General features: G+C 72.3%; 203 protein-coding genes and 6 pseudogenes (2 of these 209 cut by a window edge). 112 read left to right on the forward strand and 97 right to left on the reverse strand.

What is annotated here, in order from left to right; translation table 11 throughout:
• Together CHR28_RS00535 and CHR28_RS00540 are read right to left on the reverse strand one after the other, a co-directional pair.
• On the reverse strand, nt 1-671 hold the 5' portion of the coding sequence (locus CHR28_RS00535; RefSeq protein WP_179272268.1) for a Tat pathway signal sequence domain protein. The gene continues 721 nt to the left of window position 1, outside the view; only the first 671 of its 1,392 coding nucleotides appear in the window; it begins with the start codon at nt 669-671; its stop codon lies beyond the left edge, outside the window.
• Between the two features lie 115 nt (nt 672-786).
• Nucleotides 787-2,502 (reverse strand): VanW family protein, encoded by a 1,716-nt coding sequence (locus tag CHR28_RS00540; RefSeq protein WP_094051381.1) that lies wholly within the window; start codon nt 2,500-2,502, stop codon nt 787-789.
• A gap of 220 nt (nt 2,503-2,722) precedes the next feature.
• Here CHR28_RS00540 and CHR28_RS00545 point away from each other — a divergent pair, with 220 nt between their 5' ends.
• The 3 genes from CHR28_RS00545 (at nt 2,723) to CHR28_RS00555 (ending at nt 5,644) form a co-directional block, all read left to right on the forward strand.
• Complete coding sequence (locus tag CHR28_RS00545; protein WP_094051382.1) at nt 2,723-3,988, forward strand: glycosyltransferase family 4 protein; 1,266 nt, start codon at nt 2,723-2,725, stop codon at nt 3,986-3,988.
• Nucleotides 3,985-4,818 carry a transferase gene (locus CHR28_RS00550; RefSeq protein WP_094051383.1) on the forward strand — a complete coding sequence of 278 codons (834 nt, stop codon included), beginning with the start codon at nt 3,985-3,987 and terminating at the stop codon, nt 4,816-4,818. Before CHR28_RS00545 ends, CHR28_RS00550 begins: the two co-directional genes overlap by 4 nt.
• Before the next feature lie 163 nt (nt 4,819-4,981).
• Nucleotides 4,982-5,644: a YceI family protein gene (locus CHR28_RS00555; protein ID WP_094051384.1), complete on the forward strand. Its 663-nt coding sequence runs from the start codon at nt 4,982-4,984 to the stop codon at nt 5,642-5,644.
• A gap of 60 nt (nt 5,645-5,704) precedes the next feature.
• On the opposite strand, the gene CHR28_RS00560 is transcribed toward CHR28_RS00555, so the two are convergent.
• The 6 genes from CHR28_RS00560 to CHR28_RS00585 all read right to left on the reverse strand — a co-directional run bounded on the left by CHR28_RS00560 (nt 5,705) and on the right by CHR28_RS00585 (nt 10,762).
• Nucleotides 5,705-6,202 carry a molybdenum cofactor biosysynthesis protein gene (locus CHR28_RS00560; RefSeq protein WP_094051385.1) on the reverse strand — a complete coding sequence of 166 codons (498 nt, stop codon included), beginning with the start codon at nt 6,200-6,202 and terminating at the stop codon, nt 5,705-5,707.
• Nucleotides 6,203-6,254: 52 nt separating this feature from the next.
• Nucleotides 6,255-7,256, reverse strand: a complete 1,002-nt coding sequence (locus tag CHR28_RS00565; RefSeq protein ID WP_094051386.1) for an MASE1 domain-containing protein — start codon at nt 7,254-7,256, stop codon at nt 6,255-6,257.
• A 59-nt stretch (nt 7,257-7,315) separates the two neighbouring features.
• Nucleotides 7,316-8,188 (reverse strand): PP2C family protein-serine/threonine phosphatase, encoded by an 873-nt coding sequence (locus CHR28_RS00570; protein ID WP_094051387.1) that lies wholly within the window; start codon nt 8,186-8,188, stop codon nt 7,316-7,318.
• A 55-nt stretch (nt 8,189-8,243) separates the two neighbouring features.
• Entirely contained in the window at nt 8,244-9,065 is an 822-nt protein-coding gene (locus tag CHR28_RS00575) for a DUF817 domain-containing protein (protein WP_179272270.1), read from the reverse strand.
• Between the two features lie 27 nt (nt 9,066-9,092).
• Complete coding sequence (locus CHR28_RS00580) at nt 9,093-9,650, reverse strand: hypothetical protein (RefSeq protein WP_094051388.1); 558 nt, start codon at nt 9,648-9,650, stop codon at nt 9,093-9,095.
• Between the two features lie 113 nt (nt 9,651-9,763).
• Nucleotides 9,764-10,762 (reverse strand): inorganic phosphate transporter, encoded by a 999-nt coding sequence (locus CHR28_RS00585; RefSeq protein WP_094051742.1) that lies wholly within the window; start codon nt 10,760-10,762, stop codon nt 9,764-9,766.
• Nucleotides 10,763-10,891: 129 nt separating this feature from the next.
• Here CHR28_RS00585 and CHR28_RS00590 point away from each other — a divergent pair, with 129 nt between their 5' ends.
• Nucleotides 10,892-11,506 (forward strand): DUF998 domain-containing protein, encoded by a 615-nt coding sequence (locus CHR28_RS00590; protein ID WP_094051389.1) that lies wholly within the window; start codon nt 10,892-10,894, stop codon nt 11,504-11,506.
• Nucleotides 11,507-11,564: 58 nt separating this feature from the next.
• Here CHR28_RS00590 and CHR28_RS00595 read toward each other — a convergent pair whose 3' ends face one another.
• Complete coding sequence (locus tag CHR28_RS00595; protein WP_256984047.1) at nt 11,565-12,239, reverse strand: pyridoxamine 5'-phosphate oxidase family protein; 675 nt, start codon at nt 12,237-12,239, stop codon at nt 11,565-11,567.
• 254 nt (nt 12,240-12,493) lie between these two features.
• Nucleotides 12,494-13,588 carry an AI-2E family transporter gene (locus tag CHR28_RS00600; RefSeq protein WP_094051390.1) on the reverse strand — a complete coding sequence of 365 codons (1,095 nt, stop codon included), beginning with the start codon at nt 13,586-13,588 and terminating at the stop codon, nt 12,494-12,496.
• A 344-nt stretch (nt 13,589-13,932) separates the two neighbouring features.
• On the opposite strand from CHR28_RS00600, the pseudogene CHR28_RS00605 reads away from it, so the two are divergent.
• From CHR28_RS00605 to CHR28_RS00630, 6 genes and pseudogenes are all read left to right on the forward strand, one after another.
• Nucleotides 13,933-14,463: pseudogene (locus tag CHR28_RS00605) on the forward strand (cytochrome P450); the annotation flags it as partial.
• Nucleotides 14,460-14,666, forward strand: a complete 207-nt coding sequence (locus CHR28_RS00610) for a ferredoxin (protein WP_094051391.1) — start codon at nt 14,460-14,462, stop codon at nt 14,664-14,666. The pseudogene CHR28_RS00605 and the gene CHR28_RS00610, both read left to right, overlap by 4 nt.
• Before the next feature lie 140 nt (nt 14,667-14,806).
• Nucleotides 14,807-16,870, forward strand: a complete 2,064-nt coding sequence (locus CHR28_RS00615) for a galactose-binding domain-containing protein (protein WP_094051392.1) — start codon at nt 14,807-14,809, stop codon at nt 16,868-16,870.
• A 103-nt stretch (nt 16,871-16,973) separates the two neighbouring features.
• Complete coding sequence (locus tag CHR28_RS00620) at nt 16,974-17,738, forward strand: SDR family oxidoreductase (protein WP_094051393.1); 765 nt, start codon at nt 16,974-16,976, stop codon at nt 17,736-17,738.
• Nucleotides 17,739-17,788: 50 nt separating this feature from the next.
• A complete protein-coding gene (locus CHR28_RS00625) occupies nt 17,789-18,700 on the forward strand; it encodes an SDR family oxidoreductase (RefSeq protein WP_094051394.1) in 912 nt (303 codons plus the stop codon).
• 73 nt (nt 18,701-18,773) lie between these two features.
• Entirely contained in the window at nt 18,774-19,397 is a 624-nt protein-coding gene (locus tag CHR28_RS00630) for a TetR/AcrR family transcriptional regulator (protein ID WP_094051395.1), read from the forward strand.
• Nucleotides 19,398-19,461: 64 nt separating this feature from the next.
• Here the strand turns inward: CHR28_RS00630 and CHR28_RS00635 are convergent, their stop codons facing one another.
• The gene (locus CHR28_RS00635) at nt 19,462-20,178 is read right to left on the reverse strand and encodes an alpha/beta fold hydrolase (RefSeq protein ID WP_094051396.1); all 717 of its coding nucleotides are present in this window, start codon (nt 20,176-20,178) and stop codon (nt 19,462-19,464) included.
• Between the two features lie 38 nt (nt 20,179-20,216).
• Nucleotides 20,217-21,188 carry an alpha/beta hydrolase gene (locus CHR28_RS00640; protein ID WP_094051397.1) on the reverse strand — a complete coding sequence of 324 codons (972 nt, stop codon included), beginning with the start codon at nt 21,186-21,188 and terminating at the stop codon, nt 20,217-20,219.
• A 382-nt stretch (nt 21,189-21,570) separates the two neighbouring features.
• On the opposite strand from CHR28_RS00640, the gene bdeA reads away from it, so the two are divergent.
• From bdeA to CHR28_RS00680, 8 genes and pseudogenes are all read left to right on the forward strand, one after another.
• On the forward strand, nt 21,571-22,500 hold the full coding sequence (gene bdeA / locus CHR28_RS00645; RefSeq protein WP_094051398.1) for a bis(hydroxyethyl) terephthalate hydrolase: 930 nt from the start codon (nt 21,571-21,573) through the stop codon (nt 22,498-22,500).
• Nucleotides 22,501-23,469: 969 nt separating this feature from the next.
• Nucleotides 23,470-24,741: pseudogene (locus CHR28_RS00650) on the forward strand (helix-turn-helix transcriptional regulator); the annotation flags it as partial.
• A gap of 203 nt (nt 24,742-24,944) precedes the next feature.
• Nucleotides 24,945-26,240: a PucR family transcriptional regulator gene (locus tag CHR28_RS00655; protein ID WP_094051400.1), complete on the forward strand. Its 1,296-nt coding sequence runs from the start codon at nt 24,945-24,947 to the stop codon at nt 26,238-26,240.
• Nucleotides 26,241-26,656: 416 nt separating this feature from the next.
• Complete coding sequence (locus tag CHR28_RS00660; protein WP_094051401.1) at nt 26,657-27,505, forward strand: ABC transporter ATP-binding protein; 849 nt, start codon at nt 26,657-26,659, stop codon at nt 27,503-27,505.
• Nucleotides 27,502-28,305: an ABC transporter ATP-binding protein gene (locus tag CHR28_RS00665; RefSeq protein ID WP_094051402.1), complete on the forward strand. Its 804-nt coding sequence runs from the start codon at nt 27,502-27,504 to the stop codon at nt 28,303-28,305. The genes CHR28_RS00660 and CHR28_RS00665 overlap by 4 nt, the downstream gene beginning before the upstream one ends.
• Nucleotides 28,302-29,201: a branched-chain amino acid ABC transporter permease gene (locus CHR28_RS00670; RefSeq protein ID WP_094051403.1), complete on the forward strand. Its 900-nt coding sequence runs from the start codon at nt 28,302-28,304 to the stop codon at nt 29,199-29,201. The genes CHR28_RS00665 and CHR28_RS00670 overlap by 4 nt, the downstream gene beginning before the upstream one ends.
• Nucleotides 29,194-30,336, forward strand: a complete 1,143-nt coding sequence (locus CHR28_RS00675; protein ID WP_373453309.1) for a branched-chain amino acid ABC transporter permease — start codon at nt 29,194-29,196, stop codon at nt 30,334-30,336. The genes CHR28_RS00670 and CHR28_RS00675 overlap by 8 nt, the downstream gene beginning before the upstream one ends.
• Nucleotides 30,333-31,616 (forward strand): ABC transporter substrate-binding protein, encoded by a 1,284-nt coding sequence (locus CHR28_RS00680; RefSeq protein ID WP_094051404.1) that lies wholly within the window; start codon nt 30,333-30,335, stop codon nt 31,614-31,616. The genes CHR28_RS00675 and CHR28_RS00680 overlap by 4 nt, the downstream gene beginning before the upstream one ends.
• 36 nt (nt 31,617-31,652) lie before the next feature.
• Here CHR28_RS00680 and CHR28_RS00685 read toward each other — a convergent pair whose 3' ends face one another.
• Nucleotides 31,653-32,840: a polyamine ABC transporter substrate-binding protein gene (locus CHR28_RS00685; protein ID WP_094051405.1), complete on the reverse strand. Its 1,188-nt coding sequence runs from the start codon at nt 32,838-32,840 to the stop codon at nt 31,653-31,655.
• A gap of 104 nt (nt 32,841-32,944) precedes the next feature.
• A complete protein-coding gene (locus tag CHR28_RS00690) occupies nt 32,945-33,403 on the reverse strand; it encodes an SRPBCC family protein (RefSeq protein ID WP_094051406.1) in 459 nt (152 codons plus the stop codon).
• Nucleotides 33,404-33,690: 287 nt separating this feature from the next.
• Here CHR28_RS00690 and CHR28_RS00695 point away from each other — a divergent pair, with 287 nt between their 5' ends.
• Complete coding sequence (locus CHR28_RS00695) at nt 33,691-34,428, forward strand: GAF and ANTAR domain-containing protein (protein WP_094051407.1); 738 nt, start codon at nt 33,691-33,693, stop codon at nt 34,426-34,428.
• Nucleotides 34,429-34,666: 238 nt separating this feature from the next.
• A complete protein-coding gene (locus CHR28_RS00700) occupies nt 34,667-35,287 on the forward strand; it encodes a hypothetical protein (RefSeq protein ID WP_094051408.1) in 621 nt (206 codons plus the stop codon).
• Between the two features lie 193 nt (nt 35,288-35,480).
• Here the strand turns inward: CHR28_RS00700 and CHR28_RS00705 are convergent, their stop codons facing one another.
• From CHR28_RS00705 to CHR28_RS38885, 3 genes and pseudogenes are all read right to left on the reverse strand, one after another.
• Nucleotides 35,481-36,590, reverse strand: a complete 1,110-nt coding sequence (locus CHR28_RS00705; protein WP_094051409.1) for a hypothetical protein — start codon at nt 36,588-36,590, stop codon at nt 35,481-35,483.
• A complete protein-coding gene (locus CHR28_RS00710; RefSeq protein WP_094051410.1) occupies nt 36,587-37,645 on the reverse strand; it encodes a hypothetical protein in 1,059 nt (352 codons plus the stop codon). Before CHR28_RS00710 ends, CHR28_RS00705 begins: the two co-directional genes overlap by 4 nt.
• A gap of 29 nt (nt 37,646-37,674) precedes the next feature.
• Nucleotides 37,675-37,803, reverse strand: a pseudogene (locus CHR28_RS38885) (hypothetical protein); the annotation flags it as partial.
• On the opposite strand from CHR28_RS38885, the gene CHR28_RS00715 reads away from it, so the two are divergent.
• Nucleotides 37,782-38,150, forward strand: a complete 369-nt coding sequence (locus CHR28_RS00715; RefSeq protein WP_094051411.1) for a hypothetical protein — start codon at nt 37,782-37,784, stop codon at nt 38,148-38,150. The pseudogene CHR28_RS38885 and the gene CHR28_RS00715 overlap by 22 nt on opposite strands.
• Nucleotides 38,151-38,190: 40 nt before the next feature.
• Here CHR28_RS00715 and CHR28_RS00720 read toward each other — a convergent pair whose 3' ends face one another.
• A complete protein-coding gene (locus tag CHR28_RS00720; protein ID WP_094051412.1) occupies nt 38,191-39,219 on the reverse strand; it encodes a saccharopine dehydrogenase family protein in 1,029 nt (342 codons plus the stop codon).
• A gap of 110 nt (nt 39,220-39,329) precedes the next feature.
• Between CHR28_RS00720 and CHR28_RS00725 the strand changes: the two genes are divergently transcribed.
• Nucleotides 39,330-40,289, forward strand: a complete 960-nt coding sequence (locus CHR28_RS00725) for a helix-turn-helix domain-containing protein (RefSeq protein WP_094051413.1) — start codon at nt 39,330-39,332, stop codon at nt 40,287-40,289.
• A gap of 138 nt (nt 40,290-40,427) precedes the next feature.
• On the opposite strand, the gene CHR28_RS00730 is transcribed toward CHR28_RS00725, so the two are convergent.
• Together CHR28_RS00730 and CHR28_RS00735 are read right to left on the reverse strand one after the other, a co-directional pair.
• Nucleotides 40,428-41,033: a dihydrofolate reductase family protein gene (locus CHR28_RS00730; RefSeq protein ID WP_094051414.1), complete on the reverse strand. Its 606-nt coding sequence runs from the start codon at nt 41,031-41,033 to the stop codon at nt 40,428-40,430.
• Between the two features lie 103 nt (nt 41,034-41,136).
• Nucleotides 41,137-42,114, reverse strand: a complete 978-nt coding sequence (locus tag CHR28_RS00735) for a helix-turn-helix transcriptional regulator (RefSeq protein ID WP_094051415.1) — start codon at nt 42,112-42,114, stop codon at nt 41,137-41,139.
• Nucleotides 42,115-42,249: 135 nt separating this feature from the next.
• Here CHR28_RS00735 and CHR28_RS00740 point away from each other — a divergent pair, with 135 nt between their 5' ends.
• Nucleotides 42,250-42,645 (forward strand): RidA family protein, encoded by a 396-nt coding sequence (locus CHR28_RS00740; protein WP_094051745.1) that lies wholly within the window; start codon nt 42,250-42,252, stop codon nt 42,643-42,645.
• A 53-nt stretch (nt 42,646-42,698) separates the two neighbouring features.
• On the opposite strand, the gene CHR28_RS00745 is transcribed toward CHR28_RS00740, so the two are convergent.
• On the reverse strand, nt 42,699-43,100 hold the full coding sequence (locus CHR28_RS00745) for an STAS domain-containing protein (protein WP_179272271.1): 402 nt from the start codon (nt 43,098-43,100) through the stop codon (nt 42,699-42,701).
• A 317-nt stretch (nt 43,101-43,417) separates the two neighbouring features.
• The gene (locus tag CHR28_RS00750) at nt 43,418-44,425 is read right to left on the reverse strand and encodes an amino acid ABC transporter permease (protein ID WP_094051417.1); all 1,008 of its coding nucleotides are present in this window, start codon (nt 44,423-44,425) and stop codon (nt 43,418-43,420) included.
• 592 nt (nt 44,426-45,017) lie between these two features.
• Between CHR28_RS00750 and CHR28_RS00755 the strand changes: the two genes are divergently transcribed.
• The 10 genes from CHR28_RS00755 to CHR28_RS00800 are packed head-to-tail and all read left to right on the forward strand — an operon-like array spanning nt 45,018 to nt 55,448.
• Nucleotides 45,018-46,172 carry an LLM class flavin-dependent oxidoreductase gene (locus tag CHR28_RS00755; protein WP_256984048.1) on the forward strand — a complete coding sequence of 385 codons (1,155 nt, stop codon included), beginning with the start codon at nt 45,018-45,020 and terminating at the stop codon, nt 46,170-46,172.
• A complete protein-coding gene (locus tag CHR28_RS00760) occupies nt 46,169-46,789 on the forward strand; it encodes a GNAT family N-acetyltransferase (protein ID WP_094051418.1) in 621 nt (206 codons plus the stop codon). The genes CHR28_RS00755 and CHR28_RS00760 overlap by 4 nt, the downstream gene beginning before the upstream one ends.
• Complete coding sequence (locus CHR28_RS00765) at nt 46,786-47,739, forward strand: ABC transporter substrate-binding protein (protein WP_094051419.1); 954 nt, start codon at nt 46,786-46,788, stop codon at nt 47,737-47,739. The genes CHR28_RS00760 and CHR28_RS00765 overlap by 4 nt, the downstream gene beginning before the upstream one ends.
• A 21-nt stretch (nt 47,740-47,760) precedes the next feature.
• Nucleotides 47,761-48,792, forward strand: coding sequence for an amino acid ABC transporter permease (locus CHR28_RS00770; protein ID WP_094051420.1), 1,032 nt, complete (start codon nt 47,761-47,763; stop codon nt 48,790-48,792).
• Complete coding sequence (locus tag CHR28_RS00775) at nt 48,789-49,553, forward strand: amino acid ABC transporter ATP-binding protein (protein WP_094051421.1); 765 nt, start codon at nt 48,789-48,791, stop codon at nt 49,551-49,553. The genes CHR28_RS00770 and CHR28_RS00775 overlap by 4 nt, the downstream gene beginning before the upstream one ends.
• 33 nt (nt 49,554-49,586) lie before the next feature.
• A complete protein-coding gene (locus CHR28_RS00780; protein ID WP_094051422.1) occupies nt 49,587-50,582 on the forward strand; it encodes an ABC transporter substrate-binding protein in 996 nt (331 codons plus the stop codon).
• 25 nt (nt 50,583-50,607) lie between these two features.
• A complete protein-coding gene (locus CHR28_RS00785; protein WP_094051423.1) occupies nt 50,608-51,810 on the forward strand; it encodes an LLM class flavin-dependent oxidoreductase in 1,203 nt (400 codons plus the stop codon).
• A gap of 20 nt (nt 51,811-51,830) precedes the next feature.
• Nucleotides 51,831-53,204, forward strand: a complete 1,374-nt coding sequence (locus CHR28_RS00790; RefSeq protein WP_094051424.1) for an NtaA/DmoA family FMN-dependent monooxygenase — start codon at nt 51,831-51,833, stop codon at nt 53,202-53,204.
• Complete coding sequence (locus tag CHR28_RS00795; protein WP_094051425.1) at nt 53,201-54,301, forward strand: LLM class flavin-dependent oxidoreductase; 1,101 nt, start codon at nt 53,201-53,203, stop codon at nt 54,299-54,301. Before CHR28_RS00790 ends, CHR28_RS00795 begins: the two co-directional genes overlap by 4 nt.
• On the forward strand, nt 54,294-55,448 hold the full coding sequence (locus CHR28_RS00800; RefSeq protein WP_094051426.1) for an LLM class flavin-dependent oxidoreductase: 1,155 nt from the start codon (nt 54,294-54,296) through the stop codon (nt 55,446-55,448). The genes CHR28_RS00795 and CHR28_RS00800 overlap by 8 nt, the downstream gene beginning before the upstream one ends.
• Before the next feature lie 30 nt (nt 55,449-55,478).
• Here CHR28_RS00800 and CHR28_RS00805 read toward each other — a convergent pair whose 3' ends face one another.
• Nucleotides 55,479-56,393: a LysR family transcriptional regulator gene (locus CHR28_RS00805; protein WP_094051427.1), complete on the reverse strand. Its 915-nt coding sequence runs from the start codon at nt 56,391-56,393 to the stop codon at nt 55,479-55,481.
• 394 nt (nt 56,394-56,787) lie between these two features.
• Here CHR28_RS00805 and sfnG point away from each other — a divergent pair, with 394 nt between their 5' ends.
• From sfnG to CHR28_RS00835, 6 genes are read left to right on the forward strand one after another with little or no spacing between them, the layout of a single operon-like run.
• Nucleotides 56,788-57,918: a dimethylsulfone monooxygenase SfnG gene (gene sfnG / locus CHR28_RS00810; RefSeq protein ID WP_094051428.1), complete on the forward strand. Its 1,131-nt coding sequence runs from the start codon at nt 56,788-56,790 to the stop codon at nt 57,916-57,918.
• A 29-nt stretch (nt 57,919-57,947) separates the two neighbouring features.
• Nucleotides 57,948-59,165, forward strand: a complete 1,218-nt coding sequence (locus tag CHR28_RS00815) for an acyl-CoA dehydrogenase family protein (RefSeq protein WP_094051429.1) — start codon at nt 57,948-57,950, stop codon at nt 59,163-59,165.
• 12 nt (nt 59,166-59,177) lie between these two features.
• Nucleotides 59,178-59,735 carry an NADPH-dependent FMN reductase gene (gene ssuE, locus CHR28_RS00820; protein ID WP_094051430.1) on the forward strand — a complete coding sequence of 186 codons (558 nt, stop codon included), beginning with the start codon at nt 59,178-59,180 and terminating at the stop codon, nt 59,733-59,735.
• The gene (locus CHR28_RS00825; RefSeq protein WP_094051431.1) at nt 59,732-60,928 is read left to right on the forward strand and encodes an SfnB family sulfur acquisition oxidoreductase; all 1,197 of its coding nucleotides are present in this window, start codon (nt 59,732-59,734) and stop codon (nt 60,926-60,928) included. Before ssuE ends, CHR28_RS00825 begins: the two co-directional genes overlap by 4 nt.
• Nucleotides 60,929-60,960: 32 nt before the next feature.
• Complete coding sequence (locus tag CHR28_RS00830; RefSeq protein WP_094051432.1) at nt 60,961-62,118, forward strand: LLM class flavin-dependent oxidoreductase; 1,158 nt, start codon at nt 60,961-60,963, stop codon at nt 62,116-62,118.
• Between the two features lie 43 nt (nt 62,119-62,161).
• A complete protein-coding gene (locus tag CHR28_RS00835) occupies nt 62,162-63,427 on the forward strand; it encodes a vanadium-dependent haloperoxidase (protein WP_094051433.1) in 1,266 nt (421 codons plus the stop codon).
• A 99-nt stretch (nt 63,428-63,526) separates the two neighbouring features.
• On the opposite strand, the gene CHR28_RS00840 is transcribed toward CHR28_RS00835, so the two are convergent.
• The 5 genes from CHR28_RS00840 to CHR28_RS00860 form a co-directional block, all read right to left on the reverse strand.
• On the reverse strand, nt 63,527-64,411 hold the full coding sequence (locus tag CHR28_RS00840; RefSeq protein ID WP_094051434.1) for a TauD/TfdA dioxygenase family protein: 885 nt from the start codon (nt 64,409-64,411) through the stop codon (nt 63,527-63,529).
• A 48-nt stretch (nt 64,412-64,459) separates the two neighbouring features.
• Nucleotides 64,460-65,278, reverse strand: a complete 819-nt coding sequence (locus CHR28_RS00845; protein ID WP_094051435.1) for an ABC transporter ATP-binding protein — start codon at nt 65,276-65,278, stop codon at nt 64,460-64,462.
• On the reverse strand, nt 65,265-66,317 hold the full coding sequence (locus CHR28_RS00850) for a taurine ABC transporter substrate-binding protein (protein ID WP_094051436.1): 1,053 nt from the start codon (nt 66,315-66,317) through the stop codon (nt 65,265-65,267). The genes CHR28_RS00845 and CHR28_RS00850 overlap by 14 nt, the downstream gene beginning before the upstream one ends.
• Nucleotides 66,318-66,369: 52 nt before the next feature.
• Nucleotides 66,370-67,236: an ABC transporter permease gene (locus tag CHR28_RS00855; protein WP_373453310.1), complete on the reverse strand. Its 867-nt coding sequence runs from the start codon at nt 67,234-67,236 to the stop codon at nt 66,370-66,372.
• 557 nt (nt 67,237-67,793) lie between these two features.
• Nucleotides 67,794-68,735, reverse strand: a complete 942-nt coding sequence (locus tag CHR28_RS00860; RefSeq protein WP_094051437.1) for an alpha/beta hydrolase family protein — start codon at nt 68,733-68,735, stop codon at nt 67,794-67,796.
• Between the two features lie 176 nt (nt 68,736-68,911).
• Here CHR28_RS00860 and CHR28_RS00865 point away from each other — a divergent pair, with 176 nt between their 5' ends.
• Nucleotides 68,912-69,502, forward strand: coding sequence for a TetR/AcrR family transcriptional regulator (locus CHR28_RS00865; protein WP_094051438.1), 591 nt, complete (start codon nt 68,912-68,914; stop codon nt 69,500-69,502).
• A gap of 47 nt (nt 69,503-69,549) precedes the next feature.
• Here CHR28_RS00865 and CHR28_RS00870 read toward each other — a convergent pair whose 3' ends face one another.
• Nucleotides 69,550-70,074 carry a GtrA family protein gene (locus CHR28_RS00870; protein WP_107473103.1) on the reverse strand — a complete coding sequence of 175 codons (525 nt, stop codon included), beginning with the start codon at nt 70,072-70,074 and terminating at the stop codon, nt 69,550-69,552.
• 208 nt (nt 70,075-70,282) lie between these two features.
• The gene (locus CHR28_RS00875) at nt 70,283-71,044 is read right to left on the reverse strand and encodes a ZIP family metal transporter (RefSeq protein WP_094051439.1); all 762 of its coding nucleotides are present in this window, start codon (nt 71,042-71,044) and stop codon (nt 70,283-70,285) included.
• Nucleotides 71,045-71,247: 203 nt separating this feature from the next.
• Between CHR28_RS00875 and CHR28_RS00880 the strand changes: the two genes are divergently transcribed.
• Entirely contained in the window at nt 71,248-72,771 is a 1,524-nt protein-coding gene (locus CHR28_RS00880) for a PstS family phosphate ABC transporter substrate-binding protein (protein ID WP_094051440.1), read from the forward strand.
• A 19-nt stretch (nt 72,772-72,790) separates the two neighbouring features.
• On the opposite strand, the gene CHR28_RS00885 is transcribed toward CHR28_RS00880, so the two are convergent.
• The 12 genes from CHR28_RS00885 to CHR28_RS00940 form a co-directional block, all read right to left on the reverse strand.
• Nucleotides 72,791-73,294 (reverse strand): hypothetical protein, encoded by a 504-nt coding sequence (locus tag CHR28_RS00885; protein ID WP_143655755.1) that lies wholly within the window; start codon nt 73,292-73,294, stop codon nt 72,791-72,793.
• A complete protein-coding gene (locus tag CHR28_RS00890) occupies nt 73,291-74,025 on the reverse strand; it encodes a 2-phosphosulfolactate phosphatase (protein WP_256984049.1) in 735 nt (244 codons plus the stop codon). The genes CHR28_RS00885 and CHR28_RS00890 overlap by 4 nt, the downstream gene beginning before the upstream one ends.
• Nucleotides 74,026-74,086: 61 nt before the next feature.
• Nucleotides 74,087-74,881: an endo alpha-1,4 polygalactosaminidase gene (locus CHR28_RS00895; protein ID WP_094051442.1), complete on the reverse strand. Its 795-nt coding sequence runs from the start codon at nt 74,879-74,881 to the stop codon at nt 74,087-74,089.
• Nucleotides 74,878-75,540, reverse strand: a complete 663-nt coding sequence (locus CHR28_RS00900; protein ID WP_094051443.1) for a spherulation-specific family 4 protein — start codon at nt 75,538-75,540, stop codon at nt 74,878-74,880. The genes CHR28_RS00895 and CHR28_RS00900 overlap by 4 nt, the downstream gene beginning before the upstream one ends.
• The gene (locus tag CHR28_RS00905; RefSeq protein ID WP_094051444.1) at nt 75,537-76,430 is read right to left on the reverse strand and encodes an NAD-dependent epimerase/dehydratase family protein; all 894 of its coding nucleotides are present in this window, start codon (nt 76,428-76,430) and stop codon (nt 75,537-75,539) included. Before CHR28_RS00905 ends, CHR28_RS00900 begins: the two co-directional genes overlap by 4 nt.
• A 7-nt stretch (nt 76,431-76,437) precedes the next feature.
• Nucleotides 76,438-77,151, reverse strand: a complete 714-nt coding sequence (locus CHR28_RS00910; protein ID WP_094051445.1) for a nucleotidyltransferase family protein — start codon at nt 77,149-77,151, stop codon at nt 76,438-76,440.
• A gap of 43 nt (nt 77,152-77,194) precedes the next feature.
• Entirely contained in the window at nt 77,195-78,196 is a 1,002-nt protein-coding gene (locus CHR28_RS00915) for a GDP-mannose 4,6-dehydratase (protein WP_094051446.1), read from the reverse strand.
• A 37-nt stretch (nt 78,197-78,233) separates the two neighbouring features.
• Nucleotides 78,234-79,652, reverse strand: a complete 1,419-nt coding sequence (locus CHR28_RS00920; protein ID WP_094051447.1) for a hypothetical protein — start codon at nt 79,650-79,652, stop codon at nt 78,234-78,236.
• Entirely contained in the window at nt 79,649-81,169 is a 1,521-nt protein-coding gene (gene pelF / locus CHR28_RS00925) for a GT4 family glycosyltransferase PelF (protein WP_094051448.1), read from the reverse strand. Before pelF ends, CHR28_RS00920 begins: the two co-directional genes overlap by 4 nt.
• Nucleotides 81,170-81,268: 99 nt before the next feature.
• Entirely contained in the window at nt 81,269-83,398 is a 2,130-nt protein-coding gene (locus tag CHR28_RS00930) for a hypothetical protein (RefSeq protein WP_094051449.1), read from the reverse strand.
• Nucleotides 83,399-83,794: 396 nt separating this feature from the next.
• Complete coding sequence (locus tag CHR28_RS00935) at nt 83,795-84,307, reverse strand: hypothetical protein (RefSeq protein WP_256984050.1); 513 nt, start codon at nt 84,305-84,307, stop codon at nt 83,795-83,797.
• Between the two features lie 330 nt (nt 84,308-84,637).
• Nucleotides 84,638-85,078, reverse strand: a complete 441-nt coding sequence (locus tag CHR28_RS00940; protein ID WP_094051451.1) for a hypothetical protein — start codon at nt 85,076-85,078, stop codon at nt 84,638-84,640.
• A 168-nt stretch (nt 85,079-85,246) separates the two neighbouring features.
• On the opposite strand from CHR28_RS00940, the gene CHR28_RS38695 reads away from it, so the two are divergent.
• The gene (locus CHR28_RS38695) at nt 85,247-88,603 is read left to right on the forward strand and encodes an AfsR/SARP family transcriptional regulator (RefSeq protein ID WP_306437554.1); all 3,357 of its coding nucleotides are present in this window, start codon (nt 85,247-85,249) and stop codon (nt 88,601-88,603) included.
• Here CHR28_RS38695 and CHR28_RS00950 read toward each other — a convergent pair.
• Both CHR28_RS00950 and CHR28_RS37630 read right to left on the reverse strand, forming a co-directional pair.
• Entirely contained in the window at nt 88,563-89,210 is a 648-nt protein-coding gene (locus tag CHR28_RS00950) for a hypothetical protein (protein ID WP_256984051.1), read from the reverse strand. The genes CHR28_RS38695 and CHR28_RS00950 overlap by 41 nt on opposite strands.
• Nucleotides 89,207-89,368, reverse strand: a complete 162-nt coding sequence (locus tag CHR28_RS37630; RefSeq protein WP_179272272.1) for a hypothetical protein — start codon at nt 89,366-89,368, stop codon at nt 89,207-89,209. The genes CHR28_RS00950 and CHR28_RS37630 overlap by 4 nt, the downstream gene beginning before the upstream one ends.
• A gap of 85 nt (nt 89,369-89,453) precedes the next feature.
• Here CHR28_RS37630 and CHR28_RS00955 point away from each other — a divergent pair, with 85 nt between their 5' ends.
• The 13 genes from CHR28_RS00955 to CHR28_RS38705 all read left to right on the forward strand — a co-directional run bounded on the left by CHR28_RS00955 (nt 89,454) and on the right by CHR28_RS38705 (nt 105,607).
• Nucleotides 89,454-93,593 (forward strand): tetratricopeptide repeat protein, encoded by a 4,140-nt coding sequence (locus CHR28_RS00955; protein ID WP_179272273.1) that lies wholly within the window; start codon nt 89,454-89,456, stop codon nt 93,591-93,593.
• Nucleotides 93,594-93,979: 386 nt separating this feature from the next.
• Nucleotides 93,980-94,906 (forward strand): phosphotransferase, encoded by a 927-nt coding sequence (locus CHR28_RS00960; protein WP_094051453.1) that lies wholly within the window; start codon nt 93,980-93,982, stop codon nt 94,904-94,906.
• A 98-nt stretch (nt 94,907-95,004) separates the two neighbouring features.
• On the forward strand, nt 95,005-95,637 hold the full coding sequence (locus CHR28_RS00965; protein ID WP_094051454.1) for a methyltransferase domain-containing protein: 633 nt from the start codon (nt 95,005-95,007) through the stop codon (nt 95,635-95,637).
• Nucleotides 95,638-95,806: 169 nt separating this feature from the next.
• A complete protein-coding gene (locus CHR28_RS38055) occupies nt 95,807-96,424 on the forward strand; it encodes an NADPH-dependent FMN reductase (RefSeq protein WP_094051455.1) in 618 nt (205 codons plus the stop codon).
• 489 nt (nt 96,425-96,913) lie between these two features.
• Nucleotides 96,914-98,824, forward strand: coding sequence for a PQQ-binding-like beta-propeller repeat protein (locus tag CHR28_RS00975; protein ID WP_094051456.1), 1,911 nt, complete (start codon nt 96,914-96,916; stop codon nt 98,822-98,824).
• Nucleotides 98,821-100,095, forward strand: a complete 1,275-nt coding sequence (locus CHR28_RS00980) for an MFS transporter (RefSeq protein ID WP_143655757.1) — start codon at nt 98,821-98,823, stop codon at nt 100,093-100,095. The genes CHR28_RS00975 and CHR28_RS00980 overlap by 4 nt, the downstream gene beginning before the upstream one ends.
• Nucleotides 100,096-100,106: 11 nt before the next feature.
• Complete coding sequence (locus tag CHR28_RS00985; protein WP_094051458.1) at nt 100,107-100,811, forward strand: GTP cyclohydrolase II; 705 nt, start codon at nt 100,107-100,109, stop codon at nt 100,809-100,811.
• Complete coding sequence (locus CHR28_RS00990) at nt 100,808-102,535, forward strand: WD40 repeat domain-containing protein (protein WP_094051459.1); 1,728 nt, start codon at nt 100,808-100,810, stop codon at nt 102,533-102,535. The genes CHR28_RS00985 and CHR28_RS00990 overlap by 4 nt, the downstream gene beginning before the upstream one ends.
• A complete protein-coding gene (locus CHR28_RS00995; protein ID WP_094051460.1) occupies nt 102,532-103,557 on the forward strand; it encodes a formylglycine-generating enzyme family protein in 1,026 nt (341 codons plus the stop codon). The genes CHR28_RS00990 and CHR28_RS00995 overlap by 4 nt, the downstream gene beginning before the upstream one ends.
• Nucleotides 103,558-103,609: 52 nt before the next feature.
• Nucleotides 103,610-104,101: a dCMP deaminase gene (locus CHR28_RS01000; protein ID WP_094051750.1), complete on the forward strand. Its 492-nt coding sequence runs from the start codon at nt 103,610-103,612 to the stop codon at nt 104,099-104,101.
• Nucleotides 104,102-104,107: 6 nt separating this feature from the next.
• A complete protein-coding gene (locus CHR28_RS01005; protein WP_094051461.1) occupies nt 104,108-104,563 on the forward strand; it encodes a luciferase domain-containing protein in 456 nt (151 codons plus the stop codon).
• Between the two features lie 155 nt (nt 104,564-104,718).
• Nucleotides 104,719-104,868, forward strand: a complete 150-nt coding sequence (locus CHR28_RS38700; RefSeq protein ID WP_179272274.1) for a hypothetical protein — start codon at nt 104,719-104,721, stop codon at nt 104,866-104,868.
• Nucleotides 104,869-104,902: 34 nt separating this feature from the next.
• On the forward strand, nt 104,903-105,607 hold the full coding sequence (locus CHR28_RS38705; RefSeq protein WP_094051462.1) for a hypothetical protein: 705 nt from the start codon (nt 104,903-104,905) through the stop codon (nt 105,605-105,607).
• A 304-nt stretch (nt 105,608-105,911) separates the two neighbouring features.
• Here the strand turns inward: CHR28_RS38705 and CHR28_RS01015 are convergent, their stop codons facing one another.
• Both CHR28_RS01015 and CHR28_RS01020 read right to left on the reverse strand, forming a co-directional pair.
• Entirely contained in the window at nt 105,912-108,929 is a 3,018-nt protein-coding gene (locus CHR28_RS01015) for an AfsR/SARP family transcriptional regulator (RefSeq protein ID WP_094051463.1), read from the reverse strand.
• Nucleotides 108,930-109,376: 447 nt separating this feature from the next.
• A complete protein-coding gene (locus tag CHR28_RS01020) occupies nt 109,377-109,742 on the reverse strand; it encodes an STAS domain-containing protein (RefSeq protein ID WP_094051464.1) in 366 nt (121 codons plus the stop codon).
• A gap of 175 nt (nt 109,743-109,917) precedes the next feature.
• Between CHR28_RS01020 and CHR28_RS01025 the strand changes: the two genes are divergently transcribed.
• The 3 genes from CHR28_RS01025 (at nt 109,918) to CHR28_RS37640 (ending at nt 111,417) form a co-directional block, all read left to right on the forward strand.
• Nucleotides 109,918-110,400 (forward strand): ATP-binding protein, encoded by a 483-nt coding sequence (locus tag CHR28_RS01025; protein WP_094051465.1) that lies wholly within the window; start codon nt 109,918-109,920, stop codon nt 110,398-110,400.
• Nucleotides 110,401-110,549: 149 nt separating this feature from the next.
• Nucleotides 110,550-111,074: a hypothetical protein gene (locus CHR28_RS01030; RefSeq protein ID WP_094051466.1), complete on the forward strand. Its 525-nt coding sequence runs from the start codon at nt 110,550-110,552 to the stop codon at nt 111,072-111,074.
• 187 nt (nt 111,075-111,261) lie between these two features.
• The gene (locus CHR28_RS37640; protein WP_094051467.1) at nt 111,262-111,417 is read left to right on the forward strand and encodes a DUF6131 family protein; all 156 of its coding nucleotides are present in this window, start codon (nt 111,262-111,264) and stop codon (nt 111,415-111,417) included.
• A 76-nt stretch (nt 111,418-111,493) separates the two neighbouring features.
• Here CHR28_RS37640 and CHR28_RS01040 read toward each other — a convergent pair whose 3' ends face one another.
• From CHR28_RS01040 to CHR28_RS01050, 3 genes are all read right to left on the reverse strand, one after another.
• Nucleotides 111,494-112,042: a phosphatase PAP2 family protein gene (locus CHR28_RS01040; RefSeq protein ID WP_094051468.1), complete on the reverse strand. Its 549-nt coding sequence runs from the start codon at nt 112,040-112,042 to the stop codon at nt 111,494-111,496.
• Nucleotides 112,043-112,119: 77 nt separating this feature from the next.
• Nucleotides 112,120-113,181 (reverse strand): YihY/virulence factor BrkB family protein, encoded by a 1,062-nt coding sequence (locus tag CHR28_RS01045; protein WP_094051469.1) that lies wholly within the window; start codon nt 113,179-113,181, stop codon nt 112,120-112,122.
• Nucleotides 113,182-113,239: 58 nt separating this feature from the next.
• A complete protein-coding gene (locus CHR28_RS01050; protein ID WP_094051470.1) occupies nt 113,240-113,458 on the reverse strand; it encodes a hypothetical protein in 219 nt (72 codons plus the stop codon).
• Nucleotides 113,459-113,592: 134 nt separating this feature from the next.
• Here CHR28_RS01050 and CHR28_RS01055 point away from each other — a divergent pair, with 134 nt between their 5' ends.
• Nucleotides 113,593-114,615, forward strand: coding sequence for a magnesium and cobalt transport protein CorA (locus CHR28_RS01055; protein ID WP_256984052.1), 1,023 nt, complete (start codon nt 113,593-113,595; stop codon nt 114,613-114,615).
• A 127-nt stretch (nt 114,616-114,742) separates the two neighbouring features.
• Here the strand turns inward: CHR28_RS01055 and CHR28_RS38070 are convergent, their stop codons facing one another.
• Complete coding sequence (locus tag CHR28_RS38070; RefSeq protein ID WP_094051472.1) at nt 114,743-117,826, reverse strand: BTAD domain-containing putative transcriptional regulator; 3,084 nt, start codon at nt 117,824-117,826, stop codon at nt 114,743-114,745.
• A gap of 162 nt (nt 117,827-117,988) precedes the next feature.
• Here CHR28_RS38070 and CHR28_RS01065 point away from each other — a divergent pair, with 162 nt between their 5' ends.
• From CHR28_RS01065 to CHR28_RS01080, 4 genes are all read left to right on the forward strand, one after another.
• Entirely contained in the window at nt 117,989-119,173 is a 1,185-nt protein-coding gene (locus CHR28_RS01065) for a tryptophan dimethylallyltransferase family protein (protein WP_094051473.1), read from the forward strand.
• Nucleotides 119,173-120,555, forward strand: coding sequence for a tryptophanase (locus tag CHR28_RS01070; protein ID WP_094051474.1), 1,383 nt, complete (start codon nt 119,173-119,175; stop codon nt 120,553-120,555). Before CHR28_RS01065 ends, CHR28_RS01070 begins: the two co-directional genes overlap by 1 nt.
• Before the next feature lie 152 nt (nt 120,556-120,707).
• A complete protein-coding gene (locus tag CHR28_RS01075; protein WP_094051475.1) occupies nt 120,708-121,127 on the forward strand; it encodes an Hsp20/alpha crystallin family protein in 420 nt (139 codons plus the stop codon).
• A 119-nt stretch (nt 121,128-121,246) separates the two neighbouring features.
• The gene (locus CHR28_RS01080; protein ID WP_094051476.1) at nt 121,247-121,600 is read left to right on the forward strand and encodes a hypothetical protein; all 354 of its coding nucleotides are present in this window, start codon (nt 121,247-121,249) and stop codon (nt 121,598-121,600) included.
• 54 nt (nt 121,601-121,654) lie between these two features.
• Here CHR28_RS01080 and CHR28_RS01085 read toward each other — a convergent pair whose 3' ends face one another.
• The gene (locus tag CHR28_RS01085; protein WP_094051751.1) at nt 121,655-122,287 is read right to left on the reverse strand and encodes a TetR/AcrR family transcriptional regulator; all 633 of its coding nucleotides are present in this window, start codon (nt 122,285-122,287) and stop codon (nt 121,655-121,657) included.
• 93 nt (nt 122,288-122,380) lie between these two features.
• Here CHR28_RS01085 and CHR28_RS01090 point away from each other — a divergent pair, with 93 nt between their 5' ends.
• From CHR28_RS01090 to CHR28_RS01100, 3 genes are all read left to right on the forward strand, one after another.
• A complete protein-coding gene (locus CHR28_RS01090; RefSeq protein WP_094051477.1) occupies nt 122,381-123,778 on the forward strand; it encodes an MFS transporter in 1,398 nt (465 codons plus the stop codon).
• Complete coding sequence (locus tag CHR28_RS01095) at nt 123,775-125,037, forward strand: FAD-dependent monooxygenase (RefSeq protein ID WP_094051478.1); 1,263 nt, start codon at nt 123,775-123,777, stop codon at nt 125,035-125,037. Before CHR28_RS01090 ends, CHR28_RS01095 begins: the two co-directional genes overlap by 4 nt.
• Before the next feature lie 110 nt (nt 125,038-125,147).
• Nucleotides 125,148-125,936, forward strand: coding sequence for a sulfite exporter TauE/SafE family protein (locus CHR28_RS01100; RefSeq protein WP_094051479.1), 789 nt, complete (start codon nt 125,148-125,150; stop codon nt 125,934-125,936).
• A gap of 107 nt (nt 125,937-126,043) precedes the next feature.
• Here the strand turns inward: CHR28_RS01100 and gap are convergent, their stop codons facing one another.
• From gap to CHR28_RS01115, 3 genes are all read right to left on the reverse strand, one after another.
• Nucleotides 126,044-127,042, reverse strand: coding sequence for a type I glyceraldehyde-3-phosphate dehydrogenase (gene gap / locus CHR28_RS01105; RefSeq protein ID WP_094051480.1), 999 nt, complete (start codon nt 127,040-127,042; stop codon nt 126,044-126,046).
• A 108-nt stretch (nt 127,043-127,150) separates the two neighbouring features.
• Nucleotides 127,151-128,107, reverse strand: a complete 957-nt coding sequence (locus CHR28_RS01110; protein ID WP_094051481.1) for a GlxA family transcriptional regulator — start codon at nt 128,105-128,107, stop codon at nt 127,151-127,153.
• Nucleotides 128,108-128,116: 9 nt separating this feature from the next.
• Complete coding sequence (locus tag CHR28_RS01115) at nt 128,117-128,725, reverse strand: TetR/AcrR family transcriptional regulator (RefSeq protein ID WP_094051482.1); 609 nt, start codon at nt 128,723-128,725, stop codon at nt 128,117-128,119.
• A 232-nt stretch (nt 128,726-128,957) separates the two neighbouring features.
• Here CHR28_RS01115 and CHR28_RS01120 point away from each other — a divergent pair, with 232 nt between their 5' ends.
• Entirely contained in the window at nt 128,958-129,302 is a 345-nt protein-coding gene (locus CHR28_RS01120) for an ANTAR domain-containing protein (RefSeq protein ID WP_094051483.1), read from the forward strand.
• A 194-nt stretch (nt 129,303-129,496) separates the two neighbouring features.
• The gene (locus tag CHR28_RS01125; protein ID WP_094051484.1) at nt 129,497-129,949 is read left to right on the forward strand and encodes an ATP-binding protein; all 453 of its coding nucleotides are present in this window, start codon (nt 129,497-129,499) and stop codon (nt 129,947-129,949) included.
• Nucleotides 129,950-129,981: 32 nt separating this feature from the next.
• Here CHR28_RS01125 and CHR28_RS01130 read toward each other — a convergent pair whose 3' ends face one another.
• From CHR28_RS01130 to CHR28_RS01140, 3 genes are all read right to left on the reverse strand, one after another.
• Nucleotides 129,982-130,857 (reverse strand): alpha/beta fold hydrolase, encoded by an 876-nt coding sequence (locus CHR28_RS01130; RefSeq protein WP_094051485.1) that lies wholly within the window; start codon nt 130,855-130,857, stop codon nt 129,982-129,984.
• Nucleotides 130,858-130,873: 16 nt separating this feature from the next.
• The gene (locus CHR28_RS01135; RefSeq protein ID WP_094051486.1) at nt 130,874-131,341 is read right to left on the reverse strand and encodes a thiol-disulfide oxidoreductase DCC family protein; all 468 of its coding nucleotides are present in this window, start codon (nt 131,339-131,341) and stop codon (nt 130,874-130,876) included.
• A 108-nt stretch (nt 131,342-131,449) separates the two neighbouring features.
• Nucleotides 131,450-134,494, reverse strand: coding sequence for a family 16 glycoside hydrolase (locus CHR28_RS01140; protein ID WP_094051487.1), 3,045 nt, complete (start codon nt 134,492-134,494; stop codon nt 131,450-131,452).
• Between the two features lie 274 nt (nt 134,495-134,768).
• On the opposite strand from CHR28_RS01140, the gene CHR28_RS01145 reads away from it, so the two are divergent.
• The 3 genes from CHR28_RS01145 to CHR28_RS01155 are packed head-to-tail and all read left to right on the forward strand — an operon-like array spanning nt 134,769 to nt 136,167.
• Entirely contained in the window at nt 134,769-134,981 is a 213-nt protein-coding gene (locus tag CHR28_RS01145) for a hypothetical protein (RefSeq protein ID WP_256984053.1), read from the forward strand.
• 46 nt (nt 134,982-135,027) lie between these two features.
• Entirely contained in the window at nt 135,028-135,585 is a 558-nt protein-coding gene (locus tag CHR28_RS01150) for an NUDIX domain-containing protein (RefSeq protein WP_256984054.1), read from the forward strand.
• 48 nt (nt 135,586-135,633) lie between these two features.
• Nucleotides 135,634-136,167: a GNAT family N-acetyltransferase gene (locus tag CHR28_RS01155; RefSeq protein ID WP_094051489.1), complete on the forward strand. Its 534-nt coding sequence runs from the start codon at nt 135,634-135,636 to the stop codon at nt 136,165-136,167.
• A gap of 203 nt (nt 136,168-136,370) precedes the next feature.
• On the opposite strand, the gene CHR28_RS01160 is transcribed toward CHR28_RS01155, so the two are convergent.
• The 3 genes and pseudogenes from CHR28_RS01160 to CHR28_RS01170 all read right to left on the reverse strand — a co-directional run bounded on the left by CHR28_RS01160 (nt 136,371) and on the right by CHR28_RS01170 (nt 138,058).
• Entirely contained in the window at nt 136,371-136,796 is a 426-nt protein-coding gene (locus CHR28_RS01160; RefSeq protein WP_094051490.1) for a peptidase inhibitor family I36 protein, read from the reverse strand.
• Nucleotides 136,797-137,225: 429 nt separating this feature from the next.
• Nucleotides 137,226-137,635 (reverse strand): annotated as a pseudogene (locus tag CHR28_RS01165) (VOC family protein).
• 48 nt (nt 137,636-137,683) lie between these two features.
• Nucleotides 137,684-138,058, reverse strand: coding sequence for a helix-turn-helix domain-containing protein (locus CHR28_RS01170; RefSeq protein WP_094051491.1), 375 nt, complete (start codon nt 138,056-138,058; stop codon nt 137,684-137,686).
• Nucleotides 138,059-139,006: 948 nt separating this feature from the next.
• On the opposite strand from CHR28_RS01170, the gene CHR28_RS37420 reads away from it, so the two are divergent.
• A complete protein-coding gene (locus CHR28_RS37420; protein WP_143655759.1) occupies nt 139,007-140,371 on the forward strand; it encodes a NucA/NucB deoxyribonuclease domain-containing protein in 1,365 nt (454 codons plus the stop codon).
• 52 nt (nt 140,372-140,423) lie between these two features.
• Here the strand turns inward: CHR28_RS37420 and CHR28_RS01180 are convergent, their stop codons facing one another.
• The 5 genes from CHR28_RS01180 to CHR28_RS01200 all read right to left on the reverse strand — a co-directional run bounded on the left by CHR28_RS01180 (nt 140,424) and on the right by CHR28_RS01200 (nt 143,250).
• The gene (locus CHR28_RS01180) at nt 140,424-140,891 is read right to left on the reverse strand and encodes a hypothetical protein (protein ID WP_094051492.1); all 468 of its coding nucleotides are present in this window, start codon (nt 140,889-140,891) and stop codon (nt 140,424-140,426) included.
• Between the two features lie 145 nt (nt 140,892-141,036).
• A complete protein-coding gene (locus CHR28_RS37090; protein WP_256984055.1) occupies nt 141,037-141,423 on the reverse strand; it encodes an NUDIX domain-containing protein in 387 nt (128 codons plus the stop codon).
• A gap of 51 nt (nt 141,424-141,474) precedes the next feature.
• A complete protein-coding gene (locus CHR28_RS01190) occupies nt 141,475-142,107 on the reverse strand; it encodes a DUF6368 family protein (protein ID WP_094051493.1) in 633 nt (210 codons plus the stop codon).
• Between the two features lie 169 nt (nt 142,108-142,276).
• Nucleotides 142,277-142,714, reverse strand: coding sequence for a VOC family protein (locus CHR28_RS01195; protein WP_094051754.1), 438 nt, complete (start codon nt 142,712-142,714; stop codon nt 142,277-142,279).
• Nucleotides 142,715-142,788: 74 nt separating this feature from the next.
• Nucleotides 142,789-143,250: a pyridoxamine 5'-phosphate oxidase family protein gene (locus CHR28_RS01200; protein WP_094051494.1), complete on the reverse strand. Its 462-nt coding sequence runs from the start codon at nt 143,248-143,250 to the stop codon at nt 142,789-142,791.
• A gap of 254 nt (nt 143,251-143,504) precedes the next feature.
• Between CHR28_RS01200 and CHR28_RS01205 the strand changes: the two genes are divergently transcribed.
• The 6 genes from CHR28_RS01205 to CHR28_RS01230 all read left to right on the forward strand — a co-directional run bounded on the left by CHR28_RS01205 (nt 143,505) and on the right by CHR28_RS01230 (nt 150,747).
• A complete protein-coding gene (locus tag CHR28_RS01205; protein WP_094051495.1) occupies nt 143,505-144,038 on the forward strand; it encodes a 2'-5' RNA ligase family protein in 534 nt (177 codons plus the stop codon).
• A 99-nt stretch (nt 144,039-144,137) separates the two neighbouring features.
• Nucleotides 144,138-145,328: a PP2C family protein-serine/threonine phosphatase gene (locus CHR28_RS01210; RefSeq protein WP_094051496.1), complete on the forward strand. Its 1,191-nt coding sequence runs from the start codon at nt 144,138-144,140 to the stop codon at nt 145,326-145,328.
• A 171-nt stretch (nt 145,329-145,499) separates the two neighbouring features.
• Nucleotides 145,500-146,585: an alkene reductase gene (locus CHR28_RS01215; protein ID WP_094051497.1), complete on the forward strand. Its 1,086-nt coding sequence runs from the start codon at nt 145,500-145,502 to the stop codon at nt 146,583-146,585.
• 166 nt (nt 146,586-146,751) lie between these two features.
• Nucleotides 146,752-147,270 carry a MarR family winged helix-turn-helix transcriptional regulator gene (locus tag CHR28_RS01220; RefSeq protein ID WP_094051498.1) on the forward strand — a complete coding sequence of 173 codons (519 nt, stop codon included), beginning with the start codon at nt 146,752-146,754 and terminating at the stop codon, nt 147,268-147,270.
• A 143-nt stretch (nt 147,271-147,413) separates the two neighbouring features.
• Nucleotides 147,414-149,027 carry an RICIN domain-containing protein gene (locus tag CHR28_RS01225; RefSeq protein ID WP_094051499.1) on the forward strand — a complete coding sequence of 538 codons (1,614 nt, stop codon included), beginning with the start codon at nt 147,414-147,416 and terminating at the stop codon, nt 149,025-149,027.
• 493 nt (nt 149,028-149,520) lie between these two features.
• Entirely contained in the window at nt 149,521-150,747 is a 1,227-nt protein-coding gene (locus CHR28_RS01230) for an exo-alpha-sialidase (RefSeq protein WP_094051500.1), read from the forward strand.
• 440 nt (nt 150,748-151,187) lie between these two features.
• Here CHR28_RS01230 and CHR28_RS01235 read toward each other — a convergent pair whose 3' ends face one another.
• From CHR28_RS01235 to CHR28_RS01250, 4 genes are all read right to left on the reverse strand, one after another.
• Nucleotides 151,188-153,011, reverse strand: a complete 1,824-nt coding sequence (locus CHR28_RS01235; protein WP_094051501.1) for a glycoside hydrolase family 2 protein — start codon at nt 153,009-153,011, stop codon at nt 151,188-151,190.
• A 67-nt stretch (nt 153,012-153,078) separates the two neighbouring features.
• Complete coding sequence (locus tag CHR28_RS01240) at nt 153,079-153,978, reverse strand: carbohydrate ABC transporter permease (RefSeq protein WP_094051502.1); 900 nt, start codon at nt 153,976-153,978, stop codon at nt 153,079-153,081.
• Between the two features lie 2 nt (nt 153,979-153,980).
• Entirely contained in the window at nt 153,981-154,946 is a 966-nt protein-coding gene (locus tag CHR28_RS01245; protein ID WP_179272275.1) for a carbohydrate ABC transporter permease, read from the reverse strand.
• A 21-nt stretch (nt 154,947-154,967) separates the two neighbouring features.
• Nucleotides 154,968-156,329 (reverse strand): extracellular solute-binding protein, encoded by a 1,362-nt coding sequence (locus tag CHR28_RS01250; RefSeq protein WP_094051504.1) that lies wholly within the window; start codon nt 156,327-156,329, stop codon nt 154,968-154,970.
• A gap of 256 nt (nt 156,330-156,585) precedes the next feature.
• On the opposite strand from CHR28_RS01250, the gene CHR28_RS01255 reads away from it, so the two are divergent.
• Nucleotides 156,586-157,668 carry a LacI family DNA-binding transcriptional regulator gene (locus CHR28_RS01255; RefSeq protein WP_094051505.1) on the forward strand — a complete coding sequence of 361 codons (1,083 nt, stop codon included), beginning with the start codon at nt 156,586-156,588 and terminating at the stop codon, nt 157,666-157,668.
• Between the two features lie 60 nt (nt 157,669-157,728).
• On the opposite strand, the gene CHR28_RS01260 is transcribed toward CHR28_RS01255, so the two are convergent.
• A complete protein-coding gene (locus CHR28_RS01260) occupies nt 157,729-158,235 on the reverse strand; it encodes a PaaI family thioesterase (RefSeq protein ID WP_094051506.1) in 507 nt (168 codons plus the stop codon).
• A 90-nt stretch (nt 158,236-158,325) separates the two neighbouring features.
• On the opposite strand from CHR28_RS01260, the gene CHR28_RS01265 reads away from it, so the two are divergent.
• Nucleotides 158,326-158,793 (forward strand): winged helix-turn-helix transcriptional regulator, encoded by a 468-nt coding sequence (locus CHR28_RS01265; RefSeq protein WP_094051507.1) that lies wholly within the window; start codon nt 158,326-158,328, stop codon nt 158,791-158,793.
• Nucleotides 158,794-159,050: 257 nt separating this feature from the next.
• On the opposite strand, the gene CHR28_RS01270 is transcribed toward CHR28_RS01265, so the two are convergent.
• Nucleotides 159,051-160,064 carry a LacI family DNA-binding transcriptional regulator gene (locus CHR28_RS01270; RefSeq protein ID WP_094051508.1) on the reverse strand — a complete coding sequence of 338 codons (1,014 nt, stop codon included), beginning with the start codon at nt 160,062-160,064 and terminating at the stop codon, nt 159,051-159,053.
• Between the two features lie 324 nt (nt 160,065-160,388).
• Here CHR28_RS01270 and CHR28_RS01275 point away from each other — a divergent pair, with 324 nt between their 5' ends.
• The 6 genes and pseudogenes from CHR28_RS01275 to CHR28_RS38890 form a co-directional block, all read left to right on the forward strand.
• Nucleotides 160,389-161,699 carry an ABC transporter substrate-binding protein gene (locus CHR28_RS01275; protein ID WP_094051509.1) on the forward strand — a complete coding sequence of 437 codons (1,311 nt, stop codon included), beginning with the start codon at nt 160,389-160,391 and terminating at the stop codon, nt 161,697-161,699.
• A gap of 95 nt (nt 161,700-161,794) precedes the next feature.
• Nucleotides 161,795-162,781 (forward strand): carbohydrate ABC transporter permease, encoded by a 987-nt coding sequence (locus CHR28_RS01280; protein ID WP_094051510.1) that lies wholly within the window; start codon nt 161,795-161,797, stop codon nt 162,779-162,781.
• Between the two features lie 12 nt (nt 162,782-162,793).
• Entirely contained in the window at nt 162,794-163,717 is a 924-nt protein-coding gene (locus CHR28_RS01285; RefSeq protein WP_094051511.1) for a carbohydrate ABC transporter permease, read from the forward strand.
• Between the two features lie 81 nt (nt 163,718-163,798).
• On the forward strand, nt 163,799-165,238 hold the full coding sequence (locus tag CHR28_RS01290) for a GH1 family beta-glucosidase (RefSeq protein WP_094051512.1): 1,440 nt from the start codon (nt 163,799-163,801) through the stop codon (nt 165,236-165,238).
• Between the two features lie 216 nt (nt 165,239-165,454).
• Nucleotides 165,455-166,786, forward strand: a pseudogene (locus CHR28_RS38075) (VWA domain-containing protein); the annotation flags it as partial.
• Between the two features lie 990 nt (nt 166,787-167,776).
• Nucleotides 167,777-168,346, forward strand: a pseudogene (locus CHR28_RS38890) (CHAT domain-containing protein); the annotation flags it as partial.
• Nucleotides 168,347-168,360: 14 nt separating this feature from the next.
• Here the strand turns inward: CHR28_RS38890 and CHR28_RS01300 are convergent.
• Entirely contained in the window at nt 168,361-169,566 is a 1,206-nt protein-coding gene (locus CHR28_RS01300; protein WP_094051514.1) for a PucR family transcriptional regulator, read from the reverse strand.
• Nucleotides 169,567-169,853: 287 nt separating this feature from the next.
• On the opposite strand from CHR28_RS01300, the gene CHR28_RS01305 reads away from it, so the two are divergent.
• Complete coding sequence (locus CHR28_RS01305) at nt 169,854-170,729, forward strand: DUF4394 domain-containing protein (protein WP_094051515.1); 876 nt, start codon at nt 169,854-169,856, stop codon at nt 170,727-170,729.
• A 78-nt stretch (nt 170,730-170,807) separates the two neighbouring features.
• Here the strand turns inward: CHR28_RS01305 and CHR28_RS01310 are convergent, their stop codons facing one another.
• The 7 genes from CHR28_RS01310 to CHR28_RS01340 all read right to left on the reverse strand — a co-directional run bounded on the left by CHR28_RS01310 (nt 170,808) and on the right by CHR28_RS01340 (nt 178,029).
• Complete coding sequence (locus tag CHR28_RS01310; RefSeq protein WP_094051755.1) at nt 170,808-172,148, reverse strand: MFS transporter; 1,341 nt, start codon at nt 172,146-172,148, stop codon at nt 170,808-170,810.
• 50 nt (nt 172,149-172,198) lie between these two features.
• The gene (locus CHR28_RS01315) at nt 172,199-173,071 is read right to left on the reverse strand and encodes a PHB depolymerase family esterase (protein ID WP_094051516.1); all 873 of its coding nucleotides are present in this window, start codon (nt 173,069-173,071) and stop codon (nt 172,199-172,201) included.
• Nucleotides 173,068-173,412 carry a DUF4387 domain-containing protein gene (locus CHR28_RS01320; protein ID WP_094051517.1) on the reverse strand — a complete coding sequence of 115 codons (345 nt, stop codon included), beginning with the start codon at nt 173,410-173,412 and terminating at the stop codon, nt 173,068-173,070. The genes CHR28_RS01315 and CHR28_RS01320 overlap by 4 nt, the downstream gene beginning before the upstream one ends.
• A gap of 3 nt (nt 173,413-173,415) precedes the next feature.
• Nucleotides 173,416-174,777 (reverse strand): acyclic terpene utilization AtuA family protein, encoded by a 1,362-nt coding sequence (locus CHR28_RS01325; protein ID WP_094051518.1) that lies wholly within the window; start codon nt 174,775-174,777, stop codon nt 173,416-173,418.
• A gap of 38 nt (nt 174,778-174,815) precedes the next feature.
• Nucleotides 174,816-176,111: an MFS transporter gene (locus CHR28_RS01330; protein WP_256984057.1), complete on the reverse strand. Its 1,296-nt coding sequence runs from the start codon at nt 176,109-176,111 to the stop codon at nt 174,816-174,818.
• A gap of 156 nt (nt 176,112-176,267) precedes the next feature.
• Nucleotides 176,268-176,987 carry a GntR family transcriptional regulator gene (locus CHR28_RS01335; RefSeq protein WP_094051520.1) on the reverse strand — a complete coding sequence of 240 codons (720 nt, stop codon included), beginning with the start codon at nt 176,985-176,987 and terminating at the stop codon, nt 176,268-176,270.
• A gap of 55 nt (nt 176,988-177,042) precedes the next feature.
• Nucleotides 177,043-178,029: a LysR family transcriptional regulator gene (locus tag CHR28_RS01340; RefSeq protein ID WP_094051521.1), complete on the reverse strand. Its 987-nt coding sequence runs from the start codon at nt 178,027-178,029 to the stop codon at nt 177,043-177,045.
• 150 nt (nt 178,030-178,179) lie between these two features.
• Between CHR28_RS01340 and CHR28_RS01345 the strand changes: the two genes are divergently transcribed.
• From CHR28_RS01345 to CHR28_RS01365, 5 genes are all read left to right on the forward strand, one after another.
• Complete coding sequence (locus CHR28_RS01345) at nt 178,180-179,325, forward strand: tartrate dehydrogenase (RefSeq protein WP_094051522.1); 1,146 nt, start codon at nt 178,180-178,182, stop codon at nt 179,323-179,325.
• Nucleotides 179,322-180,653, forward strand: a complete 1,332-nt coding sequence (locus CHR28_RS01350) for an MFS transporter (protein ID WP_094051523.1) — start codon at nt 179,322-179,324, stop codon at nt 180,651-180,653. The genes CHR28_RS01345 and CHR28_RS01350 overlap by 4 nt, the downstream gene beginning before the upstream one ends.
• A gap of 61 nt (nt 180,654-180,714) precedes the next feature.
• The gene (locus CHR28_RS01355; protein ID WP_094051524.1) at nt 180,715-181,701 is read left to right on the forward strand and encodes a phosphoglycerate dehydrogenase; all 987 of its coding nucleotides are present in this window, start codon (nt 180,715-180,717) and stop codon (nt 181,699-181,701) included.
• 96 nt (nt 181,702-181,797) lie between these two features.
• Complete coding sequence (locus tag CHR28_RS01360; protein ID WP_094051525.1) at nt 181,798-183,183, forward strand: acyclic terpene utilization AtuA family protein; 1,386 nt, start codon at nt 181,798-181,800, stop codon at nt 183,181-183,183.
• Nucleotides 183,176-183,532 (forward strand): DUF4387 domain-containing protein, encoded by a 357-nt coding sequence (locus tag CHR28_RS01365; protein ID WP_094051526.1) that lies wholly within the window; start codon nt 183,176-183,178, stop codon nt 183,530-183,532. The genes CHR28_RS01360 and CHR28_RS01365 overlap by 8 nt, the downstream gene beginning before the upstream one ends.
• On the opposite strand, the gene CHR28_RS01370 is transcribed toward CHR28_RS01365, so the two are convergent.
• Genes CHR28_RS01370 through CHR28_RS01385 form a run of 4 tightly spaced genes read right to left on the reverse strand, consistent with a single transcriptional unit; the run spans nt 183,507 to nt 187,865 of the window.
• The gene (locus CHR28_RS01370; protein WP_094051527.1) at nt 183,507-184,343 is read right to left on the reverse strand and encodes a carbohydrate ABC transporter permease; all 837 of its coding nucleotides are present in this window, start codon (nt 184,341-184,343) and stop codon (nt 183,507-183,509) included. The two genes, CHR28_RS01365 and CHR28_RS01370, sit on opposite strands and share 26 nt — an antisense overlap.
• Entirely contained in the window at nt 184,340-185,323 is a 984-nt protein-coding gene (locus CHR28_RS01375; protein ID WP_094051528.1) for a carbohydrate ABC transporter permease, read from the reverse strand. The genes CHR28_RS01370 and CHR28_RS01375 overlap by 4 nt, the downstream gene beginning before the upstream one ends.
• Before the next feature lie 2 nt (nt 185,324-185,325).
• Nucleotides 185,326-186,627, reverse strand: a complete 1,302-nt coding sequence (locus tag CHR28_RS01380) for an ABC transporter substrate-binding protein (RefSeq protein WP_094051529.1) — start codon at nt 186,625-186,627, stop codon at nt 185,326-185,328.
• Nucleotides 186,624-187,865 (reverse strand): aminotransferase class V-fold PLP-dependent enzyme, encoded by a 1,242-nt coding sequence (locus CHR28_RS01385; protein WP_094051530.1) that lies wholly within the window; start codon nt 187,863-187,865, stop codon nt 186,624-186,626. Before CHR28_RS01385 ends, CHR28_RS01380 begins: the two co-directional genes overlap by 4 nt.
• A 237-nt stretch (nt 187,866-188,102) precedes the next feature.
• Here CHR28_RS01385 and CHR28_RS01390 point away from each other — a divergent pair, with 237 nt between their 5' ends.
• Nucleotides 188,103-188,804 carry a FadR/GntR family transcriptional regulator gene (locus CHR28_RS01390; protein WP_094051531.1) on the forward strand — a complete coding sequence of 234 codons (702 nt, stop codon included), beginning with the start codon at nt 188,103-188,105 and terminating at the stop codon, nt 188,802-188,804.
• Nucleotides 188,805-188,853: 49 nt separating this feature from the next.
• On the opposite strand, the gene CHR28_RS01395 is transcribed toward CHR28_RS01390, so the two are convergent.
• Nucleotides 188,854-190,173 (reverse strand): hypothetical protein, encoded by a 1,320-nt coding sequence (locus CHR28_RS01395; protein ID WP_143655761.1) that lies wholly within the window; start codon nt 190,171-190,173, stop codon nt 188,854-188,856.
• Between the two features lie 8 nt (nt 190,174-190,181).
• Entirely contained in the window at nt 190,182-190,712 is a 531-nt protein-coding gene (locus CHR28_RS01400) for a hypothetical protein (protein WP_094051533.1), read from the reverse strand.
• 452 nt (nt 190,713-191,164) lie between these two features.
• Between CHR28_RS01400 and CHR28_RS01405 the strand changes: the two genes are divergently transcribed.
• Nucleotides 191,165-192,181, forward strand: coding sequence for a hypothetical protein (locus CHR28_RS01405; protein WP_094051756.1), 1,017 nt, complete (start codon nt 191,165-191,167; stop codon nt 192,179-192,181).
• 102 nt (nt 192,182-192,283) lie between these two features.
• Here CHR28_RS01405 and yicI read toward each other — a convergent pair whose 3' ends face one another.
• Nucleotides 192,284-194,554 (reverse strand): alpha-xylosidase, encoded by a 2,271-nt coding sequence (yicI, locus tag CHR28_RS01410; protein ID WP_094051534.1) that lies wholly within the window; start codon nt 194,552-194,554, stop codon nt 192,284-192,286.
• 260 nt (nt 194,555-194,814) lie between these two features.
• Here yicI and CHR28_RS01415 point away from each other — a divergent pair, with 260 nt between their 5' ends.
• The 6 genes from CHR28_RS01415 (at nt 194,815) to CHR28_RS01440 (ending at nt 202,978) form a co-directional block, all read left to right on the forward strand.
• Nucleotides 194,815-196,101: an ABC transporter substrate-binding protein gene (locus tag CHR28_RS01415; RefSeq protein WP_094051535.1), complete on the forward strand. Its 1,287-nt coding sequence runs from the start codon at nt 194,815-194,817 to the stop codon at nt 196,099-196,101.
• The gene (locus CHR28_RS01420) at nt 196,098-197,051 is read left to right on the forward strand and encodes a carbohydrate ABC transporter permease (protein WP_094051536.1); all 954 of its coding nucleotides are present in this window, start codon (nt 196,098-196,100) and stop codon (nt 197,049-197,051) included. The genes CHR28_RS01415 and CHR28_RS01420 overlap by 4 nt, the downstream gene beginning before the upstream one ends.
• A gap of 5 nt (nt 197,052-197,056) precedes the next feature.
• A complete protein-coding gene (locus CHR28_RS01425) occupies nt 197,057-197,884 on the forward strand; it encodes a carbohydrate ABC transporter permease (protein ID WP_094051537.1) in 828 nt (275 codons plus the stop codon).
• A 150-nt stretch (nt 197,885-198,034) separates the two neighbouring features.
• Entirely contained in the window at nt 198,035-202,219 is a 4,185-nt protein-coding gene (locus CHR28_RS01430; RefSeq protein WP_373453311.1) for a SpoIIE family protein phosphatase, read from the forward strand.
• Nucleotides 202,216-202,521, forward strand: a complete 306-nt coding sequence (locus CHR28_RS01435) for an STAS domain-containing protein (protein ID WP_094051538.1) — start codon at nt 202,216-202,218, stop codon at nt 202,519-202,521. Before CHR28_RS01430 ends, CHR28_RS01435 begins: the two co-directional genes overlap by 4 nt.
• Nucleotides 202,522-202,579: 58 nt before the next feature.
• Nucleotides 202,580-202,978 (forward strand): STAS domain-containing protein, encoded by a 399-nt coding sequence (locus CHR28_RS01440; protein WP_094051539.1) that lies wholly within the window; start codon nt 202,580-202,582, stop codon nt 202,976-202,978.
• An 11-nt stretch (nt 202,979-202,989) separates the two neighbouring features.
• Here the strand turns inward: CHR28_RS01440 and CHR28_RS01445 are convergent, their stop codons facing one another.
• Complete coding sequence (locus CHR28_RS01445) at nt 202,990-203,901, reverse strand: hypothetical protein (protein WP_094051540.1); 912 nt, start codon at nt 203,899-203,901, stop codon at nt 202,990-202,992.
• A 376-nt stretch (nt 203,902-204,277) separates the two neighbouring features.
• On the opposite strand from CHR28_RS01445, the gene CHR28_RS01450 reads away from it, so the two are divergent.
• Nucleotides 204,278-204,481, forward strand: coding sequence for a cold-shock protein (locus CHR28_RS01450; protein ID WP_009192932.1), 204 nt, complete (start codon nt 204,278-204,280; stop codon nt 204,479-204,481).
• A gap of 133 nt (nt 204,482-204,614) precedes the next feature.
• On the opposite strand, the gene CHR28_RS01455 is transcribed toward CHR28_RS01450, so the two are convergent.
• From CHR28_RS01455 to CHR28_RS01470, 4 genes are all read right to left on the reverse strand, one after another.
• On the reverse strand, nt 204,615-204,968 hold the full coding sequence (locus CHR28_RS01455; protein WP_094051541.1) for a MerR family transcriptional regulator: 354 nt from the start codon (nt 204,966-204,968) through the stop codon (nt 204,615-204,617).
• A 21-nt stretch (nt 204,969-204,989) separates the two neighbouring features.
• Nucleotides 204,990-205,928 (reverse strand): aldo/keto reductase, encoded by a 939-nt coding sequence (locus CHR28_RS01460; protein ID WP_094051758.1) that lies wholly within the window; start codon nt 205,926-205,928, stop codon nt 204,990-204,992.
• 100 nt (nt 205,929-206,028) lie between these two features.
• Nucleotides 206,029-207,597 carry a DUF4246 domain-containing protein gene (locus CHR28_RS01465; protein WP_373453312.1) on the reverse strand — a complete coding sequence of 523 codons (1,569 nt, stop codon included), beginning with the start codon at nt 207,595-207,597 and terminating at the stop codon, nt 206,029-206,031.
• Nucleotides 207,598-207,620: 23 nt separating this feature from the next.
• The gene (locus tag CHR28_RS01470) at nt 207,621-208,574 is read right to left on the reverse strand and encodes a LysR family transcriptional regulator (protein ID WP_094051543.1); all 954 of its coding nucleotides are present in this window, start codon (nt 208,572-208,574) and stop codon (nt 207,621-207,623) included.
• A gap of 171 nt (nt 208,575-208,745) precedes the next feature.
• Between CHR28_RS01470 and CHR28_RS01475 the strand changes: the two genes are divergently transcribed.
• Together CHR28_RS01475 and CHR28_RS01480 are read left to right on the forward strand one after the other, a co-directional pair.
• Nucleotides 208,746-209,867 (forward strand): PrpF domain-containing protein, encoded by a 1,122-nt coding sequence (locus CHR28_RS01475; RefSeq protein WP_094051544.1) that lies wholly within the window; start codon nt 208,746-208,748, stop codon nt 209,865-209,867.
• A gap of 108 nt (nt 209,868-209,975) precedes the next feature.
• Nucleotides 209,976-211,229, forward strand: coding sequence for an SLC13 family permease (locus CHR28_RS01480; RefSeq protein ID WP_256984058.1), 1,254 nt, complete (start codon nt 209,976-209,978; stop codon nt 211,227-211,229).
• Nucleotides 211,230-211,279: 50 nt separating this feature from the next.
• Here the strand turns inward: CHR28_RS01480 and CHR28_RS01485 are convergent, their stop codons facing one another.
• On the reverse strand, nt 211,280-211,798 hold the full coding sequence (locus CHR28_RS01485; protein WP_094051546.1) for a GNAT family N-acetyltransferase: 519 nt from the start codon (nt 211,796-211,798) through the stop codon (nt 211,280-211,282).
• 119 nt (nt 211,799-211,917) lie between these two features.
• On the reverse strand, nt 211,918-213,441 hold the full coding sequence (locus CHR28_RS01490; protein ID WP_094051547.1) for an alpha/beta hydrolase: 1,524 nt from the start codon (nt 213,439-213,441) through the stop codon (nt 211,918-211,920).
• Nucleotides 213,442-213,565: 124 nt separating this feature from the next.
• Here CHR28_RS01490 and CHR28_RS01495 point away from each other — a divergent pair, with 124 nt between their 5' ends.
• From CHR28_RS01495 to CHR28_RS01530, 8 genes are all read left to right on the forward strand, one after another.
• Nucleotides 213,566-214,513, forward strand: a complete 948-nt coding sequence (locus tag CHR28_RS01495) for a MerR family transcriptional regulator (protein WP_094051548.1) — start codon at nt 213,566-213,568, stop codon at nt 214,511-214,513.
• 123 nt (nt 214,514-214,636) lie between these two features.
• A complete protein-coding gene (locus CHR28_RS01500) occupies nt 214,637-216,913 on the forward strand; it encodes a catalase (RefSeq protein ID WP_094051549.1) in 2,277 nt (758 codons plus the stop codon).
• Nucleotides 216,914-217,225: 312 nt separating this feature from the next.
• Complete coding sequence (locus tag CHR28_RS01505) at nt 217,226-218,644, forward strand: family 2B encapsulin nanocompartment shell protein (RefSeq protein ID WP_094051550.1); 1,419 nt, start codon at nt 217,226-217,228, stop codon at nt 218,642-218,644.
• 59 nt (nt 218,645-218,703) lie between these two features.
• Entirely contained in the window at nt 218,704-219,969 is a 1,266-nt protein-coding gene (locus CHR28_RS01510) for a family 2 encapsulin nanocompartment cargo protein terpene cyclase (RefSeq protein ID WP_094051551.1), read from the forward strand.
• A gap of 15 nt (nt 219,970-219,984) precedes the next feature.
• Complete coding sequence (locus CHR28_RS01515; RefSeq protein WP_094051552.1) at nt 219,985-220,860, forward strand: geranyl diphosphate 2-C-methyltransferase; 876 nt, start codon at nt 219,985-219,987, stop codon at nt 220,858-220,860.
• A gap of 174 nt (nt 220,861-221,034) precedes the next feature.
• Nucleotides 221,035-221,472, forward strand: coding sequence for an NfeD family protein (locus CHR28_RS01520; RefSeq protein ID WP_094051553.1), 438 nt, complete (start codon nt 221,035-221,037; stop codon nt 221,470-221,472).
• Between the two features lie 35 nt (nt 221,473-221,507).
• On the forward strand, nt 221,508-222,605 hold the full coding sequence (locus CHR28_RS01525) for an SPFH domain-containing protein (RefSeq protein ID WP_094051554.1): 1,098 nt from the start codon (nt 221,508-221,510) through the stop codon (nt 222,603-222,605).
• A 120-nt stretch (nt 222,606-222,725) separates the two neighbouring features.
• Nucleotides 222,726-223,358: an HAD-IA family hydrolase gene (locus tag CHR28_RS01530; protein ID WP_094051555.1), complete on the forward strand. Its 633-nt coding sequence runs from the start codon at nt 222,726-222,728 to the stop codon at nt 223,356-223,358.
• A gap of 33 nt (nt 223,359-223,391) precedes the next feature.
• On the opposite strand, the gene CHR28_RS01535 is transcribed toward CHR28_RS01530, so the two are convergent.
• Nucleotides 223,392-223,958, reverse strand: a complete 567-nt coding sequence (locus CHR28_RS01535) for a DUF6328 family protein (RefSeq protein WP_256984059.1) — start codon at nt 223,956-223,958, stop codon at nt 223,392-223,394.
• Complete coding sequence (locus CHR28_RS01540) at nt 223,955-225,298, reverse strand: helix-turn-helix domain-containing protein (RefSeq protein ID WP_094051556.1); 1,344 nt, start codon at nt 225,296-225,298, stop codon at nt 223,955-223,957. Before CHR28_RS01540 ends, CHR28_RS01535 begins: the two co-directional genes overlap by 4 nt.
• A gap of 681 nt (nt 225,299-225,979) precedes the next feature.
• Here CHR28_RS01540 and CHR28_RS01545 point away from each other — a divergent pair.
• On the forward strand, nt 225,980-226,660 hold the full coding sequence (locus tag CHR28_RS01545; RefSeq protein WP_094051557.1) for a PAS domain-containing protein: 681 nt from the start codon (nt 225,980-225,982) through the stop codon (nt 226,658-226,660).
• 108 nt (nt 226,661-226,768) lie between these two features.
• Here CHR28_RS01545 and CHR28_RS01550 read toward each other — a convergent pair whose 3' ends face one another.
• Nucleotides 226,769-227,287, reverse strand: a complete 519-nt coding sequence (locus CHR28_RS01550) for an RNA polymerase sigma factor (protein ID WP_094051558.1) — start codon at nt 227,285-227,287, stop codon at nt 226,769-226,771.
• Nucleotides 227,288-227,350: 63 nt separating this feature from the next.
• On the reverse strand, nt 227,351-228,367 hold the 3' portion of the coding sequence (locus CHR28_RS01555) for a phthiocerol/phthiodiolone dimycocerosyl transferase family protein (RefSeq protein WP_094051559.1). It continues 291 nt past the right edge of the window; only the last 1,017 of its 1,308 coding nucleotides appear in the window; its start codon lies off the right edge, out of view; its stop codon occupies nt 227,351-227,353.

The following is a 228,367-nucleotide window of genomic DNA, read 5'->3' on the forward strand; positions in this document are numbered from 1 at the left end:
TGGTTCGCCCCGTCCACGCCGAACTTGTAGCCGCCGAGCGGCTCGTCGGTCCGGCCGGTCCGCTCGATCCACTCGCCGATGCGCACGGCGCCCGTGAGGAAGCGGCGTGCGCCGGTGCGGCGGGCCAGCGCGCCGAGCGCGATGCCGGCCCAGGCCATGTCGCCCACGGCCGTGCCGGTGAAGCCGAACTGCGTACCGACGTTGACCGTGCCGTCCGGCCGGACGAAGCCGTCGGGCTGCGGGGAGCCGTCGTAGAAGGTGTACGGCCCGACGTTGTAGGCCTGGCGGAGCCGGCCGTCGTCGTACGCCGGGTCGTGCGACTGGGCGTAGAGCAGGGCGTCGCCCAGGGCGGTGGCCCGGGTCAGGCCGTCCGCGGTCCGGGTCGCGAGGTGGGCCAGGACGGCGAGGGCGTTGTCGTAGGTGAACGCGGTGCTGAACAGGCCGGCCTGGTCGGTGTAGCTCTGGGTCAGGCGGAGGTCCCCGTGGTCGGGGTAGGCGTCCATGGCGGCGGCGAGGAAGGCGTGCCCGCGGGCCGGTGCCGAGGCCGGGCGGGTGCCGGCGGAACCGGCCGCGCGGGCCTGCCCGGAGCCGGCCGCGGCGACGGCGGCGGCCCCGAGTCCGGCACCGATGAGCGAACGCCGGCTGAGCGCCGGGCCTTGTCTGCCAGTCATGGATCTCCCCTTGAGAGCGCTCTCAATCAGCGCGCTCATTGTGCTGGCGGCCCAGGGGCGGGTCAACGGCTCGAACGAAAAGGAGAATTGCGGGGACGCGTGGACGGCCGGTGGATCACTCGCAGACGATCTCGTCGCGCGGCGTGTAGTGGGTGCGGTACGGCTCGCGCCGCACCTCCCGGCCGTCGTCGTAGAAGACCCGCTCCACCGTCACGTCGAACCCCTCCAGCGGGGTCTGGGGGACGCACTCCTCGGCGTCGCCGACCTTCTTCGCCGGCTTCTTCACCTCGGTGCGCGGGCCCTTGACCGACTTGATCTCGTCGTACTTGCGGGTGCCGAGGAAGGAGACGGTCACGGACGTGTCCGTGGACTCCGCCTGGATGTAGATCGCCTTGCCGGAGTCGTTGGTGAAGCGCAGGTCAAGGCTGCCCCAGGCCACCGTCGCCTCGCGGCCCTCCGGGTAGCGCTCGATGTAGAAGGAGTGCGCGCCGTGCTCCACGGGCTTGACCCCGGCGAAGAACAGCGCGTTGTACACGGTCGTCGCCACCGCGGAGACCCCGCCGCCGGACGCCTTCGTGAACTGGTCGTCGAGGATGATGATGCCCTCGACGAAGCCGTTCGCCTCGGTGCGTTCGCCGACGGTCCGGTTGAAGCTCCACGTCTCGTCCGGGCGCACGAGCGAGCCGTTGATGAGCTCCACCGCCCGGCCGATGTTCTTCGTGCGGTACGCGGCCGGTTCGAAGTGGACCGTGAAGGAGGACATCGTCTCGGTCAGCCCCAGCCGGGCGGCGTTCTCGCGGGTCACCTCGGGCCGGATCGTGCGCACGTCCACCGCGCCGGCGCGGGCGGCGCCGCCCTTCTCGGTGAGCAGGGGCAGCACGGCCTCGCCGAGCGCCTTGCCGGTGACCTCCCGGCCGAGCACGGCGTCCTCGGCGACGGCGACCCCGTCGCCGTCGGACCGCAGCCTGGCGTCGCGCGCGGTGCCGGTGATCTCGTTCAGCGGTCCGGCCACCGCGGGGTCGTCCCGCAGCCCCTCGGCGTCGAGGCGCGGTTTCAGCGTGCCGCCGTCGTCCGGCCGCATGGTCAGGTGCGCGCCCAGGACCTCGGGGTCCACCGTGATCCGCCGGCCGGCCGCGGTCAGCGTGACGGGACCCGAGACGGCCGGCTCCGCGAACGTCCGCACCGCGCGCCGCACCTCCTCGGCCGTCACCTTCGGCCGGGTCTCGTGCACCGGCAGGGCCGTGACCGCGCCGGCGTCGCCGCGCAGGAACGCGGCACGCAGGGGATCGACGGCGGCCGCCACGTCCAGCGTGTAGCCGGTGCGCGGCGCGACCTGCTCGACGCGCCCGCCGTCGAAGGCGACGGCTCCGTCGCGGACCTTCCGGTCCAGTCCCAGCTCCCCGAGGGCGGCCCGGGCCCGCTCCCGGTCGAGGCGTACCACCGGCTCCACGGCACCGCCGGAGCGGAACAGCCCGCCGAACACGCTGAGCGGGTCGGCGCCGGTGCGCGCGGCACGGTCGACGGTCGCCCCGAGGTCGTAGGAGAGTCCGGCGCGCCGCGGGTCGATCGTGGCCGTGCGGTCGCCGACCTTCACGGAGAGCGCCCGTGACCCGGACGCGTCCAGCTGCCGCTCCAGCTTCCGCACGGCCTCCGCACGGCTCAGGCCCCCGATCTCCACCCCGCGCACGGTCGTCCCGGCGTCGATCTCACCGCCCGTGAGCAGCAGCCCGGCGAGGTACAGACCGCCCACGCCCACGGCCAGCGCGCCGCCGGCCAGGGCGAGCGGTGGCAGGGACGTGAGGCGCGGTGCGGAGGTTATTCGGGGGCGCATGGCTCTCCTGGAGATCGTTCGAGGACGGTGCACCCGTGACGCGACGCTGCTGCGGGCAAACAGATCAAGCTATGCACACTCCGGCCGCCGAGCACTATGGCCCAGACCACTTATGTCCGAGATCATTACGGATTCGTCCGGTCCGGCCCGGCCCGGCGTACCGGGCCACAGAGTGGTAACGGCGAACAACTGTCCGGCTGTTGGCGCCGTCTAGGCCACCATGAAGATCTGTTTCCTCCTCCACAACGCCTACGGAATCGGAGGCACGATCACCACCACGTTCAACCTGGCCGGAGCGCTCGCCGAACGGCACGACGTCGAGATCGTCTCCGTCCTGCGCCACCGGGAGCACCCCAACCTCACCCCCGACCCGCGGGTGCGGCTGCGGGCACTGGTGGATCTGCGCAAGGAGGCGGACCACCCCCTGCACCAGAGACCGGCCAGGATCTTCCCGGCCGCCGAGTACCGCCACCACCAGTACAGCGAGCTGACCGACCAGCGCATCGGCGAGCACCTGACCGACCTCGGCGCCGACGTCGTCATCGGCACCCGGCCCGGCCTCAACGTGCACATCGCCCGCCAGGCCCCGCGCCACGTCCTGCGGGTCGGCCAGGAACACCTCACCCTCGACAACCACTCGCCGCGGCTGCGCACCGCCCTGCGCCGCGCCTACCGCCACCTCGACGTGATCACCACCGTCACGGAAGCGGACGCCGCCGCCTACCGGCGCACGATGTGGCTGCCCGGCGTCCACGTCGAGGCCCTCCCGAACAGCGTGCCCGACCCCGTGCTGCCGCCCGCCGACGGCACCGGGAAGGTCGTCGTCGCCGCCGGGCGCCTGGTCCGCGTCAAGCGCTACGACCTGCTGATCGAGGCCTTCGCACCCGTCGCGGCCGCCCACCCGGACTGGCAGCTGCGCATCTACGGCAAGGGCGAGGAGCAGCCCGCCCTGCGCGAGCTCATCGAGCGGCTCGGCCTGTGGAACAACGTGTTCCTGATGGGGGCCGCCACCCCCATGGAGGCCGAGTGGGTCAAGGCCTCCATCGGCGCGGCCGCGTCGGACTTCGAGCCGTTCGGCATGACGATCGTCGAGGCCATGCGCTGCGGGCTGCCCGTCGTGAGCACCGACTGCCCCTACGGTCCCGGCGAGATCATCCAGGACGGCACCGACGGCCTGCTGGTCCCGGTCGGGGACCGGGACGCCCTGGCCGCGGCCCTGCTGCGCCTCGTGGGCGACGACGAACTGCGCCGCCGCATGGGCACCGCCGCCCGGGAGAACGCGCACCGCTTCGCCCCCGCGCCCGTCGTCGCCCAGGTCGAACGCATCATCGACCAGGCGCTGACGGCACGCGCCACCGGCCGACGGGACGCTCCCGCGGCCTCCCGGACCGGCAGCCCCCTGACCGGCCGGATCCACGCCGCCCGCGACACCGCCCACGCCGCGGCCGCCGGCGCCCTGCGCGCGATACGGAAGGGCCGACGATGACCACCCAGGACACCACCCCGCGCACCGACTGCGCGATCGACGCGGACGGCCGCATCACCTTCCGCCTCCCCGCACCCGCGGACGCCGCCGGGGCCCGCCTGCTGCTGCGCCTGCGCCCCAAGAAGGGCCGCCCCGAGCAGACCCTGCTCCACCTCGGCCTGGAGTCCGGTGCCGCCATCGGCCGCGCCCACGCCGTGCTGGAACCGCACCCGGCGCTGCCCGAGGGCCGCTGGGACCTGTACCTGCTGCCGGAAGAGGGGGCCGAGCGGCAGCGGCTGCGTCCCGGTCTGCGGGACCTGCGCGCCCTGGTCGACGGGCACCTGCGCGACCGCCGCTCGCCGGTCGCCGTGCGGGTCCCGTACGTCACCAAGGACGGCTTCCTCGCCCTGCGGACCTGGCTGCGCTCCGCCCACGCCGAGGCCCTCACCCTGGGCGTCGAGGACCGGGCGATCACGGTCACCGCCCGTCTGCACGGCGCCCGCCTCCACGACACCGCCAGGGTGCGGCTGCGCCTGCGGGGCACCCACACCGTCCAGGAGGTGCGCCCCCGGATCGACGACGACGGGCGCGGCTTCTCCTTCACGGTGGACCCCGGCGACCTGGCGGCCGGCGCGCCGCACGCCGGCCGGGCGTGGGACGCCTTCGTCCGGCCGGCCGCCGACGCGCCACCGGTGAGGGTCGGCCGGCTGCTCGACGACGTGGCGGACCGCAAGCACGTCCACGTCTTTCCGGAGGTCAGGGCGAGGGGCTCCGTCCTGCGCCCCTACTACACGGTCGACAACGACCTGGCCATCGAGGAGACGGTCCATTCCCCGACATGCCCGAAATGAAAAAACCTGGGGTTTCGGATGGGTATTCCGGAGGTGATCCGCGACCCCCGTGTGTGGATTCTGTGTAAAGCGCGGGCGCAAAAGGGCCGGACGCCGCTCTTCAACACCCGCACCGGGCAGGGGGACTTGCGGCCATAACCAAACTCAAGTACCTAGATGAATCATGAACCTGTTCAACCGCGTCGTGCCGTCCCGGCGGCATGCGCCCGCCGTCCCCCCACAGCGCCCCGTCGGCGCGCCGGCTCCCCACACCGCCGGCCTGCCCGATCCGGGCCTGGCGAATCTGACCGGTGAATGGGTCGTCGACCCTGCTCACAGCAGGATCGGCTTCTCCGTCCGGCACGCGATGGTGACGACCGTGCGCGGTTGTTTCCCGGAGTACGAGAGCCGGCTCTACTTCGACGCCCACGACCCGTCCCGGTCGCGGGCCGACATCACCGTGTTCACCGCCAGCGTCGACACCGGAGTGGAACAGCGCGACGCCCACCTGGTGGGGCGCGACTTTCTCGACGTCGCGACCTATCCGCGGATGCGTTTCACGAGCACCGGTGTGGAACAGGCGGGCGCCGATCTCTATCGCATGTCGGGCGAGCTCACCATCAAGGGAATTACCCGGCCCGTCGTACTGGAGATGACCTACATCGGGCATGTCACCGACCCGTTCGGCTACGAGCGGGTCGGATTCGACGGCACCACGACCATCAACCGCTCGGACTGGGGCCTCACGTACAACAGCAGGCTGGCCGAGGGCGGCGCGATGGTCAGCGAGAAGGTGCGTCTGCAGTTCGACATCGCTGCCATCCGCACGGCACCCGGGGCGGGCTGACCCTCCCGGGCGCTCGGGGCGCTCAGGGCGCTCCCAGCGCTCAAGGGCGCTCAGAGACGCTCAGGGCGTGGCGTCGGGCCCGGTCACGACCCGGAACGCCGCGGGGCCGACCGCGAGGACGCCGTCGCTCAGAGGCGTGCACCGCACCCCGCCCCGGCCGCGCAGGGCGCGCTGTGCGCCGGGGCCGATGGTGACGTCCATCCAGGCGCAGGGCCGGGCCGGGCGCTTCACCGCGAACAGCACCGGCCCGGTGCCGCAGTCGAGGGAGATCGTCGCGCCGAGGTACGCGTCGATGTCGACGCCCCGGAGCAGGACGTTGCGCCGGGTGTGCCGCAGGTCGGCGCCGGGCGGGAGGTTCTCCGCCGCCATCATGGTCACGGCGGCGTTCCGGTGCGCGGGCCGCGCGTAGTAGCGGTCGCCGACCAGTCCGAGGCCGCCGCGTACCTCCACCCGGGGGACGCGCTCGTCCGCCGGGCCGGGGGCGGGCCCGTCCGCGGGCCGCCCGGCCAGCCGGTGCGCGGGTGACACCAGCAGCTCCAGTACCTCCGCCTCCGTCATGCGCCCACCCTACGGCCGGCGGACCCGCGGGTTTCCGAGCCGTCGGGGCGGCTCAGCCGTCCCGACGCCGCCCCGGCCCGTCCTCCTGCGGCGGGGCCCGGCCGTCCGCCGCCTCGCCCGCGGTGAGGTGTTCCAGGACTTCCACGAGTTCCTGGCACGCGCGCTCCACCGAGCGCCGGGTGTTGATCTGCTCGGTGATCACGGCCGACAGGATCAGGGCCGTCAGGGCCATCGCCCCGTTGAAGGCCTGCAGCTTCATCAGCACTTCCACGCGGGTGAGCCGCTCGAACGGGCCCACCCGGTCGGTCGCCGACACCGTGGCCATGACGGAGGCGAACAGGGCGCACACCATGCCGCCCGCCAGCTGGAAACGGAGGGCCGCCCAGATCACCAGGGGGTAGACGAGGTAGAGCAGGCTCAGCCGGCTGTGCGTGGCGAACGGCACGACACAGCAGACGATGACCGCCAGCCCCGTGGCCTCCCGCCAGCGCGTCAGCCGCAGCGGCGGGCGGATGCGGGCCAGCAGGAGCAGCACCGGCGTGACGATCAGTACGCCCATGGCGTCGCCCACCCACCAGGCCAGCCACACGGCCCAGAAGCCCTCCCAGGCGAGCCGGCCCGTGAGCAGCAGCAGACCCGCGCCCACCGTGGAGCTGATCAGCATCGCGGTGAACGCGCCCAGGAACACCAGGGCGAGGCCGTCGCGCAGCCGGGCGAGATCGGTGCGGAAGCCCACCCGGCGCAGCAGCAGGTACCCGGCGACGGGCGCGGCCGTGTTGCCGGCCAGGACGCCCAGTGCGGACGGCGACGGGGACGTGAGGGACAGGATGATGAAGAACGCGCCCAGGGCGATGCCCGGCCAGCAGCGCAGCCCGAAGAGGAGCAGGCAGGCGACCGAGACCCCGGTGGGAGGCCAGATGGGGGTGACCACCGCGCCCTCGACGACCAGCTCCCGCAACAGGCCCAGCTGCCCGGACACGTAGTAGCAGACGGCGACGGCCGACGTCAGCAGAGCATGGACGACCGGCGCGCGCAGATCCTGGCTACCCACCACAGCAGCCATGAGACACCGGGGCCGTCGGCTCGGCGAGGCGGAGGCGGGGCCGTGCGGCCCTATGGCTGAGGCGCTCGCGCCCGTTTCCCCGCACCGGCCGGCCGGGGCGGCACGTCCGGCCCGTCCAGCCCGACCACCAGGACGGCGGCGTCGTCCTCGTGTCCCACCCGCTCCGCGCCCTTGATCACGGCCGCGGCCAGCGCGTCCACGTCCATGCCCGCCACCGCCGCGATGCCGGCGAGTCGCGTCACCTGGTCCAGGCCCTCCTCCAGCGGCATCGACGGTCCCTCCACGACACCGTCGGTGAGCAGCACGAACACGCTGCCGGTGGTGAGTTCGTACCGGGTCACCGGGTACGGCATGGCCCCCAGGACCCCGAGCGGGGGCCCGCACTCGTCCTCCGTGACACCGGACTTCCCGTCCGCCGTGGCCCAGACGCAGGGCAGATGTCCCGCCCGCGCGCTCTCCAGCACCCCGGCGCAGGGGTCGAGCCGCATGAAGGTGCAGGTCGCGAACAGGTCGGAGTTGAGCGCCAGCAGCAGGTCGTTGGTGCGGGCCAGGACCTCGCCCGGTTCGCTGCTGACGGAGGCCAGCGCCCGCAGCGCGGCCCGCACCTGCCCCATGAAGGCGGCGGCCTCGATGTTGTGCCCCTGCACGTCGCCGATGGACAGACCGATCCGGCCGTCGCCGAGCGTGAAGGCGTCGTACCAGTCGCCGCCCACGTTCAGGCCCTGGCACGCGGGGGTGTACCGCACGGCGAGGTGGAGTCGTCGCGCGACGGGCAGGTCGCGCGGGAGCATGCCGCGCTGCAGCGCGAGAGCCAGCTCGACGCGGGAGCGCTGCATCTCGGCCTGCGCGCGGGCCTGGGCCGTCAGGGCGCCGAGCCGGGTCAGCAGCTCGTCACCGTCGTCCGTCGTGCCGGTGCGGGACATGGATCACTCCGGCGAGGATGGCCACGGTCGGTGACGACCCTCGAAGGCAAATCACTCAATTTACGTTCATAGGATGATACTCAGGCCGGGGGCCGGGCGACGACTCGCGGCCGACGGCCGCCAGCACGAAGGTCACGCTGATCAGCAGCGCCCAGGCGCCGAACTTCTCGATCCCCACCGGCTCCCACCCGTGCTGCTGGTACGGGTAGCGCCAGGCGCCGACCAGGGTGGCGAGGTTCTCCGCGACCCACAGGAAGAACCCGATCAGCACGAACGACACCGCCAGCGGCATCCTCCGGCGCACGCCCCGCACGGTGAACCGCACCGACGTCCCGGCGGTCACCGCGACCAGCAGTACGGCCAGCGCCCAGCGCACGTCGGGCAGCCAGTGGTGGCTGAAGAAGTTGACGTAGATCCCCGCGGCCACCACCGCCGTCGCCCGCGGCCGGTAGCGCAGCAACTCCAGGTCGAACAGGTGCCAGGCCCGGCAGACGTAGCCGCCCACGGCCGCGTACAGGAATCCGCCGTACAGGGGCACGCCGGCGAACTTCAGCACGGCGGGCTCGGGATAGCTCCAGGAGCCGAGCGACACCTTCACCAGCTCGAACGCCAGGCCGATGACATGGCAGACCGCTATCACGGCGACGTCCCGGCCGTTCTCCCAGCCGCGCAGCCAGAACAGCAGCGTGAGCAGCACGCCGTAGACGACCAGCAGGTCGTAGCGCGCCACCGGGAGGTCGGGGAGCAGGGCGGAGACGGCGACGCCGGACAGCAGGGCGATGGCGAAGGCGCAGGCGCGAGTCTGCGTCCACGCGAAGTCGAGCAGGTGCCGGACGACCGGTGCGGCCCAGGGGCCGCCGACGCTGGGAGGGATCATGGTGCCCAGTAGGACGGGCCCTGCCCGTCACCGGTTGCAGCGCACCTCCGCGGCCCCGGACGCCTCGCCGCGCGCCGCGGCCACCGCCTGCCGCAACAGCCCGGACAGCCGTCGATCCGCGTCCGGCGCGGCGCTCAGCACCCGCACGGCATGTTCCAGACGCCGGCTGCCCGGGCCGCGCCACCACAGCAGGTCGGCGACGCGGCCCGCGGGACCGGCCGCGGAGGAGCGGGCCACGCGCTCCGCTCTGCGGCGGCACGCCCGGCCCTGCCGTGCCAGGGCCCGGGATGAGGGGCGCACCCGGCGGGCCGCGTCCACCGCCATGCCCACGAGCAGCGGTCCGTGCGCCCGCCCCGGGGGCCGGGCGTCGGCGAGCTCGGCGGCCAGCGGCCACAGGGCGAGCCGGGCCTCGTCGCCGACGCTGTCGTCGACCGCGCGGGCCAGGGCCGCGAGCACCGGGTGCGTACCGGCCGGGCTGTCGGTGAACCGGTCGCCGGCCAGCAGCGCGGCGGCCTCCATCAGACAGGCGCCGTCGTCCGGATGCAGATGGGCGAAACGGCCGGGCAGCGGCAGGGCGTCCGGCACTCGGCCGCCCGACGGTTCGGAAGGCTGAGGAGGAGGCTGAGGAGAAGGCGGAGGAACGGAGGAAGGTCTCATGACAGCCTCCGGTTCGGGACTCACACCCCGGCGACCCGGACTCACACTCCGGTGACGGCGTGCAGTAGGAGATACAGCGCGGCGGCGGGAATCCCGGCGCCGGGGAACGTGAACACCCAGGCGGTGACGATGGAACGGGCCACCTGCCAGCGTACGGCCGAGGCCCGCCGGGTGGCACCGGCACCGAGGATGGCCGCGGTGATCGTCTGCGTCGTCGAGATCGGTGCCTTCACCAGGAACGCCGTGGTGTAGAGGACGGCCGCCGCCGAGGTCTCCGCGGCGAAACCGCGCGGCGGATCGAGGTGCACGATCCGCCTCCCCAGGGTGGTGATGATGCGCCGCCCACCGCTGTACGTACCGGCGGCCATGGCGAGCGCCACGGCGACGATCACCCACACCGGCACGGAGAAGTCCTCCTGCCAGCTCGCCGTGACCAGGGCCAGCACGATGACGCCCATGGTCTTCTGCGCGTCCTGCAGCCCGTGCCCCAGCCCCATCGCGGCGGCCGAGACGGTCTGCGCCATCCGGAAGCGCCGCATGGTGCGCCGGGGCACCGTATGGCGGAAGAGCCACAGGATGGCGGTGTGCAGCAGGTATCCGAGGGCCACGCCGACCAGCGGGGACAGCAGCATCGGCAGGACGACCTTGTCGAGGATCCCGGACCAGTGCACGGTCGCCGAGGCGGCCAGCGCGGCACCGACCAGCCCGCCGATCAGGGCGTGCGAGGACGAGGTCGGCAGCCCGCGCCACCAGGTGAAGACGTTCCACCCGATGGCACCGAGCAGCGCGCACAGCACCAGCAGCAGCCCCGAGACCCCCTCGGGCGCCCCGATGATGCCCTGGCCCACCGTCTGGGCGACCTCCGTGCCCAGGAAGGCGCCCAGGAAGTTCATCACCGCGGCCATCGCCAGTGCCACCCGCGGGGTCAGGGCCCGGGTGGAGATCGAGGTGGCGATCGCGTTCGCGGCGTCGTGGAAGCCGTTGGTGAAGTCGAACGTCAGCCCCACGACGATGATCAGCACCACCAGCGTGAGCTCCATGCCGATCACCTTTCGCCGCGCCGCTCGCTTCCATCGTGCGCCCCCATGGGCGGAGCGGACGCCGCGACTACGCCACGCGAGGCGCCCCCGTCCCGCGAGAACACGGCAGCACCCCTTTACGGTGTCCTGGTGAGATCTGTGCCCAAATGGGTCCTTCTGTCATCGGGGTGCGCCCCCGTGGCCCTGATCCTGGGCTGGCTGTTGGCGGCCTCGCTTCAGGGCTCGCAGTACGACCCGGCCGCCCAGACGATCAGCGTGCTGGCGGCGCCCGGCGCCTCGGGCTACTGGGTGATGACCGCCGCGTTCGTCGCCCTCGGCGTCTGCCATCTGCTCACCGCGTGGGGGCTGCGCCCGGCCGCGACCCCCGGGCGGCTGGCGCTCGCGGCCGGCGGAGTGTCGGCGCTGGCGGTGGCCGTCGTCCCGGCGCCGAGCAGCGGCGGCTCCCTCAGCCACGGCTCGGTGGCCGCCGTGGGTTTCACCGTCCTCGCGGTCTGGCCCGTCCTGGCCGCCCGCACCGGCGACGCCGTCCCCTGGGGGCTGCGCCCCCTGCCCTCCCTCGGGGCGACCGGTGTGATGGCGCTCGGCGCGGCATGGTTCCTGATCGAGCTGCACCAGCGCGGGGCGGCCGGCGCGGCGGAGCGCGCGGTGACGACCGTGCAGTCGGTGTGGCCCTTCGTGGTCGTCCTCTCCTGCTTCCGCGGCGCGGGCCGCACGGCACGGCAGGCCAGGCTCGTACGCCGGTAGTCGTGCGGCGGTGGTCGTGTGCCGCCGGACGTGTGCCAGTGGTCGTCCACCGGCCGGTTCACGGACGGGGAAGGCCGGGAGTGCGGTCCGTGGGCCGCTGATCGGCAGCGGCCGCCGCCCCGAAGTAGTCGCCGCCCTTGCGGCGGACGTCGTCCGTGCCCCAGGCCCGCTCCCCGCCGGTGCTCCGCCGCCGCTGCGCCGGGACGAGCCGGGGTATGTGCTTCGAGCAGTGGATGTACGCCTCCTCGACCTCCACCCGCACCCAGAGCCGGGGACGGCGCCCGGGCACGGGGTCGACGGCGAGACGGCCGGGGTGCCTGCGGCGCATGACGTCGTCCGGGACGAGCTCGGCCCGGCCGTTGACGTGCAGGCCGATCCGGTCCGTGGCGAAGTCGATCATCAGCAGGCCCACGTGCGGGTTCTCCCGGATGTTGCCGAGGGAGGCCATGACGCCGTTCCCGCGGTACTCGGGGTAGGCGAGGGTGGTGTCGTCGAGCACGTGCAGAAAACCGGCAGGACCGGCCCGGAAGGTGTTGTCGCACTCACCGCCGGCGTCCGCCGTGGCGAGGAAGAACATCTCCTGGCGGGCCACGAACTGCCGCATCCGCGGGTTGAGCCGGTCCAGCACCTGTTCGTCGTAGAAGCGGTCGGCCCGGTCGGTGGTGCCCAGCTCCTGCTGGATCCGGTGTTCTCCGCGGCTTCCGGGGCGGTCGGCCCGCTCGTCCTCGTACAACGGTCCTCCTGACGGGCGGCACGTGGCATACGGTCATCCCGCCGGCCGGGAAGACCCCACGGGCCGCGCCCCCGAGACTAGAGCAGCCGGGTGAGGGCCATGTCGGTGGCCGGGGCACGCACTGTGCCGCACGCCACGGCGAAGACTCCTGCGACACCGAGGCGCTGGACGGGAGTGGGCCTCCTGTGCGGCGGTGGACGGGAGTCGGCCTCCGCGCGGTGCGGGACGCGAGTCGGCCCGGTGCGGCCGGTGGCTCAGGCGGTCGGCCGCTCCCGCAGCGCCTGGCACACCGACCAGACGACGGCCACCAGCGGCACGGCCACCACGGCACCGATCACGCCGGCCGCGACCGCCCCGCCGACGACGGCCAGGGCGACGACCACCGGGTGCAGCCGGACGGCCCAGCTCATCACCAAGGGGTGCAGCACGTGCCCCTCGATCTGCCCGATGACCACGATCAGCGCCACGACCACCAGGGCGATCAGCGGCCCCTTCGACGCCAGGGCGACCACGGCCGCCACCGCCAGGGCGATCGGCGAGCCGATCAGCGGGATGAAGGCGGCCAGGAACTCCAGCAGCGCCAGCGGCACCGCGAGCGGCACCCCGAGGGCGAACAGGGCGATGCCCACCAGGACGGCGTTGGTCCCGGCCACCAGCAGGATGCCGTGGGTGTATCCGGTGAACGTCCGCCAGGCGGCCCGGCCGGCCACCGTCACCCGCTGCCGGGCACCGGCGGGGAGCTGGTCGCAGACCCACTGCCACTGCCGCTCGCCGGAGTGCGTGAAGAAGACCGCGCAGAACACGGCCAGCGCGAGGACCGTCAGCACCTCCAGCAGCCGGCTCGCGCCGCTGAGCGCCGTGCTGATGAGCGTGGAGCGGTGCTCGGACAGCACCCTGCCGATCCGGGACTGCAGATCCGCGAACGCGTCCGCCGGGAGCCGGAACGGCGGCTCCTCCAGCTGCCGTTCGATCCGGTCGATCCCCTCGACGAACTCCCGCTCCAGCCCGCTGCGCTGCTCCGCCACGGTCTCACCCATCAGGGCCAGCGCCCCGAAGACGAGGGCGATGCCGCCGACGAGCGCCACGGCGACGGCGAGCGACCGGGGCAGGAACCGGGCCAGCAGACCGGCCACCGGCCGCAGGACCGCGGTGACGACGAGGCCCAGGAAGACGGCGACGGCGATCCGGTGGAACTGCCCGAGCAGCGAGAAGGCCACCCGGACGACGACACCGACGGCGATGAGCCGCCACGCGTAGGCGGCCGCGGTCCGCAACAGGGCGGGCACGCGCGCGTCCTCACCGGCGAGGCGTCCGAGCGGCGGAACGGGCGGTTCGGAAGGCGAGGACACGACATCCCCGTACCACCGCGTGGTCCCCGGCCCGCACCACGCCCGCGCAATTCCCCCGAAGGCCGGTACGACAGGTCAGAGGAAGCCCTGGTGCCGCAAGCGCGAGTGACGGCAGCCGGGTCTGCCGCAAAGGTTCGTGTCGCCCTTGAACTCCTTGCAGGTGCACAGCAGGCAGTTCGTGGCGTCCGCAGCGAGGGTCAGGCCGAGCTCGGCGTCGGGTGCCCTCCCCACCCCCGGTTCGGGTGTGCCGTCCCTCTGTCTCCACGATGGCCCGGGGAGTTCCGCCCCGCACGTCGGCCGCTGACGTGTTGCGTTCGATTTTCGTGTCATTGCATCAAAATTGGGGGAGCAGCCTGGTCCTGTTCGCGGCGGGCCTCGACACCACCGCCAACATGCTGTCCCTCGGCACCTTCGCGCTGCTGCGCAACCTGGACCAACTCGCCGCGCTGCGCGCCGATCCCGGGCTCACGGACGGTGCCGTGGAGGAGCTGCTGCGGTATCTGACCGTCGCCAAGACCTTCATGAGGACGGCGCTGGAGGACGTCGAGCTGGGCGGCCGGACGATCGAGGCAGGGACGACGGTCGTCCTGTCGTACCACACCGCCAACCGCGACCCCGAGCGCTTCGCCGACCCCGATGTGCTCGACCTGCGCAGGAAGTACGACGGGCACCTGGCGTTCAGTCACGGCATCCACCAGTGCCTGGGGCAGCAACTGGCCCGCGTCGAGATGCGGGTCGCCTTCCGCGCGCTGATCGACCGCTTCCCCACCCTGCGCCTGGCCGTCCCCGCCGAGGAGGTCGCCCTGCGTCCGGAGACCGCCGACATCTTCGGGGTGAAAAGCCTTCCCGTGACGTGGGACGGAGGGCGGGCGTGACGAGGCCGCACCTGCGCGTCGACCGCGAGCGCTGCATCGGCGCCGGCATGTGCGCCCTGACCGCCCCCGAGGTCTTCGACCAGGACCCCGACGACGGCCTGGTGCTCCTGCTGCACGCCGACCCGCCTGTCGCCCAGCACGCCGCCGCGCGCATGGCCGTGGGTGTCTGCCCCGCGCGGGCGATCGCGGTGCAGGAGGAGTGATTACCTGTCAGTAGCTCGTGCGCTCCCGCGTATTGACTCGTGCGGCGGCAGGGGCGATTCTCGTCGCACCTTGGGCGAGGTCATGACAAACAGACAGCACCGCCTGCGGCCTCGCCTCCCGCTGACCGAGGGACAGGGCTGTGACCAGAGCCGAACGCCCGTACCGCACGCGCAAGAACCTGACTGTCGTGTCGCTCCTGCTGCTCGTGCTGGCCGTCGCACTGGGCCCGACGCCGAGTTCGGCGGCCGGGACCGACTGGTGGAACCCCACCGCACGGCCCGCGCCGGACTCGCGGATCAACGTCACGGGGGAGCCGTTCACCGGCACCGACGCCCGGGGCGAGGTGCGCGGCTTCGTCGACGCGCACGACCACATCTTCTCCAACGAGGCCTTCGGCGGGCGCCTGATCTGCGGGAAGCCGTTCTCCGAGCAGGGGGTGGCCGACGCGCTCAAGGACTGCCCCGAGCACTACCCGGACGGATCGCTCGCGATCTTCGACTTCATCACGCGAGGCGGAGACGGCAAGCACGACCCCGTCGGCTGGCCCACCTTCAAGGACTGGCCGGCCCACGACTCCCTGACCCACCAGCAGAACTACTACGCCTGGGTGGAGCGCGCCTGGCGCGGCGGGCAGCGCGTGCTGGTCAACGACCTCGTCACCAACGGCGTCATCTGCTCGGTGTACTTCTTCAAGGACCGCAGCTGCGACGAGATGACGTCCATCCGGCTCCAGGCCCGGCTGACGTACGAGATGCAGGACTACATCGACCGGCTGTACGGCGGGCCGGGCAAGGGCTTCTTCCGGATCGTCACCGACAGCGCCCAGGCCCGTCAGGTCATCGAGCAGGGCAAACTGGCGGTGGTCCTGGGCGTCGAGACCTCCGAGCCGTTCGGCTGCAAGCAGATCCTCGACATCGCGCAATGCAGCAGGGCCGACATCGACAAGGGTCTGGACGAGCTGTACGCGCTGGGCGTGCGCAGCATGTTCCTGTGCCACAAGTTCGACAACGCGCTGTGCGGGGTCCGTTTCGACTCCGGCAGCCTCGGAACGGCCATCAACGTCGGGCAGTTCCTGTCGACCGGCACCTTCTGGAAGACGGAGAAGTGCACCGGGCCGCAAGCCGACAACCCCATCGGCAACGCGACCGCGGCCGGGGCCGAGGCGAAGCTCCCGGCGGGCGTGGAGGTTCCCGGCTACAGCGCGGACGCCCGGTGCAACGTCCGCGGTCTGACGGACCTCGGTGAGTACGCCGTACACGGCATGATGCGGCGCGGCATGATGCTGGAGGTCGACCACATGAGCGTCAAGGCCACCGGCCGGGTGCTCGACCTCTTCGAGGCCGCGTCCTACCCGGGAGTCATCTCCTCGCACAGCTGGATGGACGCCGACTGGACCGAACGCGTCTACGGCCTGGGCGGTTTCATCGCCCAGTACATGCACGGCTCCGAGGGCTTCGTCTCGGAGGCCAGGCGCACCAAGGCCCTGCGGGACAAGTACGGCGTGGGCTACGGCTACGGCACCGACATGAACGGCGTCGGCGGCTGGCCGGCCCCGCGCGGAGCCGACGCCCCGAACAAGGTCGAGTACCCGTTCAAGAGCGCCGACGGCGGTTCCGTCATCGACCGGCAGACCACCGGCGAGCGCACCTGGGACCTCAACACCGACGGGGCCGCCCACTACGGCCTCGTCCCGGACTGGATCGAGGACATCCGCCGGGTCGGCGGCCAGGACGTGGTGGACGACCTGATGCGCGGCGCGGAGTCCTACCTCGACACCTGGGGCGCCTCCGAGAGCCACGAGCCCGCGGCGAATCTCGCCACCGGCTCCACCGCCTCGGCCGGCTCCTCCGAGTGGAGCCTGTTCACGAGCTACCAGCCGCACCGGGCCGTCGACGGCGACCGCCGCACCCGCTGGGCGAGCGACTGGAGCGACGACCAGTGGTACCGGCTGGACCTCGGCTCCCTGCAGACCGTCCGGCGGGTCACCCTCGACTGGGAGCGCGCGTACGCGAAGTCGTACCGCATCGACCTGTCCACCGACGGCACCACCTGGCGCACCGTCTGGTCCACGACGGCGGGTGACGGCGGCCTGGACACCGCGCGTTTCGCCGCCACCCCGGCCCGGTACGTCCGCGTCCAGGGCCTCGCCCGCGGCACCGGCTGGGGTTACTCCCTGTACGAGGTGGGGGTGCACGGCAGCTGACGGTCGGGCCCCGGCCGGAGAAAAGGACTCCGCAAGAAGTGGACGCCGCGTTCATATAGTGGTTATATGGACGCAGCGTCCACTTCTCGCGGAGGGGAAAGCCATGACCAGCACACCCAGCACCTCCGGCACCTCTGGCACCTCGCCCCGCGTCGCGCTCGTCACCGGCGGCTCGGGCGGTATCGGCAGGGCCGTCGTCGAGCGGCTCGCCGCCGACGGCTTCGCCGTCGCCGTGCACTACGCCGGGAACAAGGCGAAGGCCGAGACCCTCGTCGAGGAGATCACCGCCTCCGGCGGCCTGGCCGTCGCCGTCGGCGGCGACGTCGCCGACGAGCACGCGATGGCGGCCGCCTTCGAAGCCGTCGAAACGGCGTTCGGCGGAATCGACGTGGTGGTCAACACCGCCGGGATCATGGTGCTCGCGCCCATCGCCGAGCTGGACCTGGACGACCTGGACCGCATGCACCGCACGAACATCCGCGGCACCTTCGTCGTCGCCCAGCAGGCCGCCCGCCGGGTGCGCCGCGGCGGCGCGATCGTCAACGTGTCCACGTCCGTCACCCGCACCCAGCTCCCCGCCTACGGGGCCTACGTCGCCAGCAAGGCCGCCGTGCAGAGCATCACCCTGATCCTCGCCCGCGAGCTGCGCGGCAAGGACATCACCGTCAACACCGTCGCACCCGGCCCGGTCGCCACCCCGCTCTTCCTGGAGGGCAAGGACGAGGCCACCGTCGCCGCCTTCGCCAGGGCCACGCCGCTGGAGCGGCTGGGCGAACCGCGCGACATCGCCGAATCGGTCGCCTTCCTCGCCGGCCCCGCCCGCTGGGTGAACGGCCAGGTCCTCTACGCCAACGGCGGCCTGGCCTGACCCCGCCGCACCGCTCGGCAGGCCCACCGCAGCCCCCAAGGAGCAGACCCATGTCATCCGTCGTCCTCATCACCGGCGCCGCCACCGGCATCGGCAACCTCACCGCCCGCGCGCTCGCCGCCGAGGGCCACACCGTCTACGCCGGCATGCGCGACCTCCGGGACCGCAACGCCGGGCGCGCCCGGGAACTGCTGGACCTCGGCCGCAGCGAGGGGCAGGACCTCCGGGTCGTCGAACTCGACGTCCTGTCCGACGCCTCGGCGGAAGCGGCCGTCGCCACCGTCCTGCGGGAGGCAGGCCGCCTCGACACGGTCGTGCACAACGCGGGACACCTCTACGTCGGCTACGTCGAGGCGTTCACCCCCGAGGACATCCAGCACCTGCTGGATGTCAACACGCTCGGCATCCAGCGCGTCAACCGCGCGGCCCTGCCGCACCTGCGCGCCCGCCGCTCCGGCACCCTCCTCTACGTCGGCAGCACCACCTCGGTCGTCGTACCGCCGTTCCTCGGCCCCTATGTGGCGTCGAAGGTCGCCGCCGACGCGCTCGCCCAGGTGACGGCGTACGAGGTGGGCCGGTTCGGCATCGAGACGACCATCGTGATGCCGGGCCCGTTCACGCAAGGGACCGAGCACTTCCCCAACGCCTCGCGCGCCGGTGACGCCGAGCGCACCCGTGCCTACGCCGCGCTGGACCCGATGGTGGCCCGCAACGAGGCGGCCACCGAGGCGCTGTTCCCGCCCGGCGTGGACGCCCATCCGCGCGCCGTCGCCGACGAGATCGCCCGGGTCCTGGCCCTTCCGGCGGGCACCCGGCCCTTCCGCACGGTCGTCGACTTCAGCCAGGCCGGTGTGGAGGAGGTCAACGAGGTGCTGCGCCGGGCCCAGGAGAGGTTCGTGACCCGCCTCGGCTTCGGCGAGCTCCTGCACGTCGCGGGGCCTGAGCCCGTCCGGGCGCCCTGACCCGCCCCGGCCGCGCACGGACCGCACGGCTTCCTAGACTGATCGACCCCGGACCGAGCGAGGGAGAGACATCGTGACGAAGCAGGCCGAGGGCGCCGCCGAGCGCCCGGCCCGCGGGCGCGGGCGCCGCCCGGCCGACGAGGTCCGCGCGGACGTCTTCCGCGTGGTGGGCGAGGTGCTCCTCGAGGAGGGCATCGCCGACCTGACCTTCGAACGCGTGGCCCGCCTGTCCGGGGTCAGCAAGACGACGCTGTACAAGTGGTGGCCCTCCAAGGGAGCCCTCGCCCTGGACGGCTACTTCCACGCCGTCGAGGAGACCCTCGCCTTCGAGGACACCGGGGACATCCGCGCCGACCTCACGCGTCAACTGCTGTCCTTCGCCCACCTGATGACCCGGACACCGGCAGGGCGGGTGCTGACCGAGCTGATCGGCCAGTCCCAGACCGACGAGGACCTGGCCACCGCCTTCCGCTCCCTGTACTCCTCCGGGCGGCGACGGCTGGCGGGGGAGCGGCTGCTGCGCGCGAAGGAGCAGGGACAGATCCGCGAGGACGTCGACGTCCAGGTCCTCGTCGACCAGCTCTGGGGGGCGGTGTACCACCGGCTGCTGATCCCCGACGAGCCCGTGACGGACGAGTTCGTCCTCGCCCTGGTCTCCCACCTGTTCGACGGCATCGCTCCACGGCCCGGGGCGTAGCCGACCCCGGGCCTGGTCGACCAGGGCCTGGGCTGCCCGGGGTCGGGGTCGGGGCCTGGCCGGGTCAGGTGGTCGCGCGGACCGCCTCGCGGATCAGCTCGGCCACGTCCTTCGGCCGGGAGACCGCGACGGCGTGCGAGGCGCCGTCGATCTCGACGACCGTCGCACCGGCCCGCTTCGCGCCGAAGCGCTCCACCTCCGGGTTGATCGCCTCGTCCGCCCCGGCCACGAGTGCCCAGGACGGCTTGTCCTTCCAGGCCGCGGCCGACGCCGTCTCCGTGAACGTCGAGGCGGCCAGCGGGCGCTGCGCCACCGCCAGGACCTTGGTGACGGCCGCCGGGACGTCGGCGGCGAAGATCGCCGGGAACGCCTCGGCCTCGATCGTCACCTCGACCGCGCTCTCCCCGCCGTCGACCGGGTACGTCTTCTCCTTGAGGCTGCCCACCAGCGGCGAGAGCGGGAAGCGTCCCTGCAACTCGCCGAGACTCTCGCCCTGTTCCGGTATGTACGCGGCGACGTAGACCAGGCCCACGACGTTCTCCGCGGTACCGGCGACGGAGATGACGGCCCCGCCGTAGGAGTGGCCGACCAGGACGACCGGGCCGTCGATCTGGGAGGCCTGGGAGGCGATGTACGCGGCGTCGGACGCCAGACCGCGCAGCGGGTTGGGCGGTGCCACCACGGGGATGCCGTGGTTCTGCAGCTCCGCGATGACGCCGGACCAGCTGCCGGCGTCGGCGAAGGCGCCGTGGACGAGCAGGGCGGTCGGAGTGGTGACCATGTCGGTGCTCCTTGGAACGGTCGGGCCCGGGTGCCGGGTCATCGGGTGTGCAGCGCGGCGTGGAGGACGGCGGAGGCCTGACGGATGGCCGCGTCGGCGGCGTGGGTCCCGCGCAGGGCGTTGAGCATCACGAAGTCGTGGATGACGCCCTGGTAGCGCACGGCCGTGACGGGCACGCCCGCCTGACGGAGCTTGTTGGCGTAGGCCTCGCCCTCGTCGCGCAGCACGTCGGCCTCGGCGGTGATCACCAGGGCCGGGGGCAGCCCGGTGAGCTGCTCGGTGGTGGCGCGCAGCGGCGAGGCGGTGATCTGCGCCCGCTCGGCCTCGTCGGTCGTGTACTGGTCCCAGAACCACTGCATGCCGTCGCGGCGCAGGAAGTAGCCGGTCGCGAACTGGTGGTAGGAGTCGGTGTCGAAGCTCGCGTCGGTCACCGGGTAGAACAGCACCTGCTGCACCGGCGTGACGTCGCCGCGCTCCTTGGCCATCAGGGTGAGCGCGGCGGCCATGTTGCCGCCCACGGAGTCGCCGGCCACCGCCAGCCGCGCACCGTCCAGGCCCTTGGCGGCGCCTTCGGTCACGACCCACTGGGCGACGGCGTAGTTCTGCTCGATGGCGACGGGGTAACGGGCCTCGGGGGAGAGGTCGTACTCGGGGAAGACCACGGCCGCGTGCGCGCCGACGGCGAGTTCGCGGACCAGGCGGTCGTGGGTGTGGGCGTTGCCGAACACCCATCCGGCGCCGTGGATGTAGAGGACGACGGGCAGGACGCCCTCCGCGCCGGCGGGCTTGACGATCCGGGCGCGGACGCTGCCGGTCGGACCGCCGGAGACAGTGATCCACTCCTCGTCCACGGCGGGCTTGGCGATGTCGCCCGACTGCACGTCGTCGACGGCCTTGCGGCCCTCGGCCGGGGCGAGGTCGAACAGGTAGGGCGGGTTGGCGGTCGCCTTGGCGAACTCCGCCGCGGCCGGCTCCAGAACCGGCTCGACCGGCTCAAAGGTGTGGGACATGCGAACTCCTGGGACTCTCCGCTCGCCGGTGTCTCCGGCGAGGCGGCCCGCAGCGCATCGAAGATCCGCCGGGCCGCCTGCGGCCACGCTAGGTCCGGCAGGCCCGGTGCCCTTGCCCGCCCGCGCACGGTGTCTGCTCCCCGGGCGCACGGTGCGTCCCGCCGGGGCGGTGGGCAGTCGTGCCGGGGTCCTGCGGGACGGTCGCCGGTGCGCGGGTCGTACGAGACCGGTGACATTGCCGGTCCGCGCGCGGTGTCCGGTCCCCGACAGTGGCACGGCCAGCCCAACGGCGGTGCCCGGAGCCGCGGGCACGCGGTGGACGCCCCAGGTCCCGCGTGCCCGCCGCACGGGCCGCCCGCCACGACAGAGAGGACGACTCGTCGTGCACCTCCACCCCCACACCGCTCCCCGTACCGGGTCCCGCGGCTCCCTCGGACGCCGGGCCGGGCGACTGGCCGCGGCCGCCGCGACCCTCGCCGTCGTCGTCGGCCTGGGCCCTCTGACCAGCCCCGGCGCCCACGCCGCCGACAACCCCTACGAGCGCGGCCCGGCCCCCACGACGTCCAGCATCGAGGCGAGCCGCGGCCCGTACGCCGTGTCGCAGACGTCCGTCTCCTCGCTGTCCGTCACCGGATTCGGCGGCGGCACCATCTACTACCCGACCAGCACCAGCGACGGCACCTTCGGCGCGGTGGCCATCTCGCCCGGCTACACGGCCTACGAGTCGTCCATCGCCTGGCTCGGACCGCGCCTGGCCTCGCAGGGCTTCGTGGTGTTCACCATCGACACGCTCACCACGCTCGACCAGCCCGACTCGCGCGGCCGCCAGCTCCTGGCCGCGCTGGACTACCTCACCGAGCGCAGTTCGGTGCGCGGTCGCGTCGACGCCTCGCGCCTCGGCGTCATGGGCCACTCGATGGGCGGCGGCGGCAGCCTGGAGGCGGCCAAGTCGCGTCCGGCGCTGCAGGCGGCGATCCCGCTGACGCCGTGGAACCTCGACAAGAGCTGGCCCGAGCTCACCACGCCGACCCTGATCTTCGGAGCCGACGGCGACACCATCGCCCCGGTCTCCTCCCACGCCGAGCCGTTCTACTCCAGCCTGTCCTCCTCGCTGGACCGGGCCTACCTGGAGCTGAACTCGGCGACGCACTTCACGCCCAACTCGTCGAACACGACGATCGCGAAGTACAGCATTTCCTGGCTCAAGCGGTTCATCGACAACGACACCCGCTACGAGCAGTTCCTGTGCCCGCTGCCCCGGCCGAGCCTGACCATCGAGGAGTACCGGGGCAACTGCCCGCACGGCTCCTGACCGTCCCTCGCCCCGGGCCGTGAAGCCGCGGCGGCCCGGGGACCGGCGGCGGACGCGCCACGCGTCCGCCGCCGGTGTCGTGCCGGGGCACGGCCGGGGCGGCCGGGGGTTGGGCCGGAGCACAATCCGCCGCCGTGCCGTACCCGCACCTCACCCGGCCATTCTGAGCAAACTCGCAGGTGCCGCCGGGGTTCTTGGCGTTCCGCAGCGCGGACGTAAGCCTTCCGGTCTTCCTTACGCGCAAGTAACCTCCGTGGAATGACGGGAGACACAAGCTGGGTGCGCACGGCTCCCCGCGCGAGGAGCCCGCACGGACGCGACGCCGTCCGGTCGGCCGCGGAGACCCGCGGCCACGCCGAACTCGCGCGGGGCCGACGGCAGTTGTACGACGGTCCGGTGGGTGACGCGCGCGAGTCCCTGCTGCTGGCCGCGTCCCTCCTGGCCGCCGACGCGCCGGACGGGGCGGAGACCGCGCGCCTCTTCGCCGCTGACGCGGCGTGGGCGGCGGGCGACGTGCCGGCCTGCCTGGCCACCCTCGACGGCGCCGACACCGCGGCCCGGGCATCCGACTACGCCGCCCTGGACGACGCCCCGGTGAGAACGGGCGCGGACCGTGACGACGCCTCGCCACTGACACGAGCCACCGCCGTCCCGGCGCCCCCGCCGCCCGACGCCACGGCCCGCGCCGCCGCTACGGCGACCGACCCGGGCCGCGACGTGGCTCCCGCGACCGGCCCGGGCCATGCGGAACCCGGCCCCCCGGCGGGCGCGGCCGGCCCGGGCAACCGGGAACCGCGTCTGTCCGGCGGCGGGGGCGGCCCGGAATCGCGTCTGTCCGGCGGCGGGGCCGGCCGGGAGCTGCGCCCGTCCAGCGACGAGGGCGGCGGTTCGGACGTTCGAGAGCCGGGTCCGTACGGTCGCGGGGGCGGCCCGGACCGTCGAGGACCGGATTGGTCCCGTGGCGAGGGCGGCCCGGACGTTCGAGAGCCGGGTCCGTACGGAGGTGGGCCCGGGCCCGGCTGGCCTCGGGATCCGTTCGTGCGGGATTACCGCGACGGGATGCGCGCCCTGCTCGCGCGGCGGCCCGGGGAGGCCGTCGGCCCGTTGCGGCGGGTGCTGGAGCAGGCGTGGGCCGACGGCCGCCCGGAGCGGCTGCTGCGTGCCGCCGCGGCCGCCCTGCTCCTCGGGGACCTGCACGCGGCCCGCTCCGCCGGAGCCCGCGCGCTGGCAGCCGCCCGCAACGCCGAGTGCACCGCCTCCGAAGCGCGGGCCCTGGAGTACCTGGCCTACGGCGAGCTGCGGGCCGGCCGTCACGCGCAGGCGCGCCACCACGCCGAGGAGGGCGTACGCGCGGCACTGGCGGCCGGCCGGCGCAACACCGCGGCGAGTCACCACGCGATGCTCGCCCTGGCCGCCTCGATCGAGGGGGACACCGCCGCCGTCGCCGGATACGCCGGGGCCGCCCTGCGCACCGCCCGCCGCCACGGCCTGGCCCAGGCGGCCACCCTGGCCGAGTGGGCCATCGCCCGCGCCGACCTGGCCCGCGGCCGGCCCCTGGACGCCGCCGACCGGCTCGGCCCGCTCGTCGGACCGGGCCCCCGGCGCGGACACTTCGCCGTCTGGATGCTCGCCGTACCGTGCTTCGTGGAGGCCGCGGTGCTGGCCGGGCAGCCGGACGACGCCCGGGGTGTCGTCGCGGACCTGGCCCAGTGGGCGGCCTTCGGCGCCGACCCGCACGCCCCCGCCCAGCTCGCCCGCTGCGGCGCCCTGCTGGCCGTGGACGACGCCGAGGCCGACGATCTCTACCTGCGCGCGCTCGCCCTGCACGACGCGTCGGGCGGCGACTTCGAGCGCGCCCGCACGGAGCTGCTGTACGGCCGGTGGCTGCGGCGGCGCCGCCGGCTGCGCGAAGCCCGCGCCCGCCTCGGAGCCGCCCTCGTCGGCTTCGAACGCTGCGGCGCCGGCGCCTGGGCGGCCCAGACGCGCGGCGAGCTGCGCGCCAACGGGGCCGCGTCCGGGGCCGCCTCCGGGTCCGAGCCGGCCGGAGGGCTGTCCCGCCTGACCCCGCAGCAACTGCGCATCGCCCGCCACGTGGCCGAGGGCGCCACCAACCGGGAGGTCGCCCAGCGGCTGGCCGTCAGCACCCGCACGGTCGACTACCACCTGCGCAACGTCTTCGCCGTCCTCGGCGTGCGCTCCCGCGTCGAACTGGCCCGCATGGTGGACCAGGAGAGCCGCTGAACGGCCGCCGAACCCTCGCCGATCATCACGCACCCGTCGAGAAGAGTGCCGCACGACTCTGGGGACCGACCGGACGGTATGCCATTCTTCGGAGCAGGACTGTAGGGGTGACTAGGGCCGCCCGCGCAGCGCACCCGCCGGACGCCGCCTTGGCGGGCCGGCGACGGGCGCCGCCGGAAGGCCGATGTTGGGGGAGGACCGCGATGCATCCTGCCGCACGCACACGCACGACGTTCCGCAGCGGGCCCATGCCCGTTCCGCAACCGCGGACACGGCGGATCCGGTCGCTGATCGACGCCGACGCGCTGCGCGTCCTGCACCGGGCGGCCCGCGTCCTGCTCGACGAGCTGCCGGAGCTGACCGACCGGCTGCTGGTGGTCCTGCGCGAGCAGGAACCGGCGTACCGGACCACGCTGGAGAACGACCACGCCGCCACCTGGCAGGAGACCCACCGCTCCCTGCGGCACAGCGTGACCTCGCTGCTCGACCCGCGCGGCGCCCGCGAGGCCGCCCACCGCTGCACCTGGCGGATCGGTGCCACCCGGGCCGAGCAGGGGCTGCCGCTGGACGCCCTGCTGCACGCGTTCCGGCTGGGCGGCTCCCTGGTGTGGCAGCGGCTGGTCGAGGAGACCGCCCGCGCGGAACCGGACGACATCCGCCTCCTGGTGCACGTGGCCACCGACGTGTGGAACTTCGTCGACGAGCACTGCACCCTCGTGGCCGACGCCTACCGGCAGACGGAGCGGCAGCTCGCCTGGCGGCGCGAGAACCGGGTGCGCCTGCTGGCGGCTGCCCTGCTGGACGGCACCAGCCGGATCGCCGACCTGCCCGAGACCGCCGACGGGCTGGGGCTGCCCGAGCACGGCCGGTACGTCGTCGTCGCGGTCGCCGGCGTACGGCCGCAGGGGCCCACGGGCCTGCGGGCCTGCGTCCGCGCCGCCGGCACGAGCGCGTACTGGCATCCCGGCGCGGAGGTGGACTACGGCATCGTCCTGGTCGGGGAGGCGGGGGACGGACAGGACGACCGCGACCCGGCCTCGGCCCTCGGGCTGCCGGGCGACGGGCAGGCCGCCGGATGCCGCGTCGGCGTCGGCAGCGCCGTGACGGGACTCGCCTCGGTCGGCGACGCCCGGCGCCTGGCCGATCTGGCCCTGGGTATCTGCCCGCCCGAGGGCGGTACGGTCCGCCTCGCCGAGCACCTGCCCGAGGCGCTGGTGTTCTCCTGCCCGGAGCTCGGCGCGACCCTGACCGAGCGGGTGCTCGGGCCCCTGCTGCGGCTGGAGCCGGCCGACCGGGACGTCCTGCTCGACACCCTGGTCGCCTGGTTCGCCTCCGAGGGGTCCGCCCAGCGCGCCGGTGAGCGGCTGTACTGCCACCGCAACACCGTCCTGAACCGGCTGCGCCGCTGCGAACAGCTCATCGGCCGCTCCCTGGCTCGCCCGCTCGACGTGGTGGAGATCAACCTCGCCCTGACGGCCCACCGCCTCCTACCCGGCTGACCGGCCCCCGACGACCCGACCGCTCGCCCTGACCGGCTGCTCGTCGGGTCCGGCCGCTCGCCCTGCTCGGGCCCGCTCGCCCTGCTCGGGCCCGCTCGCCCTGCTCGGGCCCGCTCGCCCTGCTCGGGCCCGCTCGTCCTTCCCTGCGGTAGCGCGCCCCGGGCGGCTGCTCGTCCCGCCCCGCGGCAGTTCCTCCCGCGCGGCTGCTCGTGCTGCCCGGTCGCCGCACCGGGCCCACCCCTACCCTCGCCCCTCGCCGGAAGGCGCTGGGCAGCCGCACAGTCACCGCCGAGCCGCGTTGGGACCGCGCAGCCACCCGGCCCGAACACCTGTACCGCGTGTCCGCGCCCGTGCTGTCGTGGGCTGCCCTTCCCCCGAAGCACCCGTGCCGGACGGCACGGACCCGAGGAGCCGTGATGCCCGAAGCACCACCGGACGAAGAGCCCGCCCTGCGCGTCGAGGGCCTCGACGTGACCTACGGCCGCGCCGTGTCCGCCCTTCGCTCCGTGACCCTGACCGTCCCGCACGGCCAGGTCGTCGCCCTCCTCGGCGCCAACGGGGCGGGCAAGACGACCCTGCTGCGGGCGGTGTCGGGCACCCTGCGCCTGCACCGCGGCGCGATCACGGCCGGCCGTGTCCGCTACGGCAGCACGGAACTCGACGGACGCGACCCGGTCGCCGCGGTGCGCGCCGGAGTCGTCCAGGTCCCCGAGGGGCGCCGGGTCTTCGCCGGCCTCACCGTCGACGAGAACCTGCGCACCGGCGGCCTCGGCCTCGGCCGCCGCCGCCCGGACCAGGTCGCCGAGGCACGGGACCGGGTCTTCACGCTCTTCCCGCGCCTCGCCGAACGCACCCGGCAGGCCGCGGGCCTGCTCTCCGGCGGCGAGCAGCAGATGCTCGCCATCGGCCGGGCCCTCATGACCGCGCCGCGCCTGCTGCTGCTCGACGAGCCCTCCCTGGGCCTCGCCCCGCAGATGGTCTACCGGATCGCCGAGGTCGTCCGCGAGATCAACACCCAGGGCACAGCGGTCCTGCTCGTCGAGCAGAACGCCGGCATGGCGCTGTCCCTCGCCGACACCGCCCACGTCCTGGAGGTCGGCGAGGTCCGCCTCTCCGGTCCGGCCGACGAACTCGCCCGCACGGACGCCGTGAAACGGCTGTACCTCGGCGAGACCACCGACGACACCGCCACGACCGGCACCGACACGACCGGGACCGACACCGCACAGACCGCCGCAAGAACCGAGGGGCAGGGAGCCGCGTGACCGTCCGCACCACCGCACCACCCGAACTCGCCGTGACGGACGTGACCGTCCGGTTCGCCGGTCTCACCGCCCTGGACGCGGTGTCCTTCACCGTCGCCCCGGGCTCCGTCCACGCGCTCATCGGACCCAACGGAGCGGGCAAGTCCACCTGCTTCAACGTCCTGTCCGGACTGTGCCGCCCGGCCACCGGCACCGTACGCCTCGGCGACGCCGACCTCACCCGGCTCGCCCCGCACCGCATCGCCGCCCTCGGCGTCGCCCGCACCTTCCAGAACATCGTCACCACGCAGGGCACGGTCGCCGACAACCTGATGCTCGGCCGCCACGCCCTGTCCCGGGCCGGCTTCGCCGCCAGCGCCCTGCGCCTGCCGCAGGCGCGGCGCGAACAGCGCACCCACCTCGACCGGGCGCGCGAGATCGCCGAACTCACCGGCCTGGCAGCGCACTTCGACCGGCCCGTGGCCCTGCTCTCCTACGGCGACCGCAAGCGCGTGGAGTTCGCCCGCGCCCTCTGTCTGGAGCCCAGCGTGCTGCTGCTCGACGAGCCCGTCGCCGGGATGAACGCGGCCGAACGCGCCCGCACCGTCGAGGTCGTGCACGCCGTGCGCGCCGAACTCGGCCTGTCCGTCGTCCTCGTGGAGCACGACATGGGGCTGGTGATGCGGCTCGCCGACGAGGTCACCGTCCTCGACTTCGGCCGGGCCATCGCCCACGGCACCCCGGACGAGGTCCGCCGCGACCCGGAGGTGCTGCGCGCCTACCTCGGCACCGGCTCCGAGACCGAGGAGGACGCGGCATGACGACCTTCCTCGACAACGTCTTCAACGGCCTCGCCCTGGGCGCGGTCTACGCCCTCGTCGCCCTCGGCTTCGTCATCATCTTCAAGGCCTCCGGCGTCATGAACTTCGCCCACGGCTCCCTGCTCCTGCTCGGCGGCTACCTCACCGCCGTGCTCCACGACGACCTCGGCTTCGCCGGCGCCCTGGCCGTGTCCGTCCTGGTGACCGCGGCCGTGGCCGGCGCCATGGACCGCTTCCTGCTCCAGGCCGGCGGCGGCGCCGACCCGCACGCCGCGCACGTGCAGACCATCGTCACCATCGGCGTCGACATCCTCATCCTCACCGACCTGTCCCGGCGCATCGGCGGCGACCTGCTCTCGCTCGGCGACCCGTGGGGCGACTCGGTCAGCGGGCTGGGGCCGGTGACCGTCGCGGACAGCCGTATCGCCGCGATCGTCGTCTCCACCGTGGTCATCGCCGGGGTCTTCGCCCTGTTCCGGTACACCTCCTGGGGCCTGTCGCTGCGCGCCTCGGCCGAGGACGTCGAGGCCGCCGCCCTGATGGGCGTGCGCCTGGTGCGCATCCGCATGCTCGCCTGGTGCCTGGCCGGGGCCCTGGCCGCCCTGGCGGCGGTCTTCCTCGCCGCGTTCCCCGCTCCCGGCCTGGAGCGCACCACGGGGCAGATCGCCCTCAAGGCGTTCCCGGCGGCGATCCTCGGCGGGATGGCCTCGCCGCCCGGCGCCCTCGCGGGCAGCCTGCTGATCGGCATGACCGAGGCGCTCGTCGCGGGCTACCAGTCCGACCTGCACGTCCTCGGCGAGGGCTTCGGCGACGTCGCCCCCTACGCGGTGATGGTGCTGGTCCTGCTGGTGCGGCCCACCGGCCTGTTCGGCGGAAAGGCGGCGGTCCGTGTCTGACCGGCTCTCCGGAATCCGCACCGGCACCCCGCGCCTGTGGTGGACGCTCGCGGTCGTCACCGTCCTGTGCGCGCTGCCCTTCTACCTCGACGCGTTCTGGCTGCGCATCGGCCTGTTCTCGATGGCGGCGGCCGTCGGCGCGGTCGGCCTCGGCCTGCTGTCCGGCACGGCGGGCCAACTCTCCCTCGGCCACGCCTTCTTCCTCGCCGTGGGCGCCTACGGCTACGTCTGGCTGGCCGGCGAACCGGGCCCCGGACTGCCGACCGCCGTCGCCGCCGTGCTCGCGGTCCTGCTCGCCGGGGCAGCGGGCGGACTCTTCAGCCCGGTCGCCGGCCGGGTGCGCGGCGTCTACCTCGGTGTCGCCACCCTGGCCCTGGTCTTCCTCGGCCACCACGTCCTGCTCACCGCCGACTCCGTCACCGGCGGCTTCAACGGCCGGTCCGTGCCCCCGCTGGAACTGGGCGGCTTCTCCTTCTCCGCCGACTCCGAACTGACCGTGCTGGGCGTGCCGTTCGGCGCCGAGGAACGGCTGTGGTACCTGGGGCTCGCCCTGTTCGCGCTCACCTGGTTCACCGCCCGCGGACTGCTGCGCGGCCGTCCCGGACGCGCCCTGGTGGCGCTGCGCGACAGCGAGACCGCCGCCGCCGTCATGGGCGTGGACGTCTCCCGCTACCGCTCGGCGGCCTTCGTCGTCTCGTCGATGTACGCCGGCCTCGCCGGGGTGATGATCGCCCTGTCGTTCCGCCGCGTCGTGCCCGACTACTTCGGCCTCGTGCTGTCGGTGGACTACCTCGCCATGATCGTCATCGGCGGGCTGGGCTCGGTCGCCGGAGCCACCGCCGGCGCCGTCTTCGTCACCGCGCTGCCCCTGCTGATGACCCGCTACGCCGACCAACTGCCCCTGGTGGCCGCCCCCGGCACCACCGGCGGCACGGTCGGCCCCACCGAGGCCGCCCGCTACCTCTACGGAGCGGCCATCGTCCTGATCCTGCTGTTCGCCCCCGACGGGCTGCACGGCCTCGTCCGCCGCCTGCGCGCCCGCCTGCGCCGCCGGTCCGCCCCGCCACCCACAGCCGCCACCTCCCCGACACCCTCACCCGCGCCCGCCGCACGAACCAAGGAGCCCACCCCGTGAACTCCACGCACCACACGCACCGCGTACGCCCCAGGACGCTCCTGGCCACGGCCCTCGCGGCCCTGCTGCTCACCGCCACCGGATGCAGCTCCAAGGCCGACTCCTCCCAGGGCACCGGCGACGGCGCCGACGGCGTCAAGACCGGGCCCGGAGTGACCGACAAGGCCATCAAGCTGGGCGCCCTCACGGACCTCACCGGCCCCTACGCCACCCTCGGCAAGAGCATCGTGCAGGCCCAGCAGATGTGGGCGGACGAGGTCAACGCCCGCGGCGGCATCTGCGACCGCCGCGTCGAGATCGTCGTCAAGGACCACGGCTACGACGTCCAGAAGGCCGTCACCGCCTACGCCGACCTCTCCGCGGACGTGGTGGCGCTGCCCCAGGTCATCGGCTCGCCCGTGATGGCCGCGCTCCTCGACGACATCGAGCGGGACAAGGTGCTCACCTTCCCGCAGGCCTGGGCCGCCTCCCTGCTCGACCGGGACTCCGTCCAGGTCCTGGGCACCACCTACGACATCGACATGATCGCCGCGGTCGACTTCCTCACCCGCACCAAGGGCCTGAAGAAGGGCGACACCATCGGCCACGTCTACTTCGAGGGCGACTACGGCGCCAACGCGCTCGAAGGCGCGCAGTGGGCGGGCAAGAAGGCCGGCCTGAAGGTCGTCGGACAGAAGATCAAGGCAACGGACACCGACCTGTCCGCGCAGGTCTCCGCCCTGCGCAAGGAGGGCGTGAAGGCCATCCTGATCAGCGCCGGACCGGCCCAGACCGCCTCCCTGGTCGGGGTGGCGGCCTCGCGCGGCCTGAAGGTGCCCGTCGTCAGCAGCGCCCCCGGCTACGCCCCGCAGCTGATGAAGACGCCGGCCGCTCCCGCCCTCACCGCCCTGCTGAACGTGGTCAGCGCGGCGCCCGCGGTCAGCTCCGACCTGCCGGGCGTGCGCAAGATGGTCGCCTCCTACCAGAAGAAGTACCCGGGCTCCCTCGTCGACTCCGGCGTGCTGTCCGGCTACAACGCCGCCCGACTCCTGGGCAACGACCTGAAGAAGGCCTGCGAGAACGGCAGCCTCACCCGCGAGGACGTGGTCAAGGCCCACCGCTCCCAGTCCGCGGTCGACGTCGGCCTCGGCACCGCGCAGAACTTCTCCGACAAGGCACAGCCGGCGAGCACCTCGACGTACGTGCACAAGCCGGACGCCAAGGCGGTCGGCGCCGCGGTGAACGTGGAGGACGCGCACACCGCTCCGGGCGTCAAGGAGTACCTGGCCTCCCGCTCGTGACCGGCGGGGCCCGGCCGCACGCCGGCCGGCCGGGCCCTACAACCCCGCGATGGCGTTCCACCGCCGGGCGAACTCCACGCGTTCGCCCGACGTGATGTCCCGGGCGATCGCCAGCCGGCTGCGCATCCGCGCGTCCGGGAAGATCAGCGGGTGCTCGGCCAGGGCGGCCGTCTCCTCGTCGCTCGCGGACGCGAGGACGTCCCGGGCGGCCGGGACGGGGCACACGTAGGTGACCCACGCGGCCAGCTCGGCCGCGACCTCCGGATCGTAGTAGTGGTCGACGAGCCGCTCGGCGTTCGCCTTGTGGCGGGCGAGGTCGGGGATCATCAGCGACTCGGCCCACAGCTCCGCGCCCTCCTCCGGGACGACGAACTCGATGTCCGGGTCGTCCGCCTGAAGCTGGATCACATCACCGGAGTACGCCTGACAGGCCAGGACGTCACCGCTGGACAGGTCCTTGATGTAGTCGTTGCCCGTGAAGCGCCGGATCTGCCCGCGGCGCACCTGCTCCTCCACCTGGTCGCAGACCCGGTGGAAGTCGTCGGCCGTCCAGCGTGTGATGTCGACCCCGTTGCCCTGCATCAGCAGCGCGAACGCCTCGTCCAGCCCGGACAGCAGGGTGACGCGGCCCTTCAGGTCCTTCGCCCACAGGTCGGCGACCCGCCGGATCTCCCGGCCGGTCCTGCGCCGGTTGTACGCGATCCCGGTGATCCCGGACTGCCAGGGCACCGAGCACATCCGGCCGGGGTCGAAGGAGGGCGAACGCAACTGCATATCCAGGTGCGCGGCCACGTTGGGCTGCCGCGCCCGGTCCATCTCCTGCACCCAGCCCAGCCGTACGAACCGCGCGCACATCCAGTCGCTGACGACGATCAGGTCGCGCCCGGTGGGCTGACGGTTCATCAGGGAGGGGCTGATCTTGCCGAAGAACTCGTCGTTGTCGTTGATCTCCTCGACGTAGTCCACCGCGATGCCCGTGCGCCTCTCGAAGGCGTCCAGGGTCGGGCGCCGCGCCGCGTCCTCGTCGTCCGTGTCGATGTACAGGGGCCAGTTGGCCCACGTCAGCCGGCGGTCGGTGGCCGAGAGATCGGGGGCGGCGCGGTCACCGGGCCGCACGTACGCGGCCGGGACACCGCACCCGGCGAGTCCGCCGAGCGCGGCCCCGGCGCCGAGGGCGCGCAGCAGTAAGCGGCGGGAGAGCGGAGGGATCGTCTTCAGCGGCATTGAGGCAGCATGGCGCGCCCCGGCGCGGCGCACCATCGACACCCCGTCGAGCGCTGCGGCCCCGCGGCCCGACACCCTGTCTCGTCGGCGGGCCCGACGTCACGTCAGCGCGGTTCGAGCGCCGCCTCGGCCGCCGCCCTGATCCGGGCACCGAAGGCCGGGGCGTCCCGGCGGGCGGCGAGCAGCGCCAGACCGACGAGGAGCTTGCCGAGTCCGTGGCCCTCCAGGACGTTGAAGATGCGCACCCGGGTTCCGCCGCCGGCCAGCGGCTCCAGGTCGTAGCCGCCCTCGTCGACCGTGACGCTGTTCTTCGACACCTCGGTCCAGCGGATGCGCACCGGCTCCCGGAGCTCCGTGATGCGGAACTCCCGGGCCGTCTTCATCCCGGCGTCCTTGACCGTGCTGCGGAACACCGTTCCCACGGCGGTGGGCGTGTCGGGCACCCGCTCGATCTTCTGCACCCGAGGGCTGAACTGCGGATCGTTGCGGCCGTCGGCGAGATACGCGAAGACCGCCTCGATCGGCCGGTCGATCTCGACGACCGCCTCGAACTGACCTGACATGGAAGCTCCCCGATCACTCGAGCCATGGCGAAGTGCCGTCGGTGCGTCCCGCCGTAGCGGCACCGCGACCCTACGCGACCGCCGGGCATCCCGCGAGGCGACGGACGCGGTGCGAGCACCGCCCCAGGGCGCCGCAGGACCGGTGAGGACCGGTGGGAACCGGTGAGGACCGGGGGGCTGTCCCTTCGTCCCCGTCATCGGCCGCGTGGGTCTGTAGGGTGGTCGGAGAGGCCTGGCCCACGACACGACGCCTACGAGGGGCCGACGGCCACCTGGAGGAGCACGCGGTGACCTCTGACAACGCCCACGACAACGCTTCCGTCAGCGCATCCGTCATGGATTGGCTCCTGGAGACGGAGTCGCTGGAGGACTTCCTGCAGTCCCTGGCCGAGGCGGCGCTGGAGCTGTCCCACGCCGAGGGAACCGGCGTGACGATCGAGCGCGAGCACCGGCCCCTCACGGTGGCCAGCGCGGGCCCGCCGGCCCCCAAGCTGGACGAGCGGCAGTACGGCCAGGACGACGGCCCGTGCCTGCAGGCCGCCCGCACCGGCGAGGAGGTCATCGTCCGGGACATGCTCGCGGAGACACGCTGGGGCGACTACCCGGCCTACGCCGCGGCCTGCGGGATCCGCTCCTCCGTCTCCCTGCCGATCGCCGCCCGCACGCACACCGTCGGAGCGCTGAACCTATACGGCGGCCCGGCCCGCGCGTTCGACGACGCCGACCTGAGCGCGCTGCGCTCCCTGGCCGCGCAGGCCACCGGGGCGATCGCGCTGGCCCAGCGGATCGCCGACGCGGAGGCGTTCGCCGACCAGATGCAGACGGCGATGCGGTCCAGGGGCGTCATCGACCAGGCCATGGGGGTGGTGATGGGCCAGCGCGGCTGCACCGCGGACGAGGCCTTCGCCATCCTGCGCTCCGCCTCGCAGCACCGGAACATCAAGCTCCGTGACCTGTGCACGGAACTGATCACCAACCTCACCGGCCACCGCCCGGACGACCCGGACCTACGCCCCCGCCCCTGAGCCACCACGCACCACACCGGCCCGGCTCGGCGGCGGCACCGGGGCGTGGAAGCCGCAGAGGGCGCCGTGGCGATGAAGTGCCCGGACAGCGTTAGTGGAGCAGGTGGGGGGCCTTTTACGTCGAGACGTCGTGTCGAGATGCCGTGATTGAATGCGCCTACCACGAGCCTGACCAGCTCGTTCGCGCCATCTGCGCGACAGCTGTCAGAAAGCGCAGTGCACTTACAGGGGGGATTCCATGGCGACCGGCAATGCCCAGCTCTCGTGCGGCGCCTCGGGGGAGCCGACCCGCGGCAAGCGCAGCTTCCTGCTCGTGCTGGTAGGCGTCGTGGCCGTCAGTGCTGGGGCCTTCTGGTTTCTCTCCAGGGACAGCTACGAAGGCGGCTACCGAGTCGGCAGCGCACTCGACAGCGGCATCCAGTCCGGGCTCGAGGTGACCAGCCCGCACACGCAGGTCGGCAAGGAGTACTGGGTCGCACTGCCCACGGCCGACAACGTCTCCGACCGGCCGCTGACACTGCTGCGCGGGGAAATCACGCAGGTGCCCGAAGGCCTCGAGGTTGTCGGCTACAAAGCCATCAGCCACGAGGACACCGACGGACACCCGCTGAGCGCCTCCCCGGTCGAGGGCTCACCCGGCGTACCCAAGCTGACGAAACTGCCGGATCACTCCAGCCGGCCCTCCCTCGTACCAGCACACGAACCCGGTGACGTCTTCTGGGCGGCCCGAGTCCGCGTGACAGGCAAGGTCACCGGCGATCTGACGGGATGCCGCTACTACTACCGCCAGGACGGCACCGAGTACGGGCAGAACGTGGCCTGCACCTCCAGGATCCGTCTCGGACCGGCCCTGGACTAGGGGGCGCAGAGCGGGGAAGCCCGTACCGAACTGCATATGGCGGGTCTCTGTGCGGGTGTGCACTGCCCGACTCCCATGGGGTAGTCGGGCAGTGCGTATGTCGGACGAGTGCGCCAGCCGGGGGTTGACCCGCAACGCCGTACGGTCGGCCGGTGACCGGGCCGCGCGGTGGCCGGCGCACGCGGAGCCGGGTTCAGTCGAAGCGCTGGACGCGGGGTGCGAACGTGTTCTCCGGTCCTGCGGCGCGGCCGACCGACCACACCGTCTCCGTGCCCGGCACCGGGGCCAGCTGCAGCAGCTGGGAGTCGCCCTCCCCGGCCACGGCCGGTTCGTCGTACGCGGTGAACGACTGCCCGTTCCAGGCGAGGAAGTCCGGCCCGGGGACGAGCGGAGGTGTGCTGCCCGGCGGACCCCACTTCTGCGAGCGGGACACCGCGACCCACCCCAGGGAACCGGACGCGGCCGGTGCCAGTGAGGTGATCGCCCCGAAGTCGGCGGGCAGGCTCACCCGGCTCCAGGTCTGTCCGTCGAAGCGGACCAGCAGTGGTGGTATCGGACGGCCGGCCGGGCCGCCGATGAAGCCGGCGGTGCCGCCCGCCCACACCTCGGTCGGTGAGACCGCCAGCACACTGCCCACGGCCGCCCGCGGGAACCCGTCCACGATCGTCTGCCGCCACTCCCGCCCGTCCCAGTGCGACACGGCCGCGCCCGTGCCGGTGGCGCCCGCGGCCCACACGTCGTCACGCGCCAGAAGGTGCAGGCCGTACACGGATCCCGGCGGGGCCGGCACGTCCTGCCAGCTGCGCCCGTCCCAGCGCAGCAACGCCTGCGTGCCGTCCCGTGAACCGATCAGCCAGACCTCCCCGCCGCCCGCGACGGCCCGGGTCGGCACGACACCGCGCGGCGCCCGTCTCTCGTGCCAGTCGCGTCCGTCGAACCGGAGCAGACGGGTGCCGCCCGCCGTGTCCCGGCCGACCGCCCAGACGGAGGACGGTGAGGTCCCCGCGACGGACAGCAGCTCTCCTTGCCGGCCGGCCCCGGGGACGCTCTGCCGCTGCCACGCTGTTCCGTCCCAGCGCAGCAGCAGCGGGAAGCCCGGCGCCTCGCGGCCTACGGCGTCGGTGCCCACCGCCCAGGCCAGGCCGGGCCCGAAGGCCACGGCGTCGTTCAGCGCGGCCTGGGGGCGTACCCCGTCCGGGACCGGGACGTGCTGCCAGGACCGGGTGCCGGCCGCGGCCGGGCCCAAGTGGGCCAGGAGGGTCAGGGCGAGGGCGAGTGCCGCGACGACGAACCTGCGTGTCATGACCGGCCTCCCCGCCGCTCGCTCATCAGGTTCGGTTTCGAGCCGTAGATCTCGACGGTCCCGAAGGACAGCAGGGAGGACCCGGCCCGGGCCAGGGCGCGCGGCCTGACGTCGATCGCGTCCTCGCGCTCCGGGCCGTAGGAGAAGGTGGTCCGCGCTCCGTCCACCCGCGCGTACTTCGACTGGAAGGCGCGGTCGCTGCGCACCGGCAGCCACAGCGCGCCGTCCGGGCCGCGCACCAGGCCCTCGACGGGTGTGCCGTCCAGCGGCGGGTGGGTGGTGTGCCAGGCGCGCCCGTTCCCGGTCATCAGGAAGGTGCGGGTCGTGCCGTCGGTGTACCGGCTGCCGCCGATCGTGACCCGCCCGGAGGCCTCCGCGAGGATCACGTGCACATTGCTGTCCGGCGGCAGCGGCACCTGCGCGTCCCGCCACGCCGCGCCGTCCCAGCGCAGCACGGTGGTCCCGGCGGCGGTGTCCGCCCAGGCCCAGGCGTCGGTGGCGGTCCGCGCGGTGATGCCCATGACGTACAGCACGCCGTCCGGGGTGGCCTGACGGGTCCAGCGGGTGCCGTCGTAGTGGAGCACCTGCACTCCCGTGTCGTCCTCGCCCACGACCCACGCGGCGCCCGGAACGGCGGCGAAGTCCTGGTACGTCCACAGCGTCTGAGGCAGCGCGACGGTGCTCCACCCGGCCGCCGAGCGGCGCAGGAGTTCCCTCATGCCCGCGCGGTCGCGCAGGAACCACACCTCCTCGCCGGCGAACTGCGCCGTGCCGAACCAGCCCGGGTCGCCGGCGCCGGGGAAGGAGGTCTCCCGGCTCCACGCCGCGCCGTCCCACCGGTACAGCATCGGCCGCAGCCCGTCGGCGGCGTGCTCGTACCCGCTCGCCCACGCCTCGTCCGGCCCGCGCGCGGCGAGGCCGGACACGGTCACCGGCGACACCGCCGCCGGCGGCACCGGCAGCGCGGACCAGCCAGGCGTCACCGCCACGGCGGGCGACACCACCGCGGCGCACACGAACACCAGGCAGACGACCACCGCACGCAGAGCGTTCACGGGCCCCCCCAACGCGAAGGCCGCACACGCTAGGCGCGACGGCCCGCCCGTGAACAGACGTCATCCGGCCGAAGGGCGACGGGAAGTGGGACGTGCCCGGCACGCCCGTGCGGGCGAGTGCATAAGATTTGATCCCATGTCGAAGCCTGACGAGCTGATCGTCTCCATCGCCTCCCTCGTGGAGAGCGGGCAGAGCACCCAGATGTCCCTGACGGTGGTCACCGGCGGTGCGGTCATCACCGGTCGCCTGGCCCCCGAAGCCGTGTGGAGGCAGCGGGTGTCGGAGGTCCTGACGGACTCCGCCCGGCTGGGCGAGTTCTCCGCCGTGTTCGACGCCCCCGGGACGAAGGACGGGCCGCCCACCCATCTGCACTTCCATGTCGCCCGGATCCTGCAAGGCACGGTGGGCATCCCGGAAACGGGCGGGATGTACCGTGTCGCGATCGAGGACGTCAGCGCCTGGACGGTGGGTGACTTCAGCTACTCCGACCAGTTGACCCGCTGACCGACCGAGTTGCCGTCCCGCGGTGGGGCCGACCGGTGGGTCACCGGGACAGCTCCACCTCGATGTGCCGGGACAGCGCGCGCAGGAAGTCGGGCGCGTCGAAGATCTCTCCGGCGGAGACGACACCGACGGCACACGTCCGGCCCGTGAGGACGCGGTCGAGGGCCTCCACGACGAGGGGCGCCGTGACGGCGTAGATGTCCCGCCCACGGGCCACGGCGCGCCGCTCGGCACCTCCCGCGCGGACGACGACGTCGACGAGGAAGGTCTGCGCGGACCGCCCGCGCTCGTCGACCGGGGCAGGTTCCGGGGTGTCCGCGGCAGCGATGTCGCGGGCCGCCTCGACCGTCATGTAGGTGCAGACGGCGGGGATCTCCAGATGGCTGGGGAGGGTCACGACGTCGGCCATGGTGAACTCCCCGATGACCGCGCGCCGGCCCAGCGGGCGCGGGAAGGCCCACTCCAGGGTCGGCGGGGCGTCGTCGCGGTACTCCAGGCGTCCGCCGCTGTAGCTCAGGCGCCGGCCGTCGCGGCGCTGCCGGGAGACCGCGCCCGACGTGCGCGTTCCCGTGGTGGGGTGCCAGCTGTTCAGCCCGTAGGCGATGTGCGCCTCGTCCGCCGAGGTCCAGTCGCCCAGCGCCGCGGTGGCCAGCAGATCGCCGAGACCGCCGAAGAAGGCCATCGCCGGGACCACGACCGCCCCGGCCTCCCGGGCCCGGTCCGCGAAGTGCGCGAACGTGTCGAGGTTGGCCTCGATCTCGGCGGCCACGTCCAGGTAGGGGATTCCGGCGCGCAGGGCCGCCTCGATCACCGGGGCGGCCGTCGCGGCGAAGGGCCCCGCGCAGTTGATCACGGCCGCCGTGCCGGCCAGCGCGCGGTCGAGCGAGGCGGCGTCGTCCACGGAGGCCGGACGGGCGTCGAGACCCGTCTCGTGCGCCAGCTTCCGCAGCCGCTCGGCGTCGCGGCCGGAGAGAACCGGGACGAACCCGCGCTCCCGCAACTCCGCGACCACGAACCGCCCCGTGTGCCCGTACGCGCCGAACACCGCCACCGTCTGGCCCGGTCCCATGGATTCCCCCTGCGCTCGAATGATCCGCCGGTCTCTGTCCCCCCGATCCTGGCGACTACGGCCAGGACACCGTGAGTGTCCGGAACGCCACGCCCCATACACTTCCGGACATGACCACCGTCGCGCTGGCCGTCACCGACGGCATGCTCCACTTCGAACTGGCCCTGGCCTGCGAGGTCTTCGGGGCCGGTGTGAGCGGCCCGGACGGTTCCTGGTACCGCCTGTCGATCTGCGGCCCGGGCGCCGTGCGGGCCGGGCGCTTCCGTCTGGAGCCCGACCACGGGCTCGACCGTCTCGCCGGGGCCGACACCGTGATCGTCCCGGGCTGGGCGGACATCGACCGGGACCCGCCGGCCGAGCTGGTCGACGCGGTGCGCGCGGCCCACGAGGCGGGCGCCCGCGTGGCCTCCCTGTGCACGGGCGCCTTCGTGCTGGCCGCCGCGGGCCTGCTGGACGGCCGGCGCGCGACCACGCACTGGGCACACACCGGGGAACTGGCCCGGCGCCACCCCCGGGTGCGCGTGGACCCGGACGTCCTGTACGTCGACGAGGGCAAGGTGCTCACCTCGGCCGGCAAGGCCGCGGCCATGGACCTGTGCCTGCACCTGGTCCGCCTCGACCACGGCTCGTCGGTCGCCAACACGCTGGCCCGGCGCCTGGTCGTGCCGCCCCACCGGGACGGCGGCCAGGCCCAGTTCGTGACCACGCCCGTCCCGGCCCCGGACAACCACCCGCTCGCGGCGCTGTTCCCCTGGGTGATGCAGCGGCTGGACCGCCCGCTCACCGTGGAGGACCTGGCCCGCCGGGCGGGGATGAGCTCGCGCAACCTGGGCCGCCACTTCAAGTCGGTGACGGGCACCAGTCCGTTGAAGTGGCTGCTGACCCAACGCATCCGCCACGCCCAGGTGTTGCTGGAGACGACCGACGACACCGTGGACGCCATCGCGACGGCCACGGGCATGGGCACGGCCACGACACTGCGCCGGCACTTCCACCGCACGGTCGGCGTCCCGCCCGACGCCTACCGCCGTACGTTCCGCTCCCGCGGCCGGGACGGAACACGGGCGTGACCGCGTCGGCCGGGACGGAACACGGGCGTGACCGCGTCGGCCGGGGCGGGACCGTCCGCGGGTGCGAGAGGGACCCCTGCCCTCCAGCCGGACCGTCGGGCGGGGCGAGGTCAGGCCGGGGCGCCGAGCGGGGCGAGGTCAGGCCGGGGCGCCGAGCGGCGGGTGGTCGAGCACGCGGGGCTTGTACTCGACCAGCTGGATGCGGCCGTCGAAGGTGCGGTGCCCGATCATGTCGAGGGCGACGTCCGGATAGCCGTCGTAGATGCGTTCCTGGCCCGTGGCCCCGGTGATGACCGGGAACATCACGACCCGGAAGCGGTCGACGAGTCCGGCGCGCAGCAGGGACCGGCACAGGCTGAGGCTGCCGATCGTGCTGAGGAGCCCCTCGCCTTCGGCCTTCATGGCCCGGACCGCCTCGACGGCGTCGTCGCGCACGAGCGTGGAGTTGGCCCACGTCAGCGGTTCCTCGAGCGAGGAGGAGAACACCACCTTGGGCGCTTGCGTGAGCTCGTCGACGGACGCCTCTTCCTCGGGCCGGAACTCGTCCTGGCCGGCCGGGACGTCGCCTGCCGCGAAGCCCGACATCAGGCGGTAGGTGTTCGCCCCCATCAGGTAGGTGACCGCGGGCTGCTCGCCGAGCCACGCGAGGTACTCCGGGCCCTCCAGGCCCCAGAACCCGGGCCATCCCTCTCCGGACGCGTAGCCGTCGAGGGAGGTGATGAAGTCGACCAGAAGTTCCGACATGACGGTGTCCTTTCCTGGGTGTCATCAGGTTGGACCGGCCGAGAGCCCCGAACTCATCGGCCGCGCTGAGGAGCAACGAGAAAACCCCTGACGCAGCAGCCGCTCAGGTGGGCGTCTCCGTGTAGCGGGCGACGATCGCGGCGGCACGGTCGCGCAGCGCGGTGCGCACCGACCGGGGGGCCAGGACCTCCACGTCCGCCGTGAGCTGCCACAGCGCCCATTCGGCGTGCCGTGCGTCCTGGAAGGTCACTTCGAGGCGCAGCCGGCCGTCCGCCTCGGGTTCCTCGGCTCGTACGGCCAGTGCCGTGCGCGCCAGCTCCTCACGCCGCTCGGGGTTCACCCTCACCAGCACCGTGAGGTGAGGCCCGTCGGACAGGAACTGCGCGCAGCGGTCCCGCCAGACGCGGTCCAGATCGACCTGGTGCGGTCGCCGCGCCGGCTCGGGCAGTTCCTCTGCGGCCAGCATCCGCGACAGCCGGTACGTACGGTCCGCGCCCGCCCTCGTGGCCAGCAGATAGGCCCGTTCGCGCACGGTGACCAGGCCGATCGGGTCCACGGTGCGCCACGTGGGCGCCTGGTCCGCGGCCGCGTAGTGGATGCGCAGCCTGCGCCCGGCGAGCACCGCGCGCCGCACCACGGCCATCGTCGTGCCCGGCACGGGCTCGGCGGCCTGGCGACGGGAGAGCAGATCCGTCTCCGGGTCGATCAGCATGCGCCGGGCGGCGTCGCTCGCGGCGGTCCGGTGCCGGTCCGGCAGGGCGTCCACCACCTTGCGCATGGCGGAGGCGAGCGCGGAGCCGAGGCCGAAGGCCTGCTCGCCGCGCCCCGATCCGGCGACGAGCAGGGCGAGGGCCTCGTCGTGGTTGAGCCCCGTGAGGTCGGTCCGGAAGTCGGGCAGCAACGCGAAACCGCCGCGCCGGCCGCGCTCGGCGTAGACCGGGACGCCGGCCGCGGACAGCGCCTCGATGTCGCGCAGCACGGTCCGGGTGGACACCTCCAGCTCGCGGGCCAGCGCGGTCGCGGTCATCCGGCCGCGCTGACGTAGCAGCAGCACCAGCGAGATCAACCGGTCGGCGCGCATGCCGGAACGCTAGCCGAATACGTGACGGTGGGTGTCGTCATTCGCCGGGAGGCTTGTCGGTGTGAGGACGGGGCCGGTGGCTGCCCCGAGCCTTTTGACGGTCATGCCGACGCATCGAATGGAGCTGATGTGGTGATGGAGCGATCGACGGTCGACCCGTGGAGGTGGTCGGTGGAGATGGGCTACAGCCAGGGAGCGGTCGTCACCGGTCCGGCCCGGACCCTGTACTGCTCCGGCCAGGCCGCGATGAGCGGCGACGGCAAGCCCGAGCACGCCGATGACCTGGCGGGGCAGCTGGCGCTCGCCGTCGACAACCTGGAGGCCGTGCTCGGCGAGGCCGGCATGTCCCTCGCGCACCTCGTCCGGCTGAACGTGTACACGACCGACGTGGACCGGCTCTTCGAGCACTACGGCGTGCTGGCCGCGCGGTTGGGCGCCGCCGGGGTGGCGCCGGCCATGACGCTGCTCGGGGTGACACGGCTGGCGCTGCCCGGCCTGATGGTCGAGCTGGAGGGCACGGCGGTGGCCTGAGGCGACCGGGCCGGGGAGGGCCGGGGGAGGGCCGTGTGTCCCCGAGAGCCGCGTCAGGCGCTTTCCGACGCGGCCGGGGGAGCGGGCGGCCGCCCGGGGGAGCGGGTCCCCGCCCGGATCTGCCGGGCGCGGGTGACGGCCTCGCCGAGCGCCGGCGTGATGGTCAGCACGGTGTCCAGGCCGAGCACGTCCATCCGCCGGCGCAGGCCCTCGTCGGGCACGGCCAGGACGAGAGCGCCGTCCGCGGCGTGCAGACGCTGCCAGAAGGCCAGCAGGACGGTGATGCCGCTGGAGTCGATGAAGCCGAGCGACGACGTGTCCAGGACGAGGTAACGACAGCCGTCGTCCAGCAGGGCGAGGCCGGCGTTGCGCAGGCCGGAGCTGGTGTAGAAGTCGACGTCGTCCGCGAGAGCGGCCACCGCCAGATCCCCGTCGCGTTCGATGAGCTGGAGCACGGTGTGACCCCTCAACGCGTGGAGTGGAGCCGGGCGGACCCGGCGGCACGGGGACCGTGTTCATCTGCCGCCTGATTCCTAAGCGGGATGATCATGTTCTTCCTAGGGCTGGTGAGAGAGCTTCCGGTCACTGATCGTTTCTGTTGCGCAGTTTTCGCTTACCCCCGGTGGCCGCCCCTGATGTGGTGACCGCCGGCACGTCCCGTCGCCACAGGGGCCGCATACCTCGGGTCATCCTGACACGGAACGCAGGCCGACGGGCACGAGCCGGGGCGGGACGCCGCACACTCGGCGTCCCGCCCCGGGGAAGATGCCGCTCAGCGGTCGGCGCCTGCCGTGGGGCGGGCGTCGGCGGCCGTCGCCGCGCTCCAGCGGGAGCGGACGTCGGCGAGCCGGCGCCGCGATCGCTGCAGCGGAGTGGGCGGCAGCGCGCGCGAGTCGCCCCGCGCGTAGTACCGCTCGACGTAGTACTGACCCGCGCTGAGCACGCTGGTGACCGCGATGTACCAGAGCGTCGCGACCATGAGCAACGGGATGACCTGGTACGTCTGGTTGTAGATCAGCTGCGTGGAGTACAGCAGGTCGTGCACGGCCAGCACGCTGACGATGCTGGTGCCCTTCAGGGTGCCGATCAGCATGTTCCCGGCCGTCGGCACGATGGAGCGCATCGCCTGCGGCACGACGACCCGGCGCAGGGTGCGGCCCCTGCTCAGGCCGAGCGCCTGAGCGGCCTCGGTCTGGCCGGGGTCTACGGAGAGGATGCCGCCCCGCACCACCTCGGCCGCGTAGGCGCTCTCGTGCAGGGTCAGGCCGATGACGGCGGTCAGGGTCGGACCGAGCAGGTTGACCGTCTTGACGGTGACGAACTCCGGGCCGAACGGGATTCCGAACCCCAGCGTCGGGTAGAGGGCGCCGATGTTGAACCAGAACAGCAGCTGCACCAGCAGGGGAGTGGAGCGGAAGATCCACACGTAGCCCCAACTGAGCGTGCGCAGCACCGGGTTGCCCGACAGGCGCAGCACCGCCAGCACGGTGCCCAGCAGGAAGCCGAGCACCATGACCGCCCCGGTCAGCCACAGGGTCAGCAGCAGCCCGTCCAGTACGGCGGCGGTCGTGAAGTACCGCCCCACCACGGCCCATTGGAACGCCTCGTTGCGGACGACGGAGTGGAGCACCATGGCGAACACGAGCAGCGCGGCCGCGGCGGTGGCCCAGCGGCCGGGGTGCCGGCGCGGCACGATCCGGGGCAGTTCGTGTTCGGGGGTGCCCGTGCGCTGCGGCGGTGCCGTGGCGGGAGCGGGCGAGAGGTCGGACGGTGTGACCATGGGGAGGCTCTCCGGGGGAGGGAATCACAGGCGTGGGTGACCACCCGGTGGCGCGCGTGGTGCTGCACTGCGGCAGCACCGCCGCGGTCCGGTGCGCGGTCGGGATTCCGCGTCGTCACGAACGCCGCGTCCCTCAACGCGGCCGGAGCGGCGGCCGCGCGGGGCGGAGCCGTCCGCCGACGATCGTATGTGTCCCGGGCACGGATCTGTCAACAGCGCGTGGCGGGCGCCGGATCGGTAGGTCCGGCATCCGGGCGCTGCTTGACGGGAAGCACGCGGTACTGCTCAATTAATCGCATGAATGCCCAGCAGCGCTTGGTCTCGCGCGACCACATCGACTTCGGTCGGGTGTGGTCCGCGGCGTGTTGCGCCTGACTCGGCAGCGGGCCGTCTGACCGGCCCTTCCCTCCCTCGGTGACCCCGTCGCGGGCCGAGCTCTCCTCCTTGCGCGCGCTGCCGCACCCCCGTTTCTCCCGACGCACGGCGTCGTCACATCCGCACTTCCCGCTTCTCTGACGCTCGGTCATCTCTGCCCGCACGCACGGCGGTTCCGCCATGCCTGCGTGCGGTCGCTCCCGAAAGGGCCACTGTCATGCCCGTGGAATTCCTCGGCATCGCCGCCACCAACGACGGCTCCGAGACCACCCCGCGCTCCGGCGCCGCCTTCGACAAGGAGTACACGCTCCGCCTCGCCCGGGCCCATGAGGACCACGGCTGGGACCGGGTGCTGTTCGCCTACGGCTCCGGCTCGCCCGACCCGGCACCCGCCGCCGCGTACATCGCGAGCAGGCTGGACCGGTTGCAGATCCTGCTCGCCCACCGGCCCAACGTCTCCTACCCGACCTTCGCCGCGAAGACCTTCGCCACCCTCGACCAGATCAGCGAGGGCCGGCTGACCGTCCACTTCATCACCGGCGGCAACGACCACGAGCAGGGCCGCGAGGGCGACACCCTGACCAAGGACGAGCGCTACGCCCGCACCCGCGAGTACATCCGGATCGTCAAGAAGATCTGGACCACGCGCGAACCCTTCGACCACGAGGGCGAGCACTACCGCTTCCACGACTTCGTCAGCGACGTCTTCCCCGTCCAGCAGCCGCGCCCGGGCGTGTCGTTCGGCGGTTCGTCGCCCGCCGCGTACGCCGCCGGCGGGGCGGAGGCCGACATCTACTGCCTGTGGGGCGAGCCGCTGGAGAGGACCGCCGAGCAGATCGAGGCGGTACGGGCCGCCGCGAAGGCCGCGGGCCGCACCGACGTGCCGCGCATCCAGGTGGCGTTCCGCCCCATCATCGCCCCGACCGAGGAGCTGGCCTGGGAGATGGCCCACCGCACGGTCGGCGCCATCCGGGAACAGGGCGCGGCAGGGCTCAAGCGGCGCCATCGCACCGGCGCCCCGCAGAACACGGGCTCGCAGCGGCTGGTCGCCATCGCCGAGGCGGGGGAGCGCTACGACCGGGCCCTGTGGACCCCGACGGCCGCCGCGACCGGTGGCGCGGGCAACTCCAACGCCCTGGTCGGCACCCCGGAGACGGTCGCGCAGGCCCTCCTCGACTACTACGACCTCGGCGTCGACATCCTGTCCGCCCGCGGCTACGACCTGCTGGGCGACGCCATCGACTTCGGCCGGTACGTCATCCCCCTGGTCCGCGAGGAGGTCGCCAAGCGCGACGCCAAGCGCGACGCCGAGCGCGACGCGGGCGCGGAACGGAACCGCGGGGAGCACGACCGCGCGGTGGTGGGCGCGTGACGTCCGTAGCGCCGACACCGCACCGGTCGGCGGACCTGACCGTCGTGCACGTCCCGGTCGGCGACCGCCGTGTGCGACCGCTGCTGCGCGAACTGGGCCACGAGTACTCCACGCGCTACGGCAAGGACGCACACGCCGAGATCTCCCGCTACCCGGACGAGGAGTTCACGCCGCGGTACGGCGGCCTGCTCCTGCTGCTGCTGGAGCACGGCAACCCGGTCGCGGGCGGCGCCTTCCGCCGGTACGACGCGGCCACCGCCGAGCTGATGGGGGTCCCCCCGGACGAAGTCTGGGGGAGGATCTGGACGCACTCCGCGCACCGCCGGCGCGGACTCGCCCGCCGTGTGCTGGACGAGCTGGAACGCGAGGCCGGCGCACGCGGATACCGCCGTGTCTTCCTCACCACCGGGCCGCGCCAGCCCGAGGCCCGCGGCCTCTACCTCGCCACCGGCTACACACCGCTGTTCGACACCGAGGCCGACCCGGAGACCATCGGCCCGCTGCCGTTCGAGAAGCACCTGCCACCCGGCACGTCCCCTGTCACGCCCCCCGTCACCACGCCCCCCGTCACCTCGCCCCCCATCACCACGTCCCCCGGAAAGGCCACGGACCTGTGAACCTCCCTGCCCTCAGAGGCCGTCTGCGCGGCGCGGCCGTCCTCGCGGCGCTGCCGCTGCTCGCGCTGACCGCGTGCGGCTCCGGCGACACCGGCGGCACCGCGGCCGTGGGTGCCCAGGCCTCGCCCGCACCCACGGCCGACCCGGTCGCCTCCGTGCGCAAGTCGGACGCCGTCGCCGCGCTGCTGCCCGCCGACGTCCGCCGGGCGGGCACGCTGCGGGTCGGCAGCTCCATCGGCTTCCCGCCGGGCGCGTACTACCCGAACGGGCCGGACAAGGCCCCCGCGGGCCAGGACATCGACCTCGCCGACGCCGTCGCCAAGGTCCTCGGAGTGAAGCTGCAGCGTCAGGACGCCTCCTTCGAGACGATCCTGCCCGCCCTCGGCAGCGGCAAGTACGACGTCGGCACGGGCAACTTCGGGGTGACCACCGAGCGCCTGAAGACCATCGACTTCGTCACCTACATCAACGACGGCCAGGGCTTCGCGGTGAAGAAGGGCAACACCGCGCTCAAGAAGGTCACCGACCTGACCCAGCTGTGCGGACTGACCGTCGGCACCGGCGCCGGCACCACCTTCGAGACCACCCTCACCGAGCAGAAGGGGGTGTGCGCGAAGGCCGGGAAGAAGCCCTACGACGTGAAGGTCTACTCGGAGAACGCGGCGACCCTCACCGCACTCCAGCAGGGCCGCATCGACGTGATCATGTCGACCATCAACGGCCTGCGGTACCAGGCCTCCCAGCCCGCCGCGCAGACCACGTTCCTCGGCGAGTACCACCGCCTCGACGTGGGTTTCGCCTTCAAGAAGGGCTCCCCGCTCACCAAGGCCTTCCGGGCCGCCGTCAACGAGCTGATCAAGGACGGCACGTACGCCCGGATCCTGCAGAAGTGGGGCACCTCAGCCTCCGCGATCGAGACGTCGCGGATCAACCCGCCCGAGCACGCCTGAGAAGCGACCAGGAACACCACGATGGCATCCACCACCGGCGCCGCGCCTCCGGGCCCGGCCACCGCGGACCTGCGCCCCGGCGCCCCGCCCGCCCCGGACGACCCGGCCTCCCTCAAGGTCGTCCCCGCCCGCCACTACGCCCGCTGGGCCGCGGCCGTCGCCGTGGCCGTGCTGGTCGCCCAGTTCGTGCACGGACTGGCCACCAACCCCGTCTGGGAGTGGGGCGTCTTCCGCGACTACGTCCTGTCCGAGACGATCGTGCGGGCGGTGTGGGTGACGCTCCAGCTCACCGCCTACGCCACCGTCCTCGGCTTCCTCCTGGGCACCGTCCTGGCCTTCATGCGGCTGTCCCGCAGCCCGGTGCTGCAGACCGTCGCCTGGACGTACATCTGGATCTTCCGGTCGATCCCGATGATCGTGCAGCTGGTCTTCTGGTTCAACCTCAGTGCCCTGTACCGGGAGCTGGGCGTCGGCATCCCGTTCGGGCCGGTGTTCTGGTCGGTCGACAGCAACAGCCTGATCGGCACCATCGGCGCCGCGATCATCGGGCTGACGCTGCATCAGGCCGCGTACGCCGCCGAGATCGTCCGCGGCGGGGTCATCGCCGTCGACCGCGGACAGCTGGAGGCCGCGGCCGCGCTGGGCATCCCCCGGCTGCGGCAGATCCGGCGCATCGTGCTGCCCCAGGCCATGCGCGCCATCCTGCCCACGGCCGGCAACGAGATCATCGGCCTGCTCAAGGGCACCTCGGTGGTCTACGTGATGTCCATCGGCGAGCTGTTCTACCAGGTGCAGGTCATCTACGGCCGCAACGGCCGGGTGATCCCGCTGCTGCTGGTCGCCACCGCCTGGTACGTGGTGCTGACCTCCCTGCTGTCCGTCGCCCAGTACTACGTGGAACGCCGCTACGCCAGGGGAGCCGACCGCACCCCGCCCCCGACGCCCGTCCAGCGCGCCCGGCGTTTCGTGCGCACCCTGCGCGAGGCGGCCACCCGGCGCGACCGGCCCGTCGTACCGCTGAAGACCCTGGGACCCGTGGGGGAGAGCCGATGAGTGAGGTGATGGTGGACGTCCACGGCGTCCACAAGAGCTTCGGCCCGCTGGAGGTGCTGCGCGGCGTCGATCTGCGGGTCCGCGCCGGCGAGGTCACCGTGATCCTCGGCCCCTCCGGCTCCGGCAAGTCCACGCTGCTGCGCACCATCAACCACCTGGAGAAGGTCAACCGCGGCTGGATCAGCATCGACGGCGAACTGATCGGCTACCGCCGCTCGGGCAACAGGCTGCACGAGCTCAAGGAGAAGGACGTCCTCAAGCAGCGCACCCACATCGGCTTCGTCTTCCAGAACTTCAACCTCTTCCCCCACCTGACCGTCCTCGACAACCTCGTCGAGGCCCCTGTCTCCGCCCTGCGCCGCCCCCGCAAGGAGGCCGAGGAGACGGCCCGCCGGCTGCTGGAGCGGGTCGGGCTCGCCGACAAGGCCGGCGCCTACCCGCGGCAGCTCTCCGGCGGCCAGCAGCAGCGCGTGGCCATCGCCCGCGCGCTCGCCCTCGAACCCAAGGTGCTGCTCTTCGACGAGCCCACCTCGGCGCTCGACCCGGAACTCGTCGGTGAGGTCCTCGACGTCATCAAGGACCTGGCCCGCACGGGCACCACCATGATCGTCGTCACCCACGAGATCGGCTTCGCCCGCGAGGTCGCCGACACCGTGGTCTTCATGGACGACGGTGTCGTCGTCGAGCAGGGCCCGCCCGCGGCCGTCCTCGACGCCCCACGGCACGAACGCACCCGCGCCTTCCTCTCCAAGGTCCTCTGACCCCCTGCCCGTCCGCACGCAAGGAGCACCACCGTGGCCACCACCCTCACCGCCCGCCGCACCACCACCGGGGCGGCCCTCGCCCTCGCCACCGCCCTCGTCCTCGCCGGCTGCGCCGATCCCTCCGAGGGCGGCACCACCGAGGTGGCGGCCACGCCCGGCGGCAGGACCACCATCAAGATCAACACCAGCCCGGACCAGAAGCGCGTCAGGACCGGCAAGGTCGCCTCCATCGCCGCCGAGGTCCCCCAGCGCATCCGCGACAGAGGCACGCTGGAGCTCGTCGCCTCCTCCGGCTCCGCCGCGCCGCTCACCTTCTACGCCACCGACAACAAGACCGTCATCGGCGTGGAACCCGACATCGCCCACCTCGTCGCCGACGTGCTCGGCCTGAAGCCGCGCATCAACACCGTCTCCTGGGAGAACATCTTCGTCGGCCTCGACAGCGGCAAGTACGACGCCGGCCTGAGCAACATCACCGTCACCGAGGAACGCAAGGAGAAGTACGACTTCGCCACCTACCGCGAGGACAACCTGGGCTTCGAGGCGAAGAAGGGCAGTGGCCTGAAGATCACCGGGCCCGAGGACGTGGCGGGCAAGACGGTCGCCGTGAGCAGCGGCACCAACCAGGAGAAGCTGCTCATCGAGTGGAGCAAGGAGAACGAGAAGGCCGGCCGCAAGCCGGTGGACATCAAGTACTACCAGAACGACAGCGACACCTACCTCGCCCTCCAGTCCGGCCGCATCGACCTCTACCTCGGCCCCAACCCGACCGCCGCCTACCACGCGGCCACCAGCGGCAAGACGGAGGTCGTCGGCACCTACTCCGGCGCCGGCGCCACCCTCCAGGGCCTCATCGCCGCCACCACGAAGAAGGACAGCGGCCTGGTCAAGGCGCTCGCCGACGCCCTCAACCACGTCATCGCCAACGGCACGTACGCCAAGGTGCTCCAGCGCTGGGGCCTGTCCGGCGAGGCCGTCACCACGTCCGAGATCAACCCGCCTGGCCTGCCCAAGACCAACAAGTAGGCGACCCCCAGCAGGAAGGCACCCCATGTCCTCGACCCCGCCCGCACCACTGCACCTCGCCGTCGCCCTGGACGGCACCGGCTGGCACCCCGCCTCCTGGCGTGAGCCGGGAGCCCGCCCCCGGGAGCTGTTCACCGCCGCCTACTGGGCCGATCTCGTCACCGAGGCCGAGCGCGGACTCCTCGACTTCGTCACCGTCGAGGACGGCCTCGGCCCCCAGTCCTCCCACGCCTTCGAGCCGGACGAACGCACCGACCAGGTGCGCGGCCGTCTCGACGCCGTGCTCGTCGCCGCCCGCGTCGCGCCCCTGACCCGGCACATCGGCCTCGTGCCGACCGTCGTCGCCACCCACACCGAGCCGTTCCACATCTCCAAGGCGATCGCCACCCTCGACTACGTCAGCAACGGCCGCGCCGGCCTGCGGGTGCAGATCACCGCACGCCCCAATGAGGCCGCCCACTTCGGCCGCCGCACCGTCCCGCGCATCGAGGCCTACGACAGCCCCGACGCCCTGGCGACGGTGACCGACCTGTTCGACGAGGCCGCCGACCACGTCGAGGTGGTGCGCCGCCTCTGGGACAGCTGGGAGGACGACGCCGAGATCCGCGACGTCGCCACCGGCCGCTTCATCGACCGGGACAAGCTGCACTACATCGACTTCGAAGGCAGGCACTTCAGCGTCCGCGGGCCCTCCATCACACCCCGCCCGCCGCAGGGGCAGCCGATCGTCAGCGCCCTCGCCCACGACACCGTCCCGTACCGGCTCGTGGCCCGCGCCGCCGACGTCGGCTGCATCACGCCACGCGACGCCGACGAGGCCCGCGACACCGTCGCCCGGATCCGCGCCGAGCAGGACGCCGCCGGGCGGGCGTCCGAGCCCCTGCACGTCTTCGGCGACCTCGTCGTCTTCCTCGACGACGACGCGGCCACCGCGCGCGCCCGCCGGGAGCGGCTCGACGCGCTCGCCGGAGAGCCGTTCACCAGCGATGCGCCGGTCTTCACCGGAACCCCCGCACAACTCGCGGACCTGCTGCTGGAGTTGCGGGCCTCCGGACTGACCGGGTTCCGGCTGCGGCCGGGCGTGGCCGCCCACGACCTGCCGGCCATCACCCGCGGCCTCGTCCCCGAGGTGCAGCGCCGCGGTGCCTTCCGCCGTGCCTACGAGGCCGGCACCCTGCGCGGTCTGCTGGGCCTGCCCCGCCCCGCCAACCGCTACGCCGCCGCCTGAGCCGGAAGGATCCCGCACCGATGACCAAGCCCCTGAAGCAGATCCACCTGGCCGCGCACTTCCCCGGCGTCAACAACACCACCGTCTGGAGCGACCCGCGGGCCGGCAGCCACATCGAGTTCAGCTCCTTCGCGCACTTCGCCCGCACCGCCGAACGCGCCAAGTTCGACTTCCTGTTCCTCGCCGAAGGGCTCCGCCTGCGCGAACAGGGCGGCCAGATCTACGACCTGGACGTCGTCGGCCGGCCCGACACCTTCACCGTCCTCGCCGCGCTCGCCGCCGTCACCGAGCACCTGGGCCTGACCGGCACCATCAACTCCACCTTCAACGAGCCCTACGAGGTGGCCCGCCAGTTCGCCAGTCTCGACCACCTCTCCGGCGGCCGGGCGGCCTGGAACGTCGTCACGTCCTGGGACGCCTTCACCGGCGAGAACTTCCGCCGCGGCGGCTTCCTGCCGCAGCAGGAGCGCTACTCCCGAGCCAAGGAGTTCCTGGCCACGGCCCACGAGTTGTTCGACTCCTGGCGCGGCGACGAGATCCTCGCCGACCAGGAGACCGGCCGCTTCCTGTCCGACGCCAAGGCCGGCGCCTTCGTGCACTCCGGCCGGCACTTCGACATCCACGGCCGGTTCAACGTCCCCCGCTCCCCGCAGGGCCGGCCCGTGATCTTCCAGGCCGGTGACTCCGACGAGGGACGCGAGTTCGCCGCCGCCGAGGCGGACGCCATCTTCAGCCGGCACGGCACCCTCGAAGCGGGCCGGGCCTTCTACAGCGACGTCAAGAGCCGCCTGGCCAAGTACGGCCGCGGGCGCGACCAGCTGCTCATCCTGCCGGCCGCGACCTTCGCCCTGGCCGACACCGACGCCGAGGCCGAGGAACTCGCCCGCGAGGTGCGCCGGCAGCAGGTCAGCGGCGCCACCGCGCTCAGGCACCTGGAGTTCGTCTGGAACCGGGACCTGTCCGCCTACGACCCGGACGGCCCGCTGCCCGACATCGACCCGGACATCGGCGAGGACCACATCTCCCAGGGCCGCGCCCAGGTCCGCATGTACCGGGACCCGCTCGCCACCGCCCGCGAGTGGCGCGAACTGGCCGAGGCCAACCGGTGGTCCATCCGCGACCTGGTCATCCACACCGGCAACCGGCAGAACTTCGTCGGCTCCCCGGCCACCCTCGCCCGGACCATCGACGCCTTCGTCCAGGCCGACGCGAGCGACGGCTTCATCCTCGTCCCGCACCTCACCCCGACCGGCCTCGACGAGTTCGCCGACAAGGTCGTCCCGCTGCTGCAGGAGCGGGGTGTGTACCGCACCGAGTACGAGGGCACCACCCTGCGCGACCACCTCGGCCTGGCCCACCCGGACGGCAGGCGCACCGAGCGGGCCGCGTCGTGAAGTTCCTCGCCGTCACCCTGATCGTGCACCGCCCGGACCCCGTCACGGGAATCCTCACCTCCGCCCATGACCGCTTCCGGGAGGTCGTCGGCAACGCGGTGCTCGCCGAGGAACTGGGCTTCGACGGTTTCGGTGTGGGGGAGCGGCACGAGCGGCCGTTCCTGTCCTCCGCCCCGACCGTCGTCCTCAGCCACGTCGCGGCGCTCACCCGGCGCATCCGCCTCTTCACCGCCGTGACCACCCTGAGCCTGCTCGACCCGGTGCGCGCCTACGAGGACTACGCCACCCTGGACCATCTCTCCGAAGGCCGCCTGGACCTGATCATCGGCAAGGGGAACGGCACCGCCCAGCGCGAGCTGTTCCACGTCACGCCCGAGGACCAGTGGGACCGCAACGCCGAGAGCTACGAGGTCTTCCGGCGTCTGTGGCGCGAGGAGAAGGTGACCGCGGCGACCCGCTTCCGCCCTCCGCTGACCGACGCCGAGGTCCTGCCGCGCCCCTACCAGCAGCCGGTGCGCGTCTGGCACGGCAGCGCCACCAGCAAGGAGTCGGTCGACCTCGCCGCACGCTACGGCGACCCGCTCTTCTCGGCCAACGTCACCCACCCCGTCGAACCGTACGCCGAGCTGGTCCGCCACTACCGCGAACGCTGGGAGCACCACGGCCACGACCCGGCGCGCATCGCGATCGGCGCCGGCACGGCCGGCCTGCACGTGGCGCCGACCTCCCAGCAGGCGCTCGCCGCCTACCGGCCGGTCTTCGAGGCCAACCTGGCCTTCGCCCGCCGCACGGGCCTGCCCGTGGTGTTCGAGACCCTGGAGGACTTCGCCGAGCGCAGCTCCGCCCTGATCGGCAGCCCCGAGCAGGTCATCGACAAGGTGCACCGCTACCACGAGCGGCTCGGGCACACGGTGCTCCACGTCCACGCGGACGCGGGCGGCCTCGGCGACAGGCGGCACCGCCACTCGCTGGAACTGTTCCAGTCGGCGGTCGTGCCGGTGCTGCGCCGGAGCATCCCGGACCCGCCGTTCGCGTGGGCCCCGGCCCTGCCCGCATCACCGACCACTCGTTCAGAAGAAGGGCTGGCCCATGCCTGACATCCCCCTCGGCGTCCTCGACCTGGTCCCCGTCTCCTCCGGCTCCACGGCGGCCCAGGCGCTGCACCACTCCATCGACCTCGCCCGGCAGGCCGAGCGGCTCGGCTACGCCCGCCACTGGTTCGCCGAGCACCACCTCAACCCGGGAGTGGCGGGCACCTCCCCGGCGGTCGTCCTGGCCCTGACCGCCGCTGCCACCTCCACGATCCGGCTCGGCTCCGGGGCCGTCCAGCTCGGCCACCGCACCGCCCTGTCCACCGTCGAGGAGTTCGGCCTGATCGACGCCCTGCACCCCGGCCGCCTCGACCTGGGCCTGGGCCGCTCCGGGGGCCGCCCGCCGGGGGAGAGCGCGCCCCTGCCGGACGAGCCGCCGGCCGCCGGCCGCGCCCCGAACGGCCTGCTCATCCCACCCCGCTTCTCCTTCACCCACCTGCTCGGCTCGCCCCGCGTCGCCCTGCAGCGCAAGCTGCTCCTGCTGCCGAACGCCGAACCGCAGGACTACGCCGAGCAGATCGACGACATCCTCGCCCTGCTGGCCGGCACCTACCGCTCCCCGGAGGGCGTCGAGGCACACGCCGTGCCGGGCGAGGGAGCCGACGTCGACCTGTGGATCCTGGGCAGCAGCGGCGGCACGAGCGCCGAGGTCGCGGGCGCCCGCGGTCTGCGGTTCGCCGCGAACTACCACGTCAGCCCCGCCACGGTCCTGGAAGCGGTGGACGGCTACCGCTCCTTCTTCAAGCCCTCCGAGTTCCTCGACCGGCCGTACGTCAGCGTCTCCGCCGACGTCGTCGTCGCCGAGGACGACGCCACCGCCCGGGAACTGGCCACCGGCTACGACCTGTGGGTGCGCAGCATCCGCACCGCCGAGGGCGCCATCCCCTACCCGACGCCCACCGAAGCGCGCGCCCATCCGTGGAGCGACGAGGACCGCGAGCTCGTGCAGGACCGCGTCGACACCCGGTTCGTGGGCTCACCGGGCCGGGTCGCGGACCTCCTGGAGCAGCTCCAGGAGGCCACGGGGGCCGACGAGTTGCTGATCACCACCATCACGCACGCACACGCGGACCGGGTCCGCTCCTACGAACTGCTCGCCCGGGAATGGCGCCGTCGCGGACACCTCTCCCGGCCCGAGGCGCCCGCCCGGTGACGGCCGCGGGCCCCGGCCCGCCACGTCCGCTCAGGGGCGCAAAGCCGCCCGGTACGTCCCGGCGTTGCGCACGAACAGCTCGTGCAGGTCCCGGACGGCCCGCGGGACGGAACCGGCGTGCCGGCGCTGCAGCACCAGCAGCACCTCGGTTCCCTCCTCCGCCAGCGGCCGCACGGTGATCGTGCCCCGCCGCTCCAGCGGGTCCCCGACGACGCTGAAGTCCGGCAGCACCGTCGCGCCCAGCCCCTCCGCGACCATCAGCTTCCCCATCTCCGCACCGTCCGTGGAGTACGAGAACGCCGGGGCCCGCCCGCGCAGCAGACGGTGCAGGAAACGGTGCATGACATAGCCGGACCGCATCACGACCAGCGGTTCGGCCAGCAGACTGTCCGTGTCCACCCGCTCCAGGGCCGCCAGCGGACTGTCGGGGCGCACACACACCACGGGCCGGCCCCGCAGAAGCTCGGTGGTCTCGAACCCGGGCGGCATGTCGTCGCCCTCCAGGTAGTTCACCAGGCCCAGGTCGAACGAGCCCTCCAGCAGCCCGCGGTGGATCCGGGACTGCTGCGCGCCCACCAACTCGACCTGGGTGAGCGGATGCGAGGAGCGGAACTCCCGCACGGTCGGGATGACCAGCGGAACCGTGGCCGTGTTGACCGTGCCGAGCCGGACCATGCGGCTGATGCGGTGCTGGTCGTCGGCCGCGCCGCGCAGCCGGTCGACCGCGTCCAGCACGCTCATGATGTGGGGGAGCAGCTCCCGCCCCTCATCGCTGATCTTCGCCCCGGACCGTTTGCGCTCCAGCAGATCCACCCCGAGCTCCCGCTCCAGGTTGCGCACGGTCTCGCTGAGCGCCGGCTGGGACAGATGCAGTTCCTCGGCAGCGCGCCGCAGCGACCCCAACCGGGTGACGGCGGCGATGTATTCGAGCTGTTCGATGCGCACGGCAGGAGACTGCCGACCGCACCGCGCCGGGTTCAAGGGAATCCCTGTCACAACCTCGTGAATACCGAAGCCCAGCATGTGAAATCAGGCCGGGCATTCTTGACCGGCCGGACGTCGCGCTGCTTTGATCGAGGACATGAAGCGACAGGACCTCACGCGGCGACGCCACGTCGACCTCGCGCGTGTCTGCAGCTCCCGCTGTCGCTGTCGGGCCTGAGCGCACCGAGGGAAACCCTCGCACCCGCGCCTCCCGTCCCTCCCTTCCGTGAATTCCCGTCCCGGCCGCGTCCCTGTGTGACGGCGGTTTTCCCGGGACCGCCGACCCGGCGCGCCTGAATTCCGGAAGATCCCCCGTCACGCTTTCGCGCAGCATTCGCCGGCCAGGAGTTCTCCCATGCCCGAATTCCCCGCAACCGACCCCGTCCGCTTCGCCTACTGGGTGCCGAACGTCAGCGGCGGCCTGGTCACCAGCACCATCGAGCAACGCACCGACTGGGGCTACGACTACAACCGCGAACTGGCCGTGCTCGCCGAGAACAACGGCTTCGACTACGCCCTCAGCCAGGTCCGCTACATGGCCAGCTACGGCGCCGAGTACCAGCACGAGTCGACCAGCTTCAGCCTCGCCCTGCTCCTCGCGACCCAGCGGCTCAAGGTCATCGCCGCCGTCCACCCGGGGCTGTGGCACCCGGGCGTCCTCGCCAAGCTCGGCGCCACCGCCGACCACCTCTCCGGCGGCCGCTTCGCCGTCAACGTCGTCAGCGGCTGGTTCAAGGGCGAGTTCACGGCCCTGGGCGAGCCCTGGCTGGAACACGACGAGCGCTACCGCCGCGCCGAGGAGTTCATCACCGCGCTGCGCCGCATCTGGACCGAGGACCACGCCGAACTCGCCGGTGACTTCTACCGGCTGCGTGACTTCTCCCTCAAGCCCAAGCCGCTCAACACGCCCGAGCGCCCGCACCCGGAGATCTTCCAGGGCGGCAACTCCACCGCCGCCCGCGCCATGGCCGGCCGTGTCTCCGACTGGTACTTCAGCAACGGCAAGGACTTCGACGGCGTCACCGAGCAGATAAGAGACGTGCGCGCCTCCGCCGCACAGGCGGGCCGCACGGCACCGAAGTTCGGCCTCAACGGCTTCCTCATCGCCCGCGACACCGAGGCCGAGGCCCGCGAGACGCTGCGCGAAATCGTCGCCAAGGCCGACACACCCGCTGTCCACGGCTTCCGCGACGCCGTCCGGCAGGCCGGGCAGTCCACCGGCGACGGCAAGGGCATGTGGCAGGACTCCACCTTCGAGGACCTCGTCCAGTACAACGACGGCTTCCGTACCGGGCTGATCGGCACGCCCGAGCAGATCGCCGAACGGATCGTCGCCTACAAGCGGCTCGGCGTCGACCTCTTCCTGCTCGGCTTCCTGCACTACCTGGAAGAGGTCGAGTACTTCGGCAAGCGGGTCCTGCCGCTGGTGCGCGAACTGGAGGCGCAGCAGCCCGAGTTCGAGCCGGCCGCCGCCGCGCACGTCTGACCAGCCCCCCCCACGAGAGGAAGACGCTCATGAGCACCGTCGCCCGCACCGACTGGCAGACCGCCCCCGTACCCGAGGACGCCGAGGGCTGGATCAGCCGCGCCGCCGAGGTCGCCGCCGTCCTCGCCACCGACGCCGCGGCCCGGGACAAGGCCGGCGCCACCCCCTACGAGGAGATCCGGCTGCTGAAGGACTCCGGCCTCGTCACCCTGCTCGGCCCCGTCGAGCACGGGGGAGGCGGACAGGACTGGCCCACCGCCTACCGCGTCGTGCGGGAGGTCGCCAAGGCGGACGGCTCCATCGGCCAGCTGCTCGGCTACCACTACCTGTGGAACTGGGCCGCCCGGCTGGTCGGCACCCGCGAACAGTGGGAGCAGGTGGAGGCCGAAGCCGCCCGCAACCGCTGGTTCTTCGGGGGCGCCGTCAACCCGCGCGACGCCGACGTGGTCGTGCGCGACGAGGGCGACACCCTCACCTTCACCGGCCGCAAGACCTTCTCCACCGGCAGCAAGGTCTCCGACGTCACCGTGCTCGAAGGCGTCCTGGAGGGCACCGAGGACCATGTCTTCGCCATCGTCCCCTCCGACAGCGAGGGCCTGACCTTCCACGACGACTGGGACAACATCGGCCAGCGCCTCACCGAGAGCGGCGGCGTCACCCTCGACGCCGTGCGCGTCCCCTGGTCGGCCGCCGCCGGATACGTGGACAAGCGGTTCCGGCCCCGCGTGTACAACACGCTCAACGTGCCGACCATCCAGCTCGTCTTCGTCAGCTTCTACCTCGGCATCGCGGCCGGTGCCCTGGAGACCGCCGCCACCTACACCCGCGCCAAGTCCCGTCCGTGGCTGCACGGCGGCCACGAGCGGGCCGTGGACGAGCCGTACGTCATCGACACCTACGGCGACCTCACCGCCAAGCTGTGGGCCGTCGAGGCCCTGGCCGACGCCGTGGCCGCCGAGGGCCAGAAGCTGCACGACGACCCGGACGCGGTCACCGAGCAGGCCCGCGGCGAGTTCGAGGTGCGGGTGGCCGCGGTCAAGGCCCGCGCCACCGACGTCGCCCTGGAGATCACCCACCGCATCTTCGAGGTGACCGGCGCCCGCGCCACCGCCTCCGCCGAGGGCCTCGACCGCTTCTGGCGCAACGTCCGCACCCACACCCTCCACGACCCCGTCGCCTACAAGCGCCGCGAGGTCGGCCGCCACGTCCTGACCGGCGAACTGCCGCAGCCCACCTGGTACTCCTGAAAGGTCCCTCCCATGGCCACGATCCTGTCCGTCTCCGGCAGCCCCTCCGCCACTTCCCGCACCGCGCGACTCCTGCGCCACCTGGACCAGCGGCTCACCGCGCAGGGACACGAGGTGATCCCCTTCGACGTCCGCGACCTGCCCGCCGAGGCCCTGCTCGGGGCGGACTTCCGGCACCCGGCCATCGTCCAGGCCACGGCGCTGGTCGAGCGGGCGGACGGGGTCGTGGTCGGCACCCCCGTCTACAAGGCCGCCTACTCCGGTCTGCTGAAGTCGCTGCTCGATCTGCTCCCGCAGTACGCGCTGGCCGGCAAGACGATCCTGCCGCTGGCCACCGGTGGCTCCGTCGCCCACGTCCTGGCCATCGACTACGCGCTGCGCCCCGTGCTGAGCTCCATGGGCGCCACGCACATCGTCCCGGGCTGGTTCACCCTCGACAAGGACATCACCGCGGGCGACGACGGCACCCTGACCGTCGCGCCCGGCTCGGCGGAGGCCCTGGCGCAGGTCACGGACCAGTTCTCCGCCGCCCTGGGCGGACGCACGACACTGCTGGCGGCCACCGGATGAGCGCCGCGCACGTGATCGCCGACGACAGCGAGGCGCTCACCGTCGCCGCGGCACTCGCCGCGGAGTTCCGCAAGGACGCCGCCGAGCGGGACGCCCGCCGGCGGCTGCCGCACGCGGAGCTGGACCGGCTCTCGGCGTCGGGGCTGCTCGCCGTCTCGGTGCCGGCCGAGTCCGGCGGCGCGGACGTCGGCGCGGGCACGCTCGCCGAGATCTTCCGGCTGCTGGCCACCGCCGACGCCAGCCTCGCCCAGATCCCGCAGAGCCATTTCGTGTACGTCAACGTGCTGCGGCGGCAGGGGACCGACGAGCAGCGGGCGTTCTTCTTCGGCGAGGTGCTGGCCGGCAAGCGGCTGGGCAACGCCCAGTCCGAGGCGGGCACCCGGCACGTACAGGACCTGCGCACCCGGCTCGTGCCGCGGCCGGACGGCTCGTACGTCCTCGACGGCGTCAAGCACTACTCCACCGGCGCCCTGTTCGCCGACTGGATCCCGGTGCTCGCCCGGGCCGAGGACGACACCCTGCACGTCGCCTACGTGCCGCGGGACGCCCCGGGGCTCACCGTGGTCGACGACTGGGACGGCATGGGGCAGCGCACCACCGCCAGCGGAACCGTCCGTCTGGAGTCGGTGCCCGTCCCCGCCGGCCGGGTCGTCCCGCACCACCTCACCTTCCAGGGGCCGCAACTGCACGGCGCGGTGGCCCAGTTGCTCCACGCGGCGATCGACACCGGGATCGCCGCCGGAGCACTGGCCGAGGCGGTGGAGTTCGTCCGCGCCAAGAGCCGGCCCTGGTTCGAGAGCGTGGAGGAGGGGCACGCCACCGCGGCCGAGGACCCGCTTCTGATCCAGCGGTTCGGTGAACTGTCGATCCGGGTCCGCACGGCCGAGGCGCTGCTGCGCGAGGCGGCCCGCACGGTCGACGCCGCGGACGCCGACCTGACCGACGACTCGGCAGCCGCCGCCTCCATCGCGGTGGCCACCGCCAAGGTGGCGGCGGCCGAGGCGGCCGTGGAGCTGGGCAGCGCCCTCTTCGAGGTCGCCGGGACCCGCTCGGCGCTCGACTCCCTTGGGCTGCACCGCCATTGGCGGGACGCCCGGACCCACTCCCTGCACGACCCGGCCCGCTGGAAGGTCCAGCACATCGGCCGCTACGTGCTGAACGGCACCAGGCCGCCCCGGCACGGACTTCTCTGACGACCCCCAGCGCACCTGATCGGAGCCCCCGCGTGTCCCTGACCTTCCACTGGTTCCTGCCCACCAACGGCGACAGCCGCCATGTCGTCGGCGGCGGCCACGGCACCCCGGCGACGGAGACCGGCCGCGACCGGCCGCCGACGGTCGGCTATCTGAGCCAGATCGCCCGCGCCGCCGAGGACCTCGGCTTCGTCGGTGCCCTCACCCCGACCGGCGCCTGGTGCGAGGACGCGTGGCTGACCACGGCCATGGTCAGCCAGCGGACCGAGCGGCTGAAGTTTCTCGTCGCCTTCCGGCCCGGTTTCGTCTCGCCGACGCTCGCCGCGCAGATGGCCTCCACCTTCCAGCGCCAGACGGGCGGACGCCTGCTGCTCAACGTCGTCACCGGCGGCGAGAGCCACGAGCAGCGCGCCTACGGCGACTTCCTGGACAAGGACGCCCGCTACCGCCGTACCGGTGAATTCCTCCAGATCGTCCGAGAGTTGTGGGCCGGCAAGACCGTCGACCTGCACGGCGAGCACCTCCAGGTGGAGGACGCGCGCCTGGCGCGGGTGCCCGACCCGGTGCCCCAGGTCTACTTCGGCGGCTCCTCGCCGATCGCCGGAGAGGTCGCCGCCCGGCACGCCGACGTGTACCTCACCTGGGGTGAGCCGCCCGCACAGGTCGCCGAGAAGATCGCCTGGGTACGGGCGCTGGCGGCCCGGGAGGGCCGCGCCGTCCGCTTCGGCATCCGGCTGCACGTCATCACCCGGGACACCTCGGAACAGGCCTGGGCGGAGGCGGAGCGGCTGCTGGCCGGCTTCGACGCCGAGACCGTGGCGTCGGTCCAGGCGGGGCTCGCCCGCAGCGAGTCGGAGGGACAGCGGCGCATGCTCGCCCTGCACGGCGGCGGCAGCCGCGACCGCCTGGAGATCCACCCCAACCTGTGGGCCGGCATCGGCCTGGTGCGCGGCGGCGCGGGCACCGCCCTGGTCGGCAGCCACGACGAGGTCGCCGAGCGTATCCAGGAGTACGCGGCCCTGGGCATCGAGGAGTTCGTGCTCTCCGGCTATCCGCACCTGGAGGAGGCGTACTGGTTCGGTGAGGGCGTCCTGCCCCGGCTGCAGGCCCGGGGAGTGTGGCAGCACCCCTTCGGCCGGCCGACGGCCCCCTCCGCGCAGGTGCCCTTCGCCGACGCGGGACGTCCCTGAACGCACCACCCTCCCCGGAACCACCCACACCGAAGGAGAACGTGTGAGCCCGTACAGAACCCGTCCCGCCGCCGTCGCCCTGGGCGCGGCGGTGCTGCTCGCCGCGTCCCTCGCCGTGCCGGGGGCCGCCGCGGCCGACCGCGGCACCACCGCGCTCACCTGGTACGACGCGACGGCCGAGACCGTCGCTGCCGCCGGGGCGTCCACCCAGATCACCAACAGCCGCACCTGGGCGATCGGTTGGCTCGCCGCGGCCCGGGCGACCCGGAGCGTGCCGGCGGGCGTGGAGCGCGCCCCCTACCAGGAGGCGGCGCTGGCCGCGGCCGTGCACCGGGCGCTGGTCACGCTCGTGCCGAGCCGGACCGAGCAGCTCGACGCGACGTACGAGAAGACACTCGACGCCGTGCCCGACGGCCCTGCGGAGCGGCGCGGGATCGCTGCGGGCGAGCGGCAGGCGAACCTGCTCCTCGCGGCGCGGCAGGGCGACGGCCTCGACCCCGGCTCGGTCAACGCGCCCTACCCCGTACGGCCCGCGGCGCCCGGTGTGTGGCAGCCGACGCCACCCGCCTACGCCCCGGCGGCGCAGTACGGCAACCGTCTCGCCGAGCCGTTCGTGCTCAGGGCGGGCGACCAGTTCCGGCTCGGCCCGCCTCCCGCACTGGACTCCGCGCGCTACGCCGCCGACCTCGCGGAGGTACGGGCGTACGGCGGCGCGGACAGCACGGCACGCAGCGCCCACCAGACCGAGACGGCCACCTTCTGGCTCGGCTCCTCCCTCACCCTCTACACCGAGCCGTTGCGCGTGGCCCTCTCCCGCGCGCGGCAGGGGCCGGCCGGACAGGCTCGGCTGGTGGCGCTCTTCCATGTGGCGCTCGTGGACACGCAGATCGCCACCTCCGACAGCAAGTACGCCTACGAGCGCTGGCGTCCGGTGACCGCGATCCGCACCGGCGCCCTCGACCCCGACCCGGACTGGACGCCGCTGCACGCCACCCCGGCGCATCCGGACTACCCGAGCGGCCACAACACCTACTCGGGCGCCGCGGAGACGGTGCTGTCGGCGCTCGTGGGCCCGCGGACCGCCCCCTTCGACCTGACGAGCCCCACCGCGCCCGGCGTGACCAGGACGTACACCACCTGGCGGCAGCTGTCGGACGAGAACGTGGACGCCCGGGTCCTGTCGGGCATCCACACCCGCTCCGCCGACGAGGCCGGCATCACACTCGGCACGAACGTGGCCCGCCACGTCCTGCGCCACGCGGGACACCTCCTGGCTCCTGTCCAGCACACGGCGGCGGACAGCCACTGACGCGCACGTCCCGGCCGGTCACGCGACCGGCCGGGACGTCTGTGGCTTGCGCCCGCGTCCCGCGCCGCCAGGGCGCGGGCGCTGCTTTCCGGTCCCGGGTCAGCGGCCCGTTGTCGCGGGGCCGACCGGGGTGTCGCCGCGGAGTGTGATGCGGTGCATGACGCGGTGCCGGTCGCCGTAGTCGCGGTTGGCGTAGTGGGCCGTGCTGCGGTTGTCCCACAGGGCGACGTCCCCCTGCTGCCAGCGGTGCCGCACCACGTGTTCGGGCTTGGTGAGGTGCGCGTACAGGATGTCCAGGATGCCCCGGCTCTCGTGTTCCGAGACGCCGACGATGTGCGAGGTGAAGCCGGGGTTGACGAACAGTCCCTTGCGGCCGCTCTCCGGGTGCACCCGCACCACCGGGTGCTCCACCGGCTCCAGGGCGGTGAACACCTCGCCCTCCCACAGGTTGCCCCGGCCCTGACGGCGCTGGGCGAGGTAGTAGCCGAACTCGCGACTGCCGTCGTGCACGGCGGTGAGCGTGTCGACGTACTCCCGCAGGCCCGGTGACAGCGACTCGTAGGCGAGCTGGCTGTCGGCCCAGTTGGTGTCGCCGCCCAGCGGCGGCAGCACCACGGCACGCAGCACGGAGATCGCCGGCGGCCGCCGCACGAACGTCACGTCCGTGTGCCACACGTCGGCGAACCCGTTGTCCTGGCTGTCCAGCGAGTACACCTCGGGCGCCACGTCACCGGAGTCGTGCACCGGGTGGCCCACGGTGACCTCGCCCAGCCGCCGGCCGAACTCGATCTGCGCGGCGTCGTCGAGGCCGTGCTGCCTCCGCACGAAGAGCACCTTGTACGCCACCAGGGCCTCACGCAGCGCCAGCACCTGGTCGTCGTCGAGGCGCGCGAGGTCGATGCCGTCGATCTCGGCACCGAAACCGGGTCCGAGCCGGGTCAGGGGCAGCCGGGTCACGGCGGGCCGCTCGCTGAGAACGCTCACTTGTGGATCCTTCCTGTTCGTGCGTTACCTGTCCGTGTGATACGGGACTCAGGCCGCCGCGGCGGCCTTGACGGCGTGGGACACCTGCGCGCGCAGCTCGGCGAACTCCTGTGAGCCGCGCAGCTCCTCGGCGTCGACGTCGCCGCGCGGCAGGGTGATCGGCAGATCCAGGGCCACGGTCCCGGGACTCCGGGTCAGCACCACGATGCGGGAGCCGAGGAACACCGCCTCGTCCGCCGAGTGCGTCACGAACACCGCGGTCCGCCCGGTCCGTTCGGTCATCCGGCGGACGTCCTCCTGGAGCCGCTCCCGGGTCAGCGCGTCCAGCGCCGCGAACGGCTCGTCCAGCAGGAGCAGCGGGTTCTCGGCGGCGAGTGCCCGGGCGATGGCGACGCGCTGCTGCTGGCCGCCCGAGATCTCCCAGACGCGCCGCCGCTCGGTGCCCTCCAGGCCGACCCGGGCCAGCAGCTCCGCGCGCCGCTCGGGCCAACGGGCGCGCTCCACGCCCGCGTACCGCAGCGCCAGGTCGATGTTGCCGCGTACGGTCCGCCAGGGGAACAGCCGCGGTGTCTGGAAGACCACGCCGGCCGCTTCCCCGGGCCGCGGCTCGGCGCCGGAGACCCGTACCGAGCCGTGCGTGGGCCGTTCGAAACCGGCGATCAGCCGCAGCAGCGTGCTCTTGCCGCAGCCGGAGGCACCCACCAGGACGAGGAACTCCCCGGCCGGCACGGTCAGATCGACCGGCCCTACGGCGGTGAAGGTCTCGCCGCCCCGGCCGTACCGGTGGGTGACGTGGTCGAGCCGGACCGACCCGGCCCGCGAGGTGTCCGCCGAGGTCGCTGCCTCGGTCGTCTCACTTGAGGACATCGGGCAGCCCCTTGAGGTAGAAGGCCTTGCGGACGACGTCCTCGGACGGCGCGGCGGGGATCTGCTGCTGGTCGGCCAGGAACGCCCCGGTGTCGGTGACGTAGCCGAGCAACTTGCCGGGGCTGCCGTCCGTGCCCAGCCAGTCGGCGGAGACCACCTGCTCGGGAGTGAGGAACACGCCCTGGGACAGCTGTGCCTCGGCGTCCTTCTCGGGGATGCCGAGTTCGGCGGCGACCGCCTTGACCGTGCCGGCCGGGTCGGACTTGATCAGGCGCAGCGCCTCGGCCTCCGCCTTGCGCCAGGCGTCGATCGCCTTGGGGTCCCTGGCGATCAGGTCGTCCGACACGACGGCCAGGTCCAGCGTGGGCTTGCCCGCCGCCCCGATCTCCTTGCTGCTGGTGAGCTGGGTGCCGGTGGCGCGCAGTTCGTCCAGGGTGGGCAGCCAGACGTAGGCGGCGTCGATGTCCCCGCGTTGCCAGGCGGCGAGGATGGGCTGCGGCTGCAGGTCGATGAGTTCGACGTCCGACGGCTTGAGGCCGGCCGACTCCAGCGCCGCCAGCAGGCTGTAGTGGGAGGTGGAGGCGAAGGGCGTGGCTATCTTCCTGCCCTTGAGCCCGGCGATCTCGGTGATGCCGGTGGCCTTGCGCGCCACCAGTGCCTCGTTCTCGCCCGCGACGTCGAGGATCCACGCGACCTTGTACGGAATGGGTGAACTGCCCGACACGCCACGGGCGAAGGGGCTGGAGCCGAGTGCGGCGATGTCGAGGGACTTGCCGATGAAGGCCTGGTTGACCCCGGCACCGGAGTCGAACTTGATCCAGGTGATCTCGTGGTCCGGCAGCGCCTTCTCCAGCAGCTTTCTGTGCTTCACGATCAGGTCCCCGCTGGGAAAGGCGAAGTAGCCGACGCGCAGCCGTTTCGAGCCGCCGGACGCGGACGCCTCACTGCCGGAGGAGCAGCCGGTGACGGCCGCGGACACCGCGGCGAGGGCCCCGGCGAGGAGGAGGCGGCGGGACGGGCCGTGCGAGGCAGGGGACATGGAGGAGCCGTTTCTGTGCGGAGGAGCGGGAAGGGAGAGGCAGGCAGGCGGATCAGGCGCGGCCGCGCCAGGGAACGGCGACGCGTTCGAGCCGGAGCAGCAGGCCGTCGATGATCAGGCCCGAGACGCCGATGGCGATGATGCCGACGAGCACCACGGGGGTGTTGTTGTAGTTGGCGGCGTCCTTGACCATGCCGCCGATCCCGGGCAGACCGTTGACCAACTCGGCGGCGACCAGGGAGGAGTAGGCCACACCCACGGCGAGCCGGACTCCGGTGAGGGTCTCCGGCAGGGCGGAGGGGACGACGACGTCCCTGACCACGTCCCAGCGGGACGCGCCGAGCGCCCGGGCGGCCTCGATCAGCTGCTTCGGCACGGCGGCGACGGCCGTGGTCGTGGACACCGCGACGGGTGGGAAGGCGGCCACGGCCAGCAGCGTCACCTTCGGCTCCTCGTTGATGCCCAGCCAGATGATGAGCAGGGAGAAGTACGCGAGCGGCGGCAGGGTGCGCAGGAACGTGATCCAGGGCTCGAACAGCGAGCGCACCCAGCCGACGGTGCCCATCAGCAGCCCGAAGACCACGCCGGCGACGACGCCGATGCCGGCCCCGAGCCCGATACGCCGCAGGCTGATGCCCAGGTGCTCGACGAGCGTGGTGCCGTTGTAGCCCCGGATGCCGTCGTGGGTGGTGGAGACGTCGACGAACGCGTCCCACACCCTGGCCGGCGGAGGGACGAGCGTCTCGCTCCACGTCCCGCTCGCCGCGAGCAGCTGCCACAGCAGGAGGAAGAGCAGGAGCGAGCCCGACGGCAGCGCGACAGGGCGCACACGCAGCCACACGCTCCGCGCGGGCGCGGCGGGTTCGGGTGGCGCGTCGGCCGGGTCGGCGGGTTTCAGGAGTGCGGGAGTCGTGGACACGGGGGTCCTCCAGGGGTGCCGGGGACATGCGCGGCCGACCCCGCGCGGGCGGGGGTGGCGGCGGTCCGGGGCAGGGTCGGGCCGAACGAAGGGGAGCGGGCGCGCGTCTCAGCGACGGAGCGTGGGAACGGCCCCGGTGCGGGTGGCGTCACCGCACGGCAAGGGCGTCACCGAAGCGGGTTCAGCGACAACACGAGCCCGGGCGTCGGCACAGGTCGATGACCAGGCGTCGCACCAAGGACTCGGAATTCATGAGGCATATTTCTACCGCAGACGCGGCCCGGCACCAACAGGCGTCCACTTCCTGGAACACACCGTGCGGCGCACGCCGCTCGCCGCCGCGCACAGGGGATCTGCCGGGCGAGGAGTGAAAACGCCGTACCGGGGTAATCGCTCGCAGCTGGAAGGAGGGGCCGCGACACCTGGGGAGGTCGAAGCGGCCCTTCCCTTCCGGTGACCGTGCGGGAGCCGCCCCTGCCCGAGCGGACGGCCGCCGTCACCACCCACACCGGCCCGCGCGCCACCGACCGGCCCGATCGGTGGCGCACGCTCGTGGCCTACTTGCTCCGCAGCTCTCCCAGCGGGTGAGGGGCCTCCTCCAGCTCCGTGGCCGCCGCCTTCCAGCCGGTGTCGTCCAGCTGGAGGGCGTCGCGCAGGTAGGCCGTGGTCAGTCGCTGGAGCAGGGCGACGCGTTCGGGACTCTCGTCGGTGGTCTCGGCGACCTCGTAGCCGGGGATGCCGCCCAGTGAGTGCTCCGCGCCGAACAGGGTGAGCAGGGTCTTGCTGCCCGGGCTGTGGGTGTAGGGGTCGGTGAACCAGTCGGGTCCGCGCGTGGACAGGTGGGACCGGTCGCTGTCCCCGGCGACGATCAGGGCCGGTGTGGTCATGGTGTCGAAGGAGGGCCTCATGAAGGGGAAGTGTTCGGCGGCGAAGGGTGTCAGGTCGTCGCCGAGACCGGTCAGGGCGAGCAGGACACCGGCCTTGACGCGGGCGTCGGACAGGTCCTCGCCGGGAACGCCGTCGGGTCCGAGGACCCGTGCGCCCAGCAGCGTGCTCGCCGTCTGGGCTCCCCAGGAGTGGCCGGCCACGGCGACGCGGTCGCGGTCGAGGCGTCCGGCGAGGCCCGGCACGGCGGCTTCCAGCACGTCGAGTCCGTCCAGCACGCGCTTGAGGTCCTCGATGCGGATGCGCCAGATGTGCGGGGTGCGCGGGTCGTCGGCGGGCAGGGCGAGTGTCCGGGAGTCGAGGTGGGTGGGCTGGACGACGACGAAGCCGTGGGCGGCCCAGAAGTCGGTGAGCGGGGCGTAGCCGTCCATCGACCAGCCGAAGCCGTGCGAGAAGACGAGGACGGGCAGATCGCCGCCGGTCGCGGGGGCGGACACGCGTACGCGCAGGTCCTCGCCCCGCCCCGGGGCGGGCAGGACCACGGGCTTGGCGGACAGCACCGTGACGGGCGCGTCCGCGGTCCACGGGGTGTGCGCGGGGTTGGCTTCGGGCATGGAGGGGCCTTCTCTCGGCTCTGGAGTGCTGCTGATGGGCGGGCCACGTCGGCTCGCGGGCGGACGGGCGCCTGGTCGGCCGCTTCCGGGTCTGTCATCATGAATGAAGCGGAACGTTGTTCCACTTACGATACGGAACATCGTTCCGTTTTTCAACGGCACGGAAGGAAACAGCGGTGAACGACAGCGACGAGCGCACGGGAGCCCCGGCGAAGCCCCGGCGCAAGGACGCCCGGCGCAACCAGCAGAACCTGCTGGACGCGGCCGCCGCGGTCTTCGCCGCCTCGGGCGTCGAGGCGCCGGTGCGCGACATCGCGGCCCAGGCGGGCGTCGGGACGGGCACGATCTACCGTCACTTCCCCACCCGGTCCGACCTCGTCATCGCCGTCTACCGGCATCAGGTCGACGCCTGCGCCGAGGCCGGTCCCGCTCTGCTGGAGACCGGTCCCACTCCGTACGCCGCCCTTCAGCGGTGGGTCGACCTCTTCGTCGACTTCCTGGTCACCAAGCACGGTCTGGCCGCGGCGATGCAGGGGGACAGCGCCGGCTTCGAGACGCTGCACGCCTACTTCCTCGATCGCCTCCTGCCGGTGTGCGGCCGGCTCCTCGACGCCGCTGTGGCCTCCGGCGAGATCCGTCCGGGCCTCGACGCCTACCAACTGATGCGTGGCATCGGGAACTTGTGCATCGGCGCCGACAGCGACGCCCGTTACGACGCGCGCCGGCTCGTCGGGCTCCTCGTCGCGGGTCTGCGCCGGACGGAATGAGTCAGGAGTGGCCGGGTCGGCCCTGCGGCTCTCAGGCCGTGCGGCTCTCAGGCCGTGCGGCAGAGCGCCGCCGGGCCGACCGCCGTCGGAACCCGGACGGGAGGCGGGCAGGGCGTGGCTGCGCGGCCGCGGCCGGTGGCCTCGGTCCGCGTCTGCTGCCGTGCGAAGACGACCAGGCGCAGCACGGCGAACCGCGCGACACCGGCCAGCGCGGAGGCGGACAGGTAGACGGCCTGTTCGAGCGCCGCGCCGGGCGACGGTGCGAGGTGGTGCAGAGCGAGCATCGCCGCGCAGGTCACCGCGTAGGCGGCGACCGCCGACCCGGCCGACTGCGTGTGCTGGCGCCAGGTCGCGTGCCGGCCCGCGCCGAAGGTGAAACGGGCGTGCAGCTCGGTGGCGAGGAGCGTGGACGCCGTGGTGACCAGCGCGTTGGCCACGATCCAGGGCACCCAGGAGGCGAGGGCCACCACGGCGAAGCTGGAGGCGAGTCCCACTGCGCCGCCGCAGAGCACGAAGCGGGCGAAGGTGGCGAGAGCGCCGGGCCCTGTCCGCTGTCCCTGTGCTGTCTCCATGATCCCCCCGATCGCCCACGCTGTTTCGTCAAGCGGAAACGCTACGTTGCGTTCGCTGATCTGGCAACTCATTTATTGCACTGGTGATGCGTAGATGCAGCTCAGTGCGGCTAAATCGTTGCAACCGGTCCCCGTAATGCAACTGCCTTAGTGTCGGCGCATTGCAATGAAGAGGCGTGAAGGCAATGGGGTGCTCACGACGGGCCTGTCACGCGTGGGACAGGGCGAACGAGACCAGGAAGCCGCTGACGGTCACCAGCCCGATCGCCAGGTGAGCCTCCTGGAACGCCTCGGGAATCATCGTGTCGGCGATCATCGCCAGAATCGCGCCCGCGGCCACGGCCGTCACCGCCGCGATCACCGCCGTGGAGAAGCCTCCGACCACGGCGTAACCCAGGACGGCGGAGACCGCGCTCGCCGCGGCGATCGCACCCCAGACGCCGAAGACGTAGCCCTTGCCGCGACCGGCCTTCCGCATGCCGGCCGAACTGGACAGCCCCTCGGGGATGTTGCTGATGAACACCGCCGCCACCGTGACCGCGCTGACGGCACCCCCTTGGAGCAGCCCGACCCCGATGACCGCGGATTCGGGAACACCGTCGAGCAACGCGCCCAGCGCCAGGGCCAGGCCCGATCCCTTGTCCTGCTCCTCGGAGGGCTGCGCCTGGTCGGGGTGGTGCCCGGAGCGTTTGCGATGCCGGGCGCCGCGGCGGGCCAGCCACAGATTGCCGGCCGTGTAGGCCAGGGCCCCGGCCAGCGTTCCGAGGGCCGCGGGGACGAGCCCGGCCTCCTCGTAGGCCTCGCCGACCAGCTCGAACGAGACGGCCGACAGCAGCACGCCGGCTCCGAAGGCCATCACCAGGGCGATGACCTTCTGCGGGACGCGCAGCCGGTAGCCGAGCACCGCTCCCAGCAGCAGGGCGGAGCCGGCCACGATTCCCCATCCGCCGGCTTGGATCACTTCAGGCATGCTGCCTCGTCTACCCCCGCACGACGCCGTTCCACCCGCTTGGGCCTGCTTGTGGTGGGCCCGGACTGTGGGGGCCCGTTCCGGGGAGCGGCTCGGCGGAGTTGAACGTCGAGCGAACACTGGCGGGACAGCAGTGACGGACTGTTCGGACAGACGTACGGTGACCCCACCATCGGAGCTCTGGGAGTGGCGGGGGACCACCAGTGGAGTGGCTGAGTCTTGAGAACGTCATCGCCATCGGCACGTCCGTCCTCGGTCTCCTCGTGCCCATCGCGATGTTCCTCTACGACCGCCGGGTGCCGCGCCGCAAGCTGATCGGCTACCGCGTGCAGATGGACAGCCCCATCGGCGACGGGTCGTTCAACCCCCGTCTCGGCGATTTCGACGTACCGAACATGGCGGACGCGTCGCTGGTGCTGCTGCGCATCGAGAACGACGGTTCGCAGAGCGTCGCGGACAACGACTACACCTCCTCCGAAGTCCACGGCCTGACCGCCGAGTTCACGGGCCGCACGGTCCAGGCCGTCTCGGTCACCCAGCCGTCCGGCATCGAGCACCTGAACAGTCACTTCACCAACGCCAACGGCTTCGAGCACGTCGGCAGCACGGTGACCATCCCGCGCGTGCCGCTCAATCCGGGCGACCACTTCAAGCTGCTGGTGCTGCTGTCCGGCGGTCCGGCCGAAGGGGAGGTCAAGCTGATCGGCGGCCTCCGGGACGGCCGGGTCCACCGCAACAGCGCTCCCAAGCCGGACGAGAAGCAGCGCACGTTCAGCCTGCCGGCGCGGCTGCTCAGTGGTGCGCTGGCCCTCGCGGTGCTCGCCCTCGCCGGCATCATCGTGCTGCGCGTCGGCAATCCGATCGAGTGCGAGCAGGGCGAGTTGACCCTGACGGGCTCGACGGCGTTCGAACCGGTCGTCCGCACGATCGCCGCGCAGTACGCGGATAAGTGCCAGGGCGCCGACATCTCCGTCGAGGCGCGCGGCAGCGAGGACGGGGTGTCCCAGCTCGCGGAGCTGGGGGAGCGGTCGCCGAGCGCCGCCCGGTCCGTGATCGCCTTCTCGGACGGGCCGATGGGGGAGCGCTGGGACCTGACGGGCACCGAGGTCGCACTGTCCTTCTTCACCCTGGTCGTCCACAAGGACGTCGACCTCGGCCCGCGCGGGCTGTCCCCACAGCAGGTACGGGACATCTACGCGGGCGAGTACCGGCGCTGGGGTGAGGTCGTGCCCGGCCGGAAGGAGCTCGCCGACCTGCCGATCGTCCTGGTCAGCCGGGGGGACGAGTCCGGGACGCGGCAGATCTTCCAGGACCGGGTGCTCAAGGGGTGGGAGCGGGCGCCGAGCACGTCCCTGGACTGCGGCCCGGCCGCGGCGGCCGGCGACACCGTCACCCGCTGCGAACTCGGCTCGACCCGGGCCGTGCTGGACAAAGTGGAGGAGCAGCCCGGCGCCATCGGCTACAGCGAAGTCGGCCTCGCCGTCGAGCGCGGCGCCGGGCTGAACAGGGTGCCCCTGGACGGCGACTGGCCGAACCCGGAACAGATCGACCTGGGCGCCGGCCCCTACCCGTACAAGGACGTCGAGTACGCCTACACCTACGGCCCCGCCCCGGCCGGCTCCCTCGCCGCAAGCTTCCTGGCCTACCTGGACGAGTCCACCAGCCAGAAAACCATCAGATCCAAGGGCCACCTCCCCTGCCTACGGGAACCGGAACAGTGCCGGTGACGGCACGCGCCCGCCAGGTTCATCGATCGCGGACCGAGGCCCCGTACGCATCGCTCTGCCGCAGCACGGCCGTCTTCCCCGGAGGTTCCGGCCAGGACTGGACGAGGTACCACTCGCTGACCTCGTCGGGTGCGAGATCGACGGCACTGTCCCGGCCCCGGGCATGGATCCGCAACCGGTAGTCCCCCGGGCCGAGGAACGACAGGACCGGGAGTTCTTCGTCGAGGTCGTCCATGATGCCGCTGACCTTGAGCTCCCCGGAGACGGAACGTGCCGAGATCTCGACGATCTCCTGCCAGTCAGCGCTGTCCGGTTCGGGCCGCGTGCTGTGCAGGGTGACCGTGACGCCGACGTCGCCGGTGTGGATGCCGGTCAGTACCGTGATGGCGTCGACAGCGACCGACACCAGCCCGTTGTGCTTCTGGTCCAGGGCAGTGGCGGCCGGAGCGTCCTCGTCCTTGATGTCGAACTGGTGGTACTGCACGGGCACGAGGGCCTGGGCCCGTTCGATCGGGTCGTTCATCTCGACCTCACATCCGGCGGGCATGAGCCTTCCGGGGTCACCGGACGGAGCACCGTCAGGGACTTCTCGTGTCGGATCCTCATGGCGAAGGGGAATCTGTCCAGTTCCAGGCAGAGGGCGACGTCGTCGGGGTGGGTGCCTTCTCGTGTGCCGTTGGTGAGTTCCGCCGCGGCGCGGGACGTTCTCGCGCGGTGGAGGTAGGGGGCCGGCGTGACGTCGGTTCCGGACATGCGGTGGCTGATGTACTCGGCGCAGGCCAGGTCCTCCTCCGCGCGTCCGTCCTCCCCGGTGACGACGAACGTCACCGGGCCCGGGCCATGGGCCCGCAGGAACCGTGCGGTCGGGCCCGCCACGACGAAGCTCGCGCACAGCACCAGGGGCGCGTCGGCGACGGCCAGGGCGCCGACGGTCCCTGCCGTCGTCTTCTGCACCAGCGTGCGACCGGTGAAGTCACGCGACCGCAGCCGCCCGGGGGAGTTGACCGCGTCGAAGCCCGCCGCCGGAGGACCGTCCTTCAGCGCCAGCCAGCCCGGCCGGCTCTCCTTGAGGGCGAGTGCCTCGTCCACCGTCGACGCCAGCACGATCCGCTCGGCGCCCCGGGCGAACGCCCATGCGGCCACGGTGAAGGCCCGCATGACGTCGATGACGACCGCGACACGGGGAACGCCGGTCACCTCCGGTATGCCGACGAAGTGATGAGTCGTCGTCTTCCTCGTCTTCATCGCCTCCATCGCCCCATCGTCTTCATCGCCTCCATTGCCCCCGTCGCCTTCGTTGCCTCGATGGACCCGGTCAGCACGGGCTGCGCCATACCCCCAGCTCCGGCTTCTTCAGCATCGACGAAAGGCCCAGCCGCCGGGACTGGGCGCAGAAGCCGCTGCGCCGTTGCGTGTACTCCACGTGGAACACCGCCTTGCCCGCCTCGACGAACGGGGAGAGCGCGTCGCACTCGTCGTACTGGGCGCACTCCTCGTTGACCGCGAAGTCGAAGTGGGACACGAGCTGGGGGATCTGGGGGAGGTCGTTCTTCAGTCCGACGGACAGGCCCCGCTCGTGGGCGATGGCCGCGATCATGCGGTTGTACGCGAGCTGGTCGCCCGCGCTCAGCGGAAAGCCCGTGTCGTTGCCGTAGCCCTCCATCAGATCGGGCTCCACCGCGTCGAAGCCCTTGTCGCGGCACATGTCGAAGCGGCGTTCCATGATCGGGCGCAGGACGTCCCGCTGCCGGATGTCCAGCCAGCGTTCGCCCTTCCAGCCGTTGGGCTCGCCCAGCACCGAGCGCGGGAAGGCGCCCCGGTCCGGCCGGAAGTCCTCCCACGCGCCGACGTTGACGTAGCAGATGACCTTCCGGCCCGCGCGGTGCAGCCGGGTCACGTCCGCCGCGGAGTTCTCGAAGCCGTCGATGTCGTAGACGGGCACATCGGCCGACGGATCCACCCTGCCGTCGAGTTGCCACTGCCAGGCGAGGCCCGGACGGGGCTTCCACCGCGGCTCGGCGGTGCCGGAGCCGCCGTCCGAGCAGCCCGTCAGCACCGCTGCCGCCAGCCCGGTCAGCAGGGCCGCGCCGGCCAGGACCCGCCTTCTCATCGCTCCGCCCCGGTGAGGGCCGGCGTCAACCGGGCCCAGGGGTTGGGCGGTTCGCCCGTCACCGGCCCGCAGACCGCCGCTCCGCGCTCGTGCGCCGTACGCACGGCGAGCGGAACGAGCGCGTCGGGCACGCCGTAGACCAGGTGGCACAGCCGCTCGGGCGGATGGCGTGCCGTCCACGCCGGGCGGCTGAACGCGGAGACGTACGTCGACCAGTGCCCCTCGAAGGTGACGGTCAGGTCGGCGAGGCGGGCGTACCCCGGCGCCGGATGGACCCCGGGGTTGAGGACGACCGTCCCGGCACCCAGCCGGCGCACCGTCCGCACCAGCCGGCGACAGGCCGCGAGCCCGTCCGGCGTCGCCGTCACCCGGTCCAGGAAGCAGCCGTCCGCCGCGTACCACTCCCGGTGACGGCGTACGTCCTCGGTGATCTCCGCTAGGTCGCGCACCCCGTAGTCGGTGTCGACGTAGCCCAGCAGCCGCGCCCCCGCGGCCCGCAGCGCACCGGCCGCGGCCGTGAACCCCGGGTCGGGGACCTCGCCCGGGCCGCTCGCCGGGTTCAGGACGACTCCGTAGGTGCGGTCGGCCGCGGTGATCAGCCGGTGCCAGGCACCCGGGTCCTCGGCCGGGTGGACGTACAGCGGAATCAGCAGACTCACGGGGTGCGGCCGCCTTCCCACAGGGCGAGCAGCGCCTCACCGAGGCTGTGGGCCGGGCGCCAGCCCAGTGCCTCCTCGGCGGCGCCGATGTCGGAACACTGCCACGACACCAGCGCCGACCGGGCCGAACCCGCCGTGGTCTCCTCGATCCGGCCCCGGAAACCGGCGAGGTGGGCGAGGGTGCGCACCAGGTCGCGCACCGGCACCGCCCGGCCCCCGCCGATGTTGAGGACCGGCGGCAGCGGGCCGGGGGCCGTGGCCGCGAGCAGGGCGGCCCGTGCCACGTCGCGTACGTCGACGAAGTCGCGGTGGGCGGACAGGTCGCCGAGCCGCAGCACCGCCTCCGGGTCGGACCCGGCCTCGCGCAGCAGCGCGGCGATCCGGCCGGGCAGCCCGGTGGGCGGCGCTCCGGCACCCACCGGGTTGCCCACCCGCAGGACCACCGCGTCCAGGCCCGAGGTGGTCACCGTGACCGTGCCCGCGAGTTTGGTCGCACCGTAGGGGCCGACCGGGCGGGTGGCCGCCGCCTCCGTGACCGGCGCGTCGGGGATGCCTGGGCCGTACTCGGCGGCCGAGCCCAGGTGCACAAGGCGGGCGGCGGGGGCCGCCGCCCGCAACGCGGCGCACAGGACGGCCGGACCGCGGGTGTTGACCTCGGCGAGGGTGACGGCGTCGCCGCCGGTCGCGCCCGCACAGTTGATCACCGTGTCGGGCGCGGCCGGCGCGAGGGTCTTCGCCAGCTGCTCCGGGCCGACCCGGGCGAGGTCGACGTCGAGGTCGGCGGCCGGCGACCGGCCGCCGGTGAGGACCAGCGTGCCGGGCAGGGCACGCAGCCGCTCGGCGACGTGGGCGCCCAGATAGCCGGTGGAGCCCAGGACGAGAATGCGCATGGCGTGCTCAGGCTCCCTTGAGCAGAAGCGACTTGCGGGTGGTGAACTCGGCGTTGGCCTGGTCGTAGTCGTCCGGGCGGCCGATGTCCAGCCAGTAGCCGTCGAACTCGTAGGCGTGCGGCTGGTTGGAGGACTTCAGCAGGTCGAGGACCAACTCGTCGAAGCCGAGCGGGAGTCCGGGCGTGTACCCCTCCAGCGTGGAGCGCGACAGACCGTACACGCCCATCGAGACGCGGTAGTCCATGCTCGGCTTCTCGGTGAACGCCACGACCTTGCTGGCGTCGGTGGTCAGCACCCCGAAGTCGATGTGCACCTTGCGGGCGTACGTGGCGATGGTCAGCGGAGCGCCGGAGTCCCGGTGGCGCCGCAGGACGTCGGCGTAGTCGAGGTCGGTCAGGACGTCGCCGTTCATCACCAGGAAGGTCTCGGGCAGCCGGTCGCGCAGGGTCAGCAGCGGGCCCATGGTGCCGAGCGGGCTCTCCTCGGTCGCGTAGTCGACGGACAGGCCCCACTGGGAGCCGTCGCCGACGTAGGCGCGGATGATCTCGCCGAGGTGGCCGATCGCGATGGTGCAGCTGGTGAAGCCGGCGGTGGAGAGCTGGCGCAGCACGATCTCCAGGATCGCGTGCTGGTCGCCGATGGGGACGAGCGGCTTGGGCAGCGCCGTGGTGTACGGCCGCAGCCGGACGCCCTTGCCTCCCGCCAGGATCACTGCGTGCATGGGGCTCCTCCTTCGTGAACGTGCGCTGACGTGCCGGACAGGGTCAGATGTTGTAGATGCCGGTCTTGTAGCGGGCGAGGTTGGCCGGGTCGCGGAAGAACGCCACGGTGTGGGCGAGGCCCTCCTCCAGGGTGTGCGCGGGCTGCCAGCCGGTCGCGGCGGCGAGCCGGCTCGCGTCGGCGACCAGGCGCATGACCTCGGAGTTGGCAGGCCGGATGCGCGCCTCGTCCTCACGCACGTCGAGCGGCGTGTCCATCACCTTGCCGATCAGCGCGACCAGGTCGCCCACGGAGATCTCCCCGCCGGTACCGGCGTTGAAGGTCCGGCCCACGACCTGCTCGGCCGGCGCGGTGCCGACGGCGAGGAACGCCTGGGCGGTGTCCTTGACGAAGGTGAAGTCCCGGGTGGGGCGCAGGTCCCCGAGCGTGATGGTGCGCTGCCCCGCCGCGACCTGCCCGATGACGGTGGGGATGACCGCGCGCATCGACTGGCGCGGCCCGAAGGTGTTGAAGGGCCGCAGGGTGACGACCGGGGTGTCGAAGCTGGCGTGGTAGCTGTCGGCCAGCCGGTCCCCGCCGGCCTTCGAAGCGGCGTACGGCGACTGGGTGTTGATGGGGTGGTCCTCGGTGATGGGCACGGTCTGCGCGGTGCCGTAGGTCTCACTGGTGGAGGTGTGCACCAGCCGGGGCGTGCCGAGGGCGCGGACGGCTTCCAGCACGTTGAGGGTGCCGGTGACGTTGGTGTCCACGTAGCTGTGCGGGGCCTGGTACGAGTAGGGGATCGCGATCAGGGCGGCCAGGTGGTAGGCGGTGTCGGCGCCGTCGAGGAGGCCGCGCAAGGAGCCCGGGTCCCGGACGTCGCCGAGGACGATCTCCACGTGGTCCAGCACGTCCGGGGCCAGGGTCTCCAGCCAGCCGTACGACGAGAAGGAGTTGTACTGGGCCATGGCGCGGACGCGGTGCCCGGAGGCGACCAGGGCCTCGGTGAGGTGCGAGCCGATGAAGCCTTCGGCTCCGGTGACGGCGGCGAGCGGTGCGGAGGTCAACAGGGGTGTCCCTTCGTAGGGTTGGGAACGTCGGGGATCAGGCGTGCGGGGCGGGCCGGCCGAGTAGCCACAGGGCGCACGCCGCCAGGCACAGGGCGGCGGCGCCGCAGCCGAGCGGCAGGGCCAGGCCGGTGCCCGGGGGCAGGCGGAACAGCACGACCGCGCCGGCTCCGGCGGCCGCCGCCAGGCAGATCAGGGCCGACGGCCAGGCCGCCCCGAACGCCTGGAGCAGCAGCGCGGTCCACAGGACGGCCGCGAGGAGCAGCAGGGCGACCGGGTCGGCGCCGGTGAGCCAGGCCGCGGGCAGCAGCGGTGCGAGGTAGCCGAGCAGACAGAGGCCGAGGATGCCGGCCGAGCGCAGCAGGAACGACAAGGGCGTTGCGGTGACCCGCAGCGCGGCGACCGACAGCCCGCGGTAGCGGTACAGCAGCCATTCCGCGGGCCCCATGCTGAGGGTCAGCACGATGACGGCGTACGGTTCCTCGCGCCCTTCCAGCAGCACCAGCACCGCGGCGGCCAGTCCGAACAGACCGTAGGGCAGGGACCACAGCAGACGCGGCCGGGTGGCACCGGCGACGGCGGGAACGGCGAGGGCGCCCCGCAGGACCAGGCCGGTGACGGTGAGCGTGGCGAGCAATGCCAGCAGGGGCAGCCCGGCGCGGAGCGCGGGACCGGGTTCCCACCACGGCAGGACGGCGGCGCCGGCGAGCAGCGGACTGAGCGCGGCCAGCAGCAGCCGTTCCCTGCCCAGCACCAACAACACACCGGCGGCGGCCAGATAGGCCGACTGCGCGGCCGCCACCAGGGTCACCGGTCCGCCGCCCGCGGGCAGCGCGGCGACCGCCGTGGCCACCGCCGCCCCCACGGGCGCGCCGGCCAGGAGGGTACGGCCCGCCTCCCGGCGCCCGGCCGCCAGCCGCAGATGGGCCCGGTGACCGAGGGCCTGCCCCCACGCCCAGGAGACGACTCCGGCCACGACGAGGGCGGGGGCGTACCCGCCGGCGTCCCACAGGGGCGCGGTCAGCAGGTAGGCGAGCCCGGGCAGGGCGAACAGCACGCCCCGCAGCAGACAGCGCACGGTGTCGGGGCGCCAGGGGTCGGCTGGCGGGGCGGGTTCGGGGAAGGTGCGCGGCACGCGGTCGTACAGCGCGGAGGCGAGCGAGAACAGGTTCGGGTGACCGTAGCGTTCGTTGATCACCGAGGCGGACAGTCCCTCCGCCTCCAGCAGCGCCGCCACCTCGTAGGGGTGGACGGCCGGGCCGATGCGGTCGGCGAGTTCGGCGGCGAGTTCGCTGACCGCCGCCTCGTCGGGTCCGCGCCGGGGGAGCCGGATGGCGAGCGTGGTGTCGTCCAGGGCCCAGCGTGGCCGGCGGCGCGGCGGGCGGGTGGCGGCCAGCCGGATGGCCAGCGTGTCCTGTTCGGAACCCCCGGGTTCGAGGGATATCGGCCCGCTCACAGGGCGAGGCTCTCGGCGCCGTCGACGGCCGGGGCCGCCATCGTGACCCTGGGCGGCATGACCGTCGGCTCCCTCTTCGGATCGGCCAGTTCCAGATAGACGGAGCGAAAGGTGTCGATGGTCTGGCGCAGGGTGAACTGCTCGATGACCCGCAGCCGGGCCGCCTCGCCCATGGCCCTGCGCCGGCCCGGATCGCCGAGCAGTTCCAGCGCGGCGCCGGCCATGGCCTGCGGATCGCGCGGCGGCACCACGAGCCCGGTGTCGCCGACGGCCTCGCGCACCCCGCCCACGTCGGTGGAGACGGTGGCCCGGCCGCAGGACATGGCCTCGATCAGGGTGAAGGGGAAGCCCTCGCTGATGCTGGAGAGCATCACGACGTTGCCGGCGGCGTAGGCGTCCTTGATGTCGTCGACGCGCCCTTCGAAGGTGACCGCGTCCGAGTGCCCGAGCTCGGCGGCCAGGGCCTCGCAGCGTTCCCGGTAGGCCTCTCCGCCCCGCGGTGTCCCGCCGAACAACCGCAGTCGCGCCTGCGGGAGCCGGGCGCGGACCAGGGCGAAGGCGCGGATGAGGGTCTCCAGGTCCTTGATGGGGTCGACGCGGCCCGCCCAGCTGAGCGTGGGCGTGTCCGGTTCGGGTCCGGCCGCGGGGAACGCGGCGGGGTCGACGCCGTTGTAGACCGTGCGGATCGACTCCGGGGCGGCGCCGCCCTCCTCCTCCCACAGCCGGTTGTAGCGGTTGCCCGGGGTGATCAGGGCGGCCCGGCGGTAGCTCTCCCGCGCGAGCAGCCGGAAGAACCCGAGGATCACGGCCTTCACCGGCCAGCGGTAGGGCGCGGTGCGGTAGCCGAGGTAGCGCTCGCGCAGGTAGACCCCGTGCTCGGTCAGCAGCAGCGGCACGCCGTGGTTCTCGAGGGCGGCGAGGCCCGGCAGCACGGCGACCCCGCCGCTGACCGCGTGCGCGACCCCGCTCTCGGGCGCCGGGGCGGCCAGCGGACGCAGGGCGTGCTCCAGCAGGGCGGTCACGGTCAGGGCGTCGTGCAGGGTCGGCCGTGCCTCGCGGACGGCGAGGCCGGGGCGGTTCCACAGCGCGGTGAGGATCGCGACGGCCCGGTCCCCGCGCAGAAAAGGGCTCAGCGTCCCGTCCGCGGCCGCCCGGGCCAGCGCGTACAGGGCGGGCGCGAAGCCGTCCTCGGCGCGCGGGTCGAGCAGGGCGGTCAGGAACCGCTCGTAGGCGGCGGCGAGTTGGTTGCGGGCCCGGCCCCGGGGCGGGCGGCCCTCGGGCGGGGCGCCCCACATCGGGACGGACAGCACGCCGGTGACGTGCGCCGGCAGGTCCCAGACGACCGGTTCACGCCCGGTGCCGGTGACGGCGATGACGTCGAAGGCGAGGTCGGGCATGCCCTGGACGAGCTGGTCGCACCAGACGCTCACGCCGCCGTGGCTGTGCGGGTAGGTGCCTTCGGTGAGCAGGGTGACGCGCGTCGCTGCGGTGCGTCGCGCGCCGTGGGGAACGGGCATCGTTGTGCTCCACGGCTGAGGTGTGGGGTGGTTCGGGCCGGTCCCGGCCGCCACGGGGCGGCCGGGACGTTCGGTCGGAAGGAGGCGCGTGGGCGCCGCTCAGCCGTCTGCGGTGTGGCCCACCGGGTCGGTGACGCCCGCGGGGATGCGGGTCCGCGGTGCGGGGCGGGTGGCGGGTGCGGGTGCCGCGGTGTCGTCGGCGGCCGGGGCCGGGGTGGACGCCGGCAGCGTGAGCGTCAGCGGCGTGCCCGTGCCGGGCGTCCAGCCGGACACCGCTCCCGCGTATGCCTCGCCGAACGCGGCGCCGGCCAGGGTGGTGCCGGTGGGCAGGGTGGCGGTGACCGCCAGTCCGTCCGGCGCCTCGACGGTGACCGTGCCGCCGACGCGGTAGGCGGTGACCTCACCGGCGCGCAGCGCGGTCTGCCAGGCCGCCCGGCGCCGCAGTTCGGCGCCGATGTCGCGCATCCTCGGGTTCACCAGGGGCGTGTTGTCCGCGAAGAGGGCCGCGTAGCCGTCCAGGACGCCGTCGAGGACGGGGTAGGCGATGCGGTCCTCGGCCAGGTTCGACTGGTGGATGAAGTGCGGCTTGGGGTCGTTGGCCAGGACGTGTCCGAGGGCGATCCGCGTCTCCAGCGGCACGATGTGGTCCGCGTAGCCGGTGGCGGTGTCCAGGGGCGCCGGCAGACACGTGGTGGTCTCGGGGTTGTCCTCGCAGATGCCGCTGCCTCCCTGGGCGCGGCTGGTGTAGATCCAGTTGTACTCGTCGACCTGCTCGGCGGCCCGCCCGGCGTTGTAGAAGACGTTCATCGGGTAGCGGGGGACGGTCGTGGCGGGGCCGACGCGGCGCTGGTCGGGTTCACGGGAGTTGTCGGAGCCGAGCCAGGCGATGTCGTTGTCGTCGAGGGCGAGCGCCAGGTTGGGGTTGTCCTCGGGCTGCTGCGGCAGCACCTTCATGCCCGAGTGCTCACCGGTGACCAACTCGTCGTCCAGCAGCGGCAGTCCGGCGCTCCGGCCCCAGACGCGGTTGGTGGCGATCTCGTCGGAGATCTCGTTGCGGCTCGTCCACTTGGTGCTGCCGTCGGGGTTGGTCGCGCACTTCCACGGCACCACCGTGGTGTCCTGCACGCAGCCGAGGAAGGGGTGCGAGTAGGTGTGGTTGATCCAGCGGAACTCGCCCCGGCGCGCGATCAGCCGGTCGGCGAGGGCGTCGGTGCCGTTGTTGTCCTCGCGGTGGTCGACGCTGCCGGCGCCGTTGTAGGCGAAGTCGAGGGTGAAGCCCTTCCCGGTCTGCCACTGGACGGCGTGGTCGACGTCGGCGGGCGTCATCCGGATCGGGTCGGGTGTGGCGTCGGGGTCCGTGCAGTCGACGTCGCCCGGCGTGCAGTTGAGCGTGCTGTTCCACCGGTCGTCGGCGGCGAAGACGTCGTCGACGTGGACGGAGAAGTAGTTCCGCGCGGCGCCCAGGTGGACACCGTCGGTTATCCATTCCACGATGCCGCGGGCCAGGAGGCGGAACTGCTGCTGGTACTGGTTGTAGACGAAGGTGACGACCAGCTCGCGCCGCCCGTCGTGCCGGTACTCGCCCACCAGCGTGCCCTTGCCCGGCTGCCCGGGGATCGCCGCCTCGACGTACGGGGTGAAGTCGGCCCCCGCGACGGGCTTCGACAGGTAGGCGTAACTCTCGCCGACGGCCGGGTCGTTGTCCTCGAAGGGCACCGCCCCGTCGAGATAGCCGAAGGGCCCCGCCTTGCCCGCGGCGGTCACCTCCGCCCGCCTGCCGTCGAGGCTGCCGGAATAGCCGCCGTGGACCGGGTACTGCAGACCGGCTTCGGGACGCGCGTAGGTGTACGCGTCGACCTGGGGGACGTCATACGTCCGCTCGTACGCCGTGAGTGCCGCCATCTCGGCGGAACCGGCCGGGAACGGGTTGTCGTTGGGCAGCACGACGGCCTGGAACCGGGCGCGCGGCCGGCCGTCGACGGTGTCCGCGAGGAAGTCGGCGTCGATCACGGTCCGGCCCGGCTGCGTGAGGTCGATCCGGGTGTACGGCGTGCCGGCCGCGGCCAGTTCGGCGGCTATCGCGTCGGTGGACGGGCCGCCGTCGCTCACCACCAGCACCCGCAGGTCGATGCGGGGCGTGGGGTCGGCGTGTGCCGCTCCGGCCGGCAGGCCCAGTGCGGCGATGAGCGCGCCCACCGTGATCACGGTGGTGCGTAAGGTCCGCTTCATGCGGTGAAGTCCCCTCCCGGGCAGGGGCGAGCACGGCTCCCGTGGAGCGGACGCACCCCCTTGCGTGCCGCCGGCGTCCCCCTCAGAAGCCGGTTCGTCACGCATCCGTTCGCGTCACATAGTGAGGTCTCTGTGGAGATTTCGCGGTCATGTTGCGCAACATGACGAAAAAGCGCAGGTGTCGAAGCGGGTGGTTCCGGAAGCGAAACCGGTCGTTCGCGGTCACCGGGGGAGAGGGTTCCAAAGCCCGCGCCGGGCCTGCGGCGCTGGTCCGGGTCCTGTACGCCGCACCGGCGGGCCCACGGGGCCCGCCGGTCGTCCTGCCAGTGGTCCAGACCGGACCGTATACCTGGCCAGGGCATCTTTCAGGTCACGGCCGTGGTCTCCCCGGGGGCGTCAGGGGCAGAGCACGCGCGTCACGGGCGTGTAGACCGGGCCGCCGCTGACGTTCGTCGAGTCGCTGAACTCGGCGTAGAAGTACGAGTAGAAGCCGATGTTGCCGTTGCAGCCGGAGTCCGCGGCGATGTCCAGCTTCAGGGTCACCGTGCGGCTCTGCCCGGGCGGGATGGTGGTGCCGTAGTTGGCGCCGAGGTTGGCCGGGCCGGTCCCGGAACAGGGCGCGGCGCCGCTCGCGGTGGCCAGGCTGCACCCGGAGAAGGTGTACTTCAGGTCGGGGCGCTGCGTGGTCAGCCACGTCGGCTCGATCGTCTGGTAGACGAACCAGACGTCGTAGGTGTTGTTGTTCTTCAGGGTCATCGACAGGTTGACCGTGCCGCCGGGCGTGGTGGTGGCGCTGTCCGTGGCGAAGGTCAGCTCGGCCGGTGCCGGGTCGGCCGCGCTCGCGCCGGGGGCCAGGCCGAACACGGCGAGGAAGAGCGCGAGGACGGCTCCGAGACCGAAACGTCTCATCAGGGGTGATCGCATGGCCAGGGAGGCTAGGCAGGGCCCGGCCGCGGCGTCTGCCCCGCGGAACGGGCCCCGCCCACCGCCCGGCCGGAAGTGTTCACGGCGTGAAGCCGGTGTGACGGAGATGTGGAGCCCGGATCGGGGCGGACATCGGCCCAGGTGGCGCGCGTGGCGCGGGCGCGGTGCGGTGGGCCGGACATCGGCGGCTCCCGCGGGCAGGCGCGGAGACGACATTGGCGCGTTACGGATCAGCCGGGGCTCCCCGCCGGGGTGCCGGAGGACCCGGCGGACCCCGGCGGGGCGGTGTCACCTCATCGCGTTGACCGGCCCGCGTCAGACGTTGCAGCGGGTCTCGATGGTCTCCTCACCCGTGATGTTCCCGCCGTAGATCCAGCCGTACGGCGCCGCGCCTCCGGTGCTGACGTAGTACCAGAGGTTGCCGGCCGAGTTCCTGTAGTAGCACCAGCCGCCGAGCCGTTGCCCCACGAGGAGCTTCGGGTAGATGTCGTCGCAGGCGCTGCTCGGACCGGTCCTGAGGTAGATGGACTTCGAGACGGTGGCACCCCCGTAGCCGTTCGTCGTGGGCTCCACCCCGCAGGCCTGGGCGCCGGCGGGAGCGTTCGACGGCGTCCAGTCCGGTGCCTGGTCCGCGGCGCTCGCGCCGGCCCCGGCGGGCGCCGCGTGGGTGGGCGCCGCGTGGGTGGGCGCGGCCACCGCGCCGAGCGCGAGCAGGCCGCCGAGGGTGGCAGCGGCGAGGGAATGACGTACACGCATGGTGAGCTCCTTGTCCGTGTGTCGGTTGCGGCACGTCCGGGGACGTGCCGCTCACGCTGCCGGGGCGGGTGTCGGCAAACCTTCGGAAAAGCTTGAATCCGCCTGGAACACCAGGTCGTCGGCGCTCAGAGTGTGGCGTGGAGACCACCGGGTGTCGCAGGGGGTGTGATGGTCACGCGCTTCGGGGTCCTGGGCACCGTCGAGGTGTGGCGCGACGGGGTCCCGGTCGACGTGGGGCACGCGATGCAGCGGCGCGTGCTGGCGGCGCTGCTCGTCGACGCGGGCCGGGCGGTGCCGGCCGACGCGCTGATGGACCGGGTGTGGGGGGACACCGAACCGGCGTACGACCGGCGGAAGCTGTACGGCTATGTCTCCCGGCTGCGGCAGGCTCTGGCGGCCGGCGGCACGGTCATCGCCCGGGAGCGGGGCGGCGGTTACCGGCTGGAGGCCGAGCCCGCCGCCGTGGACGTGCATCGCTTCCGCCACCTGTCGGGCCGGGCCCGGCAGGCGACCGCCGACGCGGAGGCGGAAGCGCTGTGGCGGGAGGCGCTGGCGCTGTGGCGGGGCGCCGCCTTCGCCGGGGCGGACACCCCGTGGTTCAGCGCCCAGCGCGACCTCCTGGACGGCGAGCGGCTGGCCGCGCAGCTGGAACTGGGCGACGTCGGGCTGCGCCTGGGGCGGCACGAGGCGATGGTGAGCGAACTGACCGCCCGGGCCGAGGCGTACCCCCTGGACGAACGCGTCATCGGGCAACTCGTCCTCGCCCTGTACCGGTGCGGCCGCCAGGCCGAGGCGCTCCGCGTGTACGAGCAGGCCCGGCGAAGTCTCGCCACCGAGCTGGGCGTCGACCCCGGCCCGCCGCTGCGGCAGCTGTTCGAACGGATCCTCGCCGGCGACCCGGACCCCGCCGCGCCCCGCGCCACCGCAGCGCCGACCGCGCCCCGCGCCACCGCAGCGCCGACCGCGCCCCGCGCCACTGCTGCGCCGACCGCGCCACCCGCCACGGCATCGCCCGCCACGGCATCGTCCGTCGCCGCATCGCCCGCCGCCGGGAAACCGGCCGGCCCGAGCGGCCCGGCGGCGAAGCCGGCGCAGACCCGCCAGCTCGTGCCCCGGCTCCTCCCGGCGGATCTGCCCGTCTTCGTCGGCCGGGAGGACGAGGTGGCGAAGGCCTGCCGGCTGCTCGGCGCGGAACAGCCCGGTCCGGTCACCCTGCTGGTCACCGGGCCCGCCGGAGTGGGCAAGACCGCCTTCGCCGTCCGCACGGGGCATCTGCTCGCCTCCCGCTTCCCGGACGGCCAGCTCCACGCGGACCTGCGCGGCTTCGACGACGAACCGGCCGAGCCGTTCACGGTCCTCGGCACCTTCCTCCGCGCGCTCGGCATCCCCGGCGGCGCCGTGCCGCCCGAGCTGACCGGCCGCGTCCACCTCTACCGCACCCTGCTGGCCGGGCGGCGGATGCTCGTCGTCCTGGACAACGCGGCCGGGGCCCGGCAGGTGAGCGACCTGCTGCCCAGCGGCGGGCGGTGTGCCACCGTCGTCACCAGCCGGACGACGATGGCGGAGCTGACCGGCCGCCGCCTCCCGCTGGACGTCCTGGACCCCGCGACCGGGCTCGACCTGCTGCGCGCGATGCTGGGCCGGGAGCGCACCGACGCGGAGTCGGGCCCGGCCCGCTCGATCGTGGACACCTGCGGCGGCCTCCCGCTGGCGGTGTGGGTCGCCGGCGCGCGGCTGGCCGCCCGGCCGCACTGGCCGCTGGCCAAGGTGGCGCGCGCCCTGGCCGACGAGCAGCGCAAGCTCGACGAGCTGGCCGTCGGCCACATCGCCGTGCGGGCCGGTCTCGAACTGACCTACCGGCAGATGACGCCGCGGACACGGCACGCGCTGCGGATGATCGCCCTGCTGCCCGGACCGCACTTCGCCGCCTGGGCCCTGGCCGCGCTGCTCGACACGAGCCTGTCCGAGGCCGAGGCCGTCCTCGACGACCTCGTCGAGGTGCACCTGGTACAGAGCGGCCCGGCGAACACCACCGGCATCCGCCACCACCTGCACGACCTGGTCCGGCTGTTCGCCCGGGAACGCCTGGAGCAGGACGTCCCGGAACGGGAGCGCGGGGCCGCGCTCTCCCGCCTGCTCGGGGCGAGCCTGCACCTCGCCGACCTCGCGGCGGAAGCCCTCAGCGTCGACTTCCAGGGCATCTCCCAGCGGGACCTGGCCTCCTGGCGGCCCGCCCCCGCCGAGACCGGCCAGCTGCTCGCCGATCCCCTGGCCTGGTTCAACGACGAACGCCGGTTCCTGATCGACGTGACCGAACAGGCGCTGGACGGAACGGAGAGCGTCGCCCCCGCCGCCGGGCTCGCCACCGCCCTCACCACCCTCTTCCAGGTCGGCAGCCACTTCGACGACTGGGAAAGGCTCCAGAACCGGGCGCTGAAAGCGGCCCTGAGCAGCGACGACCGGCACAGCGCCGCAAAGGTGCACCGCTGCCTCGGCGAACTCACCACGATCCTCGACCGCTACCCGGAGGCCCTGGACCACTTCGAACAGGCCCTGCGGCTCTCCGAGGGCCAGGGCCCGGTCTACCGGGCCGGTGCCACGGCCGGGCTCGCCTATGTGCACCGGCTGCTCGGCCGGTACGCCTCGGCCGCGCGCCACTTCGAGGAGGCCGCGGCCCTCGCCGAGTCGGCGGGCAACGTCAACTGTCTCGTCTACGCGACCAACGGCCTCGGCGTCATCGACCTGGAGCAGGGGCGGATCGAGGCCGCCGTCGAGCGGTTCACGACCTGTCTGCGGGTCAGCCGGGCGGCGGGCTACCGGCCGGGGGAGGCCCAGGCCCTGCGCTGCCTGGGCCAGAGCCATCGCGCGCTCGGCGCCCACTCCGCCGCCGCGGACGCCTACCGGCAGGCCGTCGCGATCAGCGAGGACCTCGGCGACCGGCTCAGCGCCACACACGCCACCTGCTGGCTCGGGGACGTGCTGGTACGGCAGGGCGAGCACCGGGAAGGCCGCCGACTGCTGGCCCGGAGCCTGTGGACCTACCGCGAGTTCGGCAACCTCTGGGGGGGAGGCGGCCACGCTGTACGCGCTGGCCGAGGCCAACCTCGCGGTGGGCCGTCCAGGACCGGCCCGCAAGCGCGCAGAGGCCGCCGTCGGGCTGTGGCGGCAGATCGGCTCCAGCCGATGGCTGGCTGTCGGCCTGGACACGCTGGCCACGGCCCACGACCTGACCGGCGACCACGAGGCGGCGGCGCGGGCCCGCGCGGAGGCCGAGAAGGCACGCGCGACTTGAGCGGCCGCCGGGGCGCCGGGGCCGAAGGTGCCCCGCCGGACACCCGCCCGGGGTACGCCTCTGCCCGCCCGGCGCACGCCGACCCGGGGCGCGCCCGCCCTGCACGTGCCCACGCGGTGCACGCCCGCCCGCCGCGCGCGCAACGGCCCCGGCGGCTCATAGGGCCGTTGTCTGCGCAACAGCCCCGGCGGATCACCGAGCCGTCGCCCCCAGGAAGACGACGGCGCCTGTGATCACGAGCAGGGCTGAGGCGAGCGTGTGCCGCCGGGCCGTGCGGAGCTTCTCCCGTACGAGCCAGGCGTGCGCGGTCGCCAGCAGCCACCGCAGATACGGGTCCGTACGCGCGATGTTGCGCCGGGCCGTGGCCAGACCGCGCTCCAGCGCGACCCGCTCCGCGGGCCCGGCGGTGGCCAGCCGGCGGCTGATCTCCATGGCGAGGTGACGGTGCCGCAGGAGGTCCTCGACGTCCGTGGCCAGCGCGCCGAAGTAGTAGCCGGGCGCCGCGTCGAACTGCTCCCGCAGCTCCCGCAGCGCGGGCGAGGTGAGGACGTCGGGCGTGGTCAGCGGCGGGACGAGCACCTCACTGGTCTGCCACACGGCCCAGGCGACACCGAGCAGCGCCACGACCAGCCCGCCCCCCGCCCAGGCCGCGTGCACCCAGTCGTCGATCTTCCCGACGGCGAGGAGCGGGCCGCCGCCGAGCAGCAGGGCGCCCACGGCACCGCTGGACGCGAGGGTCCACCGCGCGGCCTCCCGGCTGTCGGCGACTGAGTCCAGGGGCGAGGGCAGCGCCTCCAGCACCCCCGTGTCGGACGACCCGGCCGGTGGCACGGGGCTCACCGGTCCTCTCCGCGGAAGACCACGCCGAGCGGGCCCGGATCGTCGTCGGGCAGGTCCAGATACGGTGCCCAGCGCTCGCCGTCGAAGTACTCCAGCACACCGGACTCGTTGACCCGGACCGCGTTCGGCTTCGGGTGCTCTTCCTGCGCGTCTGACATGAACTCAGTATGCCCGGATGGCCCGTTGGCGCCTTTGCCCGCGGGGCACGGGACCGCCATCCTGATCGCAGGAACGGGGGCAGGCATGATCAGGCTGACGATCGACACCACGCGTGTGACAGGCGTGATCCGGGGCGCCGAGGTCACCCAGGCACCGAAACCGCCGGACCAGAGCACGGGCGACCTGCTCTGGAGGCTGCGCAGACAGCCGTCGGAAGGCCTGTTGCGCGAGGCGGGAACCGCGCTCGGGGACCGTTTCCTGGACGGACCCGTCGGCGCGGCACTCCGCGACGAGCTGCGGCGGCCGGGACGCCACCGCATCGGCGTCGAGGTCCGGGACGCCACGCTGGCGGACTTCCCCTGGGAGACCCTCGTTCCGCCCGGCCGTACCGTCCCACTGGCCCTGGACCCCGGCGTCGACCTGTACCGGACGACCCCGCACACCGGACGCCCGGCCCTCGTACCCGGCGGCCCCCTGCGGATCCTCGCCGCGGTGGCCGCCCCGGACGACAGCCGGGGCGAACTGCTCGACTACGAACGGGAACTGGGCAGGATCCTCGACGCCGTGGAGCCCGGCCACCGCACCGGACAGCGGGTGCGCCTGCTGGAATGGGGCAGCGTGGCCGCGATCCGGGACGCCCTCGACGAGTCGCCGTGCCACGTGCTGCACATCTCCTGCCACGCCCGCCCAGGCGCGCTGCTGCTGGAGGCGCGCACCGGCGCGGAGGACGCCGTGGACGCCGCACGGTTCCTGCGTGACGTGCTGCCGTCCCACGGCAGCCTGCCCCTGATCGTGCTGGCGGGCTGCTCCACCGCCCTGGAGGGCGCGTCGCAGCTGCCCGGACTGGCCCGCAGCCTGCTGGACCACGGCGCCCCGGCCGTGCTGGCGATGACCACCGCCGTCAGCGACGACTACGCCACCGAACTCTGCGCGCGGCTCTACCGCAGCCTGGCCGACCACCCCGACAGGGACCTCCTCGGCGCGTTCTGCGACATCCGGCGGCAACTGGCGCGGGAGCCCCGGCCCTTGCCGGAGTGGGCCACACCGGCCCTGTTCCTCGCCGACCCGGAGCTGCGCCCGGCCCACGGCGGCCCGGCCCCCGCGGAACCCGCCCCAGCACCCTCAGTTCGGCAGCCCGTCATCCTGGACGGCATGGTGCGCGCCCGGCACGACTTCGTGGGGCGCAGGAGCACGCTGCGCCGACTGGCGGGCCCCGAGCCGCGGGTCCTGCTGCACGGCATCGGCGGCGTCGGCAAGACCAGCCTCGCCGCCGAACTGGTACGGCGCTTCGAGGCCGTCACCCCGGACGGTGTGGTCGTGGCGGTCGGCGGGGAGACGGCCGCGGAGGCGATCCTGGACGAGCTGCGCCGCCGGCTGCACGCCCGCCTCGTGCGCGACGACGTCGACCGGAGCGACCCACTGCACGAGCTGCTCCGCACCCTGGGCGACCACGGACGGGACTGGCGGGAGCGACTCGCGGCGACCACCCGGGCCACTGTGCCGCTCCTGCTCGTCCTCGACAACGCCGAGGACAACCTGGACGGCGACCACCATATGGCGGACCCGGATCTCCCGGCGTTCCTGCAGAGCTGGGCGGAACACCATCCCGCCATCGTCACCAGCAGGTTCCCCTTCCCGGTGCCCGGCCTGGAGACCTGGCATCTCGGCCCTCTGACCTGGCAGGAGACCCGGAAGCTGATCTGGCGGCTGCCCGGCGTCGACGCGCTGTCCCCTGCCGAACAGTGGCAGGTGTGGACCCGGCTCGGCGGCCATCCGCGGTCCCTGGAGTACCTGGACGCCCTCCTGCGCGACGGAGACGGCCGCTTCGGCGAAGTCGCCGCCCGGCTGCGCGCCGCTGTGGCCGAACGCGACGGCGCACCGGGCGAGTTGGGGCGGAAGCTGGACGAGACCGGCGCCCTGATCGCCCAGGACGTGCTGCTCCCGGAGCTGCTGACCCGCCTCGACGACATCCCCTCGGCCAGGGAACTGCTGCTGGGCGCGGCCGTGTACCGGTTACCGGTGGACCGGGCCGGACTGGCCTGGCAGCTGGCCGCCCCGTCCGCGGAGGAGGAGCCGCCCGCCGAGCCCGACGGCCTGGACGAGGCCGTGGCCCGGCTCCTGCACCTCGGACTGCTCGCACCCACAGAGTCCGGCTACCTGGTCCACCGCTGGACCGCCGCCGCCCTGGCGCGCCTCGCCGGCCCGCACCGGCTGACCGAGGCACACCGCAGGGCGGGCGCCTACTGGGGCCGGCGCTGCGGCAGGACGACGGACCAGGCCGCCTACATCGGGTACGCACTCGAAGGCAGGTACCACGAACTGGCCGGCGGGAGCGTGTCGGGGGCCCTGGAGTACACGGTCCTCGCCTGTCACGAGCTCGACAAGGCCGGTCAGTGGGTGCGTGAGGAACGCCTGCGACGCGAGGCGCTGGCCCTGGCGGCGCCGGGGACGCTGAAAGCCGCCGAGTGCCTGGCCGACCTCGGCGGCCTGGACGCCCGCAAGGGGCGCTACCGCCAGGCCGAGACGCGGTACCGGCAGGCGCTGGCGGCCTTCGAGGAACTGGGCGCCGACGACCGGGCCGGACGTGTGCTGCACCAACTGGGCCTGCTCGCCCAGCATCGCGGGGACCGCGCCGAGGCCGAGCGCCTGTACCGGCAGTCCATGTCCGTCAAGGAACGCATCGGCGACCGGGCGGGCATGGCCTTCACCCTGCACCAGCTCGCCGGCCTGGCGATGGACGAGGGCGACGACCGGCGCTCGGAGCGGCAGTACCTCGAAGCGCTCGCCCTGTGCGAGGAGTTGGAGGACCTGGAGGGCATCGCGGCCGCGCAGCATCAGATCGGCATCCTGGCCTTCCGCGCCAAGGACTACGACAAGGCGGCCCGCTGCAGCGAGACGGCTCTGTCCCACTTCGCCAGGCTGGGTGACCGGATCAACGTGGGCAACGGCAGGACGGCCCTGGCGAAGATCGCCCTCGCCCGCTTCGACCACACGGCGGCGCAGGAACACGCGCGCGCCGCACTGGAGATCTTCGAGGACATCGGAAGCATCCGGAACATTGCCGAGAGCAGCCAGATGCTCGGCGAGATCTCCCGTGACGCCGGTGACCTGACCTGGGCGGAGACCTGCTTCTCCCGGGCGCGGGAGACGTTCCGCGCCCTCGGCGAGAAGGGCCACACGGCCTCGTGCAACCGCCAGCTCGGCGCCCTGCGCACCGTCCTGGGACGCGTGGCCGACGCGGTGCCGTGCACCCTGGAGGCCTGGCTCGACGAGCAGCGCGACCCACGGGGCCGCAGGGACATCGAACTGCTCGCCATCCAGCGCAGGGAACTCGGCGCCGCCGCCTTCGACCGGCTCGTGGCCCGGCTCGTCGACGAGCCGACCGCGACCGATGCCATCCGGTCGACCGTGTCGTTCGACGCGTTCTACTTCTCGTATCCCAGCCCCACACCGCTGGGCAGCGCCTACGTGAAGCTGGGGATCGCCGCGTACGAGCGCGGTGCCGTCGGCACGGCCCGGATGTTCCTCCAGCACGCGCTGCCGCTGTGCGAAGCCGCCGACTATCCCGAGGGCGTCGCCAAGTGCCACGAGGACCTGGGGCACGTGAACCTGGAGGTCCGCCGGCTGGAGGAGGCCAAGCAGCGCTACCGGTCCGCGCTCGCCGTCTACGAGCGGCTGGGGAACGACACCAACGCGGCCATCGTCATGCATCAACTGGGACAGGTCTGCCAGGAGCAGCGGGCCTACGCGGAGGCGGAAGGGTACTTCCGTGCCTCGGTGGCCCTGAAGAAGCGGCTCGGCAACCGGCAGGGCGTCTCCAACAGCGTGTTCCACCTGGGCCGCGTCGCCCAGCTGCGTGGCGACCGGCAACTGGCCGAACAGTGCTACCGGGAGTGCCTGGCCATCGACCAGGAGCTGGGGGCCTGGGCGGAAGTGGCCCTCGACTACGCCGAACTGGGCAACCTCCGAGCGGAGCAGGACCGGCCGGGCGAAGCCCTGCTCCTGATGGTGCAGGCCCTGTCCATCAACCGTCGGATCGGCTCGGACAACGCGGTCCGCAACCTCAGTGCCCTGCGCGCCCAGCGCGCCCGGCTCGGTGACGAGCAGTTCGTCCGGCTGCTGCGCCGGGACGTCGACGAGGAGTCCGTGTCCGCCGTCCTGTCCCTGACGGCCCTGCTGCCGACCGCCACCGACCGCCCCGGCGGCGCCCCGACGCCCCCCTGACACCCGGCGCGGTCACGTCCCGCGCGACGGCCGGGTCACGCCCAGGTCGGCCCGCATGGCGATGCGCATCCGAAACAGATCCCGCCGGCCCCGCTCGACCGCATCCCGCACGGTGACGGTGGTCGTTGAGGTCGCCAGATAGCCTTTGGCCGCCGTTCCCCAGTGTCCCAGTAATGAGGTGAGGCGAGACGGTCCGTCTTGCTACGGTGGGGGCATGGCTTTCCTCTTCTTCGCCTGAGCGCGTGCCGCGGCCGATGCCGCCGCTTCCGCCCCCCCCGGACCGTTCGCATGGCCCAGGGAAGCCCCCCCCGGGGGAGCGGCTGTCGGCGGAGCGCTGTGACCGGTGGCCGACCGACCCCACATACCTCTACGGAAAGCGATGGAGCATGACCACCTTCCTCACCCCCCGGCAGCTCGCCGACCGCACCTCGGCCGCGGTCGAGGCGGCCGTCTCGGCGTCACGCGCACTCGGCCTGGCCGTCAGCGAACCCGCGGTGCTCCACGACGTCTTCTCCGTCGTCGTCCACCTCGCGCCCTCCCCGGTCGTGGCCCGGATCCCCACGGTCCTGCCCGATCCCGGCGACCTCGCCGCCCTGGCGCGCCGTCAGCAGGACGAGTTGGACGTGACGCGCTGGCTCGACGGGCAAGGAGTGCCGGTGATCGCGCCGAGCCCGCTCGTGCCGTACGAGCCCGTGCAGCGGAACGGTTTCTCGATGACGTTCTGGACGTTCGTCGAGGAGGACCGGGACGCGGAACCCGACTACGTGGCGAACGCCGAGCGCGTCGCCGACCTGCACGCGGCCCTGCGCACCTACCCGGGCCGCCCGGAGTTCCTGTCCGCGGCTGACCCCGAGTTCATCACCGACAGCCTCGACCGGCTCGGCCGGCACCCCACCCTGATCGGCGCGGCAGAACTGGCCCGGGCCCGCCGCGAGTGGCAGGCCCTGGAACCCCTCGTGCGCTCAGGCGCCGCTTTCGAGGCCCGGTTCCCCGGCATCGGCCTCCAGCCCCTGCACGGCGACTCACCCGCCGCGAACGTGTTCCCCGGCGTGGACGGTCACCGCTACGCCGACTTCGAACTGGTCACACTGGGGCCCGTGGAGTGGGACCTGGCCGCCCTCGGGCCCGAGCACCGCGCCGCCTACGATCGCGGCGCACGGCGCAACGGTGCCAGGCCGCTCGACGAAGAGGTTCTGCGCCTCGTCGACACCCTGGGCATGATCCGGGTCGTCGCCACCCTCACGCTGGTCCCGCAGCTTCCCCGCCTGTGGGAATACCTCAAACCCGCCTTGGAGCAGTGGAAATCCAAATAGCCTGCAAATTCAGCTCCCGAATCGATCCCTTTCCGATCCCCCATTCCTCCCGCCCGTGAAAGGTTGACCGCGTCAATCACCCTCCCTAATTTTGCCGCATGACAACCAGTCACTGGAATCCGAACGCCCATTACCACCCCGAAATTCTGGGATTCGTTCCCGAAAACTGCCGCGAAGCGCTGGACGTGGGATGCGGCGACGGGGAACTCGCCCGTCTGCTCGCCGCCCGGTCCGGCCGGGTCACCGGGATCGATCTCTCCGCCGAGATGGTCGAGTCGGCACGCGCCCGCAGCGAGGACGTGGACAACGCCCGCTTCCTGGAAGCGGACTTCTTCGAGGCCAGCGGGACGGAGCTTCCGGAGCTTCCCCTGGGCCACTACGACCTGATCACCATGGTCGCCGTCGCCCACCACCTCGGCACCGAGCGCGCCCTGAACCGGTCGGCGGAACTGCTCGCCCCCGGCGGGCGGCTGGCCGTCATCGGCCTGGCCGACCCCGGGTCCGTCCTCGATCTGCTGCACCTGGCCGTAGCGGTGCCGTCCGTGAAGGCCCTCGGCCGGCGCAGGGGCGGCCGTCACGCCCCGGAGAAGATGCCGGTCGCCGACCCGGACACCACCTTCCGCGAGGCGCGGGACATCGCCCACCGGGTGCTGCCGGGAAGCCGGTTCCGGCGCCGCCTGCTGTGGCGCTACACCCTGCTGTGGGAGAAGCCGCGCGACGTTCGCGCCTGACGTCCGGGGTGCCCTCGTGCCCATTTCCGCAGCCCTGGCCGGCAGTTCCCGTTCGGCCCGGCGGGCGGGGTATCGGATCGGGACCGGGCCGGGAATCGGCTGCGCCACTCTCAAGTCATCGGAAGGCGGCCCCGCCCGGGGGAACCGCCCGGACGACAGGGAGACCGGGGTGACCAGGATCGTACTGATGTCCGGCAGCCTGCGGCGCGGCTCGGTGAACACCACCGCAGTCGCGACCCTCGGCCGGCTGCTGGCCCGGCGGGACGCACGGGTGCACACGCCCCTGCTGGATCCACGGGTTCTGCCGTACTACGACCAGGACCTCGACGTGGCGGACGGCCCCGCGCCGGTCGCCGAGGCCCGACGGCTGCTCGCCTCCGCCGACGCCCTGGTGATCAGCACCCCCTCCTACAACGGAGGAGCCCCCGGTGTCCTGAAGAACGCCCTGGACTGGCTCTCCCGCCCCTGGGGGGACAGCGCCCTGACCGGTCTGCCGACGGCGGTGCTGAGCGCTTCCCCCGGACCCCGTGGCGCGGCGGACGCCCAGCCGGGACTGCGGGTGAACCTGGAGCGCTCCGGAGCGGTCCTCATCGACCACCGGCCCCTCGCGCTCGGCGACGCGGAAGCTCTGCCGCGCACCGGCCAGGGGTTCACCGACCAGGCGACCGTCGCCCTGCTCGACGAGGTGGCAGCCGCCGTGTGGGCGGCCCGGCGCACCGTCGTCGGCGTGGACGTCGTCCGGCCGGCGGCCGGTGACGGCGCACCGCGCCCCGCCACCGTCGCCTGACGTCCACCCGCCCCGCGACCGTCGCCTGACGTCCACCGCCCCGCGACCGTCGTCCGACGTCCGTCCGCCCGGCGCCGCGGCCCCGACCGCCGCGCCCCTCCCCAGACTTGCCCCGCGCGTCGTGCCCACGAGGCCTGCGCCGGCGGCAGGAAAGCCCGCCCGACCAGGGACGGTGCACCGGTCCGGCCCCACGCGCGCCGTGGAGCCCGAGCCATGAAAGGGGGTGCCCCTCATGACGAAGCTCGTCCGCCGTGTGACCCGCGCCGCCATCTGAGGCGCCCTGTCAGATCCCTCGTCACGAGCACAGCAGGAAAGCGAAGGAGGTGCAGTCCCATGACCAAGCTCGTCCGTCGCGTGACCCGCGCCGCCATCTGAGGCGCCCCTCACCCTCCAGTGCAGTGAGGATTCGCCCCCTGGGGCAGGCTCGCCCCGCCCCGGGGGGCGCATCACGTCCTCCTCTTGATCCCACGACAGGAGTGGAGTTCCGCCATGGGCATCCCCGAACGGATCACGCGGATCGTCAGCCTGCCCGGTCGCGGGCTCCTGGCCTGTGACGTCCGCGGTGGTCTGCACCTGCTCGACCACGACCTCACCCTGCGCCGCTCCTCCGGCGTCCCCGCCCTCGCGCAGGACCCGGCCGGCCACCCGGTGTACGGCGTCGCCCTCGCCGGCGACTGGATCATCACCCGCGACAAGGCCGGCACCCTCTGCCGCTGGCACGCCGACACCCTGCACCTGGCCGACCGCCTCGACGCCCGCGCCACCGCCGACCGCTCCCTGCTGCTGGAGGGCGAACAGCCGTCCCCCACCATGCTGCGCGGCATCGGCCTGTGGAACGGCAAGGCGTACGTCGACAACGGGTACTTCCAGGTCGTCGTCCTCGACGTGGAGACGTTCGCCGTCGAGCGGATCGTCCCCTGGCCGCACGGCTACGACATGCTCGAATGGTTCTGCACCGACGCACCCGGAGTGCACGCCGTCGCCGACCGGCACGGGTGCGTCCACCTCGGCTCGCTGGAGGAGTGGTCGTTCCCGACCACCGTCCGCATCGACACCTCCAACGTGCACCGCGTCGTCTACGACGCCCGGCACCGCCGCTTCTGGGCCATCGGCGACGCCGGCATCGGCGACACCCACAACATCTCCAACGGCGTGGTGACCCTCGGGCTCGACGGCACCGTCGGCCAGCGCATGCACTTCGCCCGCAACGACGTCGAAGGGCTGGTGTTCTCCCCGGACTTCACCACCGCCTACATCGGCGGCTTCGACGGCGAACTGCTCCTGTTCGACAACACCACACCCGAACTGACCGTCCGCAAGCGGGTCACCGGCTTCAGCCACCAGATCATCGACGTCACCATCGACGAGCAGGGACGGGTCTACACCCTCACCCAGGACGGCGAGATCACGGCCCTGTCCCCGGAGGGCGAGCTGCTCCACCGGCTCGCCCACCCCCGCCAGTGTGTGTGGGACCTGCGCCCGCTGCCCGGCGACGCCACCACCGTCCTGGCCGCCACCGACGACGGAACGGCACTGCTCCGCCTCGAAACCGGCGGCGACCACGCCCGCCTCGACCTCGTCGAGCAGTACCAGGACGCACCGGGCTTCGCCCGCCGGGCCGAACCGTGCGGCGACGACCAGGTCGCGATCCTCTGGCCCGACACGGTGCGCCGCACCACCCCCGGGGGCACCCTCGTGTGGGAGGCCCGCCTGCCCGGCATCGTCCACACCGTCTCGGTCTCGCCCGACCACAGCCGCGTCCTGGTCGCCTGCAACGCCGGCGGCTTCGAATTCGACGCCGCCACCGGCCGGCAGCTCCTCCACATCGGCCAACTGCCCGCCAGCGCCTGGGCGTCGGCGTACCTGCCCGACGGCCGCCGGGTGCTCGGATGCCGCACCGGCCGCCTCGCCGCCTACGACGAACACGGCTCCGTCTCCTGGGAGACGGAGCTGGAGAGCTACCCCAAGCGGCTGCTCGTCGACGGCGACCGGCTGCGCGTCACCGGCGGCGGAGGCGTCAAGGAACTGGTCGTCGGCGAGGACAAGCCCCGGCGGCAGTTCGTCGAACTCCTCGACAACACCGCCGAGAACTGCGCGCTCATCGACGGCACCCTGTGCGTCGTCACCTACGGCATGCAGATCGCCGCCTACGACCACGACAGCGGCGAACTGCTCGCCCTGCACGAGGACCTGCCCGACTTCCCCAAGGGGATGACCGCCCTGCGCGGCGCGGACGGCCGGGCCTACGTGGTGGTCGGCGGCCGGGGCGGCTACCTGCGCCTGTACCGCCTGGACCGCGGCGGCGAGGGACCCGTCCTCACCGTGCTGCGCGACCTGTGGCTGCCGCGGTCCTCCGGCGCCCGTCCCTTCCCCGCCGCGGCCGGCGCGGCCCGGCCGTGACCACCGCCGACCGGGTGCGCGGCGCGCACGGCACCGCACGCGGCGACGAGGTGGTGGAACCCTCGCCGTTCGCCGAGCGCGCCTTCCGGGTCTTCGCCGCCGGCAACTCGGTCAACAACCTCGGCGAGGCGCTGTACGCGACCGCGCTGCCCCTGCTGGCGTACCGCCTCACCGGCTCGCTCGCGGTGATGACCTGGCTGGCGGCCGCCGTGCCGATGAGCATGCTGCTCGCCCCCTGGTTCGGCTCGGTGGCCGACCGGCGCGGCACCGCCGGACTCGTCCTGTACGGACTGCTGGCGCAGGCGTCGGCGGCCACGGTGATGAACCTGCTGCTGTGGCAGGGCGATCCCGAGCCGTGGGTGCTGTTCGTCTGCGCCCTGGTGGTGGCCGCCGGCGGCGTCGCCTACCGCGTCGGCTGGATGACCGACGTACCGGTGATGTTCCCGCGCTGCCCGGCCCGCGCCCGCGGCACCCTCAACAGCCTGTTCCTCGCCACGACACTGGCCGGGCCCGTCCTGGTCGCGGCCACCCTGCCCCTGCTGGGCTACCTGGGCGTGCTGTGGCTGAACCTGCCCACGTTCTTCGCGCCGCTGGCCGTGTGGGCGTTCGGCGTCCGTCCGCCGCGCCGCCCCGCGGCGGACGGACGCCGGCGCGAACCGGCACGGCTGCGCGGCGTCTGGCGCGACACCCTCGCCGACCGGCGCATCGCCGTCACGCTCGTCCTGCAGATGGTCCTGGAAGCCGTCTGCGGCACCGGCCTGACGTCCCTGGTCCTCTTCGAGCTGCGCCACTCCTGGCAGCTGTCCGCACAGCAGGCCGGCTGGGTCGTCGCGGCCGTCAACCTGAGCCTGCTGACCGGCAACCTGCTGGTCTCCCAGCGCGAACGCCTGCGCCCCGCGACGCTGCTGCCCGTGGCCGTCGTCGTCCGCGCGGTCTCCCTGGCCCTGCTGGCGGTGCCCGTGTGGCCGCTGTTCCTCGTGGCCCTGGCCCTCGGGGCCGTCGCCCAGGGCGCGTTGCTGGCCGCCGTGGTGATGCTGCGGGTGCGGTACCTGCCGCAGCGGGTCATGGGCCGGGCCTCGGGACTGATGTGGCTGCTGACGGGATCCGCCGCACTGCTGTCCCCTGTTGTGATCCCCCCGCTCGAACACGCTGCGGGCCCGCACGCCACGTTCCTGGCGCTCGGCGTCGCCTCGTCGGTGGTGCTCGTCCAGCTGCACCGCGCCCGCACCGCCTGGACCCCGACGAACCCGGCGACGACCGAGCCGGCCTAGGAGGAGGAAACATGCCCCACATACCCGGCGACACCCGCACCACCGACCTCCCGGCCGCCTCCGTGCCCGCGCTGCGCCACCCCGACGGCACCGGTGACGCACCACCCCGGGCGGAGGTGCGCCAGAGCGTCCGCATCCCCCTGTACCCGGCGACGGGCGACCCCATCACCGCCCGCGTGACGACCTTCCGCGGGCTCGTGGACGGACGCGAACACCTGGCGCTGCGCCTGGGCGCCGTCCAGGACGGCGTACCGCTGGTGCGGGTGCACTCCGAGTGCCTGACCGGCGACGTGTTCGGCTCCGCGCGCTGCGACTGCGGCCCCCAGCTGCGCGAGGCGCTGCGGATGATCGACACCGCCGGCGGACTGCTGCTGTACCTGCGCCAGGAAGGGCGCGGCATCGGCCTGTACAACAAGCTCGACGCCTACGGGCTGCAGGACCGGGGCCTGGACACCTACGAGGCCAACCGGGCCCTGGGGCTGGGCGAGGACGAGCGCGACTACGCGGCGGCCGCCCAGATGCTGCGGGCCCTCGGCCACGACGAGATCGACCTGCTCACCAACAACCCCAACAAGTGCGAGCAGCTGCGCCGTTACGGCATCCGGGTGCGGCGCACCGTCGCCACGGGCGTCTTCGTCAACCCGCACAACACCGGCTACCTGACGGCGAAGGTCGCCCGCACCTCTCACACCATCCGACTGGAGGAGTCAGCGTGATACGCCATCACGGGCCGATCAGCGGCGTCGCGGCCTTCGGCGGCGCGTACGTGGCCACGGCCGGCTACGACAACCAGGTCATCCTGTGGGACGCGGCCCGCCGGGCGCCGCTCGCCCGCGCCGTCCACGACCACCTGGCCAACCAGGTCGCGTTCAGCCCTGACGGGAAGCTGCTGCTGACCTCGTCGAGCGACTACACCGCCCGGCTGTGGTCCGTGCCCGACCTGAAGCTCCGCGCCGTCCTGAGCGAGCAGAAGGACGACGTGGAGATGTCCGTCTTCCACCCGGTCCGGGAACTGGTCGCCACCGCCTCACGGGACCACCTGGTGCGGGTCTACGACTTCGCCGGCGCGCTCGTGGCCCGGTTCGAGGGGCACACCGCCGACGTCATCTCCGTCGCCTGGCTGGGTGAGAGCGACGAACTGCTCACCTCCAGCGACGACGGCACGGTCAAGCGCTGGTCCCTGGCCTCCGGCGGCATGGTCGGCGAGGTCGACCTCGGCGGCGTGGAGACCGACACCATCGCGATCACCCGGGCCGGCGTGGTGTACGCGGGCAACGACGACGGCGAGATCATCACCATCGCCGACGGCCGCACCGGCAAGGCCCCCGCCCACGAGGCCGGCATCAAGCGGCTGGTGTACCACGCGGCCACCGAATCCCTGGTCAGCCTCAGCTACGACCGCACCCTGCGCGTCTGGGACGCCTCCGACGCCGAGGCCGGGCTGCGGCTCACGCACACCGCCGAGTTCCCCGCCGAAGTGTGGGCCCGCTCGTGTGCCTTCCTCGACGACACCACACTCGTCTTCGGCACGTTCGGCTCGTCGTACGCCCTCTACCGCGTCACCGACGGCACCTGGGACCTCACCGGCGTGGAGCCCACCGCCTGCGTCAACGCCGTCGCCACCACCGCCGACGGCGCCGTGTGGACGACCGGCGACGCCGGACTGGTGTGGGTGGACGGCTCACAGCGCGCCGACACCGGCAGCCTGTGCAACTTCCTGGTCGAGGTCGGCGACCGGGTCCTGACCGGCGGTCAGCTCGGCCGGGTCTTCGACGCCCGCGACGGACGCGTCCTGCACCAGCACCGCTCACCGCTGAACTGCGCCGCCGCCTTCACCCGGGACGGCGTGCCGCACGTCGTGGTCGGCGCCTACACCGGCGAGGGCCTGGTCTTCGCCGTCCGCGAGGGCCAGGAACCCGAGCACGTCGCCACGCTGCCGCTGCACACCAACGCGGTCAAGGGCGTCGCGGTCTCCGGCGACACGCTGTTCGCGGTGTGCGCGGACGCCTCGGTGTCCTGGTTCTCCCTGGAGACGTTCACCGAGACCGGCCGCGTCGACGAGGCCCACGCGCGCATCGCCAACGGCTGCGCCCCGCTGCCGGGCGGCCGCTTCGCCAGCGTCAGCCGTGACCTGACCCTGCGGATCTGGGACGGCCGCACCAGCCGTACCGTGCCCACGCCGCACGACCACTCCGTCAAGTGCGTCGCCGCCTCCGCGGACGGCCGCCTCGTGGCGACGGGCTCGTACGCGGGCACGGTCGCCGTGCACGACGTGACGACGGGGGAGTGGCCCCTCGTGGTGCGGCCCACCACCGCGGGCATCTCCAGCCTGCACTGGGACGCCGCCCGGGGCCGCTTCCTCGCCTCGTCCTACGACGGCCGGGTCTACCCGCTGGACCCGCCGGCGACGGCGGAGGCACCCGTGGAGCGGGCGGCATGACCACGGCCGAGGCCACCGTGGTCAACCCCAACGAGCTGGACGACCGCACGGCGATGGGGCTGCCCGCGTCCTTCACCGACCGCGTCGACCAGGACCGGCTCCGGCATCTGACCGGCCGGCTCGCCGGGTCCGGCCCCCGCGAGCTGGCGCTGCGGGTGTCGGACCCGGCGGCCGAGCCGCTGCTGCGGCTGGCCGCGGGCAACCTGCTGGCCCTGCTGGGCGATCCGCGGATCGACCCGCTCGCGCCGGCGATGGCGGACGTCCCGGCCGCCCGGGTGCGGCTGGGCCTGGCCGAGGACCGGGTGGACGCGGTCGCCGCCGCCTGGCGGCACGTGGGCGTGACCCGGGCCTGGATCGCCAAGGAGGCACCCGAGTACGAGGCCGACATCGCCGCCTTCCGCATCGCCCGCTACCCGGTCACCAACGCGGAGTACCGGCTGTTCCTGACCGAGAACCCGGACGCCGGACTGCCCACCTCCTGGCGGTTCGGCGTCTACCCGCCCCACCTGGCCAACCACCCGGTGTGGAGCGTGTCGCCGCAGGACGCCGACGCGTACGCCGCCTGGCTCGCCCACCGCACCGGCCGGGCCTTCCGGCTGCCCACCGAGGCGGAATGGGAGTACGCGGCCTCCGGCGGTGACGGACGCGCCTACCCCTGGGGCGAGGAACCCGGCGAGGACCGGGCCAACACCGTGGAGTACGGCCCCCTGACCACCACCCCGGTCGGCATGTACCCGGCGGGACGGAGCCCGTTCGGCACCTACGACATGGCCGGCAACGTCGAGGAGTACGTCGCCGACGACTACCGGCCCTACCCGGGCGGCCGGACGGTCGACGACGACCTGCACGAGAACGCCGGGACCTCCTACCGGGTGGCCCGCGGCGGCAGCTTCACCCGCTACGCCGACCTGTCCCGCTGCCGCCGCCGCCACGGCTGGTACCGGCGGGACCTGTACGCCATGGGGTTCCGGCTCGCCGAGACCCCGCCCGCCGGCGGCACCGGAACGGGGTGGGACCGGTGAACCGCCTTCCGTGTCCGGCGGCGGCCGGGGCGGCGGTCCGCAGGGTGCCGCCGTGACGGGCCGCCGCGACAGACCGGGCCCCGGGAGCGACGCGGAGTGGTTACGGCGCGCGGTGGAACTCTCCCGCCGCTGCCCGCCGTCGCCGACCGCGTTCTCCGTCGGGGCGATCCTCGTCGCCGCGGACGGCCGGGAACTGGCCCGCGGGCACTCCCGCCAGGACGGCGGCCGGGTCCACGCCGAGGAGGCCGCCCTGCGGTCCCTGGGCAACCCCCGGCCCAGCCTGCGCGACGCCACCCTCTACACCTCCCTCGAACCGTGCACCCGCCGCGCCTCCTCCCCGTCGCCGTGCACCCGGCTCGTGCTGGCCGCGGGCATCGGGCGGGTCGTCGTCGCCTGGCGGGAACCACCGCTGTTCGTGGCGGACTGCACCGGCGTGGAGACCCTGCGCGCGGCGGGCGTCGAGGTGGTGTGCCGGGACGAACTGGCGGAGGCGGCCCGGGCGGTGAACCGCCATCTGCTGCCCTCCGGCCCGGCGGGAGGGTGAGCGCACATGTCCCTGCCACCGCGCCGGGGTCCGGCCCCGCTGGTCGTGACCGGTGACCCGGTGGAACAACTCACCGACCCGGCGCCCGCCGGGCTGACACAGCGGCTCGTCGACGCGGTCACCGCGTTCGACGGGGTCCGCACGGGTCCCTCGTACGTCTGCGTACGGGGGACCCGTGCGTTCCACCTCGCACCGGTCCTGGCCCACGGACCGGCCGAGGCGTTCCTCGCGGGCTCGGAGTTCGGGCACGTGCATCCGCCCTACGACGGCAGCCTCCACCTGATGCTGCCCGCACCGTGGGGCAAGGCGGTGGTCGCGGCCGGCTGGGGCACGGCCGCCGCCCCCTGCGGTTCGCTGCTCGTCTACGGCCCGCGCGACGAGACCGAGACGGCCGTCGTCGCGCGACTGGTGACACGGGCGTACCTCTACGCGCGCGGCACCTGGACCCCGGCCCCGCCCTGACCCCGGCCCCGCCCTGACCCCGGCCCCGTCCTGACCCCGGCCGTCCGTTCACCGGCCGGGGTATCGGGCCGGTATCGCACCGGGACGCCGCCGGGACCGGCCCGGCGCACTGTCGACGCAGACAGAGCGCGAACGGACGGCAGGAAGGGAACGACATGCGGTGGTTGGGGCACGCGGCGGTGGCCGTGGTCATGACGGCGGTGATCGGCTGGGCGGGCGCGACGGCGGGAGCCGCCGGTGCGCACGCGCACGGCGCGGACGGACACCACCGGGTGCTGGCGACCGACGTCGGCCCCACCCACTGACCCCCCTGTCGCCCCGAGCCGGGAGGAGACCGACATGACGGTGGACGCGGGACGGTTCCCACTGGTGCTCCTGCCGGGACCGGACACCCCGGCGGCGGACGTGACCGACCTGGTCCACGCCCTGCCCGCCGCCCTCAGACCGGTCGTCCTGCGCCCCGCCGCCGACGCGGCCACGCGCGACCTGCTTGGTCCGGAGGGCGATCCGGTGAGCGACCCGGTGGCCGGTCCGGTGGTCGATCCGGTGGCAGGGCTGGTGGCCGGTCTGGTGGTCGATCCGGTGGCAGGTCTGGTGGCCGGTCTGGTCCGCCGGGTCCGGGACGCGGGCGTGACCGGCCGGTTCGCCCTGCACGGCTGGGGCACCGGCGCTCACCTCGGGCTCGCGCTGGCCGGGGCGGTCGAGCGGGCGGCCGGACACGCCGTCTGCACCACCCTGTTCGTGTCGGACGCGGTCGCCCCCGGCCGGGCCCCGGCGCACGGACCCCTGACCCACGCCGTGCGCCGTACGGTCACCGAGAGCCGGCTGGTGGTCTGCGCGGGCCCGGTGCCCGGCCGCGGGCTCGCACCGTGGAGCCGGCACTCCACGTCGGGCACGGAGTTCGTCACCCTGCCGCCCGGGCCACGGCCCACGGCCCTGGCCTCCCTGATCGCCACGCGGCTGCTCCCCGCCACGACCCGGGCACCCCGCACACCGGCGGCACAGCAACGGGACGAGTCCAGGGCGGCCCACGCGACTTCCTGACCCGAGCCCACTCCCACCTCCGGCCGCCGGCCCCGGCCCACCCCGGGACCGGCGGCCGACTCCATGCCACCGACACCCCCGGGACACCGAGCCTCACGACCGCTCCTCCAACCGGGTTCCTCGCCGGGTCGCTCACGAGGCTTCCGTGGCCCGGCATCCTGTTTCCCTGGCCTGGGGCGGTGCTGCCCCGGCTTGCCTGCCGGGGGACCGACCGCCCCGCCTCCACCGGCGGGGCGGTCGGTCCGGCTTGGCCCGGTGGGGTCAGGGCGTCGTGCCCGGCGCCGTCGCCCTCACTGCTCCCCGCTCAGCGCTCTCGCGTCTCCTCGGCGCGCCCCATCGCGGCGGCGTGTTCCCGCGCCGCGCGCCCGTGCCGGTCCGCACCCGCCGCGTCCCCCAAGGCCCGCAGCGCCTCCGACAACCCCCGGTGCGAGCCGGCGATCTCCGCGCGCAGCCCGATGGACGCGGCCCGCGCCAGCGCCGCCCGGTGACGTTCCGCGGCCCGCCGGTGCTCGCCGCGCGCCCCGTCGATTCGCCCGAGCACGTTCTCGGCAGCGGTCTGCCGGGCCCGAGAGCCGTGCCCGCGCGCCAGGTCGAGCGCCGCCACCGCGTGCTCGTGCGCCTGCTCCACACGCCCCGCCGCCAGTTCGGCCTCCGCCAGATTGCTCAGCACCAGGGAGGTCAGCGCCGGCGACCGCAATGGCTCGCACAGCGCCCGGGCCCGCTCCAGGCACGCCACCGCGTCCTCGATCCGTTCCAGGCCCAGCAGGGCCAGCGCCAGATTGGCCAGCGCCGTCACCTCGATCCCCGCGTCGCCCGTGCGCCGGGCCAGGGCGGCGGCCCGTTCCCCGGCCTGTACGGCCTCCGGCAGCCGCCCCAGACGCTCCCTGGCGAAACACAGGTTGGCCAGGGCCTGCGCCTCCTCCCGCGCGGAACCCAGGGCGCGGTGCGCGTCACCGGCACGCTCAAGAGAGGCCACGGCGTCCGTCAGCCGTCCGACACTGGTGCACAGCACGCCGAGCCGGCTCAGGCAGGCCGCTTCGGTGCGGGGATCGTCGAGGCCGGAGGCGATCTCCAGGGCCTCCTCGGCGGAGGCGATGCCCTCCTGGAACAGGTCGCGCTGCCACCGGGCGACCGCCTGGTTGATGAGCGAGACGCACAGCAGTTCCGGATCACCCTCCTTGCGCGCGCTGTTCACGGCGAGCCCGGCCGTCCGCTCGAAGTCGGAGAAGTGGTTCTGGGCGTGCAGATGGAATCCGATGCCCCGGCTGAGCCACGCGGCATGCCGGTGCAGTCCGTGCTGGTCGGCGAGGTGCACGACGGCGACGACGTTGCGCCACTCCTGGGCGAACCACTGCTGCGCCTCCTGCTGGCGCAGAGCCGGCCCGGCGTACCGCGCGTCGGTCACCGGCGCGCAGGCGTAGCGCACCCGGCCGGGGAACAGGGCGTCGCACGCGCGCTCCAGGTCGGCCACCATGCGCTCGGCCAGCCGGCGCACCGCCGCGGAGCGCCGCGCGGCGTCGTCGGCCGGCAGGGTGCGGGCGAAGCCGTGCACCAGGTCGTGGAAGGAGTAGCGGCCCCACTCGAACTCCTGCAACAGATGCACGTCCAGCAGGTGTTCCAGCGTCCGCTCGGCGCTGTGCGGATCGGTGTCCAGCAGGGCCGCCGCGGCCGGTACCGCGAAGTCGGATCCCGGATGCAGGCTCAACAGCCGGAAGTGCGCCCGGTGTTCGGGCCTCATGGCGTCGTACGACATGCGCAGGGCCGTCGCCACGCTGCGGTCCCCGGACTCCAGTTCGCCCATGATGCGGGCGTCGTCGCCGAGGCGCTCGGTCAGGTGGTGCAGCGTCCAGTGCGGGCGTTTGCGCAGCCGGGCGGCGGACACCCGCAACGCCAGCGGCAGCCGGCCGCACAGCCGCACGAGATCCGCGGTGGCGTCCGGTTCGGCGGCGACACGGTCCGCGCCCAGGATGCGGCGCACCATCTCCACGCTGTCCTCCTCGGTGAGCAGACCGAGCGAGAGCCCTTCGGCGCCCTCCAGCTCGGGCAGCCGGACCCGGCTGGTGATGAGGACCAGGCTGCCGGGGGAGGCGGGCAGCAAGGGGCGGACCTGGGCCCCGTCCACCGCGTTGTCCAGGACCAGCAGCAGCCGGCGGCGAGCACTGGTGACCCGCCACAGCGCGATCCGGCTGAGCAGGTCCTCGGGGACGGACCTGCCGGGCACGCCCATGGCCCGTAACAGCACGCCGAGTGCCGAGCCCGTCGACAGCGGCTCCTCCTCGGGGGTGAAACCACGCAGGTCCAGGTAGAGCTGCCCGTCGGGGTAGGTGTCGGCCAGCCGGTGGGCGGCGTGCACGGCCAGGGCCGTCTTGCCGCTGCCGCCCATGCCGTCGATGAGCAGGATGTGCGGGCTGGTGCGGTCGCCGTCGGCGGGCGGTGCGGCGGTGAGCTGCCGTATCTCCTCCTCGCGCCCGGTGAAGTCCGCCAGGTCGTACGGCAGCGTGCACGGTGAGGTCCCGGCGACCGCGAACGGGGGTTCCTTCGTGTCCTGCGGCACCGGCGGCGTGTCCAGCTCCGGGTCGGCGCGCAGGATCTGCTCGTACAGCGCGGCGAGTTTGGGACCGGGGTCGATGCCGAGCTCCTCGGCCAGCGAGGTCCGCAGCCGTGTGTACTCCTCCAGGGCCTCCGCCTGCCGTCCGGCGCGGTAGAGGGCCAGCAGCAGGTGGCCGCGGAGCACCTCCCGGTAGGGGTGGGCGGTGACGGCCTCGCGCAGCTCGCCGATGAGCCCGCTCGACTCGCCCTGGTCCAGGCGCAGTTCGAAGCACTGCTCGGAGGCGGTCAGGCGCCGTTCCTCCCACACCGCGGCTGCGGCGTCGATGACCGGGCCGCCCGCGCCGCCGAGGATGGGACCCCGCCACGAGTCCAGTCCGGCCCGTAATTGCATGACAGCGTTGTCAAGAAGCCCTTCGGCACGGGCCTCCTGGGCGCGGCGCACCCGGATGTCGAACATCCGCAGATCGAGCTGGCCGTCGTCGAGCGCGACGCGGTAACCGGGTGGCTCGGTGACGATGACCTCGTGGCCGGACGGCAGCCGCCGGCGCAGTTCGGCCACCGCCTTGCGGACCTGGTGCACCGCCGTGGGCGGCGGCTCCTCCTCCCAGACCGCCTGGACGAGCCGGGAGACGGGTACGATCCGTCCGGCCTCCAGCAGCAGCATGGCCAAGACCCGTTCGTTGACCGGGCCACCGGGCTTGATCCGTCTCTCACCCTCCCAGATCTCCAGAGGACCGAGAACATGGAAGTGCACGCGGGGGGTGGTGTGCATGGTCGGTGCTCCAACTCATGGTGTATTCCCACTGGTTCCCCCGCAGGCCGGTGACCTCATATGTCCGTGCTATGTGCCGGTTGAACATACATACACTTCCACGCTCGGCGGCCGACATGCGCCGGTGTGCGGGCGGACCGGGACGGCACGGTGAGGACAGAGGGGAGCACGCGCTCCCGTCGGGGCGGGGCGGGACATCGTGCCGACGGCCCAGCACCGGCTCGGCCCCAGCCGGGCTTCACCCCGGGGCGACGACGCCCTCCGGGGCGGACCTGCCGGGGCACCCCCTCCCCTGACCACCACGACGGAGCTGCGCGCGTGATGCAGCAGCGCCCGGCTCACCGAGCCGGGCAGCAGCCCGGCGAAGCCCCCGCTTCACGCCGGGCCGGGGCGGCGTCGAGTTCGCCCCGGCATGAGAGAAACCTCACGCGGCGGCGCCGGGGGCGATCAGGCGGTGAGGGCCTGTTCGGTCGTGGGGTGGCACGGGATGAGCGTGTCCACGCCGACCAGCTGCAGGACACGCAGCACGGACTGCTGAGCCCCGGCGATGCGCACCCAGCCGTCCTCGGTGCTCACCTGCTGGTGGGCGGCGACGAAGACGTTGATGCCGCTGGAGTCCATGAACGTCACACCGCTGAGATCGGCGACGATCCGCGCCGGCCCCGCCCCGTCCGCACCCAGCAGGGCCCCCTTGAGCACGTCCTGGACGTCGTGGTCGATCTCGCCCCGCAGGGTGACGACACGGACCCCCTCGACCACGCGATGGTCCGCGGAGAGCCGGCTGGGCCGGTCGGCTTGCTCGGTGTGGGTCACGGTCTCCTCGACTGCAATCTAGGCTTGCCCCCTCGGGGCAGGACGCGCGGGTGATTCTGCCCCACGGACACGGTCGGATGCATCCAGGTGGCCATTTCGTGCCCCCTCTGTGCTGCATGCCACGGCCGCGGTGGGGTACTGGCGCGCGCATGACGGGGAGTGAGGACGAGACCGAATGGGATCTGATGGCGACGGTGACGACGACTGTACGGCGCCGGACGAGCCCGTGATGCGGGCCGGCTACGCACTGGGCGGAGAGGACCGCTGCATCGCGGACGCCCGGCACCACGCGGCCGCCTTCCTGGACCAGGCCGGCCACGACCATCACGTGCCCGTGTCGGCTCGTGCGAAGGACCTCACGCAGCTGGTGGTCAGCGAGCTGGTGACCAACGCCCGCAAGTACGCCCCCGGCCCCGTCCTGATGGAGCTGCGCCTCACCGCACGTGCGGTGGAGATCGCGATCTGGGACAGCGACCCCACGGTCCCCGCGGCCCGGGCGGCCGATCCGGGCAGAATCGGCCAGCACGGCCTGGAGATCGTCAAGGCGGTCACCGAGAACCTCTTCATGGAGCAGGAGGCGGTCGGCAAGCGCATCACCGCCCGTATCGCGCTGGCCGAGGGCTCCCGCAGCGACACCGCCGCCCCGTCCTCCAGGTAGCCGGCCGCCGCGACGTCCCGGATACCGGATCCGGGTGATCACCCGGGGCATCCTGGTAGCCCTGACCGGGGCGGCGCACCGCACGCGTGCCGCGTCGCCGGTCGAGCCGGGACGCCCGACCGCGTCCCTTCAGACGTGAGGGGCACCGGATGGCGGCTGACCGGGGAGCGGGTGCGGATCCGGCGTCCGGCGCGGAGGCGGCCGCCCTGGCGGACCGTCTCAAGGAGCGCATCTACGCGACGATCACGATGATCGCCGTGGTGGTCGGTCTCTCACTCGGTGAGGTGGGCGCCCTCGGCGCCGTCGCCACGGTCGTGACGACCGCCGTGGGGCTGTGGCTCGCGGCGTTCGTCGCGGACCAGCAGGCGCACCGCACCGTCCATCGCCGGTTCGCCACCGGCCCCGAACTACGCCGCATGCTGTACGTCAGCAGCCCGCTGTTGTCGTGCGCGGTGGGCCCGGCCGTGCTGATCGCCCTGGCCGCGCTCGACGTGCTGTCCCTGCACGCCGCCTTGTCGGCCGCGGCCGGTGTCGGGGTCGTCTCCCTCTTCCTGTGGGGCTGCCTGGGCGGGCTCCGGATGGGCGGCGGCACGCTGACGGCGGTGGCGGCCGGCCTCGTGGACGCGGTGATCGGTGTGGCGGTGGCCCTGGTGAAGGCGGCCGCCGGGCACTGAGAAGGCGTCACACGGCCGTCCCGCCCTCACGCCGCGACGGCGGTCAAGGGAGCACGCGACCCGGCCGGTCAGGGAGCACGCGACCCGGCCGGTCCGGGATAACGCGGCCGCGGCGTTCTCTTCGGCGGCGCCGGGGTACACGGAGAAGCAGTACCACTACGGGTACCACTACGAATCGGAGGCGGTCATGCTCCTCCTCGGCATCATCCTCTTGGTAATCGGCTTGATCACCGGCGTATCGATCCTGTGGACGATCGGGCTCATCCTCGCCGTCGTCGGCGGGGTCCTGTGGATCCTGGGCTCCACGGGCCGCGCGGTCGCGGGGCGCCGGCACTATTGGTGACGCTGCCTCGGCAGCCGGCAGGGCACGGGTGGTAGGGGCTTCCTGACGGGGCCCCTACCACCCGTGTGTCGGGGCCCTACAGCCCGTGCCGCAGGATCAGGCGTGGGGTCCGGCGCACGAGCCAGGCGCCGGCCAGCCCGATCGCGGCCCCGGCGACGACGTCGCTGGGATAGTGCGCGCCGGACTGCACCCGCTCCAGGGCCACCGCGGCCGCCGGAACGGCGCACACCGCGCCCATGACCGGCCAGACGGGTACGACGGCGGCGGTGAAGGCGACCGCCGCGGCGGTGTGCCCGGAAGGAAACGAGGAGGAGTCTGGGCGGTCGTCGACCTCGTCGTGCGGGATCCATTCCGCCGGCGGTCTGGGCCGGTCGGCGAGTTGTTTGCACAGGCCGTTCGACGTCAACTGGGCCACCACCACGGCCCCCAGTCCCGCGGCGGCCGCCCGGCGCCCCCGCCATCCGCCCAGCGAGGCCATGACGACGGCGGCCCCGCACCACAGTTTCGTACTCTCCGCGGACTCCTCCACGGCCGACAGCACCATCGCGACGCCCCGGGGGATGCGGGACGCGGCCTGCTGGGTCAGCACCCGGTCAGTTTCGAACAAGCCCGTCAGCAACTTCATGCAGTGTGGTTATCCCGAACCGGGCGAGTGAAGCGGCCGAATCGCTCCGGACCTGTTCGCCAGGACATCGGCCCCCGTCATGCCTCGTCCAGGCGGCGCACGTCCTTCTCGGTCCACTTCCTGGTGTCGCGCGGCTCGGTGTACGGCTCCTTGTCCGGGGGCAGGCCGCCCGCGATCGACCGCTGCCGGACGATCTCCGCGTCGAACTCCAGGCCGAGCAGGATGGCCAGGTTGCTGATCCAGAGCCAGACAAGGAAGACGATGACCCCGGCCATCGTGCCGTACGTCCGGTTGTACGAGGCGAAGTTGGCGACGTAGACGGCGAAGGCCGCCGACGCGATCATCCAGATGAGCAGGGCGACGAAGCTGCCGGGGGTGATCCACCGGAACCCCTTCACCCTGGCGTTCGGACTGGCCCAGTACAACAGGGCGATCATGACCGTCACCAGGACCACCAGCACGGGCCACTTGGCGATCGACCACACCGTCAGCGCCGTGTCGCCGATCCCGAGAGCCGTCCCGGCCTGCCGGGCCAGAGCACCGGTGAAGACGACGATCAGCGCGCTGGCGACGGCGAGCACCATCAGGGCGACCGTCAGCCCGACCCGCACGGGGAGGATCTTCCACACCGGACGGCCCTCGGGCATGTCGTAGACCTGGTTGGCCGCGCGCATGAAGGCGGCCACGTACCCGGAGGCCGACCACACCGCCAGGACGAGACCGACGAGCGCCATGACCGACCCGACGCCGGCGTTGGCCTGCAACTGCGTGACCGCGCCCGTGAGGATGTCGCGTACGGAGCCGGGAGCGAGCCGCCCGAGGTTGTCCACCACCGCGTCCGTCGTGGATCCGCCGGTGAGACCGAGCAGCGACACCAGGACCAGCAGAGCCGGGAACAGCGACAGCAGACCGTAGTAGGTCAGCGCGGCAGCCCGGTCGGTCAGTTCGTCGTCCTGGAACTCCCGCAGACTGCCCTTGAGTACCGCCGCCCACGCCCGCTTCGGCAGCTGTGTCGGGGCATCCGGCGCGCGCCGCTCCACCGCGGGCCCCGGCCCCACTTCCTCGGGCGGCGGGATCGCGTGCTCCGCGGTCTCATGGTTGCCGTGGTGCTCGCTCCGCCCGGGAAGATGCAGCTTCATGCACCGCGGGTACCCACGGATCCCCGCTCCACCACGGGCGGCCACGCCCTGGGCGCCGTCAGGCTGCCGCGCCCCGCCGTGCCGAATGCCGGGCCGAACGGCGGGCCGCCCGACCGCGCCCGGCGGGAGAGGGGCCGGCGTCGTGGACCAGGCGCAGGTGGCGTTTGCGGGCGTGCCGCGCCGCGCGTGGGCGGCCCGACAACCGGTCCTCGATGCGGTCCATGGCGTACAGCAGCACACCCAGGGCCGGCAGCAGCAGCACGGCGACAGCGATCACAGCCCCGTTCCCTCCCGGTCGGCGACACGGACCGGGTTCCCCTCCCGGAGCGTTCGGCAGCGCGGGGATGTGAGGGTCCGGTGACCACCGGGTGCAGACGGCGCGTGGGCCGCGGGCCCGTGCCCCCTGCGTGCATGGAACGCCGCGGCCGGCGCAACCGAGAGAACATGGAGTGCGCGATCTACCGAGAGCAGACAGGCGAATGCGAGCGGCTCGACTGCCGGGAGGAGGACGACGGGTGCCACGTCACCCTCGACCGGCTGGCCGAGCTGAAGCCGGACGAGTTCGCCTGGATCCGGATGGACGAACCCGGCCAGGACGAGCTGCAGCGGCTGGGGGAGCACCTGAAGTTGCATCCGCTGGCGATCGAGGACGCCGTGACGGCGCACCAGCGGCCCAAGCAGGAACGCTACGGCGATGTGCTGGCGGTCGCGCTGAAGACGCTGTGGTTCGTCGAGCGGACCGCGGACGTGGAGACCGGCGAGGTGATGATCTTCCTCGGCCCGTCCTTCGCGCTGACCGTCCGGCACGGCACACTCGACCCGACGGTGGAGGCGGAGCGCCGGCTGGCACAGGACCCGGAGATGGCCCGGCTCGGACCGGCGAGTGTCCTCCACGCGGTCACCGACGTGATCGTCGACGCCTACGCGCAGGCCGCCGCCCAGGTCCGCGCCGACCTCACCGACCTCGAACGGTGTGTGTTCTCACCCGCCAGGGACGATCTGACGGAGCAGATCTACTCGCTCAAGCGGGAGGTGGTGGAGTTCCGGGACGCCGTGCAGCCCCTGGTCCCCGTGCTGCAGGACTTCACCAGGCCCGCCGACGCCTGGCCGCGGCAGCTGGTGCCGTACTTCCGCGACGTCGCCGACCACCTCACCCGCACCGACACCGAGGTCCGCGCTCTGGACGACCTGCTCGGCTCCGTCCTGGACGCCCACCTGGCGAAGGTGGGCACCTGGCAGAACGACGACATGCGCCGCATCAGCGCCTGGGCGGCCATCCTGGCCATCCCGACCATGGTCGCCGGGATCTACGGCATGAACTTCGCGGACATGCCCGAGCTGAGCTGGCGCTACGGCTATCCGTGCGCGCTGGCCGTGATGGCCCTCGGGGCGGGACTGCTGTACCGGGCCTTCCGCCGCAACGGGTGGCTGTGACACCCCCGACCCCACACGGGACACCACCGGCACCACGGACGCCACCGGCACCACAGACGGACACCACGGACACCACGCACACCACGGACACCACCGTTCCCATCGAGGCCGGCCGGGCTCGCCCTGATCACCCCTGAAATGCCGCCCCGTCCCGCACCGGCCGGAAGGCGTCCTCAGCCGTAGCCCCCTGGGACCAGGCCGCCGTGTACGCGCCGGGGCCGAGCAGCGCGCGGACCCGTGCCTCGGCGGCGACGTGCGCCTCATGGAACGGGCGCAGGCCGATCAGCGCCACCCCCGTGTCCTGGCGCATGCGGTGGGCGGCCCCCAGCAGCCACGCCGCGCGCGTGCCGTCGCCGGTGGCCGCCACCGCCCAGGCCAGCGTCTCCAGGCCCCAGACCGGACCCCAGCTGTCCCCGATGGCGCGCTGGCGCACCAGAGCGGACCGCAGGGAAGGCAGGGCCTGCTCCGCCGCACCGTGACGCAGCTCCACGAGCCCCGTGCACCACTGGGCCCAGGTGCGCGCCCACTCCGCTCCGCTCGCCTCCGCCTCGGCGACGTACACGTCCCGGGCCGCCGAGGCCGATGCCCGGGTGCCGAAGAACGCCTCCGCCATGGCCCACAGCATCGTCGCCATGTGCGCGTCGCCGGCCTGCCCGAGCGCACGGAACCGGTCCCGCGCCACGGCCAGCAGCGCGACACTGGCGGGATCACCGCGCACGAGCATGGCGTACGCCCCCTCGATGTACGTCACCGGCGCCGCCGCCGGGCCGTCCGCCGACTCCCGGGCCGCCGCCCGGCATTCGGCCAGGAACCTCTCGGAGGCGGGGTTGTCCCCCTGGCAGAGGGCGATCCACGCCTTCATGGCCAGCGCACCGACGACCGGCACGGACTCGACCCCGTGCGGCGGGCCGGCACCCTCCTGCGCGGGGTGCCCACCGTCCGGGCCGGTGGCGAGCAGCCGTTCCAGCCAGTGCCGCCCCTCGCCCAGCGTGCTGCTGAAGAACCAGCAGCGGGTGCGCGCCAGGCTGACGGCGATCTCGACCCCGGCCGCGCGGAGGTCGGGCCGGCTCGCGCACTGGTCCAGGGCGGTGCGCAGATTGGGCAGTTCGGTGCGCAGCCGCAGCAGCCAGTCGACTTCACGCGGCCCGCACCACTCGTGACCTGCCCGCACCGCCGTCCGCCGGTAGAACTCGCAGTGCCGGACCCGCAGCCGCGAGGTCGCGCCCGCTTCCCGGAGCCGCTGCCCGCCGTACTGGCGGATGGTCTCCAGCATGCTGTACCGGGCGCGGTCGGCGCCGTGGCTGACCGCCACGATCGACTTGTCGACCAGTCCGGCCAGCAGGTCGAGCACGTCCTCGCGGGCCACGCCCTCGCCGGCGCAGACCACTTCCGCCGCCTCCAGGTCGAAGCCGCCGGAGAACACCGACAGCCGGTCCCACAGCAGCCGTTCGCCCTCGGTGCACAGGTCGTAGCTCCAGTCGACGACGCCGCGGAGGGTGTGGCGGTAGCGGGCCGACACGGGCGACTGCGGCAGGGACAGCAGGCGGAACCTGTCGTCGAGGCGCTCCAGGATCTCTTCGGCCGTCATCGCGCTGAGCCGCACCGCGGCGAGTTCGATCGCGAGCGGGATGCCGTCGAGACGCAGGCACAGCTGGGCGACCGCCCGGCGGTTGCGGGCGGTGAGCCGGAACGCGGGAGCGGAGCCGGCGGCCCGGTCCATGAGGAGCCGCACGGCCTCGGAGCGCAGCAGCGGGTCGTCGGCCTCCGCCGCGGCCGGGTCCCCGGGAGGAGCCGGGTGCGCGTCCCGGGGTGCGACGCCGATTCCCCGCCCCGTGGCCGGGGCCCCGGCCGCGGCCGTGGGCGACTCCTTGGGTCCGGCTCCGATTCCCCGCCCCGCGGCGCCAACTTTGCTGCCGCCGCCCACGGGGTCGTCCGCGTCGGGCAGGGTGAGCGACGGCACGGTCAGGACGTGCTCGCCGGGTGCGCCCAGGCGCTGCCGGCTCGTGGCCAGCACGCGCAGTCCGGGCGCCGCGCGCGCCAGCCTCAGGACGAGCGCGGCGACGCGTTCCACCAGATGCTCGCAGTTGTCCAGCACCAGCAGCAGGCGACGGTCGCGCAGATGGCCCGCGATGGCCTCCGCCGCGGGACGCGCGGACTGGTCGCGCAGGCCGAGCGCCTCCGAGACGGCCCGGTCGAGCAGGTCCGGGTCGCTCAGCGGGGCGAGATCGGCGAGCCGGACGCCGTCGGCGAACGAGGGCGCGACATCCGCCGCGACCCGCAGCGCGAGCCGTGTCTTGCCGACCCCGCCCACTCCCGTGAGGGTGACGAGCCGGGCCGCCCCCAGCAGGCGCCGCACCTCTGCCACCTGCGCCTCACGGCCGACGAACGTCGTCATCTCCAGCGGCAGTTCACCGTCCCGGGCCGGGGGAGCCGTCCGCACGCCCCGGACCTCGTCCAGGTTCGGAGCGGCCGCCAGCAGCCGCTGGTGCACCTGCCTCAGCTCCGACCCGGGGGCGACCCCCAGCTCCTCGGCGAGCAGCGCCGTGACCTCGCGATAGCTCTCCAGCGCCTCGCCCTGCCGTCCGCAGTCGAAGAGCGCCAGCATCCGCTGCGCCCAGAAGTGCTCGCGCAGCGGGTGGGCGTCGATGAGGCCGCGCAGTTCCGGCAGCACGTCGGCGGCCCGGCCGAGCGCCAGGTCCGCGTCGATCCGCAACTCCAGCGCGTCCAGGCGCTGTTCGTTCAGCGTCGCCACGACGCTCTGGAGGAGATGCCCGGGCAGATCGGAGAGCGGCTCGCCCCGCCACAGGCCCAGCGCCTCGCGCAGCAGGGGCGCCGCCCGTGCCGCCGCGCCCTCTTCGAGAGCCGTCCGCCCTTGGCGTACCAAGCCGGTGAAGCAGTGCAGGTCCAGGGCGCCCGGCGCGGCTTCGAGCAGATAGCCGTGGGGGCGGGTGAGCACGGGAGCGCCACCGGCCCCGCACCCCAGGGCGCGGCGCAGGCGCAGGACGTAGTTCTGCAGGGTGTTGCGGGCGCGGCCGGGCGGGCTCTCGCCCCACAGCCGGTGCACCAGCGTGTCCACGGTGACCACCTGGTTGGCATCGGCGAGCAGGGCGGCGAGCAGCAGCCGGACCTTCGCTGCGTCGATGCGTAAGGGCCGCTCGTCACACAGGACTTCGACGGGCCCCAGAACCCTGAACTCGTACCGCCCGCTCACCGTTCCCCCGGTCGTTCGCCCCGGGCGGTCACCCCGGAACACGACAAGTGACCACCCGGATACGCATTGTAGCCACCGCGTGACCGGGAGGTGACCGCGCGGAGGCCGGGGGCGGAGACGGTGGGCCCGGCGTTCACGGCACACCGTCCTGGAGTCCGCACCATGGCCTTGAGCAATCCCCGGCACCCGTATGCCGCCGTCGGCGAGACCCCGCCGGCGCGGACGGGCCCACGTACGACCCTGGGCGAGCACCTGAGAGGCCAGGTGCGTCGCCTGTGCGAGGCGGCAGGGCTCGCGGTCCCGGCCGACGGGTCCGCGCTCCCGCTGCTCGACCTGCTCGACCTGCTCGGTCCCGCGGCTCGTCGCCCCCTCGGGGCCGGCCCGCCCTCACCCTCGTTCGTCTGCGACGACCACTCGCCCGCCGAGCTCTCCCTCGCCCTCGGCGCCGCGACTCCGGTGGCCGTACGCCTCCTGGTCGAGCCCGGCTGCACGGCGACCACCCTGGAGGAGAACGGCCGCATCGGCCGCCGAGCCCTCGCGGCACTGGCCGCGCGCCGGGGGTTCTCGACCGAACCGGTGCGCCGGGTGGAGGACTTGTTCTTCCCGCCGGTCATGCACGGCTCCTTCGCACTGTGGTGTGCGATGGAACAGCGCCCGGGACCCAACTCGCCGGCGGGCGTCAAGGTCTACGTCGACCCGCGCGCCCATGGGCGCGAGCGCTCCGGCGAGGTCGCCGAGGAGGCACTGGCCCGCTTCGGCTTCGGCCGGGCGTGGCCCGCCCTCCGGGAACGCGCCACGCGGCGCGGCCCCGGCCGGGACGAGATCCTCTTCTTCGCCCTCGATCTCGGCGACTGGCACACCCCGCGGGTCAAGGTCTACGTCGCTCATCACGAGGTCACCGCCACGCAGGCGCAGGACGTGGCGCGCCTGCTGCCCGGGGAAGCGGCGGACCGGGTGAGGGAGTTCTGCCGCACGGTCGGCGGCGATCCCGGACGCTTCGCGCACCGGCCCCTGGTCTCCTGCCTGTCGTACACCGGCCGGGACCTGGAACGCCCCGGTGGACACACCCTCCATGTCCCGGTGCGCGACTACGCCCCGCACGACGGGGTCGCCCGGGACCGCGCCACCGCCGCCCTGCGGCGCCTCGGCACGGACGACGGCGTCGTCGACCGCGCCCTGGCAGCGATGACGTCCCGTCAGCCGGCCGACGGGGTGGGGCTGATCACCTATGTGTCCCTCGTGCAGAGCACCTGGCAGCCGCCTCGCGTGAACGTCTACTTCTCGCCGGAGGCCTACGCGGTCCGTCCTCCACGCACCGCCGAGCCCGGCCCGGGAGGAGTGAGGTAGTGGAGCCGTACAGGATCAAGGTCGTCGAACCGATCCCGGTGACGACGCGGGCCCAGCGCGAGCAGGCCCTGCGCCGGGTGCACTACAACCTGTTCGGGCTGCGCGCCGACGAGGTCACCATCGACCTCCTCACGGACTCGGGCACGGGAGCCCTCTCGGCGGCGCAGTGGGCCGCGGCCATGGCCGGTGACGAGTCGTACGCCGGTTCGCGGTCCTTCTTCCACTTCCGGGACGTGGTCCAGGACCTCACGTCCTACCCCTGCGTCCTCCCCGTCCACCAGGGCCGGGCAGCGGAACGCATCCTCTTCTCCGCGCTGCTCACCCCGGGGCAGATCACGCTGAGCAACACCCACTTCGACACCACCCGCGCCAATGTGGAGCTCGCCGGCTGCCGGGCCGTGGATCTGCCCTGCCCGCAGGCCGGAGATCTGGACAGCACGGAGCCGTTCAAGGGCGACATCGATCTGCGCCGCCTGGAGGAAGCCCTGCGCGGCCCCGACGCCGGCCGCATCGCCCTGGTCGTCATGACGCTGACCAACAACGGCGAGGCCGGCCAGCCCGTCTCCATGGACAACCTCTCCCGGGCCGCCGCGCTGTGCCGGGAGCACGCCGTCCCGCTGTTCCTCGACGCCGCCCGGTTCGCCGAGAACGCCTGGCTGGTCACCCGGCACGAGGACGGCTACCGGCACCTGAGCCCGCGTCAGGTCGCCGAGCAGGCCTTCCGGCTGGCCGACGGCTGCCTGATGAGCGCGAAGAAGGACGGCATCGTCCACATCGGCGGTTTCCTCGGCTTGCGCGACCGTTCCCTCGCCGAACGGTGCGAGCTGCTGCTCATCGCCACGGAAGGCTTCCCCACCTACGGCGGTCTGGCGGGCCGGGACCTGGACATGATCGCCCAGGGGCTGACCGAGGTCACTGATCCCCGTCATCTCCAGGCCCGGGCCGACGCCGCCCGGCACCTCGCCCGCCTGGCCCGCGACGCCGGCATCGACATCGTCGAACCGCCGGGGCTGCACGCCCTCTACCTCAACGCGGGCCGGCTGCTTCCGCACATCCCCGCACACCGCTTTCCCGGCCACGCGCTCGCCTGCCAGCTCTACCTCGAAGGCGGCATCCGTTCGGTCGAGTTGGGCTCCCTCTACCTCGGCCGCGAGGACGAGAACGGCACCCCGGTGACCTCGGTGCCCTACGAACTGGTCCGGCTCGCCCTTCCCCGCCGGACGTACGGTCTGAGCCACCTGAACCACGTCGGCGAGGTCCTGGCGGCCACGGCCCGGGCCAAGGAGCGGATCCCGGGCTACCGCCTGATCGAACAGCCCTCACTCCTGCGGCACTTCCGCTGCAAGCTGGAACCCGACGTGGACGCCGGTGGCGCCCGTTAGCGGAGACCGGCCAACTTGAGTCGACTGGTATCAACTTGATCCAGTCGGCACTTGTCAACCATGCTCCCGTTGGGTTATACGAGAGGGGCGGATCTTGCCGTCACGGTCGCGACCGTGACGGCTGTCAGCCAGGAGTGAAGGGAGAAGTGGGAATGCTTGTGCGTACCGGCGCTCCGGGGGACCTGGACCGGCTCACGCGTGAGCTCGCACGGAGCGCCACGGCCGGCACCGTCATCCCGGCCGATGTCTGGCGCGACGACGAGGCGTTCTTCGTCCAGTTCGATCTGCCGGGCATGGACCGCTCCAGCATCGAGGTGACCGTGGAACGGGGGACCCTCCTGCTGAGCGCCGAGCGCCCGTCCCCGGTCCCGGCCGGAGCCAGGCCCGTCCTCACCGAGCGTCCCACCGGCCGGTTCAGCCGCCGTCTCACCCTGTCCGACGCCCTCGACGCCGACGCTGCCCAGGCGGTCTACGACAACGGCGTGCTCACCTTGCGCATCCCGCTGGCCGCGCACGCCAAGCCCCGCAAGATCGCCATCACGGGTGGCGAACCCAAGCAGGTCACCGCCTGAGCGACGCTTGGTGGTTCCCTGTCCGTGCTGTTAAGCGGTCGCCGTCGACCCGTGACAGCCGATAGCGTCGGACTCCCGGCCGCCCGCACCCGGCGGTGGCCCGACCAGGAGCGATTCCCGTGACCGACCAGCGAGCGACGACGACCTTGTGGCGCCCGACCGGGCCCAAGGAGCTGGAGTTGGTGCGGGAGTCGGACTGGCGTGCCTGGCCGCCCCGTCTCCCCGAGCAGCCGATCTTCTACCCGGTCCTCAACGAGGACTACGCCGTCAGGATCGCGCGCGACTGGAACGTCAAGCACGACGGTGCCGGCTACGTCACCCGCTTCGAGGTCGAGTCCGCCTTCCTGCGCAGGTATCCCGTACAGCAGGCGGGCGGACGGACCATTCTCGAACTGTGGGTGCCCGCCGAGGAACTCGACGAGTTCAACGCCCACATCGTCGGCAGGATCGAGCTGATCCACGAGTTCCACTGAGCCGCCGCCGGTCTCCGGTCCCCGCCCCGGGACCGGGAAGCGCCGCCCGCGGGCCTACCTGATGCGGTAGGCCCGCAGGAACGTCCGGACCCCTTCCACGACGAGCGGCCGGACGCGGGGGTCCTCCGCGGCGTTCGCCGATCCGAGCCGGTCCAGCGCGACGCCGAAGGTCAGCGCGATGAACTGGTCGGCCGCGAGCCGGGCGTCGGGCACGTCGAGCAGCCCCGCGTCGGCGAACGCGGCGAAGCGCTCGGCGACGGCCTCGTCGGGCGTGTCGGCCATGGAGTTGTAGCCGCGGTGCGGCAGATGCCCCGACTCCGTCCGCACGAGGCGTTGCAGCGTGGCGTACTCCGCCGAGCCGAGCATGTCGGTGGCGATGCGCATCGAGAACTCGACCAGCGCGTCCTCGAGTTCGCCGGCGTCGGTGAGCTTGCTGAGGGTGTCGTCCAGGGTCTGCCGGATGGTCGTGATCATCGACTGGCCGATGGCGTCGACGACGGCCTGCAGCAGCGTCTGCTTGTCCCCGAAGTAGTCGTAGACCGTCCGCTTGGACACCTCGGCCCGGGCGGCGATCGCGTCGACGCTGGACCGGTCGAAACCGTCGGCGAGGAACAGTTCCCGGGCCGCCTGGAGGATGGCGGCCCGCTTCCGCGCGGAGCCCTCGCGCAGGGTCTTCGTGGTCGGCATGAACACCATCCTAACCGTTCTACACTGCACGGTGTAGTGTAGTTTCCGAACCGGTCGCACCTCACCCTGCTCGGCCGTCTCGGAAGGACGTCCATGACCGCAACTCTGGCTCCCCCCTTACGCATCGGCAAAGCCGCCGTCGCCGCCCTCGGCGCGCTGGCGGTCGCCACCGGCGCCCTGGAATCGGTGGTGACGCCGACCCTCCCGCTCCTCCAACGCGAACTGGGCATGAGCCCGGCCGAAGGAGCGCTGCTCAGCATCGTGCTGCTCATCACCGGCGCGCTCGTCACACCGATCGCGGGCAAACTGGGCGACCGCCACGGTGGAAAACGCGTCCTGATCCGGCTGATGGCGGTGGTCTCGGCCGGTGGTCTGGTGTCCTCCCTGGCGCCGAACCTGCCGGTGTTGCTGCTCGGCCAGGTGCTCCAAGGGGCCATGGTGGGCGCCCTGCCCCTGTCGTTCATCCTGGTGCGCAAACTCCTCCCCGCCGGCGAGTCCAAGGTGGCCATCGGGGTCGTCAGCGGGTTGTTCGTCGCGGGCGGGATGGCGGGAACGCTGGCGGCCGGGCCCGTCGCGGAAGGGCTGTCCCGGCACTGGATGTTCGCCCTTCCCACGATCGCGGTCATCGGCGGCACCCTGCTGGTGAACAGGCTGTTCCCGCAGGATCCGCCGGGCCGGCCGGACGGCACCGGGATCGACTGGCCCGGCCTGCTTCTGCTGAGCGGGACGCTCGTGACGCTCATGCTCGTGCTGGCCCTGGCACCCGACATCGCCGCCCAGCCCCTCGTGCTCGGCGCCCTCCTCCTCGCCTTGGCCGGCTTCGTGACCGCGTGGGCAGCCGTCGAACGCCGTGCGGCCTCACCGATGGTCGATCTGCGCATGCTGGCGCGGCCCGCGATGTGGAAGGCGTGCGTGCTGACGTTCGTGACGTGCGTCGGCACCTCGCTCGCCGTCTATCTCGTCCCGCAGCTGTTCGCGGTGCCCGCCGACGCCTACGGCTTCGGGGCCGGCGCCACCGAGATCGGCCTCTTTCTGCTGCCCGGCGCTGTCGCCGCCGCGCTGGCCGGGCCGGTCAGCGGGATCGGGGCCCGGCGTCTCGGCTCGCGCGCCGTGGTGACCGCCGGGATCGTCCTCATGGCGGTCGCCCTGGTGGCCCTGGCCGCCGTGCACACGGAGATCTGGCACCTCGTCATCGGCAAGGTGATGATCTCGCTCGCGAGCGGCCTGTGCGTGACGGCGCTGGTGACCGGCACCGCCGCCTCCGTCGACCAGGGCGACACCGGCATCGCCACCAGCCTGGTCCTGGTCACGCGCGTGGTCGGCTACGCCGTGGGCGCGCAGCTCGGGGGTGCGCTCCTGACCGCCGGGACCCCCGCCGGATCGGACGTCCCGGCCGAATCGGCCTTCGTCACCGGCTTCGTCATAGCAGGCGCCGTCACGGCACTGTCCCTGCTGGTCAGCCGCACCATGAGCAAAGGAGTCGAGGAATGACCCGCACCGATCCGCCGAGGCCCGTCGCCGATCCGCCGAAGCCCGTTCCCGATCCGCCCGGGCCCGTCCGCGGCAGGCCGGGGCGCAGGGTCCTGATCTCCGGGGCCAGCATCGCGGGGCCCGCCCTCGCGTACTGGCTCCACCGCCACGGGTACGCGGTCACGGTCGTCGAGAAGGCGAGTTCACCGCGTGACGGCGGCTACCCCGTCGACGTGCGCGGCCCCGCGCTGGAGGTCGTCCGGCGGATGGGAGTCCTGCCGGAACTCCGGGACGCGCACGTCGACCTGCGCCGGCTCACCTTCCTCGACGAGGACGGGGGAGAGGTCGTCTCGGTCAGCCCGCACACCGTCACCGGCGGTACCGCGGGCCGGGACCTGGAGGTGCGGCGCGGGGATCTGGTCGCCGCCCTCCACGCGGCGGTCCGTGACGACGTGGAGTTCCTGTTCGACGACTCCATCCACACCCTCGACGCGTCCGGCCACGCGGTCGACGTCACCTTCAGCGGTGGCAGCACGCGCACCTTCGACATGGTGTTCGGTGCGGACGGGGTGCACTCGCGGACACGCGAGCTCGTGTTCGGCCCGGAGGAGCGGTTCCACCGTCACCTCGGCTACTGCTTCGCCGTTTTCACCATGCGCAACACCCTCGGTCTCTCCCACGAGACGGTGATGTGGAACAGCCCGGGCAGAGCCGCCGCCCTCTACGCCGTCGGGGACGCCGACGAGGTGCACGCCTTCCTGAACTTCGCCCACCCGGAACCACCCTTCGACGCGTTCAGGAACCCGCAGGCCCAGCGGGACCTCATCGACAAGGTCTTCGCCGACGCGGGCTGGCAGGTCCCGGGCATGCTCACCGCCCTTTGCGACGCGGACGACCTGTACTTCGACGCGGTCGGCCAGATCCGGATGCCCCGCTGGTCCAGCGGCAGGGTCGCGTTGCTGGGCGACGCCGCCTACGCGCCCTCGTTCCTCACCGGCCAGGGCACCAGCCTCGCCCTCGTCGGCGCGTACATGCTCGCCGCCTCCCTCGCCGGCCGCGACCACGCCACGGGCTTCGCCGCCTACGAACGCGACACCCGGGAGTTCGTCACCGTGAACCAGGACCAGGCCGGTGCGGGCGAGGCCACGCTCTTCCCGACCACCGCACGGGCCCTGGAGCAGCGCAACGCCATGCTGCGGCAGCTCACCACCCTGCCCGCCGCGCCGGAACGACCGGCCCATACGGCGCTCACCCTGCCCGCCTTCGCGCCCGGGAGGTGAGCCCGCGCCCCGGGTGGTGACGGCGGTGCGATGATCCCGGAGCGCTACTGTTCCAGGGCACCGACAGCGGTATGGACACTCGGCGGACACGGGACGGGCGGGGAACGAGGATGGAGCCGGACGGATCAGCGCCCCTGCTCGCCTTCACCGCCGGTGTCCTCATCGCGCTGGTCACCGCACCGGTGGGTGTCTCCGGCGCCGTGTTCCTGCTGCCGGTGCAGCTCAGCGTCCTCGGTGTCCCCAGCCCCGCCGTCACCCCCACCAACCTGCTCTACAACGTGGTCGCCGGCCCCGGCGCACTGCTGCGCTACCGCCACGACGGCAGCCTCTACGGCCCGTTGACCCGCAGACTGATCGCGGGCACGCTGCCCGGCGTCGTGCTCGGCGCCCTCATCCGCGTGTTCGCCCTCCCCGGACCCGCCGTCTTCCGGCTCCTGGTCGCCGTCCTGCTGCTGCCGCTGGGACTCTGGCTGATCGCCCGCACGCTCCGCGCACCGGCCACCCCCACACCGCACGAGCCCGCACCGCGCACCCTCACCCTGCTGGCGCTGGCCGTCGGCACGATCGGCGGGGTCTACGGCATCGGCGGCGGCTCCCTGCTCGGCCCCGTCCTGGTGGGCCGCGGCATGCCCGTCGCGCAGGTCGCCCCCGCGGCCCTCGCCTCCACGTTCCTGACCTCACTGGTCGGTGCGGGAACCTACGGACTGCTCGCCCTCACCGGCGGCGAGGACATCGCCCCCGACTGGTTCCTCGGACTGGCCTGCGGACTGGGCGGCCTGACCGGCGGCTACCTGGGAGCCCGCCTGCAGCCCCGGCTGCCCGAGGGCGCACTGCGTCTCCTGCTGGGCTCCCTCGCCGCCGCGATCGGCGCCCTCTACGCGGCCCAGGCCCTCGCCTAGGAGCCGGCCGGGGAACAGCACGACCGAGCGCCCCGGCCGGACCGAACGGCCGGCCGGGGCGCTCCAGGGACGTGCGGGCCGGGGCAGGGCGCCGCCCCGGCGCGGGATCAGGCGGTGGCGAGGAACTCCAGCGTGTCGATCACGCGGTTCGAGAAGCCCCACTCGTTGTCGTACCACGCGACCACCTTGACGTGGCGGCCGTCGACGCGGGTGAGCGCCGAGTCGAAGATCGACGAGGCGGGGTTGCCCACGATGTCGGACGACACCAGCGGGTCCTCCGAGTATTCGAGGACGCCGGCGAGCGGCCCCTCCGCCGCAGCGCGGTACGCCGCCAGCACGTCCTCGCGCGTCACCTCGCGTGCGACCGTCGTGTTGAGTTCGACGATCGAGCCCACCGGCACCGGTACGCGGATCGAGTCGCCCGACAGCTTGCCGTCCAGGTCCGGCAGCACCAGGCCGATCGCCTTGGCGGCGCCGGTCGTGGTCGGCACGATGTTGACGCCGGCGGCCCGGGCACGACGGGCGTCGCGGTGCGGACCGTCCTGGAGGTTCTGCTCCTGCGTGTAGGCGTGCACCGTCGTCATGAACCCGTGCTCGATGCCGGCGAGTTCGTCGAGGACCTTGGCCAGCGGCGCGAGCGCGTTGGTGGTGCAGGAGGCGTTGGAGACGATCGTGTGCACGGCCGGGTCGTAGGCGTCGGTGTTGACCCCGAACGCGAGCGTGACGTCGGCGCCGTCCGACGGCGCGCTGACGAGCACCTTCTTCGCACCCGCGTCGAGGTGGGCGCCTGCGGCCTTCGCCGAGGTGAAGCGGCCGGTGGCCTCCAGGACGATGTCGACGCCGAGTTCGGCCCACGGCAGCTGCGCCGGCTCGCGCTCGGCCAGCACCTTGATGCGGCGCCCGTCGACGACGAGGGTGTCCCCGTCGACGCTCACCGGACGCCCCAGCCGGCCGGCGGTGCTGTCGTAGGCGAGCAGCCGGGCGAGCGTGGCGGGCTCCGTCAGGTCGTTGACGGCGACGATCTCCAGGGCGCTGTCGCGCTCCAGCAGTGCGCGCAGCACGTTGCGCCCGATGCGGCCGAATCCGTTGATGGCGATGCGAGTCATGAATGAGGTCCCTTCCCTTCGCGCCACCATGCTCGTCCGCGGCCGACACTCCTGACAGTGGCGGTATCGCCATGGTTCAAAAGGATCCCGCCACCCCGCGGTGGCGTCTCACTCGCCCCGGGTGAAGGTGCGCCGGTACTCGCTCGGTGTGGTGCCGAGGATGCGCTGGAAGTGCAGGCGCAGATTCGCGCCGGTGCCGAGCCCGACGTCGTCGGCGATCTGCTCGACGCTGCGCTCCGAGCGCTCCAGCAGCTCCCGCGCGAGGTCGATGCGGGCCCGCATCACCCACTGCATGGGCGTGTAGCCGGTCTCCTCGACGAAGCGCCGGGAGAACGTACGCGCCGACACTCCCGCCTGCTGCGCCAGCACGTCGAGGGTGAGCGGCTCACCGAGCCGGTGCAGCGCCCACTCACGGGTGGCGGCGAACCGCTCGCCGAGCGGCTCGGGAACGCTGCGCGGCACGTACTGGGCCTGGCCACCACTGCGGTAGGGGGCCGCGACCAGCCGCCGGGCCGCGTGGTTGGAGGCGGCCACTCCGAGGTCGCCGCGCAGGATGTGCAGGCACAGGTCGATGCCGGAGGCGGCGCCGGCCGAGGTGAGCACGCTGCCCTCGTCGACGAAGAGCACGTTCTCGTCGACCCGTACGAGCGGATGCCGGGCCGCGAGGGCCCGTGTGTAGTGCCAGTGGGTCGTGGCACGCCGGCCGTCGAGCAGGCCGGTGGCGGCGAGCGCGAAGGCACCCGTCGAGATGGCGGCCAGCCGCGCGCCCCGCTCGTGCGCGGCGATCAGCGCGTCGACCACGGCACGCGGCGGATCGTCCCGGTCCGGGAACCGGTAGCCGGGGACGAAGACGAGGTCGGCCCACGCGAGCGCGTCCAGGCCGTGGGCGACGTGGTAGGCGAGCCCGTCACCGCCGGTCACCAGACCGGGAGTCGCCCCGCACACCCGCACCTCGTACGGCATGCTCGCGCGGGTGGTGAAGACCTGCGCGGGAATCCCGACGTCGAGCGGCTTCGCACCCTCCAGGACGAGGACGGCGACGCGGTGGAGGCGGGAGGATGACACGGGAAGAGACTAGTCAGGGCGGCCGGGCTCGGGCGTGACCTGGTCCGCCGCCACGATGCGCTCCACCGCGGCCGCCACGAGCTGGTCGCGCTCCGCCTCGGTGAAGACGTCCGGCAGGGTGAGCTGCTCGACGATCAGCCAGTTCAGGGCCAGGATGAGCAGCTTGACGGCCGTGGCGTCGCCGAGGAGGCCGGAAGCCTCGTGAAAGGCGACGTTGGCGTCGACGTCGGCCCGGACGCGCGCGGTGAGGACCTTGCGCAGTTCGGGGCGGCGGGTGGCCTCCAGGCGGAGCTCCAGCAGGGCGAGGTAGCCGGTGCGGAAGGAGGCGACACGGCCGACGAGTTCGCGCATCAGCTCGGTGTAGGTGTCCCGGCTGCGGTCGGCCGTCTCGTGCCGGGCGAGGGTCGCCGCGTCGGGCTGCAGCCGCTCGTACACCCGGGCGCCGGCCTGGGTGAGGAGGTCGTCCCGGTTGGCGAAGTAGTTGGACGCCGTGCCGACGGGGACGGCGGCCTCGGCGTCGACGGCCCGGAAGGTCAGCCCGCGCGCGCCCTCCCGGGCCAGCACCTCGATCGCCGCGTCGACGAGAGCCGCACGCCGCTGATCGTTCCGTCTCACCATGAATGCCACTCCACCTGTAGTACTACGCGCATGCCACTTCGATCAGAGTACTCCTGACCGGGGGTGACCGGGTCGGCGGGCGAGCAGTTCAAGGGAGGCGTGAACGCGGCGCGCAGAGGAGTCCGGCATCCTTTCCCGTTCCGTCCGGGGGCCGGTCCGGGGCGTGTTGTGCGGCTCGCGTTGGGGGCAGGCGTATGGGGACCCGACGTAACCTCACGATGGAGAGCCGGTGATGACGACTTCCCGTGGGCAGCGGTCCCTGCACGAGGTCAGGGAGGATGCCGTGCCGACCCGACTGGAGCGGGAGAACGCGCAGTTGCGGCAGGCGGTGGATTCCCATGCGACGGTCGATCAGGCCATCGGCGTCCTCGTCGCGGTCCACCGGCTGACCCCGACCGCCGGTTTCGACGTGCTCCGTGAGGTGTCCCAGCACGCCAACATCAAGCTCCACGCGGTGGCGGAGACGGTCATCGACTGGGCGCTGGGCACTTCCCTGCCACCGCCGGTGGGCCGGCAGCTGGACGCGGCCGTGCAGCGGCGCCTGCGCGCGGAGAACGACCCGGATCGGCCCGGGTAGGGCACCGGCGCGCAGGACCCGGCCGGCCGACCGGCAGGGCGGCGTGGCCCCCCAGGGCACCTCGGCGAACGGATGTTCGTCCCATCGTGGAGACCCCGCGGAACATGTGAGGCATAGTGCGGGGTACGCGCAGGCGTGTGAACGGGGGTACAAGGGTGGAGCCGGCTGAAGCAGTCCCCGAGGGTGAGGGCCACGTGGTGCCGGAAGCCGGCCCCGCGATCCAGGAGACGGTCGCCCTCGACGGCGACGGACACGTCATCGCCGTGGCACGTCATCGGGCGGCCGGTTTCCTCGCGCGGGTCCAGGCCGAGCACGGCATTCCGGTGTCCGCTCGCGCGATGGATCTGACGCAGCTGGTGGTGAGCGAGCTGGTCACCAATGCGCGCAAGTACGCTCCCGGGCCTGTGCTGATGGAGCTGCGTGTGGCCGGTGACGCGGTGCTCGTCATCGTGTGGGACAGCGATCCGGTCATGCCGGTGGCGCGGGCGGCGGACGCGGGCAGGGTGGGGCAGCACGGTCTGGAGATCGTCATGGCGGTCGCGCAGGGCTTCGAGGTGCAGCGGGAACCGGTCGGCAAGCGCATCACCGTCCGCATCGCCCTGCTGGACGATCCCGGCGGCGACATCGCCGGCCGCAACCCGGTGTAGCGCACGCCGGAGCCGCTCGCGCTCGCCTCACGTCACACGTGGCCCGGACCCGGCCGGAGGAAGTCCGTCAGGGCCGAGGCCAGTGCCTCGGGCGCCTCCTCGGCGACATGGTGGCCGGAGTCGATGCCGAGGCCGCGGACGTCGTCGGCCCACAGGTGCCAGATGTCCCGGGGGTCCCCGTACAGATCCTCCAAGTCGTCCCGCAGCGACCAGAGGACGAGCGCCGGGCAGGTGATGCGCCGACCGACGGCGCGGTCGGCCTCCTCGTGGCGGCGGTCGACAGTGAGACCGGCGCGGTAGTCCTCGAGCATCGCCCGTACGACGTCGGGATCGCGCGTGGCCTGCCGCCACTCCTCGTAATTCTCCCGTCCCATCGTCTCGGGGTCGCCGCGGTACCAGCTGTCCGGATCGGCGGTGATGACACGCTCGGGGATGTCCGGCTGCGCGAAGAAGAACCAGTGCCACCACTGGGTGGCGAAGTCGACGCTGATCCGCGACAGGTGCTCCGTGAGCGGCACACAGTCCGCGAACGCCACCCGGGAGACGCACTCGGGATGGTCGAGAACGAGACGCAGCGCCACATAGCCTCCGCGGTCGTGCCCGAGGAGGGCGAAGCGGCGATGGCCCAGCCGGCGCATCACGGCCACCACGTCCCCGGCGACGGCGCGCTTGGCGTAGCCCTCGTGGTCCGCGGTGAAGTGCGGTCCCTTCGAACGTCCGTAGCCCCTCAGGTCCGGGCACACCACCGTGTGCCCGGCCGCCACGAGCAGCGGGGCGACCCGGTGCCACGTCGCCGAGGTCCGGGGATGACCGTGCAGCAGCACCACCGGCGGGCCCTCCCCACCGAAGCGGACGAAGACGGAAGCCGGACCGACATCGATCTGCGCCGTCTCGAATCCCTCGAACACCGGGCCTCCTCGGGGCTCAACCGGCGTACCACGTCGTCCCGTCGCGCGGCGCCGACCTACCCGGTGCCCCGGCCGACGGCAACCATGTCCCCGATCCCCACCCGCCCCCCTTCGCCCCGGTACCCGCACACGCCCCCGCCCCTCCCGGCAGCCGCGCGCGATTGTCGGCCACGAGACGGTAGACGCCGTGGGCGGCCCAGCGCACGGGCGGCAGGGTGAGGAGCGCTCCGGCGACGGCCCACACGCCACCCCCGCTCAGCAGGATCTTCGCCACGGCCTGGGCGCCGCCGTACACCCGCCCGATGGGGGTCACCCACAGGGCCTCGTATCGGGCCCGCTCCTCGGTGACGCCGAGTGACGTGAGATCTGCCTGCTGCCATGCCACGACCTCGCACCGGGGCCGCACCAGGCGTTGGACGACACCCACCGACATGGTGCAGAAGCCGCAGTCCCCGTCGAAGATCAGCACTGGTCGCGTACGCACCTCTCCATCGTGCCGCACCCTGGGCCGGACTGTTCCGACGTACGGGCGTACGGGCGCACGCGCAGGGGGGCCGGCGGCCGCAGCCACCAGCCCCGCTGCGGCAGCGGCTCAGTGCAGTGGCCGCACCTGGATGTTGCGGAAGCGGACCTTGTTGCCGTGGTCCTGCAGCCGGATCGCTCCGGCCGCCGGTGTCTCGGACCGGCCCGAGGCGGTGGGACCGTCGAGGGCGACGTCGTCGTGGACCGTGCGGCCGTTCCACACGACCGTCACCCGGGCGTCGGCGGTCTTGTCGCCGTCGTCGTCGAACCGGGCCGCGCGGAAGACGATGTCGTAGGTCTGCCAGGTCTCCGGCCTGGTCGCCATGTTGGCGTCGGGTGCCTTCTTGAGGTAGATCGCCCCGGCCTCGTTGGTGTCCAGGGAGGTGTCACCGTAGGAGTCGAGGATCTGCAGCTCGTAGCGGTCCTGGAGGAAGATGCCGCTGTTCCCGCGGTCCTGGCCGGTGACGTCCGGTGGCAGCTGGGGGACGCGGAACTCGACGTGCAGGGCGAAGTCCTGGTAGGCGTACTTGGTGCGGATGTCGCCGCAGCACACCTCCATCGACTTCTCCTCGGTCAGCGGCCACGCCACCTTCCGTCCGTCCGTGTGCTGCCACTGGGACTGCGACCCGGCGGTGCCGTCGAAGAGCGTCACCTCGCTGCCGCGCGGACGCACGGTGATGAGGTCGAGATTGACGTGGCCGGTGTCGCCGGCGTCGAACCGGTAGGAGATCGCGTTGTGGCCGGCGCGCAGAGTCAGTTGTTCGGTCCGGGTGGACCAGGAGTCCCAGTCCCCGGTGGAGGGCAGCAGGGTCTGCCGGACCTTCGTCCCATTGGCGTACAGGGAGAGGGACTTGGTGCCGGCGAACGGGTTCGGGCCGTTGGAGTAGCGCAGGTTCACGTCGTACGTGCCGCTCTTCGGGACGGTCACGTCGAACGTCGTGGCGACCTTGCCCTCGGTGGCGTACCGGTCGACGAAACCGCTGCCGGAGTAACCGGAGTGGTCGGTGTTGATCCCGGCCTTGCCGGTCAGCCGCGCTTCCTCCGCCTCGTACAGCGTGGCGGCGGGCGGCTGCTTTCCGGGCAGCGCGTTGAGCGTGTACCAGGCCTCGGTGCTCCACAGCGACGCACCGGAAGCCGAGGTGAAGGGGCGCGGGGAGCGCACGTGCACCACGTGGCCGGGCTTGAGTCCGTCCGTGCGCAGCCGGACGGTGCGGCCGTCGTCGGAGAGCGTGGCCGAACGCACGGCGAGCCGCTCCTCGGCGATCTTCGGGCCGCCGTAGTCGGCGGTCGGGGTGTAGCGCCACTGCTCGACCCGGTAGCGCGCGGCGAGCTGCGCCGCGGTCTCCTCGGACACCGGCTGGGTGTACGTCAGGTCGAAGCCGCCGGGCACGGCACGCATCGTCTTGATGTCGAAGGCGTTGCCGCCGTTGGGCGTCAACTTCTGGAGGCCGAAGCGGAGTTTGCCCTCCTGGCCCCAGTTGCCGTCGGCGCCCAGCCCACCGGCGTAGATCGCGCCGTCGGGGCCGAGGGTGAGACGGTTGACCCCGGCCTCCAGACCCTGGGTGTAGCGGAAGACCGCGCCCTGGTACTGGCCCTTCACCTTCTCCAGATAGGCGCGCTGGAGTCCGCCGTACGTGACGTCACCGATCAGCATCTGGCCCGCGAACTGCCCCTTCTTCAAGTACAGCGGTGTCGAGGGCGAGTTGGCGATCTCGTTCTGCGGCAGCCAGAGCACCGGCGCCGTGACGGGGGAGGACTCGAAGGGGCCGGCCGGCTCGGTGTAGTGGTTGAAGAAGCGGTCCTGTCTGATCTGGACGAGCTTCGACGAGGGCAGCCAGCCGCCCTGGTTGTCGGTGGTGAACAGGCCGCCGTCCGGGCCCCACCCGATGCCGTTGGGCGTGCGCAGGCCGCCGGCGACCGGGCTGATCCTGCCGGTCTTCTTGCTGATCTTGTAGGTGGTGCCGCGGCCGGGAGCGGGCTGCGGGGTGGTGGTCGCGCCGCCGTAGTCGATCGCGACGGAGAGATTCACGTAGAAGTACCCGTCGCGGTAGAGCAGACCGAACGCGAACTCGTGGAAGTTGCCCCCGTAGGGCCAGGTCGCGACCGTACGGTACGTGTCGGTCACGTCGTCGCCGTCTTCGTCGACCAGCCGGGTCAGCTCGTGCTTCTGCGAGACGTACAGGGAACCGTCGACGTACTTGATCCCCATGGGCTCGCGCAGCCCTTCGGCGACCTTCTCGACCGTCACCTTGTCGCGGCTGGTCCGGCCGGTGACGTTGTCGAGCAGATACACCTCACCGGCAACGTTGTCAGTGCCGCCCCAGGTGCTGATGGCCAGTCGTCCGTCGGGCAGCCAGTCCATGCCGGTGACCTGCGGCTCGAACCCGTCGGGGCGCAGGTCCGTGAGGTCGAGGTCGGGGCGTACGGATGTGAGGGGCAGGCCGTCGCCGGGGGAGTCCCCGCTCGCCTCGCACTCCTTGCGGCCCGGCGCCGTCACCCGGACCACGTCGGCGTCGGTGCTCAGCGCCTCGCGGGGCACGACGGTGAACTCGCTCTCACCCGGCGGCTTCCAGGACAACTGCACCTGCTGCCCGCCGTCGCGTTCGAAGTGGTCGACGCGCAACGGGTGGGAACCGGCGGTGAGATGGACGGTGCCGTCCTTGGGCTCGGCGCCGTGCAGACCGTCGTGGTCGATCACCGTGGAGCCGTCCAGTGACAGCCGGGAGCCGTCGTCGCTGGTGAGCCGGAACACGTACGAGCCGTCGCGCGGAGCGATCAGATAGCCCGTCGCCTCGGAGACGAAGCGGTCCTCGAACCCGCCGAAGTCGGCGGCCGTGGACCAGTCGACGGTGGGCATGAGCTTGTCGTGGTTGGGGGTCTGCCCCGGCTTGAGGGTGCACAGCTTGCTGAGCGGAGTCTGGACGTCGTAGACGCGCAGCGTGACGCCGGGCTCCTGGGGCGGGATGTCGGCGGCAGCCGACGGGGAAGGGGTCGCGGGCGTCGGAGCGGGGTCGGCCGCCACCGCCGGGGCGGCCAGGACACCGCCGGCCAGGACGGTGGAGGCGAGCACCGCGAGGAGGTGTCTTCGGGCTCGTGGGAAGGGGTGTTGGCGCATTGGTCCTCCTGTGCTGGGGACCGGACCGTGCCGGATCGTTCCGGTCGTTCACGGGGGTGGAGCGCGGGTTGCGCCGCAAAGGTAAGAGACTTTCGCTTGTCATGTCCATACTTTGTCATCACTGTGTTCAAAGTCGGTTCGCGCGCCCTGCCGGACCTCCGGATGCCTCCGTGGGTTCGTCACCGCCCGATGGTGGAACTGATCATGAGTGGGCAGCATCTCAACCACGGGGAAGCTTCCGGGAGTGCGCCCGGGGGAGAGGCGGTGACGACGGGTGAGTGAGCAGGGTGGCCGCGACTGGGTGCGGATGACGCCGGACGACTTCGACCGTGAGGCGCCGCCGCGTCCGGAGGTGGACGGACGGATCCCGGCCGAACTGGACGAGTGCGGTACCGCCCCGCTCTTCGGCGACGAACCGCCTCCGGCCAGAACAGGCCGCACCACCGCACGCACCCTCCAACGGGCACGCCAGGAACGCCTGTTCTGAAGCCACCGCATCGCCAGGGACCGGGCAGAGCGGGCACCCTGTCAGGGTGGCTGCTTCCCACTCTCCGCTGCCGGTCCGCGACGACGACGGCAACGCCCTGATCTCCTTCGCCCCGGGAGCCGAGGACACGCCGCCCGACGACGCGCCGCTGCCCCTCGCGCTGGTGGCCCTGTGGCACGGCGATCGCGTCCTGATGGCGTTCAACCGCTTACGGCAGGCATGGGAACTGCCCGGCGGGCTGATCGACCCCGGGGAGACCCCGCGCCAGGCCGCCGAGCGCGAGTTGCTGGAGGAGACCGGCCACGTACCCGAAGGGCGGCTCCACTTCGCCGGGTTCGCGTACTTCACCCTGGCACCCGACGGGCGTCGCGAGTACGGCGCCCTGTTCACCGGCCGGGGTGCCGACGTCTCACGGTCGTTCCGCCCCAACGACGAGATCGAGGCCGTCCGGTGGTGGGACCTGCGGGAGCCCCTGCCGGGACGGCTCCAGCCACTGGACGCTCACCTCGCGGAGCTCGGCCGCGCCACACCGCCGAGCACCCGCCACGACACGCCGGGCCCGGCGTCCGGTCCGCCCCGCCGGCCCGGGCGACCATCCGGGTGAGCGGCGCCCCGGTTCGCGCCGGGGACCGCGTGTCGGCAGGATGGGGCCATGACCGAGATCCGCACGCCCCGCCTCCTCCTGCGCCGATGGTCCGACGACGACCTCGTCGCACTGTCCGAGATCCACGCCGACCCGGCGGTGATGCGGAACGTCGGCGACGGAAGGCCGCGCTGCCTGGAGCAGACCGCCCTGGACATCGAGGCGTGGGAGGAGGAGTGGGACGAGGAAGGGTTCGGGACGTTCGCGGTCGAACTCCTGGGCTCCGGTGAGCTGGCGGGTGCCGTCGGCCTGACCGTGGCCGGCGCACCGGACGAGATCGCGGGCCAGGTGGCGATCGGATGGCGTCTGGGACGGGTGTTCTGGGGACAGGGCTACGCCTCCGAAGCAGCCCATGCCACCCTGGAGTTCGCGGTGCAGGACCGGGGGCTCGACCGGGTGGTGGCGGTGTGCCGCGCGGAGGACAGGGCGTCGATCAACGTACTCGGCAAACTCGGCCTGCAGGCGGAAGGCACCGCACAGGACCCGCTCGACGGCCACGTCTTGCGGCTGTACGGCATCGACCTGACGCAGTACCAGGACTAGGACGTGTCGCTTTGATGAGCGTGGCGCGCGGAGCGGATGGCGGCACTTCCACCGTCGCACCTTGGGGCGCGATCTGCATGACAGCTGGCGGTCGCAGAAAGCGAAGCACCTACGCCACGGGTCCTGCCCCTCATGTGAGGGGCAGGACCCGGTCGACAGTTCTTGTGCCACATACCGCCTGGCACTCCCCTGATCGGGATGTCTCAGCAGTCCGCGACCCACTTGTGGGAAGCGATGTTGTCGTTCAGTGACGTGCCGCCTCCCGTGCCGTTGTTCGGGAAGTAGTGATGGACGATGTTCTCGAGATACACGCCCCGGTTGAGGCAGTAGCGTGCGCCGGTGTGGTCCGGTCCGTAGTAGAGCCAGACATCATGGGTCCTGCCGTTGTTGTGGAGGGAACTGCCCCGGTTGCGCATGCCGCAGATGTCCCAGTTGGGAATGTCACCGGGCCACGCGCAGTGCCGGCCCCCCTTCTTCTCGTGCTCCCACACGTGGAGGTTGCCGTCTGCTGCGACGACCCTCGGCGCTCGGTCGGCGTGGGATGCCAGTGCGGTGGAGGGTAAGGCCGTCAGCACCAGGGCGGTGATGCCGAGTGTCGTGAGGCCAAGGCTGATCCCGGATGTGGTCATGCTTCTCCTTTGCCGCGGCGTAGTGAGCCTTTGGTCGAACATGGTGAAGGTCGGGGTGCGCAGGACCAGAAGCGTCTGTGGGTCGGCCATTGCCGCTCACGGCCCCATCTCGATCTCGGGAAGCCCGTGCCCACCAGGGCTGCGGGCTTGAAGCTCTTCTCTGTACGCACACTGCGGCGGCACGATGGTCCCGGTTCTGACACTGAAGGAGGCAGGCAGATCGGGGCCGTGCAAACAGGGGTCATCCAGATAGCAGTGTCTCGAGGGCCACAGTCCATCCCGCCGCAGTGCACTCACTGCATCTGTGCGGGCCAAAGCACGCAGGTCAAGGCGCTCGCTCACAAGGGGGCCGACCTGACAGACCTCAACCCCTCTCCCCCAGGCCGCTGTTTGTCATGCGCATTCGCACCTAGGGGGACAGGGGCGAGCTCATGCCTTCGGCTGGGTGAAGCGGATGCTGTTGCCGAAAGGGTCCCTGAGTCCGCAGTCGATGCATAGGGACGCTCGGTCGGCTCCTCGGTGAACTCGACGCCCTTGCCGCGCAGCGCCTCATACGTCTTGCGGCAATCATCAGTACTGAAGATCAGGTGGCCACCCATGGCTCCCTTCGTCAGCAGGTCGCGGACCTGCTGCGCGGTTTCCGTGGACAGGCGCGGCGGGCCCGGCCGCTCGAGGAGGATCTGACGCTCGGGCTGGTGCGGGATGCTGACGGTAAGCCAGCGCATGAAGCCCAGATCGGCGTCAGCGGCGACCTCCAGCCCGAGCTTGCCGACGTAGAAGTCGAGTGCCTCGTCCTGGTCGAGGACGTAGATCTGCGAGTGCGTGATGGCCGTGAACATGTCCATCACGCTACGGGCAGCTGCCTGGCAATACTTATCCAGAACTGCTCAGCCGGCCGTCGGTCGGATCGCTGGCCGCATCCAGGCCATGGTGAAGCATGTGGGCACGTCGGCAGCGACCGCATGCTTGCGGTAGTCCCTTGGGCATTGGCCCACTATGCCGCGGAATGTGCGGCTGAAGGTGCCGGTGCTGCTGAAGCCGACCTCGAAGCAGATTTCTGTGACGCTGTGGTCGCTCTCGCGCAGCAGGAACATCGCCCGTTCGACACGACGGCGCTGCAGGTAGCGGTGCGGCGTCTCGCCGAAGGTGGCGCGGAAGGTACGTGCGAAGTGGGCCGGTGACACGTGGGCGATCCGGGCCAGCGCAGGCACGTCGAGTGGTTGTGCGTAGCAGCGGTCCATCAGGTCCCGGGCGCGGAGCATTCGGCGATTGGTGTCCAGGGCGGCATGTTGCACCGTGTCATGACAGCACGGGGTCTGGCGGGCCGGCGAGATGTCGGCCGGACAGATGCACAGGGCGTGGCTGTTGCTTGGGACCGGTTCAGCGGGGGCGGTATGGCGGGCAGCGGAGACGGCCTGTCGGGGAGTGGCGCCGGCAGGGCAGTGAGATCAGGAGGCCGCGTTTGCCGCCGAGCGGTCCGATCGCGGCCCATGTTGAGTGACGTCCGCTCCTGGTGATGGCCAGGACGTAGGTGCCGTCTTCACCTCGATGCGCGACGGCGCCACCGGAACTAGGTCGGCCTTCTGATGACGGAGATGCGCAAGGACGGCGATCTCCCGATCGCTGGCCCCCGCTTACGCAAGCCGGGCGTTGGCCCCGTCTCCCTGGCCGGCATCGCCATTCGGGCCGACGCCGGCCCGCTGTGCGCGGCGCGCCCCTACCTGACTCGTTGCGTTGTGCCGACGCCGGTCTGGTGGGTTCGGGTGACACCTGCGATAACCAGGTCGCTTCGGGTGCGTCTAAGGCTCTTCGTGGCCGTCTGCACGAGTCGACTCGGGTGTGGCTGCTTCCAAAACAATGCGAGGCCGCTCGGTGGTAGCCGAGGGGGTCGCCTCACTGGTGCCCTGGCAGGGCAGCGTCCCTGCGCCGCGCTCCGGCAGTGGGGAGGGATGTCAGATCGCTCGACGTCGGTGTCGTTGTACGGCGAGAACGACACCGAAGAGGCCGCTACCCAGGCTGGTGTGCATGTCAATCTCGGCCAACGGCGGGCGCGATCGCGTCATCTGTGGCGTGTCGCCGACGCGTCTGATCACCGGACCGATAGACCTCCTCTCGACCATATGTTCGGATCGCTGACTCGATCCGCAGAAGCTCGGGGGTTTCCAATGCACATACCGTGGTTCAGGCGCGCCGGCAGACAGGCACTCACCATGGGGACCGCGATCGCCCTGCTGTCGGCCGTGCCATCTATGGCACAGGCAGACGCGTCGGCTGATCTCGAGGTCGAGTCTTACGTTCTACCGATTGGCGCAGCGACGCCATCTCTACAAGAGTTGCAGAGCGGCGACGGTATGGAACGTCTGCGAGACGTTGCCCGTAAGGCGGAGCCGATGGCGCAGCTGCCGCACGAGACGGTTGGTCCTGCGGCGTCGTACGCACGGCTGGCGACTCAGCCCTCTCGCACCACGCCTGTCGCATCGACCGCCTCGCCGACGCCCATGATCGCGGCTCCGGAACCGGCCCGCACCATGTCGCTCGACGAGTGCAAGAAGGGCCTCGGCACCACCAACAAGTTCTACTTCACGTCCCGGTTCGCGGCCTGCTCGGGCGCTTCGTTCGTGCAGACCTGGCTCGTCAACGGCAGGCCCTCCGGCGTGAGCATGTTCAACGTCCGGGTCGTAGGGACGATCGCCAAGAACAGTCGCACGATCGGCTTCAAGTACTACTTCACCGAGATGGAGTCGCAGGGCACCACTGAGGCGCCTGCGATGAAGATCGGCACCAAGGGGAAGATCCCCAACAGCTGGCCGTCCACGGTCCGCTACACCCGGGGCGGCAACATGCCCGGAACGAAGACCTTCGCCGAACTCAAGGTGCTGCGCTCCTTCAATGAAACCGTCAACGCCAAGCCCGGACAGGGCAGTCAAGGCACAACGGATCTGATCGCAGCCGTCTACCAGCCGTCCATCACCATCACACCGCCACCCAACGCCCAGATCACCGGCGACCTCAAGGGTGACCTGTTCTTCCTGCCTCCGCGCTGGGACGCCGCCAAGTACCTGGCGAACTCCACCGGCGGCGGCAACCCCGACAAGAGAGGCGCAGCCTCCTTCGCCTACATCGGGATGCTGAACTACAGCACGAAGGACGGCGCCGAGGAGCGAGCTGCGGCACAGCACATCAAGACGGCGTTCACGAAGCCACAGGACACCAAGCCGTACATGTCGGCGAAAAAGGTGCCAGGTCAGACGCCCGACCAGCCGCTGCATCGAACAGTCAACAAGGCACGCAAGGAAGACAACCGCAAGGCAGCGGTGAAGCAGTGCAAGCGGTACTGGGGCGCCAACTACACGCACGGCGGCACGCGCGAGTGCGACGAGTACCCCTTCGCCACCACCTATGAGGGCGCAGCGGAGCACGACCACGACCCGGACGCGAAGAAGTTCAACTTCTCCGTGAAGCCGATCGCGAAGGAAGACAACGGTGCGGGCGGCAGCCTGCTGCTGAGTTTCTACGCCAAGAACCGGATCATCGACGGAATGGAAGACGGCTTCATCGTGAAGATCGTCTCCTGAGTACTGAGGGCGGGAGCGCCACCCCGTTGGCGCTCCCGCCCACGGTCCGCGTTCAGGTCTTTGCGGGCCAGAACTGCACGAGGTACTTCTCCACGCCTTCGCCCGTACCTTCCTGTTCCGACAGTGCCGCAGCCTCCCTGCGCCCAGCGCAGCTAACCCGCACCCGCCACGAGCCCCCCGAATCGGCGAGCGTGATCACGTCATCGGCACGCCCCGAACCCATGGACCACAAGGCCACTTCGCCACTGGCCGACTCGAAGTCGGCCTCAGCCTGCTCATCCCACAGCGAAGCATCCTGCGCAGGCGGCTCGCCGTCCCACACCTCCACGCTGACCGCAGCGGTATGCGTGTGGCCGCCACTGTAGATGTCGAGACGCCCCGGGAAGGCGTTCAGGAACACGCCTTGCGCGAAGTCGTCGGGAAACGGCACGGGCAGATCACCGTCATCGGACTCTTGAAATCCGAAGCCGTGGTACTCCACGTCAGCATCAAGGTGTCGCCGCCGGACAATCTTGGCCATAACAGCCCCTTTGCGTGAAGAACGACTGGTCATCAACCGTGATCCTAGGGCGGCCCCTTCCAGAGCGCACTGGCATCACCTTCCAGGCCGGTGGGCAACCGTTCTGACCGCCACGGAGGGTGAGTTGAGGGTTGTGCAGTGGTCGTCACGGACGGCTCTCCCGTGCTCTCTGGTAGGCAATGCGCGCGAACTCAGGCGCCAGGCCCTGCCCGGAGAGAGCGAGCGCGGCGCTGTCGTGGGTGCGAGCTGTGCTCAGGGCATTGATGCCACCCCCCCCGTTGAGGATGGCGGCGTGATCGAACGCGAGTCGTTCGGGGAGGCGGTCCAGGGGCCACCAGCGGCCCCTGCGGGCATCATCCCCGACGACGATCGCGGTGCCGACGGGGACTACGACCATGTACGCGACGGTGATGTACCGGCCGCGCGGGTCGCGGTCGGGGGCGTCCCAGGCGCCGATGGGGCGCAGGCTGTCGGTGGTGACGTGGACGTCGGTCTCCTCAGCGAGTTCTCGCGCCGCGGCCGCGAGGCTCACTTTGCGCAGGCAGGCGCCAGCTTGCGCAGCGACCAGCGGGTGAACGGCTGGCTACTTGACCAGCCGGAAGGCCGGGTGCCCAACCCAGGCCCGCAGGAACTCCGCCGATCCCAGCGCCATCCAGTCGTCGCCCGCGATCCCCGACACCCCCGGAAGGCCGGCGACGACCGACGCCTGTCCATCCAGCGGCTCGACATTGGCCACGCCCCCGATGACGTCCATGACAGCGGCGGTCAGCAGGGCCGTGGTCACGTGGTCGATCTCGCGATTGCAGCCGGCGCTGACATTGACGGCATGGGTCGGTCTGAAGCCGAGGATGGCCTCCACCACGGGCTCGTCCGCGTGCTCAGCCTCGAAGGTGCTCTCGTCGCCGACGCCCGGCCCCATCAAGTGGACCAGGAAGGGCCGATGCCAGTCCTCGCGCTGCGGATTGAATCCCACCAGGGCTGTGAGCTCCTCGTCCGCGGAGGTGTTGCCGACGAGTGGCAGCGGGAACGGCTTTCGCCAGTCCTTCTCTCGCCTGTCCTCGACGCCCAGTCGCTCTGCGGGCACGTTGACGTCGAAGAAACCGGGCCGCTTCTCGTCGAAGTGAGAGGAGAGCCCCACCATCAACGCGCGGAACTCCCGCAGCGCAGCCGGGGAGAGCGGCTCCGCCAACTCGATCACCAACGTCGGACCAGACATGCTGGGAGCCTGGTTCGATCGGCTCCGCGACCGCTCGCATTGTTCCCACACCGAGTCCAGCCGGTCCGAGCACCGACGCCGCCAACCCGGCGCAATCTGACCAGCCCATCAAAGAGACACGTCCTAGCGTGCTCGGCCCCCCGGCCCCGGTCGGCGCTCCAGCCGCCGGTCAGCCCTTCTTCAGTGCCTCGGCGAGCATCACCAGGATGCCGCTGGGGCCGCGGAGGTACGTCAGCCTGTAGAGGTCCTGATAGGTGGCCACACCGCGCAGCGGACGGCAGCCGTGCCGCGCGGCCGTTTCGAGGGCCGCGTCGAGATCGTCGACCTGGAAGGCGACGCGGTGCATGCCGATCTCATGGGGACGCGTGGGCTCCGACTCGATCGCCTCGGGGTGGATGTACTCGAACAGTTCCAGGCGGCCCTGACCGTCCGGCGTCTGGAGCATCGCGATCTTGGCGTGATTGCCGTCGAGGCCGACGGCGATGTCGGTCCACTCGCCGCTGACCGTGTCACGGCCGATGACCGTGAGGCCGAGATCGGTGAAGAAGGAGATCGCCGCTTCGAGGTCACGCACCGCGATGCCGACGTTCTCGAGTCTGATGGCCATGCGCCGCATGCTACCGAGCCAGGTCGGTGCGCATGGCGATCCGAGGCGGTGACGGGGCCGACTAGGGACGGCCGTCAGCGCAGCCACTGCCCGTCGCGCATGACGACTCTTCCCCGCAGTTCCGGCTCGCCGCGCCACGCCCGCACGACCCGGGGAACCACGCGCAGATAGACGAAGGAACCCTCTTCCGCGCGTGGATCCCACCCGAATCTGCCGGCGAAGGCCTCCGCCGCGTCCGCGGGCACCTCCCGGTCGGGGAAGCACTCCGCCTCGCCCTGGAGGAGCACCACGTCGAAGGAGTCGGGCAGTGCCAGACGCACACGCGGCTCCGCGCGCACGTTCCGCGCGGTCGCGGACGCGGCGCCGGTGCACATCCACACGGCTCGCCCGTCCCACATGAACCACAGCGGCACCTGGTGCGGCCCGTGATCGGGGTGGGCCGTCGACACCCACATGTCCCGCTCGGCGGCGAGCCGCTCCAGTACGTCGCGCGTACGTTCCGCCGTCGGGCGAGGGACGATTCCCGTGCTCTCCATGGGAATCGACCCTAGCCAGCGGGTGCGGAGCGCGCCTGCGGCGCAGGACCTACATCGCGCGACCGAGGCGCCCCCCGACGGGCCCGTACGGGCGTCACCTGCATGTACCGCCAGGCGGGCTGTCCGGGGGCCCGCCCACTCGTCGTAGGCGGGAGGCCCCGTTGCATGGCCGAACGCGGCGAAACCGGGCCGGGTGGCGCCCGGGGCGGTGGTGTTGGAGACGGTGCGCGGACGATCATCGATAGGCTGCGGCGGTGCGCACGGTCGAGCTGTTGTTGGACGGGGAGGCGGAGCGAGCCGTGCGGGAGGCGTGGCGGCGGCTCGCGGACGCGGGGCTGCCCAGTCAGGCCCGCCACCGCTCACCGACCAACAGCCCGCACCTCACCCTGGCCGCCTGCCCGGAGCTGACCGCCCCGATCCGCTGGGAGCTCGCCGAGGTGGCCGCCGGTCTGCCCCTGCCGGTGCGGTGCACCGGCGTGGTCCGCTTCGAGCGGCCCACCTCCGTGCTCGCCTGGGCGCTGGACCCGGACTCCGCACTGGCCGGGCTGCACCGCCGGGTGTGGGAGGCGGTGGCCTCCGACAGCCCGCCCGAGACCCTCAACCCCTTCCACGCACCCGGACGTTGGACCCCGCACATCACCCTGGGCCGGACCCGGCGGGCCGGCGCCTTCGCGGACCGGCGGGTCCCCGACCTGCTGCCCGCGCCGCCGCTGTCGATGCACCTCACCACCCTGCGCAGCTACGACACCGTGACCGGCGCCCTCGAGGTGCTGCGGCCCCGCCCCTGAGCCCGGCCCCTCCCACCGCCCTGACCAGGCGACCCGGGCAGATGAGGTGATGTCGCGGAAACTCGGGGAAAAAGGTCCGGAAGTCGACGGGAGGTTGTCGTGGAGCGTGGAGACCTGGAGCTGGGCCATGTGCTGGCCGCCGCGGAGGCGGCGCCGCCCGGGGAGTCCGTGAACGTCGTCGCACGCGATCTGCAGAAGCGCTTCGGCGCGACGGGCGTCTCCTTCCTGTTCGCCGATCTCATCGGCCAGCGGCTGGTACGGCTCCCCGCGGCCGGCGGCGAGGCACCGGACCACGCCGGGCCGCTCGACCTGCGGGGCAGCGTCTACGACAGCGTGCTCCAGAGCCAGCGACAGCACGTGGAATCCGACGGCCAGGGCGGACTGCGCGTCATCACACCGGTCACCAACCGCGGCGACTGCATCGGCCTGCTGGAGGCGACCCTGCAGTCCGCCGACGACACCGTGCTCCGACAGGTCCGCGACGCGGCGCACGCGCTGGCGTACATCATCGTCACGGACCGCCGCTTCACCGACCTGTACCACCTGGGACGGCGCACCACCGAGACCAGCCTGGCCGCGGAGATCCAGCACCAGCTGCTTCCCTCGGCGTCCTGCTGCGAGGCGCCCCAGTTCACCCTCGCCGCCGGGCTGGTCCCGGCCGACGACATCGGGGGCGACACCTACGACTACACCCTCGACCACGACACCCTGCATCTGTCCGTCACCGACGCCATGGGCCACGACACGAACTCCGCTCTGCTGGCGACGTTGCTGGTCAGCGCGTTGCGGCGGGCACGCCGCAGTGGCTGCGACGCGCTGAAGCAGGCGCACCACGCCCATCAGGCCCTGCTGAGCCACAGCCGTGGTCTGGCCACCGGGCAGCTGCTCTGCGTCGACCTCGGCACGGGCCTGTGCGAACTGGTCAACGCCGGCCATCCCTGGCCCCTGCGGCTGCGCGACGGTGTCGTGGAGGAGGTCAGACTCGCGGTCAACCTGCCGTTCGGCGTGGCGGCACCCACTCCCTACCGCGTACAGGAACTCCAGCTGCGCCCGGGCGACCGGCTGATCCTGCTCACCGACGGAATGCAGGACCGCGGTGCCGCGGCCGTCGACCTCGCCTCTCTCGTGCACGACACCCGCGCGCAGCATCCGCGTGAGGCCGTCCGGAGCCTGACGGCGGCGGTGCTCGCCGCGTGCCACGGCAACCTCAGGGACGATGCCACGGTGCTGATCCTGGACTGGCACGGCAGCCCCGTCGGACCGGCGGAGACCGGGCCGAGCCCGCAGTAGCGGGCGAGGAAGTTGTCCGAACAGATTCCGCGGAGTCCGATCATTCGCGTCTTGGGTACACCCGCCTGTGTACGCGGCAGTGACGCAGCTCACATCGCGCTCCGGGAAGGATCGGAAGGTAGTTACCTGTTCGAACAAGTAACACTCTCCGTCCTACGAGAAGAGACGACGATGTCGAAGGCATTCGAGCCCTACGAGCTGAGCGGTCTGCGCCTGGCCAACCGTCTGGTGATGGCGCCGATGACCCGCAGCCGTGCCCACGGCCCCGGTCAGAGCCCCACACCGCTGATGGCCGACTACTACACGCAGCGCGCCTCCGCCGGGCTGATCGTGACCGAGGGCGTGCAGCCCTCCAGGGTCGGCCAGGGCTATCCCGACACTCCCGGCATCCACACCGCAGAGCAGATCGCCGCCTGGCGCCGGGTGACCGACGCGGTGCATGCGCGGGGCGGCGTGATCTTCCTGCAGATCATGCACACCGGGCGGGTCGGGCACCCCGCGCTGACGGGCCTGCAGCCCGTCGGCCCCTCCGCCGTCGCGGCCGCCGGGCAGGTGTACACCCACGAAGGCCCCAAGGACTTCGTGACCCCGCACGAACTGACCGACGCCGAGATCCACGCCACCATCGCCGACTACGCCACCGCCGCCCGCAACGCCGTCGAGGCCGGCTTCGACGGCGTCGAACTGCACGGCGCCAACGGCTACCTCATCCACCAGTTCCTCGCCCCGAACAGCAACCGGCGCAGCGACGCCTGGGGCGGCAGCCCCGAGAAGCGCACGCGCTTCGCCGTGCAGACCGCCACGGCTGTCGCCGACGCCATCGGCGCGGACAAGGTCGGCTTCCGCCTCTCCCCGGGCAACCCCTACAACGACATCGACGAGTCCGACACCGCCGACACGGAAGCCACGTACACCGCCCTGGTCGACGCCCTCGCCCCGCTGAACCTCGCCTATCTGCACCAGTTGGAGGCCCCCGGCGCGCACGACCTGATGCTCCGCCTGCGCAAGACGTGGCCGACCACCTTCATCCTCAACCCCTTCACCGGCCGGGAACCCACCGGCCCGGCCGCACTGGAACTCGTCGAGAACGGCACCGCCGACCTGCTCGCCTACGGCACCCTCTTCCTCGCCAACCCCGACCTGCCGGCCCGTCTGGCCCGGGGTGGCCCGTTCAACACCCCCGACCCGGCCACCTTCTACGGCGGCGGCGAGAAGGGATTCACCGACTACCCGACGCTGGAGGAAGCCGGCGCCTGACGGTTCCGCCCCGGACCCGCCCGCGGAGCACGCCGCGCCTGAGCAGCACATACCCTGTGCTCTCAGGACGCGGACCTGCGGCCTGCCCCGGCAGTCGGCTCTCACGCCGGCCACCGGGGCAGGCCCCGTACGGACGGCCGCTGGGCGGACGGCAGAAGGAAGCGCGATGGAACCCGAGGCAACGCCCCAGGCCCCGGCGGCCGGTGAACTCCCCGAGGCCGCACGCCGCGGACCGATCAGCCATGCGATCTTCCGAGTGGCCCGTCTGCACCGCATGCTCGCCGGGCAACTGCTGCGCGAGGTGGGTCTGCACCCGGCCCAGGAGCTGGTCATGATGCAGCTGTGGGACCGCGGCCGGATGCGCCAGACCGACCTGGCCCGGCACGTCGGTGCCGACGCCGCCACCATGACCCGCACCATCCAGCGCCTGGAGAGGGCCGGGTTCGTGCGCCGCGTTCCCTCCACCAGCGACAAGCGTTCCGTCCTCGTCGAACCGACCGCCGCCAGCCAGGCCCTGCGCCGGCAGGTCGAGGACCTCTGGGCCCGCCTGGAGGACTACGCCGCCGGGGACCTCACCGACGCCGAACGCGCCGAGGCCCTCGCCGTCTTCGAGCGCCTCGAAGCCAACCTCGCCGCCCGCACCGGCGGTGCCGAAGCGCCAGGACCGGGCGCACCCGGGGTCTGACCGCCGGAATCCTCGGCCCTCGCCTCAGGTGTTACCCACAGGAACCCTTTCCTCACGGGCTTCCGTCCTCCACTATGAGCCGTCATACCCGCCGGTACGTCAGGTCTCCGCGCGGGTCGCAAGGCTGCGAGGAGGCGGCGGGCATGGCTCGGGCGGACGAGGACAGGGACCCTGGGGGTGCGGAGCCCGGGCACGGGATCCACGCGGGCGCGTCCGACGTGCGGCTCACCGAACTGCTGCGCGCCGACACGGGGACGGCGTATCCGGCCCTGCAGGAACTGCGCGCCCGGCATCATCCGCACGTCCTCGCCTACGCCCGGCTGTGCACCCCGAACGAGTCCATGGCACGGCAGTTGGCGGGCCAGGCGTTCACGCTGGCGGCCCGCCAGAGTGCCCGCGGCATCGACTCGCCGCTGCCCTGGCGTCACCAACTCCTCCTGCTCGTCGCACAGGCGGCCGGGTCGTGGGCCGCGGACGGACGGGCGGCGGGGCTGGACGCGGGGCTGCTGCTCGTCCTGAACACGGCCGGTCCCTCCGGCCCGGTGCCCTCCATGCTCACGGCGTTCCGGTCCGTGCCGTCCCGGACCCAAAGCCTGATCTGGTACGGGATCGTGGAACAGGAGCCCGCGGAACGCACGGCCACTCTCCTCGGCCTGTCCCGGGAGGACGTCACCTACGGCACGGACCCGGCGCTGCACCAGCTGGCCCGGGCCTGCCTGCGCGTCCGCCTCGCCGCCTCCGAGGACCCGGACTGCTCCGACTTCGGCCGCCTCATCGAGGAGTCCGTACGGCCCGGCAACTCCCGGGCCAGCGCCGATCTGCACGCCCACATGGCGCACTGCCCGCACTGCACGACGGCCCACGAGGAACTCTCGGCCCTGCGGGACGCCCCGCGCACGGCGCTGGCCGAAGGGCTGCTCCCGTGGGGCGGCACGGCGTACGCGGCGGACGACGCGGGGGCGCGTGCGGCCGCTGGTGCCGCCCTGAGCCGGATGCCGTCCGGAGCTGCCGGTGCCGGGCGGGGTGCGGGGGAGCGGGCCGGGGCACCGGATCGCCGGCGCACCGTCCTGGTGTCGGCGGTGCTCGGGGTGGCCGTGCTGCCGCTGGCGGTGTTTCTCCTGACGCAGGGCGGATCGACCCCGCAGGACCCGGTGAGCTCGGCGAACGCCCGGCCGAGTGTGCCGCCGGTGGCCGTGACGGTGACGGCCACGGTGTCGGCGACGCCGTCGACCGCACCGCCCTCGCCGTCGCCCGAGCCGTCGCGGAGCACGAAGTCGCCCTCCCCGACCCGCAGTCCGTCCCCGACGAGGACCGCGAGCCCGAAGCCGACGCCCCCTCCCACACGCCCGCCCTCCGGCTCCTTCGCGCAGATCGTGAACGTCGGCTCGGGGCTGTGCCTGGACGTGGACGGTGCCTTCTCCGACGGGACCGACGTCATCACGGCCCGTTGCTCCTCCGCCCGCACCCAGCGCTGGCGCGTCGACCACGAGCGTGGGGTGCTGCAGTCGGCCGCCGATCCCGGCTTCTGTCTCGACAGCCGCGGCGCCACGCACCGGGGCGTCGGGATCTGGGACTGTGACTCGGTGGAGGGCCGCAACGGCCGCAACCTGACGTTCGTGGTGGACGGCAACGGCCTGATCCGCCCCGCCATCGCCTTCGACACGGCCGTCACCCCGGACGGCGGCGCCGGGGACGGGGTGTCGCTGAGCTCGGCGGACGGGGGCACCGAACAACGGTGGCGGGCGGGGGCCGCCTGATCAGCCGTCGAGCGACATCGACGGCCGCGCTCCGTCCCCGCGCTCCACTCCGAACCGGGCCACCACCCGTCCGTCCAGGTCCGCCGGGCCGGTTCCCCGTCCTGTATGGTCGCGGCCGCGACGCGAGAACGGGAGCTGCGATCCTGGTCGGGGCGTGACCGGAAGTGCCGTGGCCTGTGCGGGGATCCGACGGCGGAGGTGCTCCGGCAGAGAGCGCATCGCCGTGCGGAAGTCCTCGGCCCGGTACGCCCCCGGCTTCCTGCGCAGGCTCCACACGCGCTACGGCCTGAGCGAGAGCGGCCCGGACCCCGATGCCCGCGCCGGCCCCCGCCGTGGCGGTCCCGACGGACACCGTGACCAAGGTCTGACCGACAGCGGGACGGGCCCTTCACATCACCGGGGAGACGAGCGAAACGGCTTGTGCCGCAGCCGTTTACATCGATGTACATTCCGCTCTAGCCTGGCGCGCATCTCCCCACCCGGAAGGAACACCATGGTGATCCCGCGCCTTCGGCATGCCCTCGGGCGGCGTCGACTCCTCGCGTTCGCGCTCACCGGCGTACTGAGTCTGCTGCCGGCCACCCCGGCCGCCACATCCCCCCTGACCAGCGGCCCGGCGCCCGCCACGCCCTCTCCGGCGGCGACCGGAACACCGCTGCGCGACGGAACAGCCCTGTACCCGCGGCTCGTTCGGCTCGCTCACAACGGCGCGGCCAACGGGCGTGTCCTCGCGAGCGCCGTCACCTTCGACGGCAACAACGGCATCGGAGCCATCCACGAGAGCACCGATTCCGGAGCGACCTTCCGCGAGGTCGGGCGGGTCGCCGACCCCGACTCCGCGGCGGGCCAGGGGCTCTGCTGTGCCACCCTGTTCGAACTGCCTCGCCAGGTGGGCGTGTTGCGGGCCGGCACCCTGCTGTGGGCCTCGTCCGCCGGCCAGGACGAACCCGACCGCCGCATGGCACTGCGGATCTGGCGCAGCGACGACATCGGCCGCACCTGGTCCTACCTGTCGTCCTGCGCCGTCGCCGGAGGTACGGGCGGGCTGTGGGAACCGGAGTTCTCCGTGGCCGCTGACGGCGCTCTGGTCTGTCACTACTCTGACGAGACCGACCCCGCGCACAGCCAGAAACTCGTCGCGGCCCGCAGCTACGACGGAGTGAACTGGCAAGGCCACCACGACACCGTGGCCAGTACGTGGGCGCCCGACCGGCCCGGGATGCCGGTGGTGCGACGGCTGCCGAACGGCACCTACTTCATGAGCTACGAGATCTGCAATCCCGGCGGCCAGTACCAGTGCGTCGTGCACTACCGGACCTCGGCCGACGGCTGGAACTGGGGCAACCCGGCCGACCTCGGCATCCGCCCCGAGACGGCGGACGGCAGGTACTTCCGCGCCGCCCCGACCATCGCCTGGGCGCCCACCCCGGGCGGCGGGGGCGACGGCCGCATCCTGCTGATCGGGCAGCGCCTGCTCAACCGGGACGGCACGCTCGCCGCGGGGAGCGGACGGACGATCCTCACCAACTCCCGCAACGGCAGCGGCGCTTGGTCCACGATGACCGCACCGGTGACCGTGCCGAACCCCGAGATCAACTACTGCCAGAACTACAGCTCCCCGCTGCTGCCGTCGGCGGACGGCCGCAGGGTCCTCCACATGGCCACCGACTTCGAGGGCTCGGTATGCCGCACGTACTACGCGACGGGCGCCCTCCCCTAGACCCCTGAGAAGCCAGAGCCGGCCCGCGGGACGTTCCCGCGGGCCGGCTCAACGCGTACCCCTGTCTCTCCCCCGGATCGGCTCCGCAGGAGCAGCGCGGGCATCGGCGATTCAGGAAAGAACCCCGAGACGGCCCTCCTCGCCAACGCGGCGGAGGCCGTGCGGAGCTTGGAGATCGGGATTCTCACCGGCGGTATGCCGACGTCGATTCGGACGCTGCTCGGGCTGGCTCCCATGGGCGGAGGCGAGCTCGGTCTCCCCGCCACCGAGCGCAGTCGTCCCCGGCGTGATCAGCCGGCCCGTCCGGAGACACCGGCATGCCCTGCCCGGGCGGTGCGCAGCCCGGGGATGCTGCCTCCGCGTGGACCCTCGCCCCGGCCTCGGCGCGGATCAGTGTCGAGGTGGGGCAAGGGGCCCACGCGGGTGGGTCGGTGTCGCGGTCAGTCCTCCGGCGGCTGCTCGATCGCTGCCGGGCGTTGCTGTGCGGCGCGGATGCGGTGGATGTCGAGTTTGGAGCCGCGGTCGAAGCGGTAGATGCCGTTGCGTTCCTGGAAGACGTCGGTCAGCTGGGTGTAGCAGTAGCCGAACATGTCACGGTCGCCCAGGAGCACGCCCGTGAGGCCGGCGAAGCGGGCGTGGAACTCCTCCTCGTCGCGGACGCGTTCGCCGTAGCCCCAGGACTCGGTGCGGTCGTCGCCGGACTGGGCCGCGGCCGCCTCCGGATCCCACCAGATGCCGCCGAATTCGCTGACGAAGTACGGCTGGCCGCGGTACGGCACCGACCAAGGGGCGCCGTTCTCATGGGCGTTGACGAACGGGGCGTCCTTCGCCAGCCCCGACATGAGCGCCCGGAACGCCTCGGGGTCCTGTTCGTAGTGGTGGGAGTCGTAGATGTCGGTCTCGGCGACGCGGTGCGCGTAGCCGGAGGCGTCGATCACCGGACGGGTGTTGTCCATCGCCTTCGTGGCGAGGAACATCGCCCGGGTCACCGCGTCGAGCTGCGTGAGGCGGTCGTGCAGCTTCTGGTACGTCTCGTTGAGCGGGCACCAGCCGATGATCGAGGGGTGGGAGTAGTCCCGCTCGACGGCTTCGAGCCACTGGCCGACGTACGAGGCGTCGGGCTGCTGGTTGTCGCCCGACGAGCCGCCCACCTCGCAGCCCCAGTCGCCGAACTCGCCCCAGACCAGATAGCCGAGACGGTCGGCGTGGTACAGGAAGCGCTCCTCGAACACCTTCTGGTGCAGCCTGGCCCCGTTGAAGCCGGCCTCCAGGGCCAGCTCGATGTCCCGGATCAGGGCCTCGTCGGTCGGGGCGGTCATCAGCCCGTCCGGATACCAGCCCTGGTCCAGGACGAGACGCTGGAAGACCGGCCGGCCGTTGAGCAGGACGGCCTTGCCGCTCACCCCGACGGCCCGCAGACCCGCGTAGCTCTCCACGCTGTCGACGACCCGGCCGTCCGCGTCGAGGAGTTCCAGCCGCAGGTCGTACAAGTACGGGTCCTGCGGGCACCATTCGCGGCGCCGCCCGTCGGGGACCGGCAGATACAGGCGCGGCGCCAGGTCCAGGTCGGCGCGTGCCTCGGCGCGGCTCACCTCACCGGAGCCGTCGGCGAGAACCGCGCGCACCCGGTGTCCTGGACGGTTGCCGGACAGCGGCAGTTCGAGGTGGAAGGCGGAGCCGGCGAGGTCGGGTGTGATGCGCGGGCGCCGCAGGTGCGCCTCGGGGACCGGCTCCAGCCAGACGGTCTGCCAGATGCCGGTCACCCGGGTGTAGTTGCAGTCGTGGTTGGCGTACCGGACGGCCTGCTTGCCGCGGGCCTGCGGCCCGGACTTGGGGTCGCGGGCCCGGACGGTGATGACGACCTCCTCGCCGCGTCCCGCGATGTCGCCGAGGTCGGCCGTGAAGGGGGTGAAGCCGCCGCGGTGCCGCGCGACTTCCTCGCCGTCGGCCCACACGGTGGTGTCGTAGTCGACCGCGCCGAAGTGCAGCAGCACCCGGCGCCCGGCCCAATCGGGGGGCAGGGTGAGGGCGCGCCGGTACCAGACGGCCTCCAGGAAATCGGTGTCGCCGATGCCGGACAGCTCCGACTCGGGCGGGAACGGTACGAGGATCTCGTCGCGCAACTCGCGGCCCAGCAGACCGCGTTCCAGTCCGCTGTCCCCCCGGTCGGTCTCGAACTGCCAGACACCGTTGAGGTTGAGCCAGTCGCGCCGCACGAACTGCGGTCGCGGGTACTCCGGGCGCGGTACGGAGTGAGTGGGCACACATGCTCCTGTCATAGGGGGGCCGGCGAGAGGCCGCCGGCCTGGTGCGTAGGGCGAAGAGGGCGGGTCAGGAGCCGCCGAGGCCGGTGGTGGCGACCGAGTCGACGATGCGGCGCTGGAAGAAGAGGAACACCACGATCAACGGCAGGGCCGCCAGCAGCGCGGACGCCATGGACTGGGCGTACTGGATGCCGAAGGCGTCCTTGACGGTCGCCAGGCCGACGGGCAGGGTCATCAGGTCCGGGTCGTTGGTGACGATGAACGGCCACAGGAAGTTGTTCCAGGCGCCGATGAAGACGAAGATCGCCACGGCGGCGACGATGGGCCGGGACAGCGGCAGCACGACCGACAGGAAGACCCGCAGCTCGGACGCCCCGTCCACACGGGCCGCGTCCTCCAGCTCCCGGGGGACCGCGTCGAAGAAGCGCCTGAGGATGAAGACCATCATCGGCGCCACGACCTGCGGCAGGATGACCGCCGCGTAGGTGTCCACGAGGTTGAACAGCAGCATCTGCTCGAAGAGCGGGACGATCAGCATTTGGGGCGGGACGAGGATCGCGGCGAGGGTCAGCGCCAGCAGGACCCGGCGACCGCGGAACGTGCCGCGCGAGAAGCCGTAGGCGGCGAGCGTCGAGACCACGACCGTGATCAGCGTGACGAGCCCGGCGATCAGGAAGCTGTTGAAGGCCCACACGGTGACGTTCCCGCGTTCCAGGATGTGCCGGTACGCCTCCGTCGTGAGGGCGCCCTTGACCGGGGACAGGCCGGGGGAGGCCGCGTCCTGTTCGCTCTGCAGCGAGGTGGCGACCGCCCAGACGAACGGCAGCAGCCAGACGGCGGTCAGGACGGCCAGCGCCGTACCGGCCAGCACGCGTGGCAGCCGGCCGTGTCCGAGGAGGAGGGAGGACGCACCGGCTGCCGAGGGCGGACGGCGCCGTGAGCGAAGGGGCGTTGCGGTGGCGGACACGGTCAGTCCTCCTGGCGGAAGAGACGCAGTTGCACGAGCGAGACGACGATGACGAGGGCGAAGAAGAGGTAGGAGACGGCGGAGGCGTAGCCGAGCCGGTAGCCGGTGAACCCGACGTCGTAGACGTATTCCAGGACCGGGCGGGTCGAGCCGTTGGGTCCGCCCTTGGTGAGGATGTAGATCTGGTCGAACACCTTGAGCGAGGCGAGGATCTGGAGCATCGCGACCAGCGCGGTGGTGCGGCGCAGCTGCGGCAGCGTGATGGACCACAGGCGCCGCCAGGCTCCGGCGCCGTCCAGCGCCGCGGCCTCGTAGGAGGTCGAGGGCAGGGACTGCAGCGCGGCGAGGTAGAGCAGGAAGTTGAAGCCGACCGTCCACCAGACGGTGAGGGCGGCGATCGACCACATCGCGACGGACTCGTCGGAGAGCCAGCCGACGGGCCCCACACCGAGGGTGTCGAGGAACTGGTTCGCCAGTCCGAGCTCGGGCTGGTAGAGCCAGGTCCAGATCAGCGTCACCACGGTCACGGGCAGCAGATAGGGAGCGAAGAAGGCCAGTCGCCACACCCACTGCCCGGCGATGCCGCTGTGCACCAGCAGCGCCATCGCCAGAGCGATCAGCACCAGCGGGACACTGGACAGGGCGGTGAAGACGACCGTGTTGCCCAGGCTGCTCCAGACGTCCGGATCACCGAACGCCTCGGCGTAGTTGTCGAAGCCGACGAACGTGGTGTCGCGCAGGGCCAGTGAGCTGTCGGTGAAGCTCATCCAGAGCCCGTGCAGGATGGGCCACACGAGGAACACGGCGAAGACGAGCGAGAACGGCAGGACGAAGACGAGGCCGGGGCCGTGCGAGGTCCGTCCGCCTCTGCGGCCGATACGGCCGAGGCCCCTGCGGCGGAGGCCGCCGGTACGCTCGGGGGCCGGGCCGCTCACGGCATCGGCACCAGCGGGTGCGGTGGTGGTCACGTGGGTCACTTCCTCTGCTCGTCAGGCGACCGGGTTGGGCTGCCGGAGCAGCGCGTCCGCCTCGCGGACCATCTGGCGTACCGCCTTCTCGGCGGAGGTGTTGCCCAGCAGCGCCGACTGCAGCGGCTGGCACATCCGGTTCTGGAAGTTCGAACCGGCCCCGGCGAACCAGTTCGGCGGGTCGAGGACCGCCACCTCGGCCGCCCCCGCGTAGGAGGACTGCGGGTCCAGGGCGGCGTACTGCGGTTCCGCGAGGACGGGCTGGTAGGCGGGGATGTGGCCGGCGCTCGCCCAGGTGAGGCTCTGTTTGACCATCTCCGCGACGTACCGGTGGGCCCGGCGGCGCCGCGCGGGGTCGGGGTTCTTCTGATGCGGAAGGACGAAGGCGTGGCTGTCCGTGTAGACGGCCGGCTTGTCGAAGACCTGCGGGAACGGTGCGGCGCCAAGAGGGATGCCGGACTTCTTCAGCGTCGGCAGCTCCCACTCGCCGAGCATCACCATGCCTCCCCGGCCGCCGAGGAAACCGGCCAAGGCGCCGTAGTAGTCCAGGTTGTTGGGATTAGTGCGGCCGTCGAACAACTGCTGCATGAAGGTGACCACGCGGACGGCCGCGTCGACGTCGATCCGCGGCGGGCCGCCGTCGGGCAGGGAGAACGCGGCGCCGGTCTGGGCGTAGAGGGCGGCGAACTGCCGCCAGGTCTGGGCCGTGTCGGTGACGTGGCCGAACAGGATGCCCTTCTGCCCGGTCGCCTCGGCGAGCGCCTTGCCGGCGTCGAGCAGGGCGTCCGGGGAGCCCATGGGGGCCAGTTCACCCGATGAGTCGAGCAGGCCCGCCTTGTCGGCGGCCTCCTTGTCGTAGAACACGATGAAGGGGTGGACGTCGAGCGGGATGGCGAAGACGGTGCTGTCGTGCTGCGTCCGGGCCCAGACGGCCGGTGCGAAGTCCTGCCGGCGGACGCCGAACTCGGCGAGCAGGTCCAGGTCGAAGGGGTCGAGGAGACCGCCGGGCGCGTAACCGGCCAGCCGGGAGAGGTGCATGATCGCCACGTCCGAGGCCCGGCCGCCGGCGGCCGACATGGCGAGTTTCGTGTAGTACGACGGCCCCCAGTCCAGGATCGTGCGCTGCACCTCGAATCCCTCCGGGCCTGCGGAGACGGCCTTGATCATGTCGTCCATGAGCATGCCGTCACCGCCTTGGAACAGGTCCCAGACGCTCAGCGCCGAGGCGTCCGCGGCGGCCGGTGAGGCGCAGCCGGACAGCGGGCCGGCGGCGAGCACCGCCCCCGCGGCGGCCGTGCCGTGACGCAGGAGCCGGCGGCGGGTGAGAGCAGCGCCCGCACCGGAGGCGGGCGTTGGGGGTGGGGCAGAGGGGTGGGTGAACATCGCGGACCTTCCGACGGCCGGACACGCATGCCGGACCGGCGGGAAACACCCGGGAGGGGTGCCGCACCGCATGGGTCAGGCGAGGGGCGCACCGGAGGCGCCGATGCGATGGCTCGTTTTTACATCGATGTACATTGGCTGTAAAGAGCCTGAGGCACGGCCGGAATCCGAGGGCCGACCGGACCGGGGAGCGTGCCGCCGTTCCGCGACCAGCCGGAACATATACTCGGCAGCGCGGTGGGGCAGGGAGGTTCCGGTGGCACGACCGAAGATCAAGGACGTCGCGCGTCTCGCGGGTGTGTCGGAGAAGACGGTGTCCAACGTCATCAACGACTACGCCCACGTCTCCGACCGGACCAGGCGCGCCGTCCGCGACGCCATCGAGGAACTCGGCTACAAGGTGAACCTGGCAGGCCGCCATCTGCGCCAGGGCCGCACCGGCATCATCGCTCTCGTCATCCCCGAACTGGACGTGCCGTACTTCGCGGAGCTCGCCCGGCACGTCATCCGCGAGGCGGAGCGGCGCTCCCTGACGGTGCTGATCCACCAGACCGCCGCGGACCGCGATCACGAGCTGGCGGCGCTGACCGGCTTCGGCTCCAGCTTCGTCGACGGGGTGATCCTCAGCCCGCTCGCCCTCACCGCGGACGACCTGCGTGAGCGGGCCGGCGCCCCGCCCACCGTCCTCATCGGCGAACTGCTGGAGGAAGGCGCCGATCACGTCGCCATCGACAACGAGAAGGCGGCACGCGAAGCGACCGAGCACCTGCTCGGCATGGGGCGCCGCTCCATCCTGGTCATCGGCGGACGCGACGACGCGGCTCCGGGCACGGCCGAGGCCCGGACCCGCGGCTACCGCGCCGCGCTCACGGAAGCGGGCATCGCCCACGACCCGGCCGCGCTCCTGCCCGTCACGTCCTTCCGCATGCCCGACGGCGCCGAGGCGGTGACCCGGGTGCTGAGCGAGGGCGTCCGCCCCGACGCGCTGCTGTGCCTCAACGACCAGTTGGCCCTGGGCGCGTTGCGGGCCCTGCACGAGCACGGCGTCCGGGTTCCCGAGGAGGTCGCCGTCATCGGCTTCGACGACGTCGAGGCCGGGCGCTACAGCGTCCCCACCCTGAGCACCGTCGCCCCGGACAAGGCCGCGGTCGCCCGGGTCGCCGTCGCACTGCTGCAGCGCCGCATGGACGAGGCGGCGGGCACCACCGCGGCGGACGCCTCATCGGCCGACGCGCGATCGCCGCAGGACCTCGTGGTGGCGCACCGGCTGGTGTTGCGGGAGAGCACGGAGGGGGCCGCCGGGTCGAGGCCCGCGGGCGCGCGGCCGGCGCCGGCCTGAGCAGGGCCGCGCACCACAGACTGTCCGGCCGGCCGACCCGTCGGTCAGTCGGTTAGTCGGTTAGTCGGTCGGCCTGTCGGCCGGTACCGGGAAGAGCATGCAGCTGCTGGTGGCGTGGGCCAGCAACCGGTCGTCGGAGTCGCGGAGTTCGGCTTGGGCGAGGGCTGTGCGGCGGCCGAGGTTGAGGATCGTGCCGACGGCACGGATCTTGCCGCTGTCGACCGTGACCGGACGGAGGAACTTCACGTTCAGGTCGATCGAGGTGTAGGCCGTGCCCAGGGGCAGCGCGGACTGCACCGCGCAGCCGGCCGCCGAGTCGAGGAGCGTGGCGTAGACACCGCCGTGGACGCTGCCGATGGGGTTGTAGTGCTCCTCGCCCGGCACCAGCGCGAAGACGGCCCGGCCGTGCTCGGCCTCTTCGAGGGTGAAGCCGAGCGCCCGGGCGATCGGTGGGGCGGGCAGACGCCCGTCCAGGATCTCGCGGAGGAACGCGAGGCCGCTGTGCTGAGCGACGGCACCGGCGGAGACCCGGGGGTCCTCCCAGTCGAACGTGCGTGACCTGCGCATTCCCGCTCCCTGCTGCATCTGGCTTCTCCTGGCGAAGCTAGCCGGGCCGGCATCTGGCTGTCAATGGTGAAGCCAGCCTAGGATGGGTGCATGAGGTGGTTGGAGACGAGCACGGCGAACTGCACGGTCCAGCGGACCTTGGACCTGGTCGGCGAGAAATGGTCCTTGCTGCTGCTGCGGGACGCCATGAACGGCGTCAGGCGCTTCGACGACTTCCGTCGTCATGTGGGGCTGTCCGAGGCGGTCCTGGCGGACCGGCTGCGCAAGCTGGTGGCGGCCGGGATCCTGGAGACCGTCGCCTACCGCGAGCCGGGCAGCCGCACCCGCAACGAGTACCGCCTCACCCGCAAGGGCTGGGACCTGTGGCCCGCGATGATCGCGCTGAAGCAGTGGGGCGACCGGTACACGGCCGACCCGGAGGGCCCGCCCTTGGCGGTGCACCACGCGGAGTGCGGAGAAGACGTGCGCGCGGTGGTCGTCTGCGGAGAGGGCCACGGACCTCTGACACCCCCGGAGGCCGGCCTCCGCCCCGGCCCCTCGGCGCGACCCGTCGGCTGACGGGCGGCGCGGCGCAAGGCATCAGCCGCCGTGGCAGCGGCCCCTGACGGTATCGGTCCCTGACGGCATCGGCCCCCGACGGTATCGGCCCCTGACAACACCGGCCCCTGACAACACCGGCCCCTGACGGTGCGTCAACCTGTGTGCGCGGCCCCGGAGATCCGCAGACGAGCGGCCGCTGAGCCGGGGGAGGAGCGCACGGCCAGGCTGCCACCCCGCCCGGCAACTACCGTCCCGGCCAGGCGAGTCGCCCTGTGTCAGGAGGACTCGCGCACCACCAGCTCCGTCGGCAGTGTGACCTGCTGCCGGGGCGCGCCGTGCCGGGTGATGTCGGTCAGGATGCGCGCCATGGTCCGGCCCAGTTCCTCCACCGGCTGGCGGACGGTCGTCAGGGGCGGGTTGGTGTGGCGGGCGAGGATGGAGTCCTCGAAGCCGACGACGGCGACATCGCCGGGCACCTGCCGTTGCGACCGGCGCAGTTCGGCCAGGGCGCCGACCGCCATGAGGTCGGAGGCGGCGAAGACGGCGTCCAGGTCCGGGACGCGTTCAAGAAGCAAACGCATGGCGCGGGCACCGCCCTCTTCGGTGAAGTCACCGGCTTCGATCATGCGGTCGGAGACGGGAACGCCCGCTTCCTCGTGCGCGGTGCGCCAGCCGGCGAGCCGGCTGCGGCCGACGTCCATGTCCAGCGGGCCGGTGATCGTGGCGATCCGCCGCCGTCCGCGCTCCAGCAGATGCCGCACCGCCGCGGCGGCACCGCCGGCGTTGTCGGAGTTGACGTAGCTCAGGCGCTCGCCCGCGTCGCGGCGGCCGGCTAGCACGGTGGGCAGCCCCATCTCCTCCAGCATGCCCGGCAGCCGGTCCTCCGAGTGCACCGAGACGAGCAGCACGCCGTCCACGCGGCGGGTCGCCACCGACTCGGTCAACTGGTCCCGCTCCGCCTGGTCGCGGACGAGCATCAGCTGCAGCTGGGTGCAGCTGTCGGCGAAAGCGCTGCTGACACCGCGGATGAGGGCCGCGAAGAACGGCTCGGAACCGAGCCGGCTCTCCGACTCCGGGATCACCAGGGCCACGGCGTCGGTGCGGTTGGTCACCAGGCCGCGCGCGACCGAGTTGGGGACGTAGTTCAGCTCTTTGATCGCCGCCAGGACCCGGGCACGGGCGTCGGCGCTGACCAGGTCCGAGCCGTTGACGACCCGGGACACCGTGGTGCGGCCCACGCCGGCGCGGGCGGCGACCGTTTTGATCGTGGGACGGCGGTTGCCGCTCATGTGCTCCCCCCTCGGCGCCGCGGAGGCAGGACCTGCCGCGGAGGTGACCTGCGGCAATTCTTGCAGACTCGGCGGCCGGCGGAGCACCCGCCCGCCTCGGCGCAGCCGGCCGCCGTCAGCGGCCGCCGCGACGAGTTGCGTTCAAGTCATTGACAGATCGGCCCCCTCCAACGAGTCTTCGATGCGCGATGGGAACGTGCCCACCCACAAATGGGCACGTTCCCAATCTGTGAGCCGTCAGGAATGTCACCGCTGTAGCCATCGCAGTAGTCAGCGCAGAACTCGTCACTCCGATGTGTCAGCGCGGTCGCTAGGAGGAGATCAATGGGCACTTTCGGTTCGTTGCGCAGAAGGGCGGTGGCGACGGCCGCGACCGTCGGCGCGCTGGCGCTCGTCGTCGGCTGCGGCGGCAGCGACGACTCCGTCACCGGGGGCGGGAAGAAGGACGGCAAGGTCACCATCACCATGGGCCTGTACGGCGTCATGGGCATCAAGGAGACGGGCCTGCTGGAGCAGTACGAGAAGGAGAACCCCGGGGTCGACATCAAGGCGGAGATCGCCGGTGACGAGCAGACGTACTACACCGCGCTGCAGACCAGGCTCGCCGCCGGCAAGGGCCTGAAGGACATCCAGGGCATCGAGATCGGGCGCGCCAAGGAGATCACCGACACCCAGGCGGACAAGTTCGCCGACTTCGGCGACGTGAAGGGCACCGACCACTTCCTGCCCTGGAAGGAGTCGCAGATCAGCACCGGGGACGGCAAGGTGCTCGGCCTCGGCACCGACATCGGCCCCATGGCCGTGTGCTACCGCAAGGACTACTTCGAGAAGGCGGGCCTGCCCACCGACCGCGAGGAGGTCGCCAAGCTCTGGGAAGGCGACTGGAAGAAGTACGTCGAGGTCGGCCGCACCTTCAAGAAGGACTTCAAGGGCGACGGCGTCGCCTACATGGACGCGGCCAGCGGTCTGTTCAACGCCATGATCTACGGCCACCCCGAGCAGTTCTACGACGACAAGGGTGAGCTGATCTACGACAGCAACCCCGTCGTCAAGGACGCCTGGGGCCTCGCCGCCGACGCGGCCGAGGACGGGCTGACGGCCAAGCTCCGCCAGTTCCAGCCCGGTTGGGACCCCGGTCTGGCCAACGGCACGTTCGCCACGGCCGTGTGCCCCGCGTGGATGCTGAGCCACATCAGCGAGAAGGCCGGCCCGGCGAACAAGGGCAAGTGGGACGTGGCGAAGGCCCCCAAGGGCGCCAACTGGGGCGGGTCCTTCCTCGGCGTGGTGGAGCAGAGCCCCGTCAAGGAGGAGGCCAAGAAGCTCGTCGCCTGGCTGACCGCCCCGGAGCAGCAGACCCACATCTTCAAGGAGATCGGCAACATCCCCTCCTCGCGGCAGGCCCTGGACAGCGCGGACGTGAAGGGCGCGAAGTCGGAGTACTTCAGCGACGCGCCGATCGGCCAGATCTTCGGAGCCGCCGCTCAGGAGATACCGGACAAGCAGGTGCTCGGCCGCAAGGACGGCACGATCAAGGACACCTTCTCCCAGGGACTGACCCTGATCGAGCAGCAGGGCACCGCCCGTGACAAGGCGTGGGAGACCACCGCGGAGCGCATCGAGAAGGCGGTCGGCTGACCGTCGGCTCCCCCGTGGTCGTCCGTGCCCGCTCCGCCTCCCCGCGGCGGGCACGGACGGCCGGCTCAACCATCCGCTCTCAGGAAGGATTTCCGGTGGCCACCTCCACCACCAAGGCCCTGACCGGGGACGCGCCCCGGGGGCCCGCCCCGGACGACCGCACCGCCCGGCGGCGCGGGGCGCTGCTGCACCGGCTCGACATCAAGGGCGCCCCGTACGTGTTCGTCGCGCCGTTCTTCGTGGTCTTCGCCGCGTTCAGCTTCTACCCCCTCGTCTACACGTCGTGGATCTCCCTGCACGACGTGGAACTGGCCACGCTCGACGTCATGGAGTGGGTGGCGTTCGACAACTACGTCGAGCTGTGGGGCGACTCCAGGTTCTGGAACGCGCTGCAGAACACGATCACCATCGGTGTCATCTCCACGGTGCCGCAACTGCTGATGGCACTGGGGCTGGCGCACCTGCTCAACTACCGGATGCGCGCCTCGCTGTTCTTCCGCGTGGCCTCGCTCGTGCCGTACGCGACGTCCGTCGCCGCGGCCGCCCTGGTCTTCACGATGATCTTCGAGCGGGACTTCGGGATGATCAACTGGGCCCTCGGCGCGGTCGGGATCGACCCCGTGGACTGGGAGGCCGACAAGTGGCCCGCCCAGGTCGCCATCTCCACCATCGTCATCTGGCGGTGGACCGGCTACAACGCGCTGCTCTACCTGGCCGCCATGCAGGCCATCCCCGCCGAACGCTACGAGGCGGCCTCCCTCGACGGCGCCTCCCGGTGGCAGCAGTTCACCCATGTCACCGTCCCCGGGATCCGCTCGACCATCGTCTTCACCATCGTGCTCTCCACGATCGGCGCCACCCAGCTGTTCGGTGAGCCGCTCATCTTCGGCCAGGGCCCGAACGGGGTCAGCGGCGGTGCGGACAACCAGTACCAGACGCTGGGACTGCTGCTGTACGAGGAGGGCTGGAAGAACTACCAGATGGGCCGCTCGGCGACCGTGGCCTGGGCGATGTTCCTGCTGCTGGTCCTCGTCTTCCTCGTGCAGCGCCTCGTCAAGCGCGCACGCTCCCGTACGTCCTGACCTGGAGTCACCATGACCACTCAGAGTCTCCCGGCCCGGACCAGCACCCCGGCCCGGAACCCCGAGGACAAGCCGGCCGGCCGCGGGGGCCGCCGGCTGCTGCGCCAGCGCGCCGGCCGCCAGCACCACGCCGGCCCCCTCTCCTACGTCCTGCTCGGCCTCATGGCGGTGCTGTCGATCTTCCCGCTGTACTGGACGATGGTGGCCGCCTCCACCGACAACACCCGGGTCAGCCAGACACCGCCGCCCTTCCTGCCCGGCCCGAACCTGTTCAGCAACCTCGCCCGGGCCTGGGACGAGGCGGCGATGGGCAAGGCCATGATCAACAGCCTGATCGTGGCCGGGGTGATCGCCCTGTCCACGGTGATGTTCGCGACGCTCGCCGGGTTCGCCTTCGCCAAGCTGCGCTTCAAGGGGCGCAACGTCCTGCTCATGCTGGTGATCGGCACGATGATGGTGCCGCCGCAGCTCGGCGTCGTCCCGCTGTTCATGATGATGGCCGAGCTGGGCTGGTCGCAGCAGCTGCCCGCTGTCATCTTCCCGACGCTGGTGAGCGCGGTGGGCGTGTTCTTCATGCGGCAGTACTTGTCGGAGGCGCTGCCGGACGAACTCGTCGAGGCCGGACGTGTGGACGGGGCGCACTCGCTGCGGATCTTCTGGAGCATCGTGCTGCCCGTCGCCCGGCCGGCGATGGCCGTACTGTTCATGATCACGTTCGTGCACGCCTGGAACGACTTCTTCTGGCCGTTCGTGGTCCTCGACATGACCAACCCGACGGTCCCCGTCGCGCTGACCCAGCTGAGCGCGGGCTACGTGCGCGACCAGTCGCTGATCATGGCCGGCGCGCTGCTCGGCACCCTGCCGCTGCTGGCGATGTTCATCGTCTTCGGCCGCCAGATCGTCAGCGGCATCATGGCGGGCGCCGTCAAGGGCTGACCCGCGAGCCTCACCGGCCGGACCACACCCACCTCCCTCCGCCCCCCCGGGCACTTCGAACCCCCTCCCGAAAGGACTTACGTGGTCACCGCAGCACAGCAGACCGCATCCGCCCCCGACGCACCTCGCACCTTCCCCAAGGGCTTCCTGTGGGGCTCCGCCACCGCGGCCTACCAGATCGAGGGAGCAGCCGGCGAGGACGGCCGCACTCCGTCCATCTGGGACACCTACGCCCGCACCCCCGGCCGGGTCCGCAACGGCGACACCGGTGACATCGCCACCGACCACTACCACCGCCGCAGCGAGGACGTCGCCCTCATGGCCGAACTCGGCCTGGGCGCCTACCGTTTCTCCCTCGCCTGGCCGCGCATCCAGCCCACCGGCCGCGGTCCCGCCGTGCAGAAGGGCCTGGACTTCTACCGGCGCCTGGTCGACGAACTGCTGGAGAAGGGCATCAAGCCCGTCGCCACCCTGTACCACTGGGACCTGCCGCAGGAGCTGGAGGACGCGGGCGGCTGGCCCGAGCGTGCCACGGCCGAGCGGTTCGCCGAGTACGCGGCCCTCGCGGCGGACGCCCTCGGCGACCGCGTGAAGACCTGGACCACGCTCAACGAGCCCTGGTGCAGCGCCTTCCTCGGCTACGGCTCCGGCGTGCACGCCCCCGGCCGCACCGACCCGGTCGCCGCCCTGCGCGCCGCCCACCACCTCAACCTGGGACACGGCCTGGCCGTCCAGGCCCTGCGCGACCGCCTCCGCGCCGACGCCCAGGTCTCGGTCACCCTGAACATCCACCACGTCCGCCCGCTCACCGGCACGGACGGCGACGCCGACGCCGTACGCCGGATCGACGCGCTCGCCAACCGGGTCTTCACCGGTCCGATGCTCAACGGGGCCTACCCGGAGGACCTGTTCAAGGACACCGCCGAGCTGACCGACTGGGCCTTCGTCCAGGACGGCGACCTGGCACAGATCCACCAGCCGCTGGACTTCCTCGGCGTCAACTACTACAGCCCGACCGTGGTCTCCGAGTCCGACGGCCGCGGCACCCACACCTCCGACGGGCACGGCAACAGCCCGCACAGCCCCTGGCCGGGAGCCGACCGGGTCGCCTTCCACCAGCCGCCCGGCGACACCACCGCCATGGGCTGGGCGATCGACCCCAGCGGTCTGTACGACCTGCTGCGGCGACTCGCCGCCGACTTCCCCGGGCTGCCGCTGGTCATCACCGAGAACGGTGCCGCCTTCGACGACTACGCCGACCCCGCCGGCCAGGTCAACGACCCGGCCCGGATCGCCTACGTGCGCGGCCACCTCGCCGCCGTCCACCAGGCGATCCTGGACGGCGCCGACGTACGCGGTTACTTCCTGTGGTCCCTGCTGGACAACTTCGAATGGGCCCACGGCTACAGCAAGCGCTTCGGCGCCGTGTACGTCGACTACCCGACCGGCACCCGCATCCCCAAGGCCAGCGCCCGCTGGTACTCCGAGGTGGCCCGCACCGGCGTACTCCCCGGAGCCTGACCGGTCCGGTGCGGCACCTCCGTCGCCCCACGGGGTGCCGCACCGGACCTCCGCTCCCGTCCACCACGTCGTGCGTTCCGAGGCCGACGGCCCCCTGCCGCCTCTCTGGAGGCACGGGCCAGTGCAGTATCGTCCGAGACCTGAACGCGCTGTCGAACCGGGCCACCCATCTCAAAGGGGGCCGGGACGTGGGAAGTTCGAGGGGGAGCGGAAGGCATGGCCCAATTCCTGAGACCCTCCACACCGCAGTTCGCCGTCGACGTCCACCAGAACGCCTATCTGCCCGAGGGCGGCCGCGAGGTCGACGCGATCGTCACGGTCACGGCGACCGGCGGCCCTGCCGCCGGCGCGCACCCCCACCCGGCGGCGTCCGCGCATCACGCGGCGGTGGCGATCATGGTCGACTGCTCCGGTTCGATGGGTCACCCGCCCGCCAAGCTGCACGCCGCCAGGGCGGCGGCCGCCGCCGCGATCGACGCCGTGCCCGACCGCGCGTACTTCGCCGTCGTCGCCGGCACACAGCACGCCACGGAGGTGTACCCGGGCGGTGGCACCCTCGCGGTGGCCGACGCCCGCACCCGGGGGGAGGCCAAGTGGGCGCTGCGCACGCTCTCCGCGGGCGGCGGCACGGCGATCGGCGCCTGGCTACGGCTCGCCGACCGGCTGCTGCACTCCGCCGACGTGGAGACCCGGCACGGGCTCCTGCTCACCGACGGACGCAACGAGAACGAGTCCCCGGAGGACCTGCGCGCCGCGCTGGACGCCTGTGCGGGCCGGTTCACCTGCCATGTGCGGGCGGTGGGTACGGACTGGGCGGCACAGGAGGTCGACGGCATCGCCTCGGCGCTGCAGGGCAGCGCCGAGGCGATGCCGGCCGACCCGGCCGGTGCGGCCGACGACATCACCCGGGTGATCACGGAGGTGACGGGCAGGGGGGCCGTCGATGTCGCGCTGCGCCTGTGGACGCCCGTCGGCACGGAGACCGTGTTCGTCAGACAAGTCCTGCCCACCGTCGTCGACCTGACCGGCCGGCGCATGGAGGCCGGGCCGCGCGCCGGTGACTACCCCACGGGCTCCTGGGGCGGCGGTGAACAACGCGACTACCACGTCCGTCTCCGGGTCCCCGCGGCGGACGTCGGCCTGGAGATGCTGGCCAGTCGCGTCTCCCTGGTCACCCACGCGAGCGACGGCAGCGCCCACCCCACGGCTCGGGGTCTGATCCGTGCGGTGTGGACCGACGACCCCGCCGCTTCCGCCGCGATCGACCCCCGGGTCGCCCACTACACGGGACAAGCCGAGCTGGCCACGGCCATCCAGCAGGGCCTCGACGCCCGCAGAGCCGGTGACGGTGCCGAGGCCCGGGCCAGGCTGGGCCGCGCGGTGCAACTCGCCGGTGCCCTGGGCGAGGACGGCATCAGCAGACTGCTGGCCAGGGTCGTGGACGTGGTCGACGCCGCGACCGGCACGGTCCGGCTGAAGCCGGAAGCCGCGGACACGGACGAGCTGACCCTGGAGACCAGCTCGACCAAGACGGTCCGCGTGGTCCCGTACCCCGGCGCGACGAGCCACGGCGGCGCCCCGGCACAGCACGGCCCGCCCGGTCACGGCCTGCCCGGGCGGCCGGGCGGCGGCGGTGCCGGACACGGCGGGGAACCGCGTTTCCTGCAGGCGGAGTTGGTCGAGCAGGCGCCTCCGGGACGCGAGGTGCCCCTGCACGTCCGGGTCACACGCGGGTCCGGTGACGCCGGCGTGGCCCTGCGCGGTTTCCCCGTCACGGCGGCGGGAGCGCGGCTCCTCATCACCGTGCACGCGCCCGGTCTGCTGGCCCTCGGGGATCTGCAGCAGGTGCTGACGGTCCATCCCGGTCAGGACTCGCACTGGCTCCAGTTCGGGCTGCGCACCATGAAACCCGGACTGCACACCGTCACCGTGCGGGCCTTCCACCAGGGCACCTTCCTCGGCGAACTGCGCGCACAGGTCTCCGTACAGCCCGGCACGCCGGCCAGGGACGGCCTCCCGCGCACCGCGCCCCTCACCTCGCTCGCCTTCGACCCCGGGGAGGTGACCCTCCAGGTCCTCAAGGGCGCGGACGGCGCCTACAGTTTCCAGCTCCTCAGCGAGACCACCTACGCTCCCGAGTCCTTCCGCCTGCTGGCCGGCGACTCCCAGGGCGCGCGGGAACGGATCTACGACGAGCTGCGACGCACCGCCGCAGCGGCCGGGCAGCCCGGCGGCACCGATCAGCACGCGGCCCGGCGCCGGCTGGTCAACCTGGGGGTGCAGCTGTGGGCGACGGCGGTGCCCGACGCCGTGCGCCGGCAGTTCTGGGAAGAGGCCGGGCACGTCACCTCCCTGACCGTGCTCGGTGAGCACGACGTCGTCCCCTGGGAGCTGCTGTACCCCCTCGACGGCCACCAGGAGGGCGACGGTTTCCTCGCCGAGTGGCTTCCCGTGGTCCGCCGCGTCTTCGGACAGGACCGGGTGCGCGAACTGCCTTTGTCCACAGCGGCGTTCGTGGTGCCGCCCGGCTCGCCCCCCGAGGCGGAGCGCGAAGTGCTCGCGCTCCGGGCCAGGCTGGGCGCTGCCGTGACCGACGGCGGCACCCTGACCCGACGCGCCGCCGTCAGCGACCTCATCGACGAAGGGCTGCACGGGCTGCTGCACTTCGCCTGCCACAACTCCTTCACCAGCGCCGGCTCCCACGTCACCATGGCGGACGGCCCCTTCGACCCGATCGACCTCGCCTACGCCACGCACTCCGGAGCCCTGCGCACCACCCACCCGCTGATCTTCTTCAACGCCTGCCGCAGCGCCGGAGAGATCGACTGGTTCTCCACCAGCCTCGGCTGGGCACCGCAGTTCCTCCGGGCCGGCGCGGGCGCGTTCATCGGCACCCTGTGGCCCGTACGGTCCGACTCCGCGCTGCTCTTCGCCGACACCTTCTACGCGCAACTGGTCACCGAGGGACGGAGTCTGGGGCAGGCGTCCCTGAACGCGCGACGTGCGCTGCGCGACCACGGCGGGGACCCCACCTGGCTGGCGTACGCCGTGTACGGCAGCCCCGCCGCCCGCGCCGCCACGCCCGGGACGTCGGCCCCACGGAGCTGACCTCCGGTCCGGGATCAGGCCCACGCGCCCGACAACCGCCGTGTCACCACGGCGCTGAGGGTACGGACGCCGTGCACCGAGCCCGGGTCGATCCCGGTGAGTTCGCCGACCCGGCGCAGTCGGTAGTCCAGCGTGCGCGGGTGGACGTTGAGCGCGGCTGCCGCCGCGCCGCGCTGCATGTCGTGGCGGTAGTAGGCGTCGAGCGTGGTCACGAGGTCCGGTCCCGGTTCGAGCCGTCGGGCCACCGCGCGCAGCCAGGCGTCGACGAACGGCACGTCGGAGACGCCGAGTTCGACGAAGACGTCCGCCACGGTGCACGGCCGCACCCGGCGGGACGGCTTCCGCAACGGCGCCGATCTGCTGATCCGCCGGGCCCGTTCCAGGGCGTCGGGAAGGTCGTCGAGCGGCGCGGCGGCGGTGCCGGCGGCGCAGGGGCGGCCGAGTGCCTCGGCGAAGTCCCCGACGAGGTCCGCCGCGGCGGCGGGGGCGTCGTACCGCCGCACCTCCTCGTCGGCGCACGGGACGACGGCGATCAGCTCGCCGCCCCTCGTGCCGTGCTCCGGGCACCAGACGGCAGGCACCCGGTGGTTCCGCACGAGCGTTTCGATCTCGAGGTGCAGATCACGGTCGCCCGCGGGGCGGTCCGGCACGCGGATCACCGTGACGGCGCAGTGCGCGGGGAGTTCCAGGTCCAGGGCGGTGGCGAGGTCCGCGGCGAGGGCGTCGCCGGTCAGGAGCGACCTGGCCAGCAGGGCGACCTGTTCGACGTACGGCAGCCGGCGGCGGAGCACCGTCACGAAGCCCTGCCGGTAGGCGACGATGCCGCGGTCGCCCTGCGGGGCGAACCAGGCCATCACCTGCATGAGTTCCTCGACATTGCGACCGCGCAGGACCTCGGCCGCCTCCTGGATGTCGCGCAGCATGAGCATGGTGTGCAACTGCAGCACCTGCTGGCGTGAATCCGAGGACATTCCGGCTCCGGCCCGCACCTCGCCGATGGCCGCGATGTAATGAAGATCCTCGGCGCTCAGTTCGCTGTTGTCCGGAGACAGTTCGATCGTGCGCCGCCGCAGCCACACCGAGTATTCCATCGTCTCGGCCCGGGCACGCGGGTTGGTTTCCCACGAACGGAACTCCGGAATCTCACGCAGATACGTCTCGACCTCGCGGCGGGCGTTGGTCGGCGCCTGCCGGGCCAGTTCGGCGAAGAGGCTCCCCATGGGTGGGAGCCTGCCACCGCAGATGAGCGGGTCGACAGGCGAAATCCGGACGCGCTTTGTCACTTCGCGTGAATCGGCGATCTCTGCTGCACCGGGCATTTGTCATGGTGCGCAAAGTTCCCGGATCCCAGCGGTGTGGTGTCCCGATCCGGTTGTGGAGCTGCGGTGCGGGCAGCTAAACAGGAGTCGGCAACCCACCGGAATTCGCACGCGCAGACATATGTATCGCGCGTGCAATTTCGCACGATGATATTCGATCGAAGGGGAGGGGAACACCGATGAAACCGATGAAAGCCGGAATCAGGAAGAGACTCGCGGCGACGGCAGCGGTCCTGTCCGTTTCCGCGGCACTGCTGGTGAGCGCGCCCGGCACCGGTTCGGCCGCCACCACCGCGACCCCCAGCCTGAGGGCCTTCGGGCTCACCGGCGACGGCACCCTGATGGCCACCTTCACCACCGACCGGCCGAACGTGCTCGACTGGGTCCGCGCCGTCACCGGCCTCAGCGGCGACACCAGACTGCTCGCCATCGACCACCGGGTCCAGAACGGCCTGATGTACGGCCTCGGCGAGAAGGGCGGCCTCTACACGATCAAGACCCCGCCCCAGACCACGGACGTGGTGGTCACCAAGGTCTCCCAGCTGCAAGTCCCGCTGTACGGCACCAACTTCGGCTTCGACTTCAACCCGGCTGCGGACCGGCTGCGCATCGTCAGCGACAACGGCCAGAACCTGCGGCACAACCTGAACGACCACACCACGGTCGAGGACACCACCCTGACCACGCCGCCGCTCACCGGACCGGCCCGGGGCGTCACCGCGTCCGGCTACACGAACAACGACCTGGTCGCCGCCACCGGGACGGTGCTGTACGGCATCGACACCACGACGGACAACCTCGTCCTCCAGGCGCCGGCCAACAACGGCACCCTGTCCACGGTCGGCTCCCTCGGCTTCGACGCGCAGCCCAACGCGGGCCTCGACCTCTTCAGCCAGCTGACCAACGGCAAGACGACCTCGGTCGCCGGCTTCGCCTCGCTCACCCCCTACGGCGCGAGCACCCCGACGCTCTACAGCATCAACCTCTTCACCGGGGAGCCCACTGCGATCGACCGGTTCCCGCTGAACATCACGTCCCTGGCGATCACCCTCACCGGGAGCTGACGCCACCGGCCCGCAGGTGGTCCGCCGGACCGTGCACGCCCGGCGGGCCACCGTTCCGCCGGGCGGACGCGGCGCCCGTCACGGCGTCGGCGGCTGCGCCGCGCCACCTTCCCCGCGGTGAGCGACCCGGCCCAGCGATCGGTCGGCCAGGCAGAGGACCAGGAACGACGCGGCCACACCGGTCAGCATCCACGCCATGGCGTGCAGTCCGGCGTCGGTGGCCCCGTCGTGGAAGAACACGGCGGTCGCCGCCGCCGCGAGCAGAGCGCCGATGTACATGAACGTGCGCAGCAGCCCCGCGGACGCGCCCATGCGGGCGGGATCGGCCTGCGCGTACAGGGCGTTCTGGTTGGCCAGCCCGATCAGTCCGTGCGGGATGCCGACGACCGCGCTGAGTGCGATGAGCAGCCACGGCGAAGTGTCGGCACGGAGCAGCAGCAACGCCGCGCAGCCGAGGCACTGGAAGAGCGCGCCGACGACGAGCTTCCCGCGCACCCGGCCCCGGCGTCCCGTCAGCGCGGTGACGCCGATCGCGGTCGCCGACAGCGGCAGCAACAGCAGACCGGCCTGCGAGGCGCTGAGTCCCCGGCCGTCCTGAAGCCACTGGCTGAAGCCGTAGAAGAAGGCGTACGCGGTGATGTGGGCGAGGCACTGCCGAGTGAACGTGACGAGCAGCGGTACGTTCCCGGCGAGGACCCGGAGATCCAGGAACGGCTGGTGCGCGCGGAGTTCGCGGTGGACGAAGACGCAGCCCGCGGCCAGGCCGAGCACGGGCAGGTACCAGAGGGCGGCTGCCGGGGCCATCAGGAAGACCATGAACGCCGTCAGGGACCCGGCGAACCACAGCATGCCCGGTACGTCGACGTGTGACGCGCCGACCGAGGGCGTCCCGCGCGGCAGCCGCAGGGCGCCCAGGACGAGGCACATGAGGGACAGCGGCACGTTGACGGCGAAGATCAGATGCCAGTCGCCCGCGCCGATCAGCAGTCCGCCCAGGGCCGGGCCGACGACCGCGACGACCTGGTTGGAGATTGACAGCGCGGCGAGGACGCCACTGGGGTTCTCACGGCCGGTGCGCTCGGACTCGGAACGCAGCAACGACATGGCGGCCGGGAACGCCGCCGACGTCCCGAACCCGAGGAGCACGCGGGAGGCGACCAGCACCCACAGGTCGGGGGCGAGCGTGCCGAGCAGTCCGGCGAGACCGGCCAGCGCGGATCCCACCAGATAGAGCCGACGCGGCCCGAACGCGTCGACGAGCCGGCCGATCACCGGCTGACCGACGGCCGTCGCGAGGTAGAGGCCGGACACCAGCCATGCCGTCTGCGACGGCGGCACGCCGAAGGCGCGGCCGATGGGGACCAGCGCGACCGCGAGCATCGAGGAGTTGACGGGATTGAGAACCGACCCCAGGATCAGCGGAGCGATCAGACGTCGGTCGAATCCGCCCCGCTCGGGCCGACGGCGCCTCACGGCCGGGTGACCTCCGGCGCACGGGGCCGCGGGGACGCGGACACATGGGCTTCGAGGAACTCCTGCACCACCGGCAGGACCTCGACGTGCCGATGGCCGGTGCCGGGGACGATGTCGAGACGTGTGTCGATGCCGTGCTCGCGCCAGTTGGCTCGCAGCGCGTTGATGCGGTCGATGCGGTGGGTCCCCGCGGGCGCCGTCCCGTCCCCGTCGGGCGCGAGTTCGCCCGCGTCGGTGTCGTGCTCACCGATGACCAACTGCACGGGCAAGCCGCGCAGAACTGCCGGATCGGCGTCGGTGCCGAACTGTTCCGCCATGTCGGCGGTGCCGCGCCACCAGTGTGCCGTGGGGTCGAGGAGGGTGACGCGCCCCGGGGCACCCACCGACAGCGACGCCAGCCGGCCGGGGTGGAGGTAGGCGAAGCGGTGGGCGAACTGGCCGCCGCCGGAGAAGCCGTGCAGGTGGAAGCGGTCCGTGCGCACATGCCAGCGCGCGGCGACCGCGTCGACCATGTGGAGCAGGACTTCGTCGGGGCGGAACCCCGCGGGGGAGAGCAGCTTGTAGCTGTCCACGTCGTTCGGACCGGTGATGCCGGCGGGGAAGAGCGGGGAGAGGACGACGCAGCCGAGGCGTTCGGCGAAGCCGGCGAAGGCGTCGCGCAGGGTTTCGGCGCGGCGTCGTGTGCCGTGGACGGTGACCACCAGGGGCAGGGGCGGGCCGTCGGGGGTGTGGTCGGTGGGGACGTAGAGGCAGTAGGAGAAACGAGGGTCGGGGGCGAGGGCGAAGAAGGGGGTGGCGCCCGTGAGGAAGGCGACCCCGGGGTGCCCGGCGGGCAGGTCCCAGGGGGCCAGGGGGCGTTCGGCGGTCATGCGGGGCGCTCCTCCTCGTCCCGGTTGTTCCGGTCGCTCACGACGAGGTCCATCAGGGGGCCGTACTGCTGGCCCGCGTAGCAGTCGCTGTCGCGCAGGTCGCCCTGGACCGTCGGGCGGGGCAGGGAGACCTTGACGGCGAGGGCCAGGGGGTGGTTGACGAGCAGGACGTCGGCCGGGTCGGCGCCGTAGAGGCGTGCGAAGAGTTCCCGGTCGAGGAAGCCGGTGGCCACGAGGGCGTCGTAGGCGGCCTGGTCGTGGCACATGAAGTCGAAGGTGAGGGTGAAGGGGCCGGCGTTCTTGGAGCGGACCAGAGAGCAGTAGTCGAGCAGGGTGGTCATGGGTCACAGCTCCTCGGTGGTGGTGCGGAACAGTTCCGTGGGGCCGACACCGGTGACCACGTGGTTCAGGGTGAACCGGTAGAGGGGGCCCCGGTCCGTCTCGGGCGGGGAGTAGGGGTAGGCGAGGGTGGAGACCAGCCCGTCGTACTCCGGTATCGGCAGGTGGCTGCAGGCATGCGCGACGAACGTGGCGACCGCGTGCGCCGTCGCCTGGTCGGGTGCCGTCACCGTGATGAGGACACCCAGTTCGCGGGGGCGCAGCGGTTCCGGTTCCACGGCGGCCAGTACGGCTCCGTCGCCGTAGAGACGGAAGTCGATGTCGACGTCCTCGGGCCGCACGGCGCCGCCGAACACGTCGAGGATCTTGTCCGCGAAGTACTTCCTGGCGAAGGGGAGCAGTTCGGGCAGGCGGCGGATGACGACCTGGTCGCGCACTCCTCCGACGATGACGGTCTGGTAGCCGACGAGTTCGGCGCCCTCCAGCTTGTTGCTGTAGCCGTCGGCGGGAACGAAACGCGCTCCCCGCACCCGGACGGTGCGTTCGTCGATCGCCTCGTAGGTGGCGTCGCGGGTGTCCAGCGTGCCCGACGGCTCCGCCACCCGGTACGGGTCGGCGTTCTCGTACAGCGTGTGCGCGGCGACGGACCGGGGCGTGAGACGGCTGGCCTCCGCGAGCGTGGTGACGTCGAAGTGGTCGTCCCGCAGGTGGACGAGCAGGCCGTTCGCGGACGGGGGGATGGCGCAGGCGGCGCCGCACTCGATGGTCTTGGCCATGTGCCAGGTCAGGCCGGGGTCCGCGCCGCGCATGTGGGGGAGCGCGGCGAACAGCGCGGTGTCGCTGGCGCGCCCGGCGAGGACGACGTCGCAGCCGGCGCCCAGCGCCTCCTGGATGGGTTCGACCCCCATCATGGCGACGGTGTGGCTGCGGGCGAACAACTCCCGGTCGATCTCGGGAGCGTGCGGCAGCGGTCGGAGACGACCGGCTTCATAGAGGTGCCGGAGACGTCCGGCCGGCTGGTCGGAGTAGATCAGGGCCATCCTGAAGTGCAGGTTCTCCGCCGCGGCGATGTCGCGCACGAGAGCGGCGACGTGGTCGACTCCCGTGTCCCGGCCGCTCGTTCCACAGGATCCGATGATCAGCGGCACGCCCAGTTCCGCACGCGCGGTGAGCAGCAGGCGCAGATCGCGGGCGACGGCCTGGGCGGAGAGCTTGGGCCGGCCCGAGCCGAGCGCGGCCGGCCCGGAGTCGGTCGATCCGGCGTCGCACGCGATGACGTGCGGGCGGGCGGCGACGCCGCGCCGGAAGGCGGCGGCGTCGAAGCCGGCGCCGAGTGCTCCGGTGGGAGCGAGGATGCGCAACTCCATGGGGTTCGTGTCCTTCGCGAGGGGTGACGGGTGACGGTTCACTGCGGGGGAGGGGGGACGCGTCGGGCCAGGCGGGTGAAGACGGCGAAGGTGATCGCGGCGAACACCGCGCCGTCGAGGAGCATGAAGCGCCAGCCGGTCGCGTCGACGGTGAGGCCGAGCAGGGCGGGGCCGAGTGCCGCGCCGGTGGACGAGGCGACGGTGTACAGACCGGTGTAGGTGCCCAGGACATGGCTGTTGGGGGCGAGGTTCCACAGCGAGACGAGGGCGTTGACGGCGAAGGCCGCGTAGCCCACCGAGGTGATCACCATGGAGACGGCCGTGCCGGGCACCGTGGGGACGGCGAAGCCGATGAGCAGGCCGACGATGAACACCCCCACGCCGTAACGCATGGCGCGTGCCTGCCCCAGCCGGGACGAGGCGTAGGCGAGCGGGATGACGCAGAGCAGGAACGCGACGGCGCCGGGGAGCGCGAGCCCGCCCGCCGAGCCACGGGACAGGTGCAGCACCTCGGTGCCGTACGGGGTCAGCAGCGAGCGCAGGGCGGACCACATGCCGGAGAAGCAGAAGATGCCGAGCATGAGCAGCGCCCGGGCGCGGGACGGGTCCCGCACCATGTCCTTGACGACCGCCCAGGGTGATGTGAAGTCGGCCGACGGCTCGGGCGGCGCGCCCGGGTCCACGGCGCGGTGCCGTCGGCCCAGGAAGAACCAGGACGTGGTGAGCAACAGCAGCATCAGCAGGGGCGGGAGGGCGAACGCCAGCGTGATGCTGCGGTCGACGACGAGGAGGCTGATCAGGGAGGAGACGACGATCGTGAGACTGACCCCGGCCTTCACGAAGCCCTGGGCCTTGCCCCGCCGGGAGGGGGCGACGTAGTCGGAGACCAGGGTCTCCGTGATGCCCTTGAACGCGTTGGCCGTCGCCGCGAAGCCGACGACGCAGAGCAGGAGCAGGGGCAGGCCGTGCGTCCACGGGATGAGAGCGAAGGGCACCGAGGCCAGAGCCGCTCCGGTCAGGATGATCGCCCATCGGCTCTTGCCGTTCCGGGCGCGTCGATCGGACAGGAATCCCGTCCAGGGCTGGATCAGGACCCCGAGGACGTTGTCCATCCCCATGATCAGTCCGACGAGACCGGCGGAGGCGATGTACTGCCTCAGCTCGGACGGGACTTGGGCGTCATAGAAGTTCCACACCGATTCCTGGGCGAACACGGCCAGGGACACCCACAGGACCGTCCCGGCGTTCAACCGCCGCCGGGCGGTGGGCGTTTCCTCGGGGTGGTCGACCGGGGTTTCCTCAAGCGGCTCGGACTGAGGCGCGATGTCGGGCACGGCGGCTCCTTTTGCCATATGCCATAGCACGTACGTGGTGGGTCCACCGCTCCGGCCGCCCGGGGATCGCTCGGGCATGCTCGCGGGCGCGGGATGGGTCTGTGCTCGCTATTTGCTATAGCGTGCGGGGTGAGCGGAAGACGGCTTCGCTGGCGCTCAGTGCGAGAAACGCGCCGTGAGCAGGGAGGAGCTCGACGCCCGACTGTGCGCGTTCATCAACTCCTCCGCCCGCCTGCCGTCCCCGGCGGCGATGGCGTCGTAGATGGCGCGGTGCTGGTGGTAGCGCGCATCCACGGCGCTGCGCCGTTCGTCGCCGACCTCGGACAGGACGGTGTCGCGTCGTTCGTCCGCGCCGAAGGCGTCGACCATGTCCAGCATCTGAAGCAGAGTGGCGTTCCCGCATGCCTGGTCCACCAGGCTGTGGAACTCCCGCATGCAGTGCAGGATCTCCTCGATCAGCCTCCGCTCGTCGTCACTGCCGGGAGTCACCTCGATCACCTGGCCGCGCAGGCGGTCCGCCCGGTCGAGGGCGGCCCGCATCTGCCGCCTCTGCGCAGCCGTGGACTTCTCCGCGGCCAGCCGGGCGGCCAGCGCGCGCAGCGAGTCCCCGATCATGGAGAACTCCCGCAGCTCCTCCTCCGCGTACTTCGCGATGCGCACGGACCGTGGACCGGTCCGCTCCACCAGCCGGTCCTGCTCCAGGCGGCGCAGTGCTTCGCGTACCGGCGTCGGGCTGATGTCGAGCGACTCGGCCAGCCCCCGCTCGGTCACCTTCTGGCCCCGTTCGAGGACGCCCGAGACGATCGCCTCACGGATCGCCGTGTACGCCTGGTCGCCCAGTGTCGCGGAGACCGTGAGCTGCGGAAGCTGTGCCATGCGCAGTACCGTATTTGCTACAGCAGAATTGTCAACCGGTCGCGCGCGAGAATCGTCAACCGGTTGCGGGCGGGTGAAGCCCCACCGGCCGCACGGCGGACTCCATTCCCAGCCGGAGCGGGAGACGCGCGGCGAGATGGTCGACGAGTGCGCTGACACGGCGCGGGACATGCCCGTCCTCCTCCAGGAGGGCGTAGATGTCGGCGGCCGGTGTCGACACGTGCGGCAGGATCCTGACGAGTTCGCCCCGCTCCAGATGCGGCCTGACATGCCATTCGGAGCGCATGATCACACCCCGGCCCTCCAGCGCCCAGCCGGTCACCACGTCACCGTCGTTGCTGGACAGGCTGCCCTGCACGCGCACATGCCGGGGGCGGTCGGCGTCCCCGAAGCGCCAGACCGCGAAGTCGCTCTCGTTCTCCCGCAGCACGATGCAGTTGTGGTGGGCCAGATCCTCGATGCCGGCCGGGGTGCCGTGCTCGGCGAGGTAGGACGGCGCCGCGCAGGGCACGCGCCGGTTCCTGGCCAGACGCCGCATGCGCAGCGACGAATCGGGCGGCATGCCGACGTGGACGGCCACGTCGAACTCACGCTGATGCGGCCGCAGCGGGAGCGCGGACGTCTGCATCCTCACGTGCACGTCCGGATGGGCCGCGGCGAACTCGCCGAGCAGCGGCGCGATGTGCGCACGGCCGAGGCCCAGAGTGGCTTCCACGGCCACCGATCCGCGCAGCCCCCCGCCCGTGTCGGTGATGGTGTCCTCGAGTTCGCGCACCTGGTCGAGGATCGCCTCCACACGCGTCGCGTACAGCTCGCCTTCCGAGGTCAGCACGAGCCGGCGGGCACCGCGCTGGACGAGCCGCACGTCCAGCCGGCGCTCCAGCGCGCTGAGCCGCTTGCTGACGACGGGCAGCGAGCAACCGAGTTCCCGAGAGGCGGCCGTCAGCGTCTCGCTCGAGGCGACGACGTGGAAGAACTGCAGGTCGTCCACGGCCGAGCGGCTCTTGGACCAGGAGCGACCGGAACGCGGGGAGCTTTCCATGCGGGAAAACGTACCTTGCCGGTCACGGGCTTGTGACGACAGTCGCCGCTGGCCAAGGTGGGACCCGGCCGCGCCGTGGCCGGAACGCCCGCGCACACCGTGCCCCCGCCAGCGGCCTTGCGCATCGATCACATGACTGGGAGTGGACTCGTGCCGCAGACGTATCGCATCGCAGCGATTCCGGGTGACGGGATCGGCCGCGAGGTCGTCCCTGAAGGACTGAGGTGCCTGCGGGCAGCCGCCGAGGTGCACGGCTTCGCACTCGACGTCACCGAGTTCGACTTCGCCAGCGCCGACTACTGGCTGAGGAACGGCACGATGCTGCCCGACAACTGGCGGGAGGTACTCGGCGTGTTCGACGCCCTCTTCTTCGGCGCGGTCGGATGGCCGGAGGTGGTCCCGGACCACGTGTCGCTGTGGGGCAGCCTGCTGCAACTGCGGCGCGGCTTCGACCAGTACGTCAATCTGCGGCCCGTGCGGCTGCTGCGCGGCGTGCGCAGTCCGCTGCGTGACCACCGGCCGGGCGACATCGACTTCTACGTCGTGCGGGAGAACACCGAAGGCGAGTACTCCAGCATCGGCGGCCGGATCTTCGAGGGCACCGACCGCGAGACGGTGGTCCAGGAGACGGTCATGACCCGGACCGGCGTCGACCGCGTCCTGCGCTACGCCTTCGAACTCGCCGCGTCACGCCCGGACAAGCACCTGACCTGGGCCACGAAGAGCAACGGCATCTCGATCTCCATGCCCTACTGGGACGAGCGCGCGGCCGAGATGGCCGCCCGATACCCCGACGTGACCGCGGACAAGGACCACATCGACATCCTGACCGCCAAGTTCGTCCTCCAGCCGCACCGGTACGACGTGGTCGTCGCCAGCAACCTGTTCGGTGACATCCTCTCGGACCTCGGCCCCGCCTGCACCGGGACGATCGGCATCGCCCCCAGCGCCAACATCAACCCGGAGCGCTCCTTCCCCAGTCTCTTCGAGCCGGTGCACGGGTCGGCGCCGGACATCGCCGGCCTCGGCGTCGCCAACCCCGTCGGCCAGATCTGGAGCGGCGCCATGATGCTCGCCCACCTCGGCGAGCACGAGGCGGCCGCGCATGTGGTGGCCGCGATCGAGAGCGTCCTGGACGAGCAGCCCCAGGCCGTCACCCCCGACCTCGGAGGTCCGGGGACCACGGTGGGGCTGGGGAAGGCCATCGCGGCCCGCATCGCAGCCGGTTCGCACCCCGGGCACGGCCGAGCGGCACCGACCGGTTGCACCCTCGAAGAGGGGATCGCGACGCCATGACCCGGCCCCTCCCCGAACCCGCCGGCCCCGGCACCGGGGGCCGAGACCGACCGGACCCGACCGGGCCGGCCGAGCAGCGCACACGTACCCGGCGCATCACCTTCCTGGTCGCGCTCGCGGTCTTCGCCCAGGAGTCGACCTGGAACTTCTACGAATCCCAGGTCCCCCCGCTCCTGCGGGAGCACCTCACCAGCGCGGCCCTCGTGGGTCTGCTGATGGGCATGGACAACCTGCTCGGCATCTTCATCCAGCCGTGGATCGGCAACCGGTCCGACCGGACCAGGACCTCCTGGGGGCGACGCATGCCCTACCTGGTGGTCGGGATGCCGGTCGCCGCCGCCCTGTTCGTGCTCATCCCGCACAGCGCTGCCTCCTTGCCGCTCCTGATCGCCGTGCTCTTCTCGTACGCGCTCGTCGCCAACACCTTCAAGCCGATTGCCGAGGCACTCGTACCGGACTTCATCGCACCCGAGCGACGCAGCCGGGCCAACGCCGCGGTCAAGATCGCCTCCAGCATCACGGCCATCGTCGCCGCGCTCCTCAGCATCCTCCTGGTCGACGACCACCTGAGCCTCGCCTTCGCGATCCCCGCGGTCATCATGCTGATCTCGATCGGGGTGCTCGCGGCCACCGTGCGCGACAACGGGTCCCCGGCCTACCGGGCGGCGGTGGCCGAGAGCGGCCAGAAGCACGGAGCCGAGCGCACCGAACCACGGGTCCGGGACACCTTCGCCGACATCCTCAAGGACACCGACCGCAGCCGGCTCCTGCTGCTCCTCGCCATCCTCCTCTTCGGCAGCGCATGGGCCGCGTCCCGGTCCCTCATCACGCCCTACGGCATGGAAGCCCTCGGCCTGTCACGGGGAGCCGCGGGCGGTGTCACCCTGCCCAGCGGCATCGCCTTCATCCTGGCGGCGTACCCGGCAGCCGTGCTCGCCGAGCGCTACGGACCGCTCCGGGTCATGGCCGGGGGCATGTCGGTCTTCGCCGGCGCGATGGTGCTGGGAACGATCGTCCAGACCCCGACGGGAACCACGGTGGCCCTGTGCCTCGCGGCGGCCGGCGCGACCTGCTTCCTGGTCAACGCTGTGGTCGTCCTGTGGAACCTCGCACCCTCGGCGCGGGTCTTCGGGACCTACGCCGGGATGTACACCGTCGGCTGGGCCGGCGGCGGCTTCCTGGGGCCGGCGGTGGTCGGCGGGATGGTCGACATCACCGGCTGGCCCCTGATGCTCGTCGACATCGCCGTCGTCGCCACGCTGTCGATCGTCGTCGTGGCCCGGATCCGGGTGCTCCAGCGGCGCACCGCCCCGACCCTCGCGCAGTGATCAGCCCATCCCCGCGGCGCGGCGCCGACCCGCGCCCGGCGCAGCCAGAGACGAGGAAACCGTGCCCCGCATCCTGATCACCACGGACTACCTGCGGCCCGGCGACGACGTCGATCAAGCCCTGCGGGCGCACGGTCACTCGACGGTGCACGCCCCGCTCGTCGTACGGCGTGGCCCCGAGCAACTCGTCGCCGCCCTCGACGGGATCGACGCGGCGCTCGTCGGCCACGACCCCCTGACAGCCGAAGTACTCTCCGCGGCACCGCGCCTGCGGGCCGTCGTGCGCACCGGCGTCGGCTACGACTCGATCGACATCGCCGCCGCCGGCCGGCTCGGCATCACGGTGAGCAACCTGCCGGGCATCAACGCGAACGCCGTGGCCGAGTACACCCTCGGACTGCTGCTCACGGTCGCCCGGCGGCTGGTGCACAGCGCGGCAGGAGTCGCGGCCGGCCGGTGGCCGAGGGAGGACGGGCACGAACTGCGCGGCTCGACACTCGGCCTGATCGGCTACGGGGCGGCAGCCCGCGCCGTGGTGCCACTGGCCCGGGCCTTCGGGATGCGCGTGCTGTGCACCACCGGAGTGCCGGAGGATCAGCGGACGGACCCAGCGGTGCGGTTCGTCGCGCTGCCCGAACTGCTGGCGGCCTCCGACCACGTGTCGGTGCACACCGCGCTGACGGACCGCACCCGCGGTCTGCTGGACGCCTCCGCCTTCCGCCGCATGAAATCGACAGCGGTCCTGGTCAACACCGCGCGGGGCGCCGTCGTCGACGAACGGGCCCTGGCCCACGCCGTGCGCACCGGTGAGATCGCCGGGGCGGCCCTCGACGTCGTGAGCGAGGAGCCGCTCCCGGCCGACAGCCCGCTGCGCGGCGTCGACGGAATCGTCGTCCTCTCCCATCTCGCGGGGCAGACCGCCGAAGCCCGTGCCGCCGCCGGTCTGGAGGGGGCGGCGGAGGTGATGGCCGCCCTGGAGGGCCGCCCCCGGTTCGCCGTCAACGCCCACCTGCTGTCCCGCGACCCCACCGCCCGGGCCGGCGGATGACACCCGCCGCCACGCACCCGGCACCAAGCCGCGCGCCCGGCACAAGCCACGAGCCCGGCACAAGCCACGAGCCCGGCACCAAGAAGAAGGAGCACCATGGAGAACCAAGGGGTCGACCAGGTCAAGGTCCTGGCACCGACCGGCATGCTCGGAGCCGGCTTTCCCGAGGCCACGATCGAACGAGGTCTGGCGCTCGGTGCCGACGTCATCTCCGTCGACGGGGGCAGCACCGACTCCGGTCCGCACTACCTCGGCGCGTCCCAGCCCAAGACCACCCGGGCGGCGGTCGCCCGTGACCTCCGCGTGCTGCTCAAGGCCGCGGCGGGCGCCGGGATCCCGCTGATCGTGGGCTCGTGCGGCACCAGCGGAACCGACGCCGGTGTCGACTGGGTCGCCGGCATCGTCGCCGACATCCTGGCGGCCGAAGGACTGCGGATGCGGGTGGCGCGGATCTACAGCGAGCAGGACACCGGAGTACTCCTGGAGCGCCTGGACGAGGGCCGGATCCATGCCCTGCCGCCCCTGGGCGAACTGCAGCCGGAGACCTTGCGGAGCTGCACGCACATCGTGGGCGCGATGGGCCACGAGCCGATCGTCGCCGCCCTCGAAGCCGGCGCCCAGGTCGTGCTCGCCGGACGAGCCACGGACACCGCCATCGCCGCCGCCTACCCGCTGATGAAGGGCATGCCGGCCGGGCCCTCCTGGCACGCTGCCAAGATCATCGAATGCGGTGGGCAGTGCACGAGCGATCCGCGCGCGGGGGGCGTGCTGGCTACCGTCGACGCGGACGGCTTCACCATCGAACCGCTCGATCCGACGGTCGCCTGCACCCCGATCCTGGTCGCCGCCCACATGCTCTACGAGACGGTGAACCCGTTCCGGATGCGGGAGCCGGACGGCACCCTGGACGTCGGCGAGGCCGAGTACACCGCTCTGGACGAGCGCACGGTGCGGGTCGAGGGCTCGCGGTTCGAGGTCGCCGACCAGCACACCATCAAGCTCGAAGGCGCCCGGATCACCGGCTACGAGACGATGTCGTTCAGCGCGATCCGGGACCCGCACATCCTGGCGCACATCGACGACTGGGCCGATCTGCTGCGCTCCATGATCAGGAAGCGGGTGGCGCAGACGATCGGCCTGAGCGAGGACAAGTACGCCTTCGACCTGCGCCTGTACGGCCACAACGCCATCCTCGGCGAGCTCGATCCGGCCTCGGGCCCGCCGCGCGAGGTGGGAGCCATGCTCCTGGTCAACGCACCGGACCAGAGCACCGCCACCGCCGTCGCGAAGATCGCCAACCCGTTGCTGCTGCACCTGCCGACGCCCGACATGGACTACCTGCCGAGCCTGGCCTTCGCCACGTCACCGGCCGAGGTCGAGCGCGGCCCGGCGTACGAGTTCGTGCTCCACCACGTCGTCGACACGCGCACCCCCACCGAGATGTTCCGTACCGAGATCGAGGAAGTCCCCCACCATGGCTGAGACCACCCCCACCACTCTGGGCGACCTGGCGTTCGAGGTCCGGTCCAAGAACGCCGGGCCCTTCTGGGTGACCATGGAGCTGTTCCTGCGCGACGCGGAGGGATACCGCGTCGCCGCCGACGAGTCGTTCCTCGACGAGGGCACGATCGCCCGCCTCTACGGAGTCGACGCGGCCGACGTGCAGATGTTCCGCATCCCGTCGCTGAACGTCGTCAAGATCTCCTTCCCGCGCCCCGTCGCCCAGGCCTCGCTGCGCGACCGTGACATCCACTCCGGTCAGCACCACGTGCCGCTGGCGCTGCTGCCCCTGCCCTCCTCCGCTCTCACCCCTTCACCGACCCCGAGGTGAGCCCCTGGACGATGTGACGGCTGGCGAAGGCGAACAGCAGCATGGTGGGCGCGATCGTCAGCACGGCCGCCGCGGACATCGAGCCCCAGTCGATGTTGAAGCTGGAGATGAAGCCGTTCAGCGCGGTCGGGACGGTCTTGTTGCTGTCGCTGTTCATGAGCGTCACCGACAGGAACAGCTCGTTCCAGCAGTTGACGAAGTTGAAGATGAACGCGGCGATGATGCCCGGGCGCATCACCGGCAGCAGCACCCGGAACAGCGCCGCGAAGCGGGACAGGCCGTCGATCATGGCGGCCTCCTCCAGCGCGTCCGGGATGTTCTCGAAGAAGCCGCGCAGCATCACCGTGCAGAAGGGGACGCACACCGCGATGTAGACGACGATCAGCCCGAAGCGGTTGTCCACCAGCTTCAGGTCGGTCATCAGCAGGTAGAGCGGTCCGAGCGCGATGAACGACGGGATCATCTGGGTGACCAGCGCGGCCATCAGCAGGGCGGACTTGGTGCGGAACTCGAAGCGGGCCAGCACGTACGCCGAGAGCATCGAGATCGCCGTGGCGGTCACACCGGCCACGGTCGAGACGACGAGGCTGTTGGTGAGGTACGTACCGAAGTCGGCCGTGCCGAACAGACCGCGGTAGTTCTCCAGGGAGAAGCGCTCGGGCCAGTACGCCAGGGGGAAGTGGAAGATGTCCCCGGGCGCCTTCAGCGAGGTGACGGTGATCCAGTAGAGCGGGAAGACGGTGAACAGCAGCCACACGCCGAGGAAGGTGAACTTGACGGCCCGGCCGGCCACCGAACCCTTGCCGGTCACGACCTCACCCCTTTCTTCTCGCGCGTGGCCATGAGGAAGAACACCGCGAACACCAGCAGCGCGGCCACCACGAGCAGGCCGAGCGCGGAGGCCCTGCCGTAGTCGCCCTGCTGCGTGATCTTGATCATCCACGTGGTCACGATGTGCGTCTCGTTGTTGGGCCCGCCGCCGGTCATGCCGAAGATCAGGTCGGGGAAGTTGAAGATCCAGATGACCCGCAGCAGCACGGTCAGGGCCAGGGTGGTGCGGATGTAGGGGATGGTGATCTGGAAGAGGGTGCGGGCCTTGCCGGCGCCGTCCAGCGCCGCCGCCTCGTAGAGCTCGTCGGGGATCGACTGGAGCGCGGCCAGGATCATGATGGTGAAGAAGGTGACGCCGTACCAGATGTTGGCGATGAGCACGGCGACCATCGCCGTCTTCGGGTCGGCCAGCCAGGCGATCGGCTCGTCGATCAGACCGGCCTTCTGCAGCAGGTCGTTGACGACCCCGAACTCGCTGTTGAACAGCCAGCGGAAGAGGATGCCGATCAGGAACCCGGAGATCGCCCAGGGGAAGAAGATCAGCGCCTGGTACAGGCCGCGCAGGCGGAAGCGCCGGCGCAGCCACAGCGCGAGGGCGAAGCCGATCAGCAGCTGCGGGACGATCGAGCCGAGGACCCACACGGCGGTGTTGCCCAGCACGGTGCCCCAGGCGGGGTCGGCGAACACGTCGCCGAAGTTCTTCAGGCCGACCCAGGACGTGTCGGTCAGGTCGGTCAACTTCCAGTTGCGGAAGGCCATCTGGCCGCCCGCGAGCACCGGGTAGTAGGTGAAGACCGCGACGAAGACCGCGGCCGGCGCCATGAACGCGGCGATGGTCAGACCGCGACGCGTGGTGAACTCGCGCCTGCGCCTGTCCCCGTGGGGGAGACCCCTCCTGCCGGAGGCCTCCCCCGTACCCGTCGTCGACGTCTTCGACGTCGTGGTGGAGGTGACGGACATGCCTACTGCTCCTGCCGCCACTTCTCGGTCCAGTACGCGTCCCAGCCCTTGAGCAGCTGCTTCGGCGTCGTCTTGCCGAGGATCAGCTTCTGCACGTCGGCGTCCGCCTTCTGCTGCCACTCGGCCCACCAGCTCACGCCGCGCGGCTGGGTGACGACCAGGTACTTGTCCGGCTGCTCGGTCATGGTGACGTAGCTCGACCAGGGACCCGTCTTGTAGAAGGGGTCGCTGACCGCGGACTTGAGGATCGGCACCAGGCTGTTCTTCTTCGTGAACGACGTCGACGCCTCGCCCTGGGAGAGGAACTCGACCAGCTTCACGGCCTCGGCCTTGTGGCCGCTGCCCTTGGTGACGCCCCAGCCGGCGGTGGCCAGCGGCTGCACGGTCTTGCCGCCGGGCCCGGCCACCAGCGGGGCGGTGGCCCACTGCTCCTTGGAGATCGACTTCGACTCCGAGACGGTGGCGATGACTTCGGGGTCCTGGAGCAGGAAGGCCGTGGAGCCGTTGGAGAAGGCCTCCACCATCTCCGGATAGCCCCAGGAGACGGACGACTTCGGCGACGCCTGCTTGAACAGCTTCAGGTAGGTCTCGATCGCGTCCTCGGCCTCGGGAGCGGAGAAGATCGTACGGCCGTCCTTCAGCTTGAAGCCGTTGGCCGGGTCGACCTGGTCGGCGAGGTAGGCCTCGATGGCGGCGGTGGCGTTGCTGTTGGAGTTGGCGCCGCCGCGGAAGGCGTAGCCGTAACGGCGCTCGCCCGGGTCGTGGATGGCGGACGCCTGCTCCAGCAACTCCTGCCAGGTGGCCGGCGGCTTGTCGAAGCCCGCCTTCTCGATCAGGTCGGTGCGGTAGAAGAGGCTCAGCCCGTAGAAGCCGTACGGGACGAAGTAGGTGCGGCCCTCGGCGTCCTTGGAGGCGTTGACGGCGTTCTCCGTCATGGCCTGCCAGCCCTTCCAGCCGTCCAGGTCCTTCCTCATGTCGTACAGCCAGCCGTTGTTCGACCAGGGTCCGACGGTGATGTCCCGGACTTCCAGGACGTCCACGCCGCTGCCGGACTGGAGCATCTGCTGGAGCTTCTGGTCGGCCTGTTCGGTGGGCGGGGAGACCAGGTTGACCTTGATCTTGGGGTTCTGCTGCTCGAAGTCGGCTATGAGGTCCTTGAGCAGGTCGGTGCGGGTCGGGTTGGTCAGGCTCTCGACCATGTTGAGGGTGACCGTGCCGCTCGCCTCGGGGCTCATGGTGGAGCAGCCGGTGAGGAGGGTCGCGGCGGCGGTGCCGAACGCGAGGACTGCCGTCCTTCTTCTCATTGTGCTGACCTCTTTCCGATGTTCTCTCGTGCCCACGCGCCGAGGACGGGGACGCAGTCCTCGGCGAAGTACTCGTAGTCGGCGGCGATGTTGTAGACGTGGGCGGACAAGCGCAGATACCCGATGCCGTCGAAGCTGGTGAAGGCCGCCTCCACGCCCAGCTCCCGGGCCACCCGGTCCCGCAGGGCGTCGGCCTCGATCCGGTCCGCGGCCAGTCCGTCGGGCAGGCGGACCAGGCGCATGCCGGGTACGGGCATGCCGACGTCGGCCGAGGGGTCCACGCCGGTCGCCTCGGCGAACGCGGCCCCGATGACCCGGGCGCCGTAGTCGGCCAGGTCGTCCATGTAGCGGCGGGCGGCCGGCCAGCCCCAGGTGCGCTCGACGAAGTCGAGGGACGCCGGCGCGGCCAGATGGGCGGTGGCGTCGACGGTGCCCTGCTGGTCGAACCGGTCGGGGAAGGGATCGGCCGCGGCCCAGGAGTCGATCAGGGGGTGGAGCCGCTCACGCAGCGGGCCGCGGGCGATCAGCGCCGCGGTGCCGCGCGGGGCACAGCCCCACTTGTGCAGGTTGCCGGTCCAGAAGTCGTACGTGGCACCGGCGAGCGGCGCTTCGAGCAGGCCGGGCGCGTGGGCGCCGTCGACGAGGACGGGGATGCCGCGCCGCCGGGCCTCCGCCCCGATGCGTTCCACCGGCAGCCGGCGCGCGGTCGCCGAGGTGATCTGGTCGACGACGACGAGTTCCGTGGCGTCGCCGAGTTCGGCGACGACCGCCTCGTACGCCCGGTCCTCGTCCGCGTCCAGCGGCACCCGGGCGGTACGGACCCGGCCGCCCCAGCGGCGGGCCAGCCGCTCGGCGCCCATCGTCACGGCGCCGTAGCCGTGGTCGGTGACGACGATCTCCCCGCCGGGGCGGAGGGTGAGGGCGGCGAAGACGACACTCGCGCCGGCGCTGGCGTTCGGCACGAGGGCGAGATCGCCGACGTCGACCCGCAGGAAGTCGGCGATCTCGACCCGGGTGGCGGCGAGCCGCTGGGGCAGGGCCGGGAACCACACGACCGGTGAGCGCTCCATCTCCCGGCGCAGCAGTTCCTGCCGCTCCTGGGCGACGAGCGGAACGGCCCCGAAGGAGCCGTGGTTCAGGTGTTTGAGGACAGGGTCCAGCGACCAGGCCCGGTCGGCGGGCCTGCCGTCCGCCAGCAGCAGGGGGCGCGGTGCGATGGTCACCTCGGTCTCGCTCACAGGACTCCACATCTGGGCAGGGCGGTCCTGCGGAGGCTCACGCTCCGCCGGACACATCTGATGACTGGGCATCCTGCCGACCTTCTGCGGCGGAAACAAGGGTCGTACAGTGAAAGTCATCAGATGACTTTCCGGGGAAACCGACCCGACACGTCTGACGACCCGCAGGGCCTCGCTACAGTGCTCCGAGGGGCGCGGCCTGATCGCGACCCGTTCAGGGGAGGAAGAAGGGGACGGATGTCCGCAGTCGAGAAGGCCTTCCACGGCCTGCGGCACATGATCGGCACGGGACGCCTCGGCCCCGGCGAGCGCATCCCGCCCGAGGGCGAGCTCTGCGAGGAACTGGGCGTCTCACGGGGGTCGCTGCGCGAGGCGGTACGGATGCTCGCCGCCCTGGGCGTCATCGAGCCGCGCCACGGCTCGGGCACGTACGTCTCCCAGCTGAGGCCCCAGGACGTGATCGGCAGCCTCTCGCTGACCCTCGAACTGCTGCCCCTGTCGGGCCTGTTGGAGGTCTACGAGATCCGGCGCGTACTGGAGGCGCACGTCGCCGCACAGGCGGCGGCCCGCAGCACACCCGAGACGGTGGACACGCTCTTCTCGCTGATCGAGGACATGGAGGCCACGACCGACCCCGCCAAGGCGTCGGAACTGGACCACCGCTTCCACGCGGAGATCGCCCGCGTGGGGGGCAACCCCACGCTGGCCACCCTCCTGGCGGTCTTCCGCGCCCGCTCGCGCAAGTACCAGGTCTTCACCCTGCCCGAAGGCCCCGAGCTGCGCAGGAAGAGCGACGACGACCACCGCGTCCTGGCCACCGCCATCGCCGACCACGACCCGGTCGCGGCAGCCGGCGCGGCCCAGGCCCACGTCGCACAGACCGAGCGGTGGCTACGGGCGTTCATGCCGCCGGTGGAGGAAACCGGCGACGCGGACTGAGGGCTCCCGGGGCGCTCGGCGGTCCTGGTCAGGCAGGACGGGGCACCGGTCACGCGACCAGCGCCCAGGCCGTGACGCCGATCGACACCGCGGCGAGCCCCGTCGGCCAGACCATCCTGGACAGCCGCCCGGCTTCGAGGAACGCGGCTGCCAGTACCTCCGCGGCCGCCGCCAGTGCCGCCGCCGCGGCCAGGTACAGCCCGCGGTCCCCGGCCGCGTCCGCCAGGTCCTTGTGCCGGTTCTGCTCGGCCCGCATGCCCGGCCAGTCCTCGGACCCGGACCGCAGGGCGGCCACCGACGCGGCGGAGACCCCGTCGGCCGCTTCGGGCGCCCGGCCCATGTGCTCCGCCATCGCCCGCAGCCGGGAGGCATGGTCCGTCTCGGCCGCGGCCACGGCCCGTTCGTGCCGCACGGCGGGGGAGTCCTTCTCGTACAGCACCGCGATCTCGCGGGCGGCCGCATGGATGTCGGCGGCCTGTGACGCGGTGACGGCCTGCGTCAGAAAGGCCGAGCGCTGGCCGCTGGCCACGATGGCGGCGCCGAGCCGCAGCGCGTGCCGGGACGCTTCGGCCTGGGCGCGCTGCTCGCCGCCGGCCGCCGCCAACTGCAGCAGGGGCAGCAGGAAGAGCAGCCCGACGGCGAGCAGGTGCAGCCGCGTGCCGCCGCGGCGGTCCGGCGGGGCCGTCGCCGGCTGCGGAACGGGATCGATACCGCGCAGGAGGCGGCGCGGCCCACCGGCGGACGGTGGCGGGATCCGCCATGCCTCGGGACGCAGGACGTTCGCGGCGGCCAGCGCCGCGAGGATCGCCGCAGCGGCCAAGGCCAGCGAGACGCGTCCCCACAGCGCCCAGCGGTCGCCTTCCGCCATGGTCTCGCCGGGCGCGAGGCGCTGGTCGGCGGGTTGCCGTTCTTCCTGATCGCCGAGGCGGCGGGGAACGTCGTAGCCCCTCTGGGCGTCCAGGTACCGGTCACTGCCGACGAGGCTCTCCGGCCGGGCGCGGCCCTGGAAGGCGACCGCCTCCTGCTCGGCGAGCGCGAACTCCGATGCCGCGAGCCGGCCGTCGTCCCTGAGCGGTCCGAGAGCCTCGGCCCGGGCGGCCGCCGCCGCCACGCGGAACGCGAGGGGCGCCTCGTCGGCATAGACGTACCGGGCCACTTCCTGGACCGCCGTCTGCAGCTTCAGCTCCTCGGCGACCGCGTCCTGATAGCTGTCACCGGCCTGCTTGAACTGCCAGGTGGCCAGCATGGTCGCCAGCGCGATGACGGCGATCAGCCCGAACTGGACGCGGGTCCGCAGACAGAACCGCCGCCGTGGCGCAGCGGTGCCGTCGGGATCCGCAGGCGTGGGATCGGTCGTGGGATCGGTCATGGGATCGGTCATGGCGACACCCACGTGAAGACGAACTGCGTTCCGTCCCGGCGGACGAGCGACAGTTTCCGGTCCGCGACCGTCCACCGGTAGTGCTGCGTCTCCACCGGGGCCGGCCTGTCCGTGTAATCCTGCTCGGGATTCTCGGGGTTCTTCCGGGTCACGGTCGAGGAGTCGGGCTTGAGCGTCAGCATGTCCGCCGACGCCTCGTACCGACCCTGGTCGATCCGGGTGAGTTCGTACGTTCCGTCCGCCCCCGTCGGGTAGGAAAGCAGACCGACGTACTTGTACGTCCCCTCCTGGGTGAACCGGTACGCGAGTGTGGTGTTGCTCCCCGGCAGCGCGCTCTCCCACGCACCGACCAGGCCCCGGGGCCCGGCGACCGCCGTGGTGGGCGAAGGGGACGGCCCGGTGTTCTTCTGCTCCCCGGGATCCGAGCAGGCGGCGAGGGCGCACAGCAGCAGCGCGGAGAGCGACCGTATGCGGAAGCGATTCCGTCGCGTGGCCGTCCCGGACGGCACCTCGTACGTCCACCGCATACGCCCCCCACTGATTCGAACCCCCGGGCCGAGCCGCACCCGCTCAGCAGCCCCAGCGTCGCAGCCCCCGCCGAAGCCGTCGGAGATTTCCGGCGAAGTGCTGTCACGGGGCCGGGGACCGTGTAGGGGAGTACCGGCGCGGGACAGCAGCGACGGCGAGGGGACAGGAGTACCGGCGCGGGACATGTGGCGGGAGCGCCTGCCGAGGTCCGCTCTCGCCGCGGTCTTCACCCGACCGGGCCGGGTGTTGGTGACCGGACCGCTCCGCCCGCCGCGTGACCATGGAGCCGGAGCTCATGCCGCTGCGCCGGGCTCCGGCCGGACCGGCCGGCCCGCGCGGATGCCGGCGGCCGGCGCCGCACGACCGAGGACGGGTGAACGTGCACGACAACTCCGATGCGGCCGACGACGGCCCCGACGCAGCCACGGCATCCCGGGGCCGCCGGGCCCGGTTGCGTGATGCGCCGTGGTGGCCGGCGAGCGTGCTGGTGTTCATCCTGGCCGCGGCGGCCGGGCTGTTCGCCTGGTCGTACACCTACGCCATGGCCGATCCGACCCCGCATCAGCTCCCGACGGCCGTCGTCGGGTCCTACCAGGAGGAGCGGGGCCGGGCGTTCCTCGCCGGACTCGGCAAGGCGCTCAACTCGTCGATGCGCACCGAGGCCTACGACTCGCGGGAGGCGGCCCTGGAGGCCGTCGAGGAGCAGCGCGTGTTCGCGGTCTTCGAGGTGCGCGGCGGCGGGCGCAGCGTACTGCTGGACGTGTCGTCGGCCTCCGGCGCCTCGGTGGCGGAGCTGCTGGAGCAGGCGGCCCCCGCGGTGGGGCGGGCGGTCGGGGTGTCGGTCACCGTCCGGGACGTCAATCCGCTGCAGGACGGCGACCCGCGAGGGCTGGCGATCTTCTACATCTCGCTCGCCGCGGTGATCATCGGCTTCGTCGGCGCGATCCAGCTCAGTGTGCACGCGCGGGCCCTCACCCCGCTGGAGCGGATCGCCTTCACCGCCGCCTACGCGCTGCTCGGTGGCTTCGCCATCGCGGCGGCCGTGGACTGGCTGCTCGGCGCGCTCGACCTGCCGTTCACGGAGTCGTGGCTGATCCTGGCGCTCACGATGTTCGCCAGCGGGATGACCTTCACGATGTTCAACACCCTGGTGGGCCGCTGGGCGATGCTGCCGACCTGGGGCGTGATGGTCCTGCTGGGCAATCCCTCCTCGGGCGGCGCGGTCTCGTGGCCGCTGCTGCCGTCGGCGCTGGGCGTCATCGGACGGTGGCTGCCGCCCGGTGCCTCCGTCAACGCCCAGCACACGGCGGTGTACTTCGCCCGGCACCAGCACGCCTTCCCGTTCCTGGTGCTGACCGGCTGGGCCCTGGTGTCCTGCGCGGTGTTCTGGACCTGGCGGCACCGTCACCCGGGCGGGCGGGAACGACAGCCGGCCGACGACATGGCACCGGACAGTGGCGGGGCCTGAGGCGGTCGACGCCCCCGAACCCTCCCCGGTCCCGCCCCCGCCCCGCCGTCACCCGACCGGCACCCTCACCCGACCCGCACCGCCACCCGACCCGCCCCGCGATCACCCGACCGGCACCGTCACCTCGCCGACGCCCTCCGCGCTCGCCCCGTCGGCGACCTGGACGGTGAACGGCCGGTCCGTGCCCACGGCGGTGACCCGCAGGGCGTCGCCGTCGCGGCGTACCCGGAACGTCGCCGCCGGCTCGCCGGTCAGGTCCGGCACGGTGACCTCCGCGGTGAACGCCGGTGCGGCCGACGGGTGGACGAGCAGCGTGGGGCGGTCCAGCCAGTCCCCGTCGGGCCGTCGGTCGTCCGCGGCCAGCGGCAGGACGGCGCCCTCGCGGACGTACAGTGGCAGACTTTCGTAGCCGTGCCGTTCGGTGCGCCAGGCCGGGCCGGTGACACGCTCGCCGGTGAGGAGGTGGGTCCAGGTGCCCGCGGGGACGTAGACCTCCACCTCCCCGTCCTCGCTGAGGACGGGCGCGACCAGGAGGTCCGGGCCGAGCATGTACTGCCGGTCCAGCGGGCGGCAGGCCGGGTCGGCGGGGAACTCCAGGACCATCGGCCGCATCATCGGCACGCCCGTGCGGTGGGCCTCGGCGGCGGCGCCGTAGAGGTAGGGCATCAGCCGGTGCTTGAGCAGGGTGAAGCGGCGGGCGACGTCCACGGCCTCCTCGCCGAACTCCCACGGCACCCGGTACGACGACGAGCCGTGCAGGCGGCTGTGGGAGGAGAGCAGGCCGAAGGCGAGCCAGCGCTTGAAGACGGACGGGTCGGGGGTGCCCTCGAAGCCGCCGATGTCATGGCTCCAGAAGCCGAAACCGCTCAGCGACAGGGACAGTCCGCCGCGCAGTGACTCGGCCATGGCCTCGAAGGAGGACCAGCAGTCGCCGCCCCAGTGCACGGGGAACTGCTGGCCGCCGGCGGTCGCCGACCGGGCGAACACCACGGCCTCGCCCTGGCCGCGTTCCTCCTCCAGCAGCTCGAAGACGGTCCGGTTGTACAGGTGGCTGTAGTAGTTGTGCATCCGCTCCGGGTCGGAGCCGTCGTGCCAGACGACATCGGTGGGGATGCGCTCGCCGAAGTCGGTCTTGAAGCAGTCCACGCCCTGGTCGAGCAGTGGCTTCAGCTTCGACTGGAACCAGGCGCGGGCCTCGGGGCTGGTGAAGTCGACCAGGGCCATGCCGGCCTGCCACAGGTCCCACTGCCAGATGTCGCCGTCCGGTCGGCGGACCAGGTGCCCGAGGGCCGCGGCCTCCTCGAACAGCGGGGACTTCTGGGCGATGTAGGGGTTGATCCAGACGCTGACCTTGAGGCCCCTCTCCTTCAGCCGGGCGAGCATGCCCTCCGGGTCGGGGAAGACGTCCGGGTCCCACGTGAAGTCGCACCACTGGTACTCGCGCATCCAGAAGCAGTCGAAGTGGAAGACGGACAGCGGGATGCCGCGCTCGGCCATGCCGTCCACGAACGACGTCACGGTCGCCTCGTCGTAGTCGGTGGTGAACGAGGTGCTCAGCCACAGGCCGAACGACCAGGCGGGCGGCAGGGCCGGACGGCCGGTGAGGGCCGTGTAACGCGACAGGACGTCCTTGGGGGTGGGGCCGGCGACGACGTAGTACTCCAGCGTCTGGTCCTCGACGCTGAACTGCACCTGCCCGACCGACTCGGAGCCGATCTCGAAGGAGACCTTGCCGGGGTGGTTGACGAAGACGCCGTAGCCGCGTGAGGACAGGTAGAAGGGGATGTTCTTGTACGCCTGCTCGCTGCTGGTGCCGCCGTCCGCCTGCCAGACGTCCACGACCTGGCCGTTCTTGACGAACGGGGTGAAGCGCTCGCCCAGCCCGTAGATCTGCTCGCCGACGCCGAGGGAGAGCCGGGCGAGCAGGTGGTGGGCGCCGTCGCCGGTGGTGGCGAAGGCGGTGCTCTTGGCGTCGGCCCGGGTCACCTCGCGCCCGTCGGCGTCGCGGAAGGTGAGGGTGAAGGGGGCGGACCGGTCCAGGCGCAGGGTGAGGGGGCCACTGGTCAGTTCCGTGACGGGGCCCTCCTGGCGCACCTCGCCGGCACCGTCGTCCGCGCCCGCGAGCGCGAAGTCGGGGCCCGGGTGGCGTTTGCCGGCGTGGTGGGTGATCCGGACGCCGATCACGCCCTCGGCGGGGGAGAAGCAGTGGGCCGTGAGCAGCGGCGCGTTCAGGGTGTCGCCCCTGCGTGTGACCCGTTTGACCGAGGCGTGGGTGGTGAAGCGCTTCGATTCCACGCGTACGTCGCGGACCTCAGTGGCGTAGGAGAGCTGCACACCGTCGCGGACGAGCCAGAAGCCGTCGGTGAACTTCATGATCTTCCTTGGGTGGGGGCGAGGGCGGTCGGATGGGGAGGGCAGGCGTCTCGCATGCAGGCTGATCGTACACAAGCCGACTCCGTCCGCCAGGGGTCTCGTCCAGGTTTTCCCGCTCTGAGCAGGGATGATTGCCGCTTCGGGCGCGACGCTCAGCCGGCGGTCGGGAAAGGCGACGGCTGCTGAGGGCTAGCGCCCGGGCCGGGCCGTGACGTATTAGTCATGGCATCAAACAAAACCGACCGGCGAAGGAGCCGGCAGTGCCACAGCAAGAGCCGCATGTCGTCGAAGCGCTTCAACGCAAGGGTCTCGGCCGATCCCGCAGAGCCGCAACCTCGCTCGCCGCCGTCACCGCCCTGGTCGCCGGGGCGGCCCTGTCGGGCTGCGGCCAGCAGCGCGACCCCGGCGTGTACACCGTGATGAACTCCTCGACCGACGAGTCGTACCACCGCTGGGACGCACAGGCGATGGCCCGGTGCGGCGAGCGGCTGGGCGTCACCATCGAGCAGCAGAGCGTCCCGGCGGCGCAGGTGATGACCAAGGCGCTGCGCATGGCGTCCTCCAAGTCCCTCCCGGACATCGTCCAGTTCGACGCCTCCGAGATGCCGACCTTCGCCGAGGCCGGAGGTCTGACCGACCTCAGGACCCTCGGGCTGAGCACCGAGGACATCCCCGACGGCATCGTCGACTTCGGCTCCTACCAGGGCACCTACTACGGCGCCGCGCGCTCCGTGAACACCCTCGCGCTCTTCTACGACCAGGACGCCCTCGACCGGGCGGGCGTCCGGGTGCCGACCACCTGGGCGGAGCTGCGGCGGGTGGCCAAGAAGCTCACTCAGGGCAAGCGCTACGGCCTCGCCCTCAGCGCGGGCGGTGCCGAGGACGGCGTCTTCCAGTTCACGCCCTTCATGTGGTCCAACGGCGGCGACGAGACGAAGCTGGACGGCCCCCGGGTCGTCGAGGCCCTGGACTACTGGAAGGCCCTGCTCGCGGACGGCTCCCTGTCGAAGTCGACCGTCAACTGGACCCAGGCGGACGTCAACGACCAGTTCATGGCCGGCAACGCGGCCATGATGATCAACGGGCCGTGGCAGGTGGAGACGCTCAACACCAAGAAGTCCCTGCACTGGGGCATCGCGCGGATCCCTGTTCCCGAGACCGGCGCGGACTCGGTCGGCCCGCTCGGCGGAGCCGTGCTCACCGTGCCCGACACCGGTGACGAGACACGGCAGAGGACGGCCGGCCGGATCGTCGCCTGTCTGGCCGGGGAGAAGGAGCAGCTCACCTACGCGCTCAACAGCTGGATGGTGCCCGCCCATGCGAAGGCCGCCGCCGTGTGGCGCGAGCGGGTGCCGGAACTGGACGCGCTGGCCGACCAGGTGGCCGCCGCCCGGTCGCGGACCGCGAAGCTCGGCGCCGGCTGGTCGAGCGTGTCGCTCGCCCTGCAGAGCGCCTTCCAGTCCGCCCTGACCGGGCAGTCCAGCGAGGCCGCACTCAGGCGCGCCCAGCAGCGGGCGACGAGCGGGAACCGAGGTACGCGCACATGACCACGTCCACCGTCACCGCCCCGGCCACCGGCCGGGCACCGAAGCCGCCCGCCGCGCCGGACCCGGCCCGGCTGCGCCGCCGGCGCCGGATCGCCCAGTGGGGGTTCGTCGCCCCCGCGGTCGTCTTCATGCTGCTGTTCTTCGGCTACCCGCTCGTCCGCAACGTCGTGATGAGCTTCCAGGACTACACGCCGAGGACGTTCTTCACGGGCGAGGCGCCGTTCAACGGCACCGACAACTGGGCCGACGTCTTCCAGGACGCCCTGTTCGGCAAGGCGCTGTGGCACACCCTGGTGTTCACCGCGGGCTCGCTGCTCGGCCAGTTCTGCGTCGGCCTGGCCCTCGCGGTGTTCTTCAGCCGCCGCTTCCCCCTCAACGGGGTGCTCCGGTCCCTGATCCTGCTGCCCTGGCTGGTGCCCATGGTGGTGTCCGGCATCGTGTGGCGCCGCATCCTCGACCAGGACACGGGCGTGCTGAACTCGTTCCTGGACATCGTGGGCATCGGCGGTCACACGCCCTGGCTGACCGATCCGCAGACGGCACTGCTGTCGGTGATCCTGGTCAACATCTGGATCGGCATCCCGTTCAACATGGTCATGCTGTACGGCGGCCTCCAGGAGATCCCGAAGGAGCTCTACGAGGCGGCCTCGCTGGACGGCGCCTCCGCCTGGCGGACGTTCCGCTCCCTGACGCTGCCGATGCTCAAGCCGGTCGTCACGGTCGTACTGGTGCTGGGCTTCATGTCGACGGTCAAGATCCTTGACCTGATCCTCGCCCTCACCGACGGCGGCCCGGCCGACGCCACCCAGACCCTCGGCACGCTCACCTACCAGAACTCCTTCGTGCAACTGGACTTCGGGGCGGGCGCGGTCGTCGGCAACGTACTCATCCTGATCTCCGCGGTGTTCGCGGTGTTCTACCTGCGGGCCAACCGCACCGAGGGGAAGTGACGTCCATGGCCTCCCACCCGACCGCCGCCGCACGGCGCCGCTGGGGCTCCACCGTCGCCGGCGCGCTGATCCTGTGCGTCATGCTCTTCCCGCTGTACTGGATGGTCAACACCGCGCTCCAGCCCGCCTCGGGCCTGCTGGAGGTCGACCCCGTACCGGGCTCGCTCGACCTGTCCGGCTTCGCCAAGGCCATCGGCGACCAGGGCGGCAACCTGCTGACCTCGCTGGCGGTGTCGCTCGGGGCGGTGCTGATCTGCCTGGCGATCGCGGCGCCCGCGGCGTACGGGCTGGCGCGGTTCGGGCTGCGCGGCTCGAAGACCATCGTGTTCGGCACGCTGATCACCCAGATGGTGCCGGGCATCGTCGTCGCCAACGCGCTGTACACCTCGTACGTCGACCTGGGCCTGGTCAACTCCTACGCCGGCCTGATGCTGGCGGACGCCTCGCTCGGCATCCCGTTCTCCATCGTGCTGATGCGCTCGTTCATGGTGTCGATCCCCGGCGAGGTCATCGAGGCCGCGCAGATGGACGGGGCCGGGCCGCTGCGCACGTTCCTCACGGTGGTGCTGCCGATGAGCCGCAACTCGCTGATCACATCGGGGCTGTTCGCGTTCCTGTTCTCCTGGAGCGACTTCATGTTCGCGCTCACCCTGAACACCACCGACGACGTCAAACCCGTCACGCTGGGCATCTACCAGTACATCGGCGCGCACGTCGGCGACTGGGGCTCGGTGATGGCCGCGTCCGTGCTCTCCGCGGTCCCGGCGGCGATCCTGCTCGTCCTCGCCCAGAAGTACATCGCCGCCGGCATCACCGGCGGTTCGGTCAAGTGAGTCCCCGCGGTCGCCGCCGTGGCAAGCCTGACGGGAGGGGCCGCCGGGCCACGCCGCGGGTGAGGGTTAGGTGCGCGACGAGGGGATATACGCGTGCGTGACCGGGTGGACGCGGCCTCAGGGGTGGCCGTTCGGAGGGGCGGGTAGCGCGTGGAGGAGTCGGACGTGGCCGGACGGGCGCCGCGGCCCACGTCGGCCGGCGGTGACGTGTTCGCCGCCGACCGCGAGGTGGGCGGCGATCTCGCCCTGGTGGACTGGGCGGCCACCCCCCTCGGCCCGCCGGGGCAGTGGCCGCAGAGCCTGCAGACGGCCGTCAGCATCCTGCTGTCCTCGCGCTTCCCCATGTGGATGGCCTGGGGCGAGCAGCTCACCTTTTTCTGCAACGCCGCCTACCGGCGCGACACCCTCGGCCGCAAGTACCCGTGGGCGCTCGGACGGCCCGCGAACGAGGTCTGGGCGGAGATCTGGGACGACATCGGCCCCCGCATCGACACCGTGCTCCGCACGGGCGAGGCCACGTGGGACGAGGGCCTGCTGCTCTTCCTGGAACGCTCCGGCTACAGCGAGGAGACGTACCACACCTTCTCCTACAGCCCGCTGCGCGACGACGCCGGAGCCGTGGTGGGCATGCTGTGCGTCGTCAGCGAGGACACCGACCGGGTGATCGGGGAGCGGCGGATGGCCACGCTGCGGGACCTGGGCTCGGACCCGACCGTGATCCGCACCGAGCAGGAGGTGCTGGCCTTCACCGGCCGGCAGCTGGACCGCAACCGCAAGGATCTGCCCTTCACCCTGACCTATCTCTTCGACGAGGGCACCGCCCGGTTGTCCGCCGCCACGGGCATCCCCGCGGGCCACCCGGCGGCACCCGCCGTCCTCCCGGCGGACGACCCGGACGCGCTGTGGCCGGCCGCGGCCCCGGCCCGGGGCGAGACGGTTCTGGTACCCCTGACCGGCGGTGCCTTCACCGACCTGCCCGCCGGGGACTGGCCCAAGCCGCCGCGGCAGGCGCTCGTGGTGCCGCTCGTGCAACAGGGCAGCGCCCCCTACGGCTTCTGCGTCGCGGCCCTGAACCGCTACCGCGAACTCGACGAGGGCTACCGGGGCTTCATCGAGCTGGCGGCCGGATACATCGCTTCCGGCATCGGCAGCGCCCGCAGCTATGAGGCCCAGCAGCGGCGGGCCGAGGAACTCGCGGAGCTGGACCGGGCCAAGACCGCCTTCTTCTCCAACATCAGCCACGAGTTCCGCACACCGCTGACGCTGATCATGGGACCCGTCGAGGATCTGCGCGGCCGGTTCGCCGACGCCGAGGAGGCCGTCCGGCAGGACCTGGACGTGGTGCACCGCAACGGCCTGCGGCTGGGCAAGCTGGTGAACACGCTGCTGGACTTCTCCCGCATCGAGGCCGGGCGCATGCAGGCCTGTTACGCGCCGGTCGACCTGGCCGCGGTGACCGCGGAGCTCGCCAGCGTCTTCCGCTCGGCCGTGGAAAGAGCCGGGCTCGCCTTCGACGTGGACTGCCCGCCCCTGGACGAGCCGGTGTACGTCGACCGCGGCATGTGGGAGAAGGTGGTGCTCAACCTGCTGAGCAACGCCTTGAAGTTCACCTTCGACGGTTCGGTACGGGTCCGCGTGCGCCGGTCGGACACCCATGCCGTCGTGATCGTCTCCGACACCGGTGTCGGTGTGCCGGAGGCGGAGATGCCCCGGCTGTTCGAGCGCTTCCACCGCATCGAGAACGCCCGCTCCCGTTCGAACGAGGGCAGCGGCATCGGACTCGCCCTGGTGCGGGAACTGGTCGGGCTGCACGGCGGTTCGATCACCGCCGAGAGCCGCCCGGGCGAAGGCACCGCCTTCACCCTCCGGATACCGTTCGGGACCGCCCATCTGCCGCCCGGCTCCGTGGCGCCCGAGGCGAGCGGCGCCACCGTCTCGGCCACCGCCGACCCGTACGTCCAAGAGGCCCTGCGCTGGCTGCCGGTGAGCGACGGCGCGGCGGCCGACGGCGCGGCGGCCGACGGCGCCCGGCTGCCGCACGACGTCAACCCCCCGGTGCTGCCGGGACCTTCTGCCCGGGGCCGGGTGCTGGTGGCCGACGACAACGCCGACATGCGCGAGTACCTCTCCCGCACCCTCGCCGCGGGAGGCTACGAGGTGCACGCCGTCGCCGACGGCGTCGAAGCCCTGCAAGCCGTCCGCCGGGACGTGCCCGATCTCGTCGTCAGCGACGTCATGATGCCCCGGCTGGACGGGCTCGGGCTCCTGGCGCGACTGCGCGCCGACGCCCGCACGGCCGCGGTGCCCGTGCTGCTGCTGTCGGCGCGGGCCGGGCAGGAGGCGTCGATCGAGGGACTTCAGGCAGGCGCCGACGACTACCTGGTCAAGCCCTTCGCCGCCGCCGAACTGTTGGCCCGCGTACGGGCCAACATGGAGCTGGCCCGGCTGCGCGGCCATCATCTGCGCTGGCGCGCCGCGCTGATCGACTCGCTGCAGGAGGCGTTCTTCGTCTGCGACGACGCCGGCTCCGTCGTGGAGATCAACACCGCCTTCACCCGCATCCTGGGCTACGGTCCCGAGGAACTGCCCTACAAGCCGGCCCACCCCTGGTGGCCGGACGCCGCCGTCGATCCCGACGCCCACCGCCGGGTCGGAACGGCCTTCGCGACCCTGCTCGAACGCGACCAGGGCTCCTCCACCGTTCCCGTCACCCACCGGGACGGGCGACGGCTGTGGGTGGCCGTCACCTGGAACAAGGCACAGGACCCGGACACCGGGCGCCGGGTCACGGTCGGCACGCTGCGCGACGTCACGGCCGAACACCACGCCGTGCAGCGCACGACGGCGCTCGCGGCACTGAACACCGTGCTGTCCCAGGCCGCCAGCCTTCCCGAGGCGCTCGCCAGCGCCCTGACGGAACTGAAGACCCTCTGGCGGGCGCGTTCCGTGCTGGCCGTCGTCTTCCACCCCGGCAATGTGCCGGCCCTGACCGCCACGGACCCGGACGCGAACTGGAACGAACTCCCCCCGGAACGCCGCGACTTCCTCGAAGGACTGCGCGACCGGCCCCCGCTCACCCCGGTCATCGAGGGCAGCGGTGCGGGCGTCCTGCTCGAACACCCCGACGGACCACTGGCCGTCTGGATCGACCTGGGCGAACACCGGCCGTTCACCGCCGAGGACCAGGTCCTGCTCTCCCTGCTGGCCGGACGCCTCGCCCAAGGACTGGTCCGCGCACACCAGATCGACCAGCAGCGCGAGACCGCCATCGCGCTGCAACGCGCCATCCTGGGCCCGGCGCGGCTCCCCAACGGTTTCGCCGTCCGGTACGAGCCCGCCACGCCCCCGCTGGAAGTGGGCGGCGACTGGTACGACACCGTCGCCCTGCCGGACGGGCGGATCGGCATCGTCGTGGGCGACTGCGTCGGGCGAGGCCTGGAGGCGGCCAGTGTCATGGGCCAACTGCGCAGCGCCTGCCGGGCGTTGATGCTGCAGGAGCCCAGCCCGGCCCGGACGCTGATGGCACTCGACCAGTTCGCCGCGAGCGTCCCCGGCGCCCTGTGCACGACCGTGTTCTGCGCAGTCTTCGACCCCGGGGCGGGAGAGCTGACCTACTCCACCGCCGGGCACCCGCCGGGCATCCTCGCCCACGCCGACGGCACCGTCCAACTGCTGGAGGAGGGGCGCTCCGTGCCGCTGGCCGTCCGCCCCGGCAAGCGGCGCCCGGAAGCCCGGTGCACCCTGCCCGCACGGTCCACGCTGCTGCTGTACACCGACGGTCTCGTGGAACGCCGGCGGCGCTCGCTCGGCACCGGCATCGAGGAAGCCGGCAAGGCCCTGCAGGAAGGCCGCGACCTGCCCGTCGACGAGCTCGCCACCGAGGTGATGACCCGGCTCGCGCCGGCCGGGGGCTACGACGACGACGTGGCGCTGCTGCTCTACCGGCACCCGGCGCCGCTGGATCTCACCTTCCCGGCCGAGGCCTCTCAGCTCGCGCCCGTGCGCAACGCGCTGCGGGCCTGGCTCGCCCAGTGCGACCTGAACCGGATCGACGTGCAGAACGTGCTCGTCGCGGCGGGGGAGGCGTGCGCCAACGCGATCGAGCACGGGCACCGGCACGCGCCGGGGGAGGCCGTGCGGCTGAGCGCCGAGGCCTTCGCCGACACGGTCCGCCTGACGGTCGCCGACTCGGGCCGGTGGAAGGACCCGCAGCCCGAGCCCTATGCCAACCGCGGGCGAGGCGTGGCGCTCATGCGGGCCACCATGGAGGACGTGACCATCACCCCCGGCCCCGTCGGCACCACCGTCGACATGCAGATGAGGATCGCCCGATGACCACTCCGCTCACTCTCACCACCGGTCGGCGCGCGGACGGCACACCACGGCTGTCGGTCAGCGGCGAGATCGACATGAGCAACGCCTCGGCTCTGGCCGAAGCCCTCGACACCGGTTCCGGGCACGTCGTCGTCGACCTGACCGCGGTCGAGTACCTGGACAGCGCCGGTCTGAGCGTGCTCTTCGCCCGCGCCGAACGGCTGGAGCTGATCGTCACGCCCCTGCTGGAGCCCGTCCTCGCCGTCTCCGGACTCGCGGAGCTGGCCACCGTCCACCGCCACGGCGACGACGGTGTGCGGTAGTCCCCGACCGGCGCCACCCACCGCACGCATCGATGAGTCCCAGCCCCCGCCAGGAGTGATGACCACCGTGTCCGACGCGCTCGACATGACCGTCCGGCACATCGACGATCGCACCGCGGTCGTCGATGTCTCCGGAGACGTGGACCTTCATACGTCCGTCGCGTTGCGCGCGTACGTCTCGGCGCTGCTGGCCCAGGGAGTCCGGCATCTGGTGCTGGACCTGTCGGCGACGCAGTACATCGACTCGACCGGTCTCAGCACCTTCATCAGGCTCCTGCACGCGGCCCAGAGGTGCGGCGGTTCCCTCCGCCTCGCCGCCGTCCCCGAACGACTGGAACGCATGGTGGCCATGACCGGCATCGAGCAGCTGCTCCCGGTCCACACGACGGTCGACGACGCGCTGGCCGCCGGTACGGGCGACCCCGTGCCGGACGGCACGGGGCGCACGCCCGACTGACCACGCCCGGCTCAGACCCGGGTGAGGCGGACCGCCACCGTCTCGCCGACCGTGACCGCCCGGTCGTAGTCGGGGTCCGACGCCGTCGCCCGGCCCTCGACCTCGACGTTCCCCTTCTGGAAGGGAACGGCCCCGGTGGGCACGGCCACACCCGTCCAGGCGACCGGGGCGCCCGGGGTGCAGGCCACCGACGTGGTGAAGGAACCGCGGATGAGGTCCCGCTTCTTGACCTGCGCGACGTCGCCCGCCACGGTCACCTGCACCGGCTTGGTGCAGGTGACCGTGCCGTGGAGGGTGGCCTTGCCGTTGAGGGCGCTCGCGGTGCCGTCCAGGGCGATCCCGAGGCCGAGACCGAGTTCGGCCGGCGGGGCGGGGTTCTCGATGCGGACCTCACCGCGCGCGGCGGGCGTGCCCCCCTCGCAGTGCTGCTCGAAGGTGGCGTCGAGCTTCTTCACATAGCCCTGGGGGCCGAACTCCACCGCGGAGATGGTGAAGGTGCCGGTGAGCTGGTTGCAGCCGCGGCCGTTGCCGCTGAGCGACAGGCCCGGTTCGGTCCCTTCGTTGAACGGGTAGCGGGTGGCCCCCGTGTAGGTGCCGGGCGTCAGGACCTTGCCGGCCGGCGCCGCGAGGTTCAGGGTCCACCAGTCGCCGTTGGCTCCGTCGACGGAGACGGTGACCGCCCCGTTGCCGGTGTCGCCGGAGACGTTCAGCCGGTCCTGGGACGCCGTCGTGTAGGCGTAGGACCGGCCGCCGCTGATGTAGTCGTCCGCGTCGCCGCTGAAGCCGAACGAGCCGTCGGTGACCGGCTGCGCGTGGGCCTCGGTGCCGGCGATCAGGCCGGTGGTGCCGGTGGCCATGGCCAGCGCCAGCGCGAGGGTGGCCGTGGCGCGGGCCAGGACGCGTCCGGGCAGAGTGAGGTTCAAGGTTGTTCCCCCTGGTGAGATGAGACAGTCCCCGTTCGCCGACGGCGTGCTGGTCCGCAGGTCTCGTCGGCGCAGTGAGTCTGCCCAATCAGTGGGACGGGCGACAACTGTGTTTCAGGTGAGGCGAGTTGAGGTTCCAGCCAACCTGCGGTGCGGGGCGAGGGACCTGGGGGTGCCGGTGCCGGTGGTTGTTAGGCCGTTCGGAGTCCTTCGGCGGGCTCCGGCACCGTTTCCGTGTGAAAGATCGAAAACAGGGAGTGGCAGTCGGATAATCGGCGGCGATGAGGGTAGAACGATCAGCGGGTGTCTTCCGGTGACGGTAGACGCTCCCCACAGACCAGCCGGGACCCCTCGGCAATATCGAAGGACAAGCAGCATGGCCAGCGGCACCGTGAAGTGGTTCAACTCCGAGAAGGGCTTCGGCTTCATCGCCCAGGACGGCGGTGGACCGGACGTCTTCGCTCACTACTCCAACATCTCCGGCAACGGGTACCGGGAGCTCGTCGAGGGCGAGCCGGTCACGTTCGACGTCACCCAGGGCCAGAAGGGCCCCCAGGCCGAGAACATCGTGCGCGGCTGACCCACGCCCGACGCGCAACCGGAGGCCGCAGTCGTCTGCTGTCTCGCATGCCAGGGGCCCGGCATCAGCCGGGCCCCTGGCCGCGTCCGGTCTCCCGTTCGCGCGTTCGCCTGTCCCGTTCGCGCGTTCGCCGTCAGGCTCCGCCGTAGTAGTCGATCTTCTCGTCGAGGACCTTGATGGCGCGGCGCAGCGCCTCCACCCTCTCCTCCAGCACGGTCCGTCGTTCGCGCAGGAAGGCGACCCGGTCCTGTACGGAGTGCTCGGCGCGCAGCATGGCGACGAAGCCGCGCAGGTCCGCGATGCCCAGACCCGCCTCGCGGAAGCAGGTGACCAGGCCGATCCAGAAGACGTCGTCCTCTGTGTACTGCCTGCGCCCGCCGGCCGTGCGCCGGATCGGTCCGATGAGACCCTCGCGCTCGTAATAGCGCAGTGTGTCGAGGGAGACGCCGGTGCGGTCGGCGGTGGCCGCCGGGGTGAGGGTGGTCATGCAGCTCCTTCATAACCGCCGCTAGCGCGCCTGGGCGAAGCGCGCGAGATGCTGCTCGCCGAGCCGCACCCGGTGCGCGGCGAGGGCCTCCTCGATCTGCTCCACCCGGCTGGCGCCGACGATGGGGTCGATGCCCTGTCGCATCAGCCAGGCGAGGACGACCTGGTTCGGTGTGGCGGACAGCTCCGCGGCGACCTCCGCCAGGACCGCGAGCACCCGGGCGGTGCCGGGGTGATCATAGGTCTTCGGAAGTGGCTTGTCCGCGCGCACGTACGAACCCCACAGCAGCGAGCTGTAGGTCCACACGTCGAGCCGCTCCGACCGTGCCAGGTCGAGGTCCTCGGCGGTGAGCATCCGGTGGCCCGCCTCGGCCAGCGGCGTGGACGGGCGCGGTTGCACCAGTGAGTGGCGCAACTGCAGGGCCGTCCAGGGCTCCACGCCCTGCTGCCGCGCGAGCGACCGGGCGCGCTCGACGCGCCAGGCGGCATGGTTGGCCGCCCCCACCCGCAGGGCCGTCCCCTTGGTGACCAGTTCACCGAAGGCACCGACCGTCTCCTCCAACGGCACGGCACGGTCCTCGGCATGGGCCCAGAGCAGATCCACGTACTCGACGCCGAGCCGGTCCAGACTCTGCTCCAGCCCGGCGTGGATCGCGCGGGCGGAGAGACCTTCGGCGCTGTCCGGCCAGGAGTGCGGCACGAGCGGGTTGTGCCGGACCTTGGTGGCGATCCGCACTCTCTCGCGCATGCCGGGGCGAGACCGCAGCCATGTGCCGATGAGGCGTTCGCTCGCGCCGCCGACACCGGCGGGGTCACTCCAGAAGGAATAGCAGTTGGCGGTGTCGAGCCAGACTCCCCCGGAGGCGACGAAGGAGTCGAGGATCGCGAAGGCACGGTCGGGCTCGACGCGCGTGCCGAAGTCCATGGTCCCGAGGACGATGCGAGGGTCGCTGGTGTTCATGCCCTCCATGCTCGGATCTGGAGCGCGCTCCAGGTCAAGGCCTCGATGGCGAGCGACCGCCGGGAGTGCGCGAGCACCCCGGCCGGTCCTGGGAAAGGGGTCAGTGCTCGCAGAGGGAGAACTCGCGTTCGTAAAGCTGCTCGTTGTGCTCGTCGACGAAGAACTTGCGTTCCCGCATGAGCTGTTCGCGGTATTCCCTGGCCTGCTCCAGCGTCATGGTCGAGGTCTCGGCCCAGGGCTGCTGCGGTGGCACGTCGGAAGTCGAGACGATCCTCTCCGACGGGTCGACCAGGAAGAACGCGAGGATCTTGCGGTGCCCAGGGCGGGTGGGGTCCGCGAGGCGGAACGATCCGACACGGTGCTGCAGGATGTTCGGGAACGCCAGACAGCGGCCCGCCGGGGTCCCGGCCGACCCCAGCACCTGGTTCAGCGCGTCCTCGTCCTCCAGCCCGTAGACCTCGCGCATACCGTCGTCGTCGTTCTGCTCGTAGTCCGGGTCGTCCAGCGCCGCCCGGAAACTCAGGCTGCTCTCGGTGATGTTCTCGCTGTCCCAGTAGTAGATGCCGGTCGAGACGATCCGCTCGTTCAGCATGCCCTCGACATGCCAGGAACCGCCGGGGTACTCGGGCTTGTCCGGGGTGAGGTGAACGGTGGCGAGCTTGACGATGACCTGGAGGCGGCGGCCGCGCAGATCGACCCGCGCGGCCGCGTCGATCCCCTCGGGCGGTGTGAAGTCCGGGGCGTCCGGAACGACCGGGCGGCGGTTCTCCCACCAGTCGTCCTGGGCCGCTTCCCAGGCGCCGACAGCCGCCGCGTAGGCCTCGTCGTCGCTGTAGGAGGACTTGACCGGGTACTCGGGCCTCGACTCGTACCATCCCCACGGGTCGGCCTCGATCCGCAGGGGTCGCGGATGGCGCAGATCGGTGAGCACGTTCTCCAGAAGCGGGCGCATGCGTGCGAACAACTCCGGGAGGACTGCGGCCAGTTCACGATGCCGCTCGGGGTGGACGTTGTTGACGTACGAGCGGAAGTCGACATCGCCGTCGGCACTGACGTCGACCTCGGTCGGCAACCACTGGAACTGCTCGGAGAACTCGTGCTTCGAGTAACCGTTCGTCGGGTTCTGCCAGGCCTGCTCGGGCGCGCCGCTGACCCCGCGCACCAGACAGAACAGTGAGGGATGCACGAGGTCCAGCACCTGGCCGTCGGAACCCGGGTGCCAGTCCCGCTCCGCTTCGGGGACCTGCTCCAGCACCTGAACCGCCTTGCGCAGCCGGGATCCGAGCTCCTCGTCGATCAGTGTGTCCGACTGCCACACCCCGTCGACGGCGGACACCTCGATGCCCGTACGCCCGTCCCGCAGCGCGGCGTAGTGCGCGAGTTCGGCGAGCACGTAACGCACCTGTGCCTCGGTGAGGCCCTGCGCGACCGCCTCTCGCGTCCACCTCGCCACGATGCCGGGGTCGTTCATCTTGTCGAACCACCCCGGCTTGGCCCGGATGTGCGCGCTGCACTGCATCATCTGGAGCTCCCGCAGCGTTCTGGGGGTCGCGAACGCTATGGAGCGGGACGCCTGAAAGGGCAAGGGGAAAGCGGACGAGCCGGTCACTTCTTCTGGTCCTCCCTGTCGTTGTGCGGTGGCGGGAAGACTACGTGAGCCGACTGACATCGCCGCCCTGGTCAGACATGCCGTCAGCCCCGCCGGACCGCTCCGAGGTGGGCGCGGTGCAGGTCCGGGGCGGTGAAGCGCTGCGCGACCGTGCGCAGGACCCGGGCCATCGCCTGGGCGGGTGGGGTGGCGGGGCGCGCCGCGGCCCGGGCCAGGAGGATGCGCCGCGTGGGGGCCGGGACGTCGGAGGCGAACGGCAGGAGCCGTACGTCACTGCGCCGGCTGGTGAGGGCCAGACGCGGCGCGAGGGCGATGCCGAGTCCGGCGGCCACCATGGCCTGCGCCTCCTGGTAGTCGTGCGAGGAGTAGGCGATGCGCGGCTCGAACCCCGCCTGACGGCAGCTTCGGCGCAGCACGTCGGCGACGGGGTGGTTGTCGGCCCGGATGATCCACTCCTGGTCGGCGAGGTCGCCGAGCCGCACGGAGGGACGGGTGCGCAACGGAGAGTCGGCGGGCACGACCAGCACCGTGGGGTCGTCCAGCAGGTGGGTCAGGGCCAGCGCCGGATCGTCGAGACGGTTCCATTCGTAGTCCCAGAGCAACCCCTGCTCCACCTCGCCCGTGTGCAGCATCTCCCTGAGCTCGGCGAGGACTCCGGCGCGCACCTCGATGCGGATGCCGGCGTGGCGGCGCCGGAAACGCGTGAGTGCCAGCGGCAGCAGGGACGCGCTCGCCGTGGGGAAGGAGCCGAGGCGCAGAGTGCCCTGGTCGAGAGCGGCGTAGGAGTCCAGATCGGCCTGGGCGGCACGCAGCTCCCGGCGGATGGCCTGACCGCGTTCGGCCAGCGCGGCACCCGCCGGGGTGGGACGGATCCCGCGCGGCAGCCGCTCGATCAGGGGCTGGCCCGCCTCCCGCTCCAGCAGGGACATCTGCTGGGAGGCGGCGGAGGTGGTCATGCCGAGCGCGTCGGCCGCAGCGGTGAGCGAACCGCGTTCGGTGGCCTCGGTGAGCAGCAGCAGACGGCGCACGTTGAGCATGCCGCCGACTTTAGCCGAGCTAAACCCTGGTGAAGCGAACTGCGATTGTTCCGAAGTCACGGCTCTGCGAGGGTCTGCGCCATCGCCGAGCGGTTCACCGGCCCGCCATGTGTCCGTAACCGCCGCATCGGCCCTGTCCCCGACTCCGCTGATCCAGGAAGAGCCTCAGACGTGCACATTCCCGCGACCCTGGTGCGTGGCGGCACAAGCAAGTGCTGGCTGTTCAACCAGGTCGAAGTCCCCGCCGACCGTGACGCCCTCGAACGGCTGCTCGTCGCCGCGTACGGCGCCACCGACCCCGTGGAACTGGACGGGGTGGGCGGGGCGACACCCACCACCTCGAAAGCGGCCGTGGTCGGCGCCTCACCACAGCCGGGCGTCGACGTCGACTACCTGTTCGCCCAAGTCGGCATCGGCACCGGCTCGGTGGAGTGGACGAGCAACTGCGGCAACTGCGCCACCGGTGTCGCCCTGTACGCCGTGACCAAAGGAATGGTCCCGGTCACCGGTGACCGGACGCGCGTGGTGATGCGCAACACCAACACCGGCGCGGTCCTCGAAGGGATCGTCGACACCGAGGGAGGAGTGGTGCACCACTTCGGCCGCCAGACGGTACCCGGCACCCGGGCCGGCGGAGTCGCGGTCGGCCTCACCTTCCGCGACCCGGCCGGTGGCGCGGCCGGTCCGCTCCTGCCCACCGGCCGGTCCGCCGAGGACCTGCGGGTCGGTGCCGCCGCGCCGGTCCGCGTGAGCATGGTGACCGCGGGAGCTCCCGTCGTCCTCGTCGACGCCGCCGGTGCCGGACGCACCGGGGCCGAGTCACCGGAGCGGATGAGCGAGGACGTCCCCTGGCTGCGCACCGTCCGGCACGCCGCCGCACCCTTGATGGGGCTCCTCCCGCCGGGCGGGGAACCGGGCGACGCCGTGCCCAAGGTGGGCCTGGTCGGGCCGCCGGTGCCGTACACCACCACCCTCGGTGAACCGATCGGCGCCGAGGCGTACGACGTCTCCGTGCGCATGCTCACCATGAACGCCCCGCACCCCGCGATCGGCCTCACGTCCGCTGTCGCCGTCGCGGCGGCCGGGCTGCTGAAGGACTCCGTGGTCTCCCGGATCACGGGCGGCCCGAGCGACGAGTGGCTGCGCCTCGGCACGCCCGCCGGCGTCGTCGAGGTCCGCTGCACGGACGTACGCGACGGTCTGCCGCACCGGGTCACCGTGCAGCGCGCGGCCCGCCTGCTCGCCGATGCCCGCATCTACGTACCGGACCCGGCCGGCCGTCGAGCCGCCTGAGCCGCGACGGACATCACCACGCCCGGGCCGGCTCCCAGCCGTCCGCACCGGGATACCCTCGCGCCCCCAGGGGCGCGCCACCCCGTCCCCACCGCACCAAGGACAAAGATGTCTGCTGAAGTGATCTCCATAGGCGCCTTGCTGGTGATGTTCGTGGTCGGCACCGTGCTGCCGATCAACCTGGGCATCCTCGCCTTCGTCGCCACCTTCGCGGTCGGCACCGCCTCGCTCGGCCTCACCGAGGACGAGATCTTCGAGGGGTTCCCGGCGAAGCTCTTCGTCACCATCGTCGGAGTCACCTACCTGTTCTCCGTCGCCCGCCGCAACGGCACCATCGACTGGCTCGTGGCGGCCGGGGTGCGGCTGGTCCGCGGGAAGGTGCAGCTGATCCCCTGGGTGCTGTTCCTGGTGGCAGCCTTGCTGACGGCGTTCGGCACGTTCACCCCGGCGGCGGTCGCGATCCTGGCGCCGATCGGCATGAACTTCGCCTACCGCTACCGGCTCAACCCGCTGGTCGTCGGCATGATGGTGATCAGCGGCGGGCACGCGGGCGCCTTCTCCCCGCTGGCCGTCTCCGGAGCCCTGGTGCTCGGCCTCGTCGAGGAGACCGACCTGCAGGTCTCCGCGGTCACCCTCTTCAGCGCCAGCTTCCTGATCAACCTGGTGCTCTCGATCCTCACCTACGCCCTGCTCGCCAAGCGTCCGGCGCCGCTGACCGAGGCCGCCGCGGAGGCGGCCGAAGACGAGGACCCCACCGTCACCGGCCGGCCCGACTGGCGGCAATGGCTCACCCTGGCCTGTCTGGTGGCCCTGGTCGTCGGCGCGCTCGGCTTCCACCTGGAGATCGGCTTCCTCGCGCTGGCGGCCGGCGCCCTGCTGGCCCTGGTCGACATGAAGCGGCAGGAGAAGGCCGTGGACGGCGTCAGCTGGCCCACCCTGCTCCTGGTCGCGGGCATGATGACCTACATCGCCATGCTGGAGAAGGCCGGCATCATCGAGGAGATCTCCGAACACGCCGCAGGCCTGGGCGCCCCGCTCGTCGTCGCCCTGCTGCTGTGCTTCACCGTGGCGGTCACCTCCGCCTTCGCCTCCTCCACCGCGATCCTCACGGCGATCATCCCCATCGCCGTACCGCTGCTGCTCTCCAGCCACCTCAGCGCCGCCGGGCTCATCGCCGCGCTCGCCGTCTCCACGACGATCGTCGACACCTCACCGTTCTCCACCAACGGAGCGCTGGTCCTCAGCAACGCCCGTGGCGTGGACACCCGCCGCTTCTACCGCCAGGTCATCGGCTACACCGGCGGACTCGTCGCCGTCGGCCCGGTCGTCGCCTGGGGCGCGCTGGTGCTGCCCTGGTCCTAGGGCGAAGACCGGGAGCCGTGGGTGTCGGCCCGGGCAGGCGGCGATGCCCGTCACTGACGGAAGACGCGCTGCCATCGGATCTCGCCGTCCTGCTCCTGGTCGGTGGGTGCGAGCCCCGCGGCCCTGGCGACGGCGGCGGACGCCCCGTGGTCCGGGTGGATATGGGCGATGACGTGACGCACCCGCTGTTCTTCGAGCCGGGCGACGAGTCCCCGGGCCGCCTCGGTGGCGATGCCCCGGCCCTGCCAGCCGGTCCCGACCACCCAGGCGATCTCGGCGGTGTGGCCGTGGCCGGAGGGCGTGACCGTCGCCTGGACCGTGCCCGTGAGGCGGGACTCGTCGCGCAGCCGGATGACCCAGTTGAGCCAGGACACGGCCGGATCGGGGGAGCCCGCTGTCATGCGCGCGTACCGCGCGCGCAACTCCTGTGGGGAGTCGGGGCTGCCGCCGATGTAGGTGTGCAGGGCGGGATCGGACAGCACCGCGGCCATCTCGTCGGCGTGCCGGGGGTGCAGCGGCAGGAGGTCCAGCCTGGGGGTGGCGAAGGGCCGGGCCGTGAAGGGGTACATGCGGCTCACTTCTACCCGACGGCACGGCCGGGGCCCACCCCGGACCCAGGTGGCGAGGTTTCCCCCAGGACCTTGGCGGACCTCAGCGGCCCGGGCCCACCCACAGGCCCTTTGAGGCGTCACGCCGTCAGGTGGGTGACCACCGTGCGCAGCGCGCGGCGCATGGCCGGGCGTGTCTTCTCCGGGGCGTCGACCGTCTCGAACCCGTGATGGCCGTGGGGGACGTCGACCAGTTCCAGCCGGGCCGCACCGGCTTCGGCCGCCCTCACGAACTCCTCGACGGTTGCGGCGATCTCGGGCGTCTCCAGTCCGGCCCGGAGGAGGACGACAGGCAGGTCTCCCGCCTGCGCGACCGCCCGGACGGGGTGGAAGCGGCTGCCCGCCATCCCCCAGGCGGGAAGGGGGGCCAGGACGGGGTAGGCGGCGGCGAGGCAGCGCAGCCAGGCGGGGGGTTCCGCCAGCCAGTCGGTGGTGAGCAGACCACCGCCGGAGAAGAACCACAGGGCGATCCGGTCGCCGTCGACCCGGGGGTCGGCCCGCACCTGTTCGACGCCGGAGGCGACGTCCGCGGCGGCGCGCTCGTAGTCGGCGATGTCGTGCAGGCGGTGCTCGACGGTCGCACCGACCAGGCCCTCGGTCGCGGCCAGGCGGGCGTAGCCGACCAGGGTGGGCCACTCGCGGGGGCGTGGCCGGGCCCCGGCGGGCACGGGTCCGCCGTGGACGAAGACCACGGCCGGTCGCGGCCCCTCGCCGTCGGGGACATACAGGTCGACGGGGCCTCGACGGTCCCGTGGCAGCTCGGGCAGGTCCCACGGGAACGGGCGCAGGTGGGCCGGTGGCGCGTCGTCGGCGGGCGCGCGCAGCCGGTGCCCGGCACCTGTCGCGGCCCGCAGCAGGACATCCGCCAGCGCCGCGGGACAGGACAGCATCGGCCAGTGCCCCGTGGGGAGTTCGAAGAAGGTGACCCGAGGACCGGCCAGGCCGGCCAGCGCGGGATCGCCGAAGTCGACGAGCCGCTGCACGGAGGCGATGCCGGCACCGTTCTCGGTACACAGCACGCCGGTGACGGGCACCGCGGCGACCGACCCGCTCAGCCGCAGCGGCTGCAGCAGGGTGTCCAGCGGCTGCGGCGTCGCCGACGAGGTCAGCCGCTTCAGCTCGGTCTCGCCCAACCCGGCCGTACTGCCCCAGCGTTCCCACTCCGCGTCGAGGGCCGGCGGCGCCAGCACACCCCCGCGCTCGCCCCTTCGAGCGCGCTCGGCCAGCTCCGCGCGCAACTCCTGGTCCGGTACGGCGGCCAGCGCCGGGACGCCGTTCTGCGGCATGCCGCAGTCCAGGTACACGACGCGCGCGATGCGCTCGGCCCGCCGGTCGGCGGCGCCCAGCACCGGGTGGATGCCGTAGTCGTGACCGACCAGCACGATCTCCCGTCCGGACGTGACGTCGACCGCGTCGATCGCCGCGATCACGTCCTCGATGTGCGTCTCCAGACCGACACCGTCCGGCGGGGCGGGCCGGGCCGGGTCGACGCCCGTCAACGGGACCGCGTGCGCCTCGCCGCCCGCCGCGGCCAGCCGCGCGGCCGTCTCCCGCCAGACGTGGGCGCCGGTGAACACACCCGCCACCATGATGAACACCTGCACGACAAACCCCTTCCCGGACACGTGACATGACGCGCGCCGGTCGCCCACGCCATGGTCCGCGGACCGCCGCTCACCTCGGGCCCGCGCCCCGGTACCGTAGGAACTCCCCCTGAGGGAGGTTCAACTGTCCACGTCCAGCGAGCTGTTCTGGAGCATCGGAGAACTCGCCGAGCGGGCCGGTGCCACGGTGAAGACCGTCCGCTTCTACTCCGACCACGGACTGCTCCCCGAGGCCGCCCGCAGCAGCGGCGGACACCGCCGCTACGGGCCCGAGGCGCTGGAGCGACTGCGGCTGATCCGCTCGTTGCGCGGCCTCGACCTGCCCCTGCCCGTGATCCGCCGTGTCCTGGAGGACGACGACGAGGTCGCCGGCCGTGAGCTGGAGGCGGCCGTCGACAGCCGTCTGCGCGCGCTCGGCGACGAGCGCAGAGCCCTGCGGTGGCGGGAAGCCGCCCTCGAACTGGTACGGGACTGCCCGCCCGCCCAGCGCGCCGCCCGGCTGAAACTGCTCGGCGCGCTGGACACCCCGCCGAGCACCGCACCCCTGGCCAGGTTCTGGCGCACCTGGCTGCCACCCCGGATGCCGCCCCGGGCCGTCGCGGCCTTCCTCGAGGTGGCCGTCCCACAGCCGCCCGACGAACCGCACCCGGAGCAGGCCCTCGCCTTCGCCCGCCTCCACGCGATGACGACCGCTCCCTGCCCCGGCGGCCGGCAGCCCCAACCGGAGGTGCACCGCGTCGCGGGGGCCCGCGGCGCCGCCACGCTGTACCAGGGCCTGGCCGAGGCGTACGAACGGACGGCACCGGAGCTGCGCAGAGGGCGCGAGCCGCGTCCGGGGGAGGCCCTGGACACCTACGTCGCGGCGTACGCCGGCGCCTACCGCTGCCGGGACACCCACGACTTCCGCCGCCTGCTGGTCACCCGTCTGGCGGCAGAGCCACGCTTGGACCGGTACTGGCACCTCGCGGCCGTCGTCCTGACCCCGCCGGGCAGCCGCCCACTGCCGACCCCGGGCTCAGCGGACGACTGGCTGCGCGCGGCCCTGCGCCAGGACACGGACACAGCCGCCTAGCCGCCCAGCCGTCCGACCAGGGATTCCTCCGGCATAACCGGGTACCCGGCGCCGACCAGGCAGCCCCCCACCCACAGGGTCGCGCCGGTCGCGGCCGGTCGGAAGCAGAGGAACGATAGCCCCATGAGCGAGCCCAACCCCATCAAGCGGGCGGCGGACAAGGTCACCGAAGCCCTCCAGGGCAGCACCGGCGACCCCGAGGACGGCATCCCCGGCAAGCCCGCCCCGGAATCCCCGGGTGCCGCGGAGCCGGTGGAGCCGCGCGAGCCGCTGCCGCCGAAGCCGGACCAGAGCGGGCCCGACACGATGTCGCCCACCGGGCAGGCGACCGGCGCCGCCCAGGCCCGCGCGGCCCAGTCCGGCGCCTACCTGACGGACGCGCAGGGCACCCGCCTGTACGACACCGACCACTCCCTCAAGGCCGGTCCGCGCGGCCCGGTGCTGCTGCAGGACCACCACCTGCGCGAGAAGGTCATGCACTTCGACCACGAGCGCATCCCGGAGCGCGTCGTGCACGCCCGCGGCGCAGCCGCGCACGGTGTCTTCAAGAGCTACGGCACCGCGGCCGCGGTCACCAAGGCGGCGTTCCTGGCACCGGGCGCGGAGACCCCGGTGTTCGTGCGCTTCTCGACGGTGCTCGGGTCCCGGGGCTCCGCCGACACCGTGCGGGACACCCGCGGCTTCGCGACGAAGTTCTACACCGAGGAGGGCGTCTTCGACCTCGTCGGCAACAACATGCCGGTCTTCTTCGTCCAGGACGCCATCAAGTTCCCGGACATCATCCATGCCGGCAAGCCGCACCCGGACCGGGAGATCCCGCAGGCGCAGAGCGCGCACGACACCTTCTGGGACTTCGTCACCCTGCACACCGAGGCCACCCACCACACCCTGTGGAACATGTCCGACCGGGGCATCCCGCGCTCGTACCGGATGATGGAGGGCTTCGGCGTCCACACCTTCCGCCTGGTGGCCGCCGACGGTTCCACGACGCTGGTGAAGTTCCACTGGAAGCCGAAGCTCGGCGTGCACTCCCTGGTGTGGGAGGAGGCGCAGATCGCGGGCGGTGTCGACCCCGACTTCCACCGCCGCGACCTTGCCGACGCCATCGAGGCGGGCGCCTACCCCGAGTGGGAGCTGGGCATCCAGACGTTCCCGGACACCCCCGACCAGACCTTCGAGGGCATCGACCTGCTCGACGCGACCAACCTCGTACCCGAGGAACTCGCCCCCGTGCAGCCGATCGGACTGCTGACCCTCAACCGCAACCCGTCGAACTACTTCGCCGAGACCGAGCAGGTCGCCTTCCACGTCGGTCACCTCGTGCCCGGCATCGACATCACGGACGACCCGCTGCTCGCCGGCCGGCTGTTCTCCTACCTGGACACCCAGATCACCCGGCTGGCCGGCCCCAACTTCGCGCAGATCCCCATCAACCGGCCGCACGCGCCGGTCAACGACATGCAGCGGGACGGCTTCCACCAGGACGCGGTGCACCGCGGCGTCGCCCCGTACCGGCCCAACTCGCTCGACGGCGGCTGCCCGTTCCTGGCGGGAGCCGACAACGGGGCGTACATCGAGACGCCGGTCCGGGTGCCGGAGGCGACGAAGGTCCGGGCCGCCCCCGAGTCGTTCTCCGACCACTTCAGCCAGCCCCGCCGGTTCTGGCTGAGCATGAGCGCGGTGGAGCGGGAGCACATCATCGGCGCCTACACCTTCGAGCTCGGCAAGTGCTACGAGCAGGCCATCAAGGAACGGGCGCTGCAGGTACTGGCCAACATCGACGCCGAGTTGTGCGCCCGGGTCGCCGAGGGCCTCGGCCTGCCGGCCCCGGAACCGACCGTGCCGCCGGCCGACGTCACACCCAGCCCCGCACTGTCCCAGATCGGACAGGCCTGGCCCACCGACGGCCGCCTCATCGGCATCGTCACCGGCCCGGACGGGGACCTGGACGGCGTACGCGCCGTGCGCGAGGCGGTGCTCGGCGCGGGCATGGTGCCCCTGGTCGTCGCCCCCACGGGCGGCACGCTCGGGGCGGGCGACGACGCGCTGACCGTCCAGCGGACGTTCGTGACCGCGCGGTCCATCGAGTTCGACGCCCTGCTCCTGGCAGGCGCGCCCGCCCCGGGCGGTGACGCCCACGGTTCCCGCGACGCCAAGGCGCTGCCCTCCGGCCGCCCGGGCGCCGTCGACCCGAGGGTGAGCCTGCTGCTGACCGAGGCGTTCCGCCACGGCAAGGCGATCGGCACCTGGGCGGGCGGCGAAGCGGCGCTGGAGGCGCTGGGGATCCCGTCCGACGCGCCCGGCGTCGTGGTCGGACAGAACGGCACCTCCGTACTGGAGCGGCTGCGGGAACTGATGGCCGCGCACCGCGCGTGGGACCGCTTCACCACGACGGTCTGAGACGGCGGGGGACACGACGGTCTGAGACGGCGGGGGAGTGGAGCGGCGGTGCCGGACGCAGCCGCTCCACCCCCCGTTCGGCATTGACAGGGCGATCTCACCTCACGATCCGTTAAACCGGCTTCAACGGATTGTCACTGTTTCGAGGTAAGCACCTCGTCTCCCTGGTGGATGCGGGCCCTTCAGCGGCTAGCTTGCTGCTCGTGGACGGAACCTCCTGGTCCCGCCCGCTCGTTGCCCACTCCTCCCTGTCTCCCGGTCGCGCACCCGTGTGTGCCGGACGCCCCGTCGTGCAAGGAGAAGCTCCTTTCGATGACCGTCGACAGCAGTCCGGAAACTCGGATCACCTCCGACACACAACAGCAGTCCCTGAGTACCGCCGCCGCCCGCAACCTCGCCACCACCACCAAGTCCGTCCCGCAGATGCAGGAGATCACCTCCCGGTGGCTGCTGCGCATGCTGCCCTGGGTCGAGACCAAGGGAGGCGCCTACCGGGTCAACCGGCGGCTGCGCCACACGGTCGGGGACGGGCGCATCGAGTTCGTGCAGGAGGGCGCCGCGGTCCGGGTGATCCCGCGCGAGCTCGGCGAACTGGCCCTGCTGCGCGGGTTCGAGGACACCGACGTCCTCGCCGCCCTGGCGGATCGCTGCGCACAGCAGGACTTCGCTGCGGGTGACGTCCTCGTCGAGCGCGGCAGCCCCGCCGACCGGATCCACCTGATCGCCCACGGCCGGATCAGCCAGACCTCCGAGGGCCCGTACGGCGCAGAGACGGCCATCGCGATGCTCGCCGACGGCGAGCACTTCTGCACGAGCGCCGCCCTGCTGGACCCCGACGCCCGCTACGACAGCACGTACACCGCGCAGACCGCCGGCACCCTGCTCACGCTCTCCCGCGCCGACTTCGCCGCCGTCCAGGCCTCCGCACCCCACCTGCGCAGCCACACGGACGGGTTCGCCTCCCGCAGCAGGCAGCGGCAGAACAAGCACGGCGAGGCGGAGATCGCCATGTCGGCCGGCCATGTCGGCGAGGTCGACGTACCCGGCGCCTTCGTCGACTACGAGCCGGCGCCACGCGAGTACGAACTCTCCGTCGCACAGACCGTGCTGAGGATCCACACCAGGGTCGCGGACCTCTACAACGGCCCGATGAACCAGACGGAGGAGCAACTCAGGCTCACCGTCGAGGCCTTGCGCGAGCGCCAGGAGTACGAGCTGGTCAACAACCGCGAGTTCGGGCTGCTGCACAACGCCGACTTCAAGCAGCGCATCCAGCCCCGCTCCGGTCCGCCGACCCCGGACGACATGGACGACCTGCTCTGCCGCCGGCGCGGCACCAAACTCTTCCTCGCCCACCCCAGGACCATCGCCGCCATCGGACGCGGTTTCAACGCCTGCGGTCTCTACCCCGACCACGTCGACCTCGGCGGGCAGTCGGTGCCCGCCTGGCGCGGGGTGCCCATCCTGCCCTGCAACAAGATCCCGATCAGCAAGGAGCAGACCAGCTCCATCATCGCGATGCGCACGGGGGAGGAGAACCAGGGCGTCATCGGCCTGCGGCAGACCGGACTGCCCGACGAGTACGAGCCGGGCCTGTCCGTGCGGTTCACGGGCATCAACGAGCAGGCGATCATCTCCTACCTCGTCAGCACGTACTACTCCGCGGCGGTGCTGCTGCCCGACGCCCTGGGCGTCATGGAGAACGTGCAGATCGCCCCCAGGCCGCACTGAAGTCCCCGACCGACTGAGGTCACCACGGGCGCCCCTCTCACCGCACCAAGGAGTCGCCGATGCCCGACCCCGGGCCCCTCGGACCACCCCCCCACCCACAGCGGCCGACGCCGCCCTCCGCAGCCGACTTCCTGGCGGCGCTGCATCCGCCCGTCGGGATACCCGCCCCGTCACCGCCGCCGGCGGACGCCCCCACGCGCACGCCCGAGGCATCGGCGTCGGACACCGCCCTCCAGCGGATCCTGCGCGGGCCGACCGGTCCGGGCACGAGTTCCCTCTCCCTGATCCCGAGGGACGTCCCCCCGGTGCCGGATCCGGTGCTCCCCGCAGCCGCGCCACCGGGCGAGGGCCGAGCCGTCCCCGGTCTCTACCACCACCCCGTCCCGGAGCCCGACCCCGTACGCGTGGAGGAGGTGAGCCGCCGGATCAAACGCTGGGCGGAGGAAGAGGTCCAGCTCTACCCCGAGGAGTGGGAGGGGCAGTTCGACGGATTCTCCGTAGGGCGCTACATGGTCGGCTGCCATCCCGACGCCCCGACGGTCGACCATCTGATGCTCGCCACCCGGCTGATGGTCGCGGAGAACGCCCTGGACGACTGCTACTGCGAGGACCACGGCGGCTCACCCGTGGGCCTCGGCGGGCGCATCCTCCTCGCGCACACCGCGCTCGACCACCTCCACACCACCGCGGAGTACACCCCGGCGTGGCAGGAGTCGCTCGCCTCGGACGCCCCACGCCGGGCCTACCACAGCGCGATGGAGTACTTCGTCGGCGCGGCCACGCCCTCCCAGGCCGACCGCTACCGGCACGACATGGCCCGGCTGCACATGGGCTACCTCGCCGAGGCGGCCTGGGCAGAGACGGATCACGTCCCCGAGGTGTGGGAGTACCTGGCGATGCGCCAGTTCAACAACTTCCGCCCCTGTCCCACGATCACCGACACCGTCGGCGGCTACGAACTGCCCGCCGACCTGCACGCCCGGCCCGACATGCAGCGGGTCATCGCCCTCGCCGGCAACGCCACCACCATCGTGAACGACCTGTACTCGTACACCAAGGAACTCAACAGCCCGGGCCGGCACCTGAACCTGCCGGTGGTGATCGCGGAACGCGAGAAGCTCTCCCCCCGCGACGCCTACCTCAAGGCCGTCGAGGTCCACAACGAACTCATGCACGCCTTCGAGGCCGCCGCGGCCGACCTCGCCAAGGCCTGCCCCGTGCCCACCGTGCTGCGTTTCCTGAAGGGCGTCGCCGCCTGGGTCGACGGCAACCACGACTGGCACCGCACCAACACCTACCGCTACAGCCTGCCCGACTTCTGGTAAAGAACGGATCTCTCTGTGACCACTGAAACGACCACCACCGCCACCGCGAAGATCCCGGCCCCGGCGACGCCGTACCAGAGGGACATCGCCCAGTACTGGAACAACGAGGCGCGACCGGTCAACCTGCGCCTGGGCGACGTGGACGGGCTCTACCACCACCACTACGGCATCGGCGCCGTCGACCACTCCGCACTCGGCGACCCGGCCCACAGCGAGTACGAGAAGAAGCTCATCGCGGAGCTGCACCGGCTGGAGTCCGCGCAGGCGGAGTTCCTCCTGGACCACCTCGGCACCGTCCAGCCCGGCGACACCCTGGTCGACGCCGGCTGCGGGCGCGGGGGGTCCATGGTGATGGCCCACCGCCGTTTCGGCTGCAAGGTCGAAGGAGTCACCCTGTCCGCCACCCAGGCCGATTTCGGCAACCGGCGCGCCCGGGAACTGCGCATCGACGACCACGTCCGCTCCCGCGTGTGCAACATGCTCGACACCCCCTTCGACAAGGGCAGCGTCACCGCCTCGTGGAACAACGAGTCGACCATGTACGTCGACCTGCACGACCTGTTCGCCGAGCACTCCCGGTTCCTGAAGGTGGGCGGCCGGTACGTGACGATCACCGGCTGCTGGAACCCCCGCTACGGCCAGCCGTCGAAGTGGGTGTCCCAGATCAACGCCCACTTCGAGTGCAACATCCACTCGCGCCGCGAGTACCTGCGCGCCATGGCCGACAACCGGCTCGTGCCGCAGACCATCGTCGACCTCACGCCCGACACGCTGCCCTACTGGGAGCTCCGGGCCACGTCCTCGCTGGTCACGGGGATCGAGAAGGCGTTCATCGAGTCCTACCGCGACGGCTCCTTCCAGTACGTCCTGATCGCGGCCGACCGCGTGTGAGCCGCGTGTGAGCCGGTCCTCGCGGGGCCGGGCGACCCACGGCGGGCCCGGCCCCGCGAGGCCGTGCCGTCCCGGCCCGGCAGCCGTGGCGCACAGCCGCGGTGCCGGGCCTGTTCTGCCCGGCGTGTCCGGGCGGTAGCTTGGTGAGGAGGGCCCCTGAAGGAGGGCGATGCCATGCCGTGGTTCGTCTGGCTGCTCGCCGCCGCGGCACTGGGTGTCGCGGAGTTCTTCACCCTGACCCTCGTCCTCGGGTTGCTGGCGGGGGCCGCGCTGGTCGCCGCCGTGGTCGCCGGAGTGGGTGTCGGCCTGCTCGGCCAGCTCGTGGCGCTGGCAGCGGCGGCGGCGGTGGGCCTCGTCGTCATCCGTCCCGTCGCGCTGCGGCACATGGAGCAGCAGCCTCTCGTCCGCGACGGCAGCGACGCCCTGATCGGCCGGCGGGCCGAGGTCGTGCAGGAGGTCACGGCGACCCGTGGGCTGATCAAGCTCTCCGGCGAGGAATGGACCGCCCGAGCCCTCGACGAGAGCCTGGTGATCCCGGTGGGCGCGTGGGTGGACGTCATGGAGATCGAAGGCGCCACGGCCATCGTCTACCCGCGGGCCCTGCTGCCATGAACGGCTGAACACGAAGCTGAAGCTACGGAGGCGCTGTGGATCCGGTTGTCGTCCTCGCCCTGGTGGCGGCCCTCGTCGTCATCTTCCTGGTGGCCTCCACCGTCCGGATCGTGCCGCAGGCGCGCCGCTACAACATCGAGCGGTTCGGCCGGTACCGCCGGACCCTGCAACCCGGGCTGAACCTCGTCGTGCCGGTCGCGGACCGCATCAACACCAAACTCGACGTGCGCGAGCAGGTCTACTCCTCCGACCCCCGGCCGGTGATCACCGAGGACAACCTCGTGGTGAACATCGACACGGTGCTCTACTACCAGATCACGGACCCGCGGGCGGCGGCGTACGAGGTCGCCGACTACCTCCAGGCCATCGACCAGCTCACCGTGACGACGCTGCGGAACGTCATCGGCAGCATGGACCTGGAGGAGACGCTCACCTCACGCGAGGAGATCAACTCACGGCTGCGCGCCGTCCTCGACGACGCCACCGGCAAGTGGGGCATCCGCGTCAACCGCGTGGAGATCAAGGCCATCGATCCACCGCACACGATCAAGGAAGCGATGGAGAAGCAGATGCGGGCCGAGCGTGACAAGCGCGCGGCCATCCTGCATGCCGAGGGGGAACGGCAGGCCAAGATCCTCACCGCGGAGGGCACGAAGCAGAAGGACATCCTGGAGGCGCAGGGAGCGCAGCAGGCCATGATCCTGCGGGCGGACGGTGAGGCGAAGGCGGTGGAACTCGTCTTCCAGGCCGTCCACCGCAACAACGCCGACCCGAAGATCCTGGCCTACAAGTACCTGGAGACACTGCCGCACCTGGCACGCAGCGACAACAACACGTTCTGGGTGATCCCGGGAGAGCTGACCGAGGCGGTGCGGACGGTCACCCGTGCGTTCGGCGACCAGCCGGCGGAGGCCGCGCAGTCCGGGGAAGCGGGGACGGCAGGCGCCGGAGACAGACAGACGGAGGGCCGGACTCCGGAGCTCGGCACGAACTGGACGCCCTCGCTCGACGCGGCCGCGGCGGCCGACGAGGCCGGGAAACAGGCCGCCGCCGCGGTGAACGACGCGAAGGCGGAGGCAGAGGCCGCGAAGTCCCCCCAGAACCCACGCCGGGGCCACACGCCCGACGCCTGATCCCACCTTCAGGCGGATGGCAGTCGAGTCTCGGCCCCGCGTCCGGGGCCCGACCAGGATCATGTCAGAGGCGCGCTCTACGCGTTGGGAGTATCCCGCGCCACGTGCTATCCAGGGGCGATGGTGATCCCCAGCTCATCGGGCAGACCGTTCGACGCGGTGCTGTGCGACCTCGACAACGTGATCCGGTTCTACGACATGAGCCACGTGGCGGCGCTGGAGCGCTCGGCCGGACTGGCCGAGGGGACCACGGCGGAGGTGGCCTACGCTCCGGAGGTGGATCAGCCGCTGCTCCTCGGCCGCATCGGCAAGGAGGAGTGGGTCGAGTCCATCGCACGCGGACTCCGGCGCGCGGTGTCGCCCACGCAGGCCCGTGAGTTGGCCGTCGCGTTCGCCGCTGCGCCCTCCTGGGCGGACCAGGCGGTCGTGCCTGCCCTGCGTCGGATCAGAGAGCACATGCCTGTTGTCCTGGTGACCAACGCGACGTCGGATCTGGAGGAGGAACTGCTGTCACTGGGGCTGTCGGATCTCGCGGACCACGTGGTCAGCAGCGCGCGTGTGGGGGTCGTCAAGCCCGACCGCGCGATCTACGACATCGCGGTCGAGCGAGCAGGCGTGCCGGGGGAGCGGTGCCTCTTCGTGGACGACAGGCTGGAGAACGTCGAGGCCGCAGCCGCCCTCGGGATGACCGGGGTGCACTACCGTCGCCCTCAGGATCTCCACACGGCCGTGGCTCCCGTACTCGGTGCCTGAGAGGGAGCTGCACTTTGCACAGGCCGCAGCGGGTCAGGTGCTCTTCGTCTGGGAGCGCTGGTCGCCGCGGCGGCGGAGGTACAGCGGGAGGACGTACCAGCAGAGGCCGAACCACAGCATGACTCCGCCCGCGAGGATTTCCGCGAAGACGCCGGGTACGACGAAGCGGAGGATCAGCAGCAGCGTGCAGCCGATGGTCAGGGCGAGCAGGACCATGCCGCACATCATCAGGCGTCCGGCGGCCTCCACGACTTCGTCCTTCATGCGCTGACCGGACAGGAAGCGATGGATGGAGACGGGCGCGATCAGCGTGCCGGTGGCCGCGGCCCCGAGCACCACGGTCGTGACGTAGAGGGCACGGTCCAGCGTCTCCAGCTCCCGGAACAGCGGGGTGAAGGCCACACTCAGCAGGAAGCCGAAGAGGATCTGCACGCCCGTCTGGGTGACCCGGGTCTCCTGGAGTATCTCGTTCCAGCGTCGGTTGACGCGTTCCTGCGGGCTCTCGTCCTCCCCGGCTCCGGTTCTCGCGTCCGCGCCCTCGTGCCGCGCACCGAGCGTGCTCTCGTCCTCCGGCCCCGCGTTCCGCTGTGTCGTCGTCACGGCTTCCCTCCCATGTCAGAGGGTCCGTCTGCCCCGCCGGTACGGCTTTCATGCAGGCTGACCGCCCGCGGCCCGCCCGTCCGTGCCGGCCGCGCCGGGCACGGGGCCGGCCCGGGGGAGCGGACGCCGGCGGCCAACGTGGTGGCGAGGGCCTGCCAGACGTGCGCGGCGAGGTCCACGTTCCCGGACCGCGTCGCCTGCGCCGCGAGCCGCTGGAGGGCGGCGACGCCTTCCCCGACCCGGCCGTCCAGGATCGCCAGCCGGTTGTCGAGGACCGACAGCCGCACCCGGTCACCGTAGGGGAGACGCAGGTCCTCCTCGGACAGCACGGCCCGGCTCAGCGCGCCGGCGTGCTCCAACCGGCCCTGGGCGAAGGCGAGATGAGCCTGGAGCGCGTGCAGTTCCTGACGTTGTGCGGGGGTGCCGACCGGGCCGAGGACCGAGGCGGCCTCGGCCAGCCACCGCTCGGCGGCGGCCACCCGGGGCGGTGACATCCGCACGGCCGCCGCGGCGGCGGCCATCCGCAGCCGGACCCAGAGGGCCAGGTCCTGCCCGTCGTCGATCAGGCCCAGCGCGGTCTCGAGACGGGCGAGGGCGGCCGCGTCGTCCCCCTTGCGGCTGCCGACCACGGCGGCCGTCCACAGCGCCTCGGCCGCCTGACCGGCCGAGGCCCGGGGCAGCAGGTCCCGTTCCAGTTCGTCGACGTGCCGCGAGGCCGCCTCCCACCTGCCGAGTTCCGTCTCGACGCTGATCAGCTCCAGCAGAGCGGCCAGCGTGTCGGCCACGCACAGCCCCTCGGCGCGGGCGACGGAGAGCGCCTCCCGCGCCGCCGGTTCCGCGGCGCGCAGGTCGCCGAGGGCGCGGGTGCAGCGGGCGTACCGGGCGAGCGACCTGACTCGCAGGTCCGGGGCGTTCAACTCCCTGCTCAGCGAGAGGAGTTCCCGCAGCCGGGTGCGCTCCAGCTCGTGGTCGCCGTCGCGGCCGGCGGCACCGCTCAGCAGCCACAGGGCGTGCCAGCGGGCGGCGGGCTCCTCGCCCGGGTCCTCCTCGACCGCGCGGCGAAGCATCGCGGTGCCGTCCGTCCCGGGTGGTGCCGAGGCCACGGCGGCCAGCACCTCGGTCAGGGACCTGCCGTCCGACGGGCCGGCCAGGACCGGGACATCGACGCCGAGCCGCTGGGCGAGGTAGGCCACGATGCGCTCGGTGGGACGCCGTTCGCCGGACTCCAGGCGCGACAGGTGCCCCGTCGACATGCCGTCGCCGACGACGTCGGCCTGGCTCAGGCCACGGGCCACTCGGAGCCTCCTCAGCCGGCGGCCGAACTGCGGCTGGTCGAGCATCTCCCTCCTCGGATCGGGGGCCCGGTCGGCACGGTACCCGTGGTTCCGCTTGCCCGATCGGGCACGTGAGGTGTCATCACTTTATGAAGCACGCCAAGGGGCGACAAGCCGTCGGACACGGCCCGACCGCGCATTGCGGAGGCGGTGCCGAGACCCGCCGGAATTGCTTGAACCGGGGGTTCCCGCTGCCCGAAATAGGCCCGCTCGCACCACAGTTGGCGAGTTGCCGAGGTCACCTGACAAACTCTTGCCTCGGGGGTTTCCTGCCCTTAGTCTCAAAGGCGACCCCCTTGAGCGATCCCCCCTTCGTCCTATGGAGGTTTTCGTGCTGCGCAGTAACCGGCCGGGCTTTTTGCCACGGCATGACTTACTCGCACCCGGCCGTCCCGCGGTGCACGCCGACGAGATCGCGCATCGGGATGGAAGGCTCATGACAACGTTATCCGTCTGACCCGGATGCCGGTCGCCCAGGCGCCGCTTCCTCTGCTGACCCTGACCCGACCCGGGAGTCCGGCGCCCATCGCCGGCCCGGGACGACGCGGACACCCGGCCCCGGCCACCGACGAGGTGGCGCGTGCCGACACCGGGCGCTCGTCTACACCCAGGCACAGCGCATCGGTCCGCTCCGCGTCCGCTCACCCTTCCCAGCCCCCCACGCGCAGGAAGAAGGACGGTACGTCCGTGGCGACCACGAGTTTCCCCGACGCCTCGCCCCGCAAGAAGAGCACCGCACCTCCGGCGGCCCCGGCCCGGCGCGACCTGATCCGCGAGCCGGGCGGCGCCCCCCGGGCGGCCGCCTGCACAGCCCATGTGTCCCCCGCGGACCTGGTCGTCACGGCCGCGGAACCAGAATTCGCCCGCCAATTCGGCCTGAGCGCCGACGAGATATGCGGACGCGAACTGCTCGAACTGCTGCGTTCCCCTGATCCGGCTGAATTGCGGGAACAGTTCACGGCTCTTTCCTCAGGGCGTAGTCGAAAATTCAAGGAAAGGGTGACGGGGCGGGACGGCGCAGGCCGTGCATTCCCGGCAGAAGTCACGGGGGTGGCCGTGCGGAAGCCCTCGGGCGAGATGGCCGGGATCGTCGTCTTCCTGCGCCGGACCGCAGAAGCGGCCACCGGCGGGCCCGTACTCAGCGCCCTCGACGCGCAGGTCCTGGAAGGGGTGGCGAGCGGCGAATCCACGGTGCAGTTGGCCTCCCGTCTGTATCTGAGCCGTCAGGGCATCGAGTACCGCGTCGGCCAGATGCTGCGGCGTTTCGACGCCCCGAACCGGCCCGCTCTCGTGGCGCGGGCGCACGCGCTCGGGATGTTCGCCGCCGGGCAGTGGCCCCCGCGTGTCCTCCCGGAACGCGTGCGGTAGTAGGCAACGGAGCGGGGCCTGCCCGGCCCCGCCGCGGCGGCCGTGGCGGACAGACTCCGCCACGGCCGCCGCCGTATCGGCCCGGGCCCGCGAGCGCGGGCGCCGGCCTCACGCCGCCGAGGGCTGCCACGCCTCCTGGAACCGGCGGCGGGCACGGAAGAGCCGGGAACGCACGGTGCCCACCGGCAGGGCGAGCACCTCGGCCATCTCCTCCTCGTTCAGCCCGTAGGCGCGCAGGGTGAGGACCTGCCGGTGGGCCTGGGACAGACGCTCCAGCACGTCGCTGATGTACACCGCGTCCATGGGGTTCGTCTCCGCCTGCGACTCCACCTCGGAGCAGCAGCTCTCGGCGCCGTAGCGTCTGGCGGTGCGGACGGCCTCCCGCACCGTCACCGAGCGCACCCAGCCGTAGAAGGCCGCCGGTTCGCGCAGGGAACCCAGACCGCGGTAGATGGCGAGCAGTGCCTCCTGTGTGGCGTCGGCACCGTCGTCGCGGGTGATGGACCTGCAGATGCGCGCGACGTACGGCGTGATGCCGGTCAGCAGGTGGTTCATCGCGTGCTCGTCGCCCGCCTGGGCTCGGGGGAGCAGCGTCAGGGGAGAGGGGAGTTCGCTGACGGTGGTCATGTCGGGCTGGGGTTCCTTACGCAACCGGGCGGGCGGGGGTCGGGAATCGGGTACGGGCCGCGCTCAGCCGCCGGCGGCCCCGGCGAGCCCGGGTTCCGCCGCGGTCGTGAAGAGCAGGAGCCCGGCGCGCACGTCGTCGCGGAACGCCCGCATGAAGGACGGGCTGTAACAGGCGGTCGAATGCGGGAACTCGATGCTGAGCCGGCCCTCGAAGGAGACGACACAGGCCATGACGGGGCTGCGTCCGGCCTGCGGGAAGTAGTGCTCGCGGGCCGGGACCAGCCGCACGTCGACCGCCCGCAGCCCCTCCGGCAGCCGCGGGCCGGGGACCACCCCCATGTTGGTGGCGATCACCGTGGCCAGTTGCAGCTGGGGGTTGCGGGGGATCTCCGGCGTGATGCGCATCTCGTGGACGTGGTCGCCGCGGGAGAGGAAGTCGCCGAGGCGGGCGTGCACGGCACGGGCCACGTCCAGCGGCTCGGAGGCCTCGGACACCTCCAGGGTCTGCAGATGGGTGGTGACCGCGGGGACCAGGGCGGAGGCGGGCAGCGGCGGGGTCAGCCGCGAGCGCAGGTCGACGGGGGAGAGACAGCCGAGGGTGCGGGCTCCCGCGCCTTCGGGCAGCCGCCGCCGGGCGGTGACCAGCAGTGTCGCGGAGATCAGGGCGTGCACGGAGACGCCCGAGTCGCGCGCCGTCCGGCGCAGCCGTGAGGTGAGCTCCGGGTCCAGGGTCAGCCTGCGCACCTCGATGTGCCCGTCCGCGCCGGCCCCTTCGCCGCCCGCGACGTCGTACGGGACCAGTTCGACCGGGTGCCGGCGTATCTCCTCCAGACGGCCGTCGAGGTACTTCGCCGTGTCGGCGTCGTCGACCGGAGGCAGCAGCCGGCTCACCGGCTCGGGCCAGCGCGGGAGTTCCGGATCGGCGGTCACGTCGGTGGTGCCTTCGACGAGCGCCCGGTAGCGGTCCCACAGGGCGTTGTGCAGCGCGATGCTGCTGTGGCCGTCGGTCACGGTGTGGTCGACCACCAGCACGAACAGGTGGCTCTCCCCGTCCGGCGCGCTGACCAGCACGGCACGGCT

Origin of the sequence: Streptomyces sp. XY006, assembly GCF_002237655.1 — a bacterium.
Lineage (GTDB): Bacteria > Actinomycetota > Actinomycetes > Streptomycetales > Streptomycetaceae > Streptomyces > Streptomyces levis.

What these genes read in the sequence shown, in the direction of transcription:
- gap (WP_094051480.1), bottom strand. Translation starts at nt 127,042, where the DNA reads ATGACTCGCATCGCCATCAACGGATTCGGCCGCATCGGGCGCAACGTG.
- CHR28_RS01045 (WP_094051469.1), bottom strand. Translation starts at nt 113,181, where the DNA reads ATGAAGCTGCATCTTCCCGGGCGGAGCGAGCACCACGGCAACCATGAG.
- CHR28_RS00965 (WP_094051454.1), top strand. Translation starts at nt 95,005, where the DNA reads ATGACAACCAGTCACTGGAATCCGAACGCCCATTACCACCCCGAAATT.
- CHR28_RS00700 (WP_094051408.1), top strand. Translation starts at nt 34,667, where the DNA reads ATGGCGACCGGCAATGCCCAGCTCTCGTGCGGCGCCTCGGGGGAGCCG.
- CHR28_RS01220 (WP_094051498.1), top strand. Translation starts at nt 146,752, where the DNA reads ATGGAACCCGAGGCAACGCCCCAGGCCCCGGCGGCCGGTGAACTCCCC.
- CHR28_RS01470 (WP_094051543.1), bottom strand. Translation starts at nt 208,574, where the DNA reads ATGCTCAACGTGCGCCGTCTGCTGCTGCTCACCGAGGCCACCGAACGC.
- CHR28_RS01500 (WP_094051549.1), top strand. Translation starts at nt 214,637, where the DNA reads ATGAGCGAGCCCAACCCCATCAAGCGGGCGGCGGACAAGGTCACCGAA.
- CHR28_RS01435 (WP_094051538.1), top strand. Translation starts at nt 202,216, where the DNA reads ATGACCACTCCGCTCACTCTCACCACCGGTCGGCGCGCGGACGGCACA.
- CHR28_RS01030 (WP_094051466.1), top strand. Translation starts at nt 110,550, where the DNA reads ATGGCGGCTGACCGGGGAGCGGGTGCGGATCCGGCGTCCGGCGCGGAG.
- CHR28_RS00955 (WP_179272273.1), top strand. Translation starts at nt 89,454, where the DNA reads ATGATCAGGCTGACGATCGACACCACGCGTGTGACAGGCGTGATCCGG.
- CHR28_RS01285 (WP_094051511.1), top strand. Translation starts at nt 162,794, where the DNA reads ATGACCACTCAGAGTCTCCCGGCCCGGACCAGCACCCCGGCCCGGAAC.
- CHR28_RS00905 (WP_094051444.1), bottom strand. Translation starts at nt 76,430, where the DNA reads ATGCGCATTCTCGTCCTGGGCTCCACCGGCTATCTGGGCGCCCACGTC.
- CHR28_RS00640 (WP_094051397.1), bottom strand. Translation starts at nt 21,188, where the DNA reads ATGTCCCACACCTTTGAGCCGGTCGAGCCGGTTCTGGAGCCGGCCGCG.
- pelF (WP_094051448.1), bottom strand. Translation starts at nt 81,169, where the DNA reads ATGCCCGTTCCCCACGGCGCGCGACGCACCGCAGCGACGCGCGTCACC.
- CHR28_RS01055 (WP_256984052.1), top strand. Translation starts at nt 113,593, where the DNA reads ATGGAACGCCGCGGCCGGCGCAACCGAGAGAACATGGAGTGCGCGATC.
- ssuE (WP_094051430.1), top strand. Translation starts at nt 59,178, where the DNA reads ATGGCCACGATCCTGTCCGTCTCCGGCAGCCCCTCCGCCACTTCCCGC.
- yicI (WP_094051534.1), bottom strand. Translation starts at nt 194,554, where the DNA reads ATGAAGTTCACCGACGGCTTCTGGCTCGTCCGCGACGGTGTGCAGCTC.
- CHR28_RS01390 (WP_094051531.1), top strand. Translation starts at nt 188,103, where the DNA reads ATGTCCGCAGTCGAGAAGGCCTTCCACGGCCTGCGGCACATGATCGGC.
- CHR28_RS01365 (WP_094051526.1), top strand. Translation starts at nt 183,176, where the DNA reads ATGGCTGAGACCACCCCCACCACTCTGGGCGACCTGGCGTTCGAGGTC.
- CHR28_RS00910 (WP_094051445.1), bottom strand. Translation starts at nt 77,151, where the DNA reads ATGCACGCAGTGATCCTGGCGGGAGGCAAGGGCGTCCGGCTGCGGCCG.
- CHR28_RS00750 (WP_094051417.1), bottom strand. Translation starts at nt 44,425, where the DNA reads ATGGTCACACCGTCCGACCTCTCGCCCGCTCCCGCCACGGCACCGCCG.
- CHR28_RS37420 (WP_143655759.1), top strand. Translation starts at nt 139,007, where the DNA reads ATGGGGACCGCGATCGCCCTGCTGTCGGCCGTGCCATCTATGGCACAG.
- CHR28_RS00815 (WP_094051429.1), top strand. Translation starts at nt 57,948, where the DNA reads ATGAGCACCGTCGCCCGCACCGACTGGCAGACCGCCCCCGTACCCGAG.
- CHR28_RS01550 (WP_094051558.1), bottom strand. Translation starts at nt 227,287, where the DNA reads ATGACCACCGTCAGCGAACTCCCCTCTCCCCTGACGCTGCTCCCCCGA.
- CHR28_RS01465 (WP_373453312.1), bottom strand. Translation starts at nt 207,597, where the DNA reads ATGTCAGTCGGCTCACGTAGTCTTCCCGCCACCGCACAACGACAGGGA.
- CHR28_RS00545 (WP_094051382.1), top strand. Translation starts at nt 2,723, where the DNA reads ATGAAGATCTGTTTCCTCCTCCACAACGCCTACGGAATCGGAGGCACG.
- CHR28_RS00690 (WP_094051406.1), bottom strand. Translation starts at nt 33,403, where the DNA reads ATGTCAGGTCAGTTCGAGGCGGTCGTCGAGATCGACCGGCCGATCGAG.
- CHR28_RS37630 (WP_179272272.1), bottom strand. Translation starts at nt 89,368, where the DNA reads ATGTCAGACGCGCAGGAAGAGCACCCGAAGCCGAACGCGGTCCGGGTC.
- CHR28_RS00985 (WP_094051458.1), top strand. Translation starts at nt 100,107, where the DNA reads ATGCCCCACATACCCGGCGACACCCGCACCACCGACCTCCCGGCCGCC.
- CHR28_RS01320 (WP_094051517.1), bottom strand. Translation starts at nt 173,412, where the DNA reads ATGACCACCCTGCTCGACTACTGCTCTCTGGTCCGCTCCAAGAACGCC.
- CHR28_RS01400 (WP_094051533.1), bottom strand. Translation starts at nt 190,712, where the DNA reads ATGCGGTGGACGTACGAGGTGCCGTCCGGGACGGCCACGCGACGGAAT.
- CHR28_RS00885 (WP_143655755.1), bottom strand. Translation starts at nt 73,294, where the DNA reads ATGAACGACCCGATCGAACGGGCCCAGGCCCTCGTGCCCGTGCAGTAC.
- CHR28_RS00870 (WP_107473103.1), bottom strand. Translation starts at nt 70,074, where the DNA reads ATGGAGACAGCACAGGGACAGCGGACAGGGCCCGGCGCTCTCGCCACC.
- CHR28_RS00790 (WP_094051424.1), top strand. Translation starts at nt 51,831, where the DNA reads ATGACCAAGCCCCTGAAGCAGATCCACCTGGCCGCGCACTTCCCCGGC.
- CHR28_RS37640 (WP_094051467.1), top strand. Translation starts at nt 111,262, where the DNA reads ATGCTCCTCCTCGGCATCATCCTCTTGGTAATCGGCTTGATCACCGGC.
- CHR28_RS01325 (WP_094051518.1), bottom strand. Translation starts at nt 174,777, where the DNA reads ATGGAGTTGCGCATCCTCGCTCCCACCGGAGCACTCGGCGCCGGCTTC.
- CHR28_RS38700 (WP_179272274.1), top strand. Translation starts at nt 104,719, where the DNA reads ATGCGGTGGTTGGGGCACGCGGCGGTGGCCGTGGTCATGACGGCGGTG.
- CHR28_RS01155 (WP_094051489.1), top strand. Translation starts at nt 135,634, where the DNA reads ATGACCGAGATCCGCACGCCCCGCCTCCTCCTGCGCCGATGGTCCGAC.
- CHR28_RS01520 (WP_094051553.1), top strand. Translation starts at nt 221,035, where the DNA reads ATGCCGTGGTTCGTCTGGCTGCTCGCCGCCGCGGCACTGGGTGTCGCG.
- CHR28_RS01315 (WP_094051516.1), bottom strand. Translation starts at nt 173,071, where the DNA reads ATGACCGCCGAACGCCCCCTGGCCCCCTGGGACCTGCCCGCCGGGCAC.
- CHR28_RS00890 (WP_256984049.1), bottom strand. Translation starts at nt 74,025, where the DNA reads ATGGAGGCGATGAAGACGAGGAAGACGACGACTCATCACTTCGTCGGC.
- CHR28_RS00625 (WP_094051394.1), top strand. Translation starts at nt 17,789, where the DNA reads ATGTCATCCGTCGTCCTCATCACCGGCGCCGCCACCGGCATCGGCAAC.
- CHR28_RS00550 (WP_094051383.1), top strand. Translation starts at nt 3,985, where the DNA reads ATGACCACCCAGGACACCACCCCGCGCACCGACTGCGCGATCGACGCG.
- CHR28_RS00560 (WP_094051385.1), bottom strand. Translation starts at nt 6,202, where the DNA reads ATGACGGAGGCGGAGGTACTGGAGCTGCTGGTGTCACCCGCGCACCGG.
- CHR28_RS01025 (WP_094051465.1), top strand. Translation starts at nt 109,918, where the DNA reads ATGGGATCTGATGGCGACGGTGACGACGACTGTACGGCGCCGGACGAG.
- CHR28_RS00800 (WP_094051426.1), top strand. Translation starts at nt 54,294, where the DNA reads ATGCCTGACATCCCCCTCGGCGTCCTCGACCTGGTCCCCGTCTCCTCC.
- CHR28_RS00940 (WP_094051451.1), bottom strand. Translation starts at nt 85,078, where the DNA reads ATGCGTGTACGTCATTCCCTCGCCGCTGCCACCCTCGGCGGCCTGCTC.
- CHR28_RS01270 (WP_094051508.1), bottom strand. Translation starts at nt 160,064, where the DNA reads ATGAGCGGCAACCGCCGTCCCACGATCAAAACGGTCGCCGCCCGCGCC.
- CHR28_RS00730 (WP_094051414.1), bottom strand. Translation starts at nt 41,033, where the DNA reads ATGTCGGAACTTCTGGTCGACTTCATCACCTCCCTCGACGGCTACGCG.
- CHR28_RS00740 (WP_094051745.1), top strand. Translation starts at nt 42,250, where the DNA reads ATGGAGCGATCGACGGTCGACCCGTGGAGGTGGTCGGTGGAGATGGGC.
- CHR28_RS01375 (WP_094051528.1), bottom strand. Translation starts at nt 185,323, where the DNA reads ATGTCCGTCACCTCCACCACGACGTCGAAGACGTCGACGACGGGTACG.
- CHR28_RS01455 (WP_094051541.1), bottom strand. Translation starts at nt 204,968, where the DNA reads ATGACCACCCTCACCCCGGCGGCCACCGCCGACCGCACCGGCGTCTCC.
- CHR28_RS01360 (WP_094051525.1), top strand. Translation starts at nt 181,798, where the DNA reads ATGGAGAACCAAGGGGTCGACCAGGTCAAGGTCCTGGCACCGACCGGC.
- CHR28_RS01100 (WP_094051479.1), top strand. Translation starts at nt 125,148, where the DNA reads ATGGAGCCGGACGGATCAGCGCCCCTGCTCGCCTTCACCGCCGGTGTC.
- CHR28_RS01485 (WP_094051546.1), bottom strand. Translation starts at nt 211,798, where the DNA reads ATGTACCCCTTCACGGCCCGGCCCTTCGCCACCCCCAGGCTGGACCTC.
- CHR28_RS00635 (WP_094051396.1), bottom strand. Translation starts at nt 20,178, where the DNA reads ATGGTCACCACTCCGACCGCCCTGCTCGTCCACGGCGCCTTCGCCGAC.
- CHR28_RS00770 (WP_094051420.1), top strand. Translation starts at nt 47,761, where the DNA reads ATGGCATCCACCACCGGCGCCGCGCCTCCGGGCCCGGCCACCGCGGAC.
- CHR28_RS01180 (WP_094051492.1), bottom strand. Translation starts at nt 140,891, where the DNA reads ATGGCCAAGATTGTCCGGCGGCGACACCTTGATGCTGACGTGGAGTAC.
- CHR28_RS01200 (WP_094051494.1), bottom strand. Translation starts at nt 143,250, where the DNA reads ATGGAGAGCACGGGAATCGTCCCTCGCCCGACGGCGGAACGTACGCGC.
- CHR28_RS01215 (WP_094051497.1), top strand. Translation starts at nt 145,500, where the DNA reads ATGTCGAAGGCATTCGAGCCCTACGAGCTGAGCGGTCTGCGCCTGGCC.
- CHR28_RS01250 (WP_094051504.1), bottom strand. Translation starts at nt 156,329, where the DNA reads ATGTTCACCCACCCCTCTGCCCCACCCCCAACGCCCGCCTCCGGTGCG.
- CHR28_RS01530 (WP_094051555.1), top strand. Translation starts at nt 222,726, where the DNA reads ATGGTGATCCCCAGCTCATCGGGCAGACCGTTCGACGCGGTGCTGTGC.
- CHR28_RS01335 (WP_094051520.1), bottom strand. Translation starts at nt 176,987, where the DNA reads ATGGCACAGCTTCCGCAGCTCACGGTCTCCGCGACACTGGGCGACCAG.
- CHR28_RS00935 (WP_256984050.1), bottom strand. Translation starts at nt 84,307, where the DNA reads ATGAGACGTTTCGGTCTCGGAGCCGTCCTCGCGCTCTTCCTCGCCGTG.
- CHR28_RS01005 (WP_094051461.1), top strand. Translation starts at nt 104,108, where the DNA reads ATGTCCCTGCCACCGCGCCGGGGTCCGGCCCCGCTGGTCGTGACCGGT.
- CHR28_RS00555 (WP_094051384.1), top strand. Translation starts at nt 4,982, where the DNA reads ATGAACCTGTTCAACCGCGTCGTGCCGTCCCGGCGGCATGCGCCCGCC.
- CHR28_RS00540 (WP_094051381.1), bottom strand. Translation starts at nt 2,502, where the DNA reads ATGCGCCCCCGAATAACCTCCGCACCGCGCCTCACGTCCCTGCCACCG.
- CHR28_RS01075 (WP_094051475.1), top strand. Translation starts at nt 120,708, where the DNA reads ATGCTTGTGCGTACCGGCGCTCCGGGGGACCTGGACCGGCTCACGCGT.
- CHR28_RS01350 (WP_094051523.1), top strand. Translation starts at nt 179,322, where the DNA reads ATGACCCGGCCCCTCCCCGAACCCGCCGGCCCCGGCACCGGGGGCCGA.
- CHR28_RS01480 (WP_256984058.1), top strand. Translation starts at nt 209,976, where the DNA reads ATGTCTGCTGAAGTGATCTCCATAGGCGCCTTGCTGGTGATGTTCGTG.
- CHR28_RS01380 (WP_094051529.1), bottom strand. Translation starts at nt 186,627, where the DNA reads ATGAGAAGAAGGACGGCAGTCCTCGCGTTCGGCACCGCCGCCGCGACC.
- CHR28_RS01090 (WP_094051477.1), top strand. Translation starts at nt 122,381, where the DNA reads ATGACCGCAACTCTGGCTCCCCCCTTACGCATCGGCAAAGCCGCCGTC.
- CHR28_RS01190 (WP_094051493.1), bottom strand. Translation starts at nt 142,107, where the DNA reads ATGTCTGGTCCGACGTTGGTGATCGAGTTGGCGGAGCCGCTCTCCCCG.
- CHR28_RS01300 (WP_094051514.1), bottom strand. Translation starts at nt 169,566, where the DNA reads ATGGGGAGCCTCTTCGCCGAACTGGCCCGGCAGGCGCCGACCAACGCC.
- CHR28_RS00850 (WP_094051436.1), bottom strand. Translation starts at nt 66,317, where the DNA reads ATGTCCCCTGCCTCGCACGGCCCGTCCCGCCGCCTCCTCCTCGCCGGG.
- CHR28_RS00715 (WP_094051411.1), top strand. Translation starts at nt 37,782, where the DNA reads ATGTCGAAGCCTGACGAGCTGATCGTCTCCATCGCCTCCCTCGTGGAG.
- CHR28_RS01510 (WP_094051551.1), top strand. Translation starts at nt 218,704, where the DNA reads ATGCCCGACCCCGGGCCCCTCGGACCACCCCCCCACCCACAGCGGCCG.
- CHR28_RS01505 (WP_094051550.1), top strand. Translation starts at nt 217,226, where the DNA reads ATGACCGTCGACAGCAGTCCGGAAACTCGGATCACCTCCGACACACAA.
- CHR28_RS01265 (WP_094051507.1), top strand. Translation starts at nt 158,326, where the DNA reads ATGAGGTGGTTGGAGACGAGCACGGCGAACTGCACGGTCCAGCGGACC.
- CHR28_RS01305 (WP_094051515.1), top strand. Translation starts at nt 169,854, where the DNA reads ATGAAAGCCGGAATCAGGAAGAGACTCGCGGCGACGGCAGCGGTCCTG.
- CHR28_RS00860 (WP_094051437.1), bottom strand. Translation starts at nt 68,735, where the DNA reads ATGCCCGAAGCCAACCCCGCGCACACCCCGTGGACCGCGGACGCGCCC.
- CHR28_RS00585 (WP_094051742.1), bottom strand. Translation starts at nt 10,762, where the DNA reads ATGGAGCTCACGCTGGTGGTGCTGATCATCGTCGTGGGGCTGACGTTC.
- CHR28_RS00735 (WP_094051415.1), bottom strand. Translation starts at nt 42,114, where the DNA reads ATGCGCGCCGACCGGTTGATCTCGCTGGTGCTGCTGCTACGTCAGCGC.
- CHR28_RS01170 (WP_094051491.1), bottom strand. Translation starts at nt 138,058, where the DNA reads ATGCTCCGCGCCCGGGACCTGATGGACCGCTGCTACGCACAACCACTC.
- CHR28_RS01420 (WP_094051536.1), top strand. Translation starts at nt 196,098, where the DNA reads ATGACCACGTCCACCGTCACCGCCCCGGCCACCGGCCGGGCACCGAAG.
- CHR28_RS00845 (WP_094051435.1), bottom strand. Translation starts at nt 65,278, where the DNA reads ATGTCCTCAAGTGAGACGACCGAGGCAGCGACCTCGGCGGACACCTCG.
- CHR28_RS00785 (WP_094051423.1), top strand. Translation starts at nt 50,608, where the DNA reads ATGTCCTCGACCCCGCCCGCACCACTGCACCTCGCCGTCGCCCTGGAC.
- CHR28_RS00575 (WP_179272270.1), bottom strand. Translation starts at nt 9,065, where the DNA reads ATGATCCCTCCCAGCGTCGGCGGCCCCTGGGCCGCACCGGTCGTCCGG.
- CHR28_RS01275 (WP_094051509.1), top strand. Translation starts at nt 160,389, where the DNA reads ATGGGCACTTTCGGTTCGTTGCGCAGAAGGGCGGTGGCGACGGCCGCG.
- CHR28_RS01015 (WP_094051463.1), bottom strand. Translation starts at nt 108,929, where the DNA reads ATGCACACCACCCCCCGCGTGCACTTCCATGTTCTCGGTCCTCTGGAG.
- sfnG (WP_094051428.1), top strand. Translation starts at nt 56,788, where the DNA reads ATGCCCGAATTCCCCGCAACCGACCCCGTCCGCTTCGCCTACTGGGTG.
- CHR28_RS01460 (WP_094051758.1), bottom strand. Translation starts at nt 205,928, where the DNA reads ATGAACACCAGCGACCCTCGCATCGTCCTCGGGACCATGGACTTCGGC.
- CHR28_RS01230 (WP_094051500.1), top strand. Translation starts at nt 149,521, where the DNA reads ATGGTGATCCCGCGCCTTCGGCATGCCCTCGGGCGGCGTCGACTCCTC.
- CHR28_RS01425 (WP_094051537.1), top strand. Translation starts at nt 197,057, where the DNA reads ATGGCCTCCCACCCGACCGCCGCCGCACGGCGCCGCTGGGGCTCCACC.
- CHR28_RS01340 (WP_094051521.1), bottom strand. Translation starts at nt 178,029, where the DNA reads ATGGAAAGCTCCCCGCGTTCCGGTCGCTCCTGGTCCAAGAGCCGCTCG.
- CHR28_RS38695 (WP_306437554.1), top strand. Translation starts at nt 85,247, where the DNA reads ATGGTCACGCGCTTCGGGGTCCTGGGCACCGTCGAGGTGTGGCGCGAC.
- CHR28_RS00655 (WP_094051400.1), top strand. Translation starts at nt 24,945, where the DNA reads ATGCATCCTGCCGCACGCACACGCACGACGTTCCGCAGCGGGCCCATG.
- CHR28_RS01260 (WP_094051506.1), bottom strand. Translation starts at nt 158,235, where the DNA reads ATGCGCAGGTCACGCACGTTCGACTGGGAGGACCCCCGGGTCTCCGCC.
- CHR28_RS00660 (WP_094051401.1), top strand. Translation starts at nt 26,657, where the DNA reads ATGCCCGAAGCACCACCGGACGAAGAGCCCGCCCTGCGCGTCGAGGGC.
- CHR28_RS00720 (WP_094051412.1), bottom strand. Translation starts at nt 39,219, where the DNA reads ATGGGACCGGGCCAGACGGTGGCGGTGTTCGGCGCGTACGGGCACACG.
- CHR28_RS00705 (WP_094051409.1), bottom strand. Translation starts at nt 36,590, where the DNA reads ATGACACGCAGGTTCGTCGTCGCGGCACTCGCCCTCGCCCTGACCCTC.
- CHR28_RS01160 (WP_094051490.1), bottom strand. Translation starts at nt 136,796, where the DNA reads ATGACCACATCCGGGATCAGCCTTGGCCTCACGACACTCGGCATCACC.
- CHR28_RS01395 (WP_143655761.1), bottom strand. Translation starts at nt 190,173, where the DNA reads ATGACCGATCCCACGACCGATCCCACGCCTGCGGATCCCGACGGCACC.
- CHR28_RS00725 (WP_094051413.1), top strand. Translation starts at nt 39,330, where the DNA reads ATGACCACCGTCGCGCTGGCCGTCACCGACGGCATGCTCCACTTCGAA.
- CHR28_RS01040 (WP_094051468.1), bottom strand. Translation starts at nt 112,042, where the DNA reads ATGAAGTTGCTGACGGGCTTGTTCGAAACTGACCGGGTGCTGACCCAG.
- CHR28_RS00775 (WP_094051421.1), top strand. Translation starts at nt 48,789, where the DNA reads ATGAGTGAGGTGATGGTGGACGTCCACGGCGTCCACAAGAGCTTCGGC.
- CHR28_RS00930 (WP_094051449.1), bottom strand. Translation starts at nt 83,398, where the DNA reads ATGAAGCGGACCTTACGCACCACCGTGATCACGGTGGGCGCGCTCATC.
- CHR28_RS00620 (WP_094051393.1), top strand. Translation starts at nt 16,974, where the DNA reads ATGACCAGCACACCCAGCACCTCCGGCACCTCTGGCACCTCGCCCCGC.
- CHR28_RS00995 (WP_094051460.1), top strand. Translation starts at nt 102,532, where the DNA reads ATGACCACGGCCGAGGCCACCGTGGTCAACCCCAACGAGCTGGACGAC.
- CHR28_RS00755 (WP_256984048.1), top strand. Translation starts at nt 45,018, where the DNA reads ATGCCCGTGGAATTCCTCGGCATCGCCGCCACCAACGACGGCTCCGAG.
- CHR28_RS00685 (WP_094051405.1), bottom strand. Translation starts at nt 32,840, where the DNA reads ATGCCGCTGAAGACGATCCCTCCGCTCTCCCGCCGCTTACTGCTGCGC.
- CHR28_RS00960 (WP_094051453.1), top strand. Translation starts at nt 93,980, where the DNA reads ATGACCACCTTCCTCACCCCCCGGCAGCTCGCCGACCGCACCTCGGCC.
- CHR28_RS00570 (WP_094051387.1), bottom strand. Translation starts at nt 8,188, where the DNA reads ATGTCCCGCACCGGCACGACGGACGACGGTGACGAGCTGCTGACCCGG.
- CHR28_RS00895 (WP_094051442.1), bottom strand. Translation starts at nt 74,881, where the DNA reads ATGAGAAGGCGGGTCCTGGCCGGCGCGGCCCTGCTGACCGGGCTGGCG.
- CHR28_RS01195 (WP_094051754.1), bottom strand. Translation starts at nt 142,714, where the DNA reads ATGGCCATCAGACTCGAGAACGTCGGCATCGCGGTGCGTGACCTCGAA.
- CHR28_RS00825 (WP_094051431.1), top strand. Translation starts at nt 59,732, where the DNA reads ATGAGCGCCGCGCACGTGATCGCCGACGACAGCGAGGCGCTCACCGTC.
- CHR28_RS01095 (WP_094051478.1), top strand. Translation starts at nt 123,775, where the DNA reads ATGACCCGCACCGATCCGCCGAGGCCCGTCGCCGATCCGCCGAAGCCC.
- CHR28_RS01065 (WP_094051473.1), top strand. Translation starts at nt 117,989, where the DNA reads ATGGCCTTGAGCAATCCCCGGCACCCGTATGCCGCCGTCGGCGAGACC.
- CHR28_RS01440 (WP_094051539.1), top strand. Translation starts at nt 202,580, where the DNA reads ATGACCACCGTGTCCGACGCGCTCGACATGACCGTCCGGCACATCGAC.
- CHR28_RS00975 (WP_094051456.1), top strand. Translation starts at nt 96,914, where the DNA reads ATGGGCATCCCCGAACGGATCACGCGGATCGTCAGCCTGCCCGGTCGC.
- CHR28_RS01120 (WP_094051483.1), top strand. Translation starts at nt 128,958, where the DNA reads ATGACGACTTCCCGTGGGCAGCGGTCCCTGCACGAGGTCAGGGAGGAT.
- CHR28_RS38705 (WP_094051462.1), top strand. Translation starts at nt 104,903, where the DNA reads ATGACGGTGGACGCGGGACGGTTCCCACTGGTGCTCCTGCCGGGACCG.
- CHR28_RS01115 (WP_094051482.1), bottom strand. Translation starts at nt 128,725, where the DNA reads ATGGTGAGACGGAACGATCAGCGGCGTGCGGCTCTCGTCGACGCGGCG.
- CHR28_RS01225 (WP_094051499.1), top strand. Translation starts at nt 147,414, where the DNA reads ATGGCTCGGGCGGACGAGGACAGGGACCCTGGGGGTGCGGAGCCCGGG.
- CHR28_RS00875 (WP_094051439.1), bottom strand. Translation starts at nt 71,044, where the DNA reads ATGCCTGAAGTGATCCAAGCCGGCGGATGGGGAATCGTGGCCGGCTCC.
- CHR28_RS01540 (WP_094051556.1), bottom strand. Translation starts at nt 225,298, where the DNA reads ATGCTCGACCAGCCGCAGTTCGGCCGCCGGCTGAGGAGGCTCCGAGTG.
- CHR28_RS01450 (WP_009192932.1), top strand. Translation starts at nt 204,278, where the DNA reads ATGGCCAGCGGCACCGTGAAGTGGTTCAACTCCGAGAAGGGCTTCGGC.
- CHR28_RS01085 (WP_094051751.1), bottom strand. Translation starts at nt 122,287, where the DNA reads ATGCCGACCACGAAGACCCTGCGCGAGGGCTCCGCGCGGAAGCGGGCC.
- CHR28_RS01140 (WP_094051487.1), bottom strand. Translation starts at nt 134,494, where the DNA reads ATGCGCCAACACCCCTTCCCACGAGCCCGAAGACACCTCCTCGCGGTG.
- CHR28_RS00670 (WP_094051403.1), top strand. Translation starts at nt 28,302, where the DNA reads ATGACGACCTTCCTCGACAACGTCTTCAACGGCCTCGCCCTGGGCGCG.